Annotated in this window: 198 protein-coding genes and 7 tRNA genes (1 of these 205 cut by a window edge); 76 read left to right on the top strand and 129 right to left on the bottom strand. The window is 70.9% G+C overall.

The window, feature by feature from the left end; translation table 11 throughout:
* On the bottom strand, nucleotides 1-738 hold the 5' portion of the coding sequence (locus tag ACFYY1_RS02710; RefSeq protein ID WP_388579862.1) for an aldo/keto reductase. Its footprint begins 279 nt before the window's first position; only the first 738 of its 1017 coding nucleotides appear in the window; its start codon is at nucleotides 736-738; its stop codon lies off the left edge, out of view.
* Entirely contained in the window at nucleotides 738-1199 is a 462-nt protein-coding gene (locus ACFYY1_RS02705) for a MerR family transcriptional regulator (RefSeq protein WP_388579859.1), read from the bottom strand. Before ACFYY1_RS02705 ends, ACFYY1_RS02710 begins: the two co-directional genes overlap by 1 nt.
* Nucleotides 1200-1457: 258 nt before the next feature.
* On the opposite strand from ACFYY1_RS02705, the gene ACFYY1_RS02700 reads away from it, so the two are divergent.
* The 4 genes from ACFYY1_RS02700 to ACFYY1_RS02685 all read left to right on the top strand — a co-directional run bounded on the left by ACFYY1_RS02700 (nucleotide 1458) and on the right by ACFYY1_RS02685 (nucleotide 6517).
* Nucleotides 1458-2282, top strand: coding sequence for a serine hydrolase domain-containing protein (locus tag ACFYY1_RS02700; protein ID WP_388579856.1), 825 nt, complete (start codon nucleotides 1458-1460; stop codon nucleotides 2280-2282).
* A 202-nt stretch (nucleotides 2283-2484) separates the two neighbouring features.
* Entirely contained in the window at nucleotides 2485-3036 is a 552-nt protein-coding gene (locus ACFYY1_RS02695) for a toll/interleukin-1 receptor domain-containing protein (protein WP_388579853.1), read from the top strand.
* Between the two features lie 41 nt (nucleotides 3037-3077).
* Nucleotides 3078-4460: a TIR domain-containing protein gene (locus ACFYY1_RS02690; protein ID WP_388579850.1), complete on the top strand. Its 1383-nt coding sequence runs from the start codon at nucleotides 3078-3080 to the stop codon at nucleotides 4458-4460.
* Entirely contained in the window at nucleotides 4457-6517 is a 2061-nt protein-coding gene (locus ACFYY1_RS02685; protein ID WP_388579848.1) for an SPFH domain-containing protein, read from the top strand. Before ACFYY1_RS02690 ends, ACFYY1_RS02685 begins: the two co-directional genes overlap by 4 nt.
* Nucleotides 6518-6701: 184 nt before the next feature.
* On the opposite strand, the gene ACFYY1_RS02680 is transcribed toward ACFYY1_RS02685, so the two are convergent.
* Complete coding sequence (locus ACFYY1_RS02680) at nucleotides 6702-7139, bottom strand: ATP-binding protein (RefSeq protein WP_388579845.1); 438 nt, start codon at nucleotides 7137-7139, stop codon at nucleotides 6702-6704.
* Between the two features lie 85 nt (nucleotides 7140-7224).
* Between ACFYY1_RS02680 and ACFYY1_RS02675 the strand changes: the two genes are divergently transcribed.
* Both ACFYY1_RS02675 and ACFYY1_RS02670 read left to right on the top strand, forming a co-directional pair.
* Nucleotides 7225-8073, top strand: coding sequence for a helix-turn-helix transcriptional regulator (locus ACFYY1_RS02675; protein ID WP_388579842.1), 849 nt, complete (start codon nucleotides 7225-7227; stop codon nucleotides 8071-8073).
* Complete coding sequence (locus ACFYY1_RS02670; protein WP_388579839.1) at nucleotides 8033-8299, top strand: DUF397 domain-containing protein; 267 nt, start codon at nucleotides 8033-8035, stop codon at nucleotides 8297-8299. Before ACFYY1_RS02675 ends, ACFYY1_RS02670 begins: the two co-directional genes overlap by 41 nt.
* An 82-nt stretch (nucleotides 8300-8381) precedes the next feature.
* Here the strand turns inward: ACFYY1_RS02670 and ACFYY1_RS02665 are convergent, their stop codons facing one another.
* Nucleotides 8382-9182, bottom strand: coding sequence for a hypothetical protein (locus ACFYY1_RS02665; RefSeq protein WP_388579836.1), 801 nt, complete (start codon nucleotides 9180-9182; stop codon nucleotides 8382-8384).
* Between the two features lie 147 nt (nucleotides 9183-9329).
* Here ACFYY1_RS02665 and ACFYY1_RS02660 point away from each other — a divergent pair, with 147 nt between their 5' ends.
* Nucleotides 9330-9920, top strand: a complete 591-nt coding sequence (locus ACFYY1_RS02660; RefSeq protein WP_388579833.1) for a GNAT family N-acetyltransferase — start codon at nucleotides 9330-9332, stop codon at nucleotides 9918-9920.
* 55 nt (nucleotides 9921-9975) lie between these two features.
* A complete protein-coding gene (locus tag ACFYY1_RS02655; RefSeq protein ID WP_388579830.1) occupies nucleotides 9976-10377 on the top strand; it encodes a hypothetical protein in 402 nt (133 codons plus the stop codon).
* A gap of 19 nt (nucleotides 10378-10396) precedes the next feature.
* Here ACFYY1_RS02655 and ACFYY1_RS02650 read toward each other — a convergent pair whose 3' ends face one another.
* On the bottom strand, nucleotides 10397-11053 hold the full coding sequence (locus ACFYY1_RS02650; RefSeq protein ID WP_388579828.1) for a pirin family protein: 657 nt from the start codon (nucleotides 11051-11053) through the stop codon (nucleotides 10397-10399).
* A gap of 117 nt (nucleotides 11054-11170) precedes the next feature.
* On the opposite strand from ACFYY1_RS02650, the gene ACFYY1_RS02645 reads away from it, so the two are divergent.
* From ACFYY1_RS02645 to fabF, 5 genes are all read left to right on the top strand, one after another.
* Nucleotides 11171-12370 carry a PucR family transcriptional regulator gene (locus ACFYY1_RS02645; RefSeq protein ID WP_388579826.1) on the top strand — a complete coding sequence of 400 codons (1200 nt, stop codon included), beginning with the start codon at nucleotides 11171-11173 and terminating at the stop codon, nucleotides 12368-12370.
* A gap of 89 nt (nucleotides 12371-12459) precedes the next feature.
* Entirely contained in the window at nucleotides 12460-13374 is a 915-nt protein-coding gene (locus ACFYY1_RS02640) for an ACP S-malonyltransferase (protein ID WP_388581446.1), read from the top strand.
* Nucleotides 13375-13385: 11 nt separating this feature from the next.
* Nucleotides 13386-14387 carry a ketoacyl-ACP synthase III gene (locus ACFYY1_RS02635; RefSeq protein WP_388579824.1) on the top strand — a complete coding sequence of 334 codons (1002 nt, stop codon included), beginning with the start codon at nucleotides 13386-13388 and terminating at the stop codon, nucleotides 14385-14387.
* 63 nt (nucleotides 14388-14450) lie between these two features.
* Nucleotides 14451-14699: an acyl carrier protein gene (locus tag ACFYY1_RS02630; protein ID WP_388579821.1), complete on the top strand. Its 249-nt coding sequence runs from the start codon at nucleotides 14451-14453 to the stop codon at nucleotides 14697-14699.
* A 77-nt stretch (nucleotides 14700-14776) separates the two neighbouring features.
* Nucleotides 14777-16039, top strand: coding sequence for a beta-ketoacyl-ACP synthase II (gene fabF / locus ACFYY1_RS02625; protein ID WP_388579818.1), 1263 nt, complete (start codon nucleotides 14777-14779; stop codon nucleotides 16037-16039).
* A 108-nt stretch (nucleotides 16040-16147) separates the two neighbouring features.
* On the opposite strand, the gene ACFYY1_RS02620 is transcribed toward fabF, so the two are convergent.
* Nucleotides 16148-16642 carry a DUF3145 domain-containing protein gene (locus ACFYY1_RS02620; RefSeq protein WP_351251372.1) on the bottom strand — a complete coding sequence of 165 codons (495 nt, stop codon included), beginning with the start codon at nucleotides 16640-16642 and terminating at the stop codon, nucleotides 16148-16150.
* A gap of 350 nt (nucleotides 16643-16992) precedes the next feature.
* On the opposite strand from ACFYY1_RS02620, the gene ACFYY1_RS02615 reads away from it, so the two are divergent.
* Nucleotides 16993-17901, top strand: a complete 909-nt coding sequence (locus tag ACFYY1_RS02615; RefSeq protein ID WP_388579815.1) for an SGNH/GDSL hydrolase family protein — start codon at nucleotides 16993-16995, stop codon at nucleotides 17899-17901.
* 11 nt (nucleotides 17902-17912) lie between these two features.
* Nucleotides 17913-18914, top strand: coding sequence for an aldose epimerase family protein (locus tag ACFYY1_RS02610; RefSeq protein WP_388579813.1), 1002 nt, complete (start codon nucleotides 17913-17915; stop codon nucleotides 18912-18914).
* Between the two features lie 54 nt (nucleotides 18915-18968).
* Here the strand turns inward: ACFYY1_RS02610 and ACFYY1_RS02605 are convergent, their stop codons facing one another.
* On the bottom strand, nucleotides 18969-21440 hold the full coding sequence (locus ACFYY1_RS02605) for a glycoside hydrolase family 3 protein (protein WP_388579812.1): 2472 nt from the start codon (nucleotides 21438-21440) through the stop codon (nucleotides 18969-18971).
* Between the two features lie 151 nt (nucleotides 21441-21591).
* Here ACFYY1_RS02605 and ACFYY1_RS02600 point away from each other — a divergent pair, with 151 nt between their 5' ends.
* Nucleotides 21592-22188, top strand: coding sequence for a TetR/AcrR family transcriptional regulator (locus ACFYY1_RS02600; protein WP_388579809.1), 597 nt, complete (start codon nucleotides 21592-21594; stop codon nucleotides 22186-22188).
* 188 nt (nucleotides 22189-22376) lie between these two features.
* Nucleotides 22377-24344, top strand: coding sequence for a flavin monoamine oxidase family protein (locus ACFYY1_RS02595; RefSeq protein ID WP_388579806.1), 1968 nt, complete (start codon nucleotides 22377-22379; stop codon nucleotides 24342-24344).
* A gap of 22 nt (nucleotides 24345-24366) precedes the next feature.
* Here the strand turns inward: ACFYY1_RS02595 and ACFYY1_RS02590 are convergent, their stop codons facing one another.
* The 4 genes from ACFYY1_RS02590 to ACFYY1_RS02575 form a co-directional block, all read right to left on the bottom strand.
* Nucleotides 24367-24975, bottom strand: a complete 609-nt coding sequence (locus ACFYY1_RS02590; RefSeq protein ID WP_114244376.1) for a LysE family translocator — start codon at nucleotides 24973-24975, stop codon at nucleotides 24367-24369.
* 22 nt (nucleotides 24976-24997) lie between these two features.
* Nucleotides 24998-25801: an EI24 domain-containing protein gene (locus ACFYY1_RS02585; RefSeq protein WP_388579802.1), complete on the bottom strand. Its 804-nt coding sequence runs from the start codon at nucleotides 25799-25801 to the stop codon at nucleotides 24998-25000.
* A gap of 117 nt (nucleotides 25802-25918) precedes the next feature.
* Nucleotides 25919-26347, bottom strand: coding sequence for an organic hydroperoxide resistance protein (locus tag ACFYY1_RS02580; RefSeq protein ID WP_266733217.1), 429 nt, complete (start codon nucleotides 26345-26347; stop codon nucleotides 25919-25921).
* 89 nt (nucleotides 26348-26436) lie between these two features.
* The gene (locus tag ACFYY1_RS02575) at nucleotides 26437-27456 is read right to left on the bottom strand and encodes an NADP-dependent oxidoreductase (protein ID WP_388579799.1); all 1020 of its coding nucleotides are present in this window, start codon (nucleotides 27454-27456) and stop codon (nucleotides 26437-26439) included.
* A 151-nt stretch (nucleotides 27457-27607) separates the two neighbouring features.
* Between ACFYY1_RS02575 and ACFYY1_RS02570 the strand changes: the two genes are divergently transcribed.
* The 4 genes from ACFYY1_RS02570 (at nucleotide 27608) to ACFYY1_RS02555 (ending at nucleotide 31579) form a co-directional block, all read left to right on the top strand.
* Nucleotides 27608-28090, top strand: coding sequence for a MarR family winged helix-turn-helix transcriptional regulator (locus tag ACFYY1_RS02570; protein ID WP_388579797.1), 483 nt, complete (start codon nucleotides 27608-27610; stop codon nucleotides 28088-28090).
* Nucleotides 28091-28173: 83 nt separating this feature from the next.
* Nucleotides 28174-28734 carry a hypothetical protein gene (locus tag ACFYY1_RS02565; RefSeq protein ID WP_388579794.1) on the top strand — a complete coding sequence of 187 codons (561 nt, stop codon included), beginning with the start codon at nucleotides 28174-28176 and terminating at the stop codon, nucleotides 28732-28734.
* A 182-nt stretch (nucleotides 28735-28916) separates the two neighbouring features.
* Nucleotides 28917-29954, top strand: coding sequence for a rod shape-determining protein (locus tag ACFYY1_RS02560; RefSeq protein ID WP_388579791.1), 1038 nt, complete (start codon nucleotides 28917-28919; stop codon nucleotides 29952-29954).
* A gap of 23 nt (nucleotides 29955-29977) precedes the next feature.
* Entirely contained in the window at nucleotides 29978-31579 is a 1602-nt protein-coding gene (locus tag ACFYY1_RS02555) for a GAF domain-containing protein (protein ID WP_388579788.1), read from the top strand.
* Here ACFYY1_RS02555 and ACFYY1_RS02550 read toward each other — a convergent pair.
* Complete coding sequence (locus ACFYY1_RS02550) at nucleotides 31557-31988, bottom strand: Lrp/AsnC family transcriptional regulator (RefSeq protein WP_266733210.1); 432 nt, start codon at nucleotides 31986-31988, stop codon at nucleotides 31557-31559. The two genes, ACFYY1_RS02555 and ACFYY1_RS02550, sit on opposite strands and share 23 nt — an antisense overlap.
* 148 nt (nucleotides 31989-32136) lie before the next feature.
* Between ACFYY1_RS02550 and ACFYY1_RS02545 the strand changes: the two genes are divergently transcribed.
* Genes ACFYY1_RS02545 through ACFYY1_RS02535 form a run of 3 tightly spaced genes read left to right on the top strand, consistent with a single transcriptional unit; the run spans nucleotide 32137 to nucleotide 36193 of the window.
* Nucleotides 32137-33345, top strand: coding sequence for a nitrate/nitrite transporter (locus ACFYY1_RS02545; protein WP_388579784.1), 1209 nt, complete (start codon nucleotides 32137-32139; stop codon nucleotides 33343-33345).
* 27 nt (nucleotides 33346-33372) lie between these two features.
* Nucleotides 33373-34833, top strand: coding sequence for an acyl-CoA synthetase (locus tag ACFYY1_RS02540; RefSeq protein WP_388579781.1), 1461 nt, complete (start codon nucleotides 33373-33375; stop codon nucleotides 34831-34833).
* Entirely contained in the window at nucleotides 34826-36193 is a 1368-nt protein-coding gene (locus ACFYY1_RS02535) for a carboxyl transferase domain-containing protein (protein WP_388579778.1), read from the top strand. Before ACFYY1_RS02540 ends, ACFYY1_RS02535 begins: the two co-directional genes overlap by 8 nt.
* 57 nt (nucleotides 36194-36250) lie before the next feature.
* Here ACFYY1_RS02535 and ACFYY1_RS02530 read toward each other — a convergent pair whose 3' ends face one another.
* From ACFYY1_RS02530 to ACFYY1_RS02520, 3 genes are all read right to left on the bottom strand, one after another.
* Nucleotides 36251-37516: an MFS transporter gene (locus ACFYY1_RS02530; protein WP_388579775.1), complete on the bottom strand. Its 1266-nt coding sequence runs from the start codon at nucleotides 37514-37516 to the stop codon at nucleotides 36251-36253.
* 96 nt (nucleotides 37517-37612) lie between these two features.
* Complete coding sequence (locus ACFYY1_RS02525) at nucleotides 37613-39496, bottom strand: ABC transporter ATP-binding protein (protein ID WP_388579772.1); 1884 nt, start codon at nucleotides 39494-39496, stop codon at nucleotides 37613-37615.
* 130 nt (nucleotides 39497-39626) lie between these two features.
* On the bottom strand, nucleotides 39627-39836 hold the full coding sequence (locus tag ACFYY1_RS02520; RefSeq protein ID WP_388579769.1) for a hypothetical protein: 210 nt from the start codon (nucleotides 39834-39836) through the stop codon (nucleotides 39627-39629).
* Nucleotides 39837-40469: 633 nt separating this feature from the next.
* Here ACFYY1_RS02520 and ACFYY1_RS02515 point away from each other — a divergent pair.
* From ACFYY1_RS02515 to ACFYY1_RS02500, 4 genes are all read left to right on the top strand, one after another.
* The gene (locus tag ACFYY1_RS02515; RefSeq protein ID WP_388579767.1) at nucleotides 40470-40931 is read left to right on the top strand and encodes a hypothetical protein; all 462 of its coding nucleotides are present in this window, start codon (nucleotides 40470-40472) and stop codon (nucleotides 40929-40931) included.
* A gap of 11 nt (nucleotides 40932-40942) precedes the next feature.
* The gene (locus ACFYY1_RS02510; RefSeq protein WP_388579764.1) at nucleotides 40943-43186 is read left to right on the top strand and encodes a DUF6571 family protein; all 2244 of its coding nucleotides are present in this window, start codon (nucleotides 40943-40945) and stop codon (nucleotides 43184-43186) included.
* Between the two features lie 2 nt (nucleotides 43187-43188).
* Nucleotides 43189-43782, top strand: coding sequence for a hypothetical protein (locus ACFYY1_RS02505; RefSeq protein ID WP_388579761.1), 594 nt, complete (start codon nucleotides 43189-43191; stop codon nucleotides 43780-43782).
* Between the two features lie 130 nt (nucleotides 43783-43912).
* Nucleotides 43913-44485, top strand: coding sequence for a hypothetical protein (locus ACFYY1_RS02500; protein WP_388579758.1), 573 nt, complete (start codon nucleotides 43913-43915; stop codon nucleotides 44483-44485).
* A gap of 185 nt (nucleotides 44486-44670) precedes the next feature.
* Here ACFYY1_RS02500 and ACFYY1_RS02495 read toward each other — a convergent pair.
* The 3 genes from ACFYY1_RS02495 to ACFYY1_RS02485 form a co-directional block, all read right to left on the bottom strand.
* Nucleotides 44671-44744, bottom strand: a tRNA-Ile gene (locus tag ACFYY1_RS02495).
* Between the two features lie 233 nt (nucleotides 44745-44977).
* Nucleotides 44978-45050: transfer RNA gene (locus tag ACFYY1_RS02490), tRNA-Asn, on the bottom strand.
* Between the two features lie 5 nt (nucleotides 45051-45055).
* Nucleotides 45056-45128: transfer RNA gene (locus ACFYY1_RS02485), tRNA-Asn, on the bottom strand.
* Nucleotides 45129-45322: 194 nt separating this feature from the next.
* On the opposite strand from ACFYY1_RS02485, the gene ACFYY1_RS02480 reads away from it, so the two are divergent.
* From ACFYY1_RS02480 to ACFYY1_RS02465, 4 genes are all read left to right on the top strand, one after another.
* Nucleotides 45323-45622 (top strand): YtxH domain-containing protein, encoded by a 300-nt coding sequence (locus ACFYY1_RS02480; protein ID WP_388581443.1) that lies wholly within the window; start codon nucleotides 45323-45325, stop codon nucleotides 45620-45622.
* A gap of 68 nt (nucleotides 45623-45690) precedes the next feature.
* A complete protein-coding gene (locus ACFYY1_RS02475; protein WP_388579755.1) occupies nucleotides 45691-47136 on the top strand; it encodes an FGGY family carbohydrate kinase in 1446 nt (481 codons plus the stop codon).
* A gap of 168 nt (nucleotides 47137-47304) precedes the next feature.
* The gene (locus ACFYY1_RS02470) at nucleotides 47305-49038 is read left to right on the top strand and encodes an ABC transporter ATP-binding protein (protein WP_388579752.1); all 1734 of its coding nucleotides are present in this window, start codon (nucleotides 47305-47307) and stop codon (nucleotides 49036-49038) included.
* A complete protein-coding gene (locus tag ACFYY1_RS02465; RefSeq protein WP_388579749.1) occupies nucleotides 49038-50975 on the top strand; it encodes an ABC transporter ATP-binding protein in 1938 nt (645 codons plus the stop codon). Before ACFYY1_RS02470 ends, ACFYY1_RS02465 begins: the two co-directional genes overlap by 1 nt.
* A 67-nt stretch (nucleotides 50976-51042) precedes the next feature.
* On the opposite strand, the gene ACFYY1_RS02460 is transcribed toward ACFYY1_RS02465, so the two are convergent.
* From ACFYY1_RS02460 to ACFYY1_RS02440, 5 genes are all read right to left on the bottom strand, one after another.
* A complete protein-coding gene (locus ACFYY1_RS02460) occupies nucleotides 51043-52134 on the bottom strand; it encodes an RNA polymerase sigma factor (RefSeq protein ID WP_388579747.1) in 1092 nt (363 codons plus the stop codon).
* Between the two features lie 204 nt (nucleotides 52135-52338).
* Nucleotides 52339-54252, bottom strand: a complete 1914-nt coding sequence (gene dnaG / locus ACFYY1_RS02455) for a DNA primase (protein ID WP_388579744.1) — start codon at nucleotides 54250-54252, stop codon at nucleotides 52339-52341.
* Nucleotides 54253-54338: 86 nt separating this feature from the next.
* Complete coding sequence (locus ACFYY1_RS02450; RefSeq protein WP_388579741.1) at nucleotides 54339-55604, bottom strand: NAD(P)/FAD-dependent oxidoreductase; 1266 nt, start codon at nucleotides 55602-55604, stop codon at nucleotides 54339-54341.
* A 92-nt stretch (nucleotides 55605-55696) separates the two neighbouring features.
* Complete coding sequence (locus ACFYY1_RS02445) at nucleotides 55697-57037, bottom strand: deoxyguanosinetriphosphate triphosphohydrolase (protein WP_388579738.1); 1341 nt, start codon at nucleotides 57035-57037, stop codon at nucleotides 55697-55699.
* 148 nt (nucleotides 57038-57185) lie between these two features.
* Nucleotides 57186-57998 carry a Cof-type HAD-IIB family hydrolase gene (locus ACFYY1_RS02440; RefSeq protein WP_388579736.1) on the bottom strand — a complete coding sequence of 271 codons (813 nt, stop codon included), beginning with the start codon at nucleotides 57996-57998 and terminating at the stop codon, nucleotides 57186-57188.
* 170 nt (nucleotides 57999-58168) lie between these two features.
* Here ACFYY1_RS02440 and ACFYY1_RS02435 point away from each other — a divergent pair, with 170 nt between their 5' ends.
* Nucleotides 58169-58879 carry a vancomycin high temperature exclusion protein gene (locus ACFYY1_RS02435; RefSeq protein ID WP_388579733.1) on the top strand — a complete coding sequence of 237 codons (711 nt, stop codon included), beginning with the start codon at nucleotides 58169-58171 and terminating at the stop codon, nucleotides 58877-58879.
* A 23-nt stretch (nucleotides 58880-58902) separates the two neighbouring features.
* On the opposite strand, the gene cutA is transcribed toward ACFYY1_RS02435, so the two are convergent.
* Together cutA and ACFYY1_RS02425 are read right to left on the bottom strand one after the other, a co-directional pair.
* Nucleotides 58903-59241 carry a divalent-cation tolerance protein CutA gene (gene cutA, locus ACFYY1_RS02430; RefSeq protein ID WP_388579731.1) on the bottom strand — a complete coding sequence of 113 codons (339 nt, stop codon included), beginning with the start codon at nucleotides 59239-59241 and terminating at the stop codon, nucleotides 58903-58905.
* A gap of 86 nt (nucleotides 59242-59327) precedes the next feature.
* Complete coding sequence (locus ACFYY1_RS02425) at nucleotides 59328-59942, bottom strand: NADPH-dependent FMN reductase (RefSeq protein WP_388579729.1); 615 nt, start codon at nucleotides 59940-59942, stop codon at nucleotides 59328-59330.
* Nucleotides 59943-60042: 100 nt separating this feature from the next.
* Here ACFYY1_RS02425 and ACFYY1_RS02420 point away from each other — a divergent pair, with 100 nt between their 5' ends.
* On the top strand, nucleotides 60043-60843 hold the full coding sequence (locus tag ACFYY1_RS02420) for an aminotransferase class IV family protein (RefSeq protein WP_388579726.1): 801 nt from the start codon (nucleotides 60043-60045) through the stop codon (nucleotides 60841-60843).
* 62 nt (nucleotides 60844-60905) lie between these two features.
* On the opposite strand, the gene ACFYY1_RS02415 is transcribed toward ACFYY1_RS02420, so the two are convergent.
* The 4 genes from ACFYY1_RS02415 to ACFYY1_RS02400 all read right to left on the bottom strand — a co-directional run bounded on the left by ACFYY1_RS02415 (nucleotide 60906) and on the right by ACFYY1_RS02400 (nucleotide 66725).
* A complete protein-coding gene (locus tag ACFYY1_RS02415; RefSeq protein WP_388579724.1) occupies nucleotides 60906-62588 on the bottom strand; it encodes an ABC transporter family substrate-binding protein in 1683 nt (560 codons plus the stop codon).
* 108 nt (nucleotides 62589-62696) lie between these two features.
* On the bottom strand, nucleotides 62697-64778 hold the full coding sequence (locus tag ACFYY1_RS02410; protein ID WP_388579721.1) for a dipeptide ABC transporter ATP-binding protein: 2082 nt from the start codon (nucleotides 64776-64778) through the stop codon (nucleotides 62697-62699).
* Nucleotides 64775-65740, bottom strand: a complete 966-nt coding sequence (locus tag ACFYY1_RS02405) for an ABC transporter permease (RefSeq protein ID WP_388579718.1) — start codon at nucleotides 65738-65740, stop codon at nucleotides 64775-64777. Before ACFYY1_RS02405 ends, ACFYY1_RS02410 begins: the two co-directional genes overlap by 4 nt.
* A gap of 1 nt (nucleotide 65741) precedes the next feature.
* On the bottom strand, nucleotides 65742-66725 hold the full coding sequence (locus ACFYY1_RS02400) for an ABC transporter permease (RefSeq protein ID WP_388579715.1): 984 nt from the start codon (nucleotides 66723-66725) through the stop codon (nucleotides 65742-65744).
* A gap of 621 nt (nucleotides 66726-67346) precedes the next feature.
* Between ACFYY1_RS02400 and ACFYY1_RS02395 the strand changes: the two genes are divergently transcribed.
* Together ACFYY1_RS02395 and ACFYY1_RS02390 are read left to right on the top strand one after the other, a co-directional pair.
* Nucleotides 67347-68006: a hypothetical protein gene (locus ACFYY1_RS02395; protein WP_388579712.1), complete on the top strand. Its 660-nt coding sequence runs from the start codon at nucleotides 67347-67349 to the stop codon at nucleotides 68004-68006.
* Between the two features lie 98 nt (nucleotides 68007-68104).
* Nucleotides 68105-68728 carry a class F sortase gene (locus tag ACFYY1_RS02390; protein WP_388579710.1) on the top strand — a complete coding sequence of 208 codons (624 nt, stop codon included), beginning with the start codon at nucleotides 68105-68107 and terminating at the stop codon, nucleotides 68726-68728.
* Between the two features lie 24 nt (nucleotides 68729-68752).
* On the opposite strand, the gene ACFYY1_RS02385 is transcribed toward ACFYY1_RS02390, so the two are convergent.
* Nucleotides 68753-69541, bottom strand: a complete 789-nt coding sequence (locus tag ACFYY1_RS02385; protein WP_388579707.1) for a sulfite exporter TauE/SafE family protein — start codon at nucleotides 69539-69541, stop codon at nucleotides 68753-68755.
* Nucleotides 69542-69648: 107 nt separating this feature from the next.
* Between ACFYY1_RS02385 and ACFYY1_RS02380 the strand changes: the two genes are divergently transcribed.
* Complete coding sequence (locus ACFYY1_RS02380) at nucleotides 69649-70578, top strand: oxidoreductase (protein WP_388579704.1); 930 nt, start codon at nucleotides 69649-69651, stop codon at nucleotides 70576-70578.
* Nucleotides 70579-70591: 13 nt separating this feature from the next.
* Here ACFYY1_RS02380 and ACFYY1_RS02375 read toward each other — a convergent pair whose 3' ends face one another.
* The 4 genes from ACFYY1_RS02375 to dusB form a co-directional block, all read right to left on the bottom strand.
* Nucleotides 70592-70999, bottom strand: coding sequence for a VOC family protein (locus tag ACFYY1_RS02375; protein WP_388579701.1), 408 nt, complete (start codon nucleotides 70997-70999; stop codon nucleotides 70592-70594).
* 197 nt (nucleotides 71000-71196) lie between these two features.
* Nucleotides 71197-72171: an ArsR/SmtB family transcription factor gene (locus tag ACFYY1_RS02370; RefSeq protein WP_388579698.1), complete on the bottom strand. Its 975-nt coding sequence runs from the start codon at nucleotides 72169-72171 to the stop codon at nucleotides 71197-71199.
* Between the two features lie 564 nt (nucleotides 72172-72735).
* Entirely contained in the window at nucleotides 72736-75483 is a 2748-nt protein-coding gene (ppdK, locus tag ACFYY1_RS02365; RefSeq protein WP_388579695.1) for a pyruvate, phosphate dikinase, read from the bottom strand.
* A gap of 601 nt (nucleotides 75484-76084) precedes the next feature.
* Nucleotides 76085-77233: a tRNA dihydrouridine synthase DusB gene (gene dusB, locus ACFYY1_RS02360; RefSeq protein WP_388579692.1), complete on the bottom strand. Its 1149-nt coding sequence runs from the start codon at nucleotides 77231-77233 to the stop codon at nucleotides 76085-76087.
* A 70-nt stretch (nucleotides 77234-77303) separates the two neighbouring features.
* Between dusB and ACFYY1_RS02355 the strand changes: the two genes are divergently transcribed.
* Complete coding sequence (locus ACFYY1_RS02355; protein ID WP_388579689.1) at nucleotides 77304-78788, top strand: MFS transporter; 1485 nt, start codon at nucleotides 77304-77306, stop codon at nucleotides 78786-78788.
* Nucleotides 78789-78873: 85 nt separating this feature from the next.
* Here the strand turns inward: ACFYY1_RS02355 and ACFYY1_RS02350 are convergent, their stop codons facing one another.
* Together ACFYY1_RS02350 and ACFYY1_RS02345 are read right to left on the bottom strand one after the other, a co-directional pair.
* Nucleotides 78874-79110, bottom strand: a complete 237-nt coding sequence (locus tag ACFYY1_RS02350) for a DUF6243 family protein (protein ID WP_388579688.1) — start codon at nucleotides 79108-79110, stop codon at nucleotides 78874-78876.
* 237 nt (nucleotides 79111-79347) lie between these two features.
* Nucleotides 79348-80730, bottom strand: coding sequence for a glycine--tRNA ligase (locus ACFYY1_RS02345; protein WP_388579685.1), 1383 nt, complete (start codon nucleotides 80728-80730; stop codon nucleotides 79348-79350).
* Nucleotides 80731-80935: 205 nt separating this feature from the next.
* Here ACFYY1_RS02345 and ACFYY1_RS02340 point away from each other — a divergent pair, with 205 nt between their 5' ends.
* The 4 genes from ACFYY1_RS02340 to ACFYY1_RS02325 all read left to right on the top strand — a co-directional run bounded on the left by ACFYY1_RS02340 (nucleotide 80936) and on the right by ACFYY1_RS02325 (nucleotide 84133).
* Complete coding sequence (locus ACFYY1_RS02340) at nucleotides 80936-81889, top strand: metal ABC transporter substrate-binding protein (RefSeq protein ID WP_388579682.1); 954 nt, start codon at nucleotides 80936-80938, stop codon at nucleotides 81887-81889.
* Between the two features lie 65 nt (nucleotides 81890-81954).
* Entirely contained in the window at nucleotides 81955-82737 is a 783-nt protein-coding gene (locus ACFYY1_RS02335) for a metal ABC transporter ATP-binding protein (RefSeq protein ID WP_388579680.1), read from the top strand.
* A 2-nt stretch (nucleotides 82738-82739) separates the two neighbouring features.
* A complete protein-coding gene (locus tag ACFYY1_RS02330) occupies nucleotides 82740-83633 on the top strand; it encodes a metal ABC transporter permease (protein ID WP_388579677.1) in 894 nt (297 codons plus the stop codon).
* Nucleotides 83634-83698: 65 nt separating this feature from the next.
* Nucleotides 83699-84133, top strand: a complete 435-nt coding sequence (locus tag ACFYY1_RS02325) for a Fur family transcriptional regulator (RefSeq protein ID WP_266733149.1) — start codon at nucleotides 83699-83701, stop codon at nucleotides 84131-84133.
* Between the two features lie 73 nt (nucleotides 84134-84206).
* Here ACFYY1_RS02325 and ACFYY1_RS02320 read toward each other — a convergent pair whose 3' ends face one another.
* From ACFYY1_RS02320 to leuA, 5 genes are all read right to left on the bottom strand, one after another.
* Complete coding sequence (locus ACFYY1_RS02320; RefSeq protein WP_388579674.1) at nucleotides 84207-84740, bottom strand: YcxB family protein; 534 nt, start codon at nucleotides 84738-84740, stop codon at nucleotides 84207-84209.
* A gap of 23 nt (nucleotides 84741-84763) precedes the next feature.
* Nucleotides 84764-85588, bottom strand: coding sequence for an isoprenyl transferase (locus tag ACFYY1_RS02315; RefSeq protein WP_388579671.1), 825 nt, complete (start codon nucleotides 85586-85588; stop codon nucleotides 84764-84766).
* Between the two features lie 35 nt (nucleotides 85589-85623).
* Entirely contained in the window at nucleotides 85624-86370 is a 747-nt protein-coding gene (recO, locus tag ACFYY1_RS02310; protein ID WP_266733144.1) for a DNA repair protein RecO, read from the bottom strand.
* Nucleotides 86371-86427: 57 nt separating this feature from the next.
* Nucleotides 86428-87105 (bottom strand): TerB family tellurite resistance protein, encoded by a 678-nt coding sequence (locus tag ACFYY1_RS02305; protein ID WP_388579668.1) that lies wholly within the window; start codon nucleotides 87103-87105, stop codon nucleotides 86428-86430.
* Nucleotides 87106-87345: 240 nt separating this feature from the next.
* On the bottom strand, nucleotides 87346-89142 hold the full coding sequence (gene leuA / locus ACFYY1_RS02300) for a 2-isopropylmalate synthase (protein WP_388579665.1): 1797 nt from the start codon (nucleotides 89140-89142) through the stop codon (nucleotides 87346-87348).
* Between the two features lie 294 nt (nucleotides 89143-89436).
* On the opposite strand from leuA, the gene ACFYY1_RS02295 reads away from it, so the two are divergent.
* Nucleotides 89437-90507 carry a M4 family metallopeptidase gene (locus ACFYY1_RS02295; RefSeq protein WP_388579662.1) on the top strand — a complete coding sequence of 357 codons (1071 nt, stop codon included), beginning with the start codon at nucleotides 89437-89439 and terminating at the stop codon, nucleotides 90505-90507.
* Nucleotides 90508-90538: 31 nt separating this feature from the next.
* On the top strand, nucleotides 90539-90805 hold the full coding sequence (locus tag ACFYY1_RS02290) for a protealysin inhibitor emfourin (RefSeq protein WP_266733137.1): 267 nt from the start codon (nucleotides 90539-90541) through the stop codon (nucleotides 90803-90805).
* 40 nt (nucleotides 90806-90845) lie between these two features.
* On the opposite strand, the gene era is transcribed toward ACFYY1_RS02290, so the two are convergent.
* The 9 genes from era to ACFYY1_RS02245 form a co-directional block, all read right to left on the bottom strand.
* Complete coding sequence (era, locus tag ACFYY1_RS02285) at nucleotides 90846-91820, bottom strand: GTPase Era (protein WP_124717787.1); 975 nt, start codon at nucleotides 91818-91820, stop codon at nucleotides 90846-90848.
* A gap of 62 nt (nucleotides 91821-91882) precedes the next feature.
* Nucleotides 91883-92827 carry a WxL protein peptidoglycan domain-containing protein gene (locus ACFYY1_RS02280; protein ID WP_388579659.1) on the bottom strand — a complete coding sequence of 315 codons (945 nt, stop codon included), beginning with the start codon at nucleotides 92825-92827 and terminating at the stop codon, nucleotides 91883-91885.
* A 109-nt stretch (nucleotides 92828-92936) separates the two neighbouring features.
* The gene (locus tag ACFYY1_RS02275) at nucleotides 92937-94292 is read right to left on the bottom strand and encodes a beta-xylosidase (protein ID WP_388579656.1); all 1356 of its coding nucleotides are present in this window, start codon (nucleotides 94290-94292) and stop codon (nucleotides 92937-92939) included.
* 213 nt (nucleotides 94293-94505) lie between these two features.
* Nucleotides 94506-94859 carry a cytidine deaminase gene (locus ACFYY1_RS02270; RefSeq protein ID WP_326765522.1) on the bottom strand — a complete coding sequence of 118 codons (354 nt, stop codon included), beginning with the start codon at nucleotides 94857-94859 and terminating at the stop codon, nucleotides 94506-94508.
* A 48-nt stretch (nucleotides 94860-94907) separates the two neighbouring features.
* Nucleotides 94908-95261, bottom strand: a complete 354-nt coding sequence (locus ACFYY1_RS02265) for an MmcQ/YjbR family DNA-binding protein (RefSeq protein ID WP_388579653.1) — start codon at nucleotides 95259-95261, stop codon at nucleotides 94908-94910.
* A complete protein-coding gene (locus ACFYY1_RS02260; RefSeq protein ID WP_388579650.1) occupies nucleotides 95258-96550 on the bottom strand; it encodes a hemolysin family protein in 1293 nt (430 codons plus the stop codon). Before ACFYY1_RS02260 ends, ACFYY1_RS02265 begins: the two co-directional genes overlap by 4 nt.
* A complete protein-coding gene (gene ybeY / locus ACFYY1_RS02255) occupies nucleotides 96547-97044 on the bottom strand; it encodes an rRNA maturation RNase YbeY (RefSeq protein ID WP_072483570.1) in 498 nt (165 codons plus the stop codon). The genes ACFYY1_RS02260 and ybeY overlap by 4 nt, the downstream gene beginning before the upstream one ends.
* Nucleotides 97045-97056: 12 nt before the next feature.
* Nucleotides 97057-98085: a PhoH family protein gene (locus tag ACFYY1_RS02250; protein WP_388579646.1), complete on the bottom strand. Its 1029-nt coding sequence runs from the start codon at nucleotides 98083-98085 to the stop codon at nucleotides 97057-97059.
* Nucleotides 98086-98247: 162 nt separating this feature from the next.
* Nucleotides 98248-99516 (bottom strand): carbohydrate kinase family protein, encoded by a 1269-nt coding sequence (locus ACFYY1_RS02245; RefSeq protein WP_388581440.1) that lies wholly within the window; start codon nucleotides 99514-99516, stop codon nucleotides 98248-98250.
* 214 nt (nucleotides 99517-99730) lie between these two features.
* Here ACFYY1_RS02245 and ACFYY1_RS02240 point away from each other — a divergent pair, with 214 nt between their 5' ends.
* Entirely contained in the window at nucleotides 99731-101086 is a 1356-nt protein-coding gene (locus tag ACFYY1_RS02240; protein ID WP_388579643.1) for an MFS transporter, read from the top strand.
* Here the strand turns inward: ACFYY1_RS02240 and ACFYY1_RS02235 are convergent.
* The 9 genes from ACFYY1_RS02235 to hrcA all read right to left on the bottom strand — a co-directional run bounded on the left by ACFYY1_RS02235 (nucleotide 101050) and on the right by hrcA (nucleotide 111908).
* The gene (locus ACFYY1_RS02235) at nucleotides 101050-102042 is read right to left on the bottom strand and encodes an adenosine deaminase (protein ID WP_388579640.1); all 993 of its coding nucleotides are present in this window, start codon (nucleotides 102040-102042) and stop codon (nucleotides 101050-101052) included. The two genes, ACFYY1_RS02240 and ACFYY1_RS02235, sit on opposite strands and share 37 nt — an antisense overlap.
* A 49-nt stretch (nucleotides 102043-102091) precedes the next feature.
* On the bottom strand, nucleotides 102092-103000 hold the full coding sequence (locus tag ACFYY1_RS02230) for a ribonuclease Z (RefSeq protein WP_388579637.1): 909 nt from the start codon (nucleotides 102998-103000) through the stop codon (nucleotides 102092-102094).
* A gap of 18 nt (nucleotides 103001-103018) precedes the next feature.
* The gene (locus ACFYY1_RS02225; protein ID WP_388579634.1) at nucleotides 103019-103378 is read right to left on the bottom strand and encodes a histidine triad nucleotide-binding protein; all 360 of its coding nucleotides are present in this window, start codon (nucleotides 103376-103378) and stop codon (nucleotides 103019-103021) included.
* 205 nt (nucleotides 103379-103583) lie between these two features.
* Entirely contained in the window at nucleotides 103584-106811 is a 3228-nt protein-coding gene (locus tag ACFYY1_RS02220) for a S41 family peptidase (RefSeq protein ID WP_388579631.1), read from the bottom strand.
* Nucleotides 106812-106891: 80 nt separating this feature from the next.
* Nucleotides 106892-107425, bottom strand: a complete 534-nt coding sequence (locus ACFYY1_RS02215) for a hypothetical protein (RefSeq protein WP_388579629.1) — start codon at nucleotides 107423-107425, stop codon at nucleotides 106892-106894.
* Between the two features lie 211 nt (nucleotides 107426-107636).
* Nucleotides 107637-108383, bottom strand: a complete 747-nt coding sequence (locus ACFYY1_RS02210; protein ID WP_388579626.1) for a 16S rRNA (uracil(1498)-N(3))-methyltransferase — start codon at nucleotides 108381-108383, stop codon at nucleotides 107637-107639.
* Entirely contained in the window at nucleotides 108380-109453 is a 1074-nt protein-coding gene (locus tag ACFYY1_RS02205; RefSeq protein ID WP_388579623.1) for a nitronate monooxygenase, read from the bottom strand. Before ACFYY1_RS02205 ends, ACFYY1_RS02210 begins: the two co-directional genes overlap by 4 nt.
* Nucleotides 109454-109754: 301 nt before the next feature.
* The gene (dnaJ, locus tag ACFYY1_RS02200) at nucleotides 109755-110891 is read right to left on the bottom strand and encodes a molecular chaperone DnaJ (protein ID WP_266733118.1); all 1137 of its coding nucleotides are present in this window, start codon (nucleotides 110889-110891) and stop codon (nucleotides 109755-109757) included.
* Complete coding sequence (hrcA, locus tag ACFYY1_RS02195; protein WP_266733116.1) at nucleotides 110892-111908, bottom strand: heat-inducible transcriptional repressor HrcA; 1017 nt, start codon at nucleotides 111906-111908, stop codon at nucleotides 110892-110894. It abuts the gene before it with no gap.
* A 199-nt stretch (nucleotides 111909-112107) separates the two neighbouring features.
* On the opposite strand from hrcA, the gene ACFYY1_RS02190 reads away from it, so the two are divergent.
* Complete coding sequence (locus ACFYY1_RS02190) at nucleotides 112108-112830, top strand: MBL fold metallo-hydrolase (protein WP_388579619.1); 723 nt, start codon at nucleotides 112108-112110, stop codon at nucleotides 112828-112830.
* 32 nt (nucleotides 112831-112862) lie between these two features.
* The gene (locus ACFYY1_RS02185; RefSeq protein WP_388579616.1) at nucleotides 112863-113702 is read left to right on the top strand and encodes a DUF3097 domain-containing protein; all 840 of its coding nucleotides are present in this window, start codon (nucleotides 112863-112865) and stop codon (nucleotides 113700-113702) included.
* A 102-nt stretch (nucleotides 113703-113804) separates the two neighbouring features.
* On the opposite strand, the gene hemW is transcribed toward ACFYY1_RS02185, so the two are convergent.
* The 4 genes from hemW to lepA form a co-directional block, all read right to left on the bottom strand.
* Entirely contained in the window at nucleotides 113805-115046 is a 1242-nt protein-coding gene (gene hemW, locus ACFYY1_RS02180; RefSeq protein ID WP_388579613.1) for a radical SAM family heme chaperone HemW, read from the bottom strand.
* 108 nt (nucleotides 115047-115154) lie between these two features.
* On the bottom strand, nucleotides 115155-117080 hold the full coding sequence (locus ACFYY1_RS02175) for a SpoIIE family protein phosphatase (protein ID WP_388581437.1): 1926 nt from the start codon (nucleotides 117078-117080) through the stop codon (nucleotides 115155-115157).
* 186 nt (nucleotides 117081-117266) lie between these two features.
* The gene (locus ACFYY1_RS02170; RefSeq protein WP_388579611.1) at nucleotides 117267-119156 is read right to left on the bottom strand and encodes an AMP-dependent synthetase/ligase; all 1890 of its coding nucleotides are present in this window, start codon (nucleotides 119154-119156) and stop codon (nucleotides 117267-117269) included.
* A 255-nt stretch (nucleotides 119157-119411) separates the two neighbouring features.
* Nucleotides 119412-121286 (bottom strand): translation elongation factor 4, encoded by a 1875-nt coding sequence (gene lepA / locus ACFYY1_RS02165; protein WP_376629933.1) that lies wholly within the window; start codon nucleotides 121284-121286, stop codon nucleotides 119412-119414.
* 215 nt (nucleotides 121287-121501) lie between these two features.
* Here lepA and rpsT point away from each other — a divergent pair, with 215 nt between their 5' ends.
* Complete coding sequence (gene rpsT, locus ACFYY1_RS02160) at nucleotides 121502-121768, top strand: 30S ribosomal protein S20 (protein ID WP_072483588.1); 267 nt, start codon at nucleotides 121502-121504, stop codon at nucleotides 121766-121768.
* Between the two features lie 344 nt (nucleotides 121769-122112).
* Here rpsT and holA read toward each other — a convergent pair whose 3' ends face one another.
* On the bottom strand, nucleotides 122113-123099 hold the full coding sequence (gene holA, locus ACFYY1_RS02155) for a DNA polymerase III subunit delta (RefSeq protein WP_388579607.1): 987 nt from the start codon (nucleotides 123097-123099) through the stop codon (nucleotides 122113-122115).
* A gap of 168 nt (nucleotides 123100-123267) precedes the next feature.
* On the opposite strand from holA, the gene ACFYY1_RS02150 reads away from it, so the two are divergent.
* The gene (locus ACFYY1_RS02150; protein WP_388579604.1) at nucleotides 123268-123513 is read left to right on the top strand and encodes a hypothetical protein; all 246 of its coding nucleotides are present in this window, start codon (nucleotides 123268-123270) and stop codon (nucleotides 123511-123513) included.
* Nucleotides 123514-123528: 15 nt separating this feature from the next.
* Here ACFYY1_RS02150 and ACFYY1_RS02145 read toward each other — a convergent pair whose 3' ends face one another.
* From ACFYY1_RS02145 to ACFYY1_RS02105, 9 genes are all read right to left on the bottom strand, one after another.
* Entirely contained in the window at nucleotides 123529-124413 is an 885-nt protein-coding gene (locus tag ACFYY1_RS02145) for a YceI family protein (protein ID WP_388579602.1), read from the bottom strand.
* A gap of 209 nt (nucleotides 124414-124622) precedes the next feature.
* Entirely contained in the window at nucleotides 124623-127250 is a 2628-nt protein-coding gene (locus ACFYY1_RS02140; RefSeq protein WP_388579599.1) for a ComEC/Rec2 family competence protein, read from the bottom strand.
* Nucleotides 127247-127876, bottom strand: coding sequence for a helix-hairpin-helix domain-containing protein (locus tag ACFYY1_RS02135; protein WP_388579596.1), 630 nt, complete (start codon nucleotides 127874-127876; stop codon nucleotides 127247-127249). The genes ACFYY1_RS02140 and ACFYY1_RS02135 overlap by 4 nt, the downstream gene beginning before the upstream one ends.
* Before the next feature lie 640 nt (nucleotides 127877-128516).
* Nucleotides 128517-129362, bottom strand: a complete 846-nt coding sequence (locus ACFYY1_RS02130; RefSeq protein WP_388579593.1) for a DegV family protein — start codon at nucleotides 129360-129362, stop codon at nucleotides 128517-128519.
* 108 nt (nucleotides 129363-129470) lie between these two features.
* A complete protein-coding gene (locus ACFYY1_RS02125; protein ID WP_388579590.1) occupies nucleotides 129471-130241 on the bottom strand; it encodes a hypothetical protein in 771 nt (256 codons plus the stop codon).
* A gap of 177 nt (nucleotides 130242-130418) precedes the next feature.
* A complete protein-coding gene (gene leuS / locus ACFYY1_RS02120) occupies nucleotides 130419-133292 on the bottom strand; it encodes a leucine--tRNA ligase (RefSeq protein ID WP_388579586.1) in 2874 nt (957 codons plus the stop codon).
* 359 nt (nucleotides 133293-133651) lie between these two features.
* Nucleotides 133652-133724: transfer RNA gene (locus tag ACFYY1_RS02115), tRNA-Ala, on the bottom strand.
* A 143-nt stretch (nucleotides 133725-133867) separates the two neighbouring features.
* Complete coding sequence (locus tag ACFYY1_RS02110; protein WP_093897076.1) at nucleotides 133868-134101, bottom strand: hypothetical protein; 234 nt, start codon at nucleotides 134099-134101, stop codon at nucleotides 133868-133870.
* Nucleotides 134102-134367: 266 nt separating this feature from the next.
* Nucleotides 134368-135819 carry an MFS transporter gene (locus ACFYY1_RS02105; RefSeq protein ID WP_388579583.1) on the bottom strand — a complete coding sequence of 484 codons (1452 nt, stop codon included), beginning with the start codon at nucleotides 135817-135819 and terminating at the stop codon, nucleotides 134368-134370.
* Between the two features lie 111 nt (nucleotides 135820-135930).
* Between ACFYY1_RS02105 and ACFYY1_RS02100 the strand changes: the two genes are divergently transcribed.
* Nucleotides 135931-136845 carry a helix-turn-helix transcriptional regulator gene (locus tag ACFYY1_RS02100; protein ID WP_388579581.1) on the top strand — a complete coding sequence of 305 codons (915 nt, stop codon included), beginning with the start codon at nucleotides 135931-135933 and terminating at the stop codon, nucleotides 136843-136845.
* A gap of 82 nt (nucleotides 136846-136927) precedes the next feature.
* Here ACFYY1_RS02100 and ACFYY1_RS02095 read toward each other — a convergent pair.
* The 7 genes from ACFYY1_RS02095 to ACFYY1_RS02065 all read right to left on the bottom strand — a co-directional run bounded on the left by ACFYY1_RS02095 (nucleotide 136928) and on the right by ACFYY1_RS02065 (nucleotide 141139).
* Nucleotides 136928-137000, bottom strand: a tRNA-Ala gene (locus ACFYY1_RS02095).
* A 105-nt stretch (nucleotides 137001-137105) separates the two neighbouring features.
* Entirely contained in the window at nucleotides 137106-137759 is a 654-nt protein-coding gene (locus tag ACFYY1_RS02090) for a histidine phosphatase family protein (protein ID WP_388581434.1), read from the bottom strand.
* Entirely contained in the window at nucleotides 137756-138187 is a 432-nt protein-coding gene (gene rsfS / locus ACFYY1_RS02085; protein WP_124717755.1) for a ribosome silencing factor, read from the bottom strand. The genes ACFYY1_RS02090 and rsfS overlap by 4 nt, the downstream gene beginning before the upstream one ends.
* Before the next feature lie 114 nt (nucleotides 138188-138301).
* Entirely contained in the window at nucleotides 138302-140062 is a 1761-nt protein-coding gene (locus tag ACFYY1_RS02080; RefSeq protein WP_388579578.1) for an LCP family protein, read from the bottom strand.
* Nucleotides 140063-140081: 19 nt separating this feature from the next.
* Nucleotides 140082-140699 carry a nicotinate-nucleotide adenylyltransferase gene (nadD, locus tag ACFYY1_RS02075; RefSeq protein WP_124717753.1) on the bottom strand — a complete coding sequence of 206 codons (618 nt, stop codon included), beginning with the start codon at nucleotides 140697-140699 and terminating at the stop codon, nucleotides 140082-140084.
* 38 nt (nucleotides 140700-140737) lie between these two features.
* Nucleotides 140738-140902: a hypothetical protein gene (locus ACFYY1_RS02070; protein WP_164495212.1), complete on the bottom strand. Its 165-nt coding sequence runs from the start codon at nucleotides 140900-140902 to the stop codon at nucleotides 140738-140740.
* 84 nt (nucleotides 140903-140986) lie between these two features.
* Nucleotides 140987-141139 (bottom strand): hypothetical protein, encoded by a 153-nt coding sequence (locus tag ACFYY1_RS02065; RefSeq protein WP_388579574.1) that lies wholly within the window; start codon nucleotides 141137-141139, stop codon nucleotides 140987-140989.
* Between the two features lie 111 nt (nucleotides 141140-141250).
* On the opposite strand from ACFYY1_RS02065, the gene ACFYY1_RS02060 reads away from it, so the two are divergent.
* A complete protein-coding gene (locus ACFYY1_RS02060; protein WP_388579571.1) occupies nucleotides 141251-142396 on the top strand; it encodes a M48 family metallopeptidase in 1146 nt (381 codons plus the stop codon).
* Here the strand turns inward: ACFYY1_RS02060 and ACFYY1_RS02055 are convergent.
* The 5 genes from ACFYY1_RS02055 to proB form a co-directional block, all read right to left on the bottom strand.
* On the bottom strand, nucleotides 142308-143450 hold the full coding sequence (locus tag ACFYY1_RS02055) for a hypothetical protein (protein WP_388579569.1): 1143 nt from the start codon (nucleotides 143448-143450) through the stop codon (nucleotides 142308-142310). The genes ACFYY1_RS02060 and ACFYY1_RS02055 overlap by 89 nt on opposite strands.
* A 321-nt stretch (nucleotides 143451-143771) precedes the next feature.
* Nucleotides 143772-144368, bottom strand: a complete 597-nt coding sequence (locus ACFYY1_RS02050; protein ID WP_388579566.1) for a hypothetical protein — start codon at nucleotides 144366-144368, stop codon at nucleotides 143772-143774.
* Between the two features lie 99 nt (nucleotides 144369-144467).
* Nucleotides 144468-145751, bottom strand: coding sequence for a glutamate-5-semialdehyde dehydrogenase (locus ACFYY1_RS02045; RefSeq protein ID WP_388579563.1), 1284 nt, complete (start codon nucleotides 145749-145751; stop codon nucleotides 144468-144470).
* A gap of 153 nt (nucleotides 145752-145904) precedes the next feature.
* Entirely contained in the window at nucleotides 145905-146405 is a 501-nt protein-coding gene (locus ACFYY1_RS02040; protein ID WP_388579560.1) for a hypothetical protein, read from the bottom strand.
* A 143-nt stretch (nucleotides 146406-146548) separates the two neighbouring features.
* A complete protein-coding gene (gene proB / locus ACFYY1_RS02035) occupies nucleotides 146549-147634 on the bottom strand; it encodes a glutamate 5-kinase (protein WP_388581431.1) in 1086 nt (361 codons plus the stop codon).
* 413 nt (nucleotides 147635-148047) lie between these two features.
* Between proB and ACFYY1_RS02030 the strand changes: the two genes are divergently transcribed.
* Together ACFYY1_RS02030 and rfbC are read left to right on the top strand one after the other, a co-directional pair.
* Nucleotides 148048-150087 (top strand): glycosyltransferase family 2 protein, encoded by a 2040-nt coding sequence (locus ACFYY1_RS02030; protein WP_388579558.1) that lies wholly within the window; start codon nucleotides 148048-148050, stop codon nucleotides 150085-150087.
* Nucleotides 150088-150173: 86 nt separating this feature from the next.
* Nucleotides 150174-150773: a dTDP-4-dehydrorhamnose 3,5-epimerase gene (gene rfbC / locus ACFYY1_RS02025; RefSeq protein WP_388579555.1), complete on the top strand. Its 600-nt coding sequence runs from the start codon at nucleotides 150174-150176 to the stop codon at nucleotides 150771-150773.
* 73 nt (nucleotides 150774-150846) lie between these two features.
* Here the strand turns inward: rfbC and ACFYY1_RS02020 are convergent, their stop codons facing one another.
* The 24 genes from ACFYY1_RS02020 to ACFYY1_RS01905 form a co-directional block, all read right to left on the bottom strand.
* A complete protein-coding gene (locus ACFYY1_RS02020; RefSeq protein ID WP_266733080.1) occupies nucleotides 150847-151641 on the bottom strand; it encodes a class I SAM-dependent methyltransferase in 795 nt (264 codons plus the stop codon).
* Between the two features lie 171 nt (nucleotides 151642-151812).
* Nucleotides 151813-152697, bottom strand: coding sequence for a dTDP-4-dehydrorhamnose reductase (gene rfbD, locus ACFYY1_RS02015; RefSeq protein WP_388579552.1), 885 nt, complete (start codon nucleotides 152695-152697; stop codon nucleotides 151813-151815).
* Complete coding sequence (gene rfbB / locus ACFYY1_RS02010; RefSeq protein WP_266915881.1) at nucleotides 152694-153680, bottom strand: dTDP-glucose 4,6-dehydratase; 987 nt, start codon at nucleotides 153678-153680, stop codon at nucleotides 152694-152696. The genes rfbD and rfbB overlap by 4 nt, the downstream gene beginning before the upstream one ends.
* Nucleotides 153677-154747, bottom strand: coding sequence for a glucose-1-phosphate thymidylyltransferase (locus ACFYY1_RS02005; RefSeq protein WP_388581428.1), 1071 nt, complete (start codon nucleotides 154745-154747; stop codon nucleotides 153677-153679). The genes rfbB and ACFYY1_RS02005 overlap by 4 nt, the downstream gene beginning before the upstream one ends.
* A 137-nt stretch (nucleotides 154748-154884) precedes the next feature.
* Nucleotides 154885-156057 (bottom strand): glycosyltransferase family 2 protein, encoded by a 1173-nt coding sequence (locus ACFYY1_RS02000; RefSeq protein ID WP_388581425.1) that lies wholly within the window; start codon nucleotides 156055-156057, stop codon nucleotides 154885-154887.
* A 196-nt stretch (nucleotides 156058-156253) separates the two neighbouring features.
* Nucleotides 156254-158284 carry a hypothetical protein gene (locus ACFYY1_RS01995; RefSeq protein WP_388579549.1) on the bottom strand — a complete coding sequence of 677 codons (2031 nt, stop codon included), beginning with the start codon at nucleotides 158282-158284 and terminating at the stop codon, nucleotides 156254-156256.
* 148 nt (nucleotides 158285-158432) lie between these two features.
* Nucleotides 158433-159932 (bottom strand): bifunctional cytidylyltransferase/SDR family oxidoreductase, encoded by a 1500-nt coding sequence (locus ACFYY1_RS01990; protein WP_351251188.1) that lies wholly within the window; start codon nucleotides 159930-159932, stop codon nucleotides 158433-158435.
* Nucleotides 159933-160221: 289 nt separating this feature from the next.
* A complete protein-coding gene (gene obgE / locus ACFYY1_RS01985) occupies nucleotides 160222-161658 on the bottom strand; it encodes a GTPase ObgE (RefSeq protein WP_388579546.1) in 1437 nt (478 codons plus the stop codon).
* A 162-nt stretch (nucleotides 161659-161820) separates the two neighbouring features.
* Nucleotides 161821-162078 carry a 50S ribosomal protein L27 gene (gene rpmA, locus ACFYY1_RS01980; RefSeq protein WP_018103204.1) on the bottom strand — a complete coding sequence of 86 codons (258 nt, stop codon included), beginning with the start codon at nucleotides 162076-162078 and terminating at the stop codon, nucleotides 161821-161823.
* A gap of 14 nt (nucleotides 162079-162092) precedes the next feature.
* Entirely contained in the window at nucleotides 162093-162413 is a 321-nt protein-coding gene (rplU, locus tag ACFYY1_RS01975) for a 50S ribosomal protein L21 (protein WP_030921216.1), read from the bottom strand.
* Between the two features lie 682 nt (nucleotides 162414-163095).
* Nucleotides 163096-167127 (bottom strand): ribonuclease E/G, encoded by a 4032-nt coding sequence (locus ACFYY1_RS01970; RefSeq protein ID WP_388579543.1) that lies wholly within the window; start codon nucleotides 167125-167127, stop codon nucleotides 163096-163098.
* A 231-nt stretch (nucleotides 167128-167358) separates the two neighbouring features.
* Nucleotides 167359-168141, bottom strand: a complete 783-nt coding sequence (locus ACFYY1_RS01965) for a TIGR03936 family radical SAM-associated protein (RefSeq protein ID WP_266733073.1) — start codon at nucleotides 168139-168141, stop codon at nucleotides 167359-167361.
* 122 nt (nucleotides 168142-168263) lie between these two features.
* Nucleotides 168264-169337, bottom strand: a complete 1074-nt coding sequence (locus ACFYY1_RS01960) for a hypothetical protein (RefSeq protein WP_388579540.1) — start codon at nucleotides 169335-169337, stop codon at nucleotides 168264-168266.
* A gap of 93 nt (nucleotides 169338-169430) precedes the next feature.
* Nucleotides 169431-171356, bottom strand: a complete 1926-nt coding sequence (locus ACFYY1_RS01955) for a TIGR03960 family B12-binding radical SAM protein (RefSeq protein WP_383710116.1) — start codon at nucleotides 171354-171356, stop codon at nucleotides 169431-169433.
* A 50-nt stretch (nucleotides 171357-171406) separates the two neighbouring features.
* Nucleotides 171407-172999, bottom strand: a complete 1593-nt coding sequence (locus ACFYY1_RS01950) for a CHAD domain-containing protein (RefSeq protein ID WP_388579537.1) — start codon at nucleotides 172997-172999, stop codon at nucleotides 171407-171409.
* Nucleotides 173000-173050: 51 nt separating this feature from the next.
* Complete coding sequence (gene rodA / locus ACFYY1_RS01945) at nucleotides 173051-174241, bottom strand: rod shape-determining protein RodA (RefSeq protein ID WP_388579534.1); 1191 nt, start codon at nucleotides 174239-174241, stop codon at nucleotides 173051-173053.
* Nucleotides 174241-176406, bottom strand: a complete 2166-nt coding sequence (gene mrdA / locus ACFYY1_RS01940) for a penicillin-binding protein 2 (protein ID WP_388579531.1) — start codon at nucleotides 176404-176406, stop codon at nucleotides 174241-174243. Before mrdA ends, rodA begins: the two co-directional genes overlap by 1 nt.
* A gap of 61 nt (nucleotides 176407-176467) precedes the next feature.
* Complete coding sequence (gene mreD, locus ACFYY1_RS01935) at nucleotides 176468-177130, bottom strand: rod shape-determining protein MreD (protein WP_388579528.1); 663 nt, start codon at nucleotides 177128-177130, stop codon at nucleotides 176468-176470.
* A gap of 11 nt (nucleotides 177131-177141) precedes the next feature.
* Nucleotides 177142-178194, bottom strand: coding sequence for a rod shape-determining protein MreC (gene mreC, locus ACFYY1_RS01930; protein WP_388579525.1), 1053 nt, complete (start codon nucleotides 178192-178194; stop codon nucleotides 177142-177144).
* A 178-nt stretch (nucleotides 178195-178372) separates the two neighbouring features.
* On the bottom strand, nucleotides 178373-179392 hold the full coding sequence (locus tag ACFYY1_RS01925) for a rod shape-determining protein (RefSeq protein ID WP_124717728.1): 1020 nt from the start codon (nucleotides 179390-179392) through the stop codon (nucleotides 178373-178375).
* Nucleotides 179393-179684: 292 nt separating this feature from the next.
* Nucleotides 179685-180098, bottom strand: a complete 414-nt coding sequence (ndk, locus tag ACFYY1_RS01920) for a nucleoside-diphosphate kinase (protein ID WP_388579522.1) — start codon at nucleotides 180096-180098, stop codon at nucleotides 179685-179687.
* Between the two features lie 97 nt (nucleotides 180099-180195).
* The gene (locus ACFYY1_RS01915; protein ID WP_388579519.1) at nucleotides 180196-180555 is read right to left on the bottom strand and encodes a DUF4233 domain-containing protein; all 360 of its coding nucleotides are present in this window, start codon (nucleotides 180553-180555) and stop codon (nucleotides 180196-180198) included.
* A gap of 4 nt (nucleotides 180556-180559) precedes the next feature.
* A complete protein-coding gene (locus ACFYY1_RS01910; protein WP_388579517.1) occupies nucleotides 180560-182083 on the bottom strand; it encodes a bifunctional folylpolyglutamate synthase/dihydrofolate synthase in 1524 nt (507 codons plus the stop codon).
* 142 nt (nucleotides 182084-182225) lie between these two features.
* Nucleotides 182226-184847 carry a valine--tRNA ligase gene (locus ACFYY1_RS01905; protein WP_388579514.1) on the bottom strand — a complete coding sequence of 874 codons (2622 nt, stop codon included), beginning with the start codon at nucleotides 184845-184847 and terminating at the stop codon, nucleotides 182226-182228.
* A 140-nt stretch (nucleotides 184848-184987) separates the two neighbouring features.
* Between ACFYY1_RS01905 and ACFYY1_RS01900 the strand changes: the two genes are divergently transcribed.
* Entirely contained in the window at nucleotides 184988-186001 is a 1014-nt protein-coding gene (locus ACFYY1_RS01900; protein ID WP_388579511.1) for a hypothetical protein, read from the top strand.
* Between the two features lie 75 nt (nucleotides 186002-186076).
* Here the strand turns inward: ACFYY1_RS01900 and clpX are convergent, their stop codons facing one another.
* The 5 genes from clpX to ACFYY1_RS01875 all read right to left on the bottom strand — a co-directional run bounded on the left by clpX (nucleotide 186077) and on the right by ACFYY1_RS01875 (nucleotide 190854).
* Nucleotides 186077-187375 (bottom strand): ATP-dependent Clp protease ATP-binding subunit ClpX, encoded by a 1299-nt coding sequence (gene clpX / locus ACFYY1_RS01895; protein WP_189541480.1) that lies wholly within the window; start codon nucleotides 187373-187375, stop codon nucleotides 186077-186079.
* 157 nt (nucleotides 187376-187532) lie between these two features.
* Nucleotides 187533-188213: an ATP-dependent Clp protease proteolytic subunit gene (locus tag ACFYY1_RS01890; protein WP_351078414.1), complete on the bottom strand. Its 681-nt coding sequence runs from the start codon at nucleotides 188211-188213 to the stop codon at nucleotides 187533-187535.
* A gap of 77 nt (nucleotides 188214-188290) precedes the next feature.
* Nucleotides 188291-188896 carry an ATP-dependent Clp protease proteolytic subunit gene (locus tag ACFYY1_RS01885; RefSeq protein WP_388581422.1) on the bottom strand — a complete coding sequence of 202 codons (606 nt, stop codon included), beginning with the start codon at nucleotides 188894-188896 and terminating at the stop codon, nucleotides 188291-188293.
* Between the two features lie 265 nt (nucleotides 188897-189161).
* Nucleotides 189162-190568: a trigger factor gene (tig, locus tag ACFYY1_RS01880; protein ID WP_388579506.1), complete on the bottom strand. Its 1407-nt coding sequence runs from the start codon at nucleotides 190566-190568 to the stop codon at nucleotides 189162-189164.
* A 209-nt stretch (nucleotides 190569-190777) separates the two neighbouring features.
* Nucleotides 190778-190854: transfer RNA gene (locus ACFYY1_RS01875), tRNA-Pro, on the bottom strand.
* 164 nt (nucleotides 190855-191018) lie between these two features.
* Between ACFYY1_RS01875 and ACFYY1_RS01870 the strand changes: the two genes are divergently transcribed.
* A tRNA-Gly gene (locus ACFYY1_RS01870) sits at nucleotides 191019-191092 on the top strand.
* Between the two features lie 119 nt (nucleotides 191093-191211).
* Here the strand turns inward: ACFYY1_RS01870 and ACFYY1_RS01865 are convergent.
* On the bottom strand, nucleotides 191212-191406 hold the full coding sequence (locus tag ACFYY1_RS01865) for a hypothetical protein (protein ID WP_266733056.1): 195 nt from the start codon (nucleotides 191404-191406) through the stop codon (nucleotides 191212-191214).
* A 514-nt stretch (nucleotides 191407-191920) separates the two neighbouring features.
* On the opposite strand from ACFYY1_RS01865, the gene ACFYY1_RS01860 reads away from it, so the two are divergent.
* Entirely contained in the window at nucleotides 191921-193072 is a 1152-nt protein-coding gene (locus ACFYY1_RS01860; RefSeq protein WP_388579502.1) for an acyltransferase family protein, read from the top strand.
* A 56-nt stretch (nucleotides 193073-193128) separates the two neighbouring features.
* Here the strand turns inward: ACFYY1_RS01860 and ACFYY1_RS01855 are convergent, their stop codons facing one another.
* Genes ACFYY1_RS01855 through ACFYY1_RS01845 form a run of 3 tightly spaced genes read right to left on the bottom strand, consistent with a single transcriptional unit; the run spans nucleotide 193129 to nucleotide 196964 of the window.
* A complete protein-coding gene (locus ACFYY1_RS01855; RefSeq protein WP_388579500.1) occupies nucleotides 193129-193635 on the bottom strand; it encodes an HD domain-containing protein in 507 nt (168 codons plus the stop codon).
* A 9-nt stretch (nucleotides 193636-193644) separates the two neighbouring features.
* A complete protein-coding gene (locus tag ACFYY1_RS01850) occupies nucleotides 193645-196119 on the bottom strand; it encodes an FtsX-like permease family protein (protein WP_388579497.1) in 2475 nt (824 codons plus the stop codon).
* Nucleotides 196119-196964 carry an ABC transporter ATP-binding protein gene (locus tag ACFYY1_RS01845; protein WP_388579495.1) on the bottom strand — a complete coding sequence of 282 codons (846 nt, stop codon included), beginning with the start codon at nucleotides 196962-196964 and terminating at the stop codon, nucleotides 196119-196121. Before ACFYY1_RS01845 ends, ACFYY1_RS01850 begins: the two co-directional genes overlap by 1 nt.
* Before the next feature lie 296 nt (nucleotides 196965-197260).
* Here ACFYY1_RS01845 and ACFYY1_RS01840 point away from each other — a divergent pair, with 296 nt between their 5' ends.
* Nucleotides 197261-198454 carry a cation:proton antiporter gene (locus tag ACFYY1_RS01840; RefSeq protein ID WP_388579492.1) on the top strand — a complete coding sequence of 398 codons (1194 nt, stop codon included), beginning with the start codon at nucleotides 197261-197263 and terminating at the stop codon, nucleotides 198452-198454.
* Between the two features lie 209 nt (nucleotides 198455-198663).
* On the opposite strand, the gene ACFYY1_RS01835 is transcribed toward ACFYY1_RS01840, so the two are convergent.
* Entirely contained in the window at nucleotides 198664-199809 is a 1146-nt protein-coding gene (locus ACFYY1_RS01835) for a PP2C family protein-serine/threonine phosphatase (RefSeq protein WP_388579490.1), read from the bottom strand.
* Nucleotides 199810-199914: 105 nt separating this feature from the next.
* Here ACFYY1_RS01835 and ACFYY1_RS01830 point away from each other — a divergent pair, with 105 nt between their 5' ends.
* Nucleotides 199915-201147 carry a GNAT family N-acetyltransferase gene (locus tag ACFYY1_RS01830; RefSeq protein WP_388579487.1) on the top strand — a complete coding sequence of 411 codons (1233 nt, stop codon included), beginning with the start codon at nucleotides 199915-199917 and terminating at the stop codon, nucleotides 201145-201147.
* A gap of 7 nt (nucleotides 201148-201154) precedes the next feature.
* On the opposite strand, the gene ACFYY1_RS01825 is transcribed toward ACFYY1_RS01830, so the two are convergent.
* Nucleotides 201155-201964 (bottom strand): Fpg/Nei family DNA glycosylase, encoded by an 810-nt coding sequence (locus ACFYY1_RS01825; RefSeq protein ID WP_388579485.1) that lies wholly within the window; start codon nucleotides 201962-201964, stop codon nucleotides 201155-201157.
* Between the two features lie 119 nt (nucleotides 201965-202083).
* On the bottom strand, nucleotides 202084-202572 hold the full coding sequence (locus ACFYY1_RS01820; RefSeq protein ID WP_376631343.1) for a ribose-5-phosphate isomerase: 489 nt from the start codon (nucleotides 202570-202572) through the stop codon (nucleotides 202084-202086).
* 272 nt (nucleotides 202573-202844) lie between these two features.
* Here ACFYY1_RS01820 and ACFYY1_RS01815 point away from each other — a divergent pair, with 272 nt between their 5' ends.
* Both ACFYY1_RS01815 and ACFYY1_RS01810 read left to right on the top strand, forming a co-directional pair.
* Nucleotides 202845-204317, top strand: coding sequence for an amino acid permease (locus tag ACFYY1_RS01815; RefSeq protein WP_388579482.1), 1473 nt, complete (start codon nucleotides 202845-202847; stop codon nucleotides 204315-204317).
* A 73-nt stretch (nucleotides 204318-204390) separates the two neighbouring features.
* On the top strand, nucleotides 204391-205677 hold the full coding sequence (locus ACFYY1_RS01810; protein ID WP_388579479.1) for an FAD-binding oxidoreductase: 1287 nt from the start codon (nucleotides 204391-204393) through the stop codon (nucleotides 205675-205677).
* A 13-nt stretch (nucleotides 205678-205690) separates the two neighbouring features.
* On the opposite strand, the gene ACFYY1_RS01805 is transcribed toward ACFYY1_RS01810, so the two are convergent.
* Nucleotides 205691-206287, bottom strand: coding sequence for a biotin transporter BioY (locus ACFYY1_RS01805; RefSeq protein WP_388579477.1), 597 nt, complete (start codon nucleotides 206285-206287; stop codon nucleotides 205691-205693).
* 521 nt (nucleotides 206288-206808) lie between these two features.
* On the opposite strand from ACFYY1_RS01805, the gene ACFYY1_RS01800 reads away from it, so the two are divergent.
* Nucleotides 206809-208239: an amino acid permease gene (locus ACFYY1_RS01800; RefSeq protein ID WP_388579475.1), complete on the top strand. Its 1431-nt coding sequence runs from the start codon at nucleotides 206809-206811 to the stop codon at nucleotides 208237-208239.
* Here ACFYY1_RS01800 and ACFYY1_RS01795 read toward each other — a convergent pair.
* Both ACFYY1_RS01795 and ACFYY1_RS01790 read right to left on the bottom strand, forming a co-directional pair.
* Nucleotides 208229-208861 (bottom strand): histidine phosphatase family protein, encoded by a 633-nt coding sequence (locus ACFYY1_RS01795; protein ID WP_388579473.1) that lies wholly within the window; start codon nucleotides 208859-208861, stop codon nucleotides 208229-208231. The genes ACFYY1_RS01800 and ACFYY1_RS01795 overlap by 11 nt on opposite strands.
* Nucleotides 208862-208903: 42 nt before the next feature.
* Nucleotides 208904-210331, bottom strand: coding sequence for an FGGY-family carbohydrate kinase (locus tag ACFYY1_RS01790; RefSeq protein WP_388581420.1), 1428 nt, complete (start codon nucleotides 210329-210331; stop codon nucleotides 208904-208906).
* A 156-nt stretch (nucleotides 210332-210487) separates the two neighbouring features.
* On the opposite strand from ACFYY1_RS01790, the gene ACFYY1_RS01785 reads away from it, so the two are divergent.
* From ACFYY1_RS01785 to ACFYY1_RS01750, 8 genes are all read left to right on the top strand, one after another.
* Nucleotides 210488-211909: an ABC transporter substrate-binding protein gene (locus tag ACFYY1_RS01785; RefSeq protein WP_388579470.1), complete on the top strand. Its 1422-nt coding sequence runs from the start codon at nucleotides 210488-210490 to the stop codon at nucleotides 211907-211909.
* Between the two features lie 3 nt (nucleotides 211910-211912).
* Nucleotides 211913-212887, top strand: a complete 975-nt coding sequence (locus tag ACFYY1_RS01780) for a carbohydrate ABC transporter permease (RefSeq protein ID WP_388579466.1) — start codon at nucleotides 211913-211915, stop codon at nucleotides 212885-212887.
* 49 nt (nucleotides 212888-212936) lie between these two features.
* Nucleotides 212937-213767, top strand: a complete 831-nt coding sequence (locus tag ACFYY1_RS01775; protein ID WP_356078269.1) for a carbohydrate ABC transporter permease — start codon at nucleotides 212937-212939, stop codon at nucleotides 213765-213767.
* Complete coding sequence (locus ACFYY1_RS01770; protein ID WP_388579463.1) at nucleotides 213764-214894, top strand: ABC transporter ATP-binding protein; 1131 nt, start codon at nucleotides 213764-213766, stop codon at nucleotides 214892-214894. The genes ACFYY1_RS01775 and ACFYY1_RS01770 overlap by 4 nt, the downstream gene beginning before the upstream one ends.
* Nucleotides 214891-215709 carry a DeoR/GlpR family DNA-binding transcription regulator gene (locus tag ACFYY1_RS01765; RefSeq protein WP_388579461.1) on the top strand — a complete coding sequence of 273 codons (819 nt, stop codon included), beginning with the start codon at nucleotides 214891-214893 and terminating at the stop codon, nucleotides 215707-215709. Before ACFYY1_RS01770 ends, ACFYY1_RS01765 begins: the two co-directional genes overlap by 4 nt.
* Nucleotides 215710-215775: 66 nt before the next feature.
* Nucleotides 215776-216852, top strand: coding sequence for an ABC transporter ATP-binding protein (locus tag ACFYY1_RS01760; protein ID WP_388579458.1), 1077 nt, complete (start codon nucleotides 215776-215778; stop codon nucleotides 216850-216852).
* 17 nt (nucleotides 216853-216869) lie between these two features.
* Nucleotides 216870-217931, top strand: a complete 1062-nt coding sequence (locus ACFYY1_RS01755) for an NAD(P)-dependent oxidoreductase (RefSeq protein WP_388581417.1) — start codon at nucleotides 216870-216872, stop codon at nucleotides 217929-217931.
* 14 nt (nucleotides 217932-217945) lie between these two features.
* The gene (locus ACFYY1_RS01750; RefSeq protein ID WP_388579456.1) at nucleotides 217946-219382 is read left to right on the top strand and encodes an FGGY family carbohydrate kinase; all 1437 of its coding nucleotides are present in this window, start codon (nucleotides 217946-217948) and stop codon (nucleotides 219380-219382) included.
* Between the two features lie 49 nt (nucleotides 219383-219431).
* On the opposite strand, the gene ACFYY1_RS01745 is transcribed toward ACFYY1_RS01750, so the two are convergent.
* Together ACFYY1_RS01745 and ACFYY1_RS01740 are read right to left on the bottom strand one after the other, a co-directional pair.
* Nucleotides 219432-220139: a hypothetical protein gene (locus ACFYY1_RS01745; protein WP_388579453.1), complete on the bottom strand. Its 708-nt coding sequence runs from the start codon at nucleotides 220137-220139 to the stop codon at nucleotides 219432-219434.
* The gene (locus tag ACFYY1_RS01740) at nucleotides 220136-220714 is read right to left on the bottom strand and encodes an RNA polymerase sigma factor (protein WP_376631366.1); all 579 of its coding nucleotides are present in this window, start codon (nucleotides 220712-220714) and stop codon (nucleotides 220136-220138) included. Before ACFYY1_RS01740 ends, ACFYY1_RS01745 begins: the two co-directional genes overlap by 4 nt.
* 230 nt (nucleotides 220715-220944) lie before the next feature.
* Between ACFYY1_RS01740 and ACFYY1_RS01735 the strand changes: the two genes are divergently transcribed.
* The 4 genes from ACFYY1_RS01735 to ACFYY1_RS01720 all read left to right on the top strand — a co-directional run bounded on the left by ACFYY1_RS01735 (nucleotide 220945) and on the right by ACFYY1_RS01720 (nucleotide 224554).
* Nucleotides 220945-221460, top strand: a complete 516-nt coding sequence (locus ACFYY1_RS01735; protein ID WP_388579450.1) for a hypothetical protein — start codon at nucleotides 220945-220947, stop codon at nucleotides 221458-221460.
* A 178-nt stretch (nucleotides 221461-221638) separates the two neighbouring features.
* Nucleotides 221639-223489 (top strand): ABC transporter ATP-binding protein, encoded by a 1851-nt coding sequence (locus tag ACFYY1_RS01730; RefSeq protein WP_388579447.1) that lies wholly within the window; start codon nucleotides 221639-221641, stop codon nucleotides 223487-223489.
* Nucleotides 223486-223815: a hypothetical protein gene (locus ACFYY1_RS01725; protein WP_388579444.1), complete on the top strand. Its 330-nt coding sequence runs from the start codon at nucleotides 223486-223488 to the stop codon at nucleotides 223813-223815. The genes ACFYY1_RS01730 and ACFYY1_RS01725 overlap by 4 nt, the downstream gene beginning before the upstream one ends.
* A 97-nt stretch (nucleotides 223816-223912) precedes the next feature.
* Nucleotides 223913-224554 carry a superoxide dismutase gene (locus ACFYY1_RS01720; protein WP_266733010.1) on the top strand — a complete coding sequence of 214 codons (642 nt, stop codon included), beginning with the start codon at nucleotides 223913-223915 and terminating at the stop codon, nucleotides 224552-224554.
* A gap of 203 nt (nucleotides 224555-224757) precedes the next feature.
* Here ACFYY1_RS01720 and ACFYY1_RS01715 read toward each other — a convergent pair whose 3' ends face one another.
* The 3 genes from ACFYY1_RS01715 to ACFYY1_RS01705 form a co-directional block, all read right to left on the bottom strand.
* The gene (locus tag ACFYY1_RS01715) at nucleotides 224758-225618 is read right to left on the bottom strand and encodes an alpha/beta fold hydrolase (protein WP_388579441.1); all 861 of its coding nucleotides are present in this window, start codon (nucleotides 225616-225618) and stop codon (nucleotides 224758-224760) included.
* A 100-nt stretch (nucleotides 225619-225718) separates the two neighbouring features.
* On the bottom strand, nucleotides 225719-226561 hold the full coding sequence (locus tag ACFYY1_RS01710) for a hypothetical protein (RefSeq protein ID WP_388579439.1): 843 nt from the start codon (nucleotides 226559-226561) through the stop codon (nucleotides 225719-225721).
* Nucleotides 226562-226625: 64 nt separating this feature from the next.
* Nucleotides 226626-227312 carry an O-methyltransferase gene (locus tag ACFYY1_RS01705; protein WP_388579436.1) on the bottom strand — a complete coding sequence of 229 codons (687 nt, stop codon included), beginning with the start codon at nucleotides 227310-227312 and terminating at the stop codon, nucleotides 226626-226628.
* A 76-nt stretch (nucleotides 227313-227388) separates the two neighbouring features.
* On the opposite strand from ACFYY1_RS01705, the gene ACFYY1_RS01700 reads away from it, so the two are divergent.
* The 3 genes from ACFYY1_RS01700 to ACFYY1_RS01690 all read left to right on the top strand — a co-directional run.
* Nucleotides 227389-228039, top strand: a complete 651-nt coding sequence (locus tag ACFYY1_RS01700; protein ID WP_388579434.1) for a CatB-related O-acetyltransferase — start codon at nucleotides 227389-227391, stop codon at nucleotides 228037-228039.
* A complete protein-coding gene (locus ACFYY1_RS01695; protein ID WP_388579432.1) occupies nucleotides 228036-228875 on the top strand; it encodes an MOSC domain-containing protein in 840 nt (279 codons plus the stop codon). The genes ACFYY1_RS01700 and ACFYY1_RS01695 overlap by 4 nt, the downstream gene beginning before the upstream one ends.
* 236 nt (nucleotides 228876-229111) lie before the next feature.
* A partial coding sequence (locus ACFYY1_RS01690; protein ID WP_388579429.1) for a tectonin domain-containing protein occupies nucleotides 229112-229524 on the top strand: 413 nt, incomplete at its 3' end.

The raw sequence follows: 229524 nt of genomic DNA, 5'->3' as shown, positions 1-229524 counted from the left end.
CTTCTTCGCGTTGTCGCCGGTGAAGCGGGGCTGGTGCTTACGGAAGTCGCCCTCCGACAGCTCCTTGGACGCGTCCGTGAACGCCCCGGTCAGGAACCCCCGTCCGAGCGGCGAGTACGGCACGAGAGTCACCCCGAGCTCGACGGCGGCCGGTACGGCGCTGCGCTCGACGTCCCGGCTGAAGAGCGACCACTCCGACTGGAGGGCGGCGATCGGGTGCACGGCGTACGCCTCGCGCAGCTCCGCCCCGGTCACCTCGCTCAGCCCGAGCTGCTTGACCTTGCCCTGCCGGACCAGCTCGGCCATCGCGCCGACGGACTCGGCCAGCGGGACGGCCGGGTCGCGGCGGTGCATGTAGTAGAGGTCGATGACGTCGGTGTCCAGCCGTCGCAGGCTGTCCTCGACGGCCTTGCGGATGTACGCGGGGTCGTTGCGCACGCCCCGGTAGTGCGGGTCGTCGTCCCTGCGCTCGATGGCGAACTTCGTGGCGAGCGTGATCTCGTCCCGGTGCGCCCCGACGAACGGGGCGAGGAAGGTCTCGTTGGCGCCGCTGCCGTAGATGTCCGCGGTGTCGAAGAGGGTGACACCGGCCGCCAGCGCCGTCTCCAGCGTCTCGCGGGCCGCGGCCTCGTCGGTGTCGCCGTAGAACTCGCTCATGCCCATGCAGCCGAGTCCCTGCACGCCGACCTGCGGGCCGCCGTTGCCGAGCTCCACGGTGGTGATCTTTTCGTCAGTCATCAGGCACTGGGCCTTTCCGGCGCCCGCCGGGCGCCCGCATAGAAGTCGATCTTGTAGTCGAGCACGGCGAGGGTGTCCTGGAGCTCCGCGATCCGCGTCAGCACGTCGCGGCGGGTCGCCTCCAGCAGCTCCTGCCGTTCCTCGAAGGTGTGCTCGCCCTCGCGCAGCAGCTCCGCGTACCGCACCATGTCGGCGACCGGCATCCCGGTCAGCCGCAGCTTGCCGACGAACGCCAGCCAGTCCAGGTCGCGGTTGCTGAAACGGCGCTGGCCGGTGTGGGACCGGTCGACGTGCGGCATCAGCCCGATCCGCTCGTACCAGCGCAGGGTGTGCGCGGTGAGCCCGGTGAGGGCGACGACCTCGCTGATGGTGTACCGGTCCCGCCCCTCGGGACGCGGATGCGGCTGCGGGGCCGTGGCGCAGGCGTCCACCTTCACTGAAGTGCTCTCCATCACCGTCATGACCTCCACGCTAGAACCTTGGAGTGCACTCGAAGCAAGCGCAATCGGTGACAGGTCTCAGGAGAGGCGGGGGAGCTCCAGCCCGGGGATGAAGGGTGACGTGGTCATGCGGGAGAGGGTGCCGGATCGGCGTTTGCCGATCGAAGGCTTTTCCCCGTCCGGCAGGTCGCGGTCGACCGCGCGTACTGTCGGCCCCGCGCGGACCGGGCGACCCGGTCGACCGAGGGTCCGATGACCCCGCCCGTTACGCTCATATGCATGCAGAGCAGCCTGGCGATGATCGACAACTGGCCCGTTCCCACCGCGGCGGCGGCCGTCGTACGAGCGGACGGCACCGTTCTCGGTACGCACGGCCCGACCGCGCACCGTTTCCCGCTCGCCTCCGTCACCAAGCCGATCGCGGCCTACGCGGCGCTCGTGGCGTACGAGGAGGGCGCGGTCGAGCTGGACGAGCCGGCCGGGCCGGAGGGCTCCACCGTGCGGCACCTGCTCGCGCACACCAGCGGGCTCGCCTTCGACGAGCACCGCACGACGGCCGCGCCCGGCACCCGCCGCCTGTACTCCAACGCGGGTTTCGAGGTGCTCGGCGACCACATCGCCAAGGCCACCGACATCCCGTTCTCCGAGTACGTGCGCCAGGCCGTTCTGGAGCCTCTCGGGATGACGGCGACCACGATCGACGGCTCGCCCGCCAAGGACGGTGTCTCGACCGTCGACGACCTCGTCCGGTTCGCGGCGGAGGTGCAGGCGCCCCGCCTGCTCGACCCGCGTACGGTGCTGGCCGCGCAGACCGTCGTACACCCCGGCCTGAAGGGCGTGTTGCCGGGCTACGGCCACCAGAACCCCAACGACTGGGGGCTCGGCTTCGAGATCCGGGATTCCAAGTCGCCGCACTGGACGGGCAGTTCGTCCTCCCCCGCGACCTTCGGCCACTTCGGTCAGTCCGGCACCTTCCTGTGGATCGACCCGGTCGCGGGCGCGGCGTGCGTCGCGCTCACCGACCGGGCCTTCGGCCCGTGGGCGGCCGAGGTGTGGCCGCCGTTCACGGACGCGGTGCTCGCGGAGCTGCGTTCCGCCCGCTGACGCGGGGCGCCGTCGCCGCCCGGCGTCCCGGCTCGGACCGGCTCGCCCCACCACCACGACTCGGTCAAGACGATCAGCACGCCCGTCGTCACCCGCGAGGGTGACCCGCGATGCGCAACGGAGCGCACATAACGCGCCAAGAGTTGCGACAGACCGGCCGACGGGCTGCGGACCCCACGGGTCCGCCCCTAGCCTTTCCGGTATGGGTCTTGAGGAGTGGGGGCTGGTGGTGGGCGTGGTCGGCACGGTCGCCGCGGTGGTCTCGACCGGTATCGAGGTACGTGGCCGAATGTCCCGCAGACGGTCTCCCGCCCCTGCCTCGCCTCCCGTGAATCAGGGCGGGCGTTATGACGTATTCATTTCCTACGCCGAAGCGGACAGCGGAGCGGCGGAAACACTGGCCGGTCGGCTTTCCGCCGAAGGGCTGCGCGTTTTTCTGGCCAAGTGGATCGGTCCCGGTCTTGTGGAGAGTCTGGAGAAAGAAGCGGCTCTGAGCTCCTCGGCCAACGGAATCCTCGTCTTCAGCACCGCGACCATGAACGACGCCGCGATCCGCGACGAGTACGCCGCCCTGCTCGACCGTGTGCACACCGGCGGCCGACGGTTCGTCCCCGTGCTGGTGGAGGACGTGGAGTTACCGCCCTTCGCCCGCATCCGCAGGCCGGTGGATCTGCGAGACCCGGACAGCGCCCCGTTCGACGACGGCCTCGCCATGCTGGTGCGAGCCTTGCAGCCCCGGAGCGATGCCACCTGATCGACGTATTCCTCTCCTACGCCCACGAGGACGCCGCGTGGGTGAGAAGGCTGGCCGGCGGTCTCCGCCGGCGTGGTCTGACGGTCTTCTTCGACGAATGGGACGTGCTTCCCGGAGACGTGGTCGTGCACCGCACCGACGCGGCGATCAGCGACGCGGTGTGCGCCGTCGTGGTCATCAGTCCGGCTTCGGCGACGTCACCGCGGGCACTTGAGGAATACGCGGCCCTGGCCACGGCCGGAGCGGCGCGGAACCTTCGGTTCATTCCCGTACTGATCGGCGACACCACCCTTCCGCCCTTCGCTGCCAACCGGGTCTGGCGCGACTTCAGGAACGTGGACGAGCGGGAATACGAAGGCAAGGTCGAGGAACTCCTCACAGTCGTTCTGGGCGAGACGGAGCGCGAGGCGCCGGGCGGCTCCGGTACACCGCTGCGGGAGGAGAACCTGGCGGCGGCACTGCCGTCGCCGCCCCGCCCGCTCACCTCGCCGGACCGCCGTGCCTTCGTGCTCTGTTATGCCGCGGCCGACGCGGCCTACGGCCTGGCGCTCGCCGACCAGTTGAGATCCGCCGGGCTGCCCGTCTGGTCGGCCGCCGATCTCCGGCCCGGGGATTCCCAGTTCTGGACGATCCGGCAGCAACTGGCCGCTGCCGCGGCCGTCGTCGTACTGATGTCGCCGCACTCCCAGGATTCCGACGACATCACCAGCATGATTCTCGAAGGAATGCTGCACCAGCGTCCCTTCTTCCCCGTCCTGCTGGAAGGACAACGCAACTACCACCTGGCGCACACCTGGTACGTCGACGCACGTGACGGCCGGCTGCTGAGCCCGGCCGAACTTGACCTTCTGCGGGACCTGGACGGCGATCGGCCGGATGTCTCCTTCCCGGTGTTCCCGGCCCCGCTCGCCCGCCCGGCAGTGGGGACGGTACGGATCCCACCGGCCGCTTCCCTCGAACGCCTGGACGCCTATCTGCGCGAAGGGGAGTTCGCGCACGCCGACCTCCAGACCACCGCCGTCGTCCTGGAGGCGGCGGACCGGCTCGACGAGGGGTGGGTGGGCACGCGGCACGTACGCACGATTCCCTCCTCGGTGCTGGCCGGTATCGACGCGGTGTGGGCGGACCATTCGCACGGGAGGCAGGGATTGCGTGCACAGGCGGCGCTGGGCCCGGTGCGCCGTGCGCGGCACGCGGACTTCCTCGCGCTGTCGGTGGCCTGCGGCTGGCGGAGTTCCGCGGACGCCGCGGTGCCGCGGCCCTACCGCGAGTTCACCGACCTGGCAGGCCCCGGCCCTCGCAGCGGTTTCTATCCCACCCTGCGCAATCCTCAGAACGGGCTCTTCCACGACTGGTACGACCAGTGGACCGCCACGGTCCTGGCCGTCCAACTGCATCCCTGGAACGGAAGGAACAGCAGATGAATCTGGTTGTTTTCCTGATCGGGTTCGGTGTGGCCGTGTACTTCGGCACGCCTGCGGGATACGTATTGGTAGGCCTGTTCGGCATCGTCGTACTTGCCCGCCGTGCTGCACACAAGCACCGCATGCGCGACGAACAGGGAGAGAACTGGAAAAACAACGGATGCGCGGAATCAGGCCTCATCCTGATCCTCCTTTCATTGACCGGTCGGGAGTTGTCGAAGGTGAATCCCTTGGTTATTTTCCTGGTCGTACTGGCCGTTTTGCTGCTGATTGCCGTTCTCGGTGCGTGGAGCGGCTACCGCACCGTCCCCGCCGAGCATGTCGGAATCGTGCGGCGGGTCCTGGGCTCCAGCCATCCGGAATTCCGGCACATCACACCGCACGAAACCCGGGGAATCCTTGCGCGTACGCTGCTGCCGGACCGTTCCAGTTGGCTCATGCCCATGCTCTACGAAGTCGAGTACGTACCCCGGACGCGGGTGGCCGAGGACAAGATCGGCCTGGTCACGGCCAAGGCGGGGAAGACGCGGCCGGCCAACCGCTCCGTGGCCATGTCCGTGGAATGCGACAACTTCCAGGACGGCCAGGCCTTTCTGCTGAACGGCGGGGAGCAGGGCAAGCAGGTCGACACACTGGCCCACGGCCAGACCTACGACATCAATACGAAACTCTTCAAGGTCAAACAGGTGGACCGCGTCCACGTCCCCCCGGGAACGATCGGCCTGGTGAATGCGAAAGCGGGCGGGCTCCGGCCGCCCGGCAGTCTCTTCGGCCCGCACGTGGAGTGCGAGAACTTCCAGAACGGCGGCCGGTTCCTCGCCGACGGCGGTGAACAGGGCAGGCAGTTGGCCATTCTGCAAGGAGGCGCCTACTACAACATCAATCCGGCACTGTTCGAGGTCGTCACCGTCAACAATCTCCGGAAGAAGGATGGAGGACTGACGGCCCAGCACCTGCAGGAGATCTCCATTCCCATCGGCTACACCGGAGTGGTGATCACGCTCGACGGCGCGGAGCCGGATTCGTCCGATCAGCTCGGGCCGCGCATTCCCGGACATCAGGGCTTTCAACTGCCGTGGGTGTTCCTGCGGAACGGTGGGCACCGGGGCGTGCAGGAGGAAACCCTCCGCGAGGGCACGGTCTGTGCGCTCAATCCGTACTTCGTCCGTGTCGTGCTGATCCCGACGCGTCTGCTCATTCTGGAATGGAACGACAAGACCCCGGCGGAGTCCCGGAACTACGACGCGCATCTGGGCCGGATCGCGGTCACCGTCCAGGGCCACCGGCTGCTCGTGGAAATGAGCCAGACACTGCAGATTCCGCCGGCATCCGCGCCCATTCTGGTCAGCAAGAACGGCGGCAGCCAGACGACGGGCCTCGGCGGTCTCGACCCGGACCCGCTCCCCGTCCAGCGATTCGTGGAACGGGTGCTGGGCGCCATCGTCGCCTCGTACTTCAACGAGATCGCAGCCGCGGCCACCGTCAGGGAATTCCTGGAGGCGTACGCGGAGACCCGGACCGACCTGGCCTCCCAGGTGCGCAACGCGCTGCAGGAATGGGGCGTGGAGGTCCGGAACACCACCCTCGGTGAGTTCAGGGCCGAGGACCCGATGCTCAACGAGATCCTCAAGAAGCCGGCCCACGAGCAGATGCGCAGTGAGCTGCTCGACCTGGAACTGGCCAACGCGGAACGCGAGGACGCCATCGACGTGGTGCGGGTACAGGCCGAGAGCCGACGCATGGCCCTGGACCTCAAGGCCCGCATCGACGTACTGGGACTGAACAACGTCATGGTGCTGGAGATGCTCGCGGAGATCACCAAGGCACCCGTTCCGCAGTTCATCGGAGGCGGCGACCTCTCCGCCTACCTGGAGACGCAGCCGATCGCGCGGCTGGAAGAGCTGCTGGACAAGATGCGGAGTCTGCACGGGGACGACGCGATCACCGGTGACGCCCGGCCTTCGCTGGCCAAGGGGGACGCCCGGGCAGACCTCCCGCCCCAGGCAGATCTCCCGGCCCAGGCCGATGTCCGGGACGTCCCGAGGGACGCCGGGTAGGGCGACCGAACCGCCTGGGACCCTGGTTCGGATGGTGCGTGCTTGTGCGCGCTCGGCCACGCACCCTCTCCGCTCGACGTGACACTCACCCCCTCACCTGTCACGTCGTAAAGGCACACCCACCTTGGCGGTCATGCGCGACCCGCCGACGGAGCGTGCTCATGCCCCGTGACCCGGCGGCGGATCATCGGTCGGCCGCCTTCGCGGCCAGGCACTCGAACCACACCGTCTTGCCGCGCCCGTCCGGGCGCGGCTCCACGCCCCACTTGTCGGTGACGGCATCGACCAGCACCAACCCGCGTCCGCCCTCGTCGAGTTCATCCCCCACGGCCATCCTCGGCACGTCCGGGCAGCTGTCGGCGACCTCGACGCGCACACCACCGGCCGCGAGCAGGAAGATGAACGTCTGGCAGCGACGGCCGGGTACGTACCGCACGACGTTCGCGATCAGCTCGGTCAACGCCAGCTCGGCCGCGTCGGCCACTTCGAGCAGGCCCCAGCCCGTGAGGTACAGGCGCAGGATGCGGCGCAGATGCCGGGCCGAGTGCTCGCCCATCGCGAAGTCGGCATGGTAGGTCGGCTCCGCTGCATCCCCGGCCCGCGGATCAATTACGTGATTCATGTCACCAGCGTGCAGCGGACTGATTACGCTCGGCTACGTACGGAAACGAACGCCGCGAGGCGTTGAACGCCGGAGGTGCCCCGCCGTGGCCAACATCCAGACGCTTGATCCCAACGCCTCCCCACTGGACTACTACGGCTGGGAGTTACGCCGTCAGCGCGAGGCCAACAACCTCAAGCAGGGCCAGCTCGGCGACATCATCTTCTGCACCGGCTCGCTGATCGGCCAGATCGAGACGACGAAGAAGATCCCCACCCGCGACTTCTCCGAGCGGGTGGACGCGGCGCTCGGCACGGACGGCGTGTTCTCGCGGCTGGTCGGCCTGGTCCTGCGCAGCCAGCTGCCCACCTGGTTCCAGCCTTACGCGGACATGGAGGCCAAGGCCGCGTACATCTCCACGTACCAGGCGCAGTTGGTCCACGGGCTGTTGCAGACGGAGGGCTACGCGCGGGCGCTGCTGGGCGTCGATTATCCGGAGAAGGTCGATGACATGGCGGCGGCCCGCCTGGATCGCCAGAGGATTCTGCGGGGCGAGAATCCGCCCGCGCTGTGGGTCGTCCTGAGCGAGGCGGCGCTCCTCCAGGAGGTCGGTGGACGCGACGTCATGCGCTCCCAACTGGCCCGACTGTTGGGCTTCCGCGACAACCCCTGGGTCCAGATCCAGGTGCTCCCGTTCTCCGTCGGGCAGCACACGGGAATGATGGGCTCGTTTACCCTGCTCAGGTTCGAGGACGACCCCGACCTTTTCTACGTGGAGAGCTACGACCAAGGGCACATGACCGCCAATCCCCAGCTGATCAAGGAACGTTCGGTCGGCTACGCTCGGTTGCAAGCCACAGCCCTCTCCCCCGAGGACTCGGCGACATTGATCGCTCGTGTGATGGAGGAACGCTATGGGGACCAGTCAGAATCTGACCGGAGCACAGTGGCGTAAGTCGTCGTACAGCGGCACCAACGGCGGCGAATGCGTCGAGTGCACCGTCACCGGTGGCGCGACCTGGCGCAAGTCCAGCTACAGCGGCAACACCGGCGGCGATTGCGTCGAGGTGGTCGACGGCCTTCCCTGCGCCGTGCCCGTGCGCGACAGCAAGAACCCGGACGGCCCGGTCCTGATCGTCGGGGCCGATGCCTGGCGGACGTTCGTGGGCGGGCTCGTCTGACGGCACCGCCAAGACCCGCACGGCAAAGGGGGCCGGGACGACCTGGAGTCGTCCCGGCCCCCTTCGTCTTCGTCTGTCTTCGTCAGACGAGCGGCTCGATCATGTGGGTCCGGTGCCGGGACCGCGTGGCGGCGTCACCCGACCAGTCCGTCCGGTTCGGGTCGAGACCCACGCCGTTGGCGAGGCCGAGACTGGCGATCACCGCGTTGTGCTCGATGCAGGCCTGCCGCAACGGATCGATGAAATCGCTCTGCAGATCCGCCTGGGCGACCGCCGCTCCGGCGCTGACCTTCGCGTCGATGAAGTCGTAGACCCGCTCCAGCTGTTCGGACCGGGGCGTGATGGCGCCGTCCCCGGTGAAGTTGAGGTCCGGTCCGCTGCTGCCCGGGTCGTCGTTCCTGACCGCCGGTTCGGGACCGAGCGCGAAGTTGGCCGGAACGTTCTTCAGCGCCTTCGACACTGCGTTGAGTTGGGCGCTGTTGCTCGTGAAGGCCGTCGGGGCGACCGGCGCCAGGGCCGTCACGACGTCGGTCAGCTGGGTCGCGGTGAGGAGCCCGGCGAACTTTTCGAGCAGCGACTTGGGCACGATGTGGTGCAGGGTGTGCACGAGTGCGTTGCCCGGGTTGGCCGCCTTCTCCGCGGCCAGCGCGTTCTTCGTCGGGTTGTTCTTCCAGTCACCGGCACGCTGTACCGGCGTGGGGCCCGCGCCGCTGCCGGTGCCGGAGGCGGCGTCCTGGCGGAGCAGCTGGACGACGGCGGCGTTGCCGAGGCTGCTCTGAAGGGCCAGCGGCAGGTGCTCGGGGAGTTCCTCCGTCTCCGGCCGCCTCACCTGCGTACGCGCACGAGCGGCGCCGTGTGTGCGGTCGAAGTCGCGTGCGCGCATCAGAAGCCTTCCGGAGGGGTGCACAGGGCTTACCACTCCATGCCTACGTCGAAGGCCCCCGTGCGGGCCAGGTACCCGAGGGCAGAATCGGTCGGCCCGCCGGACAGAGAGGCGTGGCCGACCCGGCACCCGCTACTCTCCTCGGCCATGGCAGACATAGTCCGCGCCACCGCAGCCGACGTCCCCGCCCTCGCCGCCGTGCTCGCCAGCGCCTACGCCGAGGATCCCGTCTGGAGCTGGCTCATGCCGAGCGACCGGGACAGGCGGCTGTGGCTGCTGTTCACCGCGCATCTGGCCCAGCAGGTCCCGGCCGGCCGGGTGTGGACCGATCCGGAACGCACCGTCGCGGCGGTGTGGGCGGAGCCCGGGAAGTGGAAGCTGCCAGTGACGTACCTGCTGCGCAACGCGGGGCCGCTGGTACGCGCGGCGAGAGCTCAACTCCCGCGTACCGCCGTGCGGTTGTTCGCGATGGAGCACCGCCACCCGGCCGGGCCCGAGCACTGGTACGTCGAGTACATCGGCACCCACGAGGACGCGCGCGGCACGGGGCGTGGGGCCCGGGTGCTCGGCGGGCTGCTGGAGCAGGCGGACGCGGACGGGCGGCCCGTCTTCCTGGAGTCCAGCAACCGCCGCAACCTCACCTTCTACCAGCGGCACGGCTTCACCGTGCACGAGGAGATGACGTTCCGGTCCGGGCCGCCGATGTGGTCGATGTGGCGCCGCCGGGACGCGGACTGACCTGGGCCGACGAGGCGCGGTGGGGCGTTGCGGGCCGCTGCTAGATTCGTCCGCCATGCGATCACGTGAGTACGACCTCGACTTCCGCGACCGGGCCACCCGGATACGGGCCTGGGGCATCGGTCTGCTGTCCCTCGCCGGGCTGCTGTGGGTCTGGTGCGCGGTGCTGCTGCTGACGCCGTACGAGGTGGACCGGAAGCCCGACGACAAGTACCCGGCGGAGTGCCAGGCGCGGCTGTTCACCGAGTACGGCACGGCCAACCAGGGCTTGCAGCGCGGGGACTACTGCGCGGACGAGCGCGACTGGCCCGAGGCGGTTGCCGTGCTCGGGCTGTCCCTGCCGGTGTCCATTGTCGGTGTGGCGCTCTTCACCAGCGGCAGCGTGAGCCGCCGGATGAGCGCCCACTCCGAGGCGATGCGCGAGCTGGACAGGCTCACCGGCCCCCCGAAGGCGTAGCCCGTACCCCTGCCCGCCCTCAGCCGCCGAGCTCCCAGAGGAGCACCTCGGCCGGCTCCTCCGCCACCAGCTCCAGCCCTTCCTCGCCGGTGATCCGCACCGAGTCCCCCGGCTCCAGTTCGTCGTCGCCGAGCCGCACCGCCCCGGCCACCACATGGACGTACACCCGCGCCGCGTCCGGTACCGCCACCCGCTCCCCCGCTCCCGGCCGGCGCACATGCAGCACCGCACCGGCCGCCGGGAGAGCGTACGGGGTGGAGTCGGCGATGCCGGGGACGGTCGTGTACGAGGGTTCCCCGCCCGGTTCGAGCGGGGCGAGCCACATCTGGATGAACGTCAGCGGGGCGTCGCCGTCGTTGCGTTCGACGTGGCGCACGCCGGAGGCGGCGCTGAGGTGCTGGAGGTCACCGGGCCGTACGACCGTGGCGTGGCCGGTGGAGTCGCGGTGGGTCAGCTCGCCCTCGACGACCCAGGTGACGATCTCCGTATGGCTGTGCGGGTGTTCCTCGAAGCCCGCACCGCTCTCCAGCCGCTCCGAGTTGCACGCCAGGATCGCACCGAAGCGCAGATTGTCCGGGTCGTAGAAGCTGCCGAAGGAGAAGGCGTGCCGGGACAGGATGCCGGCGTCCTGGTCCCCGCCCTGGAAGCGGTCCTCGGCGCGGTGTACGGAAATCACCCGCCCACGGTAGCCGGGCGGGCCGGCGGCCCGGTCTCCCGGCCGCTACCGGTCGGTACGACACCTCGGTCGCCCCGGCCCTCCGTGCACGTCGCCCGATAAGGCAATCTTGTCTCCGTGCCCCGACCCGATCCTGAGCAGCCCGCTGCGAACGACGCCCACCTGCATGCCGCGACCCTGAAACGGCTGGAGCAGTCCTCCGGCCGGCTCGCCGCGAACGCGATCGCCCGCATGGACGAGTCGCTGCCGTGGTACCGGGCGATGCCACCGGAGAACCGGTCCTGGATCGGGCTGGTGGCCCAGGCCGGTATCGCGGCGTTCACCGAGTGGTTCCGGCACCCGGAAACCCCGCAGGCCATCTCCACCGATGTGTTCGGCACGGCTCCGCGCGAGCTGACCCGGGCGATCACCCTGCGGCAGACCGTCGAGATGGTGCGGACGACGATCGAGGTGATGGAGGCCGCGATCGAGGAGGTCGCCGCGCCCGGCGACGAGTCGGTGCTGCGCGAGGCGCTGCTCGTCTACGCCCGGGAGATCGCCTTCGCGACCGCCCAGGTGTACGCGCAGGCCGCCGAGGCGCGCGGCGCCTGGGACGCCCGGCTGGAATCGCTCGTCGTCAACGCGGTGCTGTCCGGCGAGGCCGACGAGGGTGCCGTGTCGCGCGCGGCGGCGCTCGGCTGGAACTCCCCCGAGCACGTCTGCGTGGTGCTCGGCACCGCCCCGGACGGCGACAGCGAACTGACGGTGGAGGCGATCAGGCGGGCCGCCCGGCACGCCAAGCTCCAGGTCCTGACCGGGGTGCTCGGCAACCGTCTGGTGGTCATCGCGGGCGGCAGCGACAGCCCGATCCATGTCGCGAAGGCGCTGATCGGGCCGTACGCGGCCGGCCCCGTCGTCGCCGGCCCGGTGGTGCCGGACCTGCTGGCGGCCACCCGGTCCGCGCAGGCCGCGGCCGCCGGACTCAAGGCGTGCGGTGCCTGGCAGGACGCGCCCCGGCCGGTGCTGGCCGATGATCTGCTGCCGGAACGCGCGATGGCGGGCGACCCCGCCGCACGGGACCAATTGGTGGAGGAGATCTACAGACCACTGGAAGAAGCGGGCTCCGCGCTGCTGGAGACACTGAGTGTCTATCTGGAACAGGCGAGCAGCCTGGAAGGCGCGGCCAGAATGCTCTTCGTCCACCCGAACACCGTGCGCTACCGGCTCCGACGTGTGACAGACGTCACCGGATGGTCACCGTCCGACGTCCGCTCGGCATTCACTCTGCGGATCGCCCTGATTCTGGGGCGCTTGGCCGCGAGAGATCCCCAGTCCTAGACTTTTGTCGGACATCAACAATTCCCCATACGGTTCTTCGTCCCTGTCCCCACGGGTGTTCGGGACCGTTCACAAGAGAGAGTGTGAGGGTGCTCGTACTCGTCGCTCCCGGCCAAGGCGCTCAGACGCCCGGCTTCCTGACTCCCTGGCTCGACCTCCCCGGTGCCACCGACCGCATCGCGAAGTGGTCGGACGCCATCGGGCTCGACCTCGTCCACTACGGCACCAAGGCCGACGCGGACGACATCCGTGACACCTCGGTGGCGCAGCCGCTGCTGGTGGCCGCCGGTCTGCTCTCCGCCTCCGCGCTCAACGTGTCGCCGGACGTCGTCGCAGGTCACAGCGTCGGCGAGATCACCGCTGCGGCCTACGCCGGAGTCATCGACGACGAGTCCGCGCTGCGTCTCGTACGTACCCGCGGGCTCGCCATGGCCGAGGCCGCCGCGGTCACCGAGACCGGCATGGCGGCGCTGCTGGGCGGCGACCCCGACGTGTCGGTCGCGCACCTGGAGAAGCTCGGGCTGACCCCGGCGAACGTCAACGGAGCCGGCCAGATCGTCGCCGCGGGTACCGCCGCGCAGATCGCCGCGCTGACCGAGGACATGCCCGAGGGCGTGCGCCGCGTGGTGACCCTCAAGGTCGCCGGCGCCTTCCACACGCACCACATGGCCCCCGCCGTCGACCGGCTTCGCGAGGCCGCCGCGCAGCTGCAGCCCGCCGACCCGGCCGTGACATATATCTCGAACGCCGACGGGAAGGCCGTCGCCACCGGCGACGAGGTCGTCTCCCGGCTGGTCGGCCAGGTGGCCAACCCGGTCCGCTGGGACCTGTGCATGGAGACCTTCAAGGAGCTGGGCGTCACGGCTCTCATCGAGGCATGCCCCGGCGGGACCCTCACGGGCCTCGCCAAGCGCGCGCTGCCCGGTGTGAAGACGCTCGCGCTCAAGACCCCCGACGACCTCGACGCGGCACGCGCGCTCATCGCCGAGCACGCGGGCGTCTAAGGAGCCCGAGCATGTCGAAGATCAAGCCCAGCAAGGGCGCCCCGTACGCACGGATCATGGGGGTCGGCGGCTACCGCCCGACCCGCGTCGTGCCCAACGAGGTGATCCTCGAAACGATCGACTCGTCCGACGAGTGGATCCGTTCGCGCTCCGGCATCGCCACCCGCCACTGGGCCTCCGAGGAGGAGACCGTGGCCGCGATGTCCGTGGAGGCGTCCGGCAAGGCCATCGCCGACGCCGGGATCACGCCCGAGCAGATCGGCGCCGTGATCGTCTCCACCGTCTCGCACTTCAAGCAGACCCCGGCCATCGCGACCGAGATCGCCCACCTGGTCGGCGCGGGCAAGCCCGCCGCCTTCGACATCTCGGCCGGCTGCGCGGGCTTCGGCTACGGGCTGACCCTCGCCAAGGGCATGATCGTCGAAGGCTCCGCGGAGTACGTGCTGGTCATCGGCGTGGAGCGGCTCAGCGACCTCACCGACAAGGAGGACCGCGCGACGGCCTTCCTGTTCGGTGACGGCGCCGGCGCGGTGGTCGTCGGCCCCTCCCAGGTGCCGGCCATCGGGCCGACCGTCTGGGGCTCCGAGGGCGACAAGTCCGAGACCATCAAGCAGACCGTGGCGTGGGACGAGTTCCACGCCGAGCGCCCGGAGAAGTTCCCGGCCATCACCCAGGAGGGCCAGGCGGTGTTCCGCTGGGCCGTCTTCGAGATGGCGAAGGTCGCCCAGCAGGCGCTGGACGCGGCCGGGATCTCCCCGGAAGACCTGGACGTCTTCATTCCGCACCAGGCCAACATGCGGATCATCGACTCGATGGTGAAGACCCTGAAGCTGCCGGAGAACGTCACCGTCGCCCGCGACGTGGAAACCACCGGCAACACCTCCGCCGCCTCGATTCCGCTCGCCATGGAGCGGCTCCTGGCGACCGGAAAGGCGAAGAGCGGCGACACCGCGCTCGTCATCGGCTTCGGGGCGGGTCTCGTCTACGCCGCGACGGTCGTTACCCTCCCCTAGGCACACCAGGCCTTTTCGGCCCGCAAGCCCCAACCTGCAGATAAACATCGAAGGAGCGCCAAGATGGCCGCCACTCAGGAAGAGATCGTCTCGGGTCTCGCCGACATCGTCAACGAGATCGCCGGTATCCCGGTCGAGGACGTCCAGCTGGACAAGTCCTTCACCGACGACCTGGACGTCGACTCGCTGTCCATGGTCGAGGTCGTCGTCGCCGCCGAGGAGCGCTTCGACGTCAAGATCCCCGACGAGGACGTCAAGAACCTCAAGACCGTCGGCGACGCTGCCGAGTACATCCTCAAGCACCAGGGCTGATCCAGCCCGGCTCTGTGTCGCCACCCGGCGGTGGCGCCGCTGATTCACGACCCTCTACACGTGGAGAAGATTTTCCAGTGAACTCGACCAATCGCACCGTGGTCGTCACCGGTATCGGCGCAACCACTCCGCTGGGTGGCGACTCGGCGTCGACCTGGGAAGGTCTGATGGCCGGTCGTTCCGGCGTCAAGCCTCTCCAGGGCGAACGTTTCGCCGAACTGCCCGTCCGGATCGCCGCCCTCGCGGCCGTCGACCCGGGCGACGTCCTGCCCCGCCCGCTCGCCCGCAAGCTGGACCGCTCGGCGCAGTTCGCGCTGATCGCGGCCCGTGAGGCCTGGGCGGACGCCGGTTTCACCGGCAAGGCCGGCGAGGACGAGAAGATCCAGCCCGAGCGGCTCGGCTCGGTCATCGCCTCCGGCATCGGTGGCGTGATCACCCTGCTCGACCAGTACGACGTGCTCAAGGAGAAGGGCGTACGCCGCGTCTCCCCGCACACCGTGCCCATGCTCATGCCCAACGGCCCGGCGGCCAACGTCGGCCTTGAGGTCAACGCCCAGGCCGGTGTCCACACCCCGGTCTCCGCCTGCGCCTCGGGCGCCGAGGCGATCGGGTACGCCGTCGAGATGATCCGCACCGGCCGTGCCGACGTGGTCCTCGCCGGTGGCACCGAGGCGGCGATCCACCCGCTGCCGATCGCCGCGTTCGCCAACATGATGGCGATGTCCAAGAACAACGACGAGCCCGAGAAGGCATCGCGTCCGTACGACACCGGCCGTGACGGCTTCGTGCTCGGCGAGGGCGCCGGGGTCGTCGTCCTGGAGTCCGCGGAGCACGCCGCGAAGCGTGGCGCCAAGGTCTACTGCGAGGTGCTGGGCCAGGGTCTGTCCGCGGACGCCCACCACATCGCGCAGCCCGAGCCGACCGGGCGCGGCATCGCCGCCGCGATGGAGAACCTGCTGGAGCAGACGGACCTCAAGCCGTCCGAGGTCGTGCACCTCAACGCGCACGCCACGTCGACGCCGCAGGGCGACGTCGCGGAGCTGAAGGCGCTGCGCAAGGTCCTGGGCGACGACCTCGACCATGTCGCGATCTCCGCGACGAAGTCGATGACCGGTCACCTCCTCGGTGGCGCCGGCGGCATCGAGACCGTCGCGACGGTCCTGGCGCTGCACCACCGGATGGCACCGCCGACGATCAACGTGGAGCACCTCGACGAGGCGGTGGAGGCGGACATCGTGCGCGACGAGCCGCGTCCGCTGCCGGAGGGTTCGATCGCCGCGATCAACAACTCGTTCGGGTTCGGCGGGCACAACGTGGTCCTGGCGTTCCGCAGCGTCTGACCCGCGGTCCGCAGCCCCGGAACGACGATGCCGCCTTCCCCATGGGGGGAGGCGGCATCGTGCGTCGTGCGGGGCGCTCCCGGGGCTCGAACGCCGGCGGGGCCTGAGCTACACCACCTGGTGGAGCCACCGCACCGGGGCACCCTCGCCCGCATGGCGGAAGGACTCCAGTTCGTCGTCCCAGGGCTTGCCGAGCAGTTTGGCGATCTCGGCCTCCAGATCGCTCTCGCCCCGCGTGGACCGTGCCAGCGCGGCCCGCAGCCGGTCCTCGGGGACCAGGATGTCGCCGTGCATGCCGGTGACGGCGTGGAAGATGCCGAGGCCGGGCGTGGAGCTGTAGCGCTCGCCCTCCGACGTGGGGCTCGGCTCCGCCGTCACCTCGAAGCGCAGCAGGTCCCAGCCCCGCAGCGAGGAGGCGAGCTTGGACGCCGTGCCGGCGCGGGCCTGCCAGGAGAACTCGGAGCGCCAGGTGCCGGGCGCGGCGGGCTGCCTGATCCAGTCGAGCTGGACCCGCACACCGAGGACGCCGCCCACCGCCCATTCGACGTGGGGACAGAGCGCGCGCGGTGCGGAGTGAACGTACAGAACTCCACGTGTCGTCACCGGGACCTCCAGTGTGGGACGAAGTTCGCCTTCCCCAGCTGCATCGCGACCGTACCGTCTCTTCTCGGCCGGATCCCGAGGTTGTCATCAGTAAACAGCATCGGGGTGAAACTCCTGAAAAGGGACAGTATGTGACGTGATGTGATTTCCTGAAAGCCACCCGAGTGGAGCCGGGCGGGGGAAAGCGCCGCTGGTTCGACGAGGAAAAGCTACCGCGCTGCGGGGGCCCAGGTGTGACGTACGGTCGGTCCCGGGCCCATCATTGGTTCAGCTTTCACTCGCTGGAGCGGCCGGGCCTTCCGACCGGTGCCACCAGGGGTTGCCGGGGGCATGACCGAGGGGACCAAGGGATGCAGGATCGTTCTGCCCGCCGCCGTTCGCGTACCGCGGCCGCCGTCCTGGCGGCGGTCTCGGTCCTCGGCACGGCCGTTCTGACGGGCTGTGACTCCGGCCCCCCGGGGACGACGAAGGGGGCGGCCGCGCAGCCTTCTCCCAGGCCCGGCCCGGTCTGGGACCGCGAGCCGGGTTCGGTGGCCGCGGTCGGCGACTCCATCACCCGGGGTTTCGACGCCTGTTCGGTGCTGGCGGACTGCCCGGAGGTCTCCTGGGCGACCGGCACCGACAGCGGGGTGCGCAGCCTCGCCGTGCGGCTGCTGGGTGCGGCGGGGGCCGCCTCGCGCAGCTGGAACCACGCCGAGACGGGGGCCCGGATCGCACAGCTGCCGGAGCAGATGGCGTCGGCCGCGAAGGAGAAGCCGGATCTGGTGACGGTGATGATCGGCGCCAACGACGCCTGCCGGGACTCGGCCCGGTACATGACCCCGGTGGCTGATTTCCGTTCCTCGTTCGAGGCGTCTATGCGTCAACTTCGTGCCGGGGCGCCCAAGGCGCAGGTGTACGTGTCGAGCGTGCCGGATCTCAAGCGGCTCTGGGAGACGGGGCGGGGCAACCCGCTGGGCAAGCAGATCTGGAAGCTGGGCATCTGTCAGTCGATGCTGGGCGACACGGACGACATGCGCGCGCCCGCGATGGCCCGGCGCGCGTCGGTCCAGGAGCGGGTCGTGGCGTACAACGGGGTGCTCCGCGAGGTCTGTGCGAAGGACCTGCGCTGCCGGTACGACGGCGGGGCGGTCTTCGACTACCCGTTCACCGGCAAGCAGCTCAGTCAGTGGGACTGGTTCCATCCGGGGCGCGACGGGCAGGCGCGGCTGGCGGAGATCGCCTACCGCAATGTCACCGCGGCCCGGCCCCCCGCGTAGGCTTCGTGATCATGGTCACTGGTCCGGGCACGGCGATGCGTACGGAAGAGTTCGGCACCCTCGCGGACGGCACCCGGGTGCACCGCTGGACGCTGGAGCGGGACGGCACGCGGGTGCGGGTGCTGACGTACGGCGGCGTCGTGCAGTCGGTCGAGGTGCCGGACCGGGACGGGGCGCGGGCGGGGATCGCGCTCGGGCTGCCGGATCTCGCCGGGTACCAGGAGTTCACCGGCCCGTACTTCGGCGCGCTGGTCGGGCGGTACGCGAACCGGATCGGCGGGGCCCGCTTCGAGCTGGACGGGCGCACGCACCGGCTGACGGCCAACGAGGGCCGCAACCAGGTGCACGGCGGGGCCGTGGGCTTCGACAAGCGCGTGTGGCGGGCGCGGGAGGTGGCGGACGGTGTCGAGCTGTCGCTGGTCTCCGAGGACGGCGAGGAGGGCTTCCCGGGCCGCCTCGCGGTGTCGGCGGCCTACACCCTGGACGAGGGCGGGGCGCTGCGGATCACGTACCGGGCGACCACCGACGCCCCGACGGTGCTGAACCTGACGAACCACACGTACTGGAACCTCGCGGGCGCGGGCAGCGGCAGCGCGCTCGGGCAGACGCTGCGGATCGCGGCCGGGCGGATCACCCCGGCGGACGGCGAATCGCTGCCCACGGGCGAGTTCCTGCCGGTGGACGGGACCCGGTTCGACTTCCGTGAGCCGGCACCGGTGGGCGCGGGCTACGACCACAACTTCGTGCTGGACGGGACGGCGGGCGCGGGCCCGGCGGCCGAGCTGTACGACGCGGCCTCGGGGCGCGTGCTGAGCGTGACGACGACGGAGCCGGGGCTCCAGCTGTACACGGCGGACCACTTCGACGGGCGGCCGTTCGGGCCGAGCGCCGGGATCGCGCTGGAGACCCAGCACTTCCCCGACTCCCCGAACCGGCCCGAGTTCCCTAGCACGGTGCTGCGGCCGGGCGAGGAGTTCGTCTCGACGACCGTGTACGGGTTCTCGGTGCGCTGACGGGGCGTGGCAGGGGGCGGGGACGCCGGCCCCCCCTCCCCTGCCGCCCGGCCGCTATTCCTTGATGTCCAGGGTGGCCGTCCGGCGCACGTCGCCGAGCGAGTGGGCCGCCTGCACCTCGTACGTGCCGGGGACGAGGACCCAGTCGTACGCCTCCTCGTCCCAGATCTCGTAGGCGCGCCGGTCCAGCTCGATCACCGCCTCGGCGCTCTCGCCGGGCGCCGCCTCGACCCGTGCGAAGCCGGCCAGCCGGCGGGCCGGGCGGTCGGCGGTGTCGTCCCGGGGCGCCAGGTAGATCTGGACCGTCTCGGCGCCGGGCCGGGTGCCGGTGTTGCGGACGCGGACGGTGGCACGGTCCGGTCCGGTCTCCAGGCTCTCGTACTCCCAGGTGGTGTAGCCCAGCCCGTGGCCGAAGGAGTAGGCGGGCGCGGTGCCGGCCTTCTCCCAGGCCCGGTAGCCGACGAAGACGCCTTCGTCGTAGTGGAGTTCGCCGTCGGTGGGGGCGGTGTCGGAGACCGGGACGTCGGCGAGCGCGGCCGGCCAGGTGGTGGGGAGGCGCCCGCCCGGCTCGGCCGCGCCGAGCAGGACGTCCGCGAGCGCGTGGCCGGCCTCCTGGCCGGGGAACCAGCCGAGCAGCACCGCGGCGACCTCGTCGCGCCACGGAAGCTCCACCGGAGAGCCGGAGTTGACGATCACGACGGTGTCCGGGTTGACGGCGGCGACGGCCCTGACCAGGTCGTCCTGGTGACCGGGGAGCTTCAGGTCGGTGCGGTCGAAGCCCTCGGACTCGACGCGTTCGGTGGTGCCGACGACCACGATCGCGGTGTCGGCGGTGCGGGCCGACTCGACGGCCTCCGTGATCAGCTCCTGCGGGTCGCGGCTCGGGCCGAGGTGGCAGAGCGAGAACGAGACGCCGAGGACCGGCTGGTCGTCGCCCAGGGTCTCGGGGACCTGCCGCAGCGAGACCTCGACGGGTTCGCCCGCGGTGAGGGTGATCCGGCCGCGCTCCAGCGGGTTGCCGAAGAACGCCTCGCCGGGGTCGTCGGATCCGGTGACCCGGTGGATCCCGTCGTACAGGGTCTCGCCCGCGACGGTGAGGGTGAGCGCGCCGGTGCCCCGGGTACCGAAGACGTGCTCGCCGCTGTCGCGCGGGACGAAGGTGCCGGTGATCTCGACGGTGTGCAGCGTGGCGCGGGTGACGCCCTCGGGGAGGTCGTCACCGATCCACTGGACGGTGCCGCCGCGCAGCGGTGCGGTGCCGATGACGGTGCCGGACTCGTCGTAGCAGACGGCCCTGAACTCGAAGCCCTTCTCGGCGGGGGTGAGTTCGGTGTTCGGGTCGGCGCCGACGCGGTAGTCGACGACGCCCTCGGGGAGGGCGGCGATCAGGCCGTCGAGCGGGGAGACGATGTGGTGCGGGAAGACCTGGGCGGAGCCGCCGCCGAGGACCCGGGCGTCCCGGGCGAGGGCGCCGCTGACCGCGACCTTGCGGACGGCCGCCGGGTCGATCGGGAGGGCCGCGCGTTCGTTGCGTACGAGGACGAAGGAGCGGCGGGCGATCTCGCGGGCCAGCGCCTCGCCGTCGACCGCATCGGGGCGGGCGGCCTCGGCGACGACGGGCGGGGCGCCGTCCAGGATGCCGACGCGGGCGGCCAGCCGCAGCACATTGCGTACGGCGCCGTCGACGACGGACTCCTCGACCTCACCGGCCCGTACGGCGTCGGCGAGCGCCTTGCCGTACACCGTCTTCGGGCCGGGCATCGCGACGTCGAGGCCGCCGCCCACGGCGCCGACGGTGGAGCGGGCTGCCAGCCAGTCGGAGACGATGAAGCCGTCGAAGCCCCATTCGCCGCGCAGCACCGCGTTCTGCAGATAGCGGTGTTCGGTCATGGTGGAGCCGTTGACCCGGTTGTAGGCGGCCATGATGCCCCAGGGGTGGGCGTTCTTGACGATCCGCTCGAACGGGGCGAGGTAGATCTCGCGCAGGGTGCGCGGGGCGAGGATGTTGTCGACGGTGAAGCGGTCCGTCTCGGCGTCGTTGGCGACGAAGTGCTTGACGGTCGTGCCGACTCCGCCGTCCTGCACCCCGAGCACATAGCCGGTGCCGATCTCGCCGGTGAGGTAGGGGTCCTCGCTGTACGTCTCGAAGTGGCGCCCGCCGAGCGGGGACCGGTGGAGGTTCACGGTCGGGGCGAGCAGGACGTGCACCCCCTTGCGGTGGGCCTCCTGGGCCAGCAGCCGGCCGGCCCGGCGGGCCAGCGCCGGGTCCCAGGTCGCGGCCAGGGCGGTGGGCGAGGGCAGCGCGACGGACGGGTCGTCGGCGCTCCAGGCGACGCCCCGGACCCCGATCGGCCCGTCGGACATCACCAGGGAGCCCAGCCCGACGGCGGGGAGCGCGGGCAGCGACCACATGTCCTGGCCGGCCAGCAGCCGCGCCTTGTCGTCGAGCCCCAGCGCGGCGAGCGCCGCGTCGACCACGGCCTCGCGGGCCGCATCGGGGTTGGTGGGTGTGGACGCGTCTGCCACGGCCGTTCCTCCTCGTCGGATTCTGGACTGAATGCCTCCATACTGACCCCATTACAGGTAGGACAGTAGGTTTCGTTATCTTTCTGTGATTTCGAGGATGCCGTACGGTCCCCAGTGCGGGACCGATGAAGCGCCGGAAGGGGCCGGGGAGATGGTGCGGGGCAGAAGTACGGAGCGCCGGGCGGAGATCGTCCGGGCCACGCTCGAAGTGATCGCCGAGCGCGGCTATCGTGGCGCCTCGCTGAGCGCCGTCGCCGAGCGGGTCGGCCTCAGCCAGCAGGGGCTGCTGCACTACTTCCCGACCAAGGAGGCGCTGCTCGTCGCCGTGCTGGAGGAGCGCGACCAGTGGGACACCGGGGGCGGCACCAGGAGCGACGGCGTCTGGCGGATCGAGCTGCTGGCCTCGCTGGTGGAGTACAACGCGATGCGGCCCGGCATCGTCCAGACGTTCTCGGCGCTGCTCGGCGAGAGCGTGACGGAGGGGCACCCCGCGCGGGAGTTCTTCACCCGCCGCTACACCCAGGTCCGGTCGAGCATGGCGGCGATACTGCGCGCGGAGTACGGCGACCGGCTGCCGGGCGGGCTGACCCCGGAGCGCGCGGCGCCGCTGCTCGTGGCGGTGCTGGACGGGCTCCAGTACCAGTGGCTGCTGGACCCGGATTCGGTGGACATGCCCGCCGCGTTCGGGGACTTCCTGGCGCTGTTGCGGCCGCCCGGGTCCGGGGCGCCGGAGAACCCCCGGACATGACCCGGCCCGAGGGCCCCGGAACCCTCAACCATGAGCCCGACCAAGGGATTTGAAGAACCGTCAATCATGACATGCCCTGCGCCGACACAGGGCGGAACTTGATCAATGAGCGCCCCCTGCGGGTGATTTCGGGACGGTCTACGCGCGTCCGGGCATGGAACACCCCCGGCGCGCCCCAGGGTTGCCGCATGACTTCCAAGCCCGCCGGATCATCCTCCGGCCTGCCTTCCCGCCGTGCCCTGATCACGAGCGCCACCGCCGGTGCCGCCGCCCTGGCCGTCACCGCAGCCTCCGGCACCGCGAGCGCCGCCGCGCCCGGCGCCGCCGAAACCGCCGCGGAAGCCGCCGCGGCCGCACCCGCGCTCGCCCCCGCGGCCACCGGCTCGGACTGGGACGCCTGCCTGAACATCGCCCGCGCCATCCTCGTACGCGACGAACACGACCGGCCGCTGGTCCCCCTCTACCGCGACATCCTGCTGTCCAAGGGCCTGCCGCGCAGCCGCAAGGCCCCGAAGAAGGTACTGATCATCGGCGCCGGACCGGCCGGGCTCACCGCCGCCCACCTGCTCCGCAGCGCCGGGCACACCGTCACCGTCATCGAGGCCAACGGCAACCGCGTCGGCGGCCGGATCAAGACCTTCCGCAAGGGCGGCCACGAGAACGCCAAGGCGCCGTTCGCCGACCCGAAGCAGTACGCCGAGGCCGGCGCGATGCGCATCCCCGACAGCCACCCGCTGGTCACCGGCCTCATGGACAGCTTCGGCCTGAAGCGCCGACGGTTCTACCTGGTGGACGTCGACGCCGAGGGGCGGCCCGTCAACCACACCTGGATCCACGTCAACGGCGTCCGGATGCGCAAGGCCGACTACGCGGCGAAGCCGCAGGCGATCAACCGCTCGTTCGGGGTGCCCGCCCAGTTCGAGAACAAGACCGCCGCGGCGATCGTGCGGGACGCCTTCAAGCCCGTGCGGGAGGAGTTCGAGGGCAAGGAGGGCCGGGAGCTCGTCGAGGGCTGGGCCCGGGTGATCCAGAAGTACGGGCACTGGTCGATGTTCCGCTTCCTGACCGAGGCGGCCAAGCTCGACGAGCGCACCATCGACCTCATCGGCACGGTCGAGAACCTCACCTCCCGGCTCCATCTCGCCTTTGTGCACAGCTTCATCGGGGCGTCCCTGATCAGCCCGGACACCGCGTTCTACGAGCTGCCGGACGGCACGGCCACCCTGGCCGACGCGATGTACAAGCGGGTCAAGGACCTGGTGCGGCTGGACCGCCGGGCCACCAGGATCAGCTATGGCCGCGACGGCGTGGAGGTGGAGACCATCTCCGAGGGCCGCGACGGCAGGCCGCTGGTGCGCCAGAAGTTCACCGGCGACCGGGCGATCGTCACCGTGCCGTTCTCCGGGCTGCGCCACATCCCCGTCACGCCCCTGCTCTCGTACGGCAAGCGGCGCGCGATCACCGAGATCCACTACGACGCGGCGACCAAGGTGCTGCTCGAATTCAGCCGCCGCTGGTGGGAGTTCGAGGAGAAGGACTGGAAGACCGAGCTGAACAGGATCAAGCCCGGTCTGTACGACGCCTACCGGCTGGGCAAGGCACCGGCCGACGGTTCGCTGCTGGGCGCCCACCCCTCCGTACCGCCCGGCCATCTCCCGCCCAACCAGCGGGTGCACTACGCCGCGTACCGGTCCACCGCCCGCAACCAGCCCGAGGCGGCACACGTCATCGGCGGCGGATCGGTCACCGACAACCCCAACCGCTTCATGTTCCAGCCCTCCCACCCGGTCGAGGGCAGCGCGGGCGGCGTCGTCCTCGCCTCGTACAGCTGGGCCGACGACGCGCTGAAGTGGGACTCGCTGGACGACGACGAGCGCTACCCGCACGCCCTGGGCGGGGTCCAGGACGTGTACGGGCAGCGTGTGGAGGTGTTCTACACCGGCGTCGGCGCCACCCAGTCGTGGATGCGTGACCCGTACGCGTACGGCGAGGCGTCGGTGCTGCTGCCCGGCCAGCACACCGAACTCTTCGCCGATGTGCGCTCGGTCGAGGGGCCGCTGCACTTCGCCGGCTGCCACACCTCGATCAAGCCGGCCTGGATCGAGGGGGCGCTGGAATCGGCGGTCAGGTCGGCGCTGGAGGTGCACACCGGCTGACCCGGGCCCGGCGGGGCGTCGCTCAGCGGGCCAGGCCCAGGGTGACGCCCAGTCCGACGAGCACCGACCCGATGCCCCGGTTGAGGGCCTTCTGCCACTTCAGCATCGAGGTGCGCAGGCGCGAGTTCGAGAAGAACAGCGCGACCAGGGCGAACCAGCCGAAGTGGGCGGCGGACATGAACAGCCCGTAGCCGGCCTGCTGCCACACGCTGGTCCCGGGCCCGACGACCTGGGTGAAGGTCGAGACGACGAAGAGCGTGGTCTTGGGGTTCAGCGCGTTGGTGAGGAAGCCGGTGCGCAGGGCCCCGAACCGCGTCAGCTGCGGCTTGGACTCCAGGTCGACGTCGAGATCGCCGCGGGCGAAGAAGGTCCGCAGCCCGATGTAGACGAGATAGGCGGCGCCGACCAGCTTGATCGCGGTGAACAGGGCGGTGGACGAGGCGATCAGCAGCCCGACGCCGAGCATCGTGTACGTGACGTGGACGAGTACACCCGCGGCGACCCCGGCGGCGGCCATGAGCCCCGTCGTGCGGCCGTAGAGATAGCTGTTGCGGATGACCATGGCGAAATCCGCGCCCGGACTGATGACGGCCAGGACGGTGATGACTGCGACGGCGATGAGCTCGGTCATGAACGGATGATCTCCTCGGTCCTCAGTCCTTGTCGAGGGTGTACGGGGCCGGGGTGCCGTCCCCGGCCCCGTCGTCGGCCCCGTCCTCGTCCGACGGCACCAGGTCGCGTGCCAGCAGGGTCGCTCCGGCGACGGCGCCCGGCATCAGGAACACGGCGACGAACGGGACCAGGAAGGCGAGCCCCAGTGGCACACCGAAGCCGAGGGTCAGCATGCGGCGGCCGCGCAGCAGGGCGAGCCGGTTCTTCAGCGCCATGCCGCGGCGCTGGAGCGCGACGGCGGTGAGTTCCTCGGCGAGGAAGTAGCCGGTGACGCAGAAACCGATCACGGGGACGACGGTCTGGCCGATCACCGGAATGAACCCGAGGGCGAAGAGCAGCAGTGAGTAGAGCCCCACCCGCACCAGGATGCGGACGCTGTCGCGGGCGGAGATCCACAGTTCCCGCCAGAGCGGCAGCCCGGACTCGGGGACCGTACCGCCCTCGGTGCGGTCGACCTGCTCGGAGAGCGATTCGTAGAAGGGCTGGCCGACCAGCAGGGTCACGGCGGTGAACGTGATCACGGCGAGGAAGAGTCCGAGGCCGAAGACCAGCACGGTCAGGGTGTTGCGGAGCAGGCCGAGCCAGGGCGAGGACCAGTCGTCGGCGAACGGGGTCGCCCAGTCCACCAGGTCGTCGGCGCCGTAGCCGAGGCCGACCAGGGCGCCCGCGTACAGGACGAGCGTGACCAGTCCGGGCAGCAGCCCGAAGCCGAACCAGCGCCCGTGCCGGCCGACCCAGCGTTGTCCCTTTATCAAGTAGCCGAAGCCTGCCCCTAGATCACGCATGGCGTCAGCGTACTGGGGCGAAACGGCGCCCTCGGACGGGTGGTTGTCACGGGCACGGCCGAGGGCCGCACCCCGCGCAGGGGTGCGGCCCTCGGCTGTTGCGGGTGGGCTGGGCGGTCAGGCGACCGACAGCTCGACCTTGATGTTCCCGCGAGTGGCGTTCGAGTACGGGCACACCTGGTGGGCCTTCTCGACGAGCGACTGCGCGGTGGCCTTGTCGACGTTCGGGATGGTGGCGCTGATCGCCACCTCCAGGCCGAAACCGCCCTCGGCCGTCTTGCCGATGGAGACCTCGGCGGTCACCGTGGAGCCGGTGATGTCCGCCTTCTCCTGGCGGGCCACCACGCCCAGCGCGCCCTGGAAGCAGGCGCTGTAGCCGGCCGCGAAGAGCTGCTCCGGGTTGGTGCCCGCGCCGCTTCCGCCCATGGCCTTCGGCGGGTTGACGACGACGTCGAGGTTGCCGTCGTCGGACGAGACGCGGCCGTCACGGCCGTTCTCGGCAGTGGCGACGGCGGTGTAGGCAACGGTTATGTCCTGAATGGTCATGCTGGGTGTTCCTCCTGCTGTGCGCCGCGACTCGCGCCCACGATCGCGGCGGCCTGTGGGTGAGCCTAACCGGTCCGCCGGAGCGGCGGTCAGGCGAGGGAGACGATCATCTTCCCGGTGTTCTCGCCGCGCAGCAGACCGAGGAAGGCGTCGAAGCCGTTCTCGATGCCCTCGACGAAGGTCTCGCGGTACTTCAGCTCGCCCGAGGCCAGCCAGCCTGCGACGTCCTGGACGAACTGCGGCTGGAGGTCGGCGTGGTCGTTGACGAGCATGCCCTGGATGCGCAGCCGCTTGCCGATGACGAGGGCGAGGTTGCGCGGGCCGGGGGTCGGCTCGGTCGCGTTGTACTGGGCGATCATTCCGCAGACGGTGACGCGGCCGTGCACGTTGAGCGAGGAGATCGCCGCTTCGAGGTGCTCGCCGCCGACGTTGTCGAAGTAGACGTCGATGCCGTCGGGGGCGGCCTCGCGCAGCTGGTCGGCGACCGGTCCGTTCTTGTAGTTGAAGGCGGCGTCGAAGCCGTACTCCTCGACGAGGAGCTTGACCTTCTCGTCGGAGCCGGCCGAGCCGATGACCCGCGAGGCGCCCTTGATCCTCGCCATCTGGCCGACCTGGCTGCCGACCGCGCCGGCCGCGCCGGAGACGAAGACGGCGTCGCCCTCCTTGAAGGAGGCGACGTCGAAGAGGCCCGCGTAGGCGGTGAGCCCGGTCATGCCGAGCACGCCGAGGTAGGCGGAGAGCGGGGCGAGCGAGGCGTCGACCTTCACGGCGTGCTTGGCCGGGACGTCGGCGTACTCGCGCCAGCCGAGACCGTGCAGGACGTGGTCGCCGACCGCGAAACCGTCGGCGTTCGAGGCGATGACCTCGCCGACCGCTCCGCCGTCCATGGGGTGGTCGAGCTTGAAGGGCGGGGTGTACGACTTCACGTCGTTCATCCGGCCGCGCATGTACGGGTCGACCGAGAAGTGCAGATTGCGGACGAGGACCCGGCCCTCGCCGGGAGCGGCGACCGGGACCTCACGCAGCGCGAAATCCTCGGCCTTCGGCCAGCCGTGGGGGCGGGCGACGAGGTGCCATTCACGGCCGGACGTGGGAAGTGCTGCTGACATGGGCTCGGGTTCTCCTCAATGTCCTACGAGGTGGGGGAAACTCCGGCCGGGCGGTGGGGGCCGCACCAGGGGGAGCGAAATACTTCAGGTGGTGAAACAACCATGCTCCTGAATATTTCATGTTGTCAAGCAACCGGCTATCCTGGGTGTCATGGCCACCTCCCGCACAGACCCTCTGACCCTCGAAGTCGTCGAGCTCATCGGTACCGTCGTGGCGCGCTACTACGAGGAGTACGACGAGGCGGCGGCAGCCCACTCGCTCACCGGCGCCCAGGCACGGGTGCTGGGGCTGCTGGCGCTGGAGCCGATGCCCATGCGCAGGATCGCCCAGAAGCTGAAGTGCGAGCCGTCGAACGTGACCGGGATCGTCGACCGGCTGGAGACCCGCGGCCTGGTGGAGCGCAGGCCCGATCCGGCCGACCGGCGGGTGAAGCTGGCCGCTCCCACGGAGCTGGGCGCCCGGACCGCGCGGCAGCTGCGCGATTCGCTCACCTTCGCCCGGGAGCCGCTGGCCGAGCTGTCGGACGAGGACCGGACGACGCTGCGGGACCTGCTGCGCCGGATGCTGGGCGAGCCGGGGCCGTCCGGTGGCCGGGGCGGCCAGGGGCCCGGTGCGGAACCGTCGGAGCGGTGAGCGCGGGTGCGGAGCCGTTGGAGCGGTGATCGCGGGCATGGAGCCGTTGATGCCTTGATTGCGGGTGTGGAACCGTTGGAGCCATGACCGTGCCCTTCGGCCCCCGTGAGTTCCAGCTCGTCCTGCTGCGCCGGATGGCCGACCACCAGCCCGGCCTCGTCGAGGACGCCCGGCACGAGCTGGGCGCGTCGACCGCCGAGATGCGGGAGGCGAACCGCCGCTGGCAGGCCATGGTGCGGGCGCCCGGCGGGCGGGGCGCGCTGCGCCGCTACCGTTCGGTGCTCGGTGAACCCGTGTCGTCCGTCCGCCGTACCGTCGGCGATCTGGAGTGCGACGCGCTGCGGTGGCGGACGGTGCTGTGGCCGGACCTGTGGTTCGAGGTGATGGTCGCGCCGGGCGGCGCGGTGTGGAACGAGTGGCTGGTGCGGGCGCCGGGGGCGGCGGGCCCCGAGCTGCGCACGGCCGAGGACCTGCGCCCCTGGTCGGGCACGGTCGACGAGGTGGCGCGGGCCTTCGCGCCGGCCCGCCCGATGGAGGGCGGCGCACCGGCCCGGTGGGCGCTCGCGATCACCGACCCCGGCACGGGCCGGCCGTACGTCGCCGAGTTCACCTGGGGGCTCCTCCAGCGGCTGCTGCCGGGCTGATTCCCGCGTACCGCGCTTCTTCCGCGTGCCGCGCTCCTCCTGCCGGCCCGTCAGCCGGGGCCCGCCCCACAGGCCCCTCCTACGGCGCATCCCAACGCGCGCCACGCCTCCGAACGGCGCACGATTGCGGGACAGAACCGGCTGCCGCCGGTGCCACCTTCCGCGCTCCCGGGAGACCTGCCGTGACCGTCAGTCTTGAGCAGTTGCGCCGCTGCCATGTCGCCGTCGACCTGGGGGCCGCCCGGACCCGGGTGTACGTCAAGGGCCTCGGACTCGTCGTCGACGAGCCGAGCGTCGCCGCGGTGAACACCCGTACCGGGTCGCTCATCGCCGTCGGCGCGCTCGCCGAACAGATGACGGGCCGCACCCCCGACTACATCCGGGTGACCCGGCCGGTCACCGGCGGGACCGTCATCGACATCGAGATGGCCCAGCGCATGCTCCGTCATCTGCTGGGGGAGAAGCTCCGCCGGCAGCTGCGCCGCAAGCCCCGGCTGCGGGCCGCCGCCTGTACCCCGCACGACAGCGATCCGCTCGCCCAGCGGGCCGCCGTCGAGACGATGGTCGGAATCGGTGCCCGGCGGGTCGAGCTGGTCGACACCCTGATCGCGGCGGCCGTCGGCTGCGGACTGCCGGTCGAGCAGCCGACCGCCACCATGATCATGGTGTGCGGGGCGGCGACCACCCAGATCGCGGTGCTCTCGCTCGGTTCGATCGTGAGCGCCGTACGCATCCCGGTGGGCGGCGACGCCATCGATCACGCGGTGATCCAGCATCTGCGTCAGCACCATGAGCTGATGCTGCCGAGCCAGTCCGTACGCCCTTTGCAGCTGGCGCTCAGCGGCAGCGGTCTGACCTCGAAGGGGCCCGCCACGACCGAGATCCACGGCCGTGACGTGGCGACCGGACTGGCCCGCTCGGTGCATGTGGACACCGCCGCGGTGCGCGAGGCCATCCACGCCCCGCTCACCGCGGTGCTGGACGGGCTGGGCACGATCCTGCGCGACTGCCCGCCCGATCTGGTGGCCGACCTCGTGGACTGCGGAATCATGATGGTCGGCGGGAGCGCACTGCTGCCCGGTCTCGACCAGATGCTGCGGGACGCGACGGGAATGCCGGTCCACATCGCGGAGCGGCCGGACGTCTGCGCGGTGCTGGGGCTCGGTGCCATGCTGGACGGGAAGATCGAGCCACTGGTCCTCGACCCGCTCGCCTGCTGAACACACCCCGGGGGGTGCGGCGCATGACCGACGAGACGACGGACGCGGGACCGGCCGGGGCGACCCCGGCCGCGGCCCCCGCCCCGGAGAAGCCGCCGCTGTCGATGCTCCTGGAAGCCGTGCTGGGCATCGGTTCCGATCTCGAACTGCGGGTCATGCTCCAGCAGATCGTGGACACCGCGACGGCGCTGACCGGGGCCCGGTACGGCGCGCTCGGCGTGCTCGACCCGGAGCGCGGCACCATCGGCGAGCTGTACACCACGGGGCTCGACGACACCGGAAGGGAGCGGATCGGCCGGTTCCCGGACGGGCACTCGGGGATGCTCGGCGCGCTCGCCGACGAGCCGGGGCCGGTGCGCCGCGACGATCTGACCACCGATCCCCACGCGGGCGGGATGCCGCCCGGCCATCCGGCGATGCGGTCCTTCCTCGGGACACCGATCCGGGTCCAGGACCAGGTCTTCGGCAACCTCTACCTCACCGAGAAGCACACCGGCCGCTTCACCGAATCGGACGCGGCGGTGCTGCGGGCCCTGGCCGCCCAGGCCGGCATCGCGATCACCAACGCCCGGCTGTACGCGGCGGCCCGGCAGCGGGAGCGCTGGATCGAGGGGGCGGCCGCCGTCACCACCGCGCTACTGACCGGCGGGAGCGCGGCCGACGCGCTGATGACCGTCGCCGAAGGGGCCAGGACCCTCGCCGACGCCTGCGCCGGGGTCATCCTCCAGCCCGACGAGGAGGGCGGGATGGAGATCGTCACCGCCGCCACGCTCGACGACCCGGCCGGGATCGTCGGTACGGCCATCGCGCCCGGCTCGGCGGTGCTGGTCCAACTGCTCGGCGGGGAACCGGTGTTCATCGAGGACTCGGCGACCGATCCGCGGATGACGACGCATGTGCGGTCGCGGTTCGGCCCCAGCATGATGCTGCCGCTGCAGAGCGGCGGGCGGCTGATCGGCACCCTCGCCCTGCCCCGGCGGCGCGGCGACCGTCCGTACACGGCCGTGGACCGGCTGCTGGCCACGCAGTTCGCCTCGCAGGCCGCGCTGGCACTGGTCCTGGCGAACGCCCGGCACGACCGGGAGCAGCTCGCGGTGTACGAGGACCGGGACCGGATCGCCCGCGATCTGCACGACCTCGTGGTCCAGCGGCTGTTCGCGACCGAGATGATGCTGGAGTCGACCCGCCGCAGGGCCGCCGCCCCGGACACCGACGAGCTGCTCGGCAGGGCCGTCGACGAGCTGGACTCCACCATTCAGGAGGTGCGGACGGCGATCTTCGCCCTCCAGCAGCCGCCCGCCGAGGCCCCCGCCACCTTCCGGGGCCGGGTGCTGCGGGAGACCGCGGGCGCCGCCGCCGTGCTCGGCTTCCCGCCGTCGGTGCACTTCACCGGGGCGGTCGACGCACTGGTCCGGGAGCCCGTGGACCGGCAGCTGCTCGCCGCGCTGCGCGGCGCGCTCGCGGCCGCGCACCGGCGGGCCGGGGTGTCGGCGATCGAGGTGGCGGTGGACGCGACGGCCGAGCTGCCGGACGGGCGGGCCGCGGTCCGGCTGACGGTCACCGACGACGGCCGCGACGAGGACGGCTCGGAGTCGAAGGCCGTCACCTGGCAGGCGCCGCTCTGAGCGCGACCCGGGTGTTGGAGTGGGCGACCCCTGCCTCCCGCTTCAGCCTGCGCAGCAGCCCGTCCAGGGCGGCGGTGTCGGCGACGGTGGCCCGTACGAGATAGTCGTGGCCGCCGGTCACATGGACCACCTCGGTGATACCGGGCAGGGCGAGCACCGCCCGCTCGAACACCTCGTTGGTCGTGTCCATCCGCAGCGTCACGTCGATGAAGACGACGAGGCCGGTACGGGTGTCCGCGGCCGGGTCGATGATCACGGTGAAGCCGCGGATGACACCGTCGCGGCGCAGCCTGCGCACCCGGTCGGCCGCCGCGTTGGCGCTGAGCCCGACCCGTACGCCCAGATCCCGGTACGAGATCCGGGCATCCTCCTGGAGGATGCCGAGGATTTCTCTGTCCAGCCGGTCCATACTGCGATTGTCGCAGCTTTGTCCGGTTCGTGACTGTGCAAGCCGCGTCGGCCGGTACCCCGCCCCCGTACCCGGACGCCCGGTCGCGGGTGACCCGCATGGCGCATTCCGGCAGGCCCGGGGCGGGTGCCCGCCCTTGACTGGGGAGGTGGATACAGCCGTCAAGCAGTCCCCCGCAACGGTCGACGCGCCGTCCGCGGCCGCCTATCGCAATCTCGTGATGGCCACGATCGGCTTCGGGCTCACCTTCTGGGCCTGGAACCTGATCGCGCCGCTGTCCGGGGACTACAAGGAACGGCTGGGGCTGACCTCGTTCGAGCAGTCGCTGCTGGTGGCGGTGCCGGTGCTGGTCGGTTCGCTGGGCCGGATCCCGGTGGGCGCCCTCACCGACAAGTACGGTGCGCGGCTGATGTTCCCGCTGGTCTCGGCGCTCACCATCGTGCCCGTGCTGCTGCTGATCCCGGCGCGGGACTCCTACGGCGCGATGCTCGTCGTGGGCTTTCTGCTGGGCCTGGGCGGCACCACGTTCGCGATCGGCATCCCGCTGGTCAACTCGTGGTTCCCGCCCGCCGAGCGGGGCCTGGCGCTCGGGATCTTCGGCATGGGCATGGGCGGTGTCGCGCTGTCCGGGTACTTCACGCCGAGGATCGCCGGGCACGGCGAGAACCTGCCGTACCTGGTGGTCGCGGCGGCCCTCGTGGTGTACGCGGCGCTGGCCGTGGTGCTGGTCAGCGACCGGCCGGGCCGCCCGGTGCCGACCGACTCGCTCGGCCACCGGCTGGCCGGTGCCGGACGGCTGCGGGTCACCTGGGAGCTGTCCGCGCTGTACGCGATCGGCTTCGGCGGAATCGTCGCGTTCGGCGTGTACCTCCCCACGTATCTGAGGACCTGGTACGACCTGTCGCCCACCGACGCCGGTACGAAGGCCGCCGGGTTCGCCCTGGTCACCGTCGTCTTCCGGCCGATCGGCGGCTGGCTCTCGGACCGCGTCCACCCGGCCGTGGTGACGGCGGCGGCGCTCGGCCTGGCCGCCCTGATGGCGATCGTCCAGGCCTTCGACCCGCCGCTGGCCCCGGGCGGCACGATCGCGCTGCTCTGCATGGCGGCGGGCCTGGGCACCGCGAGCGGCAGCGTCTTCGCCCTGGTCTCGCAGGTGACACCGCAGGCGAAGGTGGGCAGCGTGACCGGGATCGTCGGCGCGATGGGCGGTCTGGGCGGCTTCGTCCCGCCGCTGGTGATGGGCGCGATCTACAGCGCGAAGGGCTCGTACTCGATCGGCTACATGCTGCTGTCCGACCTGGCCCTGGCGGGATGCGTGTACGCGTACGGCCGCATGCGCGCGCTCAAGCGGGACTAGTGCCTGTCACCTGGAGCAGCCCATAAGGTGCGGTGGGTGACTCCTCTTCTCTCTGTGCCGGATGACGGTTCGACCCGGGAAGCCACCCGGTTCGGCGAACACTCCATGACCTACGAGCGGTTGGCCGCCGCCTCCGCCGCACTCGCCGGGCGTATCGCCCATGCCGGGCGGGTCGCGATCTGGGCCACCCCCACCCCCGAGACGGTGGTCGCCGTCGTGGCCGCGCTGCGCGCCGGGGCACCGGCGGTTCCGCTCAACCCGAAGACGGGGACGCGGGAACTCGCCCACATCGTGGCCGACAGCGAACCGGCCATGGTGCTGGCCGGGGCGGGCGACACGCTCCCGCCGGTGCTCGCGGAGCTGGACCGTATCGACGTCGACACGGCCGCGGAGGGCACAGGCATCGCGCTCCCCGAGCCCTCCCCCGGGTACCCCGCGCTGATCGTCTACACCTCCGGCACCACCGGCCCGCCCAAGGGCGCGATCCTGCCGCGGCGGGCGATCGCCGCCTCGCTCGACGCGCTGGAGGACGCCTGGCAGTGGACCGGTGAGGACGTGCTCGTCCACGCCCTGCCGCTGTTCCATGTGCACGGCCTGATCCTGGGCGTGCTCGGGCCGCTGCGCCGGGGCGGATCGGTGCGCCACCTGGGCAGGTTCTCCACCGAGGGGGTGGCCCGGGAGCTGTCGTCCGGCGGCACCATGCTCTTCGGCGTGCCCACGATGTACCACCGGCTGGCCGAGGCCCTGGACGGCCCCGGCGCGGACCATCTGGCGAAGGCGCTGGCCGGCGCCCGGCTGCTGGTGTCCGGGTCGGCCGCGCTGCCGGTGCACGACCACGAGCGGATCGCTGCGGCCACCGGCCGCCGGGTCATCGAGCGGTACGGCATGACGGAGACCCTGATGAACACCGGTGTCCGGGCCGACGGCGAGCCGCGTCCCGGCACGGTCGGCACCCCCCTGCGCGGCGTGGAGCTCCGCCTGGTCGAGGAGGACGGCACCGTCCTGTCCGGGGACGGCGGCCCGGACGCCATCGGCGAGATCCAGGTGCGCGGCCCGAACCTCTTCGCCGGCTATCTGAACCGCCCCGACGCCACGGCCGCCGCACTCACCGAGGACGGCTGGTTCCGCACCGGGGACATGGCCACCCGGGACGCCGACGGCTACGTACGGATCGTCGGGCGCAAGGCCACCGACCTGATCAAGAGCGGCGGTTACAAGATCGGCGCCGGGGAGATCGAGAACGCGCTGCTGGACCACCCCGGTGTCCGCGAGGCCGCCGTCACCGGTGAACCGGACCCGGACCTGGGCGAGCGGATCGTCGCCTGGGTGGTGCCGGCCGACCCGGCCGCCCCGCCGTCCGAGCGGGAGCTCGCGGACCATGTGGCCGCCCAGCTGTCCCCGCACAAGCGCCCGCGCACGGTCCGCTACCTGGACGCGCTGCCCCGCAACGACCTCGGCAAGATCATGAAGCGGTCGCTCCATGGCTGACCGGATGGGCGCGCGAGCGGCGATCGCGGCCCTCACCACGGAGTTCGAGGAGCTCACGTCCGGCACCGGTGCCGCGGACGACACCGGGGACGGGCCGCTGTCCTGGGCCGGGTACGCGGACTCCCGGGCCCGCGCCACCGCCCGTACCGGCGAGGACGAGTCCGTCGTCCACGGCCTCGCCTCGCTCGGCGGCCGGCACTGCGTCCTGGTCTCGTTCGAGTTCGGCTTCCTGGGCGGCTCGCTGGGGCAGCGCACCGGGGACCGGCTGGTGGCCGCGTACGAGGCCGCCCGGAGGCGGGGGCTGCCGCTGGTCTCGCTGATCGCGACGGGCGGCAGCCGGATGCAGGAGGGCATGGTCGCGCTGACCCAGCTCCAGCGGGTGGCCCGTGCCTCGGCGCGGCTACGGGCGGCGGGCCCCGCCCAGCTCGCGGTCCTGCGCGACCCGACGACGGGCGGCGGCTGGGCCACGCTGGGGGCGGGCGCCGATGTGATCCTGGCGCTGCCGGGCGCCCAGGTCGGGTTCGCCGGTTCCCGGGTACGGCCGCCGGACTCGGACCCCCACGCGTACAGCGCCGAGGGTCAGCTGGCGGCGGGCCAGATCGACGCGGTCGTCCCGCCGGAGGAGCTCCCTGGGACGGTGGCCCACTGGCTGCGGGCGCTGCACGCCCCGAAGACCCCGGACGGCCCGGACGCCCCCGTGCCGCCCGCCCCGGTGCCGGACGCCCTGTCCGTCACCGGCCTCCCGGCGACCGGGTGGGACGCGGTACAGCAGGCCCGCTCGGCCGCCAGGCCGCGCGCCGAGGCGTATCTGGACGCGTACTTCGACCACCGCCTCCCGCTCGTCGGCGACCGCTGCGGCGGTACGGACCCGGGGCTGCTCTGCGGCTTCGGGCGGCGCGAGGGCCGCTCGATCGCGTACGCGGCCCAGTGCGGCACCGCGACCCTCCCGGCCGGTTACCGCACGGCGGCACGGGTGATCCGGCTGGCCGGCCGGCTCGGCGTCCCGGTGCTCACCCTGATCGACACCCCGGGCGCCGCGAACGACGCGGCGGCGGAGCGGGCGGGCGCGGGCGCCGCCATCGCCGACGCCTTCACGGCGGTGGCCGAGGCCCCGGTCCCCGTCACCACCCTGGTGATCGGCGAGGGCGGTTCGGGCGGCGCGCTGGCGCTCGCGGCACCGGGGAACACCCATGTCACCCGGGACAGCTATTTCTCGGTCATCGCCCCGGAACTGGCGGCGGCGATCCTGAAGCGCGCCCCGGACGAGGTGCGTGCCACGGCCGACCAGCTGCGGCTGCGCCCCCAGGACCTGGTGGAGCTGGGCTTCGCCCGCTCGGTGGTGGGGCCGCCGCAGGAGTGAGGCGGGGCGCCGGTCAGGGCTGCGGGTTCGGTGCGCCGTACCGGGGACGGGCGCCGGTCAGGGCTGCGGGTCCCGTGCGTCGTACCGGGCGAACCCGCGCCACCGCAGCCCCAGCAGGGTCACCGCGACGACACAGGCGATCCCGCCCCCGGTCACCGCCAGGCCGGGCGAGGCGAGGTCGGCGACCGATCCCGCCACGAAGTCGCCGAGCCTCGGTCCGCCCGCCACGACGACGATGAACACGCCCTGGAGCCGTCCTCGCATCTCGTCCGGCACGGCCGCCTGGAGCATGGTGTTGCGGAAGACCATCGAGGTGGTGTCCGCGCACCCGGCGAGCGCCAGGAAGACCAGCCCGAGCCAGAGCTGCCGGGTCAGGCCGAAGACCGCGATGGCGGTGCCCCAGCAGGCGACGGCGACCAGCACGGCGAGTCCGTGGCGCCGGATGCGTCCCAGCCATCCGGAGAACACCCCGCCGAGCAGCGCCCCGAACGCCGGGGCGGCGACCAGCAGCCCGGTGGTCTTCGCGTCACCGCCGTACCAGAGGACGGCGACGACGGGGAAGAGCGCCCGGGGATGGGCCAGCACCATGGCGCACAGATCGGTGAAGAAGGTCATCCGGAGATTGGGCCTGGTCCCGAGGAAACGCAGCCCGTCCGCGACGGACGCCCGCTTGTCCCCCGCGCCCTCCTCCCGCTCCGGCAGCATGGCGGGCAGCCGCCACATCGCGTAGAGCGAGGCGGTGAAGGTGACGGCGTCGACGGTGTACGCGGCCCGATAGCCCCACCAGCCGACGACGAGCCCGCCGAGCATCGGCCCGACCAGCGTTCCGGTGGTGCTGGTCATGGAGGTGAGGGCGTTGGCGGCGGGCAGCTGCTCGGCCGGCAGCAGCCGGGCGATCATCGAGCTGCGGGCCGGTGAGTTGACCGCGAAGCAGGCCGCCTGGAGGCCGACGATCGCGTACAGCAGCCCCACCTGCTCCACGCCCGCGACGGCGACGACGACCAGGGCGACGGAGAGCACGAACGACCCGGCGGAGCTGGCCAGGCCGAGCTTCCGCCGGTCGATGGTGTCGGCGACGGCACCGCCGTACAGCCCGAAGACGACCATCGGCAGGAACGAGCAGAACCCGATCATCCCGACCGAGAAGGCGGACCCGGTGATGTCGTAGACCTGGAGCGACACGGCGAGCGCCGTCATCCCCTGCCCGATCCAGGAGACCGTGTTCCCGAACCAGAGCCGCCGGTAGTCCGGGGAGGTCCGCAGAGGTGTCAGATCGGCGAGTATTCGGGTGCGGGAAGCGGGTCCTTCGGTCGTTTCGGTCACAGCGGATGGTAACCACCGGGGGTTCTCCGGCAGTCCGGCCGCCGTCGGGAACCGGCCGCCCCGGCAGTGACGTAACGGCTCCGTGGTGCCGCCGGGCTATCTCCAGTGGATCCCTGACGGCCTGGCGGACTTGTACACGGTTCCGTTGTGCGGCCGGGAACGGCGCTCGAAGAGCGTGGCGTACAGGCCGCTCCTGCCGAGAAGTTGGGTGTGCGTGCCGGATTCCACCAGGCGCCCCTCGTCCAGGACGAGGATGCGGTCGGCGTCCGCGGCCAAGGCCAGGTCATGGGTGATCACGATGGTGGTGCGGCCGCGGGCCAGCCGCCGCAGGGGCTCCAGGATGCGTTCCGCGGCCAGCCGGTCGAGGCCGGTGGTGGGTTCGTCGAGGAGGAGCACGGGGGCGTCGCGCAGCATGGCGCGGGCAATGGCGATGCGCTGCAGCTGGCCGCCGGAGAGCCGGGAGGTGCCGGTGGATATGACGGTGTCATATCCCTCCGGAAGGGCCTCGATGAACGCGTGGGCGTCGGCCGCCCGCGCGGCCCGCTCGACATCGTCGTGGCTCGCCTCCGGGCGTCCGCAGCCGATGTTCTCCTCGATGGTGTCGTGCAGGACGAGCGTGTCCTGCGGCAGCAGCGTGATGTTCCGGCGGAGGTAGGTCAGCGGCATCCGGTCCACGGAGACGCCGTCCAGCAGGACGGTGCCGGCGTCCGGGTCGTAGAACCTGAGCAGCAGAGCGGCCAGCGTCGACTTGCCCGCGCCGCTGGGGCCGGTGATGACCAGCAGTTCCCCAGGACTCGCGGTGAACGAGAGGTCCCTGAGCACCGTCTCGTCGCTGCCGGGGTAGTGGAAGAAGACCTGCCGCGCCTCCACCTTGCCGAGCGCCCGGCTGCGCTCCGGCACCGGCACCGAGTCGCCCGGGTCGGTGACGGAGGGCTCGGCGTCGAGGATCTCCAGCAGTCGTTCGGCGCCCGCGGTCGCGGCGGTGGCCGTCAGACCGAGCTGGCCCAGCGAACGGATCGGCGGGTAGAGGTAGCCGATGAAGGCGGCGAAGGCCAGCAGCTGTCCGAGGGTCATCCGCCCGGCCGAGATCTCCCACGCCCCCAGCCCGATGATGGTGAGGACGCACAGGGTTTCCAGGACTTCGATGAACTGCTCGTAGAACTCGGTGAGGCGGACGGCCTTCACCGCGGCCTTCAACCGGAGCCGTGCCTTGCTGCTGAGCCGGTCCTCCTCGTCCTGCTGCCTGTTGTACGCCTGGGTCATGACGACGTTGACCAGGGTCTCCTCGACCACGGCGGTGATGGCGCCGTCCGCCGCCCGGCCGCGCCGGGACACCGCGCGCAGGGGCTTGGCGAACCCGCGGGTGACGAGCAGCAGGATCGGAACCATGACGAAGGTGGCGAGGGCCAGGTCCCAGCGCAGCAGCAGGGCGGCACCGGCGTAGAAGATGGTGCCGAACAGCGCCGACGCCGTCCCGACGATGCCGGAGACCACGAGCGCCTCGATGGCCTCCACGTCGCCCGTCAGCCGCTCCACCAGGTCGCCGCGGCGATTGCGCTGGAAGAAGTGCGGCGGGAGCTTCTGGATTTGACCGAAGACGCGGGCCCGCAGCCGCAGCACGAAGCGTTCGGCGGTCCAGGCCGCGAGCGAACTGCCCAGGTACCCCACCACGGCACCGGCGACCGCCACGGCGAGCCACTGGCCGGCGGGTTTCCAGAAGGCGCTGACCGTGCCGGTCTGCAGGGCCTTGTCGGTGAGTTCGGCGAACAGCAGGACGGTGATGGTCTCGGCGAGGGCGGCCAGGACCGCACAGAGGAAGATGACGATGAGCCAGCGCCGGTCGCCTCTGGTCAGGGGCCAGAAGCGCCGGAAGGACGCCATGATGCTGACGGGGTCGGTGCGGATCGGGATATCCGTCACCGGGTCCTCGGGGGGCTCCTCGTCACGGACGGAGCGCTGGAGCGGGCTGTGAAAGCGCATGAGCATCACATCACAGAAGTGCTCGGACTATGGGCCGTAGCCATGGAAACAGGACCCCAAACGACGAGGCGGACCCGCGCGCTGCGCGAGCCTGCCTCGAGTTGATGTCAGGGATCGGGAGTGAAGGGTGTCAGCAACCCCAGCGTCCGCCACGGCCGTAGCCGCCGAAGTAGCCGCCGAACCCGCGTCCGCCGTAACCACGGCCGCCGTAACCGCGTCCGCCGTAACCACGGCCACCGTATCCACGGCCGCCGTATCCGCCACGGCCACCGTAACCGCCACGGCCACCGTATCCGCCGCGACCGCCGTCCCTGTGGTCGAAGATGCTACGAACCTTCATCTTCGCCTCCTCTGGAGGAGTTCACTGTGCCGCTCCTTGCTCCTGCAGCGGCACTTTCGACATTACGTCCGACCCCTGCGGCCAACAAGTCGTAGAAGCCGTAATCAAGGATTAAAAGTGACGAAATACCCTAATCCTTCAGAGCGTTGCCATAGGTGACTCTCCGGACATGATGCCCGGACAGCCAGGGCTGACGCCCATGCATCCACGCATGGTTACGACTCGCAACGGAAGGTGACCAACTGACCTGGCGGCGGCGCGACGACTCCGACGGGCTTCACCGACAGGGCGGAACCGGGCCCCCGCGGCAGACCCGAAACCCGCGATCGAGACCGCCGGCCCCGGCAACGGCCACGCACCTCGGTGAACGCGTGGCCCGCACACCGGGCGCTCCCCGGCAGCTCCACAACAGCTCCGAGCGGTCAAGCGTGGTCACCCGACGGGTGCTTCACCGAGAAGGCGCCGAACCTCCGCCCAGCCGAGACCAGTTGCGGGGAAATACCGCCTCGACGGGGCCTCGACGGAGCTTCAGCGCCTCCCGGGAAGCCGAGGACCCGTTGTCGGCAAGTCGTTTGATCACACGGGTATCGTGGCGCGCGATTCAACTGTCTATCGGTACACGGGGTGTGGATCATGTCATTCGAAGAGGAATGGGGCGCTCTGAAGGCCTCCGCCGCGATGAGACTGAACCAGGCCGGCGGAACCGGCGGTTCCGGGGCGGCGAAGGGCTCGGCCGACTACGTGGTCAAGGACGATGAGCTCGGAGACATCGGCCACGCGGCATTCGGGCTGTTCAACGGCCTTGAGAAGACCGGTAAACACGCGAAGACGGCGAGTGAGACCGCTGGTACGGGCCTCAAGAGCGACGGGTTCGACACCGGTGCGGCGTTCACGGAAGTGATCGGGACCTGGGAGACGCAGGTGAAAACCCTCCTTCAGGCGTGCGCCCACATCTCCAACCACCTCGACTACACGAAGGCCTCGAAACAGAAGGACGACGAGTGGATCGAGGCGCAGCTGCGCCGCATCGGTCCCGTCGCCCCGGACGTGGACGCGGCCGTTCCCGCCTCGCAGATCAGCAAGTACTTCCAGTAAGGAGCAGCCACATGCCCACCTTCGAGCAGCTCCTCACTGCCAGGCTCGGCCCGCTCGACGCCGCGGTGACCCAGTGGACCGAGATGATCGGCAAGCTGACCTCGCCCCTCCAGTCCGAAGCGTCGGCCATGAAAACCAAGGCCGACAAGTCCAGCTGGAAAGGTGAGAACGCCACCGTCACCAAGGAGTTCATCACCAAGACCGCCAAGGAATTCGGTGACGCCGTCACCGAGGCCGAGTCCGTGCGTGACCTCCTCAAGGACGCCCACACGCTTTTCAAGTCGGCCCAGGACGACCTCAAGCACACGTATGAGAACCCTCCGCCGGGCATCACCATCTACCCCAACGGCGTCCTCAGCCATCGAGTACATCCTGACCGCCGGTCCAAGGACAGCACCGAACCCATCGCCACCGAGGCGCAGTTCGAGGCCCTGCGCGGCAAGATCGAGGGCATCCTGAAACGTGCGAACGAAGCCGACGAGCTCTGCGCCTGGGGTCTGCGGGCACTGATCCGAAACCACCCCAACGACTTCGGCAGCACCGACATCGGTGGTATCGCCGACGCCAAGAAGATGCGTGCCGAGGAGAAGCAGCAGGCGGAGAACGGCCGCGAGGCCGCCAAGCTCTACGCCCGTTGGGAACACCTCGACGACAAGGAGCGCGAGCGGCTCCTCACGCTCGCGGAGAACGGCAAGAACTCGCCCGCCTTCTCCGAGCAGTTGATGACGAACCTCAGCTACCGGGGCCGCGACCAGCAGGAGGCCGTGCTGCTGCTCGCGAGCTCCCTGGAGTCGGGCGGTCGCGACGGCCAGCTCTCCAGCACCGACGCCCGCCTCTACAGGGCGCTGTCCGGCTCCCTTGCCACCGCCACCGGCCCCGACTCCGCGATCGGTACCCCCGGCGGTGTCACCTCGGCCTGGACCGACAAGCTCATCACCACGGCCCGCGACGGCAACGGCCTCCCCGCACGCCACCCCGGGGCCATCGGGGGCGGCGCCGCGACTCTGAAGGACCTCACGGACCTGATGGCCGCCGACGCAGGCGACAAGGCGTACGACCCGGAGGACAAGAACGCCTCCCCGTACGACAAGGACAAGGGCGACCCGGTCTACAGCGAGGCCTTCCTGACCGAGGTCGGCGACACCATTCGCGACTGGGAGACGAACAACGACGACGCCTACGACGGCGTCATGAAGAACTGGCAGGGCACGCAGGAGGACCCGATGAAGGGCCTGCTGAACGCCATGAGCCGCAACCCGTCCGCCTCCACCCACTACTTCGACCCGAACACCACGGACAACCTCAAGTACTTCCTGGAGGACCGGGACTGGCCGGGCGCCGATGTCCAGGACGAGATGCCCGACGACCTGCAGCGGACCTCGGCCCGCACCGAGTTCGGCTCCGCCCTGGAGGCCGCGGCCACCGGCCGCGAGCCGGGCAGCCCGCTGCACGGCGCCGGTGCCCACCACGACGGCGCGGAGACCGCGATCTTCGAGCGGATGGTCAAGGAGTACAGCGGCGAGGACGCGTCGAAGAACCAGAGCTCCGTGCCCCTGCCCATGCGCACGAGCATGGGCAACATGATCGGGGACTACGCCTCGGACGTGCACCAGATCCTCGGCAAGAACATGGACGGGCCCACCGACTACAACAACCTGGAGATCGAGCGGGGCGACCTCCTCCGCATCGTGCGCGGCGTCGCCGAGGACCCGAAGGCGTTCGGTGTCATCCACCACTCGCAGAGCGTGGTGATCGCCGAGGGGATGAACGAATACCCGGCGGACTCGTACCGCAAGGAGGACGAGGGGCTGCGGGCCTGGGTCAAGCAGTCCGCGTCGGTGCTCGGGCACCTCGACGGCGTGCGCGGCGACGTCATCTACGACCTCGGCCAGGCGGAGAAGGACACCAACGGCTGGAACAAGATGATGAACTACCACGTCATCGGCGCACCCCTGACGGCCATCCCCGTCGTCGGCGACGTGGTCCAGCGCTCGGTCGACGTGGGCACGGCCGCGTACATGAACGATCTCAACGCCACGGTCGACGCGGAGACCCGCAAGAACATGGTCGACCACTTCGAGAACGGCGAGAACCAGATGGACGCCATGATGCGCGAGACGGCGATGAAGAAGGGCCTCACGAAGGAGGAGCTGGACGCGACCCCGGGCGAGTACGAGGACCATCTCCAGACGACTGCCGAGAACTGGTACCAGTACGGCATCGAGGACGCCCAGAAGAAGATGGGGCAGCCCTAGCCTTGAACAAGAAGTACCTGGTCCTGCCGGCCGTGCTCGTCGTCGCGGCAGCGGTCGTCGCGACGCTCGAACTCCGGCCGACGGAACTCAAGAAGCTGCGCGAGCGGAACTTGTGCCTGGGCATGCTGACGGAGCAGACCGCGGGCCTGCTCCAGGACGGCAAGGGAGGGGCCGTCCAGGTCGACGAGTTCATCCCGAAGAGCTCGGGATCCGAGACCGAGCCGGCGGACCAGGTCTTCTCCACCACCTGCTTCGTCAATCGGGAGAACCCCGGGGACAAGGGCAGCAAGCGGCTCCAGTACACCCTGGACGTGAGCTCCACCGATACGCCGAACGACCCCCCGAAGGACGCCGACCGCATCGGTGACGGCCTCACGGGCTGGGTGGGCCGGCGGCAGAGCGAGGTGCAGCTTCCGGACGGGTGCGCGAAGAAGATGAGGCGGCCCGACGCGCAGTACATCAGCGTCACCCTCAAGGTCTCACCGGTCGCCATCGTCGGACGGGACTGGAACTACGCGTCACTGATGAAGGACCAGCGCACCGTGATCCTCGAAGCCGTGGAGAACCTGACCAAGCAGTACGACTGCGCCGCCTGACCGACATCAGCGTGCCCGCCGCCACGCCTCGCCGCGGCGGCGGGCACGAGGACCACCTCCGGGCGCCCGCTGAGCTGTGGTGTCAGAACGGCATGGAGGGGGCGCCGACAAGTGAATGGGACCGTTTCCGATGGACAAGAAGTGGCTGCCGCTGACCCTCGTGCTCGGCGTCGCCGGAGCGGCCGTCGTGACGGCGAGCCTCTGGCCTGACGGCAACGAGAAGCCGGCGCTGCCGCAGACCCTGTGTCATGGCGCGCTCAGCCGGCAGACGGCGGAGCTGGTCGACGACGGCAAGGGGGGCGAGGTCAGCGCGGAGGAGTGGGAAAGCCCGGGCAAGGGTGACCTCAAGGTGTTCAAAGGGTGCGGCGTCATGCGCGCCAACCCCGACAGCGACTACCGCCGAGGCATCTTCAACCTGATCATCGCGGACGCCCGGCATGACTCCGGCCCCAGGAAGGACTCCGTCCCTCTCGGCCCCGGCTTCAAGGGCTGGGCACTCCCCGACCAGGCCGAGGCCACTCTGCCCGCCGGCTGTGCCGCCCGAATGGGCTCGCCCGCCCCGTACATGACCGTCAGGCTCATCGCTCCCTCTCAGGAGGAGAAGAAGGGCCTCGTCGACCGGGACACCGCGATCCGCAACAGCGCGACCGTGGTGCGAGAAGCCGCCACCCATCTCGTCAAGCGGTACGACTGCGCCGCCTGACCGTCGTCCGACCGCCCAGCCCTCCCGCTGCCGCGCCTCGCCGCGGCGGGCGGGCCGGGCGTCAGAAGCCCGGCCCGCAGCCGCTCAACGGACCCCTGGCGCGCGAGGGGTCATGCTCGCTGCACGCGAAATGCCCTCGCGGGCGCGTTTCCCCAGGTCAGAACGATTCTTCCCGAGGTGTTCGGTGGGGCGGGTGGGACTCGAACCCACGGCCGACGGATTATGAGTCCGCTGCTCTAACCGGCTGAGCTACCGCCCCTTTTCGGCGTGGCGCGTACAAGTGTGCGCGCCGTCTGCCGCAGCATAGCCGGTCATACGATCTCTCGCTCCGGATGGTCGGCTTCGCATGACCATGAAGACCTCGCCGCCGGCCGTCCGGTTCCGGATGGAGCGAAGTACACGCGAAAGAGTCACATGCGCCCCACCCGCACCAGGGTGACGACCTTGGGCGGGCATACGAAAAAGGACCCCGTGGGGTCCTCTTCCGTTCCGCTCCCCCGACTGGACTCGAACCAGTAACCCTCCGGTTAACAGCCGAATGCTCTGCCAATTGAGCTACAGGGGATCGCGCTCCCCCGACTGGACTCGAACCAGTAACCTGCCGGTTAACAGCCGGCTGCTCTGCCAATTGAGCTACAGGGGATTGCTGCGTGTGCACCGAACCCTACCTACCTGGCTGCTGCCGGGCGGCGCTCGTTCGCTGCGACACATACATTAGCGCAAGCAGGGGGGTGCTTTGCCAATCGGTATCCCCCGGGGTGATCTCAGGTGCCCGCGGGTAGGCGGGCAGCACACGTCGCACTGAAGCTTCGCAGTGAGCAAGGAAGGGTGGCAGCCATGCGGTACCGGCTCACGTTCATCGCCGGACTGGCCCTCGGATACGTGATCGGGACACGGGCCGGACGCGAGCGCTACGAGCAGATGAAGAAGTCCGCGCACCGGTTCGCGCAGAACCCAGCCGTGCGCAATACCGCCGAGTCCGCGGCGCAGAGCGGCCGCGATCTGGCCGGCAAGGCGTGCCGCGCGGTAAGCGAGAAGGTCGGCGAGAAGGTCCCGGCCTCGGTGACCGGGCGGGTGCGCTCGCTGCGGGACCGGGGCCGCAACGGCGAGGACGACTGGGGCACCAGCAACACCTAGGGCCTGCGGGGGCCCGAGGCCGCGCAACCGGTACGGAAAAGGTCCGGCGGTGCGGCAGAATCTTGGGCATGGGGATAGTCGCCGGCTTGGACAGTTCTTCCGCCTTCACGCACATCGTCGTCTGCGATACGGACACGGGCGCAGTGCTGCGCCGGGGGTTCGCCGCACACCCCGTCGAGGCGAAGGCCACCGAGGTCGACCCGCAGGCGTGGCTGCTCTCGCTCGGCGAGGCCGCCGGCGGCGGGCTGCTCGAAGGGGTGCAGGCCATCGGTGTCTCCGCCCAGCAGCACGGTCTGGTGCCCCTGGACCACCAGGGCAATCTCGTACGCCCGGCGCTGCTCGGCAACGACAAGCGGGCGCAGGCCGCCGCGGCGGATCTGGTCGACGGGCTCGGCGGGCGGCAGGCCTGGGCCGAGGCGGTCGGGGCGGTGCCGCAGGCCGCGCAGCCGGTGGCGAAGCTGCGCTGGATGGCGCGGACCGAGCCGGAGGCGGCCCAGCGGGTGGCCGCGGTGCTCCAGCCGCACGACTGGCTGGTGTGGCAGCTGCTGGGGCGTCCGGCCCGGCGGACCACCGACCGGGGTGCCGCGTCCGGCACCGGCTACTGGTCGGCGGACACCGGTTCCTACCGGCCCGACCTGGTGGAGCTCGCGCTCGGGCACCAGGCGGCGCTGCCCGAGGTGCTCGGCCCCGCCGACGCGGCCGGGACGACGCCCGAGGGGCTGCTGATCTCCGCGGGGACCGGCGAGACGATGGCGGCGGCGTTCGGGCTCGGGGTCGGGGTCGGCGACGCGGTGGTCTCGCTGGGGGCGTCGGGCTCGGTCATGGCGGTGCACCACGAGGCGCTGTCCGATCCGGCCGGGATGATCACTTCGTTCGCCGACGCGACCGGGAAGCACCTGCCGGTGGTGCACACCTCCAACGCGGTGCGGGCACTGCGCGGGACCGCCGAGATGCTCGGCGTGGAGGGGCTGGAGGAGCTCTCTGCGCTGGCGCTGAAGTCCACCCCGGGCGCGTCCGGGCTGGTGCTGCTGCCGTACCTGGAGGGCGAGCGGACGCCGCAGCTGCCGCACGCCGCGGGGACGCTCTGCGGGCTGCGGCGCGAGTCGATGAAGCCGGAGCATCTGGCGCGGGCGGCGTTCGAGGGGATGCTGTGCTCACTGGCCGACGCGCTCGACGTGCTGCGCGGCCGGGGCGTCGAGGTGCGGAGGGTGTTCCTGCTGGGCGCGGCGGCCGAACTGCCCGCCGTACAGGGGCTGGCGCCCGCGCTCTTCGGTACGCAGGTGGTCGTGCCGCAGCCTGCCGAGTACGCGGCGCTGGGCGCGGCCCGGCAGGCGGCCTGGGCGCTGGCGGTCTCGCAGGGGACGGGCGATCCGCTCACGCCCCCGGCCTGGCAGGGTGCCGCGGCGCAGGTGCTGGAGCCGGGCGAGGAACTGGCGGTCGGGCAGGCGGTGCGCCAGCAGTACGTGGCGACGCGGGACCAGATCCATCCGGGGGCGTTCGACCCCGCGGTCTGAGTCCGTACGTCTGCGCGACGGGTCGAGTGCACCGGGCGAGGTGAACCCCTCCACTTGTGTACTCGGTCTGTTTTTTGACCTGGTCTTGAGTAAAACTGCTCGCAGTCACGGCCGTCGGTGCCGGAAAATGGGTCGATCCCTGTCTTCTGCCGACTCCGAGAGACACGCGTGCTCATAAAACTCCTGCGGGCCTATCTCGGTCCGTACAGAAAACCCATCCTGCTGCTGGTCCTCCTCCAACTGCTGCAGACCTGCGCCAGCCTCTACCTGCCCACGCTGAACGCCGACATCATCGACAACGGTGTCGTGCAGGGCGACACGGGCTACATCCTCGAATTCGGCGGCATCATGATCGCCGTCAGCATCGTCCAGGTCGTCTGCAACATGGGGGCCGTGTACTTCGGCGCCCGTACCGCTTCCGCTCTCGGCCGCGACATCCGGGCGTCGGTCTTCGACCGGGTGCAGTCGTTCTCGGCCCGTGAGGTGGGGCGCTTCGGGGCGCCCTCGCTGATCACCCGTACGACCAATGACGTCCAGCAGGTCCAGATGCTGGTGCTGATGACGTTCACGCTGATGGTGTCGGCCCCGATCATGTGCGTCGGCGGCATCATCATGGCGCTCGGCCAGGACGTGCAGCTGTCCGCGGTGCTGCTCGCGGTGGTGCCGGTGCTCGGCATCGCGGTGAGTCTGATCGTGCGGCGGATGCGCCCGCTGTTCCGCACGATGCAGGAGCGGCTCGATACGGTGAACCGGGTGCTGCGCGAGCAGATCACCGGCAACCGCGTCATCCGCGCCTTCGTCCGGGACGGCTACGAGGAGGAGCGGTTCCGCGGCTCCAACACCGAGCTGACGGATGTGGCGCTGTCCACGGGCCGGCTGATGGCGCTGATGTTCCCCACCGTGATGACGGTCGTGAACGTCTCGTCGATCGCGGTGATCTGGTTCGGCGCCCAGCGCATCGACAGCGGCGGCATGGAGATCGGCGCGCTGACCGCGTTCCTCGCCTATCTGATGCAGATCGTCATGTCGGTGATGATGGCCACCTTCATGTTCATGATGGTGCCGCGCGCCGAGGTCTGCGCCGAGCGCATCCAGGAGGTCCTGGAGACCGAGTCCAGCGTGGTCCCGCCCGTGAAGCCGGTCCGCAAGCTGCTCGCCCGCGGTCATCTGGAGGTGCGCGGCGCGGACTTCCGCTACCCGGGCGCCGAGGAGCCGGTGCTGCGGTCGGTGGATCTGGTGGCCCGCCCCGGCGAGACCACCGCGATCATCGGGTCGACGGGCAGCGGGAAGTCGACGCTGCTCGGTCTCGTACCGCGGCTGTTCGACGTGACGGACGGCCAGGTGCTGGTCGACGGCACGGATGTGCGGACGCTGGAGCCGGCGCTGCTGGCGAAGACCGTGAGTCTCGTACCGCAGAAGCCGTACCTGTTCTCCGGGACGGTCGCGACGAACCTGCGGTACGGAAACCCGGACGCGACCGACGAGGAGCTGTGGCACGCGCTGGAGGTCGCGCAGGCCAAGGAGTTCGTCACGGCGCTGGAGCACGGTCTGGACGCGCCGATCGCGCAGGGCGGCACCAATGTGTCGGGCGGGCAGCGGCAGCGTCTGGCCATCGCCAGGACGCTGGTGCAGCGCCCGGAGATCTATCTCTTCGACGACTCGTTCTCCGCGCTCGACTACGCCACCGACGCCGCGCTGCGCGGGGCCCTCACCCAGGAGACGGCCGAGGCGACCGTCGTGATCGTGGCGCAGCGCGTGTCCACCATCCGCGACGCGGACCGGATCCTGGTGCTGGACGAGGGCCGGGTCGTCGGCTCCGGCACCCATCACGAGCTGATGGACGGCAATGAAACGTACCGGGAGATCGTGCTCTCCCAGCTGACGGAAGCGGAGGCCGCGTAATGGCCGGGCCTGGCGGACGCATGATGGCGGGCGGGGCGCCGACCGACCGGTCCATGGACTTCAAGGGGTCCTCGAAGCGGCTGCTGAAGCGCTTCGCGACGGAGAAGACCTCGCTGTACGTGATGCTGGTGGCCTGCGCGCTGAGCGTGGGTCTGTCGGTGGTCGGGCCGAAGATCCTCGGCCGGGCGACCGACCTGGTCTTCGCCGGGGTCATCGGCCGGAGCCCCGAGATACCCGAGGGGGCGACCAAGGAGCAGGCCGTCGAGGGACTGCGCCAGAGCAACAGCGGCCTGGCCGACATGCTCTCCAAGGTGGACTTCGTCCCCGGTCACGGCATCGACTTCGGTGCGGTGGGCGAAGTACTGCTGGTGGCGCTGGCGGTCTACGTCGGCGCCGGTCTGCTGATGCTGGTGGCGACCCGGCTGTCGATCAGCATCATCAACCGGATCGTGTTCCAGCTGCGCGAGGACATCCAGACGAAGCTGTCGCGGCTGCCGCTGTCGTACTTCGACCGGGCCAAGCGTGGCGAGGTGCTCAGCCGGGCGACGAACGACATCGACAACATCTCGCAGACGATGCAGCAGACGATGGGCCAGCTCATCAACTCCCTGCTCACCATCGTCGGCGTGCTGATCATGATGTTCTGGGTCTCGCCGCTGCTGGCGCTGGTCGCACTGGTGACGGTGCCGCTCTCGGCGGTCGTGGCGACGCGGGTCGGCAAGCGCTCGCAGCCGCAGTTCGTGCAGCAGTGGAAGACGACGGGCAAGCTCAACGCCCACATCGAGGAGATGTACACCGGGCACACCCTGGTGAAGGTGTTCGGCCGGCAGGAGGAGTCCGCGCGGGACTTCGCCGAGCAGAACGAGGCGCTGTACGAGGCCGGTTTCAAGGCGCAGTTCAACAGCGGGATCATGCAGCCGCTGATGATGTTCGTCTCCAACCTGAACTATGTGCTGATCGCCGTCGTGGGCGGTCTGCGGGTCGCTTCGGGCGCGCTGTCGATCGGTGATGTGCAGGCGTTCATCCAGTACTCGCGGCAGTTCTCGATGCCGCTGACCCAGGTCGCCTCGATGGCGAACCTGGTGCAGTCGGGCGTCGCCTCGGCCGAGCGGATCTTCGAGCTGCTGGACGCCGAGGAGCAGGGCACCGACCCCGCGCCCGACGAGCGGGAGCGCCCCGAGGAGCTGCGGGGCAGCGTCTCGCTGGAGAAGGTGTCGTTCCGTTACGACCCGGAGAAGCCGCTCATCGAGGACCTGTCGCTGAACGTCGAGCCGGGTCACACGGTCGCGATCGTCGGCCCGACCGGGGCCGGCAAGACCACGCTCGTCAATCTGCTGATGCGGTTCTACGAGGTGACGGGCGGCCGGATCACGCTGGACGGGGTCGACGTGACGAAGATGTCGCGCGACGAGCTGCGCCAGGGCATCGGCATGGTCCTCCAGGACACCTGGCTGTTCGGCGGTTCGATCGCGGACAACATCGCGTACGGCGCTTCGCGCGAGGTCACCCGGGAGGAGATCGAGGAGGCGGCGAGGGCGGCCCACGCCGACCGGTTCATCCGCACCCTGCCGGACGGTTACGACACGGTGATCGACGACGAGGGCTCCGGCGTCAGCGCGGGCGAGAAGCAGCTGATCACCATCGCGCGGGCGTTCCTGTCCGACCCGGTGATCCTGGTGCTCGACGAGGCGACGAGCTCCGTCGACACCCGTACCGAGGTGCTGATCCAGAAGGCGATGGCACGGCTGGCCCACGGCCGTACGAGCTTCGTGATCGCGCACCGGCTCTCCACCATCCGGGACGCCGACATCATCCTGGTGATGGAGAACGGCTCGATCGTCGAACAGGGCACCCACGAGGAGCTGTTGGCCGCCGGGGGCGCCTACGCCCGGCTGTATTCGGCGCAGTTCGCCCAGGCGGTCGCCGAAGTCGACTAGGAGCGCTGTCCGTTCATACGTACGCGAGGGCCCGTGCCGCCGGCCGGCGGCGCGGGCCCTCGCGGCGTCAGTCGAGGTAGCCGCGGAGCTGGTCGGCGAAGGCGTGGTCCCGCAGCTTGCTGAGGGTCTTGGACTCGATCTGGCGGATGCGTTCGCGGGTCACGCCGAAGATCCTGCCGATCTCCTCCAGGGTGCGGGGCCGTCCGTCGTCCAGCCCGTAGCGCAGCTGTACCACCTTGCGTTCGCGCTCGCCCAGCGTCGACAGCACCGCTTCCAGGTGCTCGCGCAGCAGCAGGAACGCGGCGGACTCGACCGGGGACGCGGCGTCGCCGTCCTCGATCAGGTCGCCGAGGGCGACGTCCTCCTCCTCGCCGACCGGGGCGTGCAGCGAGACGGGTTCCTGGGCGAGCCGCAGGACTTCGCCGACCCGCTCCGGGGTGAGGTCGAGCTGGTCGGCGACCTCCTGTGCGGTCGGCTCGTAGCCGCGCTCCTGGAGCATCCGGCGCTGGACGCGTACGACGCGGTTGATCAGCTCGACGACATGGACCGGGACCCGTATGGTCCGCGCCTGGTCGGCGAGGGCGCGGGACATGGCCTGGCGGATCCACCAGGTCGCGTACGTGGAGAACTTGTAGCCCCGGGCGTAGTCGAACTTCTCGACGGCCCTGATCAGCCCGAGGTTTCCCTCCTGGACCAGGTCGAGCATGGTCAGCCCGCGGCCGACGTAGCGCTTGGCGACGGAGACGACGAGGCGGAGGTTGGCCTCGATGAGGCGGCGTTTGGCCATCCTCCCCATGACGACGAGGCGGTCCAGGTCGACGGCCAGCCGGGTGTCCGGGTCGGGGGTGCTCGCGAGCCGTTCCTCGGCGAAGAGACCGGCCTCCACCCGGCGGGCGAGCTCCACCTCGTCGGCGGCGCCGAGCAGCGGGATCCGGCCGATCTCCCGCAGGTACTGGCGGAAGAGGTCGGAGGACGGACCGGCGGCCTCCGGACGGCTCCTCGGCCCGGACTCCGGTCTCGGGGGCGGCTCTGCCAGGAGCCCCTCGGGCGGATCGTTCGGTATCGGCGGCTCCACCGCGCCCTCCGGATGGTGCACGGCCCGGTTCTGCGCGGGGACGGCCGAGACGTGCTCGGTTTTGGTCAGGGTCCGGGTCTGCACGGGGGCGACCTCCAGGTGATCGCTGCCGGACCGCGGGGATGGAGGACCACCGTTCGATGGACCGGCCGCGCTCCGATGTCTCAGGCACCGCACCCCAGTGTGGGGTACGACACATCGCCGCCACGAGGGGCGTGCGGGGACTTTCTGAGTCCGGTCCGTGACCGGTCGGTTACGCGGGGGCGATCCCGCCGCCGGGCCGGCGCGTCAGAGCGCGTCGGCCCCGTTGTTGCGCAGGGACTGGGCGTACTGCTGGAGGACCCAGACCTCGTTCTGCGCCGCCGCCAGGTGATCGGGGGCGACATTGCTGCCGAGGCGGGCGAGGCTGCCCTGGACGTCGTTGATCCGGCGGTCGACGGCGCGCAGCCGGACCTGGACGAGCTGCATGCCCGCGTAGGTCTCGTCGATGGTCTTGCCGTGGAAGACCTCGACGGCGAGCTCGGTGACCAGATTGCGCACCGTGTCGTTGGGCGCCGCGTCCAGGACCTGGACCAGATATTCACGGGTCTCGGGGACGCCCAGCTCGGCGCCGCCGGCCTCCGCGATGCACTGCCGGACGGCCGCGTACGGCGGGGCGGTGAACTCGTCGGCCCCGTAGGCGTCGAACGCCGGGGAGACCAGGGCGGGCTTCTGCAGGGCGAGCTTGAGCAGCTCGCGCTCGGTGCGGTGGGCGGGACTGCGGAGGTTGAGCGCGGGGCCGGAGGGGGCTGCGGCGGGGGGCGCCTGGACCTGCTGGTGCCGGGGGCCGCCGCGGGAGGGGGTCTGGCCGGGGCCCCGCTGGTCGCCCCGCTCGCGGGCCCAGCGGGCGAGCTGGCCGACGCGCTTGACGACGAACTGGGTGTCCAGGATGCCGAGCATGCCGGCCAGCTGGACGGCGACCTCGTGCTGCGAGGAGCTGTTCTTGATCCGGGCGACGACGGGTGCCGCCTCGTCGAGCGCGGCGCCGCGGCCCGCCGGGGTCTCCAGGTCGTACCGGCCGACGATCTGGCGGAGCGCGAACTCGAAGAGCGGGGTGCGGGGTTCGACCAGGTCGCGGACCGCCTCGTCGCCCTTGACCAGGCGCAGGTCGCAGGGGTCCATGCCGTCCGGGGCGATCGCGATGTACGTCTCGGCGGCGAACTTCTGGTCGTCCTCGAAGGCGCGCAGGGCGGCCTTCTGCCCGGCGGCGTCACCGTCGAAGGTGAAGATCACCCGGGCGCTGCCGTTGTCCATCAGGAGCCGGCGCAGGATCTTGATGTGGTCGCCGCCGAAGGCCGTGCCACAGGTGGCGATGGCGGTGGTGATCCCGGCGAGGTGGCAGGCCATGACGTCGGTGTAGCCCTCGACGACCACGGCCCGGCTGGCCTTGGCGATGTCCTTCTTCGCCAGGTCGATGCCGTAGAGCACCTGGGACTTCTTGTAGATCGCGGTCTCGGGGGTGTTGAGGTACTTCGGTCCGTTGTCGTCGTCGCGCAGCTTGCGGGCGCCGAAGCCGACGACGTCGCCGGAGGTGTCGCTGATCGGCCACATCAGCCGGCCGCGGAAGCGGTCGATGGGGCCGCGCCTGCCGTCCTGGGAGAGGCCGGAGGCGATCAGCTCCTTGTCGCTGAAGCCCTTGCCGCGCAGATAGCGGGTGAGGTGGTCCCAGCCGGCCGGGCTGTAGCCGACGCCGAAGTGGGCGGCGGCGGCCTGGTCGAAGCCGCGCTCGGCGAGGAACTTACGGCCGATCTCGGCCTCGGGGCCGTCCAGCTGCTCGACGTAGAACCGGGCGGCCACCTTGTGCGCCTCGACCAGCCTGATGCGCTCGCCGCGCTGGTGGGAGGGGTTGTAGCCGCCCTCCTCGTACCGCAGGGTGATGCCCGCCTTGGCGGCGAGCCGCTCGACGACCTCCGCGAACGTCAGGTGGTCGATCTTCTGCACGAAGGCGATCGTGTCGCCGCCCTCCTGGCAGCCGAAGCAGTGGAAGAGACCCTTGCTCGGGCTGACCTGGAAGGAGGGGGACTTCTCGTCGTGGAACGGGCAGAGTCCCTTGAGGTTGCCACCGCCCGCGTTGCGCAGCTGGAGATACTCGGAAACGACGGCGTCGATCGGGACCGCGTCCCGTACCGCCTTCACGTCGTCGTCATTGATCCTGCCTGCCACGGGTGAAGTCTACGGGTGGGCCACGACAGCCGTGGAGCGCGCCGATGTGATCCGTGGAACGGTCGCCGCGACGCCGCAGGCATGTGTCAGGCACCCCCCAGGGATTCCAGCGGCACCGACGGGTCCGCCAGCGCGTCCGGGTCGATCTGCCGGCCGGACCGGATCAGCCCCTGCACGGTCTCGGTGACGTCCCACACGTTGACGTTCATCCCGGCCAGCACCCGGCGGTCCTTCAGCCAGAAGGCGATGAACTCCCGCTTCCCCGCGTCACCCCGGATGACCACCTGGTCGTAGCTGCCCGGCGGCGCCCAGCCCGAGTATTCGAGGCCGAGGTCGTACTGGTCGGAGAAGAAGTACGGCACCCGGTCGTAGCCGACCTCCTGGCCGAGCATGGCGCGGGCCGCGGCCGGGCCGCTGTTCAGCGCGTTCGCCCAGTGCTCCACGCGCAGCCGGGTGCCGAGCAGCGGGTGGTCCACGTTGGCGACGTCACCGGCCGCGAAGATGTGCGGGTCGCTGGTGCGCAGCGAGGCGTCGACGGCGATGCCGCCGCCGACCGCGCGGGGGGCCATGGCGAGCCCGGCGGTCTCGGCGAGGGCGGTGCGGGGCGCGGCGCCGATCGCGGCGAGCACGTCGTGGGCGGGGTGCTCCTCGCCGTCGTCGGTGCGGACGGCGAGCACCAGGCCGTCCTGGCCGATGATCTCGGTGAGGCGGAGGCCGAAGTGGAAGCGGACCCCGTGGTCGCTGTGGAGGTCGGTGAAGATCTGGCCGAGTTCGGGACCGACGACCTGGTGCAGCGGGGTCGGCTCCGGTTCGACGACGGTGACCTCGGCGCCGTACCCGCGGGCCGCCGCCGCGACCTCCAGGCCGATCCAGCCGGCCCCGGCGATCACCAGATGGCCGTTGTCGCGGCCGAGTGCGGCCAGCACGTTGCGCAGCCGGTCGGCGTGGGCGAGGCGGCGCAGATGGTGGACGCCGGCCAGGTCCGTGCCCGGGACGGCGAGGCGGCGCGGCTCGGCCCCGGTGGCGAGCAGCAGCTTGTCGTAGTGGACGACGGTGCCGTCGCCGAGCTGTACGGCGCGGGCCTCCCGGTCGAGCGAGGTGACGGGCTGCCCCAGGTGCAGCTCGATGTCGGCGCCCGCGTACCAGGCGGTCTCATGGACGAAGACGCTGTCCCGCTCCTCCTTGCCGGCGAGGTAGCCCTTGGAGAGCGGAGGCCGTTCGTACGGGTGGTCGCGTTCGTCGCCGAGCAGGATCACCCGGCCGCTGAAACCCTCCGACCGGAGCGTCTCGGCCGCCTTCGCTCCCGCCAGCCCTCCGCCCACGATGACGAACGTCCGATGTGCGTCGACCACTTGGTGCCTCCTCGGTGCTTGCTTCGCGGCGCCGCCAACTGCGAGCGTCCCGCACGCAGCGTGATGGCGAAAGAGGGTGTACCCCGATCAGGTCACACCCGGTGTCCGCGCTCCGTGAGCGACGCGTGCAGCGAGCGGGCCGAGGCGTCGGTCAGAGCGGCGATCTGGTCGACCAGGACCCGCTTGCGGGCCCGGTCGTCGCGGGCGGCGTCGAACAGCGCCCGGAACTGCGGCTCCAGTCCCTCCGGGGCGCGGGCGGTCAGGGCGGCGGCCAGCTCGGCGATGACGATCCGCTGGTCGGCGCGGATCGCCTCCTGCTCGGCGCGCTGCATGACGTAACGGTCGGCGACCGCCTTGAGCACCGCGCATTCGTTGCGGGCCTCGCGGGGGACGACCAGCTCGGCGGCGTACCGGCCGAGGCGGCCCGTCCCGTGGGCCTGTCGGGTGCTGCTCTCGGCGGCGAGGCAGAACCGGCCGATCAGCTGGCTCGTCGCGTCCTTCAGCCGGGCCTGGGCGACGGCGGTTCCGTCGTAGCCGTGCGGCCACCAGTCCTCGGCGATGAGCCGGTCCAGCGCGTCGGCCAGCTCCTGGGGGTCGGTGTCCGCCGGGACGTAGCGGCCGATGGCGACCGCCCAGATCGCGTCCCGCTCCGGTTCGGCGTAGAGGCAGTTGGGGTCGATGTGCCCGGCGTGCAGCCCGTCCTCGAAGTCGTGCACGGAGTAGGCGACGTCGTCGGACCAGTCCATGACCTGGGCCTCGAAGCACTTGCGGTCCTTCGGTGCCCCCTTGCGGGCCCAGGCGAAGACCGGCAGGTCGTCCTCGTACACCCCGAATTTCGGTGAGCCCGGGTCGGTGGGGTGCTCGCCGCGCGGCCACGGGTACTTGGTGGCGGCGTCCAGGGCGGCCCGGGTGAGGTTGAGTCCGACACTGACCAGTTCGCCGGTGCGGGTGTCGGGTACGAACCGCTTCGGTTCGAGCCGGGTCAGCAGCCGCAGCGACTGGGCGTTGCCCTCGAAGCCCCCGCAGTCCGACGCGAAGTCGTTGAGCGCCTGCTCGCCGTTGTGTCCGAACGGCGGGTGGCCCAGGTCGTGGGCGAGGCAGGCGGTCTCGACGAGGTCGGGGTCGCAGCCGAGCGCGGCCCCGAGCTCGCGGCCGACCTGGGCGCATTCGAGTGAGTGGGTGAGCCTGGTCCGGGGGCTGGCGTCCCAGGCGTGGCCGCGGGTGCCCGGGGTGACGACCTGGGTCTTCCCGGCGAGCCGCCGCAGCGCGGCGGAGTGCAGCACCCGGGCACGGTCGCGCTGGAACGCGGTGCGGCCCGGCCGTTTGTCCGGCTCGGTGTCCCAGCGCTCGGCGTCGGCCGCGCCGTAGGGGCCGGTGCCGTGGTCGTGCGTGCCGTGGTCGTGCGTGCCGTGCGTGCCGTGCGTGCCGTCCATGGGTCCGACAGTAAACGGCCGGACCGACAAGAAGGCTCAGGCGGGCGCCCGGAAATGTCCGTTCATCAGTTTTTTACCGCGGGCGCTGCGGGTGCTCCCCGGATTCCTTCCGGACTCCGATCGGATTCCGTTCCGCGTCGCCGCCGGGTCAGCGGGCGGGGCCGAAGAGCCGCTCGATGACGTCCGCGACCCCGTCCTCCTCGTTGCTGAGCGTGTGCGTCGGTATCGCGGCCAGCACGCTCGGGTGGGCATTGCCCATCGCGTAGCCGGTGCCGGCCCATTCGAGGACGGTCAGGTCGTTGGGCATGTCGCCGAAGGCGACGACCTCCGCGGCGTCGATGCCGCGCCCGGCGCACAGCACCGACAGCGTGCCGGCCTTGGTGACGCCGGACGCGCTGATCTCCAGCAGCCCGCGCCCGCCGGAATGGGTGAGCTGCACCCCGTCGACCGCCCCCGCCTCGGCCGCGGCCAGCAGCGCGTCCGCGTCGAGCCGGTCCGACCAGGCGAGGAGCTTGGTGACGGGGACATCGGCCAGCCAGAGGTCCGCGAGCGCCGGTACGGGCAGCTCGGCGCCGGTGTCCTCGGAGAGCCGCAGACGGTAGGCCGGTTCGTACAGGATGTGGTTGCCGGTCTCCAGGGCGAAGCCGATCCCCGGCACGGCGGCGGCGAGCGCGGTGGCCACGCGGCGGGCGGTGGAGAGCGGCAGGACGCGGGAGGAGACGACGGTGCGCGTCCCGATGTCGTAGACCATCGCCCCGTTGCTGCACACCGCCGTGCCCGTGAAGTCGGCGGCGTCGGCGAGCCGGTCGACGAACCTGGGCGGCCGGGCGGTGACGAGGACGATCTCCGCGCCGGCGCTCTCGGCGGTGCGCAGGGCGCGCAGGGTGCGGGGCGAGAGGGTGCCGTCGTTGCGCAGGAGGGTGCCGTCGAGATCGGAGGCGATCAGTCGTGGACGCAGCATTGGGCGATGGTATGGGCCGGACCGCCCTCCGGTCCGCGCGGCCCCGGACCGGTGGGGCCGGACCTGAGCGGCCGTGCGGCATTCGTCCCGCCCGCCGGAGAACCCTTTCGGCCTCCGGTTCGTCCGATCAAGTGGGACGACGGAGCACGGCACGGAAAGAGGGGGCTCCCATGCGGGTGAAGTGGCCAAAACGGCCGGCGCTCGGGCGGTTGCGGCCGCGCTGGCCGCGCACGCGGCGCGGGCAGCGGCGGGCCGTGCAGGGGGTGATGCTCGCGTGTGTGGCCGGGCTGGCGCCCATGACCTGGATGTACTCCGTCGCCGACGCCCGGGTCAGGACGACCGCGGACGCGCCCGCGCAGCAGGTGGCGGTGGTGTTCGGGGCGGGGCTCTGGCAGGGCAGACCGTCGCCGTATCTCGCCAACCGGCTGACGGCCGCCGCCGAGCTGTACCGGGACGGGAAGGTGAAGGTCGTGCTCGTGACCGGTGACAACAGCCGCGAGGAGTACGACGAGCCGGATGCCATGCGTACCTATCTCACGGAGCACGGGGTGCCGGACGAGCGGATCGTGAGCGACTTCGCGGGGTTCGACACCTGGGACTCGTGCGTGCGGGCCAAGAAGATCTTCGGGGTCGACCGCGCGGTGCTGGTGAGCCAGGGGTTCCACATCCGCCGGGCGATCGCCCTGTGCCGGTCCGCGGGGATCGACGCGTACGGCGTCGGCGTGGACGCCAAGCACGACGCGACCTGGTACTACGGCGGCACACGGGAGGTGTTCGCGGCGGGGAAGGCGGCGCTGGACGCCGTCTTCAAACCCGATCCGCACTTCCTGGGGCCCCGGGAGACCGGGATCGGGGAGGCACTGGCGGCCCGGGAGCGGTAGGACCCCGGGCCGCCGGGGCGGCCCTACAGCGACGTGACCGGGGCGGTCTCGGCCGAGACCCAGGCGAGATAGCGGGCGCTGCCCCGTACCACCGGGATCGCGATGATCTCCGGGGTCTCGTAGTCGTGCGCCGCCTCCAGGTGGGCCTCCAGTTCGTCGTACCGCTCCGCCGCCGTCTTGAACAGCAGCTGCCACTCCTCGGTGGTCTCGATGGCGTTCTGCCAGCGGTAGACCGAGGTGACGGGCGCGGAGATCTGTACGCAGGCGGCGAGCCGCGCCTCCACCACGCCCTGCGCCAGGGCATGGGCCTTCTCCTCACTGTCCGTCGTGGTCAGTACGGTCAGCCATGCCGGCGTCGTCACCTTCGGCTCCTGCGGGGTCGGGTTGCGGGGTGTCCCGGTACCCGTCGATTGTCGGCGACATCGGGGCGCGGCGCAGCGCTCCCGGGTCAGGTGCCGTACGGGCGGACCGCCTTGGCGTCGCGCAGGGCGTGCCCCCACCAGACCAGCTGGTCGAGCAGCACCTTGACCGCCGCGTCGCAGCCCGCCGGGTCCCGGGGCCTGCCCTCGTCGTCGAACAGGGCGCCCACGTTGTGGAAGGACACGGTCTCGCGGATGCCGACGGTGTGCAGCTCCGCGAAGACCTGCCGCAGCTGCTCGGTGGCGCGCAGCCCGCCGGAGACCCCGCCGTACGAGACGAAGGCGACGGGCTTGGCCTGCCACTCGTCGCGGTACCAGTCGATGAGGTTCTTCAGCGGGGCCGGGAACGAGTGGTTGTACTCGGGGGTGACGACGACGAAGCCGTCGGCCGCCGCCAGCCTGGACGCGACGGCCGCGAGCCGGGCCTGCGCGTCGGCGTCGGGCCGGAAGGAGAGCGCGACCGGGAGGTCGAGTTCCGCGACGTCGATCAGATCGGTCTCGATGTCGGGGCGGGGGCCGGTGTGCGAGAGGAACCAGTCGGAGATGACGGGGGCGAACCGTCCGTCGCGGTTGCTTCCGAGGAGGACGGCGACCTTCAGGGGCGCGGTGGACGAGGGCGAAGAGGATGCTGTGGTGAGGTCCATGCCGAAAGACTCGTATGTCAACCGGGGTTTAGGTCAAGCTCCTTCTGCCGGTCCGTCCCGCCGGGCGTCGCGGCTACGGGACAGCCCTTACGGTGGAGGCATGGTGACTCCCCCGCCCCCGCCCTTCCCGTACGCCGAGTTCGACGGCCGTCCGGCCACCGAGGCGGACCTGCGGATTCCGGCCTTCCTCGGCTACGGCCATTTCACGGCCATGCAGGTCAGGGACGGAAAGGTGCGCGGCCTCGATCTGCATCTGGACCGACTGGACGCGGCGAACCGGGAGTTGTTCGAGCGCCCGCTCGACGGGGAACGGGTCCGCGCGCTGATCCGGCACGCGCTGGAGGGTGCCGGGGTGCGGGACGCCTCGGTCCGGGTCCACGGCTATCTGCCGCCGGGGGAACCGGAGACGACCGTCATGGTCACGGTGCGCGGGCCGGCCCGGAAGTCCGCCGAACCGCACGGACTGATGTCCGTCCCGTACGCCCGTACCGTGCCGCACATCAAGCGGCCCGGCGAGTTCGGCCAGACGTACTACGCGCAACTGGCCGCCCGTGCCGGGTTCGACGAGGCCCTGCTGACCCTGCCGGACGGCACGGTGACGGAGGGCGCGATCACCAACGTCGCCTTCTGGGACGGCACTTCGGTGGTCTGGCCGGACGCGCCGTGTCTGGTCGGCATCACCATGGCGCTGCTGGAGCGTGAACTGCCGGGCGCGGGGCTGGAGTCCGTACGGCGTCCGGTGACCCTGGACGGGCTGGGCGCGTTCCGGTCGGCGTTCCTCACCAACTCGCAGGGCATCGCGCCGGTCGGGCGGATCGACGCGAGGGAATTCGTGGTGGACGAGGAGCTGATGCGGCGGATCGGGCAGGCGTACGACGGTACGCGGTGGGACACCGTCTGACGCACCCCGGCCCCCGGTGCGGCCGGCGACCGTACCGGGGCCGGGGCCCGGCTGTGTGCGGGCTACTTCTCCCAGCCCACCGTCTCCGGGAGCGGGCTGTGGAAGATGGTGGCGCCGACGTTGGCGAGGCCCTTCTTCACGCTGTACGTCGAGGGGCCGCTGAACAGCGGCAGGAAGGCGTACTGCCGGAGCGCCTTCTGCTCGACCTCGTTGACCGCCGCGATCTGCTCGTCGAGGTCCGCTATACCGGCGGTGGCGCGGATCTCCTTGTCCAGGGCCGGTGTGCCGAAACCGGTGATGTTGGAGTCACGGTCCGAGCAGTAGAAGTCGCACAGGTAGCGGGCGCCGAACGGGTCCATGGAGCGGTTCCCGGACAGGAAGAGGTCGAACCGGCGCTCGCTGAGGATCTTCGAGAAGTCCGCCTCGTCGGCCTTCCTGGTGACGACCTTCACGCCGACCGGCTTCAGCATCGCGGTGAAGGCACCGGCGATGGCCTTGTCCAGCGGGTCGTCGCCGAGGATCGTGTAGCCGACCTCCAGCTTCTTGCCGTCCTTGACCCGGATGCCGTCGCCGCCGGGCTTCCAGCCCGCCGCGTCGAGCGTCTTCTTCGCCTCGTCCGGCGAGTACTTCAGCACAGCCGAGACATTGTCCTGGTAGCCCTTCTGGAAGCTGTACAGCACCGCCGAACCGGGCAGCGGCTCCTGGTAGTCGAGCCCCTGGAACTGGATCTTCGCGATCTGGGAGCGGTCGATGCCCTCCTGGATGGCCTTGCGGACGGCCGTGTCCGAGAGGTTCGCCGACTTGGTGTTGAAGTAGAGCGAGTACTCGAAGGGGCTGCCGCCGCTGCGGATCTCCGTCCCCTTGAGCCCCTTGACCTGCTTGAGGCTCTCCGCGTCGACGGCCGAGGTGTAGTCGAGCTGGCCGTTCTTGAAGGCGTTGACCGCCGCGGTCGACTCCAGGTTGACGTAGACGCGCTTGTCGAGCTTGCCCTTCTTGCCCCACCACTTCGGGTTGCGGACGAAGGTGATGCCGCCGGAGTGGGTGTCCCACTCCCCGACGGTGTACGGGCCGGCGCCCCACTCCGGATGGGCCTTCTTGACGTACGCCTTGTTGAAGTTGGCGACGGTGGCGGCCTCAGGGTGCAGGAAGGTGCTGAACAGGGTCGTCCAGGCGGCGTTGACACCCTTGAACTCGATGACGGCCTGCTTGGCGTTCGCGCCCTTGCGGACCGAGGTGATCTGGTCGTAGCCGTCGGTGGAGGAGGTGTCGAAGGCCTTGTCGGAACCGTTGTTGGCCTTCCAGGTGGCCTCGATCGCGGTCCAGTCGATGGGGGTGCCGTCGTTGAAGACGGCCTTCTCGTTGATGGTCAGCGTGACCGTCTGCCTGCCGCCCTCGGCGGAGACCTTCACGTCGCTGTAGTAGTCCGGGTTGTACTGCACCTCGCCGGTGGGCGAGTACGTGATCGCGTCGGCGTTGTACCAGGCCCAGACCCGGGACGCGGTCAGGGTGGCGTTGACGTTGAACGGGTTGCCCTGGTCGTCGAAGGTCCCGGCGGTGGTGTACGTGCCACCGTCCTTGATCCGGTCGTACGGGACGGGGTTGTAGTCGGCCGCGGCCGACGCCGCCCTGGGGGTGTCCTTGCCCGCCGCACCGGCCGTGTCCTTCCCGGAGGAGGCGTCGCAGGCGGTGGCGGCGACCGAGACGGCGGCGACGAGGGCGAGGGGCAGGGCCAGTCTTGCGCGCATGGCGGAAGGGCTCCTTCTGGTTCGGGGAAGGGGAAGGGGGACGAGTTGTGTTCGGACGAGCTGTACGAGCCGTGCTCAGGGGCGGGGCGGTGCCCGCGCGGGGGCGGTTCAGACGGCGTGGCAGGCGTACTGGTGGCCGGGGCGTCCGGCGACCGCCGTCGGCTCGGGACGCTCCGTGCGACAGCGCCGGCGCACGTCCTCGTCGGCGAGGCGGTACAGGGGACAGCGGTCGACGAAGACGCAACCCGCGGGCGGGCGGGTGGCGCTCGGCTGCTCGCCCTGGAGCACGACGCGTTCGCGGGCGCGTTCGCGCTGCGGGTCGGGCACCGGGATCGCCGAGAGCAGCGCCCGGGTGTAGGGGTGCCGGGGGTCGGAGAAGATCGTCCCGGTGTCCCCGGTCTCGACGATGTGCCCGAGGTACATCACCGCGATGCGGTCGGAGACGTACCGGACCACGGCCAGGTCGTGGGCGACCACCAGGTAGGCGAGCCCCAGTTCGCGCTTGAGCCGGGCCAGCAGGTTGATCACCCCGGCCTGCACCGATACGTCCAGGGCCGAGAGCGGCTCGTCGAGTGCCAGCAGTTTCGGCTCGGTCGCCAGGGCCCTGGCGATGCCGACCCGCTGACGCTGACCGCCGGACAGCGCGGCCGGGAAACGGCCGCTCACCGAGGCGTCCAGGCCGACCAGGGCCAGCAGTTCGTGGATCCGGGAGCGGATCGTCTCCCGGTCCCGCCCGATGGCCCGGAGGGGTTCGGCGAGCAGTTGGAAGACGGGCAGCCGGGGGTTCAGGGCCCCCAGCGGGTCCTGCATGACGATCTGTACGTCCCGCCGCAACTCCCGTACGCGCGCGGCGGAGTCGACGGTGCCGACGTCGGTGCCGGCGATCTCGATCCGTCCGCCCTCGGGCTGCTTCAGCCGCAGGACCTCCAGCAGCGTCGTGGTCTTGCCGCTGCCCGACTCGCCCACCAGCCCCAGGGTCTCCCCGGCACGCAGCTCGAAGCTCACCCGGTCGACGGCGTGCAGGGTGCCGACCCGGCGCTTGAGGAGGGCGCCCTTGGTGACCGGGAAGGTCTTGACCAGGTCCTCGACCCGGAGCACCACCTCGCCGGTCGCGGTGGGCCCGGAGCCGCCCGGGAGGTCGTCCGGCGCGGTGTCCCCGGCGGGGTCCAGGGTGCCGTCGGCGATCTCGTCCGCGCGCAGGCAGGCCACGTGCCCGTGCCCGGTGATCTCGCGCAGCTCCGGCTCGTCGGCCCGGCAGGCGTCCTGGGCGACGGCGCAGCGGCTCGCGAAGGGGCAGCCGCCGGGGAGGTCCACGAGGGCGGGCGGCTCCCCGCCGATCGGGACCAGGGGGCGGTGGACCCCGCTGTCCACGGTGGGCACGGCGGCGAGCAGCCGCGCGGTGTACGGCATGGTCGGCCGGCGGAACAGCTCGTCGACGCCCGCGCGCTCCACGAACCGGCCCGCGTACATGACGGCGATGTCGTCGGCGTGGCCGGCCACGACCCCGAGGTCGTGGGTGATGAGGACGAGCCCGGCCCCGGTCTCCTGCTGCGCCAGCCGCAGGACGTCCAGGATCTGGGCCTGCACGGTGACGTCGAGCGCGGTGGTGGGCTCGTCCGCGACGAGGACGGACGGCTTGTTGGCGATGGCCATGGCGATGACGACGCGCTGGCGCATGCCGCCGGAGAACTCGTGCGGGAACGACTTGGCCCGGCCCCTCGGGTCGGGTATGCCGACGAGGTCGAGCAGTTCGACGGCCTGTTCCCAGGCCGCCCGCCTGGTGAGGTCCTGGTGGACGCGCAGGGCGTCGGAGAGCAGCCGGCCCACGGAGAAGATGGGCGTGAGCGCGGACAGCGGGTCCTGGAAGACCATGCCGATGGAGTTGCCGCGCACCGCGGAGAGTTCCTTGTCCCCGAGACCGATCAGGTCCCGGCCTTCGAGCAGCACCTGCCCCCGCAGTTCGGCGGAGGGCGGCAGCAGGCCCATCACGGCCATCGCGGTGGCCGATTTGCCCGAGCCGGACTCGCCGACGATGCCGAGGGTCCGGCCCGGCAGGAGATCGAAGCCGACGCCGCGCACCGCCTCGACGCGGCCGGCCTCGGAGGGGAAGGTGATCCGCAGGTCCCGTACCGAGAGCACGGGGGTGACACCGGTGGGTGCCGGGGATCCGGCCAGGGTCGTGAGGGTCATCGTCGGCCTCCTGCCGCACCGGTCACGGACGTGGGGTCGAGGGCGTCGCGCAGCCCGTCGCCGACGAAGGTCATCGACAGGGTGAGCAGGACGACCAGACCCGCGGGGAAGGCGAAGAGCCACGGAGCGCTCGTGACGGTGCTCGCACCGTCCGCGAGCATCGTGCCGAGGGAGACGTCCGGGGTCTGGACGCCGAACCCGAGGAAGGACAGGGCGGTTTCGCTGAGCACGGTCGCGACGACGCCGAGCGTCAGATTGACGATCAGCAGCGAGCCGAGGTTGGGGATGATGTGGCGCAGGATGATGCGCGGCGCGCTGACCCCCATGAACTCGGCCGCCGTCACGTAGTCCCGTTCCCGCAGCGAGGTCGAGACGGACCAGATGACCCGTGCGGTGGACATCCAGCCGAACACCGTGAGCACGACGATGAGGACCCGCCAGTCGCCGGCGAGGCGGTGGGAGACCAGGGCGAGGATGAGGAACGAGGGGACGACCAGCAGGAAGTGGATGACGGCGAGGGTCGCCTTCTCCACCCGGCCCCCGAAGTACGCGGCGCTGGAGCCGATGACCGCGGCGACGACGATGGTCAGCGCGGAGACGCTCACGGCGATCGCCAGGGAGCGCTGGAGTCCGTGCACGGCGGAGGCGTAGACGTCGTTGCCGCCCTGGTTGGTGCCGAACCAGTGGGTGGCGCTCGGTGGCCGGGTGAGGGCGGCGAAGTCGGCGTCGGAGTACGCGTAGGGGGTGAACAGCCCGCCGAACAGGCTGAACAGCACCAGCAGTACGAAGATCACCACCCCGGCGACGGCGAGGCGGTTGCGCAGGAAGCGCCGCAGGTAGAGGCGGCCGAGGCCGAGGTGGGGCGTTTCCTTCGCCGCTTCGTCCGTCGCTCGGTCCGTCGCTGCGGGCGAGGTGCCGGTCGTCGTGCCGGTCGTCGTGTCGGTCGTCGTGTCGGTGGCCACGTCAGTTCACCCTCACCCGGGGATCGAGGAAGACGGTGGCGACATCCGCGAGGATCGCGCCGATCGCGGTCAGTGCGGCGGCGAAGGCCGCGGTCGCGACCGCGCCGTGCACGTCGTTCTTGGCAATGGTCTGGATGAAGTAGCGGCCCATGCCGTTCCAGCCGAAGATCGTCTCGGTGATGACGGCGCCGGTGAACATGGCCGGGATGCTGAACGCCACGGATGTCGCCGTCGGAATGAGCGCGGCGCGCAGGGCGTGCCTGCGGATCGCCCTGGACCGGGTGAGCCCGGTGGCCCGGGCGGTGCGTACGAAGTCCGCGTTGATCGTGTCCAGCAGCAGCGAACGCTGCGTCAGGTGGTAGCCGACATAGCCCATCAGCGTCAGGCTGAGGGTCGGCAGGATCAGATGGAGCAGGCGGTCGCCGATCGTCGGGAACAGCCCCTCGACGCCCGGCGAGTTCTCCCCGGCGACGTAGAGGAAGTGCAGTCCGGCGTTCTGGTTCAGCCAGATGGCGACGAAGACCACGGCGAGCGCGGCCACGGACGTCGGGATGTTGAACACCGCGATGGACACGGCCTGCGAGATCCGGTCGGCCCAGCCGTACTGCCGCGAGGCGGTGTACACGGCCAGGGAGACGCCGGCGACCACGGACAGGACGGTCGCGATGATGACCAGTTCGCCGCTGATGAGCGCCCGGTAGCCGATCTCCCCGTTGACCGGGACACCGGTCGGTGACCTGCCCCAGTCGAAGTGGAGCACCACCGAGGTGAACCAGTCCCACCACCGGTGGACCAGCGGCTCCTGCGGGTTCAGGTTGTACGGCGCGAGCGCCCGGTCGATCTGCTCCTCGGTACGGACCGGGCGCAGCTCCTTGAAGTTCGACCGGGGATCGAGGAACCAACTGGCCAGGAAGTAGGTGGCGTTGGTCGCGACCACGATCATCAGCAGCCAGCCGGTCGCCTTGCGGATCACATGGCGCACCATGGCCGGCACCTCCTCACCGCACGGGGGAGACGCACCTCGAAGGTGCCGGGTCTGGGGGACGTGTGCATGTGCGGCGAGGGCTTTCTGGGTACGGAGCGTGAGCACGAATGTGCGAGTTCCAGCCTGATCCGCACCTGAGGACCGGCACCAGCCCTTGATCCTTCTCGCCACGAGGTCGAAATACTGCCGCAGCATTCGGCCATCGAACGTGACGGAGCGTGCACGATCGGGCGCCGTGCGCTTCCGGTCCGCTCTCCCGTGGCGCGAATCCGCCCCCACCGGGCCCAGGGGGGGCGGGCCCGGTGGGGGCGGTGGCCGGGGGCGGCCTCGTGCACCGTCCCGTGGGGGGTGACAGACGTGTGCCCGACACCCGCGAGGTCATGCGTGTGATGTGCGCCACTCCCCGCCGGGCCCCGGTCACCCGATCGGCACCGAGCGGCAGAGGGCCGGCTCGACCCGCGCCGATCACCGCTGTGACCTGCGAGATCACCTCTTGGCAAGGAGGCCGCGCCGGTCCGTTCGAGTGAAAGCTGACTCGGTGTCAGCAGGCATGGGTGGCGTGCGGACCGTTAGCTCAGGGGCAGGACACACCTACTCGTGCCATCGCCGGAGGAATCCCCCATGCGTCCTGTCCGCCTAGTGACCGGTACCGCCGCAACCGCGGTCACCATAGCCACGCTCGGCTTCCTCACCGCCGGCCCCGCCGCGTACGCGGACGAGGGCGGGTCCGGATCCGGTGCGGACACGCCGTTCAGCCTGGACAGCCTCTCCGGCCTCGTCGCACCCTCACTGCTCGACTCCGCCGGCGGGTTCACCGCCCCGGGCCGGGACGAGGAAACGGACCGGAAAGAGGGCGCGGACCGCGGCGAAGGCACGGACCAGGGCGAAGGCACGGACCGCGGCGAGGGCACCGGCAGCGGCGAAGGCACGGGCCGGGGCGAAGGCACGGACCGCGGCGAAGGCACGGGCCAGGGCGACAGTTCCTCGTCCGGGCACGAGAACTCGTCCTCGTCCGGGCACGACAGCTCCGGCGGACGCGAGAGCTGGAGCCCGTCCAAGGAAGGGGGCTCGGGCAAGCACGACGGCTCGTCCTCCGGGGACCGCCCCTCGGGCCCCGATGGCCCCACTGGCCCCACCGGCCCCATCAAAACCGGAGTCGGCGGCAGCGTCCGGCCCGACACCACCCAGATCGCGGCGGGCGCCGGCGTTCTCGCCGCGACCGCCGTCGGCGGAGCCTGGCTCCTGCGTCGCCGGGCGAGCGGCACGCAGGGGGCCGGCTGACGGAGACGGATTCACGTCTCCGTACCGCCTGGTTTCCGTCCCGGTGGCCGCGCGCCACCGGGACGGGACCGTCCCGTTCACTCACCCGGAGGACGACCGTGACCCAGAAGGCCAAGGGCTGGCTGCTGGTCATCGCAGCGCTGGCCGGCGTCTGGCTGATCCGCAACGGCGCCGACGCCCAGCTGGTCCCGCCCCGGCCGACCGCCGCCCAGGCGTTCACCGGCGGCCCCGAGCCCCAGCCGGGATCGCCGGTCGCCGAACCCCTGAAGCCTTCCGCCCCCGTGCGCATCCGCATCCCGAGCATCCGGGTGGACGCCCCGGTGATGCGTCTCGGCCTCGGGGCGGACGGCAGTCTCGACGTGCCCCCGGCCGGCAACCGCAACATCGTCGGCTGGTACCGGGACGGCACTCCCCCGGGCTCCAAGGGCAGCGCGATCGTCGCCGGCCATGTGGACAACGCGCAGGGCCGGTCGGTCTTCTACGACCTGGGCGCCCTGCAGAAGGGCAGCACGGTCGAGGTGGTCCGCCAGGACGGGCGCACCGCCGTCTTCTCGCTGGACGCGATCGAGGTCTACGAGAACAAGAACTTCCCCGACGAGCGGGTGTACGGCGCCGCCTCCTTCGCCTCGCTGCGGCTGATCACCTGCGGCGGCGGCTTCTCGAAGGAGACGGGGTACGAGGGCAATGTGGTGGCGTACGCGCACCTGACCGCCGTCCGCTGAACCCGGCTGCCGGGCACGGTCCGTTCAGGCCGTCCACTGGTCGAAGCCCAGCTTCGCGACCAGCGAGAACACCACGACCAGCAGCACGCCGCGGACGAACTCGCTGCCCTTGCGCAACGCCATCCGCGCCCCGATGAGCCCGCCCGCCAGGTTGAACACCGCCATCAGCGCGGCCAGTTGCCACAACACGCTGCCCTGGTAGGCGAACATCGCCAGCGCACCGCCGTTGGTGCAGACGTTGACGATCTTGGCGGTGGCGGACGCCGTCACCAGGTCGAGGTGGAGCACCGCGGTCAGCGCCAGCACCAGGAACGTGCCCGTGCCGGGGCCGAACAGCCCGTCGTAGAAGCCGATTCCGCCGCCGACCAGCACGATCGCGGTGACGGTGCGGGCCCGGGTGACGCGCTGGCGCGCACCGTCGCCGGTGTCCTTGCCGAACGAGGGCCGCAGCATCACGAACGCCGCGACGCCCAGCAGCACCACCATGATCACCGGCCGGAGCACCTCGCTGCTGATCCCGGCGGCGAAGAACGCGCCGGCCATCGATCCGGCCAGCGCCGCGAGCCCGATCCGCAGCGCGGTCCCGATCTTCACCGGCGCCTTGCGCACGTACGCCACGGCGGCCCCCGACGTACCGACGATCGCGACCGCCTTGTTGGTGCCGAGCACCTGCGCGGCCGGGACGTGTGGCAGGCCGAGCAGCAGCGCGGGCAGCAGAAGGAGTCCGCCGCCGCCGACCACCGCGTCGACCCAGCCCGCCACGGCCGCCGCGAGACAGAGGATGATCAGAGTGGTGAGCGCTATGTCTGGCATGATCACGACCTTATGGACGCGATCTGCGCGCCGTCCAACCGCTTCGGCCGGATCACGGAAGAGTTGAGCAACTCCTGAGCTTCACACCGCGGTCGTACGCTGGGCCCATGAGCCACGGCTGGAGCGCGAACGACATCCCGGACCAGAGGGGCCGTACGGCCGTGGTCACCGGAGCCAACAGCGGCATAGGTCTGCACACCGCGCGGGAGCTGGCCCGGCGTGGTGCGCGGGTCCTGCTCGCCTGCCGTGACGAGGCCCGCGGCAAGGAGGCCGCGTCCCGTATCCGCAAGGCCGTGACCGGCGCGGACGTGGCGTTCGTACCGCTCGATCTGGCCGATCTGGGCTCGGTGCGCGGGTTCGCCGCGACCCGTGCGCCCGAGCGGATCGATCTGCTGATCAACAACGCGGGCGTGATGGCCCTCCCGTACGGGACGACGGCCGACGGCTTCGAGAGGCAGTTCGGCATCAACCACCTGGGGCACTTCGCCCTGACCGGGCTGCTGCTCCCCCGCCTCCTCGACACCCCCGGGGCGCGCGTGGTGACCGTCTCCAGCGGGATGCACGCGCTGTCCGACATCGACATGGGAGATCTCAACAGCGAGCGCGACTACCGTCGCTGGATAGCCTACGGCCGCTCGAAGACCGCCAATCTGCTCTTCGTCCACGAGCTGGCGCGACGACTCACGAAGGCGGGCTCCCGGCTGGTGGCGGCCGCCGCGCACCCGGGATACGCGTCGACCAACCTTCAGTCCGCCGCGGCCCGGATGGAGAACCGGCGGGCGGTGGAGCGGTTCTTCGAGCTGGGCAACCGGATCGCCGCCCAGCCCGCCTCGGCCGGTGCGCTGCCCACGCTGTACGCGGCCACCGCGCCCGGCGTGCGCCCCGATTCGTTCACCGGGCCGGGGCGGCTGGGCTGGCGCGGCGCCCCGGCCCCGTCCTGGCGTGCGGGCTGGACCCGGGACGACGTCACGAGCGAGCGGCTCTGGGTGGCCTCCGAGCAGCTCACCGGTGTGACGTATCCCGGCCTCGCCCCCTGATACCCGGTCAGATCTACTGGGCCTCCACGAACGCCGGGTCCATCCACGTGATCTCCCAGATGTGGTTGTTCGGGTCCTGGAAGGAACGGCCGTACATGTGGCCGAAGTCCATCGTCTCGTTTGCGGGCGAGCCGCCGGAGGCGAGGGCGGTGTCGACCAGCTCGTCCACCTTCTCCCGGCTCTCGGCGCTCAGGGCGAGGATCACCTCGGTGGACCTGGAGGCGTCGGCGATCTCCTTCTTGGTGAACTCCTTGAAGCGCGGCTCGGTGAGGAGCATCGCGAAGATGGTGTCGCTGATGACGAGGCACGCGGTGTTCTCGTCGCTGAACTGCGGGTTGCACGAGAAGCCCAGCTTGCCGAAGAAGGCCTTGGTCGCTTCGAGGTCCTTGACCGGCAGGTTGACGAAGATCATCTGAGGCATGGCCGCTTCGCTCTCTCTGTTGTTCGAACGTGTACGACAGGTAGACGGCGGGGCATCGCGGAACTCATCGCTGCCCGGACAAAAAATTTTCGCCGCTCCGGAGCCGGTCCGCCTGCCGTCGCGCCCGCCCGCCGTCGCGCCCGCCCGCCGTCGCGCCCGCCCGCCGTCGCGCCCGCCCGCCGTCGCGTCCGCCTGGTTCAGGACAGCGCGAGCGGGGCGCCGCCCCGGAGCAGCGATCCGCCCAGCGGCGTCAGCGTGTGCAGGACCGAGCCGCCGTGCCGCAGGGTGTGTATGAGGCCCGCCTCGCGCAGCACACAGGCGTGCTGGCTGGCCGAGGCGAGGGACACCCCGGCCCGCAGCGCGAGCTCGCTCGTCGTGCAGCCGTTCCCTATGGCGCTCAGGACCGTCGAGCGGGTGCTGCCGAGGAGCCGGCCGAGCCAGGGGCCCGGTTCGGCGAAGACCGGGGCGCGGGAGTGGGTGACCGGGTACACGAGGACCGGCGGGAGCCCCGGGTCGCGGTAGACCACCGGGGTGACGCGGCAGAAGAAGGACGGCTGCAGCAGCAGCCCCCGCCCGTCCAGATGGACGTCCCGGTCGACGGGGTAGTCCGCCTCCAGCACGGGGGCCCGCCAGCGGATCATCGGCGGGAGGGAGGCGAGCAGTTCGTGCGCGCCGCCGTCCAGGAGGGCGCGGCCCCGTACGGCGCGGTCGGCCTCGACGCTGGCCCGGATGTGCGGCCAGTACGGCTCGATGGCGGCGCGGTGGTAGCTGCGCAGCGCGTCGACGAGGCGGCCGAGCGGTTCGGCGCGGCCGTCCGGGGAACGGCAGGCGTCGCGGCGTTCGGCGCCGAGCAGCGCGAGTTCGGCCCGGACCCGGCCGAGCGGCGTCTCGCGCAATGCCTGCATTCCCGCGTCGATGCCGTACGGTTCGCCGCTTTCCTGAGAAGGCGTCAGGAAATCCGGGAAATAGCCGCGCGGTGGAATCACGGCGGACAGCAGACGTACTTCACCATTCAACCGAGGCCGGGTTTCCGTACGCCATTTCCCGAACACCGCGGAACCGCGCCGGTCCCGCAGCCGGTGGAAACTCAGAGCGGTTTCCCACAGCGCGTCGGGCCGGGTGGCCATCCGCACCTTGGAAAGGTCCACTCCGGACATATGGATACGCAGCACCGGTCCCCCACCTGTTGCACCTGCAATTACCCCCACCCCAGGGTAGGTGATCCGTAACAGCACGTCACCACGGGGTTTCGGCCAGAGGTGAAACGCCTCGCACCCGCACGCCGTGAACCGAAAAGCTGTACCGCGTCGGGTACGAATCCGGCGCCACCGGAAGGGCGAGTGAAGGCCGTGGGGGGTTTCGCTCGCCCGGCGGCGGTGGACGACGGTGCGGCTCCGTGCCCGATGGGGGTAACCCGGGTGCGGCCCATGGGTGGGGATCCATGGGCCGCATCCCGGGTCCGTTCCAGGTCTGCTCCCGGTCTGTTCTTTGCGTATTGAACGAACTTTGCGCAATGCGCGAAGGAACGCGAAGAAAAGGCACAACGCCGCACAACGATTTTCCCCAGAACAAAACGGGACGGCGGCACCCCCGCACAGGGTGCCGCCGTCCTCGGGTGTTCCGGAGTTGCCGTCGAGCCGGTGAGGGTCGTGCCCGGCCGACGGCGGCTCCGGGTCAAAGGGCCATACGGTCAGGGAGTTCGGTCGGGGCGTTCGGTCAGGGGGTTCGGTGCCGGTTCAGCGGCTGTCGCTGCCGGTCGAACCCGCCGCCGCACGGCCCGCTTCGAGCCGGGCCACGGGAATGCGGAACGGGGAGCAGGACACGTAGTCCAGACCGACCTCGTGGAAGAAGTGCACCGACTCCGGGTCTCCACCGTGCTCGCCGCAGACGCCGAGCTTCAGGTCCGGGCGGGTGGCCCGGCCGGCCTCGACGGCGCTGCGGACCAGCGAGCCGACGCCGTCCTTGTCGATCGTCTCGAACGGCGACACCCCGAAGATGCCCTTCTCCAGGTACGCGGTGAAGAAGGAGGCCTCCACGTCGTCGCGGGAGAAGCCCCACACCGTCTGGGTCAGGTCGTTCGTGCCGAAGGAGAAGAACTGCGCGGCCTCGGCGATCTGGCCCGCGGTCAGCGCGGCGCGCGGCAGCTCGATCATCGTGCCGATGGTGAGCTTGAGCCGGGTGCCGGTGGCGGCCTCGACCTCGGCGATGACCTGGTCGGCCTCCTCGCGGACGATCTCCAGCTCCTGGACCGTGCCGACGAGCGGGATCATGATCTCGGCGCGCGGGTCGCCCTTGGCGTTCTTGCGCTCGGCCGCGGCCTCGGCGATCGCCCGTACCTGCATGGCGAACAGGCCGGGGATGACGAGACCGAGGCGCACCCCGCGCAGACCGAGCATCGGGTTCTGCTCGTGCAGCTTGTGCACGGCCTGGAGCAGGCGCAGATCGTTCTCGTTGGCGTCCTTGCGGGACTCGGCGAGCGCGACCCGTACCGACAGCTCGGTGATGTCGGGCAGGAACTCGTGCAGCGGCGGGTCGAGCAGCCGTACGGTGACGGGCAGTCCGTCCATCGCCTCGAACAGCTCGATGAAGTCGGCCTTCTGGAGCGGGAGCAGCTCCTCCAGCGCGGTCTCGCGCTCGGCGTCGGTGTCGGCGAGGATCAGCTTCTCGACCATCTCGCGGCGCTCGCCGAGGAACATGTGCTCGGTGCGGCACAGGCCGATGCCCTGGGCGCCGAAGCGGCGGGCCCGCAGCGCGTCCTCGGCGTTGTCGGCGTTGGCCCGCACCCGCAGCCGGCGCACCCGGTCCGCGTACGCCATGATCCGGTGCACGGCGGCGACCAGCTCGTCGGCGTCGTCGGCGCCGGCGTGCATCCGGCCCTCGAAGTACTCGACGACCGGGGACGGCACGACGGGGACCTCACCGAGGTACACCTTGCCGGTGGAGCCGTCGATGGAGACGACGTCGCCCTCCTCGATGACCCGGCCGCCCACCGTCATCCGGCGGCGCTTGGTGTCGACCTCCAGGTCCTCGGCGCCGCAGACACAGGTCTTGCCCATGCCGCGGGCGACGACGGCCGCGTGCGAGGTCTTGCCGCCGCGCGAGGTCAGGATGCCCTCGGCCGCGATCATTCCGTCGAGGTCGTCGGGGTTGGTCTCGCGGCGGATCAGGATGACCTTCTCGCCGGACCGGGACCACTTGACCGCGGTGTACGAGTCGAAGACGGCCTTGCCGACCGCGGCGCCCGGCGAGGCGGCGATGCCGCGGCCCAGCAGCTCCGTCTTCGCGTCGTCGTCGAAGCGCGGGAACATCAGCTGCGCGAGCTGCGCGCCGTTGACCCGCTGGAGCGCCTCGGCCTCGTCGATCAGGCCCTGGTCGACGAGCTGGGTCGCGATCCGGAAGGCGGCACCGGCGGTGCGCTTGCCGACCCGGGTCTGGAGCATCCACAGCTGACCGCGCTCGATGGTGAACTCGATGTCGCAGAGATCCTTGTAGTGGGTCTCCAGCGTCTCCATGATCTGCATCAGCTGGTCGTACGACTTCTTGTCGATCGACTCCAGCTCGGCGAGCGGCACCGTGTTGCGGATACCGGCGACGACGTCCTCGCCCTGCGCGTTCTGCAGGTAGTCGCCGTACACGCCCTGGTGGCCGCTGGCCGGGTCGCGGGTGAACGCGACGCCCGTACCGGAGTCGGGGCCGAGGTTGCCGAAGACCATCGAGCAGACGTTGACGGCCGTGCCCAGGTCGCCGGGGATGCGCTCCTGGCGGCGGTAGAGCTTGGCCCGGTCGGTGTTCCACGAGTCGAAGACGGCCTTTATGGCCAGGTCCATCTGCTCGCGCGGGTCCTGCGGGAAGTCGCGTCCGGCGTCCCGGGCGACGATCTTCTTGAACTGCTTGACCAGCTTCTTCAGGTCGGACGCGTCGAGGTCGACGTCGACGGTGACGCCCTTGGCCTCCTTCGCCGCCTCCAGCGCCTCCTCGAAGAGGTCGCCGTCGACACCGAGGACGGTCTTGCCGAACATCTGGATGAGGCGGCGGTAGGAGTCCCACGCGAACCGCTCGTCGCCGGCCTGGGCGGTGAGACCCACGACGGACTCGTCGGAGAGGCCGATGTTGAGGACCGTGTCCATCATGCCGGGCATCGAGAACTTCGCGCCGGAGCGGACGGAGACCAGCAGCGGGTCGTCGGCCTGGCCGAGCTTCTTGCCCATCCGCGCTTCGAGGGCGTCCAGGTGTGCGCTGACCTCGGCACGGAGCGCGGTCGGCTCCTCGCCGCTTTCGAGGTAGACCTTGCACGCCTCGGTGGTGATGGTGAATCCAGGAGGGACGGGAAGCCCGAGGTTGGTCATCTCGGCGAGGTTCGCGCCCTTGCCGCCGAGGAGATCCTTCAGATCCTTGTTGCCCTCGGTGAAGTCGTAAACGAACTTCTCGCCCTTGAGCTCCGGGGATTCCGGGGTGGCTACGTGGGGATCTTTGTTTTCCGACACGGGTCTCGACTCCTCGGAAGACGCGGTGGCTGCCCTGACGGCGAGGAACATACCCAGATCGAAGGTGTCTGGGTACGTCCACTTGCGCGTCATGAGGCCTCAACCACCCGTCCGCCAGCAGATTGAAAGTAACGCGACCTGTAGCCCGATCGGCAGTATGCGTTCATTTCTTGAACACATACTCACCAAGGGCTAGCGTTATCCGCCATTTTGGTGACACTGAGCAATGCAAGCGTCGATCGATCAAAATGGAGGGCCTTGGCACCCAGTGCCATCGTTTGGGAAATGCAGCCCTCAAAATTGCGCTCATCTGAGCAAGTAAGCCCTCAGAGTGGCGAGAATCACTCCGCGGCCGACGCTCAAATGTCACCATCCGGACGCCCGATCGGCAACTGCGCGTCACACCATGATCACCGATGCGCACCAGGAGTGGGACGGAGTCACCACACGACGCCCGTTTCCGACTCGTTCAAGCCACCCGGCGACCGAACCGTCACCGAATCGGGCCGAATGCGACGCGCAATGGCGCTCAGATGAGCGAGGTAAAAGAAGAGGCACGCGGTGCCTATGGCGCCGCGTGCCCAGGAAAGGCCGGAAGACCTCAGCCGCCCGAGGTGTCCAGCTCCGCGTCCGGGCTCACGCCCGCGCAGTCGTACGGGTCCTTCAGCCAGCCGTCCGGCAGCACCACGCGGTTGTTGCCCGAGGTGCGCCCGCGCGGACCGTCCGCGCCGTCCGGCCACGGCTGGTCCAGGTCCAGCTCCTGCAACTGCCCGCCGAGCTCCTCCAGCGACGAGGTGACCGCGAGCTTCTTGCGCATCTCCGAACCGACCGCGAAGCCCTTGAGGTACCAGGCGACGTGCTTGCGGAAATCGATCACACCGCGCGTCTCGTCGCCGATCCACTCCCCCAGCAGCGTCGCGTGCCGCAGCATCACGTCCGCGACCTCCCGCAGCCCCGGCGCCTGCCGGGCACCCGAGCCCTCGAACTCGCTCACCAGGTCACCGAAGAGCCAGGGGCGGCCCAGACAGCCGCGACCCACGACCACTCCGTCGCAGCCGGTCTCACGCATCATCCGGCGGGCGTCGTCCGCGCACCAGATGTCGCCGTTGCCGAGGACGGGAATCTCCGGGACGTGCTCCTTGAGGCGGGCGATGGCGTCCCAGTCGGCGGTGCCGCCGTAGTGCTGGGCGGCCGTCCTGCCGTGCAGGGCGACGGCCGTGACGCCCTCCTCGACCGCTATCCGGCCCGCGTCCAGATAGGTCATGTGGTCGTCGTCGATGCCCTTGCGCATCTTGATGGTGACCGGCAGCTCACCCGCGTTGGAGACCGCCTGGTTGAGGATCGCGCGCAGCAGCGGCCGCTTGTACGGGAGCGCCGAGCCGCCGCCCTTGCGGGTCACCTTGGGGACCGGGCAGCCGAAGTTCAGGTCGATGTGGTCGGCGAGGTCCTCGTCGACGATCATCCGGACGGCCTTGCCGACGGTGACCGGGTCCACTCCGTACAACTGGATCGAACGCGGGGTCTCGCTCGCGTCGAAGTGGATCAGCTGCATGGTCTTCTCGTTGCGCTCGACCAGCGCCCGCGTGGTGATCATCTCGCTGACGAACAGCCCCTTGCCGCCGGAGAACTCCCGGCACAGGGTGCGGAACGGGGCGTTGGTGATGCCGGCCATGGGGGCGAGCACCACCGGCGGCTGCACCGTGTGCGGGCCGATCCGGAGCAGGGGAAGAGAGGGGGCGAGCGTGGTCATTGCTCCATTGTCGCGTACCGGGCGGGTCTCCCCGGCAGCGGAGTTCGTTAGTTAACCGTACTATCCATGTATGCCCGAGCTCAGTCACCGCCGACGGCAGTTGGTACTGGCGATCTGCTGCATGAGTCTGCTGATCGTCAGTCTCGACAACACCGTGCTCAATGTCGCCCTGCCGTCCATGCAGAAGGAACTGCACGCCACCGTCGCGGGCATGCAGTGGACGATCGACGCGTACACCCTGGTCCTGGCCTCGCTGCTGATGCTCGCGGGCTCCACCGCCGACCGGATCGGGCGCCGGAAGGTCTTCAAGACCGGGCTCGTCCTGTTCACCCTCGGTTCGCTGCTCTGCTCCGTGGCGCCGAACCTGGAGTCGCTGGTGGCGTTCCGGATGGTGCAGGCGGTGGGCGGCTCGATGCTCAACCCGGTCGCGATGTCGATCATCACCAACACCTTCACCGACCCGCGCGAGCGGGCCCGCGCCATCGGGGTGTGGGGCGGTGTCGTCGGCATCTCCATGGCCGCGGGACCGGTGGTCGGCGGTCTGCTGGTGGACTCGGTGGGCTGGCGGTCGATCTTCTGGATCAACCTGCCGGTCGGCCTGGCCGCGCTCCTGCTCACCTGGCGCTACGTCCCCGAGTCCCGCGCCCCGAAGCCGCGCCGCCCCGACCCGGTGGGGCAGCTGCTGGTGATCGGGCTGCTCGGTTCGTTGACGTACGCGATCATCGAGGCGCCCTCGCAGGGCTGGGACTCACCGCTGATCCTGCTGTTCGCCGCGCTCGCCGGATGCTCCCTGATCGGCCTGCTGCTGTACGAGCCCCGGCGCACCGAGCCCCTCATCGAGCTGCGGTTCTTCCGCAGCGCCCCGTTCAGCGGCGCCACGGTCATAGCGGTCAGCGCCTTCGCCGCGCTGAGCGGATTCCTCTTCCTCAACACGCTCTATCTCCAGAACGTGCGCGGCCTGAGCGCACTGCACGCCGGTCTGTACATGCTGCCGATGGCGGCGCTCACCTTCGTCTGCGCGCCGCTGTCCGGGCGGCTCGTCGGCAGCCGCGGGCCCCGGCTCCCGCTGCTCGTGGCGGGCGTGGCCATGACGGCGTGCGGCCTGCTGTTCGCCGCGTTCGACGCGGAGACGGACAACGTCCTGCTGTTCACCGGCTATGTGCTCTTCGGCCTCGGCTTCGGCATGGTGAACGCGCCGATCACCAACACGGCCGTCTCCGGGATGCCGCGCTCGCAGGCCGGGGTGGCGGCCGCGGTGGCCTCGACCAGCCGGCAGATCGGCGGGACGCTGGGGGTCGCCGTGATCGGTGCGGTGCTGGCGGCGGGGGTGGCCGGCACCGGGTCGCCGCGCGGCGCCGCCTACGCCGAGGCCTTCGTGGACGCGAGCAAGCCCGCCTGGTGGATCCTCGCCGGGTGCGGGCTGTCCGTCCTGCTGGTGGGGGCGCTGACGAGCGGGCACTGGGCGCGGGAGACGGCGCGCCGGACCGCCGAACGGCTGGAGCGGCCGACGGACGCCCCGGCCGGAGACCAGACGTCGGCGGGCTCCAGGGCCTGAAAGACGCTCCAAGGGCGTGGACAAGGCCGTGGGCCCGGATCACGGGTGATCCGGGCCCACGGTCGTACGGGTGGGTGAGGCGGCGTCAGCTCTGTGCCGGGGCGTCCTGCTCGGGCGCGTCCGCGGCATCGTCCGCCGGGGCCGCCTGGGGGGCGGCGCCGGACTGCGCGCGCTCACGCATCTTGCGCAGCAGCTCCTGCTTCTGGTCGGCCGCCGCCTTGCGGTCGGTGGTGCGGGCGGCGCCCACGCCCTGCTGGTCGGCGCGGGACAGCTTCTTGCGCTGTCCGCCCACACCGAGAAGGTTGTTGCGGCTCTTGGCCATGGCGTTCTCCCGTTCGTATGGCGAAGTGAGGTCTGAAGCGACCTTGATCGGTCCGGTGGGCGGCGGGTGGTCGGACCCGCCACGCGCTCACTCGTAGATCTGGAAGAACGAATACATGCCGGAACCGTACCCCGGCCCGGTCGGCCCCCGCACCCGATTTCCGCCCGGTCGGGCGGGCATGACGGAGCCCCCGGTTCCGTACGGGCAGCCGGGGGCTTCGTCAGTACGAGCGATACGTCAGCAGCCGAGCAGGCGGGCGCCGAGGTAGGCCTGGATCTGGTCCAGGGAGACGCGCTCCTGCTTCATGGTGTCGCGCTCGCGCACGGTCACCGCGTTGTCGTCGAGGGTGTCGAAGTCGACGGTGACGCAGAACGGCGTACCGATCTCGTCCTGGCGGCGGTAGCGGCGGCCGATGGCGCCCGCGTCGTCGAACTCGATGTTCCAGTTCTTCCGCAGGTCGGCCGCGAGGCCCTTGGCCTTCGGCGACAGCTGCGGGTTGCGGGACAGCGGCAGGACGGCGACCTTGACCGGCGCGAGGCGCGGGTCGAGACGCATCACGGTGCGCTTCTCCATGACGCCCTTGGCGTTGGGCGCCTCGTCCTCGATGTAGGCGTCGAGGAGGAAGGCGAGCATCGCCCGGCCGACACCGGCCGCCGGCTCGATGACGTACGGGGTCCAGCGGTCGCCGGCCTCCTGGTCGAAGAAGGACAGGTCGGTGCCCGAGGCCTGGGAGTGCGCCTTGAGGTCGTAGTCCGTGCGGTTGGCGACGCCCTCCAGCTCACCCCACTCGCTGCCGCCGAAGCGGAAGCGGTACTCGATGTCGGCGGTGCGCTTGGAGTAGTGGGAGAGCTTCTCCTTCGGGTGCTCGAACCAGCGCATGTTCTCCTCGCGCATGCCGAGGTCCGTGTACCAGTTCCAGCGCTGGTCCATCCAGTACTGCTGCCACTCCTCGTCCTCGCCCGGCTTGACGAAGAACTCCATCTCCATCTGCTCGAACTCGCGGGTGCGGAAGATGAAGTTGCCCGGAGTGATCTCGTTCCGGAAGGACTTGCCCATCTGGGCGATGCCGAACGGCGGCTTCTTGCGCGAGGTCTGCAGCACCTGGCCGAAGTTGGTGAAGATGCCCTGGGCGGTCTCGGGGCGCAGGTAGGCGACCGAGCCGGAGTCCTGGGTCGGGCCGAGGTGGGTGGAGAGCAGACCCGAGAACTGCTTGGGCTCGGTGAAGGTGCCCTTGTTGCCGCAGTTGGGGCAGTTGAGCTCGGCCAGGCCGTTCGCGGGCGCGTGGCCGTGCTTCTCCTCGTACGCCTCTTCCAGGTGGTCGGCGCGGAAGCGCTTGTGGCAGGAGGTGCACTCGGTCAGCGGGTCCGTGAACGTGGCGACGTGACCGGAGGCGGACCAGACCTCGGGGGCGAGGATGACCGACGAGTCGAGACCGACCACGTCCTCGCGCGAGGTGACCATGTAGCGCCACCACTGGCGCTTGAGGTTCTCCTTCATCTCGACGCCCAGCGGCCCGTAGTCCCAGGCGGCCTTCTGGCCTCCGTAGATCTCACTGCACGGGTAGACGAAGCCACGGCGCTTGCTCAGGCTGACGATGGAGTCGATCTTGTCGGCGGCCACGGTGCTCTCTTCATAACGACGAAATTGGACAGGGACGGCGCGAAGCGCCTCAGTGGGGGGTGGTGATCGGGAGACGGGCGGGCGAATGCTTCAGATTACCGGCGGGCACGGGGCCTGGATCAAATCGGTATCGGCGCGGTCGGCGGCAAAGTCATCTCATAGGTCTTGTTGACAATCGTTTCCAATTTTGTTGAAAATGACTGTCATGAACGTCAGCCGCCTCATACCCACCGCCGCCGTCGCCGGAGCAGTCGTCCTCGGCCTCACCGCGCTCACCGCCTGCTCCTCCTCGGACGCCGCGGACCACAAGAACGGCGACAAGCTCGACGTGGTGGCCTCGTTCTATCCGATGCAGTTCCTGGCCGAGCGGATAGGCGGGGAGCACGTCTCCGTCACCACGCTGACCAAGCCGGGCGTCGAGCCGCACGACCTGGAGCTCAGCCCGCGGCAGATCGGCGGACTCACCGACGCCGACTACATCCTGTACCTCAAGGGCATCCAGCCCGCCGTGGACGACGCCATCGAGCAGTCCGGCGCGAAGGACGCCGTCGACGCCGCGAAGCTCACCACGTTGGAGGACCACGGCACCGAGGCCGGCGGCGAGGAGCACGGCCACGAGCACCACGGCGACGAGGCCGGCGCCGACCCCCACATCTGGCTGGACCCGGTGAAGTACGCCGAGGTCGCCAAGGGTGTCGGAAAGTCGCTGGAGAAGTCCGACCCCGACCACGCCGCGGACTACCGGAAGAACACGGACGCGCTGGTCACCGAGCTCGGCGAGCTGGACAAGGCGTACACGGACGGCCTGAGGAGCACCGCCACCAAGACGTTCATCACCACCCACTCCGCCTTCGGGTACCTCGCCGAGCGCTACGGCCTCACCCAGGAGGGCATCGCCGGCGTCGACCCCGAGGCCGAGCCCAGCCCCGCCCGGATCAGCGAGATCCACACCATCGCGAAGAAGGACGGGGCGACCACCGTATTCTTCGAGACGCTCGCCAGCGACCGGACCGCGAAGACCCTCGCCAAGGACACCGGCCTGAAGACCGACGTCCTGGACCCGCTCGAAGGGATCACGGACAAGTCCAAGGGCGCCGACTACACCGAGGTCATGCGGTCCAACCTCGCCGCCCTGCAGAAGGCGCTCGGCGCGAAGTGACCCCTGCGAGCCCCGCGACACCCGTACCACCGGCGACACCCGCCACAGCGACATCGGAGGCGCACATGCCCGAGACCGGGAGCAGCACGACCGACCCCGTGATAGCCCTGCGGGGCGCCACGGCCACGCTCGGCGCGCGTCCGGTGCTGCGCGGCATCGACCTGACCGTCCACCGCGGCGAGGTCGCCGCCCTGCTCGGCGCCAACGGCTCGGGCAAGTCGACCGCCGTCCGCTCCGTCATCGGGCAGGTCCCGCTCACCGGCGGCTCCGTCGAACTGTTCGGCACCCCGCTGCGCCGCTTCCGCTCCTGGGCGCGGATCGGCTACGTGCCCCAGCGCACCACGGCGGCCGGCGGCGTCCCCGCCACGATCCGCGAGGTCGTCACCTCCGGGCGGCTGTCCCGTACGAAGCTGGGCCCGCTCCGCAGGGCCGACCGGGCCGCCGTCGACCGGGCCATCGAGCTCGTGGGCCTCGCCGACCGCGCCAAGGACTCGGTGGACGCGCTCTCCGGCGGGCAGCACCAGCGGGTGCTGATCGCCCGCGCGCTGGCCGCCGAACCCGAGCTGCTGATCATGGACGAGCCGATGGCCGGTGTCGACCTGGCCAGCCAGGAGATCCTCGCCACGACCCTGCGCGAGCAGGTCGCGGCCGGCACCACGGTGCTGCTCGTGCTGCACGAGCTGGGCCCGCTGGAGCCGCTGATCGACCGCGCGATCGTGCTGCGCGACGGCTGTGTCATGCACGACGGGCCGCCGCCGAAGGCGCTGGGCCAGCACGCCCTGCCCGGGCACGACCACGTACACCCCCACGCGGCCTCCGAGCCCGTCCGGACGGGACTGCTGAGCTGACCATGGAATTCCTCACCCCTCCCTTCATGCAGCGGGCCCTGCTCGCCGCCGTGCTCGTCGGCGTCATCGCGCCCGCCGTCGGCATCTACCTCGTCCAGCGCCGCCAGGCCCTGATGGGCGACGGCATCGGCCACATCGCGATGACCGGGGTCGGCCTCGGCTTCCTGCTCTCGACCAGCCCCGTCTGGATGGCCACCGCGGTCGCCGTCGCCGGTGCCGTCGTGATGGAGCTGATCCGCTGGTACGGGCGCACCCGCGGCGACCTCGCGCTGGCCATGCTGTTCTACGGCGGCATGGCGGGCGGTGTGCTGCTGATCAACCTCTCCGACACCGGCTCCAACGCCAACCTCACCTCGTACCTCTTCGGCTCCCTGTCCACGGTCTCCTCCGAGGACATCACCTCGATCTGTGTACTGGCCGCCTTCGTGCTGCTGGTGACGCTGGGGCTGCGCCGCCAGCTGTTCGCGGTCAGCCAGGACGAGGAGTTCGCCCGGGTCACCGGGCTGCCGGTGCGGGCACTGAACCTGCTGGTCGCCGTGACGGCGGCGGTGACCGTCACCGTCGCGATGCGGGTCGTCGGGCTGCTGCTGGTCAGCGCGCTGATGGTGGTGCCGGTCGCGGCCGCGCAGCAGATCTCCCGATCCTTCAAGGTGACGTTCGTGCTGTCGGTCGTCATCGGTACGGCGGTGACCCTGGCCGGCACCATCACCTCGTACTACCAGGACGTCCCGCCCGGCGCGACGATCGTGCTGCTGGCCATCGCGGTCTTCGTCGCCCTGACGCTGCTGGCGACCCCGATGGCCGGACGCCGCGCCCGGCGCAGCGAGGCGGCGTCCGGGGGATGCACCCTGGAGGTACCGGCCTCCCGTCCGGCCCCGGACGAGCTCCGGGTTTGACCGCGGCGTCCGGACGGGCTGGCACAATGGCCCGACACAAGTACGGGCGACACGAGGAGGCTGCTGTGGCGACGGCGCCGATCAGTGGAACGAACGCGGCCCCGGTACGCGGCCGGTCGACCCGGCAGCGGGCGGCGGTGGCGGCGGCGCTCGACGAGGTGGACGAGTTCCGCAGCGCCCAGGAGCTGCACGACGTGCTCAAGCACCGCGGCGACTCGGTCGGGCTCACCACCGTCTACCGGACCCTCCAGTCCCTGGCCGACGCCGGCGAGGTCGACGTGCTGCGCACCACGGACGGCGAGTCCGTGTACCGGCGCTGTTCGACCGGGGACCACCATCACCACCTGGTGTGCCGGATGTGCGGCAAGGCCGTGGAGGTCGAGGGGCCCGCGGTGGAGCAGTGGGCGGAGACCATCGCCGCCCAGCACGGTTATGTGAACGTGGCCCACACGGTGGAGATCTTCGGTACCTGCGCGGAGTGCGCGGCCGCGAAGAAGTGACGGGAGGAGGGCCCGGGGCTGCGCCCCCGGGCCCTCCTCCCGTCCCGGAACCCTTCGTCCCGGAACCCTCGTCTCAGAGCCTTCGTACGTTGCGGTCGAGCACGCTCCGCAGCCGGTCGACATCGTCCGGCCCGCGCACGCCGCGCTTGGGCAGCATGGTGACCCCGGTGGCGTGCTTGTCGGCGCTGAACAGCACGAAGAGGTGCGGCGTCTCCCGGTAGCGGGGCACCATCGGCCAGCTGACGGTCAGGGTGCTGTGGTCCGTGGTCACCTCGATGCCGGTCTCGCGCACCACGGTGCGGCAGGTGCCCTGGCGCGCCGCGAACCGGTACAGCTGCCGGCTCTGGAGCCAGGGCGTCAGGATCACGGTCAGCATCACGGCGACGATCGCCACCCAGAAGGGCGCCCCCGGCCCCTTCCGGCCGCTCGCGACCGTGATGGCCATCAGCACGGCCAGCGCCGGCATCAGGATCAACAGCTTGCGCTGCAGGCGGCCACTCGTACTGATCTTCGCGCGGGCGTTCAGCGCCTCCGCGAAATCGGCCGTGGTCGGCTGGTACTCCAGCTCGACCACGGCACCCTCCACGTCCCACCCCTGAGTCGTCATGGGGCGGAATCGTAACGGCAGGGTCAGCCGGCCCCTCCGGCGGTCCCCGCCTCGACCGCGCCGCCGAAGCGCCGGTCGCGCTGGGCGAACTCCAGACAGGCCCGCCACAGGTCACGGCGGTCGAAGTCCGGCCAGAGCACGTCCTGGAAGACCATCTCGGCGTAGGCGCTCTGCCAGATCAGGTAGTTGGACGTGCGCTGCTCGCCGCTGGGACGGACGAAGAGGTCGACGTCCGGCATGTCCGGGTAGTAGATGTACTTCGCGAAGGTCTTCTCGTTGACCTTGGACGGGTCCAGCTTCCCGGCCGCGACGTCCTCGGCGATACGCCGCGCGGCGTCGGCGATCTCGGCCCGACCGCCGTAGTTGACGCAGAAGTACAGCGTCATCTTGTCGTTGTCCTTGGTCTGCTCCTGGGCGACCTGGAGCTCCTGGACCACGGACTTCCACAGCTTGGGCATGCGGCCGACCCAGCGGATGCGGATGCCCAGTTCGTCCATCTCGTCGCGGCGGCGGCGGATCACGTCCCGGTTGAAGTTCATCAGGAACTTCACCTCCTCCGGGGACCGCTTCCAGTTCTCGGTGGAGAACGCGTACAGCGAGAGGTTCTTGACGCCCATCTCGATGCAGCCCTTGAGGACGTCCATGACGACGCCCTCGCCGACCTTGTGGCCCTCGGTGCGCGGGAGGCCGCGCTCCTTGGCCCAGCGGCCGTTGCCGTCCATCACGACGGCCACGTGCTTGGGCACCAGCTCGCCCGGGATCTTCGGGGGCGTGGCACCGGAGGGGTGCGGCTCCGGGGTCTTGTAGTCGCGCCGGTTACGGCCGCCGAGCATCCCGCGTACTGCCATGAACTGTCTCGCTCCCTGTGCCTGATCTGCCTGTGTCACTTCTCTACGTACCGCAGTGAGCGCAGCCCGCGCTCCAGATGCCAGTGCAGATAGGCGGACACCAGCCCGCTCCCCTCCCTGACATGACGCGGCTCGCACGCGTCCGCCGTCTCCCAGTCGCCGCTGAGCAGCGCGCTCAGCAGCGTGACGGCCTCAGCCGAGGGTACGACGCTGCCGGGCACCCGGCAGTCGCCGCATATGACGCCGCCCGCCGCGACCGAGAAGAACCGGTTCGGTCCGGACATTCCACACTTGGCGCAGTCCTCGAAGCTGGGTGCGTAGCCGTTGACTGCGAGCGAGCGCAGCAGGAAGGCGTCGAGGATGAGATGCGGCTCGTGTTCACCGCGGGCCAGGGTGCGCAGTCCGCCGACGAGCAGCAGGTACTGCTGGACGGCGGGCTCGCCCTCGTGGTCGGTGAACCGCTCGGCGGTCTCCAGCATCGCGGTGCCGGCGGTGTAGCGGGCGTAGTCGGTGACGATGCCGCCGCCGTACGGAGCGATCGTCTCGCTCTGGGTGCAGAGCGGCAGCCCGCGGCCGACCAGTTCGCTGCCCCGGGCGAAGAACTGCACGTCGACGTGGGAGAAGGGTTCCAGCCGTGCCCCGAACTTGGACTTCGTGCGGCGCACCCCGCGTGCGACGGCGCGTACCCGGCCGTGGCCGCGGGTCAGGATCGTGATGATCCGGTCGGCCTCGCCCAGCTTCTGCGTGCGCAGCACCACGCCGTCGTCCCGGAACAAGCTCATGCGTCCATTGTCCGGTACGGGGACGGCCCGCGGGGCCCCCGGCCCCGTCCGGGGCCGTCAGGAGGGCGTGCGCGCCGCCTCGGCGAGCAGTCGGGCGGTGTCCTGGGCGCAGAGCTGGAGCGCGCCGCCGACCGTGGTCAGCACCTCGCGCTCGGCCGGTCCGTACGGGCCGTCGGCGAGGGCGATCCGGGCGCCCTGAAGCAGAATCGATTCACGTCCGGCGGGGGCCAAGTGCGGGGCGAGGGGTTCCAGCGCCTCGTGCAGTTCGATGGCGAGGGCCGCTCCGCACGCCTCGGCCGCGGGGTCGAAGGCGGAGCCGTGACCGGTGTCGGCGGCGAGGACCTCGACGACGGTGCAGAGCTGCTCCTCGGTGCAGTCCTCGAACCCGGCGCCGCGCACGATGCCGGCCGCGGTCTCCAGCACCGGGCGGGAGGTGGTGCCGCCGGCCGCGAGAACGCCGAGCGCGACGGTGTGGACGGCGTCCCGGAGCATGGCGGAGAGCCGGGTGGTGGTGGGGTGGTCGAGCGCGTCGGTGCCGAAGTGCTCGCGGCAGGCGGCGCATTCGACGACGGGGCCCACGGTGCCGCGCCGCAGCATCGGCACGCCGAGCACCGCGAAGCGCCGACGGCCGGTGAGACGGCGGTAGTTGCGGTCGCCGCCGCAGCCGGGGCAGAAGAACTCCCCGTCGCCGACGGGGTCCCAGACGGTGCGGATGCCGCAGATACGCAGCTTCATGGCGCGTTGTCCCAGGCCTGGCCGCACGTCGCACACCTCCGTAACTCCCCCGCAGCCCGAAAGGCACGGGAGGTGCCCCCTCCGGCAACATTGCCGTGTGAACGTGATGTTAACCACAGTCGTGATGCGGCGTCAGTACCTCGCCCGTCACAACCGCCCGGAGATGGCCGAACCCCGCCCCCCGGAAGCGGGTGGACGGGGTTCTCGGCCGTGCGGCCGCGCGCCCTCGCGGGCGGCGGATCAGCGGGTGGCGCGGTTCACCGCGGAGACGACCGCCTTCAGCGAGGCCCGGGTGGTGTTGGCGTCGATGCCGATGCCCCACAGGACCTTTCCGTCGATCGCGCACTCGATGTACGAGGCGGCCTGGGAGCTGGCGCCCTCGCTCATGGTGTGCTCGGTGTAGTCCAGCAGACGCGCGTCGATGCCGATGGCCTGCAGCGCTTCGAAGAACGCGGAGATCGGTCCGTTGCCGGTGCCGGTCAGCACGGTGTCCGTGCCGTCCACGGTCGCCTCGACGGTGATCGTGTCCTTGCCGTCGGAGCCGGTCGTCGACTGGCCGGTGCGGATCTGTACGCGCCCCCATCGAGCCGCAGCGTTCTCCGGGTTCGGCAGGTACTCGTCGCGGAACGTGGACCAGATCTGCGTCGGCGTGACCTCGCCGCCCTCGGCATCCGTCTTGGCCTGAATGATCCGGGAGAATTCGATCTGCATCCGGCGCGGCAGATCCAGCTTGTGGTCGTTCTTCAGGACATAGGCGATTCCGCCCTTGCCGGACTGCGAGTTGACCCGGATGACGGCCTCGTAGCTGCGGCCGACGTCCTTCGGGTCGATCGGCAGGTACGGCACCGCCCACTCGATGTCGTCGACCGTCTTGCCCCGGGCGGCCGCGTCGGCCTCCATGGCGTCGAAGCCCTTCTTGATGGCGTCCTGGTGGGAGCCGGAGAAGGCGGTGTAGACCAGGTCGCCCGCGTAGGGGTGGCGCGGGTGGACCTCCATCTGGTTGCAGTACTCGCTGGTGCGGCGGATCTCGTCGATCTGCGAGAAGTCGATCTGCGGGTCGACGCCCTGCGAGAACAGGTTCATGCCCAGGGTCACCAGGTCGACGTTGCCGGTGCGCTCGCCCTGGCCGAACAGGCAGCCCTCGATCCGGTCCGCACCGGCCATGATGGCCAGCTCGGCGGCGGCGACGGCGGTGCCGCGGTCGTTGTGCGGGTGGACCGACAGGCAGACGAACTCGCGGCGCGACAGATTGCGCGACATCCACTCGAACCGGTCCGCGTGCGTGGACGGCGTCGAACGCTCCACGGTGGCGGGCAGGTTGAGGATGATCTCGCGGCCCTCCTCGGGCTGCCAGACGTCACAGACCGCCTCGCAGACCTCCAGGGCGAAGTCCAGCTCGGTGTCGGTGAAGATCTCGGGGCTGTACTGGTAGCCGAAGATCGTCTCCGGGCCCAGCAGCTTCTCCGCGTACTCCATGACCAGCCGGGTGCCGTCCACGGCGATCTGCTTGATGTCGTCCTTGGAGCCGCGGAAGACGACCCGGCGGAAGGTGGGCGCCGTCGCGTTGTACAGGTGCACGGTGGCGCGGCGGGCGCCGACGAGGGACTCGACGGTCCGCTCGATCAGGTCCTCGCGGGCCTGGGTCAGGACGGAGATCGTCACGTCCTCGGGGATCGCGCCCTCTTCGATGATGGAGCGGACGAACGCGAAGTCGGTCTCGCCGGAAGACGGGAAGCCGACCTCGATCTCCTTGTAGCCCATGCGTACGAGCAGATCGAACATCTCGCGCTTGCGGGCCGGCGACATCGGGTCGATCAGTGCCTGGTTGCCGTCGCGCAGGTCGGTGGAGAGCCAGCGGGGCGCGACCGTGATCCGGTTGTCCGGCCAGGTGCGGTCCGGGATGTCGACGGCCTCGTAGCCGCCGTACTTGTGGATCGGCATCCCGGACGGCTTCTGCAGCTGAGTCGCGTTGGTGATCGGCGTCGGACGGCCGACAGCGGTTTCAGCGGGGGACTGAGCGGGATTTGCGGCGGTCATGGCGTACGGCTCCTCGGGGTCCAACCATTGGGTCGGCCGACTGTGTCGCTGCAACACAAGACTCCGCGGGGAGGGGGTCGGCCTACGACTACAGGCCCTCGCCGCGGCAGCTAAGAAGAAGCAGCCCGAAACGCATGATGCGACGAGACTAACCGAGTGGCGCCTGGTACGTCGGTCCCGTATCAGTATGCGGGACCGGGCGCAGGAAACGCCCAACCGTGACCGATCACTCCATTTCGTCAATCCTGATCGCAACCAGTGACAACGCGATTACCTGCTGCCACAGTCGGTGGTATGCACCCTCAGTCACAGCACGGATTCCACCCCGTCTTCTGCACGATCGTGCCGCCCCAGGTCCTCGACAGGCTGTCGCAGTCCGACAACCCCGATCTCGCCGGTCCCGCCCGCCGCACCCTGGAGGGCGACGCGGCCCGCCGCACCCGGCGTCAGATGGCCACGGTCGTCACCGTGCCCGTCGCCCCCGCCGGGGAGGCGTCCGACAAGCCCGAGCGCCTCCTGTACGACTGCCGCAACGGCACCCAGCTGCCCGGCGCCAAGGTCCGCTCCGAGGGCCAGGACCCGACGAAGGACGCGAGCGTCAACCGCGCGTACGCGGGGCTCGGCGCCACCTTCGAACTGCTGCTCAAGGCGTACGGCCGCAGTTCGATCGACGGCAACGGACTGCCGCTGATCGGTTCCGTGCACTACGACGAGAAGTACAACAACGCCTTCTTCGACGGCGAGCAGATGGTCTTCGGCGACGGGGACGGCGAGATCTTCCTCGACTTCACCGTCGCCATCGACGTGATCGGCCACGAGCTGGCCCACGGCCTGACCCAGTACACCGCCAATCTGAGCTACTACGGCCAGTCCGGGGCGCTCAACGAGTCCATGTCCGACGTCTTCGGCTCCCTGGTCAAGCAGTACTCGCTGGGCCAGAGCGCCGACCAGGCCGACTGGCTGATCGGCGCCGGGCTGCTCGCACCCCGCGTCCAGGGCGTCGCGCTGCGCTCGATGAAGGCACCGGGCACGGCGTACGACGACGACGTGCTGGGCAAGGACCCGCAGCCCGCGAAGATGGAGGACTACATCCACACCAGCGAGGACAACGGCGGGGTGCACCTCAACTCGGGCATTCCCAACCGCGCGTTCTATCTGCTGGCGACGGCGCTCGGCGGCAATGCGTGGGAGCGGGCCGGGCAGCTCTGGTTCGATGTGCTCACAGGTGGTCAACTGGCAGTGGACGCGGACTTCGCGTCCTTCGCCCGGCTGACGGTCGCCGCGGCCCGCAGCCGCTTCGGCGAGGGCGACGAGGCCGAGGCCGTCCTGAAGGCATGGTCGGAAGTGGGCGTACCGACCGCGTAGGTCACGGGCGTCCGGCGTCGGAGGGCATCGCATGCGGATTCAGGTCAGCAGGACCGGCGGCTTCGCCGGCATCGCACGCCACAGCGAGGTCGACACCGCCGGGCGGGACGACGCCCCGGAGTGGGAGGCGCTGGCCGAGTCGGCGCTGGCCGCGGGCCACGACACCCCGCCCAAGGGGGTGCCGGACGGCTTCCGGTACCGGATCACGGTCGGCGACCGTACGGTCCACTGCGCGGACCCGAGACTGACCGACGCCCAGCGGGCTCTGGTCTCACGCGTTCTGAAGGAAGGCGCGTGAGACCGGCTCCGCGGGGCACGCCCTGAGCCCGCGACCCGGCTCAGAACCCCAGCTTGCGCAGCTGCTTGGGATCGCGCTGCCAGTCCTTCGCGACCTTCACATGGAGGTCCAGGAAGACCGGAGTGCCGAGCAGCGCCTCGATGTGCTTGCGGGACTTGGTGCCGACGTCCTTCAGCCGCTTGCCCTTCGGGCCGATGATGATGCCCTTCTGGCTCGGGCGCTCGATGTAGACGTTGGCGTGGATGTCGAGCAGCGGCTTGTCCGCCGGGCGGCCCTCGCGCGGCAGCATCTCCTCGACGACGACCGCGATGGAGTGCGGCAGCTCGTCCCGTACGCCTTCGAGCGCGGCCTCGCGGATCAGCTCCGCGACCATGACCATCTCGGGCTCGTCGGTGAGGTCGCCCTCCGGGTAGAGCGGCGGGCTCTCGGGGAGCAGCGGGGCGATCAGGTCGCCCAGCAGACCGACCTGCGTGTCCTTGACCGCGGAGACCGGAATGATCTCCGCCCACTCGAAGCCGAGCTCCTCGCCGAGGCGGGAGACGGCCAGCAGCTGTTCGGCGAGCTGCTTGGAGTCGACCAGGTCGGTCTTGGTGATGATGGCGATCTTCGGGGTCTTCTTGATGCCCGCGAGTTCCTTGACGATGTACTTGTCGCCGGGGCCGAGCTTCTGGTCGGCGGGCAGGCAGAAGCCGATGACGTCGACCTCGGCCCAGGTGGTGCGCACGACGTCGTTGAGCCGCTCGCCCAGCAGCGTGCGCGGCTTGTGGAGCCCGGGAGTGTCGACCAGGATCAGCTGCGCGTCGTCGCGGTGCACGATGCCGCGCACGGTGTGCCGGGTGGTCTGCGGCCGGTTGGAGGTGATCGCCACCTTCTGGCCGACCAGAGCGTTCGTGAGGGTGGACTTGCCCGCGTTGGGGCGGCCCACGAAGCAGGCGAAACCGGCCCGGTGGGGGGCCTTGCCCGCGGCCTGCTGCGCGGCGGCATCTGTGTCAGGTCGAACGCTCATGGCGCCCATTGTCCCCGATCCCGGCGGCCCCGCCGCACCAAGGGCCGCGGCGGGGCCTGTCGGATGTCGTCTCAGGCGGTGCGGGTACGGCCGCGGCGGGCCCGTATCCACAGCCCCGTACCGCCGCCGACGATCACCAGCAGGATCCCGGCCACCAGCCAGGGCAGGGCGAAGTACGAGGCGGTGGCGGACTCGCGGGTCTCGCGGGCGCTCGCGGTCAGCCGGATCTCGCCCCATTCCAGCTGCGGCGCGCCGGCCCACTGCTCGGTCAGCCGGACCTCCTGGCGGGGCAGCAGCTCGGAGGGGATCTTCTTCAGGTCGCGGGCGAGCAGGGTGCGGCCGAAGAGTCCCTCGGCCTTGAGGGCGACCTTGGGGCTGAGGGTGACGTTGCCCCGGTTGCGGAGCGTGTACGAGATGACGGCCCGGCTCTTCCCGGTGCCGGGGACCAGCGGCTGGGTGTGCTCGACCCGGATGTCGTCCACGGAGAGCGCGGGCATGGTCGGACCGTTCACCCGCAGATAGATCCGGGCGCCGACCGCCTTCTGGATGCCGACGGCGACGGCACCGGCGTCGGCGGGGTCGATGCGCTCGTCGAGCGCGACGAGCGCGCCGGGGTGGTCGCCCGGTTCGGCGTTGCCGGGGACGGCGATGGTGACCGGGACGGTGACCGAGCCGTGCGGCTTCACGGTGACCCGGTCGCGGCCGGTCCTCGCCCAGGCGCCGATCGAGCGCTGCTTCTCGTCGCGGGTCCGGACGGCGAAGCCGCCGTCGCGTGCGGTGTTGTAGGCGTCGGCGGCGTACAGCCGGAAGGTCTGCGGCCGGTCCGTCTTGTTGGTGACGGTGACCTTGTCGTGGAGCGTGGCGCCGGGGTCGGCCGAGAGGTAGAAGTACGGGCGCTGACCGGCCCGTCCGGTGGCCGGGTAGACCGACCAGCTGCCGTTGTCCGCGGCGCCGGCGGCGGGCGCGCCGGTCAGCAGGAGGACGCCGGCCAGGAGCAGTACGTAGATGTTGCGCACGGTGCGAAACCCCCGGGTGGTGGTCGGGACGGACGGTCCGGGCGGGTGCGCGCCCGGAACGCCGGTTGCTCAGGAGCGCTCGGTCACATGAGGGTGCGGGTGAGCTCGCTCACGTGAGGGTGAGGGTGAGCACGCCGGAGTACGCGCCGGGGGCGGTGTACGCCGGTACGTTCAGCGCGAGCCGGGCGTCGACGGTGAACTCGCCGCCGGTGACGGCCCCGTTCGGCGTGGACGCCAGCGTGGCGCCCGCGCTGCCGACCGACCCCTCGGAACCCGCCGCGCAGGTGCTCGGGCTGCCGGGCTTCGTCGCGCAGACCGGGGTCCAGGAGAGCGCGGACGCGCCGATCGTCGCGCCGCCGGGGCCCTGGAAGTCGGTGACCTTTCCGGTCAGGGACCAGCCCGCGGGGCCACCGCGGAAGTCCTCGACCGTCACCGTCTGCAAGGAGCCGCGGGAGGCGCCGCCCCGGCCGAAGTCGACCGCCGACATCTCGACGCTGTCCCCGGCCTGGAGCATGGAGAGCGTGCCCGCCTTGATGGAGGTGTTGAGCCGCTGGCTGCCGTCCGGGGTCTCACCGCCGCCACCGGTGACGGTGTAGGCCTGCGGTCCGGCGCCCTTGGCCGGGTCCCAGGCGCCGCCCTCGTAGGCGACGATGCCGGTGGTCGCCGGGTCGTTGACGGCAAGCCGGCCGCTGAAGCCGCCGGAGTCGTCCGCCTTCACGGTGGCCGTGTCGGCGGTCTGGGTGTCACCGGTCCGGCCGGCGAGGGTGATGTCCGCGCCCGGGGTGAACTTCGACCCGGTGACGGTGACCTCGTCGCCCGCCTTGCCGGACGCGGCCCCGAGCTGGATGGCCCGCTCGTTGACCTGGCCGCCGTCGTCCGTCGCGATGATCGTCTCGGAGACGGGAGCGGGCGGGTCGATCACGGTGCAGGGTGTGTCCAGCTCCATGATGTAGCTGGTGTGGATGTTGTAGTCACCGGGCGACAGGGTGATCGAGCCGGGCGCCGTGACCGTGAAGGTGCCGGTCATCGAGAACGACGGGAAGGTGCCCTTGCCGGGTACCGGGTCGTTCTTCTTCGGGCCCGCGACGGTGACGCTCGCGCTCTGCGCACCGCCGAGAGTGACCTTGCCGGTCGGCGTCATGATGTCGGCGGGCAGTGCCAGATCGACCGGGTTGCTCGCGGCGGCCGAGACGACGGTGTACGTGACCGTGACCGTGTCGCCCACCTTCGGGGCGGCGTTGTCGACGGTGATCGAGGCCTTCGTCGGACCGTCGATCGGCGGGATGCCCGCGATGGCCGGCGGGATGCAGTGGGTGGGGAAGTCCACCGGCACCGAGGCGGTGACCATGGCCTGTGCGGGGGCCGCGAGCCCCCCTCCCCCGGCCACGACGAGCGCGCCGACGCCGAGCGCGGCGGCCCAGCGGTGGCGGTGTCCGGGCCGTCTTCGGACGCCGGATCTTCGCATGCTGATTCTTCGGACGGTCGGACGCATGGAGCCCCCTCCTGCGGATGCGGCGCAGCGGCTCTCCGCGCCGACGGGGGCCCATTGACGGATTCGGCCCCGAAGAAGTCAATGGGAGCGGAACACGTCGGCTGATGACCCATCAGATGCTGTCAAGATCCGCACCCGGCGGGCGGACGCCGGGTGCGGATCCTGCCGCGGGGCCGGGTGGAGGGCTCAGCCCGCCGTCACGCTGACCCGCAGGGTGCCGTCGGGCCCGGCGAGCAGGACGGGGGTGTCCGGGCCGCCCAGGTCCCGTACCGCGGCGCGGTCCTCGTCGGAGGGAGTCTCGGCCTCGGAGACGACCGCGGCGGCCTCCAGGGAAGTGGCCCCGCTGGCCACGGCCATGGCCACGGCGGTCTGCAGCGCGCTGAGCTTCAGCGACTCCAGCCGTACGGTGCCCGCGACATACGTGCGTCCGGTCTCGTCCCGTACGGCCGCGCCCTCCGGCACACCGTTGCGGGCGCGGGCGCTGCGCGCCAGCGTGACGATCTTGCGGTCCTCGGGGCCGAGGTCGGTGCTCTCAGTCATGTGCCGAGCATACGAACCGGGCTCAGGGGCACGCGCACGGGACGGCCCCTACGGCCGGTCGAGCCGCAGCCGGTCCGCCTTCGGCAGCCCCGCCACCACCAGGTCGTAGGAGTCCTCGATCAGCTCGCGGAGCACCCGGTCCGGCACCCCGGACACCGTCACCGTGTTCCAGTGCCGCTTGTTCATGTGCCAGCCCGGCACCACCGCGTCGTACTTCTCCCGCAGCCGCACCGCCTCGTCCGGGTCGCACTTCAGGTTCACCGTCAGCGGCCGGGCGTCCAGCGCGCTGAGCGCGAACATCTTGCCGAGCACCTTGAAGACGGAGGCCTCCGGCCCGAACGGGAACTCCTCGGCGCTCGCGTTGAACTCCAGGCAGAACGCCCGCAGCTGCTCCGGTGTCATCCCTCGTCCTCCCCCTGGGCCGCCACGGGCTCCACCAGCACCGTGACGATCTTGTTGCGGCGGCCGGCCGGGGACTCCGCGGTCAGCCGCAGCCGGCGGCCGTCGGGCAGGTCGACGACGGCCGAGGCCCCGGCGATCGGGACCCGCCCCAGCGCCTTGGCCAGCAGACCACCGACGGTCTCCACGTCCTCGTCGTCGTACTCGTCGAGGCCGAACAGCTCCCCGAGGTCGCCGATGTCGAGGCGCGCGGTCACCCGGAAGCAGTCGTCCCCCAGCTCCTCGACGGGCGGGAGCTCGCGGTCGTACTCGTCGGTGATCTCGCCGACGATCTCTTCGAGGATGTCCTCGATGGTGACGATGCCGGCCGTGCCGCCGTACTCGTCGATCACGACGGCGACGTGGTTGCGTTCCTGCTGCATCTCGCGCAGCAGGTCGCCGGCGTTCTTGGTGTCGGGCACGAAGGACGCCGGCCGCATCGCGGTGGAGACCACATCGGCCTCCGACTCGCGGTTGATGTGGGTCTTGCGGACCAGGTCCTTGAGATACACGATGCCGACGATGTCGTCCTCGTTCTCCCCGGTGACCGGGATCCGCGAGAAACCGGAGCGCAGCGCCAGCGTCAGCGCCTGCCGGATCGTCTTGTAGCGCTCGATACAGACCAGGTCCGTCCGCGGCACCATGACCTCGCGCACGAGCGTGTCACCGAGCTCGAAGACGGAGTGCACCATGCGGCGCTCCTCGTCCTCGATCAGCGACTCCGCCTCGGCGAGGTCGACCATCGCGCGCAGTTCCGCCTCGCTGGCGAACGGGCCCTTGCGGAACCCCTTGCCCGGGGTCAGCGCGTTGCCGATGAGGATCAGCAGCTGCGGGACCGGGCCCATGACCCTGGCCAGCGGCAGCAGCACGTACGCCGCGGCCGTGGCCGTGTTCAGCGGGTGCTGGCGGCCGATGGTGCGCGGCGACACCCCGATGGCGACATAGGAGACGAGGACCATCACGCCCATGGCGACGGCCAGCGCCTGCCAGGTCTCCGGGAACTCCTTCAGGCAGGCGTACGTGACGAGCACCGCGGCCGACATCTCGCAGGCGACCCGCACCAGCAGGGCGACGTTGAGATAGCGGGTCGGGTCCGCCGCGACCTGTTCCAGCTTCCCGCTGCCGCGCCGCCCGGAGCGGACCGCCTCGGCGGCCCGGAAGCTGGAGACCCGGGCGATGCCCGCCTCCGCGCAGGCCGCCAGCCAGCCGACGACGACCAGCAGAACGGCCCCGAGAACGAGAGGAACGCTCACGAGACGGTGGGGGCGGGCGACGGCCCGGTCAGACCGTGCTCGGCGCGCCAGCCGTCGACGATCGCGGCCTGGAGCCCGAACATCTCGGCCTTCTCGTCCGGCTCCTCGTGGTCGTACCCGAGGAGGTGCAGCACTCCGTGGACGGTGAGGAGCTGGAGCTCCTCGTCCATGGAGTGCCGGGTCTCCGCGTCCTCGCCCTGCTTCTTGGCGACCTCCGGGCAGAGCACGATGTCACCGAGGAGCCCCTGCGGGGGCTCCTCGTCGTCCTTGGCCGGCGGACGCAGCTCGTCCATCGGGAAGGACATGACATCGGTCGGGCCCGGAAGGTCCATCCACTGGATGTGGAGCTGTTCCATGGCGTCGGTGTCCACCACGATCACCGAGAGCTCGGAGAGCGGGTGGATCCGCATCCGCGCGAGCGCGTAGCGGGCGATGTCGAGGATCGCCTGCTCGTCGACCTCGGTTCCGGACTCGTTGTTGACGTCGATCGACATGGTGCGCTGCGACTACTTCCGTTTGTGGCTGTCTCGGTTGTCGTACTTCTCGTACGCGTCGACGATACGGCCGACGAGCTTGTGCCGGACGACATCCTGGGAGGTGAGCCGGGAGAAGTGCACGTCCTCGACGCCCTCCAGGATCTCCTGGACCTGGCGCAGACCGCTCTTGGTGCCGTTCGGCAGGTCGACCTGGGTGACGTCACCGGTGATGACGATCTTCGAGTCGAATCCGAGCCGGGTCAGGAACATCTTCATCTGCTCGGCGCTGGTGTTCTGCGCCTCGTCGAGAATGATGAACGCGTCGTTGAGCGTGCGGCCGCGCATGTACGCCAGGGGCGCCACCTCGATCGTGCCCGCCGCCATCAGCCGCGGGATCGAGTCGGGGTCGAGCATGTCGTGCAGCGCGTCGTAGAGCGGGCGCAGGTACGGGTCGATCTTCTCGTAGAGCGTGCCGGGCAGGAAGCCGAGCCGCTCGCCCGCCTCGACGGCGGGACGGGTCAGGATGATCCGGTTGACCTGCTTGGACTGCAGGGCCTGGACGGCCTTCGCCATGGCGAGATAGGTCTTGCCGGTACCGGCGGGGCCGATGCCGAAGACGATCGTGTGCTTGTCGATCGCGTCGACGTACCGCTTCTGGTTGAGCGTCTTGGGGCGGATCGTGCGACCGCGGCTGGAGAGGATGTTCTGGGTGAGCACCTCGGCCGGGGTCTCCTCGCCGTCCCCCTCGCCGTTCTCAGTCGCCCTGAGCATGGCGATCGAGCGTTCCACTGCGTCCTCCGTCATCGGCTGACCGGTGCGGAGCACCAGCATCATCTCGTCGAACAGGCGCTGGATCAGCGCGACTTCCGTCGCGTCTCCGGCGGCGCTGACCTCGTTTCCCCGGACGTGGATGTCGGCCGCCGGGAAGGCCGTCTCGATCACGCGCAGCAAGGCGTCGCCTGAGCCCAGAACGGTCACCATCGGATGGCTGGCAGGGACGGTGAAGTGGGCTCGCGCCTGCCTCGGCGCAGGGGTCTGGGCTGTGGGTGTCTGAGTCATGGGCCGGCTCTGTGGCCTGCACATACCTCCCGTTGCAAGGTCCTCGCCGATCGACAACCTCTCGGATTACCAAGCCTACGACTCCGCACCGACAACACCGAGGGCTTTTTCGCACAGGCTCGCGAACGGGCGAGCGGGTGGGCGAGCGGGCGGGCCCGTCGGTCAGGCGGGGTGGCGGAAGCCGATCGTCGGGACCGCCCGGCGCAGCGGCCAGGGCCGGCTGGCGGCGGGCAGCAGCTCGTCCAGGAAGGCGTACCGCTGGAGCGCGGCCGGGTCCTGGTCGGCGACGGTACGGATCTGCTGCCACCAGGCGGCGATCTCCGCCCAGCCCGGCGCCGACAGCGATCCGCCGAACTCCTGGACCGAGAGCGCCGCGGTCAGTCCGGCGAAGGCCAGCCGGTCGGCCAGCGGCCAGTCCGCCAGGGTTCCGGTGACGAAACCGGCGACGAAGACGTCGCCCGCGCCGGTCGGGTCGAGCGCCTCGACCTCGATCGCGGGCACCTCGGCGCTCGCCCCGGTCGCCGAGTCCACCGCGTAGGCGCCCTCCGCGCCCAGGGTGACGACGGCGAGCGGCACACGCTCGGCCAGGGCGTGGGCGGCGGCGCGCGGGCAGTCGGTGCGGGTGTAGCGCATCGCCTCCTCCGCGTTGGGCAGGAAGGCCTGGCAGTGCTCCAGGTCGGTGAGGGCGTCCAGGTCCCAGCGGCCGGTGTCGTCCCAGCCGACGTCGGCGAAGATCCGGGCGCCGTTGCGGGCCGCGGTGGCGACCCAGGGCTCGCTGCGGCCGGGGGCGAGCGAGGCGACGGCGGCCCGCGCGCGCGGCGGGCAGCACGGGAACGCCGGTTCTCCGGCGGGGACCGCGGGGCCGGGGGCCTCGTGGCCGTGCGAGACCATCGTCCGCTCGCCCTCGTACGCCATCGAGACGGTCACCGGCGAGTGCCAGCCGGGGACGGTGTGCGACATGGACAGGTCGATGCCCTCGCCCTGCTCCAGGGCATCCCAGCAGTACTCCCCGTAGTGGTCGTCGCCGAACGCGGCGGCCAGTGAGGTGTGCAGCCCGAGTCTCGCCAGGGCGGTCGCCATGTTGGCGACCCCGCCGGGGCTGGAGCCCATGCCGCGTGCCCAGGACTCGGTGCCGCGCACCGGGGCGCTGTCGAGGCCGGTGAAGATGATGTCGAGGAAGACCGTGCCGGTGAGGAAGACGTCGCAGGCCGGGTCCTGCGGGGCGCGCAGCCCGTCCAGTGGGTCGATACCTGGGATGCCCGCTGGAACGTCCGCTGGGATGTCCCCTGGGATGTCTGTACTCACCTTGCACTCCCCGGTCGTGGCAGATCCGGCCAGTGTGCCCGATTTCACCGCCGCATCCGGAGGGCACGCGCCCTCCGGTCGCGAAGGCCCCGTTCCGACACCTCGCACAGGGGCCCCGACCTGCATAAACATGCGCTGCTACCCGGACCTCCGGAAGGCAAACGCATATGTGACCCAGATCACACTGGGGTGGCTTTCGGTCGACTGGGCGCAGTTGATACAAATTGGCCCGCGAGCCCCGTCGGTGACGGTTACCGAAGAGTGGCCCGAATTCCCCGTATTTCCCGCATTGCCCTCCCCTGCCTTCTCTGCCGTCCCAGGCATGTCTTCAGGAACGCCCATGTCCTCGCGCCCTCGCGCCGCGTGGCCCCTGGTCGCCGTGTTCACCGCCGGTTACCTCGCCGCCTATCTGCTCCCCACCATCGTCGGGCGGCTCTCCGTCTATCTCGGTCTCAGTACGGCGCAGGCCGGCCTGGTCGGCAGTGCCCTGCTGCTGAGTTCGGCGACCGCCGGGTTCACGCTGGCGGGCCGGGTCGAGACGTACGGGCCGCGGCGGCCGGCCCGGATCGGGCTGGTGCTGGCCGTGGTGGGATACGGCTGCGCCGCCCTGGCCGGGTCGGTGCCGCTGGTGGTCATGGGTGCGATGATCGGCGGCTTCGGCTCCGGTACGGCGACCGCGGTGGCCGCCGCGGGCATCGCCGCCCAGCGCGATCCGCACCGGACCTCGTCGCTCGGGCTGCTGAGCGTCTCCGCGACGGCGGGCGCCCTCTATCTGACGATCCCGCACCTCGGCGGCGGCCACCGGCTGCCGTTCGCCTCGATCGCCCTGGTCGCCCTGCTCGTCTGGCCCGCCACCACGCGGCTCGGCGGCGTCACGCCCACGGGACCGGCCGCCCCGGTGGCCGGCCGGCTGCCGCACCGCCGTTCCGGTCTGGTGCTCGCGGGCGGCATGCTCGTCTGGTCGATGGCGCAGAACGCGCTGTGGGGCGTCAGCAGCCGGATCGGGGTGTCCCAGGTCGGGCTCTCCGAGGTCACCATCGGCGCGGTGTTCGCCGCCGCGCTCGGTGCGGGTCTGCTCGGGGTGATGGGCGCCGGGATGCTGGGCGCCCGGCTCGGCCGGGCGGTGCCGATCGGCATGGGCACCGTGATCATCGCGGCGAGCATCGTGCTCAGCTCCTCGGCCGGGAACCTGGGCCAGTTCGCGACCGGCGAGATCCTCTGGAACACGGTCTACCCCGTGGTCCTGTCGTACCTGATCGGCCTGGCCGCCTCCCTGGACGTACGCGGCCGCTGGGCGGTCCTCGCGGGCTCCGCCTCGTCCGTCGGGGTGGCCTGCGGGCCGGTCCTGGGCAGTGTGCTGTCCGAGCAGGCCGGGTACCCGGTCATGGGCCTGATCCTGGGCGCCGTCACGCTCCTGGTCGCGGCCCCGGTCACGGCCGTCGCCCTGCACACCGGTGGCCGTCCGCTGGTGCCGGGATCGGTGCGCCGCAGGGGCGGTGCCCCGGCCGCGCTGCTCGCCGTCACCACCGGAGCGGTGCCGGGCGCCGTGCCCAAACTGGGCGCGCCCGAGCAGGCCGTCACGGAGATCAGCCTGCCGGTGCGCCGCAGGCGCCCGGTCCGGGCCGCGTTCCGGACGGCAGGCCCGGCGGGCGGGGCCGGTCAGTCGAACGCGTACGCCTCGACCTCGGACAGATAGCGCGCCCTGCGCTCCTCGTCGTGGTCGAGGAAGGCCGCCTCGAAGGAGTTGCGGGCCAGGGTGCGCAGCCGCTCCTGGTCCAGGCCGAGCGCCTCGCGGACGGCGTGGAAGGTGTCCCCCACGTATCCGCCGAAGTAGGCGGGGTCGTCGGAGTTCACCGTGCAGAGCAGCCCGGCGTCCATCATGGCCCGCAGCGGGTGCTCCTCCAGGGTGTCGATGGCGCGCAGCCGTACGTTGGACAGCGGGCAGAGGGTGAGCGGCACCCGGTCCGCGACCAGCCGCTCCACCAGCTCCGGGTCCTCCATGCAGCGCAGCCCGTGATCGATGCGCTCGACCCCGAGGACGTCCAGCGCCTCCCGGATGTACTCGGGCGGGCCCTCCTCGCCGGCGTGGGCGACCCTGCGCAGCCCGAGCGCCGCGGCCGCCTCGTACACCTCGCGGAACTTGACCGGCGGGTGGCCGACCTCCGCCGAGTCCAGGCCGACCGCGCTGATCCGGTGCAGATACGGCTTCGCCGCCTCCAGGGTCTCCATCGCCGACTCGGCGGACTCGTCGCGCAGGAAGCACATGATCAGCCGGGTGGAGATGCCGTGCCGCTCCTCGCTGCGGTCCAGCGCCCGGCCGAGCCCCTCGACGACGGTGCCGATCGGGACGCCCCGGGCGGTGTGCGCCTGCGGGTCGAAGAAGATCTCCGCGTGCCGGACGCCCTGGGCGGCGGCGCGGGCGAGGTACGCGTCGGCGAGCTCCTCGAAGTCCTGCTCGGTCCGGAGCACCGCCATCAGCGCGTAGTACAGGTCGAGGAAGCTCTGCAGGTCGTCGAAGAGGTAGGCGGTGCGCAGCTCTTCGGTGTCCGCGTACGGCAGCTCCACATCGTTGCGCGCGGCGAGCGCGAAGGCCAGCTCGGGTTCGAGGGTGCCTTCGATGTGGAGGTGGAGTTCGGCTTTGGGGAGGGGCACGGGTCTTTCACGCTCACAGACGGTGGTGCTGATGTGTTCCGGCGGTGCTTCAGAGGTGCCGGCTGGGCACGGGGACGCGGTCGAGGTCCCGGGCGACGGTCAGTTCGCCCTCGAACCCCGCGGCGCGGGCCTGGTTCTCGAAGGCGGCCGGGTCGTCGTACCGCTGCGAGAAGTGTGTCAGCACGAGGTGCCGCACGCCCGCGTCCCGGGCCACCCGGGCCGCCTGGCCGGCGGTCAGATGCCCGTGGTCGGTGGCGAGCCGTTCGTCCTCGTCGAGGAAGGTCGACTCGATGACCAGCAGGTCGCAGCCCTCTGCGAGCACCTGCACGCCGTCGCAGAGCCTCGTGTCCATGATGAACGCGAACCGCTGGCCGCGCCTGCGCTCGGAGACGTCGTCGAGCGTGACGCCGCCGATGGCGCCCTCGCGCTGCATCCGGCCGACGTCCGGCCCCTTGATGCCGTGCTCGGCCAGTTTCGCGGGCAGCATGCGCCGCCCGTCGGGCTCGACGAGCCGGTAGCCGTACGACTCGACGGGGTGCGAGAGCAGGTGGGTGCTGAGCGTGTACGTGTCGGTGGTGGCGAGCACCCCGTCGGCGGTGACCGGGGCCTCGGTCAGCTCGACGGACTCGCGGTAGGCGGTGGCGTACCGCAGCCGCTCGAAGAAGTGCTGCCCGCTCGCCGGGTAGTGCGCGGTGACCGGGTGCGGGACCTGGTCGAGGTTGATCCGCTGGATCACCCCGGCCAGGCCCAGCGAGTGGTCGCCGTGGAAGTGCGTGACACAGATCCGGTCGATGTCGTGCGCGGCGACACCGGCCCGCAGCATCTGGCGCTGGGTGCCCTCACCGGGGTCGAAGAGGATGCCCTCGCCGTCCCAGCGCAGCAGATAGCCGTTGTGGTTGCGGTGTCTGGTCGGGACCTGGCTGGCGGTGCCGAGGACCACGAGTTCGCGTACGGACACGGTGTGCGACCGGCCTCTCTAGCCGGGGGGCCACTGCAGTCCGCGGCCGCCCAGGACGTGGGCGTGCGCGTGGAAGACGGTCTGGCCGGCGCCGGAGCCGGTGTTGAAGACGACCCGGTAACCGGTGTCCACGATCTTCTCGTCGGCGGCCACCTGCCCGGCCTCGCGCAGTATGTCGGCAGCGATGTCCGGCTCGGCGGCGGCGAGCGCGGCGGCGTCGGGGTGGTGGACGCGGGGGATGACGAGCACGTGGGTGGGGGCCTGCGGGTTGATGTCCCGGAAGGCGACGGTGGTCTCGGTCTCGCGGACGATGGTGGCCGGGATCTCACCCGAGACGATCTTGCAGAACAGGCAGTCGGGCTGCGGTTCTCCCGCCATGGGGTGACTCCTCGCTGGGTGGTGGTGATCGTTGTACGGCATGGTATCGGGCCGGCGGTCCAGCCCCTCCGGAGCCCGGAAACCAGCCCCTTCGGCGATCGAGGAGCGGGTTCCGGGGGCGGCGCCCCCGGTCACGGGAAGGGGCGGGCAGGGGCGACGAACCCGCCGCAGACGTACCCCCGCCCGCACCCCCGCCCCGCACCCCCTACGCCTCCGGCAGCTCCGGCGCCCGCTTCGCCGGCGTCCCGGCCAGCGACTCCAGCGCGATCCGGATCGCCTCGTCCAACTGCGGATCCCGCCCCGCCGCATGGTCCTGCGGTGTCACCACGACCTCGACGTCGGGATCGACCCCGTAGTTCTCCACGCCCCAGCCGTACCCCTCGAACCAGAACGCGAACTTGGGCTGAGTGACCAGAGTCCCGTCCACCAGGCGGTACTTGCTGTCGATGCCGACCACGCCGCCCCAGGTCCGGGTGCCGACGACCGGTCCGATGCGCAGCGCCTTGATCGCGGCGTTCACGATGTCGCCGTCGGAGCCGGAGAACTCGTTGGCCACGGCGACCACGGGACCGCGCGGCGCGTCCAGCGGGTAGCTGGACGGCTGCTTGCCGCGCGGCAGGTCCCAGCCGACGATGCGGCGGGCGAGCTTCTCCACGATCAGCTGCGAGGTGTGGCCGCCGCGGTTCTCCCGTACGTCCACGACCAGCCCCTCGCGGGCCACCTCGACCCGCAGGTCCCGGTGGAGCTGCGCCCAGCCCGAGCCGGCCATGTCGGGGACGTGGAGGTAGCCGAGGCGGCCGCCGGAGCGCTCGTGCACATAGGCCCGCCGGCCGGCGACCCAGTCGTGGTAGCGCAGCGCCTCCTCGTCGGCGATCGGTACGACGACGACATGGCGGGCGTTGCCGCCGTCCACCGGCGAGACGGTCAGCTCGACCGGCTTGTCCGCCGAGCCGGTGAGCAGCGGTCCGGGCCCGGTCACCGGGTCGACCGGGCGGCCGTCGACGGCGATGATCGTGTCCCCGGCGCGTACCGCCACGCCGGGCGCGGCGAGCGGGGAACGGGCCTCCGGGTCGGAGGTCTCGGACGGCAGGACCCGGTCGATCCGCCAACTGCCTTCATCCGTACGGGAGATGTCGGCACCGAGCAGCCCCTGCCGGGTCGATTCGTCGCCCCAGCCGCCGGACGGCCGCACATAGGCGTGCGAGGTGCCGAGCTCCCCCTGCACCTCCCAGAGCAGGTCCATCAGGTCGTCGTGGGTGGCGACCCGCTCCAGCACCGGGCGGTAGCGGTCCAGGACCCCGTCCCAGTCGAGGCCGCCCATGTCGGGGCGCCAGTAGTTGTCCCGCATGATGCGCCCGGCCTCGTCGTACATCTGGCGCCATTCGGCGGCCGGTTCGAGGGTGCGGCGGATCCGGGAGAGGTCGACGGTGACGCCGCCGTCGCTGCCGCCGTCGTCGTCATCGGCGGCGACCCGGCTGTCGGACGGTACGACGCGCAGCTTGCCCCGGGTCTGCATGGCCACCCGCTTGCCGTCCCCGCTGACCGCGAAGTCCCTGACTCCGGAGGCCAGTTCCTCGCAGCGCAGCTTCTCCAGGTCGTACCGCTCCAGGACCGTCTCGGGCCGCCGGGCGTCGGGGGTGGGTCCGCTGGTGTCGAGCACCCCGGTCACCGGATGGTTCAGCCACAGCAGCCCGTCCTTCGCGGCGCGCAGCGTGGAGTAGCTGGCGGCCTCGACGGGCAGCGGCACGATCCGGTCGGCGAGTCCTTCGAGGTCGATCCGGGTGACGGGGAGCGCGGTCGGGTTGTCCTGGTCGCCCTCGCCGCTGCTCTTCTCGGTCGGGCGGCCGTGGCGCTGCGGCCCGAACGGGGAGGGCGTGGTGGCGGCGAGCGTCAGCAGGTGCGGGCGGCAGGCGCCGATGAACGCCAGGTCGAAGACATGGGTGTCGTAGACCGGGTCGAAGGAGCGCTCGGAGAGGAAGGCCAGGTGCTTGCCGTCGCCGGTGAACGCGGGGGCGAAGTCCCTGAAGCGCAGCGGGGTGGCCTCGGTGACCGAGAGATCGGCGAGGTGGGCGAGCTTGAGCTGGCTGAGCGGATCGGGCCCGGGGTGGGACCAGGCGAGCCAGGAGGAGTCGGGCGAGAAGACGAGGCCGGAGGCTTCGCCGTGCTCGCTGCGGTCCACCTCGTGGACCTCGCCGCTCTCCCGCTCGACGATCAGGATCCGCCCGTCGTGCGCGGCGACGGCGAACCGGCTGCCGTCGGGGGCCGGGGCCAGATCGAGGACCCGGCCGATCCGGCCCGCGGCGAGGCGGCGCGGTACGGCGCCGGGGGCGGTTCCGGTGGCGGGTGCGCACTCCAGGGCGTCCTCGCCCTCGGCGTCGGTGACCCAGACGACGTGCTGGTCGCCGTCGGCCTGGAAGGCATGGGGCAGTCTGGCGCGTACGCCCGGTTCGACGGAGAGCGCGCGGGCCGGGCCCCCGCTGTGGGTGACCCAGTGGACGGCGCCGCGCGTCCCGACGGCGCTGCCGCGGCCGGTGCGGTCCGGGGACGCGGAGTCGAGATGGCTGCCGGCGTGCACGGGGTGCGGCTGGAGGTCGGCGCGCTGGCCGCCGAGCCGGACGTCGATCCGGCGGGGCCCGTCGCCCTCCAGGTCGTCCAGCAGCCAGAGTTCACCGGCCGAGGCGTAGACGACGCGGGTTCCGTCGGTGGACGCGTGGCGGGCGTAGAAGCCCTCGATGCCGGTGTGCCGGCGCAGATCGGAGCCGTCGGGGAGCGAGGAGTAGAGCGCGCCGACGCCTTCGTGGTCGGAGAGGAAGGCGACGCGCTCTCCCACCCACATCGGGCATTCGATGTTCCCGTCGAGGTCGGCGTGGAGCCGTACGAACTCCGCCGGACCGTCCGCCGGGGACTCCCGCTCGATCCACAGCTTGCCCGCCGTGCCGCCCCGGTAGCGCTTCCAGGCGACGGCCTCCCGCCCCATGGTGACCGAGAGCAGCAGGACCCGGCCGCCGGGCCCGTACGCGAGTGAGCCGACCGGCCCGTACGGCAGGGTCCGGGCGGGTCCGCCGTCGACCGGCAGGGCCCTGGCCCAGGTGCGCCGGAACGAGGCCTGACCCTGGGCGCTGACGACCAGCACCTCGCCCTCGGGCGTCCAGCCGTGCACGGCGGTCCGGGCGTCGCCCCAGTGGGTGAGCCGCCGGGAGGGGCCGCCGTCGGCCGGTGCGATGTGCACCTCGGGGGCCCCGTCCCTGGTGGACGTCCAGGCGACCCAGTTGCCGTCGGGTGATATCCGGGGGCCGGCGACCGGCCGGTTGTCGGCACAGACGCGCCAGGCTCGGCCGCCGTCCAGCGGCGCCAGCCAGACATCGTCCTCGGCGGTGAAGGCGATCGAATCGCCCTGGACATGGGGGTATCGGAGGTAGGCAGACTGCGTCACACCGGTCACCCTAGGTCGCGGTAACGCTCCGCGTAAGCGGGTTGGCCGGAGTTCGACGGGCCGCCGCGGGGCGGGCCGGTTCACTTGCCCATGGGTGTCTCGGTCACCGTCACCGTGACGGTGACCACCGGCCGGACGCCCTGGCCGCCGCCGGCCGGCTGCGGATCCACCACGGCGGCCGACGGGACGGCGTCGCAGTTGCCGAGCACATCCGCCCGAAAAACGGCCTTCCCGCCGGTCTTCGCGGTCAGGTCCCCGCGCACGCAGCGCCCGCCGAGCTCCTGGGTCACCTTGCCGGTGAGGCTGATGGGCTCGCCCTGCCCGGTCTTGCCGGTGCAGTCGACGTCCGCGATCCGGCGCGCGGACGCGGAGGGCCGCACGCCCCCGGCCAGGTCCCCGTCGACACCGGCGGTGCAGTTCAGCCACTGCACGTCGACCCCGTTGCGTTCCAGTGCGCCGGTGCCGACCTGGTCGGTGGTCACGGCGATGGACGCGGAGTTCAGCCCGCCCTGGGGGTCACAGGCGGCGGCTCCCGCGACCGCCGCGACCACGAGTGCGGACGCGGCCAGAAAGCGCCGTTCTCTTCCCTGACCCCATGCCCTTGATGTCCCCATACGGGCAGCTTCCCACCGTTCGCTCGCGAAGCGGTAGACGGCTTGCGGCCAAAACCGTAAGCGGCTCCGGCGCACGCGACGGGGCGCGCGACAGGCTCACAACGGGGCGTACTCCGGCCTCACGACGGTGCGCGCGCCGGGCTCGCAACGCGGCGCGCACCTGCCTCGCAGCGCGGCACGCGTCGGCCTGAGAGCGCGGCGCGCGCCGGCCTCACGACCAGCGGCCGGTGCGCCCCAGCAGCAGCGCGGTCGCCGCCGTGCCCGCCGTTGAGGTGCGCAGCACGCTCGCGCCGAGCCGGCAGGTCCGGGCGCCCGCCGCGGCGAAGGCCGCCAGCTCCTGCGGCGACACCCCGCCCTCGGGGCCCACGACGAGCACGATCTCGCCCTGTTCGGGGAGCGGGACCGTGGCCAGCGGTTCGCTGTCGTGCTCCCGGTCCTCGTGCAGGACGGCGGCGAAGTCCGCCGCGGCCAGCAGCGCGGCGACCTGCTTGGTCGTCATCGCGTCGGCCACCTCGGGGAAGCGCACCCGGCGGGACTGCTTGCCCGCCTCCCGGGCGGTGTTGCGCCATTTCGCGAGGGACTTGAGGCCGCGGTCGCCCTTCCACTGCGTGATGCAGCGCGACGCCTGCCAGGGCACGATCGTGTCGGCCCCGGTCTCCGTCATCGTCTCCACGGCGACCTCGCCCCGGTCGCCCTTGGGCAGGGCCTGGACGACGGTGATGCGGGGAGCGGGCCGGGGCTCCTCCCGGATCCCGGTCAGACCGGTGAGGACGAGCCGGTCCTTGCCCTCGGCGGCCAGGACGACGCCTTCAGTCCACCGGCCGCGCCCGTCGGTGAGTACGACGTCCTCCCCGGCGTGCAGCCGCTTGACCGACACGGCGTGCCGGCCCTCGGGCCCCTCCAGGACGAACTCGGGCCCGCCGGGGACCTGTTCGACGACGAAGACCGGTGCGGTCACTGCGTACTCCTTGTGCTCACTGCCGTCCGTGCGGCGTCCAGTTCTTCGGCGAGCAGCCTGACCAGCCGGCCGGCCGGCAGCTCGCGTGCCATCCGGTGTCCCTGCCCCGCCCACAGGGCCATGCCCTGCGCGTCCCCGGCCTTCGCCGCCGCCGTGCGCAACCCGGCGGTCAGATAGTGGATCTGCGGGTAGGCGGCGGGGGCGTACGGGCCGTGCTCGCGCATGAACCGGTTGACCAGGCCGCGGGCCGGGCGGCCGGAGAACGCCCGGGTCAGGGCGGTCCGTACGAACAGCGGGTTGGTCAGGGCCTGCTTGTGCAGCGGGCTCGCCCCGGACTCGGGGCAGATGAGGAACGCCGTGCCGAGCTGCGCCGCCTCCGCGCCCGCGGCGAGCACCGCGGCGATCTGGGAGCCGCGCATCAGCCCGCCGGTGGCGACGATCGGTATCTGCACGGTCTCGCGGACCTGGGACACCAGCGAGAGCAGCCCGATTCCGGCGCCGTCGGTCTGCGGGTCGTCGCGGTGGGTGGACTGGTGGCCGCCCGCCTCGACGCCCTGGACGCAGACCGCGTCGGCGCCCGCCCACTGGGCGGCCTGGGCCTCCTCGGGCGTGGTGACCGTCACGACGGTGTACGTGCCGACGCCCGCGAACGCGTCGAGGGTGTCGCGGGTCGGGCAGCCGAAGGTGAACGAGACGACCGGGACCGGGTCCTCCAGGAGGATGGCGAGTTTGGCGTCGTAGTTGTCGTCTCCGCCGGAGTCCGGATCACCGAGCGGGGTCTCGTACCAGGCGGCCTCGCCCGCGAGCTGGTGCCGGTACACCTCGACGGCGCTCGGGTCGGCGAGCGCCGGCTGCGGCATGAAGACATTGACGCCGAAGGGCTGACCGGTCAGCCCGCGCAGCTGCTTGATCTCGTTGTACATGCCGTCCGCCGTCTTGTACCCGGCGGCGAGGAAACCGAGCCCGCCCGCCGCGCAGACGGCGGCGACGAGCTGCGGACAGGATGCACCCCCCGCCATCGGGGCCTGCACGATCGGATACCGGCAGAGATCGGTCAACGCGGATGACATGACCGCATCGTGTCACGTCCCGCGCGGCGCGGGGCGCGCGGGACGGGGTCCGCTTTGCGCTGAACGCCGGACAAGATCCGTACGCGAACTCCGGACGGGTTCGTACGCGAACGCCTGGCAGGCTCGTCCGCGGACGCCGACCGGCCCGCACGCACGCGGACGCCGGCTCGACGTCGACGCCGAGCCCCTGTCCGACTGGGACAGGCCCGCACGCACGCGGACGCCGGACAGGCCCGCCGAGGGCGGGTCCGTCCGGCGTCCGGAAACGGTGTGCGGGGCCGGGTCGGCCGCCGTCGGCCGGTCAGCGGCCGTTGAAGGCGTCCTTCAGCCGGGAGAACAGCCCCTGCTGGCCGGGCTGGAACTGGCCGGTGGGCCGCTCCTCGCCGCGCATCTTCGCCAGGTCGCGCAGCAGCCGCTCCTGCTCCGGGTCCAGCTTCGTCGGGGTCATCACCTCGACGTGCACGATCAGGTCGCCGCGCCCGCCGCCCCGCAGATGCGTGATGCCTCGGCCGTGCAGCGGCACCGACTGGCCGGACTGGGTGCCCGGCCGGATGTCGACCTCCTCCAGGCCGTCGAGCGTCTCCAGCGGCACCTTGGTGCCGAGCGCGCCCGCCGTCATGGGGATGGTGACCGTGCAGTGCAGGTCGTCGCCGCGGCGCTGGAACACCGAGTGCGAGAGCTCGTGGATCTCCACGTACAGGTCTCCGGCCGGGCCGCCGCCGGGGCCGACCTCGCCCTCGCCCGCGAGCTGGATGCGGGTGCCGTTGTCGACACCGGCGGGGATCTTCACGGTGAGCGTGCGCCGCGAGCGGATGCGGCCGTCGCCGGCGCACTCCGGGCACGGGGTCGGCACGACCGTGCCGAAGCCCTGGCACTGCGGGCAGGGCCGCGAGGTCATGACCTGGCCGAGGAAGGACCGGGTGACCTGGGAGACCTCGCCGCGACCGCGGCACATGTCACAGGTCTGGGCGGAGGTACCGGGTGCGGCGCCCTCCCCGCTGCAGGTCGTACAGACGACGGCCGTGTCGACCTGGATGTCCTTGGTGGTGCCGAACGCTGCCTCGGCGAGATCGATCTCCAGACGGATCATCGCGTCCTGGCCGCGCCGGGTGCGCGAACGGGGCCCGCGCTGCGACGACGTACCGAAGAACGCGTCCATGATGTCGGAGAAGTTGCCGAAGCCACCCTGTCCGAATCCGCCCGCGCCACCGCCGCCGGAGGCGGACAGCGGGTCGCCGCCGAGGTCGTAGACCTGCTTCTTCTGCGGGTCCGACAACACCTCGTAGGCGGCGTTGATCTCCTTGAACCGCTCCTGGGTCTTCGGATCGGGGTTCACATCCGGGTGCAGCTCGCGGGCGAGCCGCCGGAATGCCTTCTTGATCTCGTCCTGAGATGCGTCGCGGCGCACGCCGAGTACGGCGTAGTAGTCCGTGGCCACTTACGACTCCGCCAGGATCTGTCCGACGTAACGTGCCACTGCGCGTACCGCTCCCATCGTTCCGGGGTAGTCCATGCGGGTCGGTCCGACCACGCCGAGTTTGGCGACTGCCTCGTCGCCCGAACCGTAGCCGACCGCGACGACGGACGTGGAGTTGAGCCCCTCGTGGGCGTTCTCGTGCCCGATACGTACGGTCATGCCCGAGTCCTTGGCCTCGCCGAGCAGCTTCAGTAGCACGACCTGCTCCTCCAGTGCCTCCAGCACCGGCCGGATCATCACCGGGAAGTCGTGCCCGAAGCGGGTGAGGTTGGAGGTGCCGCCGATCATCAGCCGCTCCTCCGTCTCCTCGACGAGGGTTTCGAGCAGGGTGGAGAGCACCGTGGACACGGTTCCCCGGTCCTCGCTCTCGAAGGATTCCGGCAGGTCCTGCACCAGCTGCGGGACGTCCGCGAAGCGGCGTCCGACGACCCGGCTGTTGAGCCGGGCCCGCAGATCGGCGAGAGAGGTCTCGCCGAACGGGGCGGGGCAGTCGATCATGCGCTGTTCGACCCGGCCGGTGTCCGTGATGAGCACGAGCATCAGCCGGGCGGGGGCCAGCGAGAGCAGTTCCACGTGCCGCACCGTCGAGCGGGTCAGCGAGGGGTACTGCACGATGGCGACCTGCCGGGTCAGCTGCGCGAGCAGCCGTACGGTGCGGCCCACGACGTCGTCGAGGTCGACCGCGCCGTCGAGGAAATTGTGGATGGCGCGACGTTCCGGCGTCGAGAGGGGCTTGACCCCCGCGAGCTTGTCGACGAAGAGCCGGTAGCCCTTGTCCGTCGGGATGCGTCCCGCGCTGGTGTGGGGCTGGGCGATGAAGCCCTCGTCCTCCAGCACCGCCATGTCGTTGCGGACGGTCGCCGGGGAGACCCCCAGCTTGTGCCGCTCGGTGAGCGCCTTGGAGCCGACGGGCTCCTCCGTGCCGACATAGTCCTGGACGATGGCGCGGAGCACTTCGAGTCTGCGTTCGCTGAGCATCGCGCACACCTCCAGCTGTGTTTCCTCGTTGGTTCTCGGGTCGTTCCTGTTTCTCTGCCCAGGAATCCGCCTGGCACTCTGTCAACGCGAGTGCCAGCAACCCCCCGGCCAGTGTACGGCGGCCGAGTGGGGACCTAGCAAGGGCGACCGACCACGCTACCTCGCGACCTCGCAGGTGGTTTGCGGATAGCGTCACGGTATGGATGCCTCTTGGGAAGAGTTCGGCTGGGAACGACTCGGCCACGGAGTGGGCCGCAGGCGCCTTCCCGGGTGGGACGCGACGGTCGCGCTGGTGGCCGGAACGGACTCGGTGCTGCTCTTCGACACCGGATCGACGCTCCGTGAGGGCGCCGAGGTGCGGGCCCAGGCGCAGGCCCTGCTCGGCCGGAGGGTGACGCATATCGCACTCAGCCATCCCCATTTCGACCATGTGCTGGGCACCGCCGCGTTCTCCGGCGCCCAGGTGTACGGAGCGGTCGGCATGACCGGGCTGCTGAAGCACGGGAAGGACGAGCTGCACACCTCGGCCGTGCGCCACGGGGTCGAGGAGCACGACGCGGCGGAGGCCGCCGACGCGCTGGTCGCGCCGCAGCACGAGGTGTGCGGCGAGTGGACGCTCGATCTGGGCGGCGGACGTGAGGTGCTGCTGGCCGACGTGGGCCCCGCGCACAGCGGCCACGACCTGGTGGTGGTCGTCCCCGGCTCCCCCGCGATCGTGCTCTGCGGCGACCTGGTCGAGGAGTCCGGCGAACCGCAGGCGGGCCGGGACGCCTTCCCCGCCCGCTGGCCGGCCTCCCTGGACCGGCTGCTGGCGCTGGGCGGCGAGGACGCGGTGTACGTGCCGGGGCACGGGGCGGTGGTGGACGCGGCGTTCGTACGCGACCAGCGCGAACAACTGGCCATGCGCTTCGGCGTGTCGTGACCCCCGGGCCCGGCTCGTCCTATCGTCGTCCGATGCGCAGCTACCAGCCGGACCTGACCCCGCCGTGGAAGAGGTCCGCCCCCGTTCCCGAGGTCCCCGCCGAAGCCGATCTGGTCGTGGAGGAGGTCGCCACCGGATTCTGCGGTGCGGTGATCCGCTGCGAGAAGACGGCCCAGGGCCCGACGGTGACCCTGGAGGACCGCTTCGGCAAGCACCGGGTGTTCCCGATGGAACCGCGCGGCTTCCTGCTGGAGGGCCGGGTCGTCACCCTCGTACGCCCCTCGGCCGCCGCTCCGGTGCGCCCCGCGCGCACGGCCTCGGGTTCGGTCGCGGTGCCCGGCGCGCGCGCCCGGGTCGCGCGGGCGGGCCGGATCTATGTGGAGGGCCGGCACGACGCGGAGCTGGTCGAGCGGGTCTGGGGCGACGACCTGCGGATCGAGGGCGTGGTCGTCGAGTACCTGGAGGGCATCGACGACCTTCCCGCCGTCGTACGCGAGTTCTCCCCCGGCCCGGACGCCAGGCTGGGCGTCCTGGTCGACCACCTGGTCCCCGGCTCCAAGGAGTCCCGGATCGCCGACCAGGTCACGGACGGGAACGTGCTGGTGGTCGGCCACCCCTACATCGACGTGTGGGAGGCGGTGAAGCCGTCCTCCGTGGGCATCACGGCCTGGCCGGTGGTCCCTCGCGGCCAGGACTGGAAGACGGGCGTGTGCCGTGCGCTCGGCTGGCCGGAGAACACCGGCGCGGCCTGGCAGCACATCCTGTCCAGGGTCCACTCGTACCGCGACCTGGAGCCGTCCCTGCTGGGCTCGGTGGAGCACTTGATCGACTTCGTGACGGAGCACCCGCACTCAAGCCCCTCCGGCGTTTGAGGAGCGGGGGTCCGGGGGCAGGGCCCCCGGTCACGGGGAGGGGCGGGCAGGGGAACAAGCCCCGCGCAGCGGCCCACCCCCACACCTCCGCGCCGCCCACCTTCAGTCCACCAGATCCCGCACCACCGCATCCGCCAGCAACCGCCCCCGCAAGGTCAGCACCGCCCGCCCCTCCCCATACGGCCCGGACTCCAGCAGCCCATCCGCCAACGCCCGGCGAGAAGCCGCCAGACCGGCCGGGGCCAGGATGTCGAGCGGGCACCCGTCCTGGAGCCGGAGCTCCAGGAGGATCCGCTCGACCCGCCGGTCCTCCGCGGAGAGGATCTCGCGCCCGGCCCCCGGCGACCGTCCCTCGGCCAGCGCCTGCGCGTACGCGCCCGGGTGCTTCACGTTCCACCAGCGCACCCCGCCGACGTGGCTGTGCGCCCCGGGCCCGGCGCCCCACCAGTCGGCCCCTCGCCAGTACAGCTCGTTGTGCAGGCAGCGGCCCTCGGGCGTGCGGGCCCAGTTCGACACCTCGTACCAGGAGAAGCCCGCCGCGGCCATCGCCTCGTCCGCGATCAGGTACCGGTCGGCGTGGGCGTCGTCGTCGGTCATCGGGATCTCGCCGCGCCGGATCCGGCGGGCCAGCTGAGTGCCCTCCTCGACGATCAGCGCGTACGCCGACACATGGTCCGGCCCCGCACCGATCGCCGCGTCCAGCGAGGCCCGCCAGTCGTCGTCGGACTCCCCCGGCGTGCCGTAGATCAGGTCGAGGTTGACGTGCTCGAAGCCCGCCTCCCGGGCCTCGGCGACACAGGCCTCGGGCCGCCCCGGCGTATGCGTGCGGTCCAGGATCTTCAGCACGTGCTGCCGGGCGCTCTGCATCCCGAAGGAGATCCGGTTGAAGCCGCCCTCCCGCAGTTCGGCGAGGTACGCCGGGGAGACGGACTCCGGATTGGCCTCGGTGGTGATCTCCGCGTCGTCCGCGAGCCCGAACTCCTCGCGGATCGCCCCCAGCATCCGGACCAGGTCCGCGGCGGCCAGCAGGGTCGGGGTGCCGCCGCCGACGAAGACCGTGCGGACCGGGCGCGGATCGTCGCCGAGGACCTTGCGGGCCTGGCGGACCTCGCCGATCAGATGCTCGGCGTAATTGTCCCTGGAGGCCAGCGCGCCGCCGGAGCCGCGCAGCTCGGTCGCGGTGTAGGTGTTGAAGTCGCAGTAGCCGCAGCGGGTCGCGCAGTACGGCACGTGCAGGTAGAAGCCGAGCGGCCGGTCGGCGGCGCCTTCCAGGGCATGGCGGGGCAGCGCCCCGTCGTCGGGTACGGGTTCACCATCGGGCAGTACGGAAGGCATACCGCCCATTGTCGCTCGCCGCCGGGGAACGCCCGGCCACGCCCGTGATCACGGAGGCCCCCCCGGCCCCGGCCACGCCCGCGATCACGGGATCCGCCCGGCCCCGGCCACGCGTCCTCACCCCGCCTGGAGCACCAGCAGCGCCAGGTCGTCGTCGGGCGGCCGCTCGGCGAATTCGTGCACCGCCCGCTTGATCCGGTCCGCTATCCCGTCCGCCGACAGCCCGGTGCAGCCGGCCAGCGCCTGGGCCAGCCCGTCCCCGTCGTCGAACATCAGCGGCCCGCAGCGCCGCTCCGTCACCCCGTCCGTGACGCACAGCAGGCTGTCACCCGGCGCCAGCTCGAAGCTCTGGCTCTCGTACGCGACGTCGTCGAAGATCCCGAGCAGCATCTGCGGCTCGGCGGCCGGGCGGACCTCGCCGTCGGGCCGCAGCAGCAGCGGCAGCGGGTGGCCGGCGCTGGCCAGGGTGCAGCGCACGCCGCCGCCGGGCAGCGGTACGAGCTCTCCGTACAGCAGGGACAGGAAGCGGGACTGCCCGGTGTCCGGGGTCTGCTGACCGCCGGCGGCGGCCACCATGAGCGCGGCCGCCTCCGCGGCCTCCATCGCGTCGTCGAGGAGCAGCCGGTTGAGCCGGTCCAGGACCTCGCCGACGCCGAAGCCCTCGCGGGCCAGCAGCCGCAGCCAGGGGCGGGCGAGGCCGGTGACGACGGCGGCTTCGGGGCCGCTGCCCTGCACGTCGCCCAGCACGAAGCACCAGCGGTCGCCGGGGCACGGGAAGATGTCGTAGAAGTCACCGCCGACGACGCCGTCGTCACTGGGTTCGTACACCAGGGAGCTGGTGACCCCGGGTATGTCGGCGACCTTGCCGGGCAGCAGGGCGCGCTGCAGGATGCGGCTGATGGTGGCCTGCCGGGTGTACTCGCGGGCGGCGCCGACGGCGAGGCCGACCCGGCGCACGAAGTCCTCGATGAGCGCGGTCACCTCGTCGGGGACGCGGGCGAGGCCCTCCCGGCCGAGGAGTACGGCGCCCAGGGTCCGGCCGCCGGAGGTGATCCGGTAGGCGAGGGCGGACGCGGCGGGCTCGTCGGCCTTCGCGCCCTCCTCCTCGCCACCGGGCCACGGCATGGAGACGGGCCCGGTGCCGACCCGCTCGGGGAGCCGGATCGGGTCCTGTTCCAGCAGGGCGCGCAGCTGCCCGGTCTCGGCCTCGTCCCGGTGCCAGATGCTGGCGAGCCGGGGTACGGCGGAGGGGCCGCCGTTCTCGGGTTCCAGCCAGATCGCACACCAGTCGGCCAGCCTGGGCACCAGTAACTGTCCGGAGAGCGCCGCCACGATGTCCTCGTCGAGCTGGCCGGCGAGCAGGTCCGACGCCTCGGCGAGAAAGGAGAGCGCGCCGCGGCCGGCCCAGTCCGCGTCGTCGCGCAGCGCCCGGCGGGCGGTGGGGGCGAGCAGCTCGGCGGCGCGCAGACCCTGCTGGAACCCGGGCTCGGCCGCCGGTTCCGGGAAGGGGTTCCAGTCGTCCACGGGGAGCCTGGCCCAGACGGTCTTGAGGCCGGTGCGGTAGGTGATGCCCCAGCGTTCGGCGAGGGTCCCGACGAGCTGGAGCCCACGACCGTACTCGGCGGGCTCGTCGGGGCCGACGAGGCCGGCGCCCTCCGCGGCTTCGGCGGCGCTCCCGGACTCCGGGCGGTCGCTGCGCACGGCGCGGGCCGGGTGGTGGTCCGAGACCTCCAGCACCAGGGCCGCGACCTCGTCCCCGGCGGCCTCCTCCAGCCGGGCGAGCACCTCCACATTGGTCCCGGCGTGCACGACCGCGTTGGTGACCAGCTCGCTGACGACGACTTCCGCGTCCTCGGCCACGCGCTCGCTGAACCCCACGGCCGCGGGCAGCCCGAGCCCGGTCCACTCGCCGAGCGCGGCCCGGACGAACCTGCGGGCGGCGGAGGGTGCGAGGAGGTTCCCGGGCAGGGACGTATGGGCGACCGGCCGTGCGTCCGCACGGCCTGCGGGATCACCGGGACGCTGAACGATGTCCCGCTGCAAGGGAATGGGCCCCACGGTGCAGCTCCTGACCTGTTCTCGCTCTGTCTGTTCTCGTTGCTGTCTGTCTGTTCTCGTTGGGCGGCGCTGACGACACCGACAGAGTGACAGATGGACCATGCCCATAAGCAACGAGTTGCCGAAGTGAGCGGAGAAAAAGAGCGGGGAGGAACACCGTGGGGGCAGGCTCTATGCCTCGCGGGTCCCCGCGTACATGTCGTCGATGAGGCCCTTGTACGCGCGCTCGACGACCGGCCGCTTCAGCTTGAGGCTGGGCGTCAGTTCGCCGTGCTCGATGTCCAGGTCGCGGGGCAGCAGCCGGAACTTCTTGATGGTCTGCCAGCGCTGCAGGCCCTCGTTGAGCCGCTTCACGTAGCCCTCGATGAGCGCGACGGCCTGCGGGGAGGCGACCACTTCGGCGTACGGCTTGCCGCCCAGGCCGTTCTCGGCGGCCCAGCCGAGGATGGTCGGCTCGTCGAGTGCGATCAGGGCGGTGCAGAAGTTCCGGTCCGCGCCGTGCACCAGGATGTTGGAGACGAACGGGCAGACCGCCTTGAACTGTCCCTCGACCTCCGCCGGGGCGATGTACTTGCCGCCGGACGTCTTGATCAGGTCCTTCTTGCGGTCGGTGATCCGGAGGTAGCCGTCCACGGACAGTTCGCCGATGTCGCCGGTGTGGAACCAGCCGTCCGGCTCCAGCACCTCGGCGGTCTTCTCCGGCTGCCCGTGGTAGCCCTGCATCAGGCCGGGGCCGCGCAGCAGGATCTCGCCGTCGTCCGCGATCCGTACCTCGGTGCCGGGGAGCGGCTTGCCGACGGTGCCGGTGCGGTAGGCCTCGCCCGGGTTGACGAAGGAGGCGGCGCTGGACTCGGTGAGGCCGTAGCCCTCCAGGATGTGGATCCCGGCGCCGGAGAAGAAGAGGCCGATGTCGGTGGCGAGGGCGGCGGAGCCGGAGACACAGGCGCGCAGCCGGCCGCCGAAGGCCTCGCGGAGCTTGGCGAAGACAAGGGTGTCGGCCACCTTGTGCTTGGCGCCGAGCCCGAACGGTACGGAGGCCGTGCCGGTGCGCCGGAAGTTGTCCTGCGAGACCGTCGCGTACTCGCGGGCGACACCGGCCGCCCACTGGAAGATCTTGTACTTGGCCCCGCCGCCGGCCCGCGCCTTGGCGGCGACGCCGTTGTAGACCTTCTCGAAGATGCGGGGCACCGCGGCCATGTACGTCGGCTGGACCACCGGCAGGTTCTCGATGATCTTGTCGACCCGGCCGTCGACGGCGGTGACGTGGCCGACCTCGATCTGGCCGGAGGTGAGGACCTTGCCGAAGACGTGCGCGAGCGGCAGCCAGAGGTACTGGACGTCGTCGGCGGTGATGAGGCCGGTGGCCACGGTGGCCTTGGCCATGTACGACCAGTTGTCGTGCGGCAGGCGCACCCCCTTGGGGCGGCCGGTGGTGCCCGAGGTGTAGATCAGGGTCGCCAGCTGGTCGGCCGTGATGGCGGCGACCCGCTCCTTGACCGCCTCGGGGTGCTGCGCCAGGTACTCGGCGCCGCGGGCCTCCAGCTCGGCGAGGGTGAGCACCCAGCCCTCGGGGTCGCCCTCGGCGGGGTCGGCGCCCTCGGGGTCGATGACGACGACATGGGCGAGGTCCGGCAGCTCGGCGCGGCACTCGCGGGCCTTGGCCAGCTGGGCGGCGTTCTCGGCGATGAGCACCCGGCTGTCGGAGTCGGAGAGGATGAACGCCGACTCCTCGGCGTTGGTCGACGGGTAGATCGTGGTGGTGGCGGCACCCGCGCACATCACACCGAGGTCGACGAGGATCCATTCCACCCGGGTGCTGGAGGCGAGCGCGATGCGCTCCTCCGGCTGCACGCCCAGACCGATGAGTCCGGCCGCGACGGCGTAGACCCGCTCGGCGGCCTGCGCCCAGCTCAGCGACTTCCACTCGTCGGGTCCGGCGCCGGTGGCCGCGGGGACGGGGTAGCGGTACGCCTCCCCGTCCGGGGTGGCCGCCACGCGGTCGATGAAGAGGTTCGCCACGGAGGGCGGTCGGTTCTCGATCAAGGTCAGTGTGTCGCTCACGACGTCCTCCGGGCCTGCGGCAGTGCTTCACGACCGGCTGCTGGTTGCTGCTTGTTCCTCGCGGCTGTTCCTCGCGGGGCTTGTTTAACTGGTGAGTAACTACGAAGCCGTGATCAGGGTAGAGCGCCCGCGTCCACCGCGTAAGGGGCAACGAGCCGCCGCTTCATAACAAACGGGCCCCCGCGTCGCGAGTCGCTGCGACGCGGGGGCCGTTCGGGCGGTCACCGGGTGGGACGGGGGTCCGGCTCGGGCGGGCTACTTCTTGCCCTTGCTCTCCCCGCCCGACTCGTCGGTGGACAGCACGGCGATGAAGGCCTCCTGCGGCACCTCCACGTTGCCGACCATCTTCATCCGCTTCTTGCCCTCCTTCTGCTTCTCCAGCAGCTTCCGCTTACGGGAGATGTCACCGCCGTAGCACTTGGCGAGGACGTCCTTGCGGATGGCGCGGACGGTCTCACGGGCGATGACGCGGGAGCCGATGGCGGCCTGGATCGGCACCTCGAAGTTCTGCCGCGGGATCAGCTCGCGCAGCTTGGCGACGAGCCGGACGCCGTACGCGTACGCCTTGTCCTTGTGCGTGACCGCGGAGAACGCGTCGACCTTGTCGCCGTGCAGCAGGATGTCGACCTTGACGAGCTGGGCCGTCTGCTCGCCGGTGGGCTCGTAGTCGAGCGAGGCGTAACCCCGGGTCTTGGACTTCAGCTGGTCGAAGAAGTCGAAGACGATCTCGGCGAGCGGCAGGGTGTAGCGGATCTCGACCCGGTCCTCGGAGAGGTAGTCCATGCCGAGCAGGGTGCCGCGCCGGTTCTGGCAGAGCTCCATGATCGCGCCGATGAACTCGCTGGGGGCCAGGACCGTGGCGCGCACGACGGGCTCGTGCACCTTGTCGATCTTGCCCTCGGGGAATTCGCTCGGGTTGGTGACGGTGTGCTCGGTGCCGTCCTCCATGTCGACGCGGTAGACCACGTTGGGGGCCGTGGCGATGAGTTCGAGGCCGAACTCGCGCTCCAGCCGCTCCCGGATCACGTCGAGGTGGAGCAGCCCGAGGAAGCCGACGCGGAAGCCGAAGCCGAGGGCCGCGGAGGTCTCCGGCTCGTACACCAGGGCGGCGTCGTTGAGCTGGAGCTTGTCCAGCGCCTCGCGCAGGTCCGGGTAGTCCGATCCGTCCAGCGGGTACAGACCCGAGAACACCATCGGCTTGGGGTCCTTGTAGCCGCCCAGCGCCTCGGTCGCACCCTTGTTCAGGGAGGTGATGGTGTCACCGACCTTGGACTGCCGGACGTCCTTCACACCGGTGATGATGTAGCCGACCTCGCCCACGCCGAGGCCGTCGGCCGGGGTCATCTCCGGGGAGGAGACCCCGATCTCCAGCAGCTCGTGGGTGGCGCCGGTGGACATCATCCTGATGCGCTCGCGCTTGTTGAGCTGGCCGTCGACCACCCGGACGTACGTGACGACGCCGCGGTACGAGTCGTAGACCGAGTCGAAGATCATCGCGCGGGCCGGGGCGTCCGCCTGGCCGATCGGGGCCGGGACGTCCCTGACCACCCGGTCGAGCAGCGCGTCCACGCCGATGCCGGTCTTCGCGGAGACCTTGAGCACGTCCTCCGGCTGGCAGCCGATGAGGTTGGCCAGCTCCTCGGAGAACTTCTCGGGCTGCGCGGCCGGCAGGTCGATCTTGTTGAGCACCGGGACGATGGTGAGGTCGTTCTCCATCGCCAGGTAGAGGTTGGCCAGGGTCTGGGCCTCGATGCCCTGCGCGGCGTCGACCAGCAGGATCGTGCCCTCGCAGGCGGCGAGCGAGCGGGAGACCTCGTAGGTGAAGTCCACGTGGCCCGGGGTGTCGATCATGTTGAGGACATGGGTGCGGCCCTGGCCCTCGCCCGTGGTGGGCGCCCAGGGCAGCCGCACCGCCTGGGACTTGATGGTGATGCCGCGCTCGCGCTCGATGTCCATCCGGTCGAGGTACTGAGCACGCATCTGCCGCTGGTCGACCACACCGGTCAGCTGGAGCATCCGGTCGGCAAGGGTCGACTTGCCGTGGTCGATGTGCGCGATGATGCAGAAGTTGCGGATCAGCGCCGGGTCGGTACGGCTCGGCTCGGGCACGTTGGTAGGAGTCGCGGGCACGCAGGGTCCTGATTCTTGAGACGCCGAACGCCGTGTCTCGGGTCGATGTCGGGTCGGTCGGATCGATACGTAGCCTCCATCGTCCCATGGTTGCGGGGCGGAGACCGGTTTGGGCCGGTCGGAGTGGGGCTGGTACCGTTGACAGCTGTGCCTCGCGACTCTCTCAGGCCGTGGGGCGCACATCGAAGATCCAACGAACCTGAAAAGGCTCTTTCGTGGCGAACATCAAGTCCCAGATCAAGCGGAACAAGACGAACGAGAAGGCGCGCCTTCGCAACAAGGCCGTCAAGTCCTCGCTCAAGACCGCTATCCGCAAGGCCCGTGAGGCTGCCGCCGCCGGTGACGTCGAGAAGGCCACCTCGGCCGCTCGCGACGCCTCCCGCGCGCTCGACAAGGCCGTCTCGAAGGGTGTCATCCACAAGAACGCCGCCGCCAACAAGAAGTCGGCGCTGGCCTCCAAGGTTGCCTCCCTCCAGGGCTGAGCATTCTGATGTGATCGCCGGGACGGACCCAGCGGGCCCTCTCTCCCGTTCCTGACCGGCACCCCGCGCCGCACACCGAACCTGCGTTCGCCACGCGGGTGCGGCGCACCAAGCGTGAACCGAAGGCCCCGGCCTCAGCTCTCCCCAGAGCGAGAACCGGGGCCTTCGGCGTACGCGCCAGTTGCGAGGCGGGGCTTTCGGGAAGGGTCCTCCCGGGCGGGGCTTTCCTCGCACGCGCTCGTGGCCGGGCCCTCGGCGCACGCACTCGTGGCCGGGCCGGGCCTTCGGCGTACGCACTCGTGGCCGGGCCGGGCCGGTGTGGCCACCTGGCCCCGGCCCCGGGCTCACCGCCCCGACCGTGCCGCCCGCGCGATCGCCACCACGGCCTTCTCCAGGGCGTACTCCGGGTCGTCGCCGCCGCCCTTGACCCCCGCGTCGGCCTCCGCGACCGCCCGCAGGGCGAGGGCCACCCCGTCGGGTGTCCAGCCACGCATCTGCTGCCGCACCCGGTCGATCTTCCACGGCGGCATCCCCAGCTCACGGGCGAGGTCGGCGGGCCGCCCGCCGCGGGCCGAGGACAGCTTGCCGATCGCCCGTACACCCTGCGCCAGCGCACTCGTGATCAGCACCGGCGCCACCCCGGTCGACAACGACCAGCGCAGCGCCTCCAGCGCCTCCGCCGCCCGGCCCTCCACCGCGCGGTCGGCGACCGTGAAGCTCGACGCCTCGGCACGGCCCGTGTAGTAACGGGCGACGACCGCCTCGTCGATGGTGCCCTCGACATCCGCGACGAGTTGCGAGACCGCACTCGCCAGCTCCCGCAGATCGCTGCCGATGGAGTCGACCAGCGCCTGGCACGCCTCGGGCGTCGCCGAGCGCCCCAGCGCCCGGAACTCGGACCGTACGAACGAGAGCCGCTCGGCCGGCTTGGTCGTCTTCGGGCAGGCGACCTCCCGCGCACCCGCCTTGCGCGCCGCGTCCAGCAGGCCCTTGCCCTTGGCACCGCCCGCGTGCAGGAGCACCAGGGTGATCTCCTCGACCGGGTCGCCGAGATACGCCTTGACGTCCTTGACCGTGTCGGCGGAGAGATCCTGCGCATTGCGCACGATCACCACCTTGCGCTCGGCGAAGAGCGAGGGGCTCGTCAGCTCGGCCAGGGTGCCGGGCTGGAGCTGGTCGGAAGTGAGGTCACGGACATCCGTGTCGGGGTCGGAGGCCCGGGCCGCCGCCACCACCTGCTGCACGGCGCGGTCGAGGAGCAGGTCCTCCTGGCCCACGGCGAGCGTGAGGGGGGCGAGCGGGTAGTCGGTGGAATTCCTTCTAGTGGCCATCGTCGTCCAGCATCCCATGCACCACTGACAGCTTCCGGTCCACCTCCCCCGCCCACCCGGCCCTCCCTCACCCCGAGAGCGTCAAGCACATGAACGGCCGCTGAGGCTGCCCGGTCGAAGGCCGTCTCGTCGGACCGCGCGGCGTACCCGGTACGGAACAATGGGCAGGTGAGCGATGTGAGACATGTGCTGGTGCTGCCCGACCGCGATGCCGCGGAGGAGGTGGCCGGAGAGCTCGCCGACCGGTTCGGGGTCACCGAGGAGCCCCAGCTCGTACGCGATGCGCTGGCCGGCGAGGACGACGCCGAGGACGCCCAGTGGCTGGTGGTCGTGGAGGACCCGTCGGGGCGGCTGGACTCCTCGGCGCTGGACGCCTTCGCCGCGGAGTACGAGGGGTGGCTCGAAGCTCCGTAGCGGGGCACCCGCGGCTCAGGTCTTGGGGACGATCTGGATGTCCATGTCTATGGAGATGCTGGAGCCGACGGCCGCGATGCCCCGGGCCAGCATGGTCTGCCAGGTGAGGGTGAAGTCCTCGCGGTGCAGTTCCGTGGTGGCCCGGCAGGCGGCACGGGTCTCGCCCTCCAGACCGTTGCCCAGGCCGAGGTACTGGGTGTCCAGGGTGACCGTGCGGCTGACGCCGTGCAGCGTGAGCGCACCGGTGACGCCCCAGCGGGTGCCGCCCCGGTGGACGAAGCGGTCGCTGTAGAACTCCATCGTCGGGTAGCGCCCGACGTCGAGGAAGTCACTGGAGCGCAGATGGTCGTCCCGCATCTGGACATTCGTGTCGATCGACGCGGCGTCGATGATCACATGCATGGCCGAGTCCTCCATGCGGTCGGCGATCCGCACGGCACCCGCGAAGGTGTTGAACCGGCCGTGGATGCGCGCCATACCGATGTGCCGGGCCGTGAAACCGATCTGTGAATGCATCGGCTCGACCTCCCACTCCCCCGGCGCGGGAAGCTGCGGAGGCGCGGATAGCTGCAGGGTCACATCGCCCAGGCTCGCGTGACCTCCCTCGGCCACAGTGGCCGACGCGTGGAACGGGGTGAAGCCCTCGGCCGTGACGGCCAGCCGGTACTCACCGGCCGGCACGGTGGCGAGGACATTGCCGAACGGGTCGGTCTCACCCCCGAAGACCTTGCGGCCCGCGCCGTCCGTGACCACGAACTCAGCCTGCGGCACGACCTCGTTGACCGGGTCGAGCACCCGGCAACTGAGCAATCCGGCAGTGCGCGGCACCTCCAGCCCGGCCAGGGCATTGCCCTGCGCCCCGCCCGTCGCTCGCCTGCTGTTCAGCCAACGACCGAACATGTTCCACCTTCCCCCGGGGACGATTCACCTTGGGGCCCGGCGGCTGGACGTCTCTGTCGGAGCAGCGGCCCACCGACGAGCATGCATTCGATCACCATTGTGCCGTTCGAGGCAAACAGAGCAGCTCGGAGGGGCTTGGAATAGCTTGGGCCGAGGTGTTACCGAAGGTCCGAATTGACCTCGCGGCTGGCGCTCCCGGCTCGCTGTGGTCATGACCGGCCCACCGCCCGCAGACCCGGCCCGGCACCCGTCAGGGCGATCGCGCCATCGGTGTCCGTACGCAGCACCACGGCGCCGCCCGCTCGGAGCGCCTCGACGGTTCGCGCGGCCGGATGACCGTACGGGTTGTCCCGACCCACGCTCACCAGGGCGAACCGCGGACGCGCGCTGCGCAGCAGCGCGGGGTCCTGATGCGCCGAGCCGTGATGCGCGACCTTGAGCACGTCCACCCTCGGCAGCGCGGGATATCGGCGCAACACCCCTTGCTGGGACGGTGGTTCGAGGTCCCCCAGGAGCAGCAGGGTCAACCCGCCCGTCCGGACGTACAGGGTGACACTGGCATCGTTCGGCTCCAGCGGTACGGGACCGGCGCCCTGGCCCATCGCTGTTCCGCCGGCCCCCGTGGCGCTCGCCGGCCAGAGGACCCGCCAGTCGAGCTCCCCGATCCGGCGGCGCTCCCCCGGCGCGGCCCGCACCAGGGGCACGTGTGCTTCGGCCGCCGTTCTCCGTACGAACGCGACCTGGTCCGGCGGCTCGTCCAGGCTCGTCGTCTCGATCGCTCCCACCGCCCTGCCCCGCAACACCCCTGGCAGGCCCCGCACATGGTCGGCGTGAAAGTGTGTGAGGACCAGGAACGGCACCTCGGTGATGCCGAGGTCGCGAAGGCACCGGTCGACGAGCGAGGGGTCGGGGCCCGCGTCGACGACCACCCCCGCACCGTCCCCCGCCGCCAGCACCAGGGCGTCCCCCTGCCCCACGTCGCACATCGCGAACGTCCAGCCCGGCGGCGGCCATCCGGTCAGTGCCCGGGTGAGCGGCACCGGGCGCAGCACCACGAGGATCAACAGCAGCGCGGTGGCCGAACAGACCCAGGGGTGCCGCACGATTCGCCGGGCGAAGAGCACCACCAGAGCGGTCAGCGCGGTGAGCAGCAGCGCCCCCTTCCCGCCGTCGGGCCAGCCGATCTCCGCCCCGGGCAGGGCCGCCCCGGTGCGGGCCACCATGGCGATCCAACCGGTCGGCCACCCCGCGATCCGGGCGAGCAGCTCCGCCACCGGCATGGCCACCGGCGCCAGGGCGAGCGCGGCGAACCCCAGGACCGTGGCCGGTGCCACCGCCGCCTCGGCCAGCAGATTGCACGGGATCGCCACCAGGCTGACCCGGGAGGCGAGCAGCACGACCACCGGCGCGCACACCGCCTGCGCAGCGGCTGCCGCGGCCAGCGCCTCGGCGAACCGGGCCGGGACTCCGCGCCGTTGCAGCGCGCCGCTCCATACCGGGGCGATGGTCAGCAGGGCGCCGGTGGCCAGCACGGAGAGGACGAAGCCGTAACTGCGTGCCATCCACGGGTCATGGAGCACCAGCAGGAGAACAGCGGCCGCCAGCGCGGGAATCAGCGATCTGCGCCGCCCCGTTCCGATGGCGAGCAGGGTGATCAGCCCGCAGGCCGCCGCCCGCAGAACGCTCGGCTCGGGGCGGCAGACGATGACGAAGGCAAGCGTGAGCCCGCCGCCGAGCAGTGCCGTGAACCGCAGCGAGATCCCCAACCGGGGCGCCAGTCCCTTGCGTTCGGCCCGGAGTGCCGTGCCCGGCGGTCCGATGAGGAGGACGAGCAGGATCGCCAGGTTGGAGCCGGAAACCGCCATCAGGTGGGTGAGATCGGCGGCCTTGAACGCCTCGTGCAGTTCGGGCGTGATCCGTGAGGTGTCGCCGACCACCAGGCCCGGCAGAAGGGCCCTCGCGTCGGGATCGAGCCGTTCGGTGGCCTGTCGCAGTCCGCCGCGCAGCGCGCCTGCCGTGCGCTGGAGGGCGGAAGGGGGTCCGAGGACGCGAGGCGGCCCCTTGCCCTCGGGCCGCAGCACGGCGGCACTGCGCTCCCCGTCGTGCAGTGGCGGCGAGAGCCGGCCGTCGACACGCAGGTGGGTGGAGGGGAGCAACTGCTGCCACTGGCCCGCCGATCCGCCGGGCGAGACGATCAGCAGCACCGGCGTACTCAGCCTGGTGACCGCGCCGTCGGGCCCGGTCAGCCGGGTGATCTCGGCGTCCACGAGGAGAGCGGCGGGCGTGCTGTGGTCACCCCGCACCCGCGGCGTGGTCCGCCGGGCATCGGACGTCACCGTCACCTCCGTCTCGACCCTCGCGAATCGCTGGGCCAGCGTGTGGACCGGCCCCTGCCGTACGTCCGCGCCGTGCAACCCGGCCGATGCGGCCCCGGCCGCCGCGCAGAGCAAGGCCGCGGCGGTGGCAGTGGCGGTCGCCGTGGCCCGTGGTCGCCGCCGACCGCGTACCGCGACCTCGCCCCTCGCACCTTCCCCGCCCTCCTCCGCGTCCCGGAACTCCCCTTCGCCCTCGCCCTCGCCTTCCTCTCCGTCCTCGGCCGTCCTTCGCAGCGACCGGGTTGCCGAGACTCCCGCCATGGCCAGGAGCACCATTGCCGTGCCCACGCAGAGCATCACGCCTGCCGTGGTCCACCGGCCCGGCGCACTCAGCGCCGACGCTGCTCCGGCCCAGGCCGCCAAGGCAGGCGGGACCAGGCGGAGATCGGCCGGACCCTCCTGTCGCGGTTCGGAAAGGCCGAGCCGACGGCCCGAGGCCGCATGGACGTCCAGGTGGCTCATGGCCCCACCAGTGGTTGGAGGTCGGCGAACCTGCGGTCACCGATCCCGTTGACCTCACGCAGCTCATCGATGGACCGGAATCCGCCGTGCTGTGCGCGGTAGTCGACGATGTGCTGGGCGAGGACCGGGCCGACGCCGGGCAATGTGTCCAGCTGTTCGACGGTCGCGGTGTTGAGGCTGACCGGGCCGGCCGCAGAACTCCCGCCGCCGCTGCCCGACGCAACTCCTGCTGCCCCACCACCAGTTGAAGGGCCGGGCGGGGCTCCCACCACGACCTGCTCGCCGTCCATGAGCACCCGCGCCCGGTTGAGCCCGGTGAGGTCTGTTCCGGCCCGGACCCCGCCGGCAGCGCGTAACGCATCGGCGACCCTTGAGCCGGACGGAAGTTGCCGGATCCCGGGCCTTCGCACCTTTCCGTTCACGTCGACGACGATGTGCCCGCCCGGCCCTGTCGCGGGTGGCGGACCCGGTGAGGGCTCCGGTACTCCGACACCCTCCGCCGCCGGAGGCGATGTCCGGGTGTGCGCGGCCTCGTCGACCAGATCGGGGGCGCGCACGGATTGGGGGCGCGCGGACCAGAAATGCACTGCGGCGAAGACTCCGGCCGCGACCAGGACAACAGCCAACGCGGCCAGGGTCTTTGGCTCCAAGCCGCATCTGAGCTGAAGCCACACCGGAATCCGTTCCCGCAGCGCGGGAACCAACCTCTCCCGCCACCGCCCTGCCACCCCGGAAACCGGGGCCGGCGCTGAGGCCGGGACCGGCGCTGGGACCGGAACCGAAGCCGGGGCCGGAACCGAAGCGGGGGACACGGCCGGATTCGATACCGGCCCCGCGACCGGGGCCGGAGCCGAGACCGAGGCCGGAGCGGTCCCCGGCACGGGCCGCGCGACCCGCCCGCCGCCCCCGCCCGTCATGAGCGCGTCCGCCCGACGGCGCGAAGCCGCGGCTACGGCGTCCGCGCCCCCGCGCGAAGCCCGTCGCCGGCCGGACCCGAAGCCCGGCCCCGAGCCTGGTCCGGTACCGGCGCCGCCGCCTGGTCCGGTGCCGGGCCCGCTGCGAACACGGACGTCCGAGGCCGCGGCCCGTCCGGGGCCGCTGCCGCTGGTTGCACGAAGTGATCGGGGAGTCATGCCTCACGACGGTAGGCACATCTGCCCGAACCCGCTGAGCAGCCTCAATTCCGGTGGACAACCGACCAGTTGTGGATAACTCGGCCACCCCTGGGGGTGACGCACGAGCGACCGCCGAGGCCGCCCGCCCCGGTCAGCGCGGCGAGACCACTGCCCCGAGCAGACCGGGACCGGTGTGCGCACCGATCACCGCGCCCACCTCGCTCACATGCAGATCGACCAGCCCCGGCACCCGCTCACGCAGCCGCTCGGCGAGTCGCTCCGCCCGCTCGGGGGCCGCGAGGTGGTGCACGGCGATGTCCACTCGGCCACTGCCCGCCCGTTCCGCGACGATCTCCTCCAGGCGCGCGATCGCCTTCGAGGCCGTCCGCACCTTCTCCAGCAGTTCGATACGGCCGCCGTCGAGCTGGAGCAGCGGTTTCACGGCGAGTGCCGACCCCAGCAGGGCCTGTGCGGCACCGATGCGGCCGCCGCGGCGCAGGTAGTCCAGCGTGTCGACGTAGAAGTACGCGGAGGTGCCCGCTGCCCGCTTCTCCGCGGCCGCGACCGCCTCGTCCAGGCTTCCGCCCGCCTCCGCCGTCTCCGCCGAGGCCAGGGCGCAGAATCCGAGGGCCATGGCGACCATTCCGGTGTCCACCACCCGTACCGGAACCGGCGCCTCCTTCGCCGCGAGCAGGGCGGCGTCGTACGTACCCGAGATCTCGGCCGAGAGGTGCAGCGAGACGACGCCGGTGGCCCCCGCCTCGGCCGCCGCCCGGTACGCGGCGGCGAATACCTCGGGACTCGGCCGGGACGTGGTCACGGGACGACGCTTCTGGAGCGCCACGGCGAGGGAACGGGCCGAGATCTCGGTGCCGTCCTCCAGAGCCTGATCACCGAGGACGACGGTCAGCGGCACCGCGGTGATGCCGTGCCGCTCCATCGTCTCGGGCGGCAGGTAGGCCGTGGAATCGGTGACGATCGCGACATGGCGGGACATGAGCGGGAGGTTACCTGGCGAGTCCGTGTCCCGGCAGTCCGACCCCGGCCGAATGATCTCTCCTGACCGCTTCGGACCGCATCCGGTCACCGGCGGTCATCGGACGTGTCAGTTCGTCGTTTCGGGCCGGGCCGTCTTCTGCCACGGATATGTGGTCTGCCGTCGCGGATCGGGAGCCGTGATCGCCCGCGCCGCACCATCGGCCGGCCCGCTCTCCTCCTCCGGCCACTGGTTCTGCTCCGGTCGCTGGTCCTGCCCCGGTCGCTCGTTCTGCCCGCTCGCGTCGCCCTGCGGTCGGCCGCCCTCGCCCTGTCCCCGGACCGGTTCGTCCGTCTCCGCCGTCCAGTGCCGAAGCGCCCCCGCCTCCACGTCGATCTGGGCGTTCAGCGCGTCCAGCGAGTCGTCCGAGAACTTCCGCGCCCGGTCACGCGCCGCCCATCGCAGCGAATCCGCGGCGTGGGTGATCCGCTCCGTGCGCTGCTTCAGGCCCGGCAGCATCGAGGCGACGGTCGCCCGGTCGGGCTCGCGTTCCAGCTTCTTCAGCTCGTCGTCCAGCTCACGGCCGTGCACGCTCAGCCGCTGGAACAGGCCCAGCGACTCCGAGAGCGAGGCGTCCTCGGCGGCTCCGGCCCGCAATGCCTCCTGCGTGGCCCGCATGGATGTGCGCAGCGCCAGCCGGAGCTGCGCCAGCTCTCCGCCCACGCCCGTCTGCCCGTAGCTCTTCGCCCGCAGCGTGGTCTCCTCGACGGTGCGGCGCGCCTGGCTGATCGTCCGGTCCACCCCGCGCTTCGCCGCGCCCACGGCTTTGACGCCCGCGTACACGCCCAGGGCCACGAACGCGAAGAAGAGCAACCCCAGAATCAGGATCACAAATTCCATGAGCGCCCCTCGGTTCTCGTTACGGCTGCCGGTGCCGGCCCCTCCACCGTAAACGGAAAGGGCAGGCCGAGGGTTCCTTCGGAACCCCCAACCTGCCCGTAGGGGAATGCCCCCACACCGTCGCGCGCGGCGCGTCAGCGCCTCACAAGGGACGCCTCACGCGGAAACGCCTCGTCATCACGCCGGGACGATGTTGACCAGCTTCGGCGCCCGCACGATCACCTTGCGGATGCCCGCGCCGTCCAGCGCCGCCACCACGGCCGGGTCGGCCAGGGCCAGCGCCTCCAGCTCCTCGTCCGTGATCGACGGGGAGATCTCCAGGCGCGCCTTGACCTTGCCCTTGACCTGCACGACACAGGTCACGGTCTCGTCCACGACATACGCCGGGTCGGCGACCGGGAAGTCCTGGTGCACGACCGAATCGGTGTGGCCCAGCCGGCGCCACAGCTCCTCGGCGATGTGCGGGGCCAGCGGCGCCACCAGCAGCACCAGCGACTCGGCGACGGACCGGGACAGCGGCCCGCCCGCCTTGGTCAGGTGGTTGTTCAGCTCGGTGACCTTGGCGATCGCCGTGTTGAAACGCATCCCGGCCATGTCCTGGCCGACCCCGTCGATCGCCTTGTGCAGCGCACGCAGCGTCTCCTCGCCCGGCTCCGCGTCCACGACGGTGACCTCGCCGGTCTCCTCGTCGACGACATTGCGCCACAGCCGCTGCAGCAGCCGGTACTGGCCGACGACGGCGCGGGTGTCCCACGGCCGCGACACGTCCAGCGGGCCCATCGCCATCTCGTACAGGCGCAGCGTGTCCGCCCCGTACTCGGTGCAGATCTCGTCCGGCGTGACGGCGTTCTTCAGGGACTTGCCCATCTTGCCCAGGACACGGCTGACCTTCTCGCCCTGGTAGTAGAACTGTCCGTCGCGCTCCTCGACCTCGGCCGCCGGGACCGCGATGCCGCGGCTGTCCCGGTAGACGAACGCCTGGATCATGCCCTGGTTGTACAGCTTGTGGAACGGCTCGACGGACGAGATGTGCCCCAGGTCGTGCAGCACCTTGGACCAGAAGCGGGCGTACAGCAGGTGCAGGACGGCGTGCTCGGCGCCACCGACGTACAGGTCGACACCGCCGGTCGGCTGCCCCTCGCGCGGACCCATCCAGTACTGCTCGATTTCCGGGTCGACCAGCTCGGTGTCGTTGTTCGGGTCCAGATAGCGCAGCTCGTACCAGCAGGAGCCCGCCCAGTTGGGCATGGTGTTGGTCTCGCGGCGGTACTTCTTCGGACCGTTGCCGTCGCCCAGGTCCAGGGTGACGTTGACCCAGTCGGCGTTCCGGGACAGCGGGGTCTCGGGCTGGGTGTCGGCGTCGTCGGGGTCGAAGGTGCGCGGCGAGTAGTCGTCGACCTCCGGCAGCTCCAGGGGCAGCATCGACTCGGGCAGCGGGTGGGCGATGCCGTCCTCGTCGTAGACGATCGGGAAGGGCTCGCCCCAGTAGCGCTGGCGGCTGAACAGCCAGTCACGCAGCCGGAAGTTGACGGTGCCCTCTCCGACGCCGTGTGCCGTCAGCCACTCGGTGATCTTCGCCTTGGCATCGACGACACCCAGGCCGTCCAGCGAGATCTCGTCGTTGGCGGAGTTGACCAGCTTCGCTTCGTACGAGCCGAAGGCGTCCTCCCACGTCGAGGGGTCCGTGCCGCGGTCGTCCGACGGCTCGACGACACAGCGCATCGGCAGCTCGAAGGCGCGCGCGAAGGCGAAGTCGCGCGCGTCGTGCGCCGGTACGGCCATGATCGCGCCGGTGCCGTAGCCCATCAGGACGTAGTCGGCGATGAAGACGGGGACCTTCTCGCCGCTGACCGGGTTGGTGGCGTACGCACCGGTGAAGACACCGGTCTTGTCCTTGGCCTCGGCCTGCCGCTCCACGTCGGACTTGGCGGCGGCCAGCTTGCGGTAGGCGGCGACCGCCTCGGCCGGGGACGCGTATCCGCCGGTCCACACCGCGTGGGTGCCCTCGGGCCAGGCCGCCGGAGTGATCTGCTCGACCAGCTCGTGCTCGGGCGCCAGCACCATGTAGGTGGCGCCGAACAGGGTGTCCTGGCGGGTGGTGAAGACGGTGATGCTGCCTGCGCCGTCGACCGGGAAGTCGACGCGGGCACCTTCGGAGCGCCCGATCCAGTTGCGCTGCTGCAGCTTGATCGCCTCGGGCCAGTCCAGCCCGTCCAGGTCGTTCAGCAGACGGTCGGCATAGGCGGTGATGCGCATGTTCCACTGGCGCAGCTTGGCCTTGAAGACGGGGAAGTTGCCGCGCTCGGAGCGGCCGTCGGCCGTCACCTCTTCGTTGGCCAGGACGGTACCCAGGCCGGGCGACCAGTTGACGGGCGCGTCGGAGGCGTACGCCAGGCGGTACTCGCCCAGGATGTCCGCGCGCTCGGTGGCGCTCAGCGCGCTCCAGTCACGGCCGTCCGGCGTGGGGCGTGCGCCGCTCTCGAACTGTTCGACCAGCTCGTCGATCGGGCGGGCGCGGTCGGCCTCGGTGTCGTACCAGGAGTTGAAGATCTGCAGGAAGATCCACTGGGTCCACTTGTAGTACTCCGACTCGATCGTGGCGAACGAGCGGCGCTTGTCGTGGCCCAGGCCCAGCCGGCGCAGCTGGGCGGTCATGTTCTCGATGTTGGCCTCGGTGGAGACCCGCGGGTGCGTGCCGGTCTGCACCGCGTACTGCTCCGCGGGCAGGCCGAAGGCGTCGAAGCCCAGGGTGTGCAGCACGTTGTGCCCGGTCATCCGCTGGTGGCGGGCGTAGACATCGGTGGCGATGTAGCCCAGCGGGTGACCGACGTGCAGGCCCGCACCCGAGGGGTACGGGAACATGTCCATGATGAACTTCTTCGGCCTGGCGGCCAGCTCCGGATCGCCTGCCAGGTCACCGGTCGGATTCGGCGCCTCGTACGTGCCCTCGGCGTCCCAGAAGTCCTGCCAGCGTGCCTCGATGTCGGCGGCCATCGCCGCCGTGTAGCGGTGCGGCGCAGCCGTCTCGGCTGCGGAAGTCGTCTCGCTCATGATCCTCAAAGCTCCATCGATCGTCATCTGCCGGCGCCCATGTCTACGGACACGCGTCTACGGAAACGAAAAATCCCCTCGCACAGGAGGGGACGCCGCGCCGATTCCGACCAGGCATTCTCACCGGTCGGGACTGATCAGCGCGGCTCGCTAAGCAGAAGGCGTACGGCACGCATGGCGTCAGGGTACCGCACGGGCCCGGAGCGGGGCCGGGCGCGACCGAACCATGGACAGGGCGGCGGGAGCGCAGGTAAGGCGGAACTCCAGGTTCCAGCATCGGTGTACGCACACGTACGAGAAGTGGGCCATGCAAGAAGCGGGCCACCCTGTATGGGTGACCCGCTTCTCGTACTTCCCTGTGGAGCTAAGGAGAATTGAACTCCTGACCTCCTGCATGCCATGCAGGCGCTCTACCAACTGAGCTATAGCCCCGTGCTGTTTTCCGCCCGGTTTCCCTGGCGACATCGAGAACATTACCGGTGACCCCGCCAGTCCACCAAATCGATTCCCGACCGCTCCGATTTGACCGGTTCCGCGACACCCGGGCCGAGGCCGGCGGCGGCACCGAAGGGGGGTCAGGCCGTGGCGAAGGAGTAGAAGCGCTTGAGCGTGCAGTGCTCCTCCAGCAGCCGACCGTAGATCGGCTCCCCCTCCAGCTCCCGATAGGTCTCGATCGGGTCGCCCTTTATGACCAGCGCCCGAGCGCACTCCTCGCACCAGTACTGGTACTCCGGATTGATCGGGTCCATGTCCCTGACGATGGGCGTACCGCTGCCGCACCAGTCGCATTTCCGCCTGTGTGCACCCATGGGTCAGCTCCGGCTTTGGCCGCGGGCGGTGCATACGAAGAAGGTCCCGCCGCTCTCGGGGGCTGCGCAGAGACCTGGAACCGCGTAGATACCGGGAACCGTGGGGAAATCAGGAACTGCGGGAAGACCGGGAACAAGGAGCAGGTCCGGGACCTCGTGGCGGCTCGCAGGCATCGCGCTCCCTCCCGATCGGTCCGTCGCCCCCTCCGGCGCTCCGATTCTGCCATGACCCCGCAAGAGGGGCAGCCCACCGGAGTTCCGGCCGCTCACCGACGTCGCACGAGCCCCATCACCGCACCTGCCGCAGCGGCGGCCGAGAGCGCGAGGGCGCATACCCACAACGCCTGTCCCGACCCCTGCGCCCCTTGCGTTTCAAGGCGGTTGAGATAGAGCGTGCCGAACGCGGCGACCCCGGTCACCTGTCCCAGCTGGGTGACCGTCACCAGTACGCCGCTCGCATCGGCCGCGTCCTTGGGACTCACGTCCGCCAACGCCCTCGTGAGGGTGGGGCTGAAGCCCAGCGCCAGGCCGGTGCCCATCGCCGCGAAGGCCGCGTACAGCGCGGGCCCACCATCGCCGCCACCACGCATCAGCAGCCCGACGGCCACGGAGGCGGCGGCCACGAGCACGAACCCACCGGGCACCAGGGCCCCTTGGAGGCCGGCGGGCCAGCGCCGCCAGGTCAGTCCGGTCACACCGAATACCAGCGCGGTCGGTGCGAACATCAGCCCCGCGCGCAGCGGCGAGTAGCCCAGACCCCCCTGGACGTGCAGCGTCATGGCGAAGAGGAAGCCCGCGTTGATCGCCATCGCCAGGAGAATGCGCAGCGCCGCTCGGGCGATACCGGGAACACGCAGCACCCTGGGCGCGATCAGGGGCGCGCCACCGCGCGCGGCCAGCCGTGACTCGTACCGGACGAAACCGGCGAAGAGCCCCACGGAGGCGGCCAGGCAGACCTGGGACCAGGCCGGCCAGTCCAGCTCCTGCCCGAGCACCAGGGGGACGGTGAGCAGCGTGACGGCGGCGGCGAGCAGTACCAGCCCCGGCAGATCGAGGCCGCGGGCCCGTGCCTGCACCCTGCCGGGCGCGGTGCGCGGTTCGCGCGGCAGTACACGGATGCCCAGCACCAGCAGCACGAGCCCGATCGGCACGTTGACCAGGAAGACCGGCCGCCAGCCCGCGCCGAACAGATCGGCGCTGACCAGCACCCCGCCGACCACCTGCCCGGCGGCCGCTCCAATGGCGAGCACCGCGCTGTAGGCGCCGAGCGCCCGGATCCGGGCCTCGCCCGTGAAATGGCGCTGGATGAGGCTGAGCACCTGCGGAATCATCACCGCGGCGGCCGCACCCTGCACCAGCCGGAAGGCGATCAGCTGCCCGGTTCCCGCGGCGAGTCCGCAGGCGAGCGAGGCCGCGGTGAAGACGCCGAGCCCGGCCAGATGGGCCCGGCCGTGTCCGATCAGGTCGCCGAGCCTGGCGCCGGTGATGAGCAGCACCGCGTACGTGATGGTGTAGCCGGCCACGATGAGCTGCAACCCGGCTCCGGAGGCGCCGAGTTCGGTGCGGATCGTCGGAGCGGCGACGTTGACGATGAAGATGTCGAGCAGCGCCATGAACTGGGCCGCGAGCACCAGGGCGAGCACTCTCCCGGAACGGTTGTCAGTGGTGGGGGGTTTACTGGTTACGGAATGTGGAGTTGCCTCGGATGTTGTCGTCATGACATCGAGCCTGGCCCCGGCCGAATACGGGTAACGAGAGCCCGCTGATGCTGGTACCGACAGCACCTGGCAACTCCCCTGCGGGTCACCGAACATGGGGGTGTGGCAGCGGTGACGACACATCAGGCGGCGGACCGGGCAGGAGATCGGGCAGCACCCCGGGCGACGCCTCGCTCGACGCCTTCGGCAGGCCGGCACCGGCGGCGTCCGGAGCTCGCCGCGTTTCTGCGCAACCGCCGGGCGCGGGTGACGCCCGCGGATGTGGGCATGGCACCCGGGCTGCGCCGCCGCACCCCGGGCCTGCGCCGCGAGGAGGTCGCGCAGCTCTCCGGCGTCGGCGTCACCTGGTACACCTGGCTGGAGCAGGGCCGCCCCATCAACGCGTCACCGCAGGTGCTGGATGCCGTGGCGCGCACGCTCCGGCTGGACGCTTCGGAGCGCGAACACCTGTACCACCTGGCGGAGGTGGCCTGCGCACCCGGCAGGCAGTCCGACGTCATCGAGGTGGGGCCCGAGATCCAGGGCATCATCGACGCGCTCGATCCGCATCCCGCCGTGGTCTACAACACGAGATACGACATCCTGGCCACCAATCCCGCCTATCTCGACCTGTTCGCCGTCCCCGCGATCACCGGACCGGGGATACGCAACGCACTGTGGACGGTGTTCACGGTGTCCGAGGACGCCTGTCCCGTCGTCCACCGGGCGCAGGAGCTGCCGATCATGGTGGCCACGCTGCGGGGCGCGTACGGGCGCCATACGGGCGAGCCCGCCTGGGAGTCGTTCGTCGAACGGCTCTCGGCCGCCAGCCCGTACTTCGCCGAGTTGTGGCGCAGCGGGGACGTGGCCCCGCCCGGGCCGCGGGTGAAGACCTTCCGGCACCGCGCGGTGGCCGGGGAGATACGGATGACCTCGGTGTCGCTGTCCATCAACGGCCTGCCGGAGTGCCGGATCGTGGCGTACACACCGGCGGACGAGGAGAGCAGGGAGCGGGTCGACGCGCTGCGGCGGCACCGGGAGAGCTGAAGGGCCGAAGGGCAGCGGCGCGGCAAGGCGGCAGGGCGGAATGCAAAGATCCCGCCCCCTGTCGGGGACGGGATCCTGATTGTGGAGCTAAGGAGAATTGAACTCCTGACCTCCTGCATGCCATGCAGGCGCTCTACCAACTGAGCTATAGCCCCGCTGTTCGCTGTGTTTCTCTGCGTTTCCGCGCTGCGAACAAGAAGAACTTTAGCCTGTGACCTGCCGGAAAGTGAAATCCGGCCGGTACCGGGGCCGGGGCGGCCTCAGGTGTCGTCGCCGAGCACCGGCTCGGGCAGCGTGCCGGCGTTGTGCTCCAGCAGACGCCAGCCCCGCGCACCCTCGCCCAGCACCGACCAGCAGCAGTTGGAGAGCCCTCCGAGCCCTTCCCAGTGGTGCGCCTCCAGGCCCAGCAGCCGGCCGATGGTGGTGCGGATGGTGCCGCCGTGGCTGACCACGACGAGCGTCCCGTTCTCGGGCAGCTTGTCGGCATGCCCGAGCACCACCGGGGCGGCCCGGTCGGCGACCTCGGTCTCCAGTTCGCCGCCGCCGCGACGCACGGGCTCGCCGCGCTTCCAGGCGGCGTACTGCTCGCCGTACTGCCCGACGATCTCCTCGTGGGTGAGGCCCTGCCAGGCACCCGCGTAGGTCTCGCGCAGTCCCGAGTCGTGTGCGACTTCGAGGCCGGTGATCGCGGCGAGCTCGGCGGCGGTGGCCGCCGCCCGCTGCAGATCGGAGGCGACGATCGCATCCGGCTTCAACGAGGCCAGCAGCCGGGCGGCCCGCTGGGCCTGCCCGACTCCGGCGTCGGTGAGCGCGATGTCAGTGGAACCCTGGAACCTGCGCTCCAGGTTCCAGGCCGTCTGGCCGTGACGCCAGAGGACGATCCTGCGGCCCCTGCCGCTTCCGCCGCTTTTCAGCTCTGCTCACCTTCCGTGCTGCCGGTGAGCCGGGCGTGCTCCTCGGCCTTCCCGCGGGTCTTGACGGCGTCCTCGGGAAGCGCGATCTCGGGGCAGTCCTTCCAGAGGCGCTCCAGCGCGTAGAAGACCCGCTCCTCGCTGTGCTGGACGTGGATGACGATGTCGACGTAGTCGAGGAGGATCCAGCGCGCGTCGCGGTCGCCCTCGCGGCGCACCGGCTTGGCGCCGAGCTCCTTCTGGAGCCGCTCCTCGATCTCGTCGACGATCGACTTGACCTGGCGGTCGTTGGGGGCCGAGGCCAGGAGGAAGGCGTCGGTGATCGACAGCACGTCGCTGACGTCGTACGCGATGATGTCGTGCGCGAGCCGGTCGGCGGCCGCCTGAGCGGCGGCGTTGATGAGCTCGATGGAGCGGTCCGTGGCGGTCACAAGCAGGCTTTCGTCGGCGGTCAGAGAGACCTCTAGGGTCTCACGGACCGCCGACAGCCCACGCAGCGATTGTTCGAAGATCGAATCGACATCATCCGGGCGGCCGGACCCGGGTCATTTGATCTTGTAGTCCTGGCCGAGCAGTACGGACACGTCCGCGTTCGCGGCGGGCTTGCCCTGCTTCACCACGCTCGTCGGCAGGCCCAGGGTCTTGGCGACCTGCGTCGCTTTCTCCTTGTCCGCCGCGGTCCCGTAGACGACCTCGGACAGTGCCACGGCCCCGGCCGTTCCGCCGCCGACGAAGGTGTAGCCGCCATTGACCAGCTTGACCTGCGCGGATCCCGTGCCGTCCTGGTCTCCGGTGGCGTTCTTGACGCCGACCCGCACCGGTGCGTCCGCGCCGGCGCCCGGAGCCTTGACCGAACCGCCCAGGATGTCCTTGACGACGCTCTCGGTGGCCGCGTCGGTCAGTGATCCGTCGGCCTGCACCGGCAGCACCGCCGTCTTGTAGTCGCCGACCTTGGCGTGCTTGGCGAGCTTCGCCAGCGAGGCTCCCAGGTCCTTCTCGGGAAGCGAGGGGTCGAGGATCTGCGCCAGCGTCTGCACGGTGATCGTGGCGGCCTTCGGGTCGTCCGACATCTTCCGCAGCACGCCGCGCATGACCTCCCCGAACCGCGTGAGCTGCTTCGTCTCGGCCTCGCCCGGCCCGCGGTAGGTGGCGTAGGCGACGGCCATCCGGCCGCTCAGGGTCTGTGCCTCCCCCTTCTTCACCAGGGGGGAGGCGCCCTTCTTCCCGTCCGGCACATCGGTGTCGGTGTCGACCTCGATGTTGCCGACCAGATCGACAAGGGTCTCCAGGTACGGAGTGTCGAGCCGCCAGGTGCCGCTGATGTCGGTGCCGAGCAGGTTGCCGATGGACTCGCGGGTGCCGGTGGTGCCGTCGTCCTTGACGGACTTGCCGAGGGTGGTCGCGACGCCGTCCTCGTCGGCGACCGCGAGCGAGTTGGGGAGCAGGACCGTGGTGCCCTGTTCGGTCGTCACATTGTCGACGAGCAGCGCCGTGGAGGTGCCGCCCTTCTTGGTGTTGTGCAGATGGACCACGATGACGTCCCGTTTCTGCGGGCCCGTCGATGCCGTGCTGTCCTTGTCCGAGCCGGACAGGCCCGGGATCATTCCGGCGGACCAGAGGTAGCCGACACCGCCGACCACGACCAGGGCCACCACGACTATGAGCGCGACCATGCGGTTGCGGCCGCGCCGCCGCGCCTCCTCGCGCCGCTCGCTGCGGCTCTCGGTGAACTTCAGCCAGTCGATGACGTCTTCGGAGTCCTCGTCGGGCTCCTCGATGAAGGAGAACTGCTCGGTGCGGTAGTCGCGGTCGGCGCGGCGCTGCCCGGGGACGGCCGCGTCCGGCTCCGCACCGGGCTCGGGTCCGGGGTCCGGCGGGGCCGGAGCGGCGGGTGCGGGCGGGGCGGGCTGCGGGGCCGCCTGCTGCGGGATGTTCCACTGCTGGGTCGTGTCGACCGCGGCGGGCTGCCGGCCCGTGTCGTAGCCATAGCCGTCATAGCCGCCGTACGCCTGCTGCTGCGGCTGCTGGTGCTGTTGCGGCTGGTGGTTCTGCTGCAGTTGCTGCGGCTGGGACGCGTACGGGTCGTATCCCTGCGGCTGGGCGTACGGGTCGTATCCGTACCCCTGGCCGGCCTGTTGCGGCTGCTGCGGCTGCTGGTTCTGCTGCTGCGGCTGGGACGCGTACGGGTCGTACGGCTGCTGCTGGACGTGCTGCGGCTGCTGGTACACCGGCTGCCCGTACTCGTCGTAGCCGATGATCTGCGGCTGCTGGTAGTACGGGTCGTACGCGTTCTGTCGGTCGTTCACCGGTGCCCCTCTGCGTCGCTCATTCGCCGCGGTACAGCTGGCGCTTGTCGATGTAGCGGACCACACCGTCCGGCACCAGGTACCAGACCGGATCCCCCTGCGCGACCCTCTCACGGCAGTCCGTGGACGAGATAGCGAGCGCGGGAACCTCCACGAGGGAGACCCCGCCCTCCGGCAGTCCGGCGTCCGTGAGCACATGCCCCGGCCGCGTCACGCCGATGAAGTGGGAGAGCGAGAACAGTTCGTCCGCGTCCCGCCAGGTGAGGATCTGGGAGAGCGCGTCGGCACCGGTGATGAAGAAGAGGTCCGCGTCGCCGTGGATCGCGCGCAGGTCCCGCAGGGTGTCGATGGTGTACGTGGGCCCGCTGCGGTCGATGTCGCTCCGGCTGACCGAGAACTGCGGGTTGGACGCTGTCGCGATGACCGTCATCAGATAACGGTCCTCGGCCGGGGAGACGTGCTTGTGGCTCTTCTGCCACGGCTGCCCGGTCGGAACGAAGATCACCTCGTCGAGATGGAACTGGGCGGCCACTTCGCTGGCCGCCACCAGGTGTCCATGATGGATCGGGTCAAACGTCCCGCCCATGACGCCGAGTCGGCGCTTTCCGCGGCCGGTAGGCACTTCCTGCTCTCCCATGCGTGCAGAGCCTACTGGCACAGCTGTACGCCTTCGCCTCAGCGGTCGCGGTTGAAGCGAGTGGTGATCCACAGCAGGAGCAGCAGCGCGATGAACGCACCGCCCCCGGTCACGTACGGGCTGAGGCTTTCGTGGTTGCCACCGTGCTCGCCGCCCTCGGAGGCGAGAGTGACCAGCTGGTGTGCGGTGCTCGTGAGGCTCATCTTCGGCAGGACCTATCGATCGGGAGTCGGAAGGAAGACGTCGCGCACATCGTATGCGGGCGCCCCGGGCACGCTCACGCCGACTCAGTCGTTGTTGTCGTCGTTGCGGTATCCGCGGAGCAGGAACCAGCCGAGCAGCCCGGCTCCGACGAGCGAGGCGAGCAGCACGACACGGAGCGTGTTGCCGGGTCCCTGGGCCCCGGATGCGGCGGCGAGCAGAGCAACGGTGTGCGGCATGTCGGGCGTCTCCTCAGTTGTCCACAGCCCCCCGCACACCGTAGCCCCAGCACCTACGCTGGGGTTTGTCAGGGGGGCGAGCGACATCTCGTACGAACAGGGGGCCCATTCATGACCGAACACAGCAGCGAGAGCCACGAGAACGTGCCGAGCAGGCAGCGCAGGCGTTTCGCAGGGATCTCGTCCCGGGCCTACGAACACCCGGCGGACCGCTCGGCCCTGGTGGCCCTGCGCAAGCTGAGCGGTTTCGACACCGTGTTCAAGACACTGAGCGGCCTGCTGCCCGAGCGCAGTCTGCGACTGCTCTTCCTCTCCGACTCCGTCCGGGTGAGCGACGCGCAGTTCGCCCATCTCAACGACATGCTGCGCGATGCCTGTTACATCCTGGACCTGGAGAAGGTCCCGCCGATGTACGTCAATCAGGACCCGCAGCCCAATGCCATGTGCATCGGCCTCGACGAGCCGATCATCGTGGTGACGACAGGGCTGGTGGAGCTGCTCGACGAGGAGGAGATGCGGGCCGTCATCGGCCACGAGGTGGGTCACGCCCTCTCCGGCCACGCGGTGTACCGCACGATCCTTCTGTTCCTCACCAATATCGCGCTGAAGGTCGCCTGGATCCCGCTCGGCAACGTCGCGATCATGGCGATCGTGACGGCGCTGCGCGAGTGGTTCCGCAAGTCCGAGCTGTCGGCCGACCGGGCCGGGCTGCTCGTCGGCCAGGATCTGCAGGCGTCGATGCGCGGCCTGATGAAGATCGCGGGCGGCAACCACCTGCACGAGATGAACGTGGACGCCTTCCTCGCCCAGGCCGACGAGTACGAGAAGGGCGGCGATCTGCGGGACTCCGTGCTCAAGATCCTCAACCTGCTGCCCCGCTCGCACCCGTTCACCACGGTGCGCGCCGCCGAGCTGAAGAAGTGGTCCGAGACCCGCGACTACCAGCGGATCATGGACGGTCACTACCCGCGGCGCGACGGGGACAAGGACACCTCGGTGACCGACTCCTTCCGGGAGTCCGCGGCCCACTACGCGGACACGGTGCGCACCAGCAAGGACCCGCTGATGAAGCTGGTCGGCGACATAGCGGGCGGCGCCGGGGACCTGGGCGGCAAGCTCCGCGACAAGTTCACCGGCCAGGGCGGAGGCTCGGCCGGCAAGGGCGGTGCTAAGGACGGCTCGGCGGACTCTGCGAGGCGGGATGAGCCGCAGAGCCCTGATGGGCCGGGGACTGAGCCGGGGTCTGCGGGGAGCTGACCGTCAGGGTCCCGCAGAGCGCCGCCGTGGGCCGGCCCGTCGCGTACGGGTCGGTGCCCGCGGGGCCACGAAGGACGGCGTGCTGTCCGGCCAGCAGCGGGCGCAGCGCACCGGTGGTGTCCGCCGGGCACGACTGCGGTCCGGCCTGGACGTAGCTGGTGCGCAGCTCCAGCCGGTGCAGCCGCAGGTCCTCCCGGTCGAAGCGGAAGTGCAGCTCGCGCCGTACGGTGAAGAGCGAGGCGCCGCCCGCCGGTTGGGGTCCCGCGACGGCCGGGCGAAGCGTGTAGGTGAAGGTGTGGTCCGACACCACCTCCAGGGTGTCGGACCCCTCCTCGGTGTAGCTCAGAGTGCCCCGGACCCGGATGTCCGGACCGGCCAGGGCCACCTTCGCCGGGTCGAACCGCACCAGCCACCCGGTCGCGGCATGCCGGCCGTCGTCCCGCGGGTGGTTCATGCTGCGCTCGAACTGGGCCGTCTGATCCGGGTCGAGCAGCAATTCCACCGGGCGCGCAGCGGCGCCGGTGAGCACGTCGGGGTCGAGCGAGGAGGCCACCAGATAGTCCTTGACCGTGGTCAGGGCCGTCGCCACCTGGCTGTCCGTGAAATTGTCGGTCCGCCTGATCGCCGGCAGATTGATGCCTTCGGCACCTGTTCCGAAGTGGGCGGCGGGGCTCCGGGCCAGGAGGGCGGCAGCGGTTCCGCCCGGTACGACACCCTGCGGTGCCAGGGGCACGACGGTCGACCTCAGCGGCTCGGTCCGTCTGCCGACGGGCGCCTCGTAGGGGTGGCGAAGGCCCATGTACACGGCGATCCCGAAGGCCAGGGCAATCAGGAGGATCAGGGCGATGACGGCTCGGGGCCCGTTGCGCAGGCGCCTGGCCGGCAGACTGCGTACGGCGGGGGCGTGGTCCTCCATGCGCTCCTGGGCGGAGAATTCCCGCAGCCGGGCAGCGCGCACGAACGACTCGTCGAAGACGAGTGACCGGTACTCGTCCTCACCACCGCCCGTCGGACTCTCGGGCGGCCCTTCCGGTGGTTCTCCGCGGCCTGCCATGACTTCTCCCGACTCCACGTCATCGACCAGGGCCGAAACGCTTCGCTCTGCTTCGGCCGAATGGCTTCGACAGGGCCTGCCCGTCATGAGTTCGTATGACGTCGCACGACTGCGCATGTACGGACGAGTGAGAAGCCCCCTCGGAGAGAGGGGTCACACCTTCAGGGTAGGTCGATTACGGCCGCGATAAACGCCCAGCCGGGAGCGAACCATGGGGGAAACGGAGAAACAGCCGCCCCACCTGCCGCCCGCCGCCGATGCGCTGCCTGCCCGACACGGTGCCTGCCCGTCGCCGCCCCGCGCTCCCGGTCTGCGCGTGCCTCAGTCCGTGCGGGGGATCGCGGACACCGTGGGGCGCAGATAGCCCGTGGGGGCCGATGGGGTGGCGTCGGGGGCGGAGCCCGGCGCGCTGTCCACGCCGGTCGTGGCGGGCGGCGGGGCGGGGTCCTCGCGGCTGCCCGAGGTGTTCCGGTAGACGGCGCTGAAGGCCAGCGCGACCATTCCGATGCCCATCAGCACGGCGAGCAGCCAGGCCACCGGCCGGTGCCAGCGCGCCGTACCCCGGTAGGGCCGCAGAGCGCCGCCGTGGCGCCCGTAGGGCCCGTTGCCGTAGCCGTCGTCATCGGGGTCCAGCGGGTCGTAGGCGCCCTCGCGGCTGTACGCGCCGGGGCCGTACCCCTCGTCGTAGAGCTCGTCGTCCAGGGGGCCGCCGCCCGCCCGCGCCCGGGATGCCTCGGCCTCGGCGCGCGCCTGGGCGGCCGCCAGCAGCCGCTCCACGGCGGTCGGCTCATGGATCGCGGCGGCCCGTACGAAGTCCTCGTCGAACACCACGGAGGCGAAGTCCTCGTCCGCGCCCCCGCGGTCGTCGTCGGGCTCCCAGCCGTCCGGGAACGGCCTGCCCCCCACGTCGTCCGGCACGGCTCCAGACTAGCCCCGCCGGGACGTTCTGGGCAGGGAGCCCGCAACATTCACCGGCCCCGAAGAGGCCGCTGAAGGCCGCCGAAGGCCGTCCCGAGGTCACCGCACGTGACCGTCGCCCGTGACGATGTACTTCGTGGAGGTGAGTTCCGGCAGGCCCATCGGGCCCCTGGCGTGCAGCTTCTGCGTGGAGATGCCGATCTCCGCACCGAAGCCGAACTGACCGCCGTCGGTGAAGCGGGTGGACGCGTTCACGGCCACCGTCGTGGAGTCCACCAGCTGGGTGAAACGGCGGGCCGCGGCCTGGGAGGTGGTCACGATCGCCTCGGTGTGACCGGAGGACCAGAGCCGGATGTGCGCGACGGCCGCGTCCAGCGAGTCCACGACGGCCGCGGCGATGTCGTAGGAGAGGTACTCGGTCTCCCAGTCCTCCGGCGTCGCCTCGACCACGGTGGCCTTGGAGCCCTCGGCGTGTTCGAGCACCCGCTCGTCTCCGTGGACGGTCACGCCCGCGTCGGCCAGTGCGTCCAGGGCGCGCGGCAGGAACTGCGCGGCGACGTCCTTGTGGACCAGGAGCGTCTCGGCGGCGTTGCAGACGCTCGGGCGCTGCGCCTTGGAGTTGATCAGGATGTCCACGGCCATGTCGAGGTCGGTCTGCGCGTCCACGTAGACATGGCAGTTGCCGGTGCCGGTCTCGATGACCGGCACGGTGGACTCCTCGACCACCGTACGGATCAGCGAGGCGCCGCCGCGCGGGATGAGGACGTCGACCAGGCCGCGGGCCCGCATCAGTTCCCGTACCGAGTCACGGCTCTCGCCCGGGACCAGCTGCACCGCGTCGGCCGGGAGGCCGGAGCCGCCGACCGCGTCGCGCAGCACCCGTACCAGCGCGACGTTGGAGGAGTAGGCGGAGGACGAGCCGCGCAGCAGGACGGCGTTGCCGGACTTCAGGCAGAGGGCCGCGGCGTCGACCGTCACGTTGGGCCGGGCCTCGTAGATGATCCCGACCACGCCGAGCGGCACCCGGACCTGTCGCAGGTCGATGCCGTTGGGCAGGGTCGAGCCGCGGACGACCTCGCCCACCGGGTCGGGCAGCGCCGCCACGTCCCGCACATCGGCGGCGATGGCGCGGATCCGCTCCGGGGTGAGGGTGAGCCGGTCGATGATCGACTCGCTGGTCCCGGCTTCGCGGGCGCGGGCGACGTCCTCGGCGTTGGCCGTGACGATCTCGCCCGTCCGCACCTCCAGCGCGTCCGCGATCGCCAGCAGTGCGTCGTCCTTGGCCGCGCGCGGCAGCGGCGCGATGTCCGCTGCGGCGGAGCGTGCCCGGTAGGCGGCCTGGGCGACCGGGGACATGTTGTCGTACGGCGAGAGCGTGGTCATGCCCGCAGGGTAGTGCGCACACTGCGGGCATCCGTCACTTATCCCGTGATGCGAGACGGCCAGGGGGTGTCCGGCGGATCACGCTGCGACCCGGCCATGATCCGCCGGACAGGCCCCGGGGCCGGGACAACCGTTTTGGCAGCGGGTGCGGGCTCAGTACGGGTGCACTCCGACCGGAGCGGCCGGGGGCGGCCCGTACCCCTCCGCGACGCGCTGATGGTACGTCTCGCGGTCGATGACCTCCAGGCCGACGATCTCCCAGGGAGGGAGCCTGGCCGTGGAGCGGTGCTCGCCCCACAGCCGCAGCGCGACGGCCGCCGCGTCGTGCAGATCGCGGGCCTCTTCCCAGTAGCGGATCTCCGCGTGGTCGTCGGCGTACCGGCTGGTCAGCAGGAAGGGATGGTCGTGCGCGAGCTGTTCGAGTCCACGTCTGATCTCCGTCAGGGGAGTGGCGGCTCCCGAGACGCTGAGCGTGATGTGCCACAGCCTCGACGGGGTGCGTTCCTCCTTCGCCACCGTCTGCTCGGACCCGGTGGTCCGGTCGTCCCCTCGCTCCTTGGTCCGGCTCCCGTCGAAGCCGGCACCTGCTCCGACGCTGGTCAGGGCCCGGCCACCCGTTCCTCGGGGCGGCGCCCCCGGGCGCGCTCGTCTCACCGGCGGCCTCCTGTGAATGCGTTTACTGTGCTGTACCCCGCTGTTTCCCCGTTACAAAGTTGACCAGCCCGCGGCCGGGGATGGGGCGGTTTTCGTGAAGGTCCCTGCCCCGAGGCTGGACTTTCAGTCGTTTCAGGGCTGTGTCAGGAGTGCAGTACGACCAGATCGTCCCTGTGTACGACCTCGCGCTCGTAGGCCGGACCGAGCTCCCGTGCCAGCTCGCGGGTGGAGCGGCCGAGCAGCTGCGGGATCTCCTTGGCGTCGAAGCTGACGAGTCCGCGGGCCACCGGCCGGCCCGCGAGATCGCGCAGTTCCACCGGGTCACCGGCGGCGAACTCGCCCTCGACCGAGGCGATTCCGGCGGGCAGCAGCGAGCTGTGGCGTTCGACGATCGCCTGCACGGCCCCGTCGTCGAGGGTCAGTGAGCCCTGCGGGGTGGAGGCGTGGGCGAGCCAGAGCAGCCGGTCCGCGGAGCGGCGTCCGGTGCGGTGGAAGTACGTGCCGGTGTCGCGGCCGGCCAGGGCGTCGGCGGCCCGGCTCGCCGAGGTGAGGACGACGGGGACGCCGGCGGCCGTGGCGATCCGGGCGGCCTCGACCTTGGTGACCATGCCGCCGGTGCCGACGCCCGCCTTCCCGGCGCTGCCGATGGTGACGCCCGCCAGGTCCTCGGGACCGGTCACCTCGGCGACCCGTGAGGTGCCCGGGGTGCTGGGGTCGCCGTCGTACAGGCCGTCCACGTCCGAGAGCAGGACCAGCAGATCGGCGCGGACGAGATGGGCGACGAGCGCGGCCAGCCGGTCGTTGTCGCCGAACCGGATCTCGTCGGTGGCGACGGTGTCGTTCTCGTTGACGACCGGGAGCGCGCCCATCTCCAGGAGCTGGTCGAGGGTGCGGTAGGCGTTGCGGTAGTGGGCGCGACGGCTGGTGTCGTTGCTGGTCAGCAGGACCTGGCCGACGCGTACGCCGTACCGTGCGAAGGAGGCGGTGTAGCGGGCGACGAGCAGTCCCTGGCCGACGCTGGCGGCGGCCTGCTGCCGGGCCAGGTCCTTGGGGCGGCGCACCAGTCCGAGCGGGGCGAGCCCGGCCGCGATGGCGCCGCTGGAGACGAGCACGATCTCGCGCTCCCCGCCGCTGCGCACCTTCGCCAGCACGTCGACGAGCGCGTCGACACGGTCCGCGTCGAGGCCGCCGGCCGCAGTGGTGAGGGATGAGGAACCGACCTTGACCACGATCCTGCGGGCCTCTGTGACGCCCTGCCTTGCCCCTGACACTTCCATCCCCAATGATTCGGCTCGCCCGGCCCCCGCAATCTACGCGAGCGGCGGATCCGGCGCCCGTGCGTTCCGCCCTCTGGACCTCTGCACCTCCGGGCGGATCCGCCACGGTCCGGCAGTTCCGCCGCACCGGCCGTTCATGCGTGCGACCGCGCGCGTATACCGAAGGTCCCGGGACTCCTCGGGCGGTATCCACACACTGTCGGCAGGATCACGCCGACCCCGGCATGCGCAACCATCTCGGCATCTCGACCATCTAACAGCCGATAGGGTGCACGGCGGGTGGCTTCCTATGCCCATTTTCAGCAGTGCAGGCCCCGCATCCGCCGCCGGCCAAAGGGACTTCCAACAGACATGGGACAGCAGCAATGCCAGTCAAAGTAAGTGTCGTCATTCCTGTATACAACCCGGGCAAGTACATCGACCCCTGCATCGACTCGCTGCTGCGACAGACCCTCCCCGCAGGGGAATTCGAAGTTCTTTTCGTCAACGATGGCTCGACGGACGACACTCGTGAGCGACTTGAGAAACTGGCCGGGGAGCACCCGCACTTCCGTGTGATCACCATTCCGAACTCCGGCTGGCCCGGAAAGCCCCGCAACATCGGTGTGGACGAGGCGAAGGGCGAGTACGTCCAGTTCGTCGACCAGGACGACTACCTCGCCTCCGGCGCCCTGCAGCGGCTGTACGACATGGGCCACCGCAACGGTTCGGACATCGTCATCGGCAAGGTGGCGAGCAACTTCCGCGGCGTCCCGCACGGTGTGTTCAAGAAGAACCGCGAGAAGTGCACCCTGCACGACGCGCCCCTGTACGACAGCCTCACGCCGCACAAGATGTTCCGTACGGAGTTCCTCCGCGAGAACGGCATCGCCTATCCCGAGGGCAAGCGCCGGCTCGAGGACCAGCTCTACATGATGCAGGCGTACTTCCCCGCCAAGGTCGTATCGATCCTCGGCAACTACACCTGCTACTACTACTCCCGCCGGGACGACGGCCAGAACGCCGGATCCGCGAAGATCGTCCCGTCCGGCTACTACGGCAACCTCCGCGAGGTCCTCGACGTCGTCGTGGAGAACACGGAGCCCGGCGAGTTCCGGGACATGCTGCTGCGCCGCTTCTACCGTGTCGAGATGCTCGGCCGGCTCAGCGAGCCCGCCGTCCTCAAGTACGACCCCGCGTACCTGGACGAGATGTGCGACGCCGTCCGGGACCTGGCCACGGACTTCATGCACGACGGGGTGCACGACGGGCTCGGCCCGGTGCTCCGGCTGCGCTCCACGCTGCTGCGCAACGACGACCGCCAGGGCCTCGTCCAGGTCTCCCGCTTCGCCGCGTCGGTCAAGGCGGCGGCCCGCCTGGAGAAGTTCGCCTGGCGGCCGGACGGCAGGATCGACCTCACCATCAGCGGCCGCCTCGTCCACGGCGAGGACCAGACCCCGCTGACGCTGCTGCGCCGCGACGGGCGCTACTTCCTGCACCCCGACATCACCGAGGGCCTGCTGCCGGACGGCGAACTCCTGGACGTCACCGACGACATGGCCGGATTCTCCGCCGAGCTGTCGCTGCGCAACCGCGAGACCGCCGTCGAGTGGTCCTGCCCCGCGAGCTTCACCGCCCGGGTCGAGGAGCTCGGCGACGACGTCTGCGAGGTCGTCCTGCACGGCAGCGGCCAGATCGGCTCGGAGGCGGCCCAGGGCCGCGGCCGGGTGTCGCGCGGCTTCTGGGACGTCTGGGTGCCGCTGCGCGGTCTCGGTCTGGTCCGCAAGGCCCGGCTCGGCGCCGACTGCGCCCCGGAGGTGGACGCCGCCTGCCTGCCCGCCTCGCTGGGTTCGCCGGCCCGTGCCGTCATTCCGTACTTCACCGACCCGCACGGCAACATCACCCTCGACGTGGCCGGCCGCGCCAAGAGGCTGGCCGAGTACCTCGAAGGCCGTCCGGTCCGCCGCTCCCCCTCCAGCCCCACCGAACTGCGGCTGGACCTGTTCACCACGTCCGCCACCGTGCCCTCCGCGACCACCCTGGTCCTGAGTCCGGCGGACGGCGCCGACGGGCCGTCCCACCAGCTCCGCACCACGCTGCGGCCCACCGACGGCCGGGCCCACCTCACCGTGCCCGACCGCGCCCCGGGCGTCACGCCCGGCACCTGGAAGCTCGCGGTCCGGCTGGACGGCGACAAGCACCCCGCGTTCCACCTCTGCGACGTCACCGTCGGCAAGGGCGGCCGGATCACCGTCCCCCGGACCATGCCCGCGATCGAGGCCGAGATCATGCAGGGGATCGTCGGCAGGCGCCGGAAGGCGAAGCTGCGCCGCGCGCTGCGCACCGTCGGCGGTCCCCTCGTACGCAGGCTCCCGGCCAAGAGCCGCAAGCGGGCGCGGCGTCTCGCCGCCCGGTTCACCGGCTGACCGCTCCCCGTACCTCCGTACGCTTCCCACCAGAACACACCGGCCGGGTCCATCGGCCATGAGCGACAGAACAAGGACGTGATCGCATGCGGCAGCTCTCCATCACAGGGGCCTGGGTGCATGAACCCAAGGTCTTCCCGGACAGCCGCGGCAGCTTCCACGAGTGGTTCAAGGCGTCGGAGCTCAGCGAGGCCGTCGGCCACACGCTGCGGCTGGCGCAGGCCAACTTCTCCGTCTCCAGCCGGGGGACGCTGCGCGGGGTGCACTTCGCCGACGTGCCGCCGAGCCAGGCGAAGTACGTCAAGTGCGTGCGCGGCGCGGTGCTCGACGTCATCGTGGACATCCGGGTCGGCTCCCCCACGTACAAGCAGTGGGAGGCCGTCCGGCTCGACGACGTGGACCACCACTCCGTGTACCTCGCCGAGGGCCTCGGGCACGCCTTCATGGCGCTGACGGACGACGCCTCGGTCGCCTATCTGTGCTCCGAGGGCTACGCGCCCGGCCGCGAGCACGGCATCAACCCGCTCGACCCCGAGCTGGGCATCGAGTGGCCGCAGGGGATCACCCCGCTGCTGTCCGACAAGGACGCCGCGGCGCCCTCGCTGGCCGAGGCCGAGGAGCAGGGCCTGCTGCCCTCGTACGAGGCGTGCCAGGAGTACTACGCGCAGCTGCGGGCCCGCGGCTGAGCCGTCCGGGCCGGTACGCCGAAGCCCCCGTGGTCCGTACGGATCACGGGGGCTTCGCGTCGTCCGGGTGCGGTCAGCCCGTCACCGACTCGATGCGCGAGCGCAGCGGCGCGAACGCCGAGCGCGGGCGGCGCAGGTTGCGGGCGCGGGCCAGGGCCGGCCAGAAGTCGGCGCGGAGCAGTGCCTCGGGACGGACCGCGTTCTTGCGGACGAGCACCTCTTCGGGCACGTCCTGCGGGTCGGGTACGACGAACTCCTCGATGATCTTGTCGTACTCGTTCTTGAGGACGTTGTTCTCCGGGTCGGCGCCGAACACGGCGACCACGCCGGTCGGTTCGGTGTCCACCTCGACGACCAGCAGATCGGGACGGTAGCGGCGCAGCACCTGCACCACCTTGTACACATCGCCGGTCCAGTACTTGGTGTGCCGGTCGCGGGCCGCCTCGTCGACGTCGCGCGGCAGCATGTCGTCGAGCACGATCACGCTCGACCAGCGGGAGTGCTTCTCCACGTTCATGAAGTCGCGCAGGGCGTACTCGAAGAGGTGCATCCCGTCGATGAAGGAGAGCTCCAGCTTCGGGTCTCCCCCGAGGACGTTGAGCGCGTCGCGGCGGGCGAGGGCGCGGAACGGGTTCCGGCCGTTGCGCAGGTGCAGCAGCGGGTCCTTGCGGGCGAAGAAGTCGTCGCTCGTGGCTCTGACCAGGTGGACGTCACAGCTGATGTCCGTCACGACCCGGAAGGCGGGGTCGACGGCGACGGAAGGGACCCGCGAGAGGGCCAGGCTTCTGCCGTCGTTGACCCCGATCTCCAGATAGTTCCGAGGCCGGTAGACGCGGTGCAGATGGCGCAGGAAGTCGTGGCGGTTCACGTGGAGCTGCCCTTCGGAGGAAACCAACTGGTCTGGTTCCCGGCGAAGTTACCTCATGACCGCACTGTGATGTAAGCGTTCTCCCCGATGTAAACCTGCGTTATGGATTTCTCTGAAATTCGACGTGATTCGATCAGCTATAGGATCAACTGATGATCAAGGCCGTGGTGATCAGGGCCGTTCTGCCGCGACAAGTGCCGGAAATGCTTCTTCAAGTGCCGCCCGCCAGTCCCGGACCGGTTCGATCCCGGCCGCGGCCCAGCGGTCGTGGCCCAGCACGCTGAACGCGGGCCGGGGGGCCGGCCGTACGAAGGCTTCGCTGGTCGTGGGGCGGACCCGCTCCGGGTCGGCGCCGAGCAGCCGGAAGATCTCCCGGGTGAAGCCGAACCAGGTCGTCTCGCCGCCACTGGTGCCGTGGTAGACGCCGGCCGGAGCACTGCCCGCGAGGGCGGCCAGCCCCAGCCGGACCAGCCGGTCGGCCAGATCGACGGTCCAGGTGGGCTGACCGCGCTGGTCGTCCACCACGTCGAGGGTGTCCTTGACGCCCTCCAGCTTGATCATCGTACGGACGAAGTTGCCGCCGCCCGCGCCGTACAGCCAGGCGGTACGGACCACGTAACCGGTCTCCGGCAGGGTGCTCAGCACGGCCTGCTCGCCGGCCAGCTTGGTACGGCCGTAGGCGCTGCGTGGCCCGGTCGGGTCGTCCTCGGCGTACGGCTTCTCACCGTCACCGGCGAAGACGTAGTCCGTGGAGACCTGGAGGAGAACGGCGCCGTGTTCGCGGCAGACCTCGGCGAGGACGGCGGGGCCCGTGCCGTTGACCCGCAGCGCGGCGTCCTCCTGGGACTCCGCGTCGTCGACCGCGGTCCAGGCGGCGCAGTTCACCACGACGGCGGGGCGGTGCTCCGCGAAGGCCGCCCGTACCGACTCCGGGTCGGCGACGTCCAGTGCCGCCCGGTCCGCGGCGACGGCGGTGACGTCCTCACCGGCCAGCCGGGTCAGGACGTCCTGGCCCAGCATCCCGGCGGCTCCGGTGACCAGCCAGACGGCGCTCACAGGGCGGCCCGGTCCTTCAGCGGCTCCCACCAGGCGCGGTTGTCGCGGTACCACTGCACGGTCTCGGCGAGGCCGGTGCGGAAGTCCTTGCGGGGCTCGTAGCCGAGCTCCTCGCGGATCTTGGTGCAGTCGACCGAGTAACGGCGGTCGTGGCCCTTGCGGTCCTCGACATAGGTGACGCTGGTGTCCCAGTCGGCGCCGCAGGCGTCCAGCAGCAGGCCGGTGAGCTCCTTGTTGGAGAGCTCGGTGCCGCCGCCGATGTTGTAGACCTCGCCGGCCCGGCCCCTGGTGCGGACCAGTTCGATGCCCTGGACGTGGTCGTCGATGTGCAGCCAGTCGCGGACGTTGGCGCCGTCGCCGTAGAGCGGGACCGTCTTGCCGTCCAGCAGGTTGGTGACGAAGAGCGGGATGACCTTCTCGGGGAAGTGGTGGTGCCCGTAGTTGTTGGAGCAGCGGGTCACCCGCACGTCGAGGCCGTGGGTGCGGTGGTACGAGAGCGCGATCAGGTCGCTGGACGCCTTGGCCGCGGAGTACGGCGAGTTGGGCGCGAGCGGGTGGGTCTCGGGCCAGGAGCCCTCGTCGATCGAGCCGTAGACCTCGTCGGTGGAGATGTGCACGAAGGTCTTGATGCCCGCCAGGTGCGCGGCGTGGATCAGGGTGTGGGTGCCGACCACGTTGGTACGGACGAACTCGGCGCCGCCGTCGATGGAACGGTCCACGTGGGACTCGGCGGCGAAGTGCACCACCTGGTCGTGCTCGGCCATCAGCTTGGCGACCAGCTCCGGGTCGCAGATGTCACCCTGCACGAACCGGAAACCGGGGTGGTCACGCACCTCGTCGAGGTTGGCCGGGTTGCCCGCGTAGGTGAGCTTGTCGAGCACGGTGACGGCGATGTCGCCGGGGCCCTCGGGGCCGAGCACCGTACGGACGTAGTGCGAGCCGATGAAGCCGGCGCCGCCGGTCACCAGGATGTTGGTGGTCATGAAGAGATCTGCACCTTGCTGTGGTCGCCGAGCACGAGTCGGTGGGCGGACGGGGAACGGGGGGCGGGGGTCACTTCGACGTCACGGCCGATGAGCGACGCCTCGACGCGGCGGACACCGGCGATGGAGGCGCCCCGCAGAACGATGGAGTACTCGATCTCGCTGTCCTCGATGCGGACGTCCTCCGAGACCGAGGTGAACGGGCCCACGTACGCGCCGCTGATCACCGAACGGGCACCGATGATCGCGGGTCCGACGATGCGGCTGCCGCTGACCTTGGCGCCCGGCTCGATCCGGACCCGGCCGATGATCTCGCTGTCCGCGTCGACGTCGGCACCCTCCTGGAAGGGCTCGACGGCCTCCAGGACGGTCCGGTTGACCTCCAGCATGTCGGTGACGTTGCCGGTGTCCTTCCAGTAGCCGCGGATCGTGGTGGAGCGCACGTCGCGCTTCTGGTCGATCAGCCACTGGATGGCGTGCGTGATCTCCAGCTCGCCGCGCCAGGACGGCTCGATCGAGCGGACCGCCTCGTGGATGGCGGGGGTGAAGAGGTAGACGCCGACGAGCGCCAGATCGCTCTTGGGCTGCTTCGGCTTCTCCTCCAGCGCCGCCACCCGGCCGTCGGCGTCGAGCTCCGCGACGCCGAAGGAGGTCGGGTTGGGCACCTGCGTCAGCAGGATCTGCGCGTCGGGCCGGTCCGCGCGGAACCCGTCCACCAGACCGGTGATCCCGCCGACGATGAAGTTGTCGCCGAGGTACATGACGAAGTCGTCGTCGCCCAGGAAGTCACGGGCGATCAGCACCGCGTGGGCGAGGCCGAGCGGCTCGTCCTGCGGGATGTAGGTGACCTCGATGCCGAGCGCGGAACCGTCACCGACCGCCTCGCGGATCTCGGGGGCGGTGTCCCCCACGATGATGCCGACCTCGGTGATTCCGGCTTCCGCGATGGCTTCCAGCCCGTAGAACAGCACGGGCTTGTTCGCCACCGGCACCAGCTGCTTGGCCGAGGTGTGTGTGATGGGACGCAGGCGGGTGCCGGCCCCTCCGGATAGTACGAGAGCCTTCACGTGACCAGTCCCCATGGTGTTCTGTCGGTCCTGTCGCGGGCGCGACGTCCGAACGATTTTACTGAGCTTTTCTGAGTGTTCTTCAGCGAATCGGTCCCGCGGGTTCGCCCCGGGTCCGCCCCGCGGACGCGCGGCTGTCACTCCACGGTCAGCCGCGCCTTCCATCGCCGCACGTCACGGCGCATCCTGCGGACCACCCGCCGGGACAGCGAGGCCCGGCGGGCGGCGACCTTCGGCTGGTCGATGCGCTTGCCGTCGTGCCAGTCCGGCACGGTGACCTCGTAGTCGGAGTCGGCCAGGCCGGCCGAACGGTCGCGGAAGTGCGGGTACGCGAGGTAGAGCGTCCGGCCGTCGCGCGAGTGGACCACGTCCGGGACGGTCTTCGCCCGGATGTACCGCACCATCTCGATGAGCAGGTCCATCCTGCCCCGTGCCACACAGGCGAGACGCAGCCGCTCGGACACCTTGATCAGCCGGGCCACGCCGTCGTCCCAGTACGCGTCCATGAGCGGAGCCGCGAGTTCCATCTTGTGCCGCCGGACTTCCTCGGAATCCTTCAGCACCACGGGGCCGAACTGCTGGAGCATCCCGACGGTGAAGGGCCGGACCATGAGGAAGTCCCTTTTCGGGCCCGCGGGCTCGATCCGGTGAATGAGCGCCATCATGGCGCGCATCGACTCGAAGCGCCATTCATAGGTGCCGCTCTTCGTGACGTGCTTCCCGTCGTCACGGCCCACCAGGTAATAGCAGACGTAATTGGAGATCACCGAGACCCCGGCACCCCGTAGATATGCCTCCATCGTGAAGAGGGCGTCCTCGCCGGTCCTGAGATTCTCGTCGAATCTCAGGGCGAGTCGTTCCAGGAGTTCACGCCGGAAGAGCTTCTGGGCACTCAGGGTGTAAATGACCTTGGAGTTGTAGACGTCGACCCTTTCCTTGGTGGCCCGCCACATCGACTGCGGCGCCCCACGGTTCACGCCGACCACCTTGCCGAGCACCACATCGGTGCCCGCCCGGTCGGCCATGGCGACCATCCGCTCCAGGGCCTCGTCACCGAAGTAGTCGTCGGCGTCCAGGAAGAACACATAGCGGCCGCGGGCCAGGCCGATCCCCACATTGCGCGGCCCGCTGGGCCCACCGGAGTTCTTCTGTCTGACCACTCTGGTCGGGACCTTCGACCGCGCGGCGAATTCCTCCAGGTACTCGCCCGTTCCATCGGTGGAACCGTCATCGACCGCGACAATTTCGATGCGGTCGGCGCCGAGGGTCTGCGCCTCCACCGATTCGAGACAACGGATGAGGTAGGGCATCGCCTCATATGCACCGACAACCACAGTCACGTCAGGAATTTGCGTCTCGTTCACACAAACAGAAGACAGTCGGCCCGGCCCGTTGGTTGTCCCACGCCACACGGCCAAAAGGTGACACTCATCACAAAGGCCCGGCACAACCCTTTGGGGGGTATGCCGGGCCTTGCTCGATCATGTAAGGCGAATGGCCGACTTCTCAGCCGCCCACGGGTTCACCCAGGCTCTTCGCCACTCCGGCGTTCCGGGCGTCGGACTTGGCCGCGAGCTCCTTCACCGCCGAGTCGAACTGCACGATCGAGGTGGGCTCGTCCGGCCCGAGGAGGTACTGCTTCAGCTCGCGCCTGGCGTCCGCCCGGGCGTCCGCGGCCGGAGACGTCACCGCGGTGAGCAGTTCGTCCAGCTCGGCCGCCGAGTTGGACAGGATCACCGCGGCGCGCACCGCGGTGTTCTGCCGGCGGAACTCCTCCTCGCCCAGTTCGGCCGAGTCCGTGACCGCGTACGGCTTCCCGCTCGCGATGAAGTCGGAGACCACGCTGGAGATGTCCGAGACCATGGCGTCCGACTCGTTGAAGCAGTCGTACAGCCGCATCTGGGCGCCGGTGATGACCCGGTGCTCCCACCAGCCCTGCGCACGCCAGGACGCGGCGTTCCACTCGTCCTTGAGCTTCGCCGTCTCGGCCTCGCGCGCCGGGTCGGCCAGCGAGTCCCGGGACAGCTCGGCCTCGTCCCGGGCGGTGCGGCCACCGCCGGCCAGCTCGGCCAGCCGCGCCTCGATACGGACCAGCTCGGCCCGCGCCGCGGCCTGCTCGCCCTGGAGCGCGGCCGACTGCTCCGCCCAGCGGGGGTCGCCGACGCGCTCGGCGGCAGCCTGCTCGATCATCGCCGTGATGCGCAGGTGCACGGCCTTGGCCTTGGCGCTGCGGGTACCGGTGAAGGGGTGCGGCTTGTACAGCAGCCGGACCGGCTGCTCGGCCTCCAGCAGCCGCCTGACGATGTTCTCGCCGGCCAGCAGCAGGGAGGTGTTGCCCGGGTTGTCGTCCCAGCCCTCCCAGGTGGGGGCGTACAGCACGGTCGGGATCGGGTTCTTCTGCGTACCGGACCAGGACTCGATGGCGGCCAGCTGCGGGCGGCCCACCTCCACGATGTCCTCGTCGCGCACCCCGACGTCGGCCAGCGCGTAACGGTCGCGGCCGGCCCGGCCCGCGGTCCACACCTCGTCGTACACCTTGCTGTACGGGTTGACGCTCGCGATCTTGTCGCTGTCGCCGTGACCGATGAAGACGTGCTTCATCGTCGGCACCCGGAGCAGGTGGATGTTCTTGCCGACGTTGGCCGCGTAGAGCGCGACCCGCACCGACGAGAGGTCCAGGTTCATCAGGTGCACGCCACCGGGCACGCAGAGCACCGGAACCGAGGTCGTGGCGAGCTGCGGCACGATGTTGCGCTCACGGAGCAGGATCATCGGCCGGCCGCCGAGCTGCGCCATCGTCTCCAGCCACATGTTGACCTGGTAGGCGGAGTCCTTGGAACCGGAGAAGTACAGCATCACGGTCGGCTGGTACTCGGCGAGCCAGTCGCCCACCGCGTTGAGGACCTTGGTCTCCGGGGGTACGAGCCGGCTCGGCCGGATGTACGGCAGCAGCGCCGCCAGGTAGCAGACCGCGAGAACGAGCGTCAGGCCGAGGCCGATGTACGCGATGGCGTCCTTGCCGGTCTCGACCGCGACGAGCACACCCACCATCGAGAAGACGTCCAGGTGCAGCATCTTCTCCGCGGGCCGGCTCATCAGGCGCTGCGGCGGGGCATCCGCTATCCGCACCGAGGCCAGGTCGATGTTGCGGGTGACCACCGGAAGCTTGCGGCGGAGCCGGATCAGGGTGACCATCGCGCTCTGCGGCGCCTGGAGTCCGTAGAACGCCAGCAGGCAGGCGACCGTCACGTAGAAGAGCGTCTCCTCGCCGTATCCCATGCGGGAGAGCAGCAGGACGAGCAGCAGCTGCCGGACCAGGAAGCGGATCGAAAGCCCGGCCCGGACCGCGGCGAGCCGGTTGATCAGGTAGCTGCCGCAATGGTGCAGATACCGGTCCGCGAGGTAGGTGGCCGCGGTGGCCGCGGCGAAGAACCAGAGATTGGGGATTATCGCCGCGAGCATTATGCACGGGAACCCCAGAGCCACCAGGAGCGCGGCGGCCAGCTCCGAACCGCTGCCCACCCGAGCCAAACGCATGGCTTTCGAAATCACGAAGTACCGCTCCCGAGGGTGCCGACTTGTTTACCTTACGAGGGGAATGTGAAGACAGAGCTTCACGAATTCGGACCCCTGCAGTTCGCGCTCGGCGACGGCAGGGGTCCGAATAGTCGATTGTCAAGCAGTATTACACATCGGCCTGTCGGTCCAGGACAGCGGCAAGCGCCTGCTCGAAGCCGGACGCCTCGGAGGCACCCCGGGTCGGGTCCTGCTGGCGTACGTCGATGACATGGCCCGTCATCTCCGAGAGCAGCACGTCGAGCGAGGTCCGGGCGACCGCCTCGGAGGAGAGCAGCGTGCCCGCGGGCTCGTCGCCGAACGCCTTGGTGCGCATCGGGGTGGCGGTGCGCTCGGGGTTCACGCAGTTCACCCGCACGCCGTCGGCCGCCCACTCGTCCGAGAGCGCCTGGGTGAGGTTCACCATGGCGGCCTTGGTCGACGAGTAGAGGCTGTACTCCGCGCGGCCCCGGGTGTAGCTGCTGGAGGTGTAGAGCAGCAGCTGGCCCTTGGTCTCGGCGAGGTACTTGTACGAGGCGCGGGCGATCTGCACGGGTGCCAGGTAGTTGACGTTCAGCGCCTCCTGGATGACCGCGCTGTCCGTCTCGGCGAGCTTGCCGATGCGGAGCACACCGGCGGTGTTGATCACGTAGTCGACCCGGCCCGTGTCGGCGTACGCCTTGGAGAGCGCCTCGTCGATGTGCTCGGGGTTCTCCACGTGCGTACCGGTGGTGGAGCGGCCCAGGGCGTAGACGGTGGCGCCGTAGGACTCGGCGAGCGTCGCGATGTCCGCGCCGATGCCGTACGAGCCGCCGAAGACGACGAGGGTCTTGCCGGTGAGCAGCTCGCGGTAGGCGGCGTCGTCGGCCGGCTGCGGAGCGGCCGTGGAGGCCAGCTGGAAGAGCTTGTCGGCGATGAAGACGTCGACCGGCTGCGTGACCTTCATGTTGTACTCGTCGCCCGCCACGACGTAGATCGGTACGTCGGGGAGGTACTTGAGCACGACCGAGCAGTCGTCGGTGGCCTGGAAGTTCGGGTCGCCGGCTGCGACCTCGTAGGCCCGGCGGATCGTGGAGAGCTTGAAGGCCTGCGGCGTCTGGCCACGGCGCAGCCGGGAGCGGTCGGGCACATCGGTGATGAACTCGCCGTCGCCGCCATGGGTGCGGGTCACGATGATCGTGTCCGCGGACGGGATGGCGACGTCGACCGCCTGGTAGCGGTCCAGTGCGTCGACGCAGTCCTTGATGACGCGCTGCGAGAGCAGCGGGCGCACGGCGTCGTGGAAGAGGACGTTGCGGTCCTCGCCCTCGGCCAGGCCCTCGCCGAGGGCCGCGATGGCGCGCTCGGTGGTCTCGTTGCGCGTGGAGCCGCCCTCGATCACCTTGGTGACCTTGGTGAGCCCCGCCTTGGCCACGATCTTCTCCACGTCGGGCACGTAGCCCGGAGCCATCAGCACGATGACGTCGTCGATGGAGTCGGCCTGCTGGAAGATCGACAGCGTGTGCTCGATGACAGCCTTGCCTGCGATCTTCAGCAGCTGCTTGGGAATGGACAGACCCACGCGCTGGCCGGTACCGCCGGCGAGCACGACTGCTGTGGTTCGGGCTTTGGCTATGTGCTGAGCAGACACAGACGACCTACCTTGCGAGGGCTGGGAGATACCGCGATGGTTGCACTCTCCGTTACCGTCTCGCAAGGTGGACGTCGGCCACCGCATGCCGTATCGAAACCTTTTGTTGCCTTGCGATCAGGGCGAATACCGGAATTAGCGCTTCCTGGCCAGGTGACCGACGCCACACGAGTGAGCGGCATGATTCACCCTTGAGCGGGTCCGGTTCCCCCGGACGTATGACGCGGAGAACGTGCGCGGCCGCCGGACAGGCTTGCGGAACAGCCTGCCCGGCGGGCCGGTGCGCGGTCTAGAACGGGTTGAACTCGTCGAATTCGCGCTGGGCCTCGTCGCGTTCCGACTCGCGCTCACGGCGGCGCTGCGCCGCCGGGCGCGGTGCTTCGAGCCGGTGGTCCTCGCCACGACGGCCGAGCATCTCCGCACCGGCCGCCAGCGTCGGCTCCCAGTCGAAGACGACCGCGTTGTCCTCGGCGCCGATGGCGACGCCGTCGCCCGCGCGGGCACCGGCCTTCATCAGCTCGTCCTCGACACCGAGGCGGTTGAGCCGGTCGGCCAGGTAGCCGACGGCCTCGTCGTTGTTGAAGTCGGTCTGGCGCACCCAGCGCTCCGGCTTCTCGCCGCGCACCCGGTAGATGCCGTCCTCCTCCAGGGTGACGGTGAAGCCCGCGTCGTCGACGGCCTTCGGGCGGATGACGATCCGGGTCGCCACCTCCACCGGCTTGGCCGCACGCGCCTCGGCGACGATGCCCGCGAGCGCGTAGGAGAGCTCCTTCAGACCGGAGTGGGCCACGGCGGACACCTCGAAGACGCGGTAGCCGCGCTCCTCCAGGTCCGGGCGGATCATGTCGGCGAGGTCCTGGCCGTCCGGGATGTCGACCTTGTTGAGGACGACGATGCGGGGCCGGTCCTCCAGGCCGCCGTACTGCTTCAGCTCCTCCTCGATGATGTCGAGGTCGGAGACCGGGTCCCGGTCGGACTCCAGGGTCGCGGTGTCCAGCACGTGCACCAGCACCGAGCAGCGCTCCACGTGCCGCAGGAACTCCAGGCCGAGGCCGCGGCCCTGGCTGGCGCCCGGGATCAGGCCGGGGACGTCGGCGACGGTGTAGACGGTGCTGCCCGCGGTGACCACGCCGAGGTTCGGGACCAGGGTCGTGAAGGGGTAGTCGGCGATTTTCGGCTTGGCCGCCGACAGCACGGAGATCAGCGAGGACTTGCCGGCGCTCGGGTAGCCGACCAGCGCGACGTCGGCGACGGTCTTGAGCTCCAGGACGATGTCCCGGGCCTCACCGGGCTCGCCGAGCAGCGCGAAGCCGGGGGCCTTGCGCCGGGCGGAGGCCAGCGCGGCGTTGCCGAGGCCGCCGCGGCCGCCCTGGCCGGCGACGAACGTGGTGCCCTGGCCGACCAGGTCGGCGAGCACTTCGCCGTTGCCGTCGAGCACGACGGTGCCGTCGGGCACCGGCAGGACCAGGTCCTGGCCGTCCTTGCCGGAACGGTTGTCGCCCGCGCCGGGCTGGCCGTTGGTGGCCTTGCGGTGGGGGTGGTGGTGGTAGTCGAGGAGCGTGGTGATCGCCTGGTCGACGACCAGGGTCACATCGCCGCCGCGGCCGCCGTTGCCGCCGTCGGGACCGCCGAGCGGCTTGAACTTCTCACGGTGTACGGAGGCACAGCCGTGGCCCCCGTTACCCGCGGCGACATGCAGCTCGACGCGGTCCACGAAGGTGGTCATGGTTGAAACCTCCAGTTACATACATGCAGAAATGTCTCACTCGTGCTGTCCCCCTGGCGGAGAAAGCCGTCTCTCATGGGAGAAACACGCGAAAGGCGGACCCGCTTCCCGTACGGGAAGTGAGGTCCGCCTCCGCAGAAACCGCTCGACGAGCGCCGAAAATCAGCCGGCGATCGGAACGATGTTCACGACCTTGCGGCCACGGTGCGTGCCGAACTCGACCGCACCGGCGGCGAGGGCGAACAGCGTGTCGTCGCCGCCACGGCCGACGCCCGTGCCCGGGTGGAAGTGGGTGCCGCGCTGGCGGACCAGGATCTCACCGGCGTTGACGGCCTGACCGCCGAAGCGCTTCACGCCGAGCCGCTGAGCATTGGAATCGCGCCCGTTCCGGGTGGACGATGCGCCCTTCTTGTGTGCCATGTCTCCTCAGTCCCTTACTTCGCAGCCGCGGGGATACCGGTGACCTTGATCGCCGTGTACTGCTGGCGGTGACCCTGGCGACGGCGGTAGCCGGTCTTGTTCTTGTAGCGAAGGATGTCGATCTTCGCGCCCTTGTGGTGGTCCACGACCTCGGCCTGGACCTTGATCCCGGCCAGCACCCACGGGTCGCTGGTCACGGCGTCGCCGTCGACCACGAGCAGGGTCGAGAGCTCGACCGTGTCGCCAACCTGGGCAGTGGAAATCTTGTCAACCTCAACGATGTCACCGACAGCAACCTTGTGCTGGCGGCCACCGCTGCGCACGATGGCGTACACGCGGATCTCTCTCTCGCTCGGAACGGAGCCCCTGATGCCAGCCACCCGCGCAGGCCGGGGCCCACGACGATCCGGAAGGATGAGCGGCCTCTCCTGACGAACGGATCCGTCGGGAGGAATGTGCTCAGGGGAAGGCGCGCATGGAAAACACGCCGATGGACAAGATTACGGGGCCGCCTCCTGACGGTCAAACCGGGTCTCCGGCCTGATCGACGGCAGGGCGACGGGACCGGGCACACGGTCCGGCCCGGCCCCCCGACACCTGCGCTCCGAGCCCCGGAGGCGATGCCTTCGGGACCTCACCGGGGATTCAGCCGGCGCCACCGGCAGGGGCCGGGAAGAACGAGCAGAAAACGCCGGAACGGCTGCCCCTGAATTTACGATGCCCCCCATTCCGGCGGCCGTGAGATCGTCGTCGCCGACGCCGATGCGTGTTTCCGGATGGGGAAATCCGACTCCTTCCGGCCCGGGGCTTCAGCAGCGGGAGAAGGGGGTTCACGGGCTCGGCAGCGGCTGAGAGCTGTCCCGGGGAGCCGAGGGCCGGTCCGGGCTGCTGATGCGGGCCCCTGCACGTCCATGGGCGCGCCGCGGCATCGAGCTGCCGGACAAATCCGCCGGACAAGAAGGAGAGGTGCTGTCCCCTCCGGGGGACAGCACCTCTCCTTCTTCGCTGGGCTGTCGCCTACGCCTCGGCGTCGGCCGAGACAGCGGACTTCGGCGACTTCTCGGCGGCGACCGTCTTCTTGGCTGCCGCCTTCTTGGCCGTCGTCTTCTTCGCGGCGGTCTTCTTGGCAGCCGTCTTCTTGGTGGCCGCCTTCTTGGCGGTGGCCTTCTTGGCGGTCTTGCGGGCCGCCTTCTTGGCCGGGGCCGCCGCTTCGGCGGTCTCGGCGTCGGAGGTCGGCTCGGCTTCGGGCTTCGGCTCGGCCGTGGCGGTCACCACGACGACCTCCGCTCCGTCCGCACCGGCGGGCGAGCCCGCGGGGGCGGTGACCTTGCGGGTCACCCGGCGACGCGCACGCGGCGGGGCGGCCTCGGGGGCCACCTCCTCGGGTGCGGCCTCGGGCTGCACGGCCTCGACGACCGGCTCCGGCTGCTCGGCCGGCTCGGCGACCGGTGCCTCGGCAGCCGGTGCCTCGGCGACCGGCTCGACCGGGGCGGGCGAGCCCGCCGGGGCGGTCGCCTTCCGGGTCGCCCGACGGCGCGTACGGCCCTGGGGGGCCTCCGCCGCGGGGGCCTCCTCGACCACCGGGGCCGGGGCCTCGGCGACCGGCTCCACGACCGGCTCGGGCTCCGCGACCACGACCGGCTCCGGCTCGACGATGTCCGGGGCTGCGGCGGCCGCGGCCTTCGGGGCGCCGTCCGGGGCCGTTGCCTTACGGGTCGCGCGGCGACGGCCACGGCCGCGCGTGGCGGCCGCCTCGGCCTCGGCCGGGCTGCTGTACAGCTCCTCGTCCGGTACGAACTCCGGCTCGGGCAGCGCCACGGGGGCGGCCACCTCGGCGGCCACCTCGGCCTCGGTCTCGACCTCTGCCACGATCTCGGCCTCGGCCACGTGCTCGTGGTCGACGCCACCCCGGCCGCGCTTCTTGGCACGCTTGCCGCCGCCACCGACCGAGGTCGGCTGCTCCATGTGCACGATGACACCGCGGCCGTTGCAGTGGACGCACGTCTCGGAGAAGGACTCCAGCAGACCCTGGCCCACCCGCTTGCGGGTCATCTGGACCAGGCCCAGCGAGGTGACCTCGGCGACCTGGTGCTTCGTACGGTCGCGTCCCAGGCACTCCAGCAGGCGCCGCAGCACCAGGTCCCGGTTGGACTCCAGCACCATGTCGATGAAGTCGACGACGACGATGCCACCGAGGTCGCGCAGCCGCAGCTGGCGCACGATCTCCTCGGCCGCCTCCAGGTTGTTCTTGGTGACGGTCTCCTCAAGGTTGCCGCCCTGACCGGTGAACTTGCCGGTGTTGACGTCGACGACGACCATCGCCTCGGTCTTGTCGATCACCAGCGAGCCGCCGCTCGGCAGATAGACCTTGCGGTCCAGCGCCTTCATCAGCTGCTCGTCGATCCGGTACGTCGCGAAGATGTCGACCTCGGAGGTCCACCGCGACAGGCGGTCCGTCAGGTCGGGCGCGACCTGCGAGACGTATCCGTGGATGGTCTCCCACGCGTCGTCGCCGCTGACGATGACCTTGGAGAAGTCCTCGTTGAAGATGTCGCGGACGACCCGGACGGTCATGTCCGGCTCGCCGTAGAGCAGGGTCGGCGCGTTGGAGCTGCCGGTGCTCTTCGACTTCTTCTGGATGTCCTCCCACTGCTGCTGGAGCCGCTCGACATCGCGGCGCAGCTCGTCCTCGCTCGCGCCCTCCGCGGCGGTACGGACGATGACGCCCGCGTCCTCGGGGACGATCTTCTTGAGGATGGTCTTCAGCCGGGCCCGCTCGGTGTCGGGCAGCTTGCGGCTGATGCCGGTCATCGAGCCCTCGGGCACGTAGACCAGGTAACGGCCGGGCAGCGAGACCTGGCTGGTCAGGCGGGCGCCCTTGTGGCCGATCGGGTCCTTGGTCACCTGGACGAGGACGGACTGGCCCGACTTCAGCGCGGTCTCGATACGGCGCGGCCCGTGGGCCATGCCGAGCGCCTCGAAGTTGACCTCACCGGCGTACAGGACGGCGTTGCGGCCCTTGCCGATGTCGACGAAGGCGGCCTCCATGGACGGCAGTACGTTCTGCACCTTGCCCAGGTAGACGTTGCCGACGTAGCTGGTGGCCTGCTCCTTGTTGACGTAGTGCTCGACGAGCACGTTGTCCTCAAGGACGCCGATCTGGGTGCGCTCGCCGTTCTGGCGGACGACCATGACCCGCTCCACGGCCTCACGGCGGGCCAGGAACTCGGCCTCGGTGATGATCGGGACGCGACGGCGGCCCTGCTCACGGCCTTCGCGGCGGCGCTGCTTCTTGGCCTCCATGCGGGTCGAGCCCTTGATGGACTGGACCTCGTCGAAGCCGGTGCCGGGCTCCCGCTCCTCCTTCTTGCGGGGCTCGCGGACCTTGACGACCGTGCGCTCCGGGTCGTCGGTGCCGCTGTCTGCCTCGGCGGAGACGTCCCCGCTGCGACGACGACGGCGACGACGGCGACGGCTGCTGCTCGAACCGGCGGCGGAGGCCTCGTGGTCCTCGTCCTCCTCCTCGGGCTCCTGGGCGCGCTCCTGCTCGTCCTCGGCGTGCTCGGCGGCGGCCTCGTCACCGAGCTGCTCGGCGGCCTCGTCACCCTCGGCGGCCTCGCCGCGACGACGGCGACGGCCACCACGACGGCGACGGCGCGAGGGCCGGTCCCCGTACTCGTCCGTCTCCTCGGCCTCGGCCTCGGCCTCGTGCTCGGCCTCGGTCTCCGGCTCCTCCTCGACCGGCTCCTCCACGGGAGCCACGGCCTGCTCGGGCTCGGCGGCCTCGCCGCGACGGCGACGACGACGGCGCGAACCGGCCTGCGGCGCGGCCTCGGCGGCCGGGGCCTCGACGGTGGCCGTCGGCTCCTCGACCGTCTCGGCCTCTTCCTCGGCCTCGACCTCTTCGTAGCGCGACGCCGCCGCTGCGGCGGCCGCGGTCTCCGGGGTCTGGAACATCGGCTCGGCGAAGACCGGCGCCTGGAACACGGCCACGGCGGGGCGCGCGGCGCGACGGCTCTTGCGTACGGGCTCCTCGGCCTTGGCCGTGAACTCCGGCCGGCCGGCGGGGGCGGTGGCCCGGCGGCGCTGACGGCCGCGCGGTGCGGCCTCCTCCGCCTCGGCGGGCTCCGCCTCGGGCTTCTCGGCGGCAGGCTGCTCGGTGGGCTTCTCGGCGGCGGCCTCGGGCACGCTCTCGCCGGCCTCCTCGGTCTTCTCGGCGGCCTGCGGCGCGCCTGCCGGGGAGGTCGCCTTGCGGACCGCACGACGACGCGGACGCGCGGGCGCCGCCTCCACGACCTCGGCCTCGGGCTCCACAGCCTCGGGCTCGACCACCGGCGCGGCGCTCTCCACGACCGGCTCGACGTGCTGCGGGGCACCGGCCGGGGCCGACGCCCTGCGCCGGGTGCGACCGCGCGGGGCGGCGGGCTCCGGCTCGACGATCTCGGCGGCCGGCTCGGGCTCGGCGACGGCCGGTGCTTCCTCGACGATCTCCACGGCTTCGGCGGCCTGCGGCGCGCCTGCCGGGGAGGTCGCCTTGCGCACCGCACGACGACGCGGACGCGCGGGCGCCGCCTCCACGACCTCGGCCTCGGGCTCCACGGCCTCGGGCTCGGCAACCGGCGCGGCGGCCTTCGGCGCACCCGCCGGGGACGTCGCCTTGCGCACCGCACGACGACGCGGACGCGCGGGCGCCGCCTCCACGACCTCAGCGGCCTCTTCGGCCTCGGCAACCGGCGCTGCGGCAGCCTCGGTCACCTCGGCGGCCTGCGGCGCACCCGCCGGAGCGGTCGCCTTGCGCACCGCACGACGACGCGGACGCGCGGGCGGCGCGGCTTCCGCCGTCGCGGCGCTCTCGGCGTCGGCGGGCTTCTCGGACACTGCGGCGTCAACGGCCGGTATGGCAGGCGTGGCCGAACCCTGGGCTTCCGCCACCGGCGGACCGGCCGGGCGGGACGCTGCGCGGCGCCTGCGGCGCGGCGGCAGCTTGTCGCCGGGGGCGTTGTTCTCTTCGGCGTTCCCGGTCGTGCCGGGTTCGTTGGACTGGGGCATGCGGGCGGTTCTCCCGTCAGGCTCCCGGGCGCCGCGCCTGGTTCCGGTCCGGCACGGTCCGCGTGATGTACGCGGCTCCGCCGTCCGGGGCGCGGGCGCCGCACGGGAACTCAATGTCTGGCTCGCCGGTTCCGTACGCGTGGTGCGTACGGCCTGGCGAAAGTCTTATGGGTCATCGCGCGGCCCGAACCGGATGTCTCCCGAGTCGGAGGCTGCGCTGCAACGACCGCCTTACGCGGAACCTGCACCTTCCGGCGCCGTCGCGACGGCGGTCCCGGTGGCCGCTGATGGAGCGGCCGGGGCTGCCTCGCGGTCGGGCGCGAGCGGGTCGGTCACCGTGCCGGACTCCTCGTCGAAGAGCCCCTGCGCCAGCCTGGTCACCGCTGCGGGGACCGGCGGCGCCAGGTCGGCCACAACGCGGAGACCGGACAGGACGTCGTCAGGTCGCACGGCAGGTGTCACGTGCCGAACAACCAGCCGCAGTATCGCACAGGGCCTGTCCTCGGGCCTATCAGCCTGTGGATCAAGGGCCTGCAGATCGACCACGGCGGCGCGGGCGTCGAAGGTGCGCATGCCGTTCTTGGCGCGGCGCTGGACCTCGACGGTCTCCGCCCCGTTGAACGCGGCCACGGCCTCGGCCGCGTCCGCCACGGCGACACCGTCGAGACGGAGCTCCCAGACGGAGGCGGTCAGCCGGTCGGCGAGCCCCGAGGTACGGGCCTCCACGGCGTCGGTGATGTCGAGACCGTCCGGCAGCGAGTCGTTGAGCAGGTCCCGCAGGACGGCCGGATCGCGGGCCTCGGTGAGGGCGATCTCCAGGAACTCGGCCTCACTGCCCGTGCCGGTCGGGGCGGCGTTGGCGTACGACACCTTCGGGTGCGGGGTGAACCCTGCCGAGTAGGCCATGGGCACCTCGGAGCGGCGCAGTGCCCGCTCGAAGGCGCGCTGGAAGTCACGGTGACTGGTGAACCGGAGGCGGCCGCGCTTGGTGTAGCGCAGTCGGATGCGCTGCACTGCCGGTGCGGGCGGCGGGCCTTCGGGCTGTCGCTTGCCCAGTGGTTCTTCTCCTCGGTGCGGGGCGGACGCGGTGGGGCGCCGCCCTCGAAATGCGGGTGGCCCGGGGTGTCCGGTCCGGCTCACCCCCGCTCGGCTCTTTTCTCTCCGGGCGAGGAGATCTCTGGTTCGGGCGCCGCGCTGGGCTCAGTCGTTGTACTACCCAGAGTACGCGTAACAAGCCTCCCCGGTTCCCGGGGCTCGGGCTCCCGGGCACCGTCGGCCGGCGCCCGCCAGGCATCGCGGCGTGCCTGTCGCACGGTCTCGCCCACCGAGCGCAGCGCCGACCGGGCCACGCGTCCCGCCTCGGCGGCGGCCCGCCTGGCCGGGGCCCGGATCCGGTCGCGCAGGCAATGGCCCACCGGTGTGCAGACCGTGCGGTAGGCCCAGGCCACGGGCGCCCCGACCAGATGCCGGGCCAGCCGGGCGAGGGCCCGGCCGACGGCTCGCGAGACGTACCCCGCCGCTTCCCAGGCGATGCCGAACGCGGCGGCGACCTCCCGGCCCAGCGGGGAGAGGAGGCGTCGGTGCAGCCGGCGGAGCGGCGCGACCAGCACTGTCCTGACCAGCCACTTCGTCGCGGTCCACAGGCCGGTCCCGATGGCCGTGAGTCCGCGCGCCAGCTTGTCGAGCAGCCAGGCGATGCCGTGACCGAGCGGGGTGAGCAGCACCCGGTACGCCCATTGCAGCGGCCGTACGACCAGGACCAGGAGCACCTGGCCGACGGCCCGGCGGATCCCGCGTCCGGCAGGGGCGAGCAGTACCCGGTACGCCCACCGCAGCCCGTGCCCGACCGGGGTGAGCACCGACTCGTACAGCCACACCACCGGCACCACCAGCCCGTACCGCACCCCCGGCACCAGCGCATACCGCCACAGCGCGACCCACGGCCACACGAGGACCGCGGCGGCCAGCCACCTCAGCGCACGGCCGAGCGGGACGAGCACCGGCTCGTAGAGCCGGACCAGGGCGCGGCCCAGCGGGCGCAGCAGGGTCCGGTGGGCGGCGCGGGCCGCCACCACCAGGGCGTCCCAGGCCATCCGCACGGGCAGGACGATCACCAGCACCACGATCCGGACCGGGACCCGGATCATCAGGGTCAGACGGCCCTCACCGGCTTCGTGCCCGGCCGGGGCCCGGTGTTCGCCGTAGTCCATGCCGTGAACGACGCGAAGACCCGGCCGGGAGTTTCCCGGGCCGGGCCTTCGTCACTCAGCTGTCACCCGCGGGGACGCGCCCGCGGCGGCCGGCTACTTCACGACCGTGAGCGGCAGCAGCTTCTTGCCGGTCGGGCCGATCTGGATGCTGGTGTCCATCTGCGGGCAGACGCCGCAGTCGAAGCACGGGGTCCAGCGGCAGTCCTCGACCTCGGTCTCGTCGAGCGAGTCCTGCCAGTCCTCCCAGAGCCAGTCCTTGTCGAGGCCGGAGTCCAGGTGGTCCCAGGGCAGGACCTCCTCGTAGCTCCGCTCGCGGGTGGTGTACCAGTCGACGTCCACGCCGTACTCGGGCAGCGTCTTCTCGGCGGCGGTCATCCAGCGGTCGTAGCTGAAGTGCTCGCGCCAGCCGTCGAAGCGGCCGCCGGACTCGTAGACCGCGCGGATGACGGAGCCGACGCGGCGGTCACCGCGGGAGAGCAGGCCCTCGACGATGCCGGGCTTGCCGTCGTGGTAGCGGAAGCCGATGGAGCGGCCGTACTTCTTGTCGCCGCGGATCTTGTCGCGGAGCTTGGTGAGCCGGGCGTCGGTCTCCTCGGCGCTCAGCTGCGGGGCCCACTGGAACGGGGTGTGCGGCTTGGGCACGAAGCCGCCGATGGAGACGGTGCAGCGGATGTCGTTCTGGCCGGAGACCTCGCGGCCCTTGGCGATCACGTTGACCGCCATGTCGCCGATCTGGAGGACGTCCTCGTCGGTCTCGGTGGGCAGGCCGCACATGAAGTACAGCTTCACCTGGCGCCAGCCGTTGCCGTACGCGGTGGCGACGGTACGGATGAGGTCCTCTTCCGAGACCATCTTGTTGATGACCTTGCGCATCCGCTCGGAGCCGCCCTCGGGGGCGAAGGTGAGGCCGGAGCGGCGGCCGTTGCGGGTCAGCTCGTTGGCCAGGTCCACGTTGAACGCGTCGACGCGGGTGGACGGCAGCGAGAGGCCGATCTTGTCCTCGGTGTAGCGGTCGGCGAGGCCCTTGGCGATCTCGCCGATCTCGGTGTGGTCCGCGGAGGAGAGCGAGAGCAGGCCGACCTCCTCGAAGCCGGTCGCCTTGAGACCCTTCTCGACCATCTCGCCGATGCCGGTGATGCTTCGCTCCCGCACGGGGCGCGTGATCATGCCGGCCTGGCAGAAACGGCAGCCGCGGGTGCAGCCGCGGAAGATCTCGACGGACATCCGCTCGTGGACGGTCTCGGCGAGCGGGACGAGGGGCTGCTTCGGGTACGGCCACTCGTCGAGGTCCATGACGGTGTGCTTGGAGACCCGCCACGGCACGCCCGACTTGTTGGGCACGACGCGGCCGATGCGGCCGTCCGGGAGGTACTCGACGTCGTAGAAGCCCGGGACGTAGACGCCGCCGGTCCTCGCCAGACGGAAGAGCACCTCCTCGCGGCCGCCGGGGCGGCCCTCGGCCTTCCAGGCGCGGATGATCTCGGTGATCTCCAGGACGGCCTGCTCGCCGTCGCCGATGACCGCGCAGTCGATGAACTCGGCGATCGGCTCGGGGTTGAACGCGGCGTGGCCGCCCGCGAGGACGATCGGGTCGTCGACGGTGCGGTTCCGGGCCTCCAGCGGGATGCCCGCGAGGTCCAGGGCGGTGAGCATGTTGGTGTAGCCGAGCTCGGTGGAGAAGCTCAGCCCGAAGACGTCGAACGCCTTGACCGGGCGGTGGCTGTCCACGGTGAACTGCGGGACCTTGTGCTCACGCATCAGCTCTTCGAGGTCCGGCCACACGCTGTAGGTGCGCTCGGCGAGCACGCCCTGACGCTCGTTGAGTACCTCATAGAGGATCATGACGCCCTGGTTGGGGAGCCCGACCTCGTACGCGTCCGGGTACATCAGGGCCCAGCGGACGTCGCATTCGTCCCACGGCTTGACGGTGGAGTTCAGCTCACCGCCGACGTACTGGATGGGCTTCTGCACATGCGGGAGCAGAGCTTCGAGCTGTGGGAAGACCGAATCGACAGACATCGCGAACTTTCGAGAGCCGGCAAGGGTGACCATCAAGCGTACCCCGATGCTCAGCCTTCCAGAGCCGCCCGCAACCGGGGCCGCGACGCCCGCCGCCACACCTCGGGCAGCTCCCGCTCCCGGGCGGCGGCGATCGCCTCCTCCCGCCCGTACAGCAGTCCCCAGGTGAAGGCCGGCTCCCCCGCCGCATGCGCCTGGACGGCGAGGGTGCGCAGGGTCTCGCGGGCCACCACGCTGTCCTGGTGGTCGCCGAGGAGGCTCTGGACCGCCTTCATCCGTGTGGCGAACCGCTTGGCGGGCCTCCCCAGCGCGGGCCGGGCCGCCTCCGCCGCGTACCGGACGCGTTTGGCGGCCTTGCGGGCCTCGTGCACGGCCAGATCCCGGTCGTGACCGGGCGGGAGTTCCAGGGCATGGCCGGTCCGGTCCGCGAGGCGCCCGTACTCCTTCAGCACGGCGCGGGACAGCTCCCGTCCGGGGGCGCGTGCGGCGGCGGGCAGCAGGGGCGGGGCGGCGAGCAGGGCGTCGAGGCTCTCCAGGAGGGCCAGGTACCGCTTCCCGTCGAGCACGGCGACGGTGCGGCGGCGGGAGCCGCCCCGGGTGGCCGCCGACCAGATCCGCAGTCGGCCGCGGACCGGGCCGAGGACCAGGGTGCGGGGCAGTTCCGCGAGACGGGCGCGCAGCCGGGCGTCGAGCACCTCCAGGTCGCGGCCGACGCCGAGCTCGGCGGCCAGCCATTTCAGCTCGGCGCCGACCGGGTCGGTGGCGTCGCGGTCGAGGATCTTCCGGTACGTCCGCAGCGCGCTGCGGAGCCTGCGGGTGGCGACCCGCATCTGGTGCACGGAGTCGGGGAGGTCGCGGCGCACGGCGGGGTCCAGGGCGACGATCGCCTCGGCCTGGTGGCGGATGTACGCGAGGACGTGATCGCCCGCGGTGGGCTTCCGCCGGGTCCCCTCGGCCGGGCTCTTCTTCCCCTGCTGCTGCTCCTTCTGCTGCTCCTTCTGCTGCTTCTTCTGCTGCTGCTTCTTCTGCTGCTTCGGCGCGGTCTCGGCGAGTGCCCTGGACAGCTTGGACGGGGACGCGGACGGGCGGATCCCGGCCTTGCGCAGCCGGCGCTCCACGGCGTCGAGGAAGGCGGGGTCGCCGTCGTCCGCGAGTTCCGCCTCGATCTCGGTCCAGGCGGTCCGGGCGGCCGTGGCGCCGCCGCCCGTCAGCCGTTCGGCCCGCACCCGGTCGACGCTGACCTCGGCGAGCAGGGCGCCCTCGGCGTCGAGCAGGTGGTGGACGTCGCGGGCGGAGACCAGCCGGACGACGGGGACGAGGGCGCGGTCGCGGACCCGGGAGCGCAACAGCCCCGCGAAGGAGCGCGGCAGGGTGTCGGAGAGTGGTTCTCGCAGCTCGTCCCGGATGCCGGAGGCGACCGGGAACTTGAGGTGCCAGCCGGCGTCGCTCCCGCCGGTGCGGCGGCGCAGGGTGAGGGAGTCCGCCGCGAGCCGGAGGTCCTCGGTGTCGTAGTAGACGGCGTCCAGCTCGGTGACGCCCTCGTGGGCGACGGCGAAGACCCCGGCCACCCGGCTCAGGTCCGGGAGCCGGGTTTCCGCGGTGGCTTCGTACTTCCGCTCGATCTCGCGCTTCGAGTCCGCCATGACCCGAATCTAGACGCGTTGCGCGTGAATGGGCACTGCTCCGGTACCCGCTCAGGCGCTTATCGGCCGTTGCACCCTGATCGACTGGAGCAGCCCGACGGCCACCCAGACGGCGAACATCGAGGACCCTCCGTACGACACGAACGGCAGCGGGAGCCCGGCGACCGGCATGATGCCCAGCGTCATGCCGATGTTCTCGAAGGACTGGAAGGCGAACCAGGCGATGATTCCGGCGGCGACGATCGTGCCGTACAGCTCGGTCGTCTCGCGGGCGATCCGGCAGGCCCGCCACAGCACGACGCCGAGCAGGACGAGGATCAGCCCGGCGCCGAGGAAGCCGAGCTCCTCGCCCGCGACGGTGAAGACGAAGTCGGTCTGCTGCTCGGGGACGAACTGGCCGGTGGTCTGGGTGCCCTGGAAGAGGCCGGTCCCGTAGAGGCCGCCGGAGCCGATCGCGATGCGGGCCTGGTTGGTGTTGTAGCCGACGCCCGCCGGGTCGAGCGCCGGGTTGGCGAAGGCGGCGAAGCGGGCGATCTGGTACTCGTCGAGCAGACCGAGCTGCCAGATCGCGATCGCGCCGGCCACACCCGCGCCGAGCAGTCCGGCGATCCAGCGGTTCGACGCGCCGGAGGCGAGGAGCACGCCGAGCACGATGACGACCATGACCATCACGGAGCCGAGGTCCGGCATGCCCATGACGACGGCCATCGGGACGGCCGCCAGACCGAGGGCCTTGGCGACGGTCCGGTGGTCGGGATGGAGCTGGTCGCCCGCGTCGACGCGCTCGGCGAGCAGCATCGCCATGACCAGGATGATGGTGATCTTGGTGAACTCGGACGGCTGGAGCGAGAAGCCGCCGCCGATGATGATCCAGGCGTGGGCGCCGTTGACGGTGGCGCCGAGCGGGGTGAGCACCGCGAGCACCAGAAGCACCGAGAGGCCGTAGAGGATCGGGACGGCGCCGCGCAGGGTGCGGTGGCCGAGCCAGATCGTGCCGACCATCAGGGCGAAGCCGATGCCGGTGTTGAGGGCGTGCCGGAGGAGGAAGTAGTACGGGTCGCCGTGGGTGAGCGAGTCACGTCCCCGGGTCGCCGACCAGACCAGCAGCGAGCCGATGAAGGAGAGCGCGATCGCGGAGCCGAGCAGCGGCCAGTCGAGTCTGCGTACGACGGAGTCGCGGGCGGTGAATTTGCCCCAGGCGGAGCGCTCGGGGCCGTACCCCTGGACGGAGAAGCCGGCCATCAGTCACGCCTCCCCAGCACCGCGGCGAGGGTCTGTTCCTCCGGGGTCTTCTGCGAGTCCGGGTCGTAGGGCTTGATCTGCGGGGCGTCGATCGAGCCGTCCCGCTGGATCTTCGGCAGGGACTTCTGCGGAGTGGGCAGCAGCGCCTTCTTCAGGTCCTGCTTGCCGGAGTCGTCGAGACCGTAGAGGGCGTCGTAGATGTTGCGCACGGCGGGCCCGGACGCACCGGAGCCCGTACCGCCCTGGGAGATCGTCATGACGATCGAGTAGTCCTTGGTGTACGTGGCGAACCAGGAGGTCGTCTGCTTGCCGTAGACCTCGGCGGTACCCGTCTTGGCGTGCATCGGGATCTTGTCCTGCGGCCAGCCGCCGAATCGCCAGGCGGCCGAACCACGGGTCGCGACTCCCGCGAGGGCACCGTCTATCTCGTTGCGGGTCTTGCGCGAGAAGGGCAGCTTGCCGTGCGACTCGGGCTCGATCACCTCGACACTCTTGCCGTCGCCGCTGACGATCGCCTTGCCGACGGTGGGGTCGTACAGGGTGCCGCCGTTGGAGATCGCGGCGTAGATGGTGGCCATCTGGATCGGCGTGACGAGCGTGTCGCCCTGGCCGATCGAGTAGTTGACGGAGTCACCGGCGCGCATCTTGTTGCCTTCGAGGCAGTTCTCGTACGCGATCTGCTCGACGTACGTGCCGCCCTTCTTGCCCTGCTTGCACCAGGCGTCCTTGTTCGCCTTGTAGAAGTCCTGCTTCCACTTGCGGTCGGGGACCCGGCCGCTGACCTCGTTGGGGAGGTCGATGCCGGTCTCCTTGCCGAGGCCGAACTGGTGGGCGGTCTTGTAGAACCAGTCCTTGGCGTTCTTCTTGGGGGTCATCCCGCCGTCCTTCAGCCACTCCTTGTGCGCGATGCCGTAGTACACGGTGTCGCAGGAGACTTCGAGGGCCCGGCCGATGGTGATGTCGCCGTAGCCCTGGGACTCGAAGTTCTTGAAGGTCTGCCCGCCGACGTTGTACGAGCTGGGGCAGGGGTAGTGGCCGTCGAAGGGGTAACCGGCGTTGACCGCGGCGGTCGAGGAGATGACCTTGAAGATCGAGCCGGGGGCGGCCTGGCCCTGGATGGCCCGGTTCAGCAGCGGGAAGTTGGACTTCTTGCCGGTGAGCTTGGCGTAGTCCTTGGCGGAGATGCCGCCGACCCAGGAGTTGGGGTCGTAGTTCGGCAGCGAGGCCATCGCGACGACGCGGCCGGTCTTCGCCTCCATGACGACGACGGCGCCGGAGTCGGCCTTGTAGTTCTCGCCGGTGTTCTTGTCGAAGGACTTGCGGGCCGTCTTCATGGCCTCGTTGAGCTCGTACTCGGCAACGGCCTGGACCCGGGCGTCGATGGAGGTGACGACGCTGGAGCCGGGTTCCGCCTTGTCGTTCTTCGCCTGGCCGATGACCCGGCCGAGGTTGTCGACCTCGTAGCGGGTGACCCCGGCCTTGCCGCGCAGCTCCTTGTCGTAGGTGCGCTCCAGGCCGGAGCGGCCGACCTGGTCGGAGCGGAGGTACGGCGATTCGGTGTCCTGGGCCTTGGTGATCTCCTCGTCGGTGACCGGCGAGAGGTAGCCGAGGACCTGGGCGGTGTTGGCCTTGCCGGGTTCTCCGTAGCGGCGTACGGCGGTGGGCTCGGCGGTGATGCCGGGGAAGTCCTCGGCGCGTTCGCGGATCGTGAGGGCCTGCTGGGTGGTGGCCTCGTCGGTGACCGGGATCGGCTGGTACGGCGAGCCGTTCCAGCAGGGCTGCGGCGTCTTGGAGTCGCAGAGCCGGACCTTGTCGAGGACTTCCTTGGGCTTCATGTCGAGGACGCCGGCGAGCCGGGTCAGGACGCTCTTGCCGTCGTCGTCCATCTTCATCAGCTCGGTGCGGCTCGCGGAGACGACGAGACGGGTCTCGTTGTCGGCCAGCGGCACGCCGCGCGCGTCGAGGATGGAGCCGCGGACGGCGGGCTGGACGACCTGCTGTACGTGGTTGTTCTTCGCCTCGTCGCTGTACTCCTGGCCGTTGCGGATCTGGAGGTACCAGAGGCGCCCGCCGAGGGTGAGCAGCAGGGAGAAGACGAGGACCTGGATGACGATGAGACGGATCTGGACCCGCTGGGTCCGGCCGGTCTCGGGGATGTTGGTCACGGGGCGCCCCCGGTGGTGGTCGGTCCGGAGGTACGCGCGGTGTCCCGCTCGCGGTGCGGTCTCACAGTCGCTTGACCCCCTTGATCCGTCCGGCGCGTGCCGCGCGGCTGCGGGCGGCCTTGACGCGCAGTCCGCCGCGCTGGCTGCCGATCCGCAGCCCGGTGCCGGAGGCGAGCCAGCCCGCGGCCACGTCGCCGCCGCCGGAGGAGTCCGCGAGCGGGTCGTTCACCGTGCGTCTGGCGATCGCCATGACCAGCGGTACGACGAAGGGGGCGAGGAGCAGGTCGTAGACGGCCGCCGTGAACAGCAGGCTGCCGAGGCCGACATGACGGGCCGCCGTGTCCCCGACGAGCGCGCCGACCATCGCGTACAGCAGGGTCGAGCCGATCGCCGCGGCGACGACCCCGATCATCGGGACCATCGCCGACTTCAGCTGCCCGTTCTCCGGCTTCAGCAGCCCGGCGAGGTAGCCGATGACGCAGAGGACCAGTGCGTAGCGCCCGGCGGCGTGGTCGGCGGGCGGTGCCAGGTCGGCGAGGAGCCCCGCGCCGAAGCCGATGAGGGCGCCGCTGACGTGCCCGTACACGAAGGCGAGGGCGAGGACGACGAGGAGCAGCAGGTCCGGCACGGCGCCGGGGAGCTGGAGGCGGGCGAGCACGGAGACCTGGACGACGAGAGCGACGACGACCAGGACGGTGGAGAGCAGAATCCGGTTCAGGCGCATGGGAATCAGCTCTACCTCTGCTCGTCTACCGCGTTATCAGCGTTCGGTGTGGCGCCCGGAGTGCCGTTCGGGTCCGGGCTGTTGCTGGGATCCGGGCTCTCGTGGATGTTGCCGACCACGTTCCCCTCGGTGTCGACGATGTCGCCGTTGGGCGAGATGGTGACGGTCACGGTGGGGGTGGGCTTCGGCTTGGCGGGCTTGGCCGGCTGCTTCGGCAGGACCATGTCACGGGGGTCCTCGCGCGGGGCCTGGACCACGACGCCGACGATGTCGAGCTTGGTGAAGCCGACGTACGGGCGGACGTAGACGGTACGGGTCAGGCCGCCGCCGGACGGGTCGACCCGGACGACCTCGCCGACCGGGACGCCCGGCACGAAGGGCTTGTCCTTGCTGGAGCCGAAGGTGACGAGCCGGTCGCCCTTCTTCACCTTGGCCTTGCCGTTGAGGAACTGGACGGACAGCGGCTGGGAGCCCTGGCCGGTGGCGAAGCCGAGTTCGTCGGTCTTCTCCATACGGGTGCCGACGGTGAAGTCGGGGTCGTTGGCGAGGAGCACCGTCGCGGTGTCCGGGCCGACGGTGGTGACCCGGCCGACCAGCCCGTCGCCGTTGATGACCGTCATGTCGCGCTTGATTCCGTCGTCGGAACCCGCGTCGATGGTGACCGTCCAGGAGAAGCCCTGGGCCGCTCCTATGGCGATGACCTCGGCGCCCTTGATGCCGTACTGGCCGGTGGCCGAATTCTTCAGCAGCCGGTCCAGTTCACGGACCCGGCTGCGGTTGCGGTCGTCGCTGCCGAGCTTCGTCTTGAGCGCGGCGTTCTGCTGTTCCAGCTGGGCGATCCGGTTGTGCCGTTCACCGGAGTCGCGTACCGCCCCTATGGCGTTGCCCACCGGGTCGACGGCGGCCGCGACGCCGTTCTCCACCGGCCCGAAGGCCGCTGCGGCGGCCCGCCGGGCGCCGTCCACCGGCGACTCCTCGCCTCCGCGGATGTCCACCGTGATCAAAGCGAACGCGATGGCGATCAGCAGCACCAGGAGCAGCCGGCTCTCTCGTGTGTCCCTCACGTGCGGCGGCCGTGCCTTCCTCGTCGGAATGTTCGTGCCTGTATATCAACGACCGGCCGCACGGAACGGCAGTGTTCCGTACAGCGGACCGCTGGGTTGTTCACCCGCGGGGTGGTTCACCCGCGGGGCTGTCTGCCTCGGGGGCGTTACCCGCGGGGCTGTCTGCCTGCGGGGTCGTTCACCTGCGGGGCTGGGCGTCCAGCACCTGCTGGAGCGCCTCGAACTCCTCGACGCACTTGCCGGATCCGAGCGCCACCGAGTCCAGCGGGTCCTCCGCGATGTGGATCGGCATGCCGGTCTCGCGACGCAGCCGCTCGTCCAGGCCGCGCAGCAGCGCGCCGCCGCCGGTGAGGACGATGCCGCGGTCCATGACGTCGCCGGAGAGCTCCGGCGGGCACTTGTCGAGCGTGGTCTTCACGGCGTCGACGATCGCGTTGACCGGCTCCTCGATGGCCTTGCGGACCTCGGCGGCCGAGATGACCACGGTCTTGGGCAGCCCGGAGACCAGGTCGCGGCCGCGGATCTCGGTGTGCTCGTCCTTGTCCATGTCGTACGCCGAACCGATCGTGATCTTGATCTGTTCGGCGGTGCGCTCGCCGAGGAGGAGCGAGTACTCCTTCTTGACGTGCTGGATGATCGCGTTGTCCAGTTCGTCGCCGGCGACCCGGATCGACTGGGCAGTGACGATTCCGCCCAGCGAGATGACCGCGACCTCGGTGGTGCCACCGCCGATGTCGACGACCATGTTGCCGGTGGCCTCGTGGACCGGCAACCCGGAACCGATGGCCGCGGCCATGGGCTCCTCGATGATGTGCACCTGGCGGGCACCGGCCTGCGTCGACGCCTCGATGACGGCGCGTCGCTCGACCCCGGTGATGCCGGAGGGCACGCAGACGACGACCCGGGGGCGGGCCAGGTAGCGGCGCTTGTGGATCTTCAGGATGAAGTAGCGGAGCATCCGCTCGGTGATCTCGAAGTCGGCGATCACGCCGTCCTTCAGGGGGCGCACGGCAACGATGTTGCCCGGCGTGCGCCCGATCATCTTCTTGGCCTCGGAGCCGACCGCCAGGATGCCGCCGGTGTTGGTGTTGATGGCCACGACGGACGGCTCGTTCAGGACGATGCCGCGCCCCCTGACGTACACCAGCGTGTTGGCAGTCCCGAGGTCGATAGCCATGTCACGGCCGATGAACGACATTGATTTCCCCTTGTTCCCCATTGAGGATGCGTCGGGCCTTCCGAGAAAGCGATATATGGCTTGTTCTGGACGGCGAGCTGAGCGCTGCGGGCGTGGAAGATTCCATCGTAGTGCCGTATTGACGGACACCGCGCGAGGGTCCTTCGCCATTGTGGGCGGAACGGGTGGCCGTTCCACTCATGGTGACGTTACGTCGGAGGGATGCGTTCCCGCGATCCCGGACCCTATACCGAAGGGCGACCGAATTAATTCGGTCGCCCCAGGTCGTGAGCGCTGTTCGGCTGATCGCGGATCAGACGAGTCCGGGGAAGAAGAGCTTCAGTTCCCGCTCTGCGGACTCCTCGGAGTCCGAGGCGTGGATGAGGTTTTCCCGGGTGATGGTGCCGAAGTCACCGCGGATGGATCCGGGCGCGGCGGCGATCGGGTCGGTGGGGCCGGCCAGCGTACGGACGCCCTCGATGACCCGCTCGCCCTCGGCGACCAGCGCCACGATCGGGCCGGACTGCATGAACTCGACGAGCGGCTCGTAGAACGGGCGGCCGACGTGCTCGGCGTAGTGCTGCTCCAGCGTGGCGCGGTCGAGGGTGCGCAGCTCCAGTGCGGTGATCCGCCAGTCGGCCTTGCGCTCGATCCGCCCGACGATCTCGCCGACCAGTCCGCGCCGGACCGCATCGGGCTTGAGGAGAACGAGGGTGCGCTGGGTCATGGTGTGCGGCTCCTTGCAGGCATGCGGGTGCGGTGAACCGAGGCTACAGGGGTACGGGGACGGCCCGGCGGCCGGGTTTGGCCACCGGACGACCACGTCAGCCGCCGGCCGGCGCCTCGGCGGCTTCCTGCGCCGCCGCCCAGCGGGCCTTCGCCTCGTCGATCTTGCGGCCGTAATACACCGAGGCCCACCACAGACCTGCGAAGACCACGCCGAGGATGAACATCATCGGGACGACGAAGCCACTCAGCACCAGGGCGATCTGCAGCACCCAGCCGAGCTGGATACCACCGGGGCGGGTGATCATCCCGCAGAGCAGCACGGAGAGCAGCATGCCGATGCCGCAGACCGTCCAGACCGTGGCACTGGTCAGGTCGTCGGACTTCATCGCGACGAGTCCCGCGAAGCCGATCACGAAGAACTCGCCGATCAGCGTGGATGCACAGAGCGTACGCATGGGGTCAGCGCCTTCCCAGAAGCAGCCGGGCCTCGCCGACCGTGATCACGGAACCGGTCACCAGCACCCCGGCGCCCGCGTACTCGTCCTCTTCCTCGGCGAGGGTGATCGCCGCCTCCAGCGCGTCGTCCAGGCGGGGCTCCACCTGGACGCGGTCCTCGCCGAAGACCTCGACCGCGACGGCGGCCAGTTCGTCGACGTCCATCGCGCGGCCGCTGGAGTTCTGCGTGATGACGACCTCGGCGAAGATCGGCTCGAAGGCTTCGAGGAGCCCCTTGACGTCCTTGTCGGAGCTGGTGCCGACGACACCGATCAGCCGGGAGAAGCCGAACGCCTCGGAGAGCCCGTCGGCGGTGGCGCGGGCGCCCGCCGGGTTGTGCGCCGCGTCCAGGACGACGGTGGGGCTGGAGCGGACGACTTCGAGGCGGCCCGGGGAGACCACCGAGGCGAACGCCCGGCGGACCGTTTCGTGGTCGAGCGAGCCGGGCTGCTCGGCGCCGATCCCGAAGAACGCCTCCACCGCGGCGAGCGCCACCGCCGCGTTGTGCGCCTGGTGGGCGCCGTAGAGCGGGAGGAAGATCTCCTCGTACTCGCCGCCCAGGCCGCGCAGCGTCAGCAGCTGCCCGCCGACGGCGATCTCGCGCGAGACGACGCCGAACTCCATGCCCTCGCGGGCCACCGTGGCATCGACCTCGACGGCCTTCTTCAGCATGACCTGCGCGGCGTCCACCGGCTGCTGGGCCAGGATGACCGTGGCGCCCTGCTTGATGATCCCGGCCTTCTCGTCGGCGATCTCGGCGGGCGTGGTGCCCAGCCGGTCGGTGTGGTCCAGCGAAATGGGGGTGACGACGGCGACCGAGGAGTCGATGACGTTGGTCGCGTCCCAGCTGCCGCCCATGCCGACCTCGACGACCGCGACGTCGACCGGCGCGTCGGCGAAGGCCGCGTAGGCCATGCCCGTCAGCACCTCGAAGAAGGAGAGCCGGTACGGCTGCTGGGCGTCGACCATCTCCACGTACGGCTTGATGTCCTGGTACGCCTCGATGAACCGCTCGGGGTCGATCGGGGAGCCGTCCAGGCTGATCCGCTCGGTGATCGACTGGACGTGCGGCGAGGTGTAGCGGCCGGTACGCAGGTCGAAGGCGCCGAGCAGCGCCTCGATCATGCGGGCCGTGCTCGTCTTGCCGTTGGTCCCGGTGATGTGGATCGAGGGGTACGCGCGCTGCGGCTCGCCGAGCACGTCCATCAGCGCGGCGATGCGCGTGACGGAGGGCTCCAGCTTGGTCTCGCCCCAGCGTCCGGCGAGCTCCTGCTCCACGGCGCGCAGCGCCTTGTCCACCTCGGGGTCGGCGGGGCGGGCGGGGACCTCGTCGCCCTGCGGCGGTCCGGAGCGGGTGCGCAGCGTGCGGCTCCCGGCCTCGATCACCGCCAGGTCGGGGTCGCGCTGGGTCTCTTCGTCGACGATCTCCGCGAAGGTCTCGTCGGGATCGGAGTCGTCATGCCGGTCGGAAGGGCGGGGCTCACTCACGAGGCCAGTCTACGGATGGGCACGGACATCGCGCGCAGCGCCCGGTGGCGGGGACGAATGCCATGGGCCGGACAACGGCGGAAAGAGCGAAGCCCCCGCCCCCCTGGTCGGTCAGGGGGACGGGGGCTCCGTGCTCAGGTCATCAGCTCTGCGGCAGGTTCGCCAGCTGACCGGAGATCCGCTCGATGTCGGCCTCTGCCTTGGCGAGCCGGCCGCGGATCTTGTCGACCACGTTGTCCGGGGCCTTGCCGAGGAACGCCTCGTTGGAAAGCTTGCCGACCGCCTGGGCCTTCTCCTTCTCGGCGGCGCCCAGGTCCTTCGTCAGGCGCTTGCGCTCCGCCTCGACGTCGATGGTGCCGGAGAGGTCCAGCGCGACCGTGGCACCCGCGACGGGCAGCGACGCGGTGGCATGGAAGCCCTCCTCGGCGGGCTGGAGCCGCAGCAGCTGGCGGATGGCCGCCTCGTGCGGGGCGAGCGGCGTGCCGGTCAGGGTGAGCTCGGCCGGGACCTTCTGGCCGGGCTGCAGGCCCTGGTCGGAGCGGAACCGGCGGACCTCGGTGACGACCTGCTGGACGAGCGCGATCTCCTGCTCGGCCGCGTCGTCGCGGAAGCCCGAGTCCTTCGGCCAGTCGGCGATGACGACGGACTCCCGGCCGGTGAGCGCGGTCCAGAGGGTCTCCGTGACGAACGGGACGACCGGGTGCAGCAGACGCAGCATCACGTCGAGGACCTCGCCGAGGACCCGGCCCGAGACCTCGGCCGGCCGGCCGCCCGCGAAGAACGTGGTCTTGGAGAGCTCGACGTACCAGTCGAAGACCTCGTCCCAGGCGAAGTGCCGCAGCGCCTCGCTGAGCTTGGAGAACTGGAAGTCGTCGTAGTACGCGTCGACTTCGGCGACGGTCTTGCCCAGCCGGGACAGGATCCAGCGGTCGGTCACCGACATCTCGTCGGCGGACGGCAGTTCGCCCTCGATCGTCGCGCCGTTCATCAGCGCGAAGCGGGTGGCGTTCCAGATCTTGTTGGCGAACTTGGCGGAGCCCTGGACCCACTCCTCGCCGATCGGGACGTCGACGCCGGGGTTGGCGCCGCGCGCCAGCGTGAAGCGCAGCGCGTCGGAGCCGTACTTGTCCATCCAGTCCAGCGGGTTGACGACGTTGCCGAAGGACTTCGACATCTTCTTGCCGTACTCGTCGCGGACCATGCCGTGCAGGACGATGGTCTCGAACGGCGGGACGTCCTTGTTGATGTACAGGCCGAACATCATCATCCGGGCGACCCAGAAGAAGAGGATGTCGTAGCCGGTGACCAGGACGGAGTTCGGGTAGAACTTCGCGAGGCTGTCGGTCTGTTCGGGCCAGCCGAGCGTGGAGAACGGCCACAGGCCGGAGGAGAACCAGGTGTCCAGGACGTCGGTGTCCTGCGTCCAGCCCTCGCCGGTGGGGATCTCGTCGTCCGGTCCGACGCAGACGACCTCGCCGTTCGGGCCGTACCAGACGGGGATGCGGTGGCCCCACCAGAGCTGGCGCGAGATCGTCCAGTCGTGGAGGTTGTCGACCCAGTCGAAGTACCGCTTCTCCATCTCCTGCGGGTGGATCTTGACCTTGCCGTCGCGGACGGCGTCACCGGCCGCCTTGGCGAGCGGGGCGACCTTGACCCACCACTGGAGGGAGAGGCGCGGCTCGATGGTGGTCTTGCAGCGCGAGCAGTGGCCGACGGAGTGGACGTACGGACGCTTCTCGGCGACGATCCGGCCCTCGGCGCGCAGCGCGCCGACGATGGCGGAGCGGGCCTCCAGCCGGTCCAGGCCCTCGAACGGGCCGGGGACGGTGATGACCGCGCGCTCGTCCATGACCGTGAGGAACGGCAGGTCGTGGCGCTTGCCGATCTCGAAGTCGTTCGGGTCGTGGGCGGGGGTGACCTTGACGGCGCCGGTACCGAACTCCGGGTCGACGTGGTGGTCGGCGACGACGGGGATGGTGCGGTCGGTCAGCGGCAGCCTGATCTGCCGGCCGACGAGGTGCTTGTAGCGCTCGTCGTCGGGGTGGACGGCGACGGCGGTGTCACCGAGCATCGTCTCGGCGCGGGTCGTCGCGACGACGATGGTGTCGTCCCCGTCCCCGTACGTCATCGAGACCAGTTCGCCGTCGTCGTCCTGGTACTCGACCTCGATGTCCGAGATCGCGGTCAGACAGCGCGGGCACCAGTTGATGATGCGCTCGGCGCGGTAGATCAGACCGTCGTCGTACATCCGCTTGAAGATGGTCTGGACGGCGGTGGACAGGCCCTCGTCCATGGTGAAGCGCTCACGGGACCAGGCGACGCCCTCGCCGAGCCGGCGCATCTGGCCGGAGATCTGGCCGCCGGACTCGTTCTTCCACTTCCAGACGCGCTCGACGAAGCCCTCGCGGCCCAGGTCGTGGCGGGACTTGCCCTCCTTGCCGAGCTCGCGCTCGACGACGTTCTGGGTGGCGATGCCGGCATGGTCCATGCCGGGCTGGTAGAGCGCCTCGAAGCCCTGCATGCGCTTGCGGCGGACGAGGGCGTCGATCAGCGTGTGCTCGAAGGCGTGCCCGAGGTGCAGGCTGCCCGTGACGTTCGGCGGCGGGATGACGATGGAGTACGGCGGCTTCTCGCTGTGCTCGTCGGCTTCGAAGTAACCCCGTTCTACCCAGCGCTCATACAGCTTCCCCTCTACCTCGGCCGGTGCGTACTGGGTCGGCAGTTCGGGGTTGCTGGCTGGCGTCTGCTGAGTGTTCTCGGTCACGGGGGACAGTTTAGGGCCGTCGCGGTCATGCACTGAAACCCGTTTGTTCAGTAACGGTGTGACTCCCGGTGCTCCATCCGGGCGACGCTTCCGTCAGGATGTTCGGAACGCATAAGCATTCCGAACAGGGGACACCGCAGATGAGCTACAACCAGCCGGGCCCGTACGGCGGCCAGCAGCCCCAGGGCCAGCCCGGACCCTACGGTGGCCCGCCGCAGGGCCAGCCCGGACCGTACGGCCAGCAGCCGCCGCAGGGTCAGCCCGGCCCGTACGGCCAGCAGCCGGGCCCGTACGGCGGCCAGCCCCCGCAGGGCCAGCCCGGTTACGGCTACCCCCAGCAGCAGCCCCAGCAGGGCTACGGCTACCCCCAGGCCCAGCAGCCCGGCCCGTACGGCCAGCAGCCCCCCACTCCCCCGTACGGCGGCCAGCAGGCGTACGGCATGCCGATGCCCCCGGCGCAGCCGAAGAAGAAGACCGGCCTGATCATCGGAAGCGTGGTCGTGGCCGTGGCGGTCATCGCGGGCGGCGTGTACTTCCTGACGTCGGGCGGTGGCAGCGGCTCCGTGGCGGACTCCACCAAGGGGTACAAGCTGACGCCGGCGGCCTCGGTCGACGAGTACAAGAAGAAGTCGACCGGCGAGATCTCGGGACCGGCGACCGGTGACCGCAAGATCAAGGCCGAGGCCATGGGCATCAAGAACCCCCAGCAGGCGGGCGCCGACTACCAGGCCGGCGACGACGAGAATCCGCTCACTTCCAAGGTGCTCAACCTGCAGGGCACCTGGGGCGAGGTCGCCGACCCGGCCAAGGCCATCGAGGTCTCCTTCGCCAACGCCGAGGCGGCGATGAAGAAGGGCATGTCGGGCATGTCCGTCGAACTCGTCGGCAACCCCGAGTCCGTCACGCCGTCCGGATTCGAAGGCGCGCTGATGAAGTGCCAGGAGACCAAGATTTCCAACCCGAACGGCGACGGCACCGCCGCGAAGGGCCCGAAGGAATTCACGGTCCCGGTCTGCGTCTGGGCCGACTACAGCATGGTCGGCGTGGCCAACGCCGTGGACACGACGCTCGCCCTGGCCGGGAAGGGCATCTCCCTGGACGACATGGCCACCCTGACCGCCAAGCTCTACAACACGTCCCGCACCAAGGTCTGATCGGACCGCACATACGGAGAAGGGGCGCCCGGCCGGGCGCCCCTTCTCCGTATGTCTGCCGCTACGTGTCTGCCGCTACGCGGACTTCTCGTGCCGCCCGCCGTCGCCCTTGCCGATCGTCCGCGGCTCGCGCGGGACCAGCGTCGGGTTCACGTTGTCGCGGACGACGTCGGCCGTGATGACGACGCGGGCGACGTCCTTGCGGGACGGCACCTCGTACATCACGGACTGGAGGACCTCCTCCATGATGGCCCGCAGGCCACGCGCTCCGGTGCCGCGCAGGATCGCCTGGTCGGCGATGGCCTCCAGGGCCGGGCGGTCGAAGTCCAGCTCGACGCCGTCGAGTTCGAAGAGGCGCTGGTACTGCTTCACCAGCGCGTTGCGCGGCTCGACGAGGATCTGCAGCAGCGCCTCGCGGTCCAGGTTGTGGACCGAGGTCAGGACGGGCAGCCGGCCGATGAACTCCGGGATCATCCCGAACTTCACCAGGTCCTCCGGCATGACCTCCTGGAACTGGTCGCTCGCCTCGATCTCCCGCTTCGAACGGATCGTCGCGCCGAAGCCGATGCCCTTGGCTCCCGCCCGGGACTCGATGATCCGCTCCAGGCCGGAGAAGGCGCCGCCCACGATGAACAGCACGTTCGTCGTGTCGATCTGGATGAACTCCTGGTGCGGGTGCTTCCGGCCGCCCTGGGGCGGTACGGAGGCGGTGGTGCCCTCCAGGATCTTCAGCAGGGCCTGCTGGACGCCCTCGCCGGAGACATCGCGGGTGATCGACGGGTTCTCGCTCTTGCGGGCGACCTTGTCGATCTCGTCGATGTAGATGATCCCGGTCTCGGCCTTCTTGACGTCGTAGTCCGCGGCCTGGATCAGCTTCAGCAGGATGTTCTCGACGTCCTCGCCGACATAGCCGGCCTCCGTCAGCGCCGTCGCGTCGGCGATGGCGAACGGGACGTTGAGCATGCGGGCCAGCGTCTGCGCGAGCAGCGTCTTGCCGGAGCCCGTGGGGCCCAGCAGCAGGATGTTGGACTTGGCCAGCTCGATGGCGTCGTCGCGGCCCTGCGCGCCGCCGTTCTCGCCCGCCTGGACCCGCTTGTAGTGGTTGTACACAGCGACCGAGAGGGCCTTCTTCGCGGGCTCCTGCCCGACGACGTACCCCTCGAGGAACTCGTAGATCTCGCGCGGCTTGGGGAGTTCCTCCCACCGCACCTCGGAGGTCTCTGCGAGCTCCTCCTCGATGATCTCGTTACAGAGATCGATGCACTCGTCGCAGATGTACACACCGGGTCCCGCGATGAGCTTCTTCACCTGCTTCTGGCTCTTTCCGCAGAACGAGCACTTGAGCAGATCGCCGCCATCACCGATGCGTGCCACGAGGTGCTTCCCCTTCGCCTGGGAGCAGCTTGGTTCAGCGGCTCCTGGTGCCTCTATCCGACGGTACCTTGCCTGGCCCCCCGTTCGGGCCCCCCTTGGCACGGTTCACACGGCGAAGACCGGGAGAACGCGGTGTGCCAAGGGGTGAAGGCGGACGTCAGACGGCCGTGGCCGCCTGCTTGCGGGTCGACACGATCTGGTCGACGAGACCGTAGGCGAGGGCGTCCTCGGCGGTCAGGATCTTGTCGCGCTCGATGTCGTCGCGGATCTTCTCCAGCGGGGTGGTGGAGTGCTTGGCCAGCATCTCCTCCAGCTGGGTGCGCATCCGCAGGATCTCGTTGGCCGCGATCTCCAGGTCGGAGAGCTGCTCACGGCCGGTCTGCGAGGACGGCTGGTGGATCAGCACACGGGCGTTGGGCAGCGCCATCCGCTTGCCGGGCGTACCCGCGGCGAGCAGCACGGCCGCGGCGGAGGCCGCCTGGCCCATGCAGACCGTCTGGATGTCCGGCTTCACGAACTGCATCGTGTCGTAGATCGCGGTGAGCGCGGTGAACGAGCCGCCGGGGCTGTTGATGTAGATCGAGATGTCCCGGTCCGGGTCCATCGACTCCAGGCACAGCAGCTGCGCCATGACGTCGTTGGCGGAGGCGTCGTCGATCTGCACGCCGAGGAAGATCACGCGCTCCTCGAAGAGCTTCGCGTACGGGTCGTACTCACGCACGCCCTGCGAGGTGCGCTCCACGAAGCGCGGCACGATGTAGCGGTTGTCCACCTGCGGGCCGGTGTAGAGGCCGCTCGCGGAGGCGCCGGGGAAGTTGTTCATGTGGGTGTTCACCATCCTGGTGGCGTTCTGTGGCTGGGTGTCTCGGCGTACGAGAGGTGCGCGGGGCGGTGGAGCCGGATCCGGTGACCGGATCAGGCGCCGGTGCCGCCGCCGCCCGGAACGCCCGATGCGGCTGTGATGATCTCGTCGATGAGGCCGTACTCCTTGGCCTCCTCCGCGGTGTACCAGCGGTCGCGGTCGCCGTCGCGGATGATCGTCTCGACGGTCTGGCCGGAGTGACGGGCGGTGATCTCCGCCATCCGCTGCTTGGTGCGCAGCAGGTACTGGGCCTGGATCTTGATGTCCGAGGCCGTGCCGCCGATGCCGGCCGAACCCTGGTGCATGAGGATGTCGGTGTTCGGGAGGGCGAAGCGCTTGCCCGGGGTGCCGCCGGTGAGCAGGAACTGGCCCATCGAGGCCGCCATGCCCATACCGATGGTGACGACGTCGTTCGGGATGTACTGCATGGTGTCGTAGACCGCCATGCCGGCCGTCACCGAACCGCCGGGGCTGTTGATGTAGAGGTAGATGTCCTTCTCGGGCTCCGCGGCGAGAAGAAGCAGCTGCGCGGTGATCTTGTTGGCGATCTCATCGTCGACCTGCTGACCGAGGAAGATGATGCGCTCGCCGAGCAGCCGGCTGTAGACCTGGTCACCGAGGCCTCCACCGAGGGACGGCTCTCCGGCGGCGTAGGGCATCAGATTCGTCACGTATCCACCTGCTCGTCTCTGACGGCTCCGGCCGTCTCAGCGTCTTCGTACCGGGTGGGCGGGGACTCCCCAGCCCTTCCTATTCATGGACCCTAACGCGCAGGTAGGACAACGCCATCCCGCTTCCGCAACTGTTCGCTGGGAGCGCAAGCTCCGCAGTCCGCACAAGGGTTGTGGGGCACCGTACGCCATACGGCGACGGGCTCCGGACGCGCATGCGTCCGGAGCCCGTCGTTCGGGTTCAGCGCGAGGCTCAGGCCTCGTTCTTCTCCTCGGCGGCGTCGGCCGCGGCCTCGGTGGTGCCCTCGGCGGCCTCGACTGCCTCGATGGCCTCCTCCGCCAGGTCCTCGTCGTCCTCCAGGTCGACGACCTCACCGTTGGTGTCGACGACCTTGGCGGCCTCGACGACCACGGCCAGCGCCTTGCCGCGGGCGACCTCGCCGACGAGCATCGGCACCTGGCCGCCCTCGACGACGGCCTGGGCGAACTGGTCGGGGCTCATGCCGGAGGAAGCAGCGCGCCGCATGAGGTGCTCGGTGAGCTCCTCCTGGTTGACGTTCAGCTTCTCCTTGTTGACGATCTCGTCCAGGATGAACTGGGTCTTGATGCCCTTGATCGCCTGCTCGGAGGTCTCGGCGTCGAACTCCTCGACCGTCTTGCCCTGGATCTCCAGGTACTTGTCGAGGGTCAGACCCATCTGACCGAGCTGGTGGTGCTCCAGGTTGTGCTTGCGGGTCTGGACCTCGTCCGCGAGCAGCTTCTCCGGGATCGGGACCTCGGCGAGCTTGAGCAGCTCGTCCAGGACACGCTCCTGGGCCTGGGTGGCCTGGTCGTACTGCTTGGTGTTCTCCAGGCGCTTGCGGCTGTCCGCCTTCAGCTCGTCCAGGGTGTCGAACTCGCTCGCCATCTGGGCGAACTCGTCGTCCAGCTCGGGGAGCTCACGGGCGGCGACGGTGGCGACCTTGACGGTGACCTCGGCCTCCTTGCCCTCGGCGGAGCCGCCCTTCAGCTCGGAGGTGAAGGTGGCCTCGCCACCCGCCTCCAGGCCGGTGACGGCGGCGTCGATGCCGTCGAGGAGCTCTCCGGAACCGATGGTGTACGAGACACCCTCGGCCACGCCGTCCTCCAGGACCTCGCCGTCGACCTTGGCCTGCAGGTCGATCGTCACGACGTCGCCCTCGGCGGCGGCGCGCTCGACCGGGTTGGTGGAGGCGAAGCGCTCGCGGAGCTGCTCCACGGCCTTCTCGACGTCCTCGTCGCTGACCTCGAGGGCGTCGACGGTGACCTCGATGCCGGAGTAGTCCGGAATCTCGATCTCGGGGCGTACGTCAACCTCGGCGGTGAAGGCCAGCAGCTCGCCGTCCTTCAGCTCGGTGATGTCGACCTCGGGCTGACCGAGGACGTTGAGCTCACCCTCGTTGACGGCCTCGGTGTAGAACTTCGGGAGGGCGTCGTTGACGGCCTCCTCCAGCACCGCACCGCGGCCGAAGCGCTGGTCGATGACCCGGGCAGGGATCTTGCCCTTGCGGAAGCCCTTCACCGTGACCTGCTGGTTGATCTTCTTGTACGCCGCGTCGAGGCTGTCCTTGAGCTCCTCGAAGGGCACCTCGACAGTGAGCCGAACCCGGGTCGGGTTCAGGGTCTCCACGGCGCTCTTCACGGTTCGGTCTCCTTGTGGCTGACTTCTTGGGGTTCTGCTCCACCGCACTGGAAGCGGCTTCGCGGACCGAGCCCGGTACATCAGACACACGGGCACGCATTTTGCATAGTAACGGCAAGGAGTCGGACTCCCACAATGCGATCTTGCCCGTGGTCTGCGATCTTGCGGGTGGCCCCGGGCCCTGCTCGTGTGGTCCTGGATCTTGCCGGTGGTCGGGGTGGCCGGATTCGAACCGACGACCTTCCGCTCCCAAAGCGGACGCGCTACCAAGCTGCGCCACACCCCGTCGGTGCGACACGTAGGGTACATGCAGTCAGGCAGTGCATCGGCCGCTTTTCGCGGGTGGCACCGAACGCGACACGGGGTGACCGCAATCGGGTGTGCGGGCAGCCTCCGCGACCCGCTACGATGCTTCACGTGCCGCCGGTCCCCGACCTGCGGTGCGGCTTTGCGGGCGTAGCTCAATGGTAGAGCCCTAGTCTTCCAAACTAGCTACGCGGGTTCGATTCCCGTCGCCCGCTCCATGCTTGGGCCCGGTCCGGCGAATTCCTCGCCGGACCGGGCCTTTTGCGTGTCCGTACGAGCTGTGCCGGTCCGCGGTCCGCCGCCCGTGCCGGAGCGCGGGCGGCGGACGCGGCCGGATTCAGAAGGAGATCTGGTTGATGGTCTCCGCTATCGAGTTCATGAACCTGGTGATCGACGGCGCCATGCCGGTCGATGCCAGGAAGAAGCCGAAGAGCGCCGCGACGATCGCCGGCCCGGGCTTGATCGAGCCGCCCCGGATCAGGACCACCAGGATGATCGCCAACATCAGCACCACAGACAGTGAAATGGCCACGACTGATCACACCCTTGGTCGGTCCGCCTTGCCGGCCCGGAGGTGTGCGGCCGAGCACTCCTCCGTCCCGTCCATCGTGCCACCAACTCCCCTGTGGTCGCTGCCGGGTGACGGATCGAAGTGGCGGGATCTCGCCATCCTTGCGCCCCCGCGCGCATCCGGGGCGCACGGCCGCACGAGGGGTCGCACAGGGCTCCGCCGATGCGCCGCAAGACCGCGAGCGGCGCCCCTCGATCCTGTGCGCGGGCTGTGGATCACACATTCACAATGGCTTGCGAATGTGACGGTTTCCATATCCACACACTTCATTCACATGCAATTCCCAGGCGTGAGTGCGATTAAATTCACGCCGCTCAACAGGCTGCCGATATGCGCCATTTAAGGTGGATGAATCGGTGCATAGCGGGCGGTTGCCGGTGGTTTCGCTTTCGATTGGACAGGAACACGCAGCAGGGCCGAGCGATATCCTGGAGCGGTTTTACGAATAGCAATCGGGGCGTCTAAGGTGCATGAGATGTTCCACGCTCCGAACGTATTTCAGAGGGCCCCGCTCCCATCGGCGACCCGGGAGCCGGAGCCCGGAAACCGAGGGACGACCGCCACCGCCGCACCCCCCACACCGGTGGAGAACAAGCCTCCGGCCTCCGCACCGGCGAAGCGGCGTGACGCCTACTTCGACAACGTCAAATATCTGGCCATCGTGCTCGTCGCGGTGGCGCACTCGTGGGAACCGGTGATGGACGGCAGCCGGACCGCACGGGCGCTGTACATGGTGGCGTACACCTTCCACATGCCGGCGTTCATCATCGTCTCCGGCTACTTCTCCCGCTCCTTCGACATGTCCGCCGCGAAGGTGAAGCGCCTGGTCACCGGTGTCGTCGTGCCCTATGTGGTGTTCGAGACGGCGTACTCGCTGTTCAAGCGGTACGCGGACGACTCGGCCGATCCGTCGATCAGCCTGATGGACCCGTGGTACCTGACGTGGTTCCTGATCGCGCTGTTCATCTGGCGGCTCACCACGCCGCTCTGGCAGACGCTGCGCCATCCGCTGCCGGTCGCGCTCCTCATCGCCGTGCTCGCCTCCTTCTCCCCGACGATCGGCGACGACCTCGATCTCCAGCGTGTGCTGCAGTTCCTGCCGTTCTTCGTGCTGGGACTGCGGTTGAAGCCCGAGCACTTCGAGCTGGTGCGCCGGCGCGAGGTGCGGATGCTCGCGCTGCCGCTGTTCGCCGGGGCCCTGCTGTTCGCGTACTGGGCGGCGCCCCGGATGCAGCTGGGCTGGTTCTACCGCAGCAACAGCGCTCAGGAGATGGGCGCCCCGTGGTGGTCCGGTGCCGTGATGACGCTGGCCATGTTCGGCTGCGCGCTGCTGCTCACCATCGGGTTCCTGGCCTGGGTGCCGCGCCGCCACATGTGGTTCACGGTGCTCGGCTCCGGAACGATCTGCGGCTACCTGCTGCACGGCTTCCTGATCAAGGGAGCCGGGTACGCCGGGGTGTTCGACGTCTACGACTGGCTCGCGGCCCCCGCCGGCCTGGTGCTCGTCTCCGTGGTCGCGGCCGCCGCCGTGACGCTGCTGTGCACGCCACCGGTGCGCCGGGTGCTGCGCCCGGTGACGGAGCCGGACATGGACTGGGCGTTCCGGCGGGCCTCGGCCCGGCTCTGAGCCCTGCCGGTCTCCGGGCCGGCCGGTCTCCGGGCCCGGACCGGCCGGGAAGTTGATCAGTCCTTCGCCGTGTTGGCTTGAACCGATTGCTCGGCGGGCCCTTCGCCCGGTGTGAACCCCAGCAGCGCCCGTACCTGCGCATACTTCTCGGTCAGCCGGGTACGGGTCGCCGGTTCCAGCACGGCGAGGCGGGCCGGGTCCGCGTTGTGCGCCAGATCGGACTCCTTGATCAGCAGGGCTCCCGGGGTGTCCAGGATGCGCCGGGTGTACGAACGATGGTCCTCGCCGTCACGTCTGCTGACGGCGAGGACCATGTCCTTCACCTGCTGCGGCAGCGCGGCGTCGGCCAGCCACCGCGCCGACAGCGCGTCGTCCTCGACCGCGTCGTGCAGCCAGGCCGCGGCAATCTGTTCGTCGCTGCCGCCCCGGACGCGTACCCCCTCGGCGACGGCGGCGAGGTGTTCGGTGTACGGGCGTCCCGCCTTGTCCCGCTGTCCGGCGTGGGCCTCGCGGGCGATCGCCTCGACTTCGGCCAGGGTCAGGTGTGTCTGCGGCTCGGGCATGGCCCGACTCTACGGACGGGAGGCCCTGTCGCGCAGGGCGGCCCGCGCCGGGATCAGGGTGGCGGCGAGGCCGAGGCCGACGGTCACGGCGACGAAGCTCCCGTACAGGACCGGCGGAATGTACGGGGACTCGCCCGTCAGCCCCCTCATCATCGGGAAGAGCGTGGCCATGGCGATGGCGGTGCCGAGCGCGGCGCCGGCCACCGTGACCAGCAGCGCCTCCCAGCGGATCATGCCCATGACCTGGCGGCGGGTGGAGCCGACCAGGCGCAGCACGGTCAGTTCGCGGCGGCGGTCCAGGACGGTCATCACCAGGGTGTTCACGGCGGCGATGGCGGCGAATCCGCCGAGCACCGCGGCCATGACGGTGTTGGCCCAGGCGTTGAGCTCGCGGTCCTTGTCCTGTGCGGCGGCGTAGCCGGAGGCGTCGGTGACGGTGCCGAGCGCGGTGAGCCGCTGTGCGGCGGCGGGGGTGGCCCGTACCAGGACGTCGGAGGCGTACGGCGAGGTCATGTGGTGTTCCAGGTCGGCCGCGGGGAGCGTGACGAGGCTGGTGCCGAGGCCGCGTCCGTAGACCGCGACGACCTTCGGGTTCGCCTTGGTGCCGTCCGGCAGCCGCAGGGCGAGCCGGTCGCCGGTGCTCAGGTCCGCCGTGTCGGCGAGCGTGGTGTCGACGGCGACGGTTCCGGGCCGCAGGGCGGTGAGGGATCCGGTCCTGACGTCGAGGTCCTGGACCTCGGCGAGGTCCGTGCCGGAGCCGATGACGCCCTGCGCGGAGGCGCTCTGCAGCAACACGCCCCCGCTGCCGGGCACCAGGACGGAACTGCGGAGCAGTCCGACGGCGGTGGAGACGCCGGGGGTGGCGGCGGCCCGTTCGGTCGCGTCGGAGGCGAGCCCGGCGGGGGCGGTGACGATGTGGTCGGCGGTGATGGCGTCGCGCTGCTGGTGTGCGGTGACCCGCTCCTGGCTGGTCTGCATGAAGACGAGCGTCGACGAGAAGGCCATGGCGAGCACGATCGGGGTGATCGCGGAGGCCAGCCGGCGGGAGTTGGTGAGGGAGTTGGCGGCGGCCAGCGATCCCGACGCGCCGGTGGCGCGCAGCGGGAGGCCGATGACGGCGGCGCAGATCCGGGCGATCACCGGGCCGAGCAGCCCGACCGCGAGCATGAAGAGCATGACGACGCCGAGGGCCGCGTTCGCCGAGTCGTCGCCGGACGTGGAGGCCGCGACGCCGGCGAGGACCCCGCCGCCGACGAGGGCGGCGATGCCGAGCGGGGTGCGGATCACGCCGAACGGGGCGCGTTCCACGGCCGACTGGGCCAGGGCGAGTCCCGGTTTCGTCTTCGCGGGGCGCCGTGCGGCGAGGTAGCCGGCGCCGAGCGCGGTGAGCATGGTGGTGGCGGTCGCGATGGTCAGCGGCAGCCAGGAGATGTGCAGGCTCACGCCGTCGAGGACCGCTCCCCGGTCCTGGAGCTGGCCGAACCACCACTTGGCCAGGGCGGTTCCGGGCAGGCAGCCGAGTGCTCCGGCGATCGGGGCGACGAGCAGGGACTCCGTGGCGATGGTGCGGCGCAGCTGGCGCGGGGTGGCGCCGATGGCGCGCAGCAGGGCGAATTCGCGGCTGCGCTGCCCCACGGAGAGGGCGACCGTACCGGCGGCGGTGAAGACGGCGACCATGGTGGCGACGCCGCCGAAGGAGAGGCCGAGCCCGAGCAGAAGCTCCTCGGTGCTCGCGAGGGCCGGGGTCTCGACGGCGCCCCGGTCGTCCCCGGTGTGGACCCGGGCGGTGGCGGTGGGGCCGACGGCCTCGCGGACCTGGTCGGCGAGGGTGCCGGTGGCGGTGCCCGGTCCGGCGAGCACGGCGATGGCGTCGACCCGGCCGGGGTGGCCGGAGAGCTGTACGGCCTGCCGGTCGGCGAACCAGACGGTGGCGTCGGCACGGGTGGTGCCCGACACCCGGAACTCCCGTACGCCCGCAGGTGTGTCGAGGGTTACGGTGTCGCCCACCCGGCTGCCGGTCCCGGCCGGGACGACGGCCTCGCCGGTCCCGGGGGCGTCGCCGGTGACCGGCCTCGTGCCGGTGAGGGCGGTGGAGCCCCAGCCGTGGGCGGTGAGGGGGGTGCCGTCCAGTCGTACGGTGTAGCCGACGTCCCCGATCGCGGTGGCCGCGCCGGGGACGGAGGCGGCCTTCGCGACCAGGGATTCGGGCAGCCTCGCGGTGTCCGCGAGGAGTACGTCCATCTCCTCCGCGCTGTCGCCGCTGCCGTGCTTCAGATGGATCTTCTGGTCGGCGGCGACCACCACCGGGGCCTTCGCGTAGCGGTCCGCGGGTACGGACGCCCGCAGGCCGCTCTCCGTCAGGATGCCGCAGGCACTGACGACGGCCGCGGCCAGCAGGAGCGCGACGAAGGTCCCGACGAACGACGAGGGTTTGAAGCGGACGGCCGCGCGGGCGAGGCCGTTCGGGACGTGCGGGGTGAACATCAGGCTGCTGCTCCGGCGTGGGCGGGGGCGGTCCGAGCGGTCAGGGTGGCCATCCGGGCGGCGATCCTGGCGGCGCCGGCGCGCGGCAGGCGGTCCACGATCGCGCCGTCGGCGAGGAAGAGCACCTGGTCGGCGTAGGAGGCGGCCGTCGGGTCGTGGGTGACCATGACGACGGTGGCGCCGAGGCCGTCCACCGCATTGCGGAGCAGGGCGAGGATCTCGGCGGCGGTGGTGGTGTCGAGGGCTCCGGTCGGCTCGTCGGCGAAGATCACGTCGGGCCGGGTGACCAGGGCGCGGGCGACGGCGACGCGCTGCTGCTGGCCGCCGGAGAGCTCGCTGGGGCGGCGGCGGCCCTTGTCGCCGAGGCCGACCCGGTCGAGCATCTCGGTGGCTTCGCGGCGGCTGCGGGCGGAGCCGGTGCGCTGTCCGGCCAGGCGCATGGGCAGGACGACGTTCTGCTCGACCGTGAGGGACGGCAGCAGGTTGAAGGACTGGAAGACGAAGCCGAGGCGGGTGCGGCGCAGTTCGGTGAGCCGGTTCTCGCTCATGCCGGTGATCTCGGTGCCGCCGAGGCGTACGGAGCCCTCGGTGGGGCGGTCGAGTCCGGCCGCGCACTGGAGGAAGGTCGACTTGCCGGAGCCGGAGGGGCCCATGACGGCGGTGAAGGTGGCGCGCGGGAGGGCCAGGTCGATGCCCCGGAGCGCGTGGACGGCGGAGCCGCCCCGGCCGTACTGCCTGCGGACACCGCGCAGTTCGACGGCGAGGTCCGCGGGGACGGGCCCCTGGTGGAAGTCCGCCGGGTACTGACCGTCCTGCGCGCGCTGCCTGGTGCGTCGCAGCCCCATGATGTCCGCCTTCCGTTGCTCGACGGCCGCTTCTTCGACCGTGATTCGAAGCTACGGAGCAGGGGTGGGCCAGGAACATGGCGGCTGCTGGCGGATCGGGGGTGGGGAAAACCCCAGGTCCACTCCGGGGGAAGGCGGATCCGGGCAGGTCATGGCGGGGGTCGCGGGGCCGGGGCCCGGAGGGGGCCACAGTTGCAAGGTCAATCATTCGGTAAACTAATTACTGACGATTTCTTGACGTTCTCTTGACCTGACGAAGGACTGGGCTCATCGGACACGCAGACACGCTCATCGCCATGGGCGGCGCCTTCCTGGCCGCCGCCGTTCTCGCCCGCGTCGGCAGCCGCATCGGACTGCCGACCATCCCCCTGTTCATCCTGGCCGGAATCCTGCTCGGCCCGCACACCCCCGGGATCGTGCTCGTCGCCGACCCGCACGAGCTGGAGATGCTCTCCGCGCTCGGTCTGGTGCTGCTGCTCTTCTACCTCGGTCTCGAATTCCACCTCGACGACCTCAGGACCGGCGGCCGCAGGATGGCGATCGCCGGCGGCACCTATCTCGCCCTGAACGTCGGCGCCGGGCTCGGCTTCGGTTTCGCCCTGGGCTGGGGCACGTCCGAGGCGCTGGTCCTCGCCGGGGTGCTCGGCATCTCGTCGTCGGCCATCGTCACCAAGGTCCTGGTCGACCTGGGGCGCATCGGCAACCCGGAGACCAAGCCGATCCTCGGCATCATCGTCGTCGAGGACGTCTTCCTCGCCCTCTACCTGGCCGCCCTCCAGCCCATCCTGTCGGGCGCCGACAGCCTGTCCGCCGCGGCGGTCGACGGCGGCAAGGCCTTCGGCTTCCTGCTGCTGCTCGCGCTGGCCGCCCGGTTCGGCACCCGGGTCATCGGCAAGCTGATCAGCACCCGTGACGACGAGCTCCTCGTCATCTCCTTCCTCGGCGCGGCGGTCCTCGTGGCCGGTGTCTCGGAATGGTTCGGGGTCGCGGACGCGATCGGCGCCTTCATGGTCGGCCTGATGCTCGGCAGCACGACCTCCGGGCCTCGCATCCTCAAGCTGGTCCACCCGTTGCGGGACGCCTTCGGCGCGATCTTCTTCTTCGCCTTCGGGCTCTCCATCGACCCGGGCGATCTGCCGACCGTGCTCTGGCCGGTGCTGGCCGCCGTCGCGGTGACCCTGGCGATGAACGTGTTCGCCGGACTCGCCGCCGCGAAGGTGTACTCGTTCGGTCCGCAGGCCACGGCGAACATCTCCACCACGCTGGTGGCGCGCGGCGAGTTCGCCCTGATCCTCGCCACGATGGCGGCGGCCGCCGGGCTGGACGAGCGGCTCTCCCCGTTCATCGCGGGCTACGTGCTGCTCCTCGCGGTCCTCGCACCGCTGGCTGCCGGGCGCTCGCACTGGCTGGCCCGGATCCTGCCGGGCGGGCGGGACCGGGACGAGAACAGCGGTGACAGCGAGGCCGGGAAGCTCGCGGTCCCGGCCTGAGCCGGCCCCCTCGGCGTTCCGGGTACGGGGAGACGGAACTCGTCGCCCCCGTGCCCGGAGGCGCCGGCGCCGCCGCGCGGTTCGGGACCAGCCGCTCGGGACCTGCGCGCAAGCGGCCTGCGCGGCCAGGACCGGCCGCTCAGGACCGGCCGCTCAGTGCCAGCCGTTCAGGACCAGCCGCTCAGGACCAGCCGCTCAGGACCAGCCGCTCAGGACTTGCGCGACAGCAGCAGCAGCGCCCGGTCGTCGTTGACGTCCTTGGCGCACGCCTCGATCAGGTGCCAGGCCGCGCCCTCGAAGCCGGTGGCGACATAACGGTCGGCCTCGCCGGTCAGCCGGTCGATGCCCTCCGCGATATCGCGGTCGGACGCCTCCACCAGGCCGTCCGTGAACAGCATCAGCACGTCGCCGGGGGCCAGCGAGCCCTTCACGGCGTCGAACTGCGCCCCGTCGTACACCCCCAGCAGCGGCCCCTCGGCCGCCTTCTCCTCCCACTGGCCGCTGCCCGAGTGGAGCTGGAGGGCGGGCGGGTGACCGGCCGACAGGAGTTCGTAGTCGCCCGATTCGAGGTCCAGGACCAGATGGATCGAGGTGGCGAACCCCTCGTCCCAGTCCTGGCGCAGCAGATAGCCGTTGGCCGCGGGCAGGAAGCCGTGCGGGGGGAGCGAGCCGAGCAGCCCGCCGAAGGCCCCGGACAGCAGGAGGGCGCGGGAGCCCGCGTCCATGCCCTTGCCGGAGACATCGGTGAGCACGGCCTCCAGGGTCCGTCCGCCGTTGGTCCGGGCGGCGACCACGAAGTCCCCGGAGAAGGACTGCCCGCCCGCCGGGCGCAGCGCCATCTCCCGGTGCCAGCCCTGCGGCAGCCGGGGCAGCGCGCTCTGTACCCGGATGCGTTCGCGCAGGTCGAAGAGCATGGTGCCACCGCGCCGCCACGGCACCCCGACCCTGGCCCGGAACTGGGCGAGGACCAGCCCGAAGAAGCCGCAGGCCGCGACCACCAGGACGATGCCGGGGGTCACCCGGGCCGGGCCGTCGCCGTACGGCCCCAGCGCTACCGACTCCACGATCAGGGCCGTGGCGGCGGTCGCGTACAGGCCGAGCAGGCTGGCCGGGCGCAGCAGCAGGCCGCCCGCGACGATCGGCAGGACGAGTGCGGCCGGTGAGCACCACACGGCGTTGATCAGGGTGGCGCAGGTGATGGCCGGAATGGTGAGCAGCAGACCGGCCAGCGCGATCCAGTCCGAACCATCGCCGCGGAAGTAGTCGACCCCGGACTTGCGCAGCGCGATGCGTGCCCGGTGCGCCGATTTCCGCAATCGGGCCGGGTACGTGTCTGCTCCTGCGCGTCGGGCCATTGCGGGGACCCTATCTACCCGGCCGCCCGGGGTGCAGGGGGACCCCGTGACAATGCGTTCGAAATCGGGTCGCCCTGCCGCCCCGCGCCCTGGTAGGCATGGCCCATGACTACTGAGCTTCGCGTACTGCGTCCGTCCGAATGGAACCGGTGGTTCGAGTGTCTGGAGCTGGCGTTCGGCGGTGTAGCGGAGGCTCCCGAGGAGCGCGAGCTGTTCGAGCAGCTGACCGAGCACGAGCGGTCGCTCGGCATCTGGGACGGTGACGACGTGGTCGGCACCGCGGGGGCGTTCAGCTTCCGGGTCGCCGTGCCGGGCGGGGCGCTGGTGCCCGCCGCCGGGATCACGATGGTGAGCGTCGCCGCCACGCACCGCCGTCGCGGACTGCTGACCTCGATGATGCGCCGGCAGCTGGACGACATCCGCGCACTGGGCGAGCCGATCGCCGTCCTGACGGCCTCGGAGCCGGTGATCTACGGCCGCTTCGGCTACGGCGCGGCCTCGCGGCAGATGTCGCTGACGATCGAGAAGGACCGGATCCGGCTGGACGTCCCGCCGGGCACGGACGAGGTGCGGCTGCGCCACGCGAAGCCGGACGAGGCGATGGCGGCGTGCGAGAGCGTGTACGAGCGGCTGGTCTCCGGCCGTCCCGGCGTCCCGGTCCACGGGCCCGGCTGGGAGCGCAAGCCCATGGTCGACCCGGTCTCCAGTCGGCAGGGCTCCTCGGCGCAGCAGTGCGTGCTGGCGGAGCGGGACGGGGAGATCGTCGGCAATGTGACGTACCACATGAAGCCGGAGTGGGAGCCGGCCGGCCCCAAGGGCACCGTCGTGGTCAACGACCTGGCCGCCCTGGACCCGGCGGCGTACGCGGCGCTGTGGCGGTTCGTCTTCGACATCGACCTGATGACGACGATCGTGGCCCGCAACCGTCCGGTCGACGACGCGGTGCTGCACCTGGTGTCGGACGTGCGGCGGTGCAACATCCGGGTCCGCGATTCGCTCCATGTGCGCATCGTGGAGCTGGGGGCGGCGCTGGAGGCCCGGTCGTACCGGGGCCCGCTGGACGTGGTGTTCGAGGTGGCGGACGCGTTCTGCCCGTGGAACGCGGGGCGTTGGCGGCTCACGGCCGACGCGAAGGGTGCCGCGACCTGCCGGCGGACCGAGGACGCGGCCGATCTGGCGCTCTCGGCACGGGAGTTGGGCTCGGCGTATCTGGGCGGCGAGTCGCTGAGCTCGCTGGGGCTGGCCGGGCGGGTACGGGAGCTGCGGGCGGGCGCGCTGGCGGAGGCGTCGGCGGCGTTCCTGTCGGACACGGCGCCGTGGCTGCCGCGGGGGTTCTAGGAGCCGTCTAGGCCGTCTGGCACCCCGGGCACCAGAAGAGATTGCGGGCGGCGAGATCGGCGGTGCGGATCTCGCCGCCGCAGATGTGGCAGGACTGGCGGGCCCGGCGGTAGACGTACACCTCGCCGCCGTGGTCGTCGACGCGCGGCGGGCGCCCCATCGCCTCCGGCAGGTGCTCGGGGCGGACCGTGTCGATCCGGTTGTTCCGTACGCCTTCGCGCATCAGCGCCACCAGGTCCACCCAGATCGCGTCCCACTCCGCGCGCGTGAGGTCCCTGCCGAGGCGGTACGGGTCGATCCCGTGCCGGAACAGCACCTCCGCGCGGTAGACGTTGCCGACCCCCGCGATGACCTTCTGGTCCATCAGCAGGGCCGCGACGGTGATCCGGCTGCGGGAGATCCGCAGCCAGGCCCGCTCGCCGTCCTCGTCGGAGCGCAGCGGGTCGGGCCCGAGGCGGTCGTGTATCGCGCGCTTCTCCGGGTCGGTGATCAGCGCGCAGGTCGTCGGGCCGCGCAGATCCGCGTGGTGCTCGTCGTTCAGCAGCCGCAGCCGGACCGTGTCGGTGGGCGGCGGGGCCGGGACCGTACCGAATCCGAGTTTGCCGAACAGGCCCAGGTGGATGTGGACCCAGCCGGTGCCTTCGAAGCCGAGGAAGAGGTGCTTGCCGTGGGCGTCCACGTCGGTGAGGGGCCGGCCGTCGAGCAGCGCGGCACCGGCGGAGAACTTGCCCTGCGGGCTGCTCACCCGCACCGGACGCCCGGCGAACCTGTCCCGGTGGTCCGCGGCCAGGCGGTGGATCGTGTGTCCCTCGGGCACGGTGGCGGCTCTCCTCGGTACGACTCGGTGAGATCGGCGGGATTCGGTGGGATGCGGTGGGATGCGGGGCGGACATGGCTGTGCCGCCGGGCGCACCGGCGGCACAGGGGCGAGGGCGGTCAGCCCTGCTGCGGGTGGTGGGCCGGGATCGGGGGGAGCTCGCCGGTCGTCTCGTACGCCGTCAGCATCTCGATGCGACGGGTGTGACGCTCCTCGTTGGAGTACGGGGTGGCGAGGAAGATCTCGACGAACTTGGTGGACTCCTCCACCGAGTGCATCCGGCCGCCGATGGCGATCACGTTGGCGTTGTTGTGCTCGCGGCCCAGGGCGGCGGTCTGCTCGCTCCAGGCCAGGGCGGCACGGACGCCCTTGACCTTGTTGGCGGCGATCTGCTCGCCGTTGCCGGAGCCGCCGATCACGATGCCGAGGCTGTCCGGGTCCGCGGCCGTCCGCTCGGCGGCACGCAGGCAGAACGGCGGGTAGTCGTCCTGGGCGTCGTAGATGTGGGGGCCGCAGTCGACGGCCTCGTGGCCCTGGGACGTGAGCCACTCGACGAGGTGGTTCTTGAGTTCATAGCCGGCATGGTCCGAGCCGAGGTACACGCGCATGTTCCGAGTGTGGCACGTGCGACGCGGGGTAGCCGCCATCGGGGTCGGAACGCTCCGGCCGTCACGCCCGGAGACGTGCGGCGCACACCGTGTGACCGCGATGCGCGGATCGCGTGTGAGCCGGGCCACTCGGGCAACGATCGGGCAAACGATCCGGAAGAAGGGGTTCCGTTTTTACGGTTCGCCGGGCTTCAATGCATCACTCGCTGTCGCACCCCACTGCGGCGGCCGGGCACGCATCGCGTGATCCGAGAACGTAAGGATTCGATTCCATGACGTCGCAGACCACCACGGCCGGGCCGGTCGAAAGGCCCGGCGGGCCGGACTCCCCCCACAGCCCCTCCGCCTCCCCCTCCCCGGACGGTCTCCAGCCGGGGCTCAAGAACCGCCACCTCTCGATGATCGCGATCGGGGGCGTGATCGGCGCGGGTCTCTTCGTGGGCTCCGGCGCCGGTATCGCCGCCGCCGGACCCGCCATCCTGCTGTCGTACGCCCTGGTCGGCCTGATGGTCGTCTTCGTGATGCGGATGCTCGGCGAGATGGCCGCGGCCCGCCCCAGCTCGGGCTCCTTCTCCGCCTACGCCGACCAGGCGCTGGGCCGCTGGGCCGGTTTCTCGATCGGCTGGCTGTACTGGTTCTTCTGGGTCGTGGTGCTCGCCGTCGAGGCCACGGCGGGTGCCAAGATCCTGGAGGGCTGGGTGCCGGGCGTCCCGCAGTGGGCGTGGGCGCTGATCGTGATGGTGGTGCTGACCGCGACCAACCTGGTCTCGGTCGGGTCGTACGGCGAGTTCGAGTTCTGGTTCGCCGGGATCAAGGTCGTGGCGATCGGCGCGTTCGTCGTCGTCGGACTGCTCGCCGTCTTCGGGCTGCTGCCCGGCTCGGACAACCCCGGCGCGGGGCTGGCGCATCTCACCGACACCGGCGGGTTCTTCCCCGAGGGGCCGGGCGCCGTCCTCACCGGTGTGCTGATGGTCGTCTTCTCCTTCATGGGCAGCGAGATCGTCACCCTGGCCGCTGGTGAGTCGGAGAACCCGCAGCGCGCCGTCCAGAAGGCCACCAACAGCGTGATCTGGCGGATCGCCGTCTTCTACCTGGGCTCGATCTTCATCGTGCTCACCCTGCTGCCGTGGAACGACCCGTCGATCGTGAAGGACGGCAGCTATGTCGCCGCCCTCAACTCCATCGGCATCCCGCACGCCGGACAGGTCATGGACGTCATCGTGCTCACCGCCGTGCTGTCGTGCCTGAACTCCGGCCTCTACACCGCCTCCCGGATGGCGTTCTCGCTCGGCGGCCGCGGGGACGCGCCGAAGGCGTTCGCCCGGACGAACAAGCGGGGCGTGCCGCAGGCCGCCATCCTGTCCTCGGTCGTCTTCGGCTTCGTCGCCGTGTTCTTCAACTACAAGTGGCCCGACACCGTCTTCCAGTTCCTGCTGAACTCCTCCGGTGCGGTCGCCCTCTTCGTCTGGCTGGTCATCTGCTTCACCCAGCTGCGGATGCGCGGCATGATCCTTCGCGAGTCGCCCGAGAAGCTGGTCGTACGGATGTGGCTCTTCCCGTACCTGACCTGGGCGACCATCGCGATGATCTCGTTCGTGCTGGTCTACATGCTGACCGACGACGGCGGACGTCAGCAGGTGCTGCTCTCGCTGCTCGTGGCGGCGCTGGTGGTGGCCGTCTCGCTGGTCCGCGAGGTCAGGGACCGCCGCAACGGTACGGATTCCAGGACACCTGCCCATACCTGACGGCTGTTGTCAGGTTTACCGGAAAGGCTCTCCCTCGCGGGCGACACCGCGCGAGCGATCGGAGAGCCTTTCCATGACCACCACCACCCCGTCCGGTTTCCAGACCGGTTTCGCGATCCGCCCCGACCTCGTCGTCGAGGCCGCCCACGCCGAGGACGTACGCGCCGCCGTGGCCGACGCCGCCGCGCGCGGCCTGCCGGTCCGCGTCCACGCCACCGGCCACGGGCTGCCCGGCGCCATCGAGGGCGGGGTCCTGATCAGCACCCGCCGGATGGACTCCGTGGAGATCGACCCGGTCCACCGCACCGCCCGGATCGGCGCGGGCGTCACCTGGGGGCAGGTGATCGAGGCCGCCGCACCGCACGGCCTCGCCCCGCTGAACGGATCGTCCCCGTCGGTCGGCGCGGTCTCCTACACCCTCGGCGGCGGGCTCTCCGTCCTGGCCAGGGAGTTCGGCTACGCCGCCGACCAGGTGCGCTCCCTCGACGTGGTGACGGCCGACGGGACGCTGCGCCATGCCTCCCCGGACAGCGAGCCCGATCTCTTCTGGGGGCTGCGCGGCGGCGGCCACCGGCTCGGCGTGGTGACCGCCCTGGAGATCGGCCTGGTCGGGGTCGAGCGGCTGTACGGCGGCTCGATCGCCTTCTACGGGGACGGGGCGGACGTCGCCGCGGAAGAGGTGATGGGCGGCTATCTGGAGTGGACCCGGACCGTGCCCGACGCCCTGACGTCCTCGCTGGCGGCGATCAGGTACCCCGACGCCCCGCAGCTGCCGGAGCCGCTGCGCGGGCGGTACGTCGTCTCGGTGCGGGTCGCGTACACCGGCGGTGCGGCCGAGGGCGAGCGGCTGGTCGCGCCGCTGCGGGCGATCGGGCCCGCGGCGGCGGATTCGCTGCGGGAGATGCCGTACGCCGAGAGCCACACCATTCACAGCGACCCGCCGTTCCCGCACGCGTACTACGGCGACAGCGTGGTGCTCGACGGCCTGGACGCCGGCCGTGCCGCGCGCGTGCTGGAGCTGACCGGACCGAAGGCGCCGATGATGACCGTGGTCCAGCTCAACCACCTGGGCGGCGCGCTCGCCGCCCGGCCCGCCGTCGACAACGCGGTGCCGTACCGCGAGGCGGGGTTCCTGCTGCGGCTGCTCTCACCGCTCGACGGCACGGACGTGGCCTCGGTACGGGCCCTGTACACGGAGGTGGCCGAGCTGCTCGCCCCCGACGCCCTGGGCCGCTCGCTCGGCTTCTCCTTCGGCGGCGGGGACCGGACCGAGGGCTTCCACGACTCCCGGACACAGAAGAGGCTCGCCGGTCTGGTGTCGCACCACGACCCGGCGAGCCTCTTCGGGGGAAGTTACTGAATCAGCCCCTGGATCAGCCCCGGCGGCCGATGAGCTTCCAGGCCGCGGGCAGCGCGCCCATGGCCAGCGCGGCCTTCACCGCGTCACCGATCAGGAACGGCACCAGGCCGGCCGCGATCGCGGCGCTCGCCGACATGCCGGTGGCCAGCGCCAGGTACGGGACGCCGACCGCGTAGATGATCGCGGAGCCCAGCACCATCGTGCCCGCGGTGCGCAGCACGGAGCGGTCGCCGCCGCGGCGGGCGAGGCCGCCGACCACGGCGGCGGCGAGCATCATGCCGAGGACGTAGCCGAACGAGGGGAAGCCCATTCCGGAGGTGCCCTCGGAGAACCACGGCATGCCCGCCATGCCCACCAGCGCGTACACCGCGAGGGAGAGGAAACCGCGGCGGGCGCCGAGGGCGGTGCCGACGAGGAGCGCGGCGAAGGTCTGGCCGGTGACCGGTACCGGGGAGCCGGGGACGGGTACGGCGATCTGGGCGGCGATGCCGGTGAGCGCGGCGCCACCGAGGACCAGGGCCGTGTCGACGGCGTAACGGTGCCTGGCGGCGGGCAGCAGGTCGGCGAGGACCGCTCCGGTGCGGGCAGGGGCGGCGGCAGCAGTGCTCATCGGGACTCCGCGAGGTGAGGACAGGTGGGGACAGACTGAGCCCGACGTTAGCCCACGGGTTAACGCTCGATCACCATCAGTGGCCCACAAAGCGTTGACCGGGGCGTTGGTGGGGTTCGCACAATGGGCGCCACGCAATCGCGCGGCGGCGTGATGCTCGTCACTGAGGTGGGGGCGGACCGGCCCCGATCCGGCCGGGCGGGTCCGCCGGGAGGGACTGTAGGTTCCCGCCAATTCCACCCGGCCCCACCAAGGACGGATCCGCGGCTTCCGTCCGGGAGGGGCCGCCGCCTTCCACCCGGGGCCGACCGGCGGCCGAGCGGGCGCCGACCCGGCCGCGACCCGGCCGGACCCTCCCCGTGTCCGGGTGTGCACCTTGTGTGAGCATCGTGCCCGTATAGCGGACAGTGGTTCCCCGTGGGCGGGGCGCGTGCTCAGACTGTGCGCGCACGCCCCCCACATACCGCTCGGACCCCCTCGCCCCCATCTCTCTCGTCTCACCTATCGAACAGAGCTTGTCCATGTCTCGGAATTCCGTGTCTCCCCCCACCGATTCCCCGGCCACCGTCCCCGACGCCGGGGCCGATTCGGCTCTCACCCACGGGCTCAAGCAGCGCCACCTGTCGATGATCGCCCTCGGCGGGGTCATCGGCGCCGGACTCTTCGTCGGCTCGGGCGCGGGCATCGCCGCCGCGGGACCGTCGATCATCGTCGCGTACGCCGTCTCCGGGCTGCTGGTCATGCTCGTGATGCGCATGCTCGGCGAGATGTCGGCCGCGAACCCGGCCTCCGGTTCCTTCTCCGTCCACGCGGAGCGGGCGATAGGGCCGTGGGCGGGGTTCACCGCCGGCTGGGCGTTCTGGGTACTGCTCTGTGTGGCCGTCGGCCTGGAGGGCATCGGCGCGGCGAAGATCGTCACCGGCTGGCTGCCCGGCACGCCGGAGTGGGCCTGGGTCGCGCTGTTCATGGTGGTCTTCCTGGGCACCAATCTGGCCTCGGTGACGAAGTTCGGCGAGTTCGAGTTCTGGTTCGCCGCCCTCAAGGTCGTCGCGATCTCGCTCTTCCTGGTCCTCGGCGTGCTGGCGATCCTGGGCGTGCTGCCCGGTACGGACGCCCCCGGCACCGCCAACCTCAGCGGTGCGGGCGGCTTCATGCCGAACGGCACCGAGGGCCTGGTGATCGGACTGCTCGCCTCCGTCTTCGCGTACGGCGGTCTGGAGACCGTCACCATCGCCGCGGCCGAGTCCGAGAACCCGGTGCAGGGTGTCGCCAAGGCCGTGCGGACGGCGATGTGGCGGATCGCGCTCTTCTACGTCGGCTCGATGGCGGTCGTCGTCACGCTGGTCCCGTGGGACGACCCGAAGGTCGCGACGGTCGGCCCGTTCTACGCGGCCCTGGACCACCTCGGCATCAGCGGTGCGGCCGAGATCATGAACGTGGTCATCCTGGTCGCCCTGCTCTCCGCGATGAACGCCAACATCTACGGCGCCTCGCGCATGGCCTGCTCGCTGGTCGCCCGCGGCCAGGGCCCGAAGCGGCTCGGCAAGGTCTCCTCGGGGGTCCCGCGCGCCGCGGTCCTGGTCTCGTCCGTCTTCGGTTTCCTGTGCGTGCTGCTCAGCTACTGGCGCCCCGACGACGTCTTCCCGTGGCTGCTCAACATGATCGGCGCGGTGATCCTGGTCGTCTGGATCTTCATCGGCGTCTCCCAGCTGATCCTGCGCGTCCGGCTGGAGCGCACCGCCCCGGAGCTGCTCGTCGTACGGATGTGGTTCTTCCCCGTCCTGCCGGTGCTGGCGCTCCTGGCGATGGGCGGCATCTTCTTCCTGATGCTGCGCCAGCCGGACACCCGTGACCAGCTGCTGGCGACCGGCGTCCTGACCGTGGTGCTCATCGCCATCGGTCTCGTACGCCAGCGTCGGGCGGCGGCAGCGGCGGCGGCGGTCAAGGGCTGACGTCCGGTCCGCAGGGCACGTTGAGGGAGAGCAGCGCACCGCCCGCCTCCCCGATCCGTACCTCGCTCACCGCCGCGTTCCGCAGCTGCGGGAAGACCTGGCGGTAGGACCCCAGCGGAATCGACAGCAGTTCGCACAGCACCAGCCGCAGCAGGGTGTTGTGCGCGACGACGAGCACCCGCTGCCCCGGGTGCCCGTCCGCGATCCGGCGCAGCGCCGAGGACCCCCGGGCCGCCGCGGCCCGGGGGTCCTCGGCCCCCGGAAAGGGGTGGGCCACCGGGTCGGCGCGGTACTCCCGGGCCCGCCGCGGGTGCTCGGCCGCGAATTCCGCCAGGGTCCGCCCCTCCACCTCGCCGAAGTCGCATTCGCGCAGCTCGTGTTCGCGCCGGGGCGTGATGCCGAGCGCCTCGCACGCGGGGCGCGCGGTCTCGATCGCACGGCTGACCGTGGAGGTCCAGACCGCGTCGACCTCGCTCCGGGCCGCCCACTCGGCCAGCCGCCGGGCCTGGCGGCGGCCCTCGTCGGTGAGGGCGATGTCGCTGACCCCGGCGTAGCGGTTCTCCGCGTGCCAGACGGTCTGGCCGTGGCGGGCGAGCAGCAGGGTGGCCGGGCTCCCGGTCATGACTTCTCCGTTCTCATGGCTTGTCCGTTCGGGTGCGGGTGGTCACGACCGCTCCACCCGGGCGTGCGCGTGGGCGGCGACCGGGCCGGGGAGCCAGCCGCGTCGCTCCAGTTCGTCCACCAGCCCGAGGTACGGCTCGGTGTACCACGCCGTACGCTCCGGGTCCGGGTGCAGCACGTGCCGCAGCCGCACCATCGCGCCCGCTGTCCTGATCAGGCTGGTCCCGTCCCCCGCCCCGTACGCGGCCAGGACGGCCATGCCGAGGGCGGGCTCGCTGTACTGCGGGATGTACACGGGCCGGCCCAGGATGTCGGCGCGCAGCCGGCTCCAGTAGCCGCTGCGGACCGCGCCCCCGGTGAAGGTGAGCCGGCCGTACACCTGGGCGCCGAGCAGGTCGAGGTAGTCGAAGCAGAGCCGTTCGACCAGGCCCACGCCGGTGAGCAGGGCCAGCCAGTGCTCGGCGTCGGAGGCGGGCTCGCCGAGCAGGAACCCGGTGGCCTCCGGCGCGACGAAGGGGAACCGCTCCCCCGTCGCCACCAGCGGATACGCCACCACCCGCGCCGGTTCGTGCGCGCGGGCCAGCGCGTCCAGCCGGGCCGGGTCCGCGTCGCGGAACGCGGCGGTCAGCGCCCCGCCGCCGACGCCCGAGGCCCCGCCGGGCAGCCAGCTCCCGTCCGGCGCCCGGTGGTTGTAGACCACCCCGGCCCGGTCCTGCACCGGCGACGAGGTGACCCCCTTCAGCACCAGCGTGGTGCCCAGCACCGAATTCCAGGAGCCGACGGCGAGCGAACCGGAGGCGATCTGGGCCGCGCACCCGTCCGTCATCCCGGCCACGATCGCGGTGCCCACCGGAATCCCGGTCTCCTCGGCCGCCGCCCGCCCCACCTCGCCGATGCGCGTCCCCGGCCGCACCACGTCCGGGAACAGTCCGTCGGGCAGGCCCAGCTTCCCGAACCTTTGCCGCGGCCACTCGTCCCGCTCCAGGTCGTAGCCGGTCTTCAGGGCGTGGCTGGAATCGGTGGGCAGCGGCGTCCCGGCGAGCCGGGCCAGCACCAGATCGGCCTGGTGCATCACCCGTACGGCGCCGTCCGCCCCCGCCCCGTACTCCTCCAGCAGCCACATCGCCTTGGGCAGGGCCCAGCTCGGCGCGGTCCCCGCCCTGGCCGCCTCCGCCACGGCCCGCCCGTCGTCGTACATCACCCCCGGCGTCAGCGGCCGGCCCTCCCGGTCGCCGAGCAGCACGGTGCCGGAGGTGGCGCAGACGGCCAGTGCGCGGGGGGCGGGGCAGTCGCGCAGCGCCTGCCGGCTGGCCGCGCACAGGGCGGTCCACCAGTCGAGGGGCCGCTGCTCATGCCGTACGCCGTCGCGTCTGCCCGTGAGCGGGGCCGAGCCGCTGCCGAGGATCTCGCCGCTGTCTCCTGCCACCACCGCCCGGACGCTCTGCGTGCCGAGATCGATGCCCATCCACATATCGGTCCCCTCTGTGAAGTTCTCACTCTGCACCGAGAATTTCCGTTGCGCGAGGGATTGACGGCCAACTTGCGTTGTTCCAAGCTCTGTTAACCAGTCGATTCAACGTGTGAACGGGCCCCCCACCCATCTCCGGCCGGACCGTGGAGGTCACGGATGGACATGCACGCCCACGACCGACGACGGTTCCTCGCCCTCGGCGCGGCCGCGGCCGCCACCCCGCTGCTGACCGCCTGCGGCGCGGGCTTCGGCGGCGACAAGGCCACGGGCGACGGCTCCGCGGCCGACGACGTCACCGGCCCCTTCGACTGGAAGCGGGCCGAGGGAAAGACGGTCAGGGCGCTGCTCAACAAGCACCCGTACACCGACGCGCTGATCGCCGACCTGAAGGCGTTCACCGAGAAGACCGGGATCAAGGTCGAGTACGACGTCTTCCCGGAGGACAACTACTTCGACAAGCTCACCGTCGACCTGTCCAGCGGACGCGCCTCCTACGACGTGTTCATGCTCGGCGCGTACATGGTGTGGCAGTACGGGCCGCCGGGCTGGCTGGAGGACCTCGGCCCCTGGATGCGCAATTCCTCGGCCACCGGGGACGAGTGGGACCAGGAGGACTTCTTCCCCAACCTCCTCGCGGCCGACCAGTGGTCGCTGAAGGCGGGCGCGCCGCTCGGGCAGGGCGGGCAGTACGCGCTGCCGTGGGGCTGGGAGACCAATGTCGTCGCGTACAACACCGAGGTGTTCGAGAAGCTCGGCCTGAAGCCCGCCGAGACCTTCGACGAGCTGCGCGAGGTCGCCGGGGCGATCACCCGCCGGGCGCCCGGGGCGGGCTTCGACGGGATGTACGGGGTCGCGGTGCGCGGTTCGCGCAGCTGGGCGACGATCCACCCCGGTTTCATGACGATGTACGCCCGCAACGGCCTGAAGGACTTCACGGTCGAGGGCGGGAAGGTGAAGCCCGCGATGAACTCCCCGGAGGCGATCGCGTTCACCCGGGACTGGGCGGAGATGGTCAAGAAGGGCGGGCCGCCGTCCTGGACCTCGTACACCTGGTACCAGTGCTCCAGCGACCTCGGGGCGAAGAAGGCGGGGATGCTGTTCGACGCGGACACCGCCGCCTACTTCCAGGCGGTGAAGGGGGCCTCGCCCGCCTCCGGGAAGATCGCCTTCCACCCCGGCCCGAAGGGCCCCGGCGGCTCGCTCGCCACCAACATGTGGATCTGGTCGCTCGGCATGAACGCCCGCAGCCGCAACAAGTCCGCCGCCTGGCTTTTCCTCCAGTGGGCGACCGGCAAGGAGCACCTGCGCAGGAGCGCGATCGAGCACAACCACATCGACCCGGTGCGGAAGTCGGTCGGCCAGGACGCCGCGTACAAGGACAAGATGCGGGCCATCCCGGGGTTCATCGAGACCTTCGAGACGGTCGTCGACGAGACGAGGATCCAGTTCACCCCGCAGGAGCAGTTCTTCGACGCGACGACCAGCTGGGCCGCCGCGCTCCAGGAGATCTACGGCGGGAAGAACGCCTCGTCGGTGCTGAACGGCCTGGCCGGCGATCTGGCTTCGAAGGTCGGCTGACCGGTGCCGGGACGCACGGCCACCGCGCCGGAGGCCGGCCGCGGGGCGGCCGCCGGCCCGGAGGGGGCCGGGAAACCGGCGGTGCGGGCGGTGCCGACATGGCGCCGCTCGTTGCGGCCGTATCTGCTGATCGTGCCCGCGCTGCTGCTGACCGGCGGGATCCTCTACCCGTTCGGGCTCGGCCTCTACTACACGGTGTTCGACTTCGCGGCGAGCAAGCCGCAGCCCGACCTGGTGGGGATCGGGAACTACCGGCGGATCCTCACCCAGCCGGCGTTCTGGGACTCGGCGCGGGTGACGGTGGCGTACGCGGTCGGCGCGGCGGCCGTCGAGACGGTGCTCGGGGTGGCCGTGGCGCTGCTGCTGCACCGGTCGAGCCTCGTCGGGCGGGTGCTGGAGAAGATCCTGATCCTGCCGCTGATGATCGCGCCGGTGATCGCCGCGATCATGTGGAAGCTGATGCTCCAGCCCTCGGTCGGCGTCATCAACCATCTGCTGGAGCCGTTCGGGCTCGGCGGTGTGCAATGGACGGACACCCCGACGGGCGCGCTGCTCTCGTCGATCGCGGTGGACGTGTGGGTCTACACCCCGTTCGTCGCGATCCTCGCGCTGGCCGGTCTGCGCTCGCTGCCCGCCTCCCCGTTCGAGGCGGCGGCGGTCGACGGGGCGGGCTGGTGGTTCACCTTCCGGCGTCTGACCCTGCCGATGCTCTGGCCGTACGTCCTGGTCGCCGTGATCTTCCGGTTCATGGACTCGCTGAAGGTCTTCGACATCATCTACGCGCTGACCGAGGGCGGTCCCGGGGACTCGACGATGGTGCTCCAGATCCGGGCCTATCTGGAGGCGATCCGCTTCCAGCGCTACTCGTTCGGGATCAGCTACATGATCGTGCTGTGGGCCGTGGTCTACCTGGTCACGATGGTGCTGGTGCGCTATCTGGGCCGGATCCAGAACCGGGCCGCGGAGGTGGCCCGATGAGGCGCGGACTGCTCGGCCGCGCATCGGCCGCCGCCACGGAGGTGGCGCGATGAGGCGCAGACTGCTCTCCGTCGCCGCCGACCTGGCGCTGATCGCCTACTTCGTCTTCGCGCTGTTCCCCGTCGTCTGGATGGTGGTCCTGTCGCTGAAGCCGACGAACGAGCTGTTCAGCACGTACTTCTCGTTCACCCCGACCCTCGACTCGTACCGCACGGTGCTGGGCGCCGGGGACGACCAGGGAGTGCCGTTCCTCCGGTTCTTCGTGAACAGCCTCGTCGTGTCGCTGGGCGCGGTCGCGCTGTCGCTGGTGATCGGGCTGCCCGCCGCGTACGCCGCCGCGCGGTGGCGGTTCCGCGGCTCGGAGAACCTGATGTTCACCCTGCTCTCGTTCCGCTTCGCGCCCGAACTCACCGTGATCATCCCGCTGTTCGTGCTCTACCAGCAGCTCGGGCTCTTCGACACCTACGTCGGCATGGTGTGGGTGCTGCAACTGGTGACGCTCCCGCTGATCGTCTGGATCATGCGGTCGTACTTCTCCGATCTCTCCCCGGAGCTGGAGCAGGCGGCGCTGCTGGACGGCTACACCCGCAAGCAGGCGTTCTTCAAGGTGGCGCTGCCGCTGGTGAAGCCGGGGATCGCGGCCGTCTCGCTGCTGGCGTTCATCTTCGCGTGGAACAACTTCGTCTTCCCGCTGATCCTCACCTCGTCGAACGCGCAGACGGTGACGGTCGGCGCGCTGTCCTTCCTCGGCGGCGACCGGCCCAAGTACAACCTGACGGCTGCGGCGGCCCTGGTCTCGGTGGTCCCGCCGCTGCTGCTGGCGCTCACCATCCAGCGGTATCTGGTGCGCGGGCTGTCGTTCGGGGCGGTGAAGTCATGACCGGCCCGGCGGCCATCGCGCTGCGCGGGGTCAGCAAGCGCTGCGGGAAGCACACCGCGCTCGACGGCCTGGACCTGGAAGTGGCCGAGGGCGAGTTCTTCTGTCTGCTCGGCCCGTCCGGCGCCGGGAAGACGACCACGCTCAAGACGATCGCGGGCCTGGAGCAGCCGCAGGCCGGGACGGTCGAGCTGGACGGGACGGACATGGCGGGCGTGGAGCCCTACGACCGGGGCGTGGCCATGTGTTTCGAGTCGTACGCGCTCTACCCGCACCGCACCGCGTACGACAACCTCGCCTCCCCGCTCCGCTCGCCGCGCCACCGCCTCCCCGCGCACGAGGCGCGCGAGCGGATCGGGGAGATCGCCGAACTCCTGGGCATCGGCGCCCTGCTGGACCGTCAGGTGGGCCGGCTCTCCAACGGCCAGCGGCAGCGGGTGGCGCTCGGCCGGGTGCTGGTGCGGCCGGCCAGGGCGTTCCTGCTGGACGAGCCGCTGTCGCACCTGGACGCGAAGCTGCGGCAGGCGATGCGCGCGGAGCTGCGGGCGATCGGCGCGGTGCGGCGCACCACCACGCTGTACGTCACCCACGACTCGGTGGAGGCGCTGGCGCTCGGCGACCGGATCGGAGTGATCAGGGACGGCAGGATGGTGCAGACCGGCACCCGCGAGGAGCTGTGGCACCGCCCGTACGACACCTTCGTCGCCCGGTCCTTCGGCCGGCCGAGGATCAATCTGCTGCCCGGGACGGTGACGTCCGAGGGGCGCTTCCGGTCGCCGGACGGGGCGTACGAGCTGCCGCTGGCGGTGCCCGCGCCGCCCGGCACCGCCGTCCAACTGGGTGTACGGCCACGGGACATCGGCCTGGCGGGTCCGGCGGGCCCGGCGGGGAGCGGGGGCGGGTCCCCGGCCCTGGAGCTGACCGGAGCCGTCCATGTCACCGAGTTGCTGGGCCGGGCCACCGAGGTCACCGTACGGATCGGCGGGCAGCGGCTGTCCCTCGTCGTGCCGCGCGCCGAGGCGGCCGGACTGAGCCCCGACCAGCCGGTCCGGCTCTCCGTACCGCCTGAGAGTCTGCTGCTGTTCGAGGCCGACCGGCCGGCACGTCCAGGACGAAGGATCAGCACGTGAGCAACGTTCCGCAGCGGGGTCCCGCCCCGCGTCAGGCATCCATAGCCGAGTACGTCCTCGCGCAGGGCGAGGTGAGCGCCGCCGAACTGGCGGAGCGTTTCGACGTCAGTCTGATGACCATCCACCGCGACCTGGACGAGCTGGAACGGCAGGGCATCGTCCGCAAGTTCCGCGGCGGCGTCACCGCCCAGCCGTCCGGTGTCTTCGAGTCGAACGTCTCCTACCGGCTGAAGACGATGCGGGCCGAGAAGGCCGCCGTCGCCGAACGGGCCCTGAAGCTCATAGAGCCGGGCATGGCGGTGATGCTCGACGACTCGACGTCCACGCTGGAGATAGCGCGCCGGCTGCGCTCGATCACCCCGCTGACCGTCGTCACCAACTTCCTGGAGGCGATCAATCTGCTGTCGCAGGAACGCGGCATCCATCTGATGGGCCTGGGCGGGGACTTCGACCCGCTGCACTCCTCGTTCCTCGGTGTCTCCTGCGTGGAGGCGGTGCAGTCGCTCCAGGTCGACATCTGTTTCACCTCCACCTCCGCCGCGTCCGGCGGCTTCGCCTACCACCAGGAGCAGCACATCATCTCCGTGAAGCGGGCGATGCTCGACTCGGCGAGCCGCAATGTGCTGCTGCTCGACCACTCGAAGCTGGGCCGGGTCGCCCTGCACCGGCTCGCCCCGCTCTCCCGCTTCGATCTGCTGCTGGTCGACGACGGGGCGTCCCCGCAGGCGCTGCGGGAGCTCGACGAGCACAAGGTGCCCTACGAGGTCTGCTCCACCGGCCGGGACTCCGGGACGGGGGACCGCGATGACGGGTGAGCGCGATGACGGATGAACGCCAGGTGGTGACCGCGGTGACGGGTGAGCGCGAGGCGGCGGTGTCGGATGACTGAACTGGCCCTGCGCGCGCTGCGCAAGACGTACACCGGGCGGGGCCGGGCGGCCGTCGAGGCCGTCCGGTCCATCGACGTCGAGCTGCGCTCCGGCGAGCTGCTGGGGCTGCTCGGCCCGTCCGGCTGCGGCAAGTCCACGACCCTGCGGATGATCGCCGGCCTGGAGACGGTCACCGGCGGCGACATCCTGATCGGCGGCTCGTCGGTGGTCGCGCTCCCGGCCCGGCAGCGCAACATCGGGGTGGCGTTCGAGAACTACGCGCTGTACCCGCCGCTGACGGTCGCGGAGAACCTCGGTTTCGGGCTCGCCGCCCGGGGCGGCTGCGGGCGGGCCGAGATCCGCCGCCGGGTCGCCGAGATGGCCGAACGCATCGGGATCACCGAGCTCCTGGACGCCCGTCCGGCCGGGCTCTCCAGCGGCCAGAAGCAGCGGGTCGCACTGGCCCGCGCACTGATCCGGGTCCCCGACGTCCTCCTCCTGGACGAGCCGCTCTCCCACCTCGACGCCGCCCAACGCGACACCACCCGGCGGGAGTTGAAACGCATCCAGCGCGACAGCGGCCACACCGCGATCCTGGTCACGCACGACCAGGAGGAGGCGCTGTCGCTCGCCGACCGGATCGCGGTGATGCGGGACGGCGAGATCCAGCAGCTCGGCACCCCCGAGGAGATCTACGACGCCCCGGCGAACGTGTTCGTCGCCGACTTCGTCGGGGAACCGGCCGTCAATCTGCTGCCGGGCACGGCCGACGGATCGGGCGGGGTGCGCCTCTCGGACTCCGTGCGCGTCCCCGTACCGCACCGGATCGCGGCGGGACGCGCGGTGGTGCTCGGCATCCGCCCGGAGGATGTGCGCCTGGACGACACTGGTGCACGGGCCCGGGTCGCCGCCCATGAGCCCCTGCTGGAATCCGGCGTCGCCACGCTCTCGCTCGACGGGGTGGCGGAGCCACTGGTCGTCGTGACCGGTCCGGAGGTACGGCTCGACCGGGACGACACCGTACGCATCACCGCTGATCCCCGGCACGTCCATGTCTTCGACGCCCAGACAGGAGACGCTCTGCGATGACCCTCCCCGAGTCTGCGATGCCCCGCCCCGGGACCGTCCGCCCCGGGACCGCCCGCCCCGCCACGAGGATTCTGCTCGCCGGTGACCACTTCGTCCGCAACTCGCTGCTCGCCGAGGCCCTGAACCACGCGTTCGGGGCGTTCGGCGCGGAGCCGCAGCTCGGCGAGCTCACCCTGCCCTGGCCGCTCGAACCCTTCGGCAAGGTCGCCGAGGTCGACGAGGCGAGCGACGCCGAGGACGCGCTGATCGCCGCCCTGGACGGGGTGGAGGTGTGCGTCACCCAGATGGGCCCGTTCACCGAGCGGGTGCTGGCCGCCGCCCCCGATCTCCGGCTGATCGTGGTCTGCCGGGGCGGCCCGGTCAATGTGAACGCGGCCGCGGCACGCGCCCGGGGTGTGCGGGTGTGCTTCGCGCCGGGGCGCAACGCGGCGGCGACCGCCGAGTTCACCGTCGGGCTGATCCTCTCCGCCCTGCGCCGTATCCCCGAGGCGCACCGCTCCCTCGCCGCCGACGGCCGCTGGGACGCCTCCCACTACACGTACGAGAACTGCGGCCTGGAGCTGGAGGACACCCCGGTCGGCCTGATCGGCTACGGCGCGGTGGGCAGCCGGGTGGCGCGGGTGCTGTGCGCGTTCGGCGCCGAGGTCGAGGTGTACGACCCGTATGTGCGCGGCGACGTCCACGGCATGCGGGCCGGCTCGCTGGAGGCGCTGCTCGCCCGCTCGCGCGTGCTGACCCTGCACGCCCGGCTCACTCCGGAGTCCCGGCATCTCATCGGCGCCCGCGAGCTGGCCCTGCTGCCGCGCGGCGCGGTGCTGGTGAACGCGGCCCGGGGCGGGCTGCTGGACACGGACGCGCTGTGCGACGCCCTGGACTCGGGGCAGTTGCGGGCGGCGGCGCTCGACACGTACGAGCAGGAGCCGCCCCCGCCCGGCTCGCGGCTCTTCCGTACCCCGCACCTTCTGATGACCCCGCATGTGGCGGGTGCCAGCCGGGCCGTCGCGCAGAAGGCGGCCCGGATCGCGGCGGCCGAGGTGACGCGCTACGTACGGGGCGAACCGCTCGCCCACGCGCTGTGAGGGGAACCGTGACGATGACCGGAACGACGACCGGGACCACGCCCGGCACGACGAGATACATCGGCATCGACGTCGGCACGTCCGTGGTGAAGGCCGCCGCCTTCGACCCGGACGGCCGCACGCTGGCCGTCGAGTCCCGCCCGGTGGGGCTCGCGATCCACGACGGGTCCGTGGAGCAGGACATGGACGAGGTGTACGGCGCGGTCCGCGAGGTGCTGGCCGCGCTGGGCTCCGACGGGGTGGCGTTCGCCGGACTCACCGGCCAGGGCGACGGTGTCTGGCTGGTCGACGCGGCGGGCAGGCCGGTCCGCAAAGCGATCTCCTGGATGGACGGCCGGGCCCATGAACTGGTCGACTCCTGGCTGGCGTCCGGCGTCTTCGAGACGGTCTACCGGCGTACCGGCAGCGCGATGTTCCCGGGCTGTCCGGGCCCGGTGCTGGCCTGGCTCGACCGGCACGAGCCGGCCGCGCTCGACGCCGCGACGACCGCCCTGTACTGCAAGGACATGGTGTTCCAGCGGCTGACGGGGGTCCGGGCCACGGACGTCTCCGACGCGTCGATGCCCTTCCTGGACCCGGTGACCCGTGCGTACGCCCCGGATGTCGTGGCCGCCCTCGGCCTCACCCACCGGGCCCCGCTCCTCGCCCCGGTCAGCGACCCGGTGGCCACCGCCGAACTGCCCTCCGGGTTACGGGTCTCCAACGGCCCGTACGACCTGCCGGCCAGCGCCCTCGGCGCGGGCGTCACCCGTCCCGGCGACGGGCTGCTGATCGTCGGCACCTGTCTGGCCGCGCTGGTGGCCACGGAGCGGCTCGACCTGGACGGCGAACCGGCCGGGCTGCACATCTCCACCGACCGCCCCGGCCACTGGCTGCGCGCCATGCCCGCGATGGTCGGCACGGCGGCCCTGGACTGGGTCCTGACCACCACCGGCGTACGCCACACGGAGGTCGACGCACTGCTCGCCGCCACCCCGCCCGGCGCGAACGGGGTCCGGGTCCTGCCCTACTTCGCCCCGTCCGGCGAACGCGCCCCGTTCGTCGAGCCCCGGCTGCGCGCCGAGTTCACCGGCGTGTCCCTGGAGACGACCCCCGCCGATCTGATCCGTGCCGTCTGCGAGGGCATCGGCTTCGCCGCCCGGCACTGCCTGGAGGCCGCGGGGCTCACCGGCACCCTCGCCCTGTGCGGCGGCGGCACCCGCTCCCCCGCGTGGATGCGGCTGTTCGCCGAGGTACTGGGCCGGCCGGTCCGGATCGTGGAGGGCGAGGTCGGTGCGCGCGGCGCGGTGCTCGCGGCGGCGCGGCGGTTCGGCGCGGAGCTGGACACGGCCGCGTGGACGGCCCCGACGGCGGTCGTCGAGCCGGACCCGGCGCACGCGGCGTACTACGCGAAGGAGTACGAGGACCACCTGAACCGGCTCGCTCAGGCCCGCACGCGCGCCCGCACCTGATCGGCGTCACCGTGCCGCGGCCGATCGGCGTCGCCGTGCCCGCGGCCGATCAGCTCAGGGCCCGGCCGAAGGTGGCGGTCGCGAGCACGGTGCCGTGTGCGTCGGTCAGGCGTAGGCCGGTGACCGGCGCCGTGCCCGCCGGGACGGGCCCGCCCCAGGAGCCGTAGCCCTCGGCGTCGAGCGTGAAGGATCCGGCCTTGGCGGTGGTGCCGTCGGCGCGCTGGACCAGGCAGTGGACGGTGCCGGAGTGCCCGTCGGCGTCCACTGCCATGTACAGCCAGGGCGAGGCCCCGGCGTAGAGGTAGACCTGCCCGAACGAATCATTGCCGTGGGTGAGTCGGGCGGTGAGCAGCTGCGGCTGCACGGGGGAGGCGATGGGCGCGACCGGGGCCGGAGTGCCGGTGTACGCGCCGAGCACCCAGCCGCCGCCGCCGAGCGCCAGGCCCGCTGCCGCCGCCGCGGCGGCGAGGGCGATCCGCCGCCACCGCGGGTGCCGGACGGCCGGCCGCCGTGCCGGGGCGAGCCCGAGCCGCTCGATCACCCGGTCCTCGAACCCGGCCGGCGGTTCGCTGCCCGGGACGAGGTCCAGCAGCGCGTCCGAGGCGGCGGCCAGCTCGTGGACGTGTTCGCGGCAGGCGGCGCAGTCCTCCAGGTGTCCCATCGCCCCGGCCCGCTCCCTGGCGGGCAGCACACCGAGCGCCAGCTCCGCGCCGATCTCCCGGAGCTGCTCGCAGCTCAGCCCGCCGTTGCCGGTCATGGTTCCACCTGCCTGGCCGCGAGGGACGCCCGGAGCTTGCCCATGGCCGCCCTGATCCGGGTCTTGGCGGTACCGAGCGGTATCCGCTCGAAGTCGGCGACCTGCTGGGCCGTCATCCCGTAGATGCCGGCCATCACCAGGGCACGGGCCTGTTCCCGTGGCAGCTTGCCGACCGCTCGGCGCAGGTCCGCCGCGGCTTCGGCGGACAGTGCGTGCCGCTCCGGGGTGTCGGCGATGGTCTCCATCATGTTCTCCAGATCCGCGGGGTCGACCGGGGTGGCCTTGCGGGCACGTACCGCGTCGATCGCGAGGTTGTGCGCGATGGCGGACAGCCAGGTGGGCACCGATCCCCGGCGCGGGTCGTAGACCTGGGCGTGCCGGCAGGCGCGCTCGAAGGTCTGCTGGGCGATGTCCTCGGCGAGCTGGATGTCGCCCACCACGGCGAGGGCCACGCCGAAGACCCGACGCTGGAACCGCCGTACGAAGGCCACGGCGATCTCGGGATCGCCGGTCATGAGCCCGGCCAGCAGCGCTTCGTCGGGCACCCGCTCCAGGGGGATGCCAATCCTGCGCATACTCCTTACGTAACACGCGCCCGCGCGGATTTCCTGCTGCGGGCGCCCCCGGGACCTCTCGTTCGGACGGGGCGGGCAGGGCAAGCCGGGCAGGGCAGGGCCGGGCAAGCCGGACCGGGCAGGGCAGGGCCGGCCGATCATGAACCCTCGGCCCGGCGGTGCCGTAGGTAATGAAGGCGCGCCCTACCGACGCACGGCGGCGCACGCCGCCTTCGACCCTTGGAGTCGTGATGACGTCCCGCACGACACACATGGCATGGCTCGGGACCGGGGCGATCTGCGCCCTGGCGAGCGCGGTGCTCCATCTCCTGCTGGTCCCCTCGCATCTGACGGAGATGCCGTACATCGGCGTCCTGTTCCTGATCGGCGGCGTGGCGCTGCTCGCCGTCGCCGCGGGTCTCCTCGGCCGGCAACGGCCGCTCGGCGCTTGGCTGATCGGGGCCGTCATCAGCATCGGGATGATCGTGGGTTTCCTGCTGTCGCGGACCGTCGGACTGCCTGGCTACCGCGAGACCGGCTGGGAACCGCCGTACGGCATCCTGTGCCTGCTCTCGGAAGTCGTCTTCGTACTTGCCTTCCTGGCGTGGCTGAAGGCGGGCGGCGCGGGCGGCGCCGCGGGCGGCGGAACAGGAAATCTCCGGGACCGGCAATCCCGCGAGCGCACCGGCGCGTATTGCGTCCAGAAGCCTCCGAGGAGGGAAGCCCATGGCGATCTTCAAGCATCTGATCCCCGCCAAGCATCGTGACGAGAAGAGGAACATGACATCGGGGCACGACGACCGCGACGAAGGGCACAGTCGCCACCGTCGCCACCATGGTCGCCGTCACACCCACCACGGTCACTACTGGTGACCATCACCCGGTACGGCTGAGCGGGCCCCTGTTCCTGGTCCGCTCAGCCGTCGGTCCATGAGGAACGCGTCGATGAGGCGTGTCTCGCACCATTTCGTGCGGCGGCTGCTGTCGGTGGCGGACGATCCCGACGCGGTCGTCGCCGCCGCGCCCGCGGTCGCCCCGCGCGAGGTGTTCCGGCGCTTCTGGCCGTACACGCGCGGCGGCCGGCACCGGCTCGTTCCGATCCTCGCCCTCAGCCTGATCGGCCCCGTCGTCGACGCGGCCGAGATCTGGCTCTTCAAGATCGTGGTGGACGACGTCCTCGTCCCGCGCGATCTGCGCCCCTTCGCCTGGATCGCACCGGCGTACGCGGCGCTCATCCTCTGCTCCGGCGCACTGGAGTTCAGCGACGACGTGCTGTCCACCTGGGTGAGCGAGCGCTTCCTGCTGGCTCTCCGTTCGGATGTGTTCCGGCACGTCCAGGGTCTCTCGCTCGGCTTCTTCGAGCGGCGCCGGCTGGGGGACTTGCTGTCGCGCATCACGGGCGACGTCGACGCGGTCGAGACGTTCCTCCTCTCGGGGGTGGCGGACGGCCTGTACTTCGTGATCCGGCTGGGTGTCTTCCTGGGGCTGCTGTTCTACCTGCGATGGGACCTGACCCTGCTGGCGCTCGTCGTCGTGCCGCTCTTCTGGTACGCGGCCCGGCACTTCTCCCGGCTGGTCAAGGCCGCGTCGCGGGAGCGGCGGCGGCGCAGCGGTTCGATCAGCGCGATCGCCGAGGAGTCGCTCGGCAATGTCGCGCTGGTGCAGGCGTACAACCGGCAGGGGACGGAGGAGCGCCGGTTCGAGCGCGAGAGCGTGGGCAAGTTCCGTGCGGCGATGGCCTCGGCGCGCATCCGTGCCGTGTACGGCCCGGTCGTCGAGGTCATCGAGCTGGCCGGTGCGCTGGCCGTCATGGGCCTGGGCACCTGGAAGCTGGCGCAGGGGCAGCTCACCCTGGGCGGGCTGCTGGTCTTCCTGGCACTGCTGGGCAACCTGTACGGCCCGATCCGCGATCTGTCCCGTCTCGCCGGTACGTTCTACGCGGCATCCGCCTCCGCCGAGCGGATCATCGAGCTGCTCGACCAGCGCCCCCAGGTGGTCGAGGCCGCCGGAGCCCGGCGTATCGGGCGCGCCCGGGGCGAGGTGGAGTTCCGCGGCGTCTCCTTCCGTTACCCGGGTACGTCCCGGTGGGCGCTGGCGGACGTGTCGTTCCATGTGGCACCCGGCACGACGCTGGCGCTGGTCGGCGCGAGCGGCGCCGGCAAGTCCACGGCCGGGAAACTGCAACTGCGCTTCTACGACCCGGACCGGGGCGCGATCCTGCTCGACGGCAGGGACCTCAGGGAGCTGCTCCTGTCCGAGCTGCGGGAGAACGTCGCGGTGGTGCTTCAGGAGACGCTCGTCCTGCACGGCACGGTGCGGGAGAACATCGCGTACGGCCGCCCGGACGCGTCGGAGGCGGACGTCGTCGCGGCGGCCCGTGCCGCCGACGCCGACGGCTTCATCCGGCAGCTCCCCGAGGGCTACGACACCGTGGTGGGCCAACGCGGCCGGACGCTCTCCGGCGGGCAGGCCCAGCGCCTCGCGATCGCCCGCGCGATGATCAGGGACGCGCCCGTACTGCTCCTGGACGAGCCGACCACCGGGCTGGACGCCGGGTCGGGCCGCCGGATCATGGAACCGCTGCGCCGGCTCATGGCGGGGCGCACCACCGTCGTCATCTCGCACAATCTGCTGACCGTCCGCGACGCCACGTCCACGGTGGTGCTGGACCACGGCCGGGTCGTCGAACGCGGCACGCACGAGGAGCTGCTGCTGCGCGACGGCACCTATGCCCGGCTGCACCGGCTGAGTGCGGGGACCGGCCCGCCACCACCGCTGCGGAAGGTCCTGTCATGAGCCCCCGCACCGCCCCGCCGCCTGCCCCGCCGCTCGCCCCCGGGACGAGACCCGCGCCGGGGTGCGAGGTCGACGACGCGCCCGACGCGGGCAGCGCGAGCGACACGGGCGACGACCCGTGCGACGGGCCCGTCCGGTACCCGCAGCTGGAGGAGACCGCTGCGCCGGTCGGCTCCCGGCGACGCCTCCCCCGCGACCTGGCCGCGGCCATCGACGCCTGCCTGCGCCCCGACCCGGCCGCCAGGCCCACGGTCCCCGAACCCGCCGAGGCCCTGGGCGGGGTTCCGCCCCGGCAGGCACGCCACCGACCAGGAGAGACGTCCTAGGTCGAAGGACTGATCACCTTCCGCTCTTCCTGCTGTTAGCCTGCTCTTGCATATAGGTTGCAATAACAACAGCACAGCATCTGGAGGGTTCGACCACATGGCCACGTACACGCTCCCGGAACTCCCGTACGACTACGCGGCGCTCGAACCGGTCATCAATCCGCAGATCATCGAGCTCCACCACGACAAGCACCACGCCGCCTACGTGAAGGGCGCGAACGACACCCTGGAGCAGCTGGCGGAGGCGCGCGACAAGGAGGCCTGGGGTGCGATCAACGGGCTCCAGAAGAACCTCGCGTTCCACCTCTCCGGCCACATCCTGCACTCGATCTACTGGCACAACATGACCGGCGACGGCGGCGGCGAGCCGCTCGCGGCGGACGGTGTCGGTGACCTGGCGGACGCGATCACCGAGTCGTTCGGCTCGTTCGCCGGTTTCAAGGCCCAACTGACGAAGGCCGCGGCCACCACGCAGGGATCCGGCTGGGGCGTCCTGGCGTACGAGCCGGTCAGCGACAAGCTGATCGTCGAGCAGGTCTACGACCACCAAGGCAATGTCGGCCAGGGCTCCGTCCCGGTCCTGGTCTTCGACGCCTGGGAGCACGCCTTCTACCTCCAGTACAAGAACCAGAAGGTCGACTTCATCGAGGCGATGTGGGCCGTCGTCAACTGGCAGGACGTGGCGAAGCGTTACGCGGCCGCCAAGGAGCGCGCCGACGTACTGCTGCTCGCCCCCTGACCGGGAGGCACGAGTACGTCCTGCCTCGTGATCGTCTTCTCAACCTTCACCGGGCAGGCGGATGAAGGGAGGGCCCTCGCCTGGACGTGACAGGTGAGGGCCCTTCTGTCATGTCCGAGGGCCCAGGGGGCACAGGGGGTCTCGTCCCGACGTGACAGATGAGGGACGTGACAGATGAGGGCCCTGCCGGCACGTCCAAAAACTCAGGGGGTCGCACCGCGCCCCAGCAGCGTGCTCAGCACCTGCTCGGCGTGGGTCCAGAGCACCGCCCCGCCCACCTCCGGCACCAGGTGCCGGACCGCGCCCGGGATGCGCGAGGCCAGCCGGACCCCCTGGTCCGGCGAGTGACCGGTGTCCTTCTCCCCGTACCAGAGGTCGACGGGTACGGAGATGTCCGACAGCCCGATGCCCCAGCGCCCCATGGCGAGGACGGTATCCCGCGCGTAACCGCCCGGCCCCTGCGCGAAGGCCTCGTCGAGGGCGCGCCGGTAGGCCGCGGCGAACGCGGGCTGTCGGTAGACATCGAGGTCGCACTCCGGGCTGCCGGACATGACCATGTCCCACATCCCCTGCGGGGTGAACCCGGCGAAGACCTGCTCGGCGGCGGCCGGATCGGACACGGCCAGGCCGACGAGCCCCCGCAACTCCTCCGGAAGCGCGTCGGCGAAGCCCGGTTCCGCGACCTCGTCCGCACCGGAGACCACCGCGAGCGCCCGGACCGCCCCGGCGGCGGCGCACGCCAGCGCGAACGGCGCCCCCTGCGAATTGCCGACCATCAGGGGCCGCCCCAGGCCGCGCAGACCGGCGAACGCCCGGATGTCGTCGACGAAGTCACCGAACGTACGCCCCGGCGCGGGCGAGGAGACTCCCAGACCGGGGCGGTCGACGGAGATCAGCCGCACCCCGAGCCCGTCCAGCACACCGGCACCGAAGCCGAGATGCCGGCTGGTGGCCGCCCCGGGCGAGAACAGCACCGGCACCCCGTCCCCCGGCCCCCACTCGGCCCAGCCCAGCAACCGCCCTCCCGGAAGCTTCTCCGTACCGATACGAACCGGGTCACTCATACGCAAACTCATACGCCCGATCATGTCCGGGTCCGCTGCCCCCGTCGAACACTTTTCCCGCCGACGCGATCTTCTGCCGTGCCGCGGGCGGGGAGGCAGGTCAGCCGGGCAGCGGGCCGCCGAGGTTCGGCATGGGGACGACCTTGCCGGGGTCCGGGGCCTTCGCGCGCACCGGCTTCCCGTGGTCCGCCAGATTCATCGTCGCCTTGACGCCCGCCGCCCCCATGGGCCAGTCGAGCCGGGTACGCACGAGCTGCCCCTTCCGGTCGATCCAGACATCCGCGTAGACGGTGATCCCGCCGATCTGCTCCCGCGCGGAGTCGATCTTGGCCCGCATGTCCTTCGCCATCCGCAGCGTGACCGTCTCGTCGGCGAGCACCCCCCGGTAGTGGACCGCGGGCGTACCGTTCACCGTCTCCTCGCCGACCCGCGAGATCCGACGCATCTGTGCCACCTGGCGCAAGACGTGCTCGGGGTCGTTCATCGGTGCCCGCAACGCATAGTGGGCCTCGGCCTCGTCCCGGCGAATCGATCCCCAGGAGCCCGCCAACTCGGCGAAGCCGCCCACGTAGACCGTGCCGTCGGCGAAGATCTCGTCCATGCGGGGCGAGGTCTTCCCGGGCACCGCCGGATTGCGGAGGGAGACCGCGAGGCGACCTGCGGCATCCGCCCAGTCGAAGTCGCCCTTGACCGAGACGACGTACTCGGTGGTGCCGTCCCCTATCTCGATCCGCTCGTCGATCCGGGCACTGGTCTTCTTCGTCGCGGCCACCGCGGCCCGCACCGCAGCCCCGTGGTCCGCCGCCGAGCGGGACGCGGAGGCATTCCCGGACTTCTCCGCCCCTCGCGCCGATCCCGAACCCGAGCCCGAATCCGAGCCCCCGGAACATCCGGCACACAACAGCGCCGCAGCGACAACGAGCGGGACGAGGGGGCGCTGCATGGTCTCTCCACGGGGTGCTGGCCGGGTGCGGAGGCATCACCGACGCGTCGAACGCGCGATCGTATCAACGCGGTTCCGGGGCCTGCCCGGTGACCAGCGCCATCATCAGCCCGTCGTACCCCTTGCTCCCGACGGTCTGCAGCGCGGTCGCGGTCAACGTCGGCTCGGCGGCGACGAGTTCGGTGAACCGGCGCACGCCCTGCACCTTCGGGTCGTCGCTGTCGCCGTCCACCACCTCTCCGTCGCGTACGACGTTGTCGGCGACGATCAGGCTGCCGGGCCGGGTCAGCTTCAGGGACCAGGCCAGGTAGTCGGGGTTGCTCGGCTTGTCGGCGTCGATGAACACGACGTCGAACGGCCCGTACCCCTGCGCCGCGAGCTCCGGCAGCGTGTCGAGGGCGCGGCCGACCCTGATCTCGACGACGTCCGCGAGCCCGGCCCGCTCGATGTTGGCCCGCGCGACCTCCGCGTACGCCGGATCGGCCTCCAGCGTCACGACCTTGCCGCCCTCCGGCAGCGCGCGGGCCAGCCAGATGGTGCTGTAGCCGCCCAGGGTGCCGATCTCCAGCACGGTGCGCGCCCCCTGGAGCCTGGCCAGCAGGTTCAGCAGCTTGCCCTGGTTGGCGGCGACCTGGATCGCCGGGAGTCCGGCCCCGTCACTGGCCTCCACGGCCGCGTCCAGGGCTTCGTCCGGACCCACCAGCAGACCGTTGAAGTAGTCGTCGACCTCGGTCCATTGCGCCAGCGTCACGGCGTACCCCTCTCCCGCTTTTGTTAGTTCCTAAAAGGAACTTACATCATGCGAGGTGGATGCGATGATGTGCCCCATGAGCCCAGTCCCCGCTGACCCCACCGTCCTGCACCCGATGCCCGGCCAGCCCCGCGTCGTACTGCTGAAGCCCCTGGTGAAGTCCGAACTGATCGAGGTCGGGGACTTCTCGTACTACGACGACCCGGACGACGCGACCGGGTTCGAGACCCGCAACGTGCTGTACCACTACGGCCCGGAGAAGCTCGTCATCGGCAAGTTCTGCGCGCTCGGGACCGGTACGCGGTTCATCATGAACGGCGCCAACCACCGGATGGACGGCCCGTCCACGTTCCCGTTCCCCTCCATGGGCGGTTCCTGGACCGACCACTTCGATCTGCTGACCGGGCTGCCGGGCCGGGGCGACACGGTCGTCGGCAACGACGTCTGGTTCGGCTACGGCTCCATGGTGATGCCGGGCGTACGGATCGGGCACGGCGCGATCATCGGCGCCGGCTCCGTCGTCACCTCCGACGTACCCGACTACGGCATCGTCGGCGGCAACCCCGCCCGCCTCATCCGCACCCGCTACGACGAGGAGACCGTCGCCCGGCTCCTCGCCGTCGCCTGGTGGGACTGGCCCACCGACCACCTCACCCGCCACATCCGCACCATCATGTCCGGCAGCGTCGACGACCTCGAAGCGGCCGCCCCGGAGGGGACACCATGACGATCACCGTCCGCGAGCTGGCGTACTACCCCGTCAAGGGCTGCGCCGGGACCACGGTCGACTCCGCGCAGGTCTTCGGCACCGGCCTCGAACACGACCGCACGTTCATGGTGGTGGACGCCGCCGACGGCGCCTTCCGCAGCCAGCGCACGCACCCCGCGATGGCCGCGATCGGGGTGGAAGTCCTGGACGGCGGAGCGGCGTTGGCCCTGACCGCCGAGGGTGTCGAGCCGTTGCGCCTGGACATCGACCGGGACGGCGCGCGCCGTGACGTCAGCATGTTCGACCGGCCGCTCGGCGTGGCCGCCGACCAGGGCGACGAGGTCGCGGAGTGGTTCTCCGACGCGCTCGTCGCGAAGTCCCGCCTGGTACGGGTGGTTCCCGGCTTCGACCGGGACGGCTGGGGCGACACCCCCGGCAAGGTCAACTTCGCGGACGCGCACGCGGTGCTGGTCGCCTCGACGGCCTCCCTGGACGACCTCAACGCCCGCATCACCGCCCGGGGCGACGCCGAGCCCGTCCCCATGAACCGCTTCCGCCCCAACATCGTCCTGACCGGCGACGACGAACCCCACTTCGAGGACCGGGTCCGCCGGATGACCATCGGCTCCGTCGAACTCGCCCACTCGGTACGGGCGACACGGTGCGCCGTCCCGATGGTCGACCAGGCCACCGGCCACCGTGCGGGCCCGGAGCCGATCCGGACCCTGTCGACGTACCGGCGCGAACCGGAGTACGGCAACAGGGTCAGCTTCGGCGCGAAGAACGCGGTGGTGTGCGAGGGCGTACTGAGCGTCGGGGACGTGGTCGAGGTCGTGGAGTGGCTCGGCGCGTGAAGGCGAGGGAACGAGGGCTGTCCCGCGGACAGCCCTTGTTCCCTTGTGGGTTACAGCGGATTCAGCCTCCTCGTGACGAGGTGAGCGGGCCACACGCCCCGGCGGACCGAGGGACGAGAAAACCCAAACGGCGATTTTCGGCACGTCTCTGTGACCAACCGGGATATCAGGCCGTTTGGGTGACCTCTCCGAGCAGCAACATCCCCTCGCAAGGTTCGAGGTAAGGGGACAGGAAAATGGCTGACTGGAAGAACGTCTCCGGTGGTCTCACTTCGATCTCGGTCGGGTCCAGGACTCATGTCTGGGGCGTGAACTCCCTGGGCCAGATGTACCGCTACACCGGCCACGACTCCAACCCGTGGGTAGGCATCCCCGGCAAGGCCGTCGACATCGGCGTCGCAGCCGACGGCACCGTATGGCACGTCAACTCAGCAGGCGGCATCTACCGCTACACCGGAGACCAGGGCTCCACCGACTGGGTCTCCGTCCCGGGCGGCCTGACCCGCATCTCCGTCGGATCCAGAACCCACGTCTGGGGCGTGAACTCCCTCGGCCAGATGTACCGCTACACCGGCCACGACTCCAACCCGTGGGTAGGCATCCCCGGCAAGGCCGTCGACATCGGCGTCGCAGCCGACGGCACCGTATG

The organism is Streptomyces sp. NPDC001890, from assembly GCF_042891445.1.
In the GTDB taxonomy this organism is placed as follows: domain Bacteria; phylum Actinomycetota; class Actinomycetes; order Streptomycetales; family Streptomycetaceae; genus Streptomyces.
Note: the sequence above shows the minus strand (reverse complement) of the source record. Positions and strands in the feature narration are given on the sequence as shown.

Bases quoted from the DNA above. Each gene is read 5' to 3' on its own strand.
- ACFYY1_RS02705 (WP_388579859.1), bottom strand. From the start codon at position 1,199: ATGACGGTGATGGAGAGCACTTCAGTGAAGGTGGACGCCTGCGCCACG.
- ACFYY1_RS02700 (WP_388579856.1), top strand. From the start codon at position 1,458: ATGCAGAGCAGCCTGGCGATGATCGACAACTGGCCCGTTCCCACCGCG.
- ACFYY1_RS02695 (WP_388579853.1), top strand. From the start codon at position 2,485: ATGGGTCTTGAGGAGTGGGGGCTGGTGGTGGGCGTGGTCGGCACGGTC.
- ACFYY1_RS02685 (WP_388579848.1), top strand. From the start codon at position 4,457: ATGAATCTGGTTGTTTTCCTGATCGGGTTCGGTGTGGCCGTGTACTTC.
- ACFYY1_RS02680 (WP_388579845.1), bottom strand. From the start codon at position 7,139: ATGAATCACGTAATTGATCCGCGGGCCGGGGATGCAGCGGAGCCGACC.
- ACFYY1_RS02670 (WP_388579839.1), top strand. From the start codon at position 8,033: ATGGGGACCAGTCAGAATCTGACCGGAGCACAGTGGCGTAAGTCGTCG.
- ACFYY1_RS02665 (WP_388579836.1), bottom strand. From the start codon at position 9,182: ATGCGCGCACGCGACTTCGACCGCACACACGGCGCCGCTCGTGCGCGT.
- ACFYY1_RS02660 (WP_388579833.1), top strand. From the start codon at position 9,330: ATGGCAGACATAGTCCGCGCCACCGCAGCCGACGTCCCCGCCCTCGCC.
- ACFYY1_RS02655 (WP_388579830.1), top strand. From the start codon at position 9,976: ATGCGATCACGTGAGTACGACCTCGACTTCCGCGACCGGGCCACCCGG.
- ACFYY1_RS02635 (WP_388579824.1), top strand. From the start codon at position 13,386: ATGTCGAAGATCAAGCCCAGCAAGGGCGCCCCGTACGCACGGATCATG.
- ACFYY1_RS02630 (WP_388579821.1), top strand. From the start codon at position 14,451: ATGGCCGCCACTCAGGAAGAGATCGTCTCGGGTCTCGCCGACATCGTC.
- ACFYY1_RS02615 (WP_388579815.1), top strand. From the start codon at position 16,993: ATGCAGGATCGTTCTGCCCGCCGCCGTTCGCGTACCGCGGCCGCCGTC.
- ACFYY1_RS02610 (WP_388579813.1), top strand. From the start codon at position 17,913: ATGGTCACTGGTCCGGGCACGGCGATGCGTACGGAAGAGTTCGGCACC.
- ACFYY1_RS02600 (WP_388579809.1), top strand. From the start codon at position 21,592: ATGGTGCGGGGCAGAAGTACGGAGCGCCGGGCGGAGATCGTCCGGGCC.
- ACFYY1_RS02595 (WP_388579806.1), top strand. From the start codon at position 22,377: ATGACTTCCAAGCCCGCCGGATCATCCTCCGGCCTGCCTTCCCGCCGT.
- ACFYY1_RS02590 (WP_114244376.1), bottom strand. From the start codon at position 24,975: ATGACCGAGCTCATCGCCGTCGCAGTCATCACCGTCCTGGCCGTCATC.
- ACFYY1_RS02585 (WP_388579802.1), bottom strand. From the start codon at position 25,801: ATGCGTGATCTAGGGGCAGGCTTCGGCTACTTGATAAAGGGACAACGC.
- ACFYY1_RS02580 (WP_266733217.1), bottom strand. From the start codon at position 26,347: ATGACCATTCAGGACATAACCGTTGCCTACACCGCCGTCGCCACTGCC.
- ACFYY1_RS02575 (WP_388579799.1), bottom strand. From the start codon at position 27,456: ATGTCAGCAGCACTTCCCACGTCCGGCCGTGAATGGCACCTCGTCGCC.
- ACFYY1_RS02570 (WP_388579797.1), top strand. From the start codon at position 27,608: ATGGCCACCTCCCGCACAGACCCTCTGACCCTCGAAGTCGTCGAGCTC.
- ACFYY1_RS02565 (WP_388579794.1), top strand. From the start codon at position 28,174: ATGACCGTGCCCTTCGGCCCCCGTGAGTTCCAGCTCGTCCTGCTGCGC.
- ACFYY1_RS02555 (WP_388579788.1), top strand. From the start codon at position 29,978: ATGACCGACGAGACGACGGACGCGGGACCGGCCGGGGCGACCCCGGCC.
- ACFYY1_RS02550 (WP_266733210.1), bottom strand. From the start codon at position 31,988: ATGGACCGGCTGGACAGAGAAATCCTCGGCATCCTCCAGGAGGATGCC.
- ACFYY1_RS02535 (WP_388579778.1), top strand. From the start codon at position 34,826: ATGGCTGACCGGATGGGCGCGCGAGCGGCGATCGCGGCCCTCACCACG.
- ACFYY1_RS02525 (WP_388579772.1), bottom strand. From the start codon at position 39,496: ATGCGCTTTCACAGCCCGCTCCAGCGCTCCGTCCGTGACGAGGAGCCC.
- ACFYY1_RS02520 (WP_388579769.1), bottom strand. From the start codon at position 39,836: ATGAAGGTTCGTAGCATCTTCGACCACAGGGACGGCGGTCGCGGCGGA.
- ACFYY1_RS02515 (WP_388579767.1), top strand. From the start codon at position 40,470: ATGTCATTCGAAGAGGAATGGGGCGCTCTGAAGGCCTCCGCCGCGATG.
- ACFYY1_RS02510 (WP_388579764.1), top strand. From the start codon at position 40,943: ATGCCCACCTTCGAGCAGCTCCTCACTGCCAGGCTCGGCCCGCTCGAC.
- ACFYY1_RS02500 (WP_388579758.1), top strand. From the start codon at position 43,913: ATGGACAAGAAGTGGCTGCCGCTGACCCTCGTGCTCGGCGTCGCCGGA.
- ACFYY1_RS02480 (WP_388581443.1), top strand. From the start codon at position 45,323: ATGCGGTACCGGCTCACGTTCATCGCCGGACTGGCCCTCGGATACGTG.
- ACFYY1_RS02475 (WP_388579755.1), top strand. From the start codon at position 45,691: ATGGGGATAGTCGCCGGCTTGGACAGTTCTTCCGCCTTCACGCACATC.
- ACFYY1_RS02465 (WP_388579749.1), top strand. From the start codon at position 49,038: ATGGCCGGGCCTGGCGGACGCATGATGGCGGGCGGGGCGCCGACCGAC.
- ACFYY1_RS02445 (WP_388579738.1), bottom strand. From the start codon at position 57,037: ATGGACGGCACGCACGGCACGCACGGCACGCACGACCACGGCACGCAC.
- ACFYY1_RS02440 (WP_388579736.1), bottom strand. From the start codon at position 57,998: ATGCTGCGTCCACGACTGATCGCCTCCGATCTCGACGGCACCCTCCTG.
- ACFYY1_RS02435 (WP_388579733.1), top strand. From the start codon at position 58,169: ATGCGGGTGAAGTGGCCAAAACGGCCGGCGCTCGGGCGGTTGCGGCCG.
- ACFYY1_RS02425 (WP_388579729.1), bottom strand. From the start codon at position 59,942: ATGGACCTCACCACAGCATCCTCTTCGCCCTCGTCCACCGCGCCCCTG.
- ACFYY1_RS02420 (WP_388579726.1), top strand. From the start codon at position 60,043: ATGGTGACTCCCCCGCCCCCGCCCTTCCCGTACGCCGAGTTCGACGGC.
- ACFYY1_RS02415 (WP_388579724.1), bottom strand. From the start codon at position 62,588: ATGCGCGCAAGACTGGCCCTGCCCCTCGCCCTCGTCGCCGCCGTCTCG.
- ACFYY1_RS02410 (WP_388579721.1), bottom strand. From the start codon at position 64,778: ATGACCCTCACGACCCTGGCCGGATCCCCGGCACCCACCGGTGTCACC.
- ACFYY1_RS02400 (WP_388579715.1), bottom strand. From the start codon at position 66,725: ATGGTGCGCCATGTGATCCGCAAGGCGACCGGCTGGCTGCTGATGATC.
- ACFYY1_RS02395 (WP_388579712.1), top strand. From the start codon at position 67,347: ATGCGTCCTGTCCGCCTAGTGACCGGTACCGCCGCAACCGCGGTCACC.
- ACFYY1_RS02385 (WP_388579707.1), bottom strand. From the start codon at position 69,541: ATGCCAGACATAGCGCTCACCACTCTGATCATCCTCTGTCTCGCGGCG.
- ACFYY1_RS02380 (WP_388579704.1), top strand. From the start codon at position 69,649: ATGAGCCACGGCTGGAGCGCGAACGACATCCCGGACCAGAGGGGCCGT.
- ACFYY1_RS02375 (WP_388579701.1), bottom strand. From the start codon at position 70,999: ATGCCTCAGATGATCTTCGTCAACCTGCCGGTCAAGGACCTCGAAGCG.
- dusB (WP_388579692.1), bottom strand. From the start codon at position 77,233: ATGACCACGCTCGCCCCCTCTCTTCCCCTGCTCCGGATCGGCCCGCAC.
- ACFYY1_RS02355 (WP_388579689.1), top strand. From the start codon at position 77,304: ATGCCCGAGCTCAGTCACCGCCGACGGCAGTTGGTACTGGCGATCTGC.
- ACFYY1_RS02350 (WP_388579688.1), bottom strand. From the start codon at position 79,110: ATGGCCAAGAGCCGCAACAACCTTCTCGGTGTGGGCGGACAGCGCAAG.
- ACFYY1_RS02340 (WP_388579682.1), top strand. From the start codon at position 80,936: ATGAACGTCAGCCGCCTCATACCCACCGCCGCCGTCGCCGGAGCAGTC.
- ACFYY1_RS02335 (WP_388579680.1), top strand. From the start codon at position 81,955: ATGCCCGAGACCGGGAGCAGCACGACCGACCCCGTGATAGCCCTGCGG.
- ACFYY1_RS02330 (WP_388579677.1), top strand. From the start codon at position 82,740: ATGGAATTCCTCACCCCTCCCTTCATGCAGCGGGCCCTGCTCGCCGCC.
- ACFYY1_RS02320 (WP_388579674.1), bottom strand. From the start codon at position 84,740: ATGACGACTCAGGGGTGGGACGTGGAGGGTGCCGTGGTCGAGCTGGAG.
- ACFYY1_RS02315 (WP_388579671.1), bottom strand. From the start codon at position 85,588: ATGGCAGTACGCGGGATGCTCGGCGGCCGTAACCGGCGCGACTACAAG.
- recO (WP_266733144.1), bottom strand. From the start codon at position 86,370: ATGAGCTTGTTCCGGGACGACGGCGTGGTGCTGCGCACGCAGAAGCTG.
- ACFYY1_RS02305 (WP_388579668.1), bottom strand. From the start codon at position 87,105: ATGAAGCTGCGTATCTGCGGCATCCGCACCGTCTGGGACCCCGTCGGC.
- leuA (WP_388579665.1), bottom strand. From the start codon at position 89,142: ATGACCGCCGCAAATCCCGCTCAGTCCCCCGCTGAAACCGCTGTCGGC.
- ACFYY1_RS02295 (WP_388579662.1), top strand. From the start codon at position 89,437: ATGCACCCTCAGTCACAGCACGGATTCCACCCCGTCTTCTGCACGATC.
- ACFYY1_RS02290 (WP_266733137.1), top strand. From the start codon at position 90,539: ATGCGGATTCAGGTCAGCAGGACCGGCGGCTTCGCCGGCATCGCACGC.
- era (WP_124717787.1), bottom strand. From the start codon at position 91,820: ATGGGCGCCATGAGCGTTCGACCTGACACAGATGCCGCCGCGCAGCAG.
- ACFYY1_RS02275 (WP_388579656.1), bottom strand. From the start codon at position 94,292: ATGCGAAGATCCGGCGTCCGAAGACGGCCCGGACACCGCCACCGCTGG.
- ACFYY1_RS02270 (WP_326765522.1), bottom strand. From the start codon at position 94,859: ATGACTGAGAGCACCGACCTCGGCCCCGAGGACCGCAAGATCGTCACG.
- ACFYY1_RS02265 (WP_388579653.1), bottom strand. From the start codon at position 95,261: ATGACACCGGAGCAGCTGCGGGCGTTCTGCCTGGAGTTCAACGCGAGC.
- ybeY (WP_072483570.1), bottom strand. From the start codon at position 97,044: ATGTCGATCGACGTCAACAACGAGTCCGGAACCGAGGTCGACGAGCAG.
- ACFYY1_RS02250 (WP_388579646.1), bottom strand. From the start codon at position 98,085: ATGACTCAGACACCCACAGCCCAGACCCCTGCGCCGAGGCAGGCGCGA.
- ACFYY1_RS02245 (WP_388581440.1), bottom strand. From the start codon at position 99,516: ATGCAGGTCGGGGCCCCTGTGCGAGGTGTCGGAACGGGGCCTTCGCGA.
- ACFYY1_RS02240 (WP_388579643.1), top strand. From the start codon at position 99,731: ATGTCCTCGCGCCCTCGCGCCGCGTGGCCCCTGGTCGCCGTGTTCACC.
- ACFYY1_RS02225 (WP_388579634.1), bottom strand. From the start codon at position 103,378: ATGGCGGGAGAACCGCAGCCCGACTGCCTGTTCTGCAAGATCGTCTCG.
- ACFYY1_RS02215 (WP_388579629.1), bottom strand. From the start codon at position 107,425: ATGGGGACATCAAGGGCATGGGGTCAGGGAAGAGAACGGCGCTTTCTG.
- ACFYY1_RS02205 (WP_388579623.1), bottom strand. From the start codon at position 109,453: ATGTCATCCGCGTTGACCGATCTCTGCCGGTATCCGATCGTGCAGGCC.
- hrcA (WP_266733116.1), bottom strand. From the start codon at position 111,908: ATGCTCAGCGAACGCAGACTCGAAGTGCTCCGCGCCATCGTCCAGGAC.
- ACFYY1_RS02190 (WP_388579619.1), top strand. From the start codon at position 112,108: ATGGATGCCTCTTGGGAAGAGTTCGGCTGGGAACGACTCGGCCACGGA.
- ACFYY1_RS02185 (WP_388579616.1), top strand. From the start codon at position 112,863: ATGCGCAGCTACCAGCCGGACCTGACCCCGCCGTGGAAGAGGTCCGCC.
- hemW (WP_388579613.1), bottom strand. From the start codon at position 115,046: ATGGGCGGTATGCCTTCCGTACTGCCCGATGGTGAACCCGTACCCGAC.
- holA (WP_388579607.1), bottom strand. From the start codon at position 123,099: ATGGCCACTAGAAGGAATTCCACCGACTACCCGCTCGCCCCCCTCACG.
- ACFYY1_RS02145 (WP_388579602.1), bottom strand. From the start codon at position 124,413: ATGTTCGGTCGTTGGCTGAACAGCAGGCGAGCGACGGGCGGGGCGCAG.
- ACFYY1_RS02140 (WP_388579599.1), bottom strand. From the start codon at position 127,250: ATGAGCCACCTGGACGTCCATGCGGCCTCGGGCCGTCGGCTCGGCCTT.
- ACFYY1_RS02130 (WP_388579593.1), bottom strand. From the start codon at position 129,362: ATGTCCCGCCATGTCGCGATCGTCACCGATTCCACGGCCTACCTGCCG.
- ACFYY1_RS02125 (WP_388579590.1), bottom strand. From the start codon at position 130,241: ATGGAATTTGTGATCCTGATTCTGGGGTTGCTCTTCTTCGCGTTCGTG.
- leuS (WP_388579586.1), bottom strand. From the start codon at position 133,292: ATGAGCGAGACGACTTCCGCAGCCGAGACGGCTGCGCCGCACCGCTAC.
- ACFYY1_RS02110 (WP_093897076.1), bottom strand. From the start codon at position 134,101: ATGGGTGCACACAGGCGGAAATGCGACTGGTGCGGCAGCGGTACGCCC.
- ACFYY1_RS02105 (WP_388579583.1), bottom strand. From the start codon at position 135,819: ATGACGACAACATCCGAGGCAACTCCACATTCCGTAACCAGTAAACCC.
- nadD (WP_124717753.1), bottom strand. From the start codon at position 140,699: ATGGGAGAGCAGGAAGTGCCTACCGGCCGCGGAAAGCGCCGACTCGGC.
- ACFYY1_RS02070 (WP_164495212.1), bottom strand. From the start codon at position 140,902: ATGAGCCTCACGAGCACCGCACACCAGCTGGTCACTCTCGCCTCCGAG.
- ACFYY1_RS02065 (WP_388579574.1), bottom strand. From the start codon at position 141,139: ATGCCGCACACCGTTGCTCTGCTCGCCGCCGCATCCGGGGCCCAGGGA.
- ACFYY1_RS02060 (WP_388579571.1), top strand. From the start codon at position 141,251: ATGACCGAACACAGCAGCGAGAGCCACGAGAACGTGCCGAGCAGGCAG.
- ACFYY1_RS02055 (WP_388579569.1), bottom strand. From the start codon at position 143,450: ATGGCAGGCCGCGGAGAACCACCGGAAGGGCCGCCCGAGAGTCCGACG.
- ACFYY1_RS02045 (WP_388579563.1), bottom strand. From the start codon at position 145,751: ATGACCACGCTCTCGCCGTACGACAACATGTCCCCGGTCGCCCAGGCC.
- ACFYY1_RS02030 (WP_388579558.1), top strand. From the start codon at position 148,048: ATGCCAGTCAAAGTAAGTGTCGTCATTCCTGTATACAACCCGGGCAAG.
- rfbC (WP_388579555.1), top strand. From the start codon at position 150,174: ATGCGGCAGCTCTCCATCACAGGGGCCTGGGTGCATGAACCCAAGGTC.
- rfbB (WP_266915881.1), bottom strand. From the start codon at position 153,680: ATGACCACCAACATCCTGGTGACCGGCGGCGCCGGCTTCATCGGCTCG.
- ACFYY1_RS02000 (WP_388581425.1), bottom strand. From the start codon at position 156,057: ATGCCCTACCTCATCCGTTGTCTCGAATCGGTGGAGGCGCAGACCCTC.
- ACFYY1_RS01995 (WP_388579549.1), bottom strand. From the start codon at position 158,284: ATGCGTTTGGCTCGGGTGGGCAGCGGTTCGGAGCTGGCCGCCGCGCTC.
- obgE (WP_388579546.1), bottom strand. From the start codon at position 161,658: ATGACCACCTTCGTGGACCGCGTCGAGCTGCATGTCGCCGCGGGTAAC.
- rpmA (WP_018103204.1), bottom strand. From the start codon at position 162,078: ATGGCACACAAGAAGGGCGCATCGTCCACCCGGAACGGGCGCGATTCC.
- ACFYY1_RS01970 (WP_388579543.1), bottom strand. From the start codon at position 167,127: ATGCCCCAGTCCAACGAACCCGGCACGACCGGGAACGCCGAAGAGAAC.
- ACFYY1_RS01960 (WP_388579540.1), bottom strand. From the start codon at position 169,337: ATGGACTACGGCGAACACCGGGCCCCGGCCGGGCACGAAGCCGGTGAG.
- ACFYY1_RS01955 (WP_383710116.1), bottom strand. From the start codon at position 171,356: ATGTCTGTCGATTCGGTCTTCCCACAGCTCGAAGCTCTGCTCCCGCAT.
- ACFYY1_RS01950 (WP_388579537.1), bottom strand. From the start codon at position 172,999: ATGGCGGACTCGAAGCGCGAGATCGAGCGGAAGTACGAAGCCACCGCG.
- rodA (WP_388579534.1), bottom strand. From the start codon at position 174,241: ATGGCCGGCTTCTCCGTCCAGGGGTACGGCCCCGAGCGCTCCGCCTGG.
- mreD (WP_388579528.1), bottom strand. From the start codon at position 177,130: ATGCGCCTGAACCGGATTCTGCTCTCCACCGTCCTGGTCGTCGTCGCT.
- ACFYY1_RS01925 (WP_124717728.1), bottom strand. From the start codon at position 179,392: ATGTCGTTCATCGGCCGTGACATGGCTATCGACCTCGGGACTGCCAAC.
- ndk (WP_388579522.1), bottom strand. From the start codon at position 180,098: ATGACCCAGCGCACCCTCGTTCTCCTCAAGCCCGATGCGGTCCGGCGC.
- ACFYY1_RS01915 (WP_388579519.1), bottom strand. From the start codon at position 180,555: ATGCGTACGCTCTGTGCATCCACGCTGATCGGCGAGTTCTTCGTGATC.
- ACFYY1_RS01900 (WP_388579511.1), top strand. From the start codon at position 184,988: ATGAGCTACAACCAGCCGGGCCCGTACGGCGGCCAGCAGCCCCAGGGC.
- ACFYY1_RS01890 (WP_351078414.1), bottom strand. From the start codon at position 188,213: ATGGTGAACACCCACATGAACAACTTCCCCGGCGCCTCCGCGAGCGGC.
- ACFYY1_RS01885 (WP_388581422.1), bottom strand. From the start codon at position 188,896: ATGCCCTACGCCGCCGGAGAGCCGTCCCTCGGTGGAGGCCTCGGTGAC.
- ACFYY1_RS01860 (WP_388579502.1), top strand. From the start codon at position 191,921: ATGTTCCACGCTCCGAACGTATTTCAGAGGGCCCCGCTCCCATCGGCG.
- ACFYY1_RS01855 (WP_388579500.1), bottom strand. From the start codon at position 193,635: ATGCCCGAGCCGCAGACACACCTGACCCTGGCCGAAGTCGAGGCGATC.
- ACFYY1_RS01850 (WP_388579497.1), bottom strand. From the start codon at position 196,119: ATGTTCACCCCGCACGTCCCGAACGGCCTCGCCCGCGCGGCCGTCCGC.
- ACFYY1_RS01845 (WP_388579495.1), bottom strand. From the start codon at position 196,964: ATGGGGCTGCGACGCACCAGGCAGCGCGCGCAGGACGGTCAGTACCCG.
- ACFYY1_RS01840 (WP_388579492.1), top strand. From the start codon at position 197,261: ATGGGCGGCGCCTTCCTGGCCGCCGCCGTTCTCGCCCGCGTCGGCAGC.
- ACFYY1_RS01835 (WP_388579490.1), bottom strand. From the start codon at position 199,809: ATGGCCCGACGCGCAGGAGCAGACACGTACCCGGCCCGATTGCGGAAA.
- ACFYY1_RS01830 (WP_388579487.1), top strand. From the start codon at position 199,915: ATGACTACTGAGCTTCGCGTACTGCGTCCGTCCGAATGGAACCGGTGG.
- ACFYY1_RS01820 (WP_376631343.1), bottom strand. From the start codon at position 202,572: ATGCGCGTGTACCTCGGCTCGGACCATGCCGGCTATGAACTCAAGAAC.
- ACFYY1_RS01815 (WP_388579482.1), top strand. From the start codon at position 202,845: ATGACGTCGCAGACCACCACGGCCGGGCCGGTCGAAAGGCCCGGCGGG.
- ACFYY1_RS01810 (WP_388579479.1), top strand. From the start codon at position 204,391: ATGACCACCACCACCCCGTCCGGTTTCCAGACCGGTTTCGCGATCCGC.
- ACFYY1_RS01805 (WP_388579477.1), bottom strand. From the start codon at position 206,287: ATGAGCACTGCTGCCGCCGCCCCTGCCCGCACCGGAGCGGTCCTCGCC.
- ACFYY1_RS01800 (WP_388579475.1), top strand. From the start codon at position 206,809: ATGTCTCGGAATTCCGTGTCTCCCCCCACCGATTCCCCGGCCACCGTC.
- ACFYY1_RS01795 (WP_388579473.1), bottom strand. From the start codon at position 208,861: ATGACCGGGAGCCCGGCCACCCTGCTGCTCGCCCGCCACGGCCAGACC.
- ACFYY1_RS01790 (WP_388581420.1), bottom strand. From the start codon at position 210,331: ATGTGGATGGGCATCGATCTCGGCACGCAGAGCGTCCGGGCGGTGGTG.
- ACFYY1_RS01785 (WP_388579470.1), top strand. From the start codon at position 210,488: ATGGACATGCACGCCCACGACCGACGACGGTTCCTCGCCCTCGGCGCG.
- ACFYY1_RS01775 (WP_356078269.1), top strand. From the start codon at position 212,937: ATGAGGCGCAGACTGCTCTCCGTCGCCGCCGACCTGGCGCTGATCGCC.
- ACFYY1_RS01770 (WP_388579463.1), top strand. From the start codon at position 213,764: ATGACCGGCCCGGCGGCCATCGCGCTGCGCGGGGTCAGCAAGCGCTGC.
- ACFYY1_RS01760 (WP_388579458.1), top strand. From the start codon at position 215,776: ATGACTGAACTGGCCCTGCGCGCGCTGCGCAAGACGTACACCGGGCGG.
- ACFYY1_RS01755 (WP_388581417.1), top strand. From the start codon at position 216,870: ATGCCCCGCCCCGGGACCGTCCGCCCCGGGACCGCCCGCCCCGCCACG.
- ACFYY1_RS01750 (WP_388579456.1), top strand. From the start codon at position 217,946: ATGACCGGAACGACGACCGGGACCACGCCCGGCACGACGAGATACATC.
- ACFYY1_RS01745 (WP_388579453.1), bottom strand. From the start codon at position 220,139: ATGACCGGCAACGGCGGGCTGAGCTGCGAGCAGCTCCGGGAGATCGGC.
- ACFYY1_RS01740 (WP_376631366.1), bottom strand. From the start codon at position 220,714: ATGCGCAGGATTGGCATCCCCCTGGAGCGGGTGCCCGACGAAGCGCTG.
- ACFYY1_RS01735 (WP_388579450.1), top strand. From the start codon at position 220,945: ATGACGTCCCGCACGACACACATGGCATGGCTCGGGACCGGGGCGATC.
- ACFYY1_RS01730 (WP_388579447.1), top strand. From the start codon at position 221,639: ATGAGGCGTGTCTCGCACCATTTCGTGCGGCGGCTGCTGTCGGTGGCG.
- ACFYY1_RS01725 (WP_388579444.1), top strand. From the start codon at position 223,486: ATGAGCCCCCGCACCGCCCCGCCGCCTGCCCCGCCGCTCGCCCCCGGG.
- ACFYY1_RS01720 (WP_266733010.1), top strand. From the start codon at position 223,913: ATGGCCACGTACACGCTCCCGGAACTCCCGTACGACTACGCGGCGCTC.
- ACFYY1_RS01715 (WP_388579441.1), bottom strand. From the start codon at position 225,618: ATGAGTGACCCGGTTCGTATCGGTACGGAGAAGCTTCCGGGAGGGCGG.
- ACFYY1_RS01710 (WP_388579439.1), bottom strand. From the start codon at position 226,561: ATGCAGCGCCCCCTCGTCCCGCTCGTTGTCGCTGCGGCGCTGTTGTGT.
- ACFYY1_RS01700 (WP_388579434.1), top strand. From the start codon at position 227,389: ATGAGCCCAGTCCCCGCTGACCCCACCGTCCTGCACCCGATGCCCGGC.
- ACFYY1_RS01695 (WP_388579432.1), top strand. From the start codon at position 228,036: ATGACGATCACCGTCCGCGAGCTGGCGTACTACCCCGTCAAGGGCTGC.